Source organism: Achromobacter sp. SIMBA_011 (genome assembly GCF_046535435.1).
Taxonomy (GTDB): Bacteria; Pseudomonadota; Gammaproteobacteria; order Burkholderiales; family Burkholderiaceae_B; genus Achromobacter; species Achromobacter dolens.
This window is the reverse complement of record NZ_JAWRWN010000001.1, coordinates 1,077,504-1,308,189: the sequence shown is the minus strand read 5'-3', so window position 1 is coordinate 1,308,189 and position 230,686 is coordinate 1,077,504. Positions and strand designations below refer to the sequence as shown.

The following is a 230,686-nucleotide window of genomic DNA, read 5'->3' as shown; positions in this document are numbered from 1 at the left end:
CCGGCGGCATCGAGGCCTGGACCGCCCGCGACCAGGCCCTGATCGCGCGCCTGCGCACCAGCCCGGTGGCCATCCACACCGACGCCGCCAACGCGCAGCACTATGAACTGCCCACCGCGTTCTTCCAGCTCTGCCTGGGCGCCCGCATGAAATATTCCGGCTGCCTGTACCCGACCGGCGCCGAAACGCTGGACCAGGCCGAAGCCGCCATGCTGCGCCTGTATGGCGAGCGCGCCGAGCTGGCCGACGGCCAGGACATCCTGGAGCTGGGGTGCGGCTGGGGTTCGCTGACCCTGTGGATGGCCGAACAGTTTCCCAACGCCCGCATCACCGCCGTGTCCAACTCGGCCACCCAGCGCCAGCATATCGAGGCGCGCTGCCGCGAACGCGGCTGGGAGCACGTGCGGGTCATCACCTGCGACGTCAACGCGCTGTCGTTGCCCGGCGCCGCCTACGACCGCTGCGTCTCGGTGGAAATGTTCGAGCACATGCGCAACTACCAGGACCTGCTGGCGCGCATCGGCCAATGGCTGCGGCCCGGCGGCAAGCTGTTCGTGCACATCTTCGCGCACCGCGAGCGCGCCTATCCGTTCGAGACCGAAGGCGCCGGCAACTGGATGGGACGCCACTTTTTCACCGGCGGCATCATGCCGGCGGCCGACACGCTGCTGCATTTCCAGCGCGACCTGCAACTGCAGGAAAAGTGGTTTCTCGATGGCACGCACTACGCGCGCACGGCCAACCACTGGCTGGCCAACCAGGACGCCCGCGCCGCGCAGGCCCGGGCGGTGCTGGAACAGGCCTACGGCCCGCAGTTGGCGCCGCTGTGGCATCAGCGCTGGCGCATGTTCTGGATGGCCTGCGCCGAATTGTTCGACTACGACCACGGCCAGCAATGGGGCGTCGCCCACTACCGGTTCACCCGTCCCTGAGGAGACCGCCATGTTGCGCGCCCTGTGTGTTGCCGCGATGGGCCTGCTGGCGGGCTGCGCCGGGCCCGCGCCCATGCCGCCCGTGGCCCATGTCGATCTGCCGCGTTTCATGGGCGACTGGTACGTCATCGCGCACATCCCCAGTTGGCCCGAACGCAACGCCTACGATGCCGTCGAAAGCTACCGGCCGCTGCCGGACGGCCGGATCCAGACCGATTTCCGTTACCGCAAGGGCAGTTTCGACGCCGAGGTCAGCACCATGCACCCGGTGGCCACGGTGCGGCCGGACACCGGCAACGCGGTCTGGGGCATGCAGTTCATCTGGCCGATCCAGGCGGAATACGTCATCGCCTACCTGGACGACGCCTACCAGACCACCATCATCGGCCGCTCCAAGCGCGATTACGTGTGGATCATGGCGCGCACGCCATGCCTGAGCGATGACGCCTACGCGCAGTTGGCCGACCGCGTCGCCGCGCTCGGCTACACGGAGTCCCTGCGCAAAGTGCCGCAGCGTTGCCAATAGGCGATACCGGCCCGCAACGCCGCCGCGGGCCGGCGGCTCGCCATCGTCAGAAGTCCATCGATGCCGACAGCATGAAGGTGCGCGGCGCGCCCAGCGCCAGGCTCGACAACTGCGGCATGCCCCAATATGCCTTGTTGGTCAGGTTGTTGACGCTGGCCCGCAGGGTGAGCGGGCGGTCGGCCACCCTGGTGGCGTAACGCGCGCCGACGTCATAGGTGGCGCGGCCGGGCACCGACAGCGAATTGTCCGCGCTGATGTATTGCTTGGACACGGCGGTCGCGTTGGCGGTCAGCGTCAGCCCGTGCACGGCCGGCACATCCCACTCGATGCCCAGCTTGCCTTGCAGCTTGGGCACGCCGGTCGCCTGCCTGCCCTCGTTGACGGCCAGCGCGGCCTTCGTGACCTTCGGATCGATGTACGCCACGCCGCCCATCAGGCGCACGCCGCGCAGCGGTTCGCCGAAGAAGCCCCACTCCACGCCGCGGTTGCGCTGTTCGCCGCCGAACGAAAACACATTGGTGACGGGATTGGTGTAGCTGCTCGGCCGCGTGATCTCGAACACGCCGAGGGTATGGGTGAAGTCACCGAAATCGACCTTGATGCCGGCCTCCTTCTGCTTGGTCTTGTAGGGCGCGAACAGCTCGCCGGCGTTGGCGGCGGTGGCTGGCGCCGTCTGGCCCTTGCTCAGCCCCTCGATGTAGTTGGCGTAGAGCGAGACATTGTCGGTGGCCTTGAACAGGATCGCCGCCGCCGGCGTGGTCGCGCTGGCGTCATAGCGGCTGGTGCGCGCGCCCGTGGCGACATTGAAGGTGTCCGAACGCACTTCCTGGCGACGCGCGCCCAGCGTCAACTGCAGCCGGTCCTCGGCGAACGACAACGTGTCCGCCAGGCCGTAGCTGATCAGGCGCGTTTCGGTATGCAGGATCGCCGGCCAGACGCCACTGACCTCCGGCCCCCAGACCGGCTTGTAGATATTGGTGGTCCAGTCCGCGCCCGGCACCGAGCGGCGGCCGTAGTCGCGTTCGGTATCGGTGTAGTAGGTGGCGTTCAGCACCCACTGATGCTTGATGCCGCCCGTCTGCAGCGTGCCTTTGACGCCGGCCTCCCCGGTGGTCTTCCTGATGCGCATGTTCAATTGGCCGATGGTGGTGCGCAGATCGCCCGCGGCGTTTAGCACCTGGGCCGAGATGGCGCCGTTATAGGTGTATTCGGACCGGCTGGCGCCGATCGCGGCGTATGCCATCAGGTTGTCGCTGACGTCGACTTCGCCGCGCACCATCGCGCCGCGATCGCGGTTGTGCACATACGCCCAGTCGGGGTTCAGCAAGGTATCGGCCTTGGGCGGCTTGGGCACGGCCACGCCCGGCGCCAGATTGATGCCGCGGGTCACTCCGTCCACGCGCTCGTCGCTGTCGTACAGATCCGCCGACACGCGCACGCGCTCGCTGCGCCAGTCCAGCCCCACGGCGGCCAGTTGCGCCTTCTTGTCCTGGTCCTTGATCGCGCCGGCGCCGTCGCGATAGACGCCGTTGAAGCGGATGCCGAACTGCTTGTCCTCGCCGAAGCGGCGTCCCATGTCCAGGTGGCCGCCGAACTGCGCGTCCGACATGTAGGTCGCGGTCAGGCGCGTCAATGGCTCATCGCCGGCGCGCTTGGGCACCAGGTTGACCGTGCCCCCCACCGAGCCGCCCGGCGGCATGCCGTTGAGCAGGGCCGACGGCCCCTTCAGCACCTCGATGCGCTCGAACATTTCCGGCGTGGTGCGATAGTACGGCGCCATGCCGAACAGCCCGCCGAAGGAGATATCGGTGGTGCTGGAGCTGAAGCCGCGGATCGAGTAATTCTCGCTCCAGGCGCCGGTGACGCCGTTGCTGAACACCGACGGGTCGGTCCGGGCGATCACGTCGGTGATGTCCTGGGCCTGCAGGTCCTGGATGTACTTGTCGGTATAGCTGATGACCGAGAACGGCGTGCTCATGAAGTCCCGCTCGCCCAGGAAGCCGGCACGACCGCCGTAAGTGACCTGGCCGCCGGCATAGGGCGAGGCGGGCTCCTCGGACTGCCCCGTGACCCGTGCCGCCGGCAGCGTCCTGACCCCGGCGACGGCCTGGTCCGGTTGCGCCTGCGACGCCGTCTCGCTGACGCGGGTTCGGTTATCGGCGGCCTGCTGCGCCTGCGCGGAGGGGGCCGCGATCAGGGCGGCGCCGGCCGTCAGGCCGAACAGGGCCGCGGTCAGGCCGTTGAGGGAAAAGGCGGTCCTGGCATGCGATGCGGGACGCGCGGCGCGGCCGCGATGGCGACGTGTGTTCATGGAATGCTCCGTTCGGTTGAGCGTGGCTTGCCCTTCATCGGCTTCATAATCAAGAATGAAAACAATGAAGAGAATGGGAATCGTTAATCAATAAAACCGTTAGCGCCGAAGCGCCGGTCGACCGGGTCAGTCCCGGTAACCCTTCATCACGTCGTCGATCACGATCCGCAGCGAATTCACGCTGGCGGCCGTGACATACCAGGCCTCGGCGTCGGCAAAGACCACGCGGCCGTGCTTCCAGGCGGACGTCGCGCGCAGCAACGGGTTGCCCAGCGTCCCGGCGGTCAGCGCGGGCCGGCGTTCCATCACGGCGGTGCGATCCACCACGTAGATCACGTCGGGATTTGCCTGCTGGATGAATTCGCTGGAGATCGGCTGGCCATGCAGGCCGGCCTCCGCCATCGGACCGGCCGGCTTCACGCCTAGCGCGTCGAAGACGAATCCGTAGCGCGACTGTGGGCCGAAGGACGTGAAAGCGCCGTTGTTGTGCAGCACGATCAGCGCCTTCTCGGGGCGGTCCTGGATCAGGCGCCGGGCCTGCTGGACCTTCTCGTCCAGCCCGGCCGCCTGCTGGCGCGCCAGGTCTTCCTTGCCGAAGATCCGTCCCAGCGTCAGCAGGTGGTCCTTGACGACCTCGATGTGATTGACCTGGCTGTCGCGGTAATCCACGTCGAAATGGATCGTCGGCGCGATCTGGCTCAGTTCCTTGTAGTGGCTGGCCTGCAGGGACGTGATCAGGATCAGGTCGGGCCTGGCCGCGTGCACCCGCTCCAGGTTGGGTTGCACGATCGCGCCCGTGTCCCGCACGTGCGGCGCGTCCCGGTACCTGGCCAGGAAGTGCGGCACGAAGTCCTTGGGCATGCCGGCCACGGGCACGCCCAGCAGGTCCAGGAAGTCGACCTCGTTCATATCCAGCGCCACCACGCGCTCGGGCTGCCTGTCGATGACGGTGACGCCGAGCTTGTGCCGCACCGTGATGGCGGCATAGGCCGGCCGCGCCTCCGCGCCGGACGACGGCGACGGTTGCGCCCCATTGGGCGCTGGCGCCGTTTCCTGGCCGCAGCCCTGCACCGCGATCGCGGCGGCCACCAGCAGGGCAAACGCCCAGGTCCTGTGCTTGCCGTTCATGTCAATTCTCCCGATGGGTTGAAGTAGTTGCACAGGCGGCCGCGCGCGCCGTGCGTGATCTCGAAATCCAGCCCATACAGTTCCCGCAAGCGGTCCTCGGTCACGACCTGCGCCACCGTGCCGGCGCAATGCACGGCGCCGTCTTTCATGGCGACGATGTGGTCGGAATAACTGGCCGCGAAGTTGATGTCGTGCACCACCAGGATGACGGTGCGGCCGTGCCTGTCGCACAGGCGGCGCAGCGCCCGCATGATCTGCACGGCGTGCTTGATGTCGAGGTTGTTCAGCGGCTCGTCGAGCAGCAGGCAGTCGGTCTGCTGGGCGATGGTCATGGCCAGGAACGCCATCTGCCGCTGCCCGCCGCTCAGTTCGTCGAGATAGGCCTGGCGCAGCGGCTGCAGCGACAGGAACGCGATGGCCTCGTCGATCACGCGCCGGTCCGCAGGCGTCAGCGCCCCCCGGCTGTAGGGGAAACGGCCGAACGCGACCAGCTCCTCGACCGTCAGGCGCAGGTTGAAATCGGGAGACTGGCGCAGCGTGGCCACGCGCCGGGCGTAGTCGCCGACGCGGATGTCCGACACGTCGCAGCCTTCAATCAGTATCTCGCCCCGCGTCGGCGCCAGCAGCCGCCCAATCATCATCAACAAGGTCGTCTTGCCCGCGCCATTGGGGCCGATCAGCGAGGTCAGCCGCCCCGCCGGAAACTGCGCGCTGACGTCGGACAACACGGCGCGCGCGCCATAGTGTCTGGAAAGATGCTTGACGGTAATCATGCTGTGCCCCGCGCCCGGGCCATCAGCGCGAGGAACCACGCGCCGCACGCCAGGTTGACCAGGATGCCGACGGTGGTCCGGTAGTTGAAGAGATGCTCCACCGCCAACTGGGCCAGCAGGAACAGGCCGATCGCAATGGCGCAGCCGGTGGGCAGCGTGACCCGATGCCGGCGCGTGCGCGCCAGGGCATAGGCCATGTTGGCGACGAAGATGCCCATGAACGCCGTGGGCCCCAGCAGGCTGGTCGACACCGCGACCAGCGTGGCGATCCGCGCCAGATTCCTCCGCACCTGGCGCGGATAATCCACGCCCAGCGACATCGCCTGATCCCGCCCCAGCGACATCACGTCCAGTGTCGGGAGAGTCTTCAGGCCCGCCAGGCACACGCCCGCCACCAGCAGCCCTGACACCAGCAACTGCGCCGGCTCGATCTTATTGAACGACGCCTGCGAAAAACCCATCAGGATCGAGAACTCGCCGGGGCTGGTCTTGAGTTGCGCGAACTGCGTGAAGGTGCCGATCACCATCGTCAGCACCAGCCCCGCCAACAACAGGAAATGGACGTTCTGCCGCCGCTGGCTGAACAGCCCGCGATGGATCAGCCACGAATAGCCCAGCATCACCGCCACGGACAGGAAGAAGTTGCCGTGCGCCCCCAACAGCACCAGGCTCTGCGCGCCCAGCCCCAGCACCAGCAGCGATTGCAGCAACAGGTAGACCGCCTCGTAGCCCATGACGGCCGGCGTCAGGATGCGATTGCCCGTCAGCGTCTGGAACACGATCGACGACCAGGCGATGGCCACGCCGCCGATCAGCATGGCCGCCAGCCGCGCCAGCCGCTTGGGGATGACGTAGTCGAAATCGAAGTCGGCGCCCAGGAACAGGAACGCCAGCGCCAGGGCGATGACAAGCATCCAGGCCAGGTGCCGCGAAGCCAGGCGCGTCATCGATGTTTCCAGAAGATCAGCGCCAGGAACAGCAGGCCGCCCAACCCGCCCGCGGTCAGGCCGATGGGCACTTCGAACGGGTGGATCAGCAGGCGCCCGAGCACGTCGCATGCCAGCAGCAGCGACGCGCCGCCCAGCGCCACCACCGGCAGGGTGCGGCTCAGGCTATCGCCGTAATGCAGCGCCACCAGATTCGGCACCACCAGGCCGACGAAGGGAATCGCGCCGACCGTGATGACCGTGGCGGACACCGTCACGGCCACCAGCATCAGCCCCAGCGCCACGGTGGCGCCATAGTTCAGCCCCAGGCTCGACGCCATGCCCTCTCCCATGCCCAGCACAGTGAAACGGTGCGCATACAGATACGTCAGCGCGACGATCGGCAGGATCAGGTAGATGATCTCGTAGTTCCCCTGCACGATCCGGGAAAAATCGCCCAGCATCCACCCTTGCATACTCTGCAGGATGTTGTGACGATACGCATGGAACTCGGCCAGCGCGCTCAGCACGCCGCCGTACATCAGGCCGATCACCGGCACCAGCACGGTGTTCTTGAACTTCACCCGGCGCACGATCGCCACGAAGAGCAGGCTGGCGGCCAGGCAGAACGCCAGCGCGAAGAGCATCCGTACGGTCGCGCCGGCGGCGGGCGCCAGCGTCAGCGATACCAGGATGCCGAACTTGGCGGCGTCCAGCCCGCCCGAGGTGGCGGGCTCGACGAACTTGTTGCGCACCACGTGTTGCAGGATCACCCCGCAAACCGACAGCCCCACGCCCGTCAGCACCAGCGCCGCCAGGCGCGGCAGCCGGCTCGCCGTCAGCGTCAGCCAGGCGTCGCCCGACAGCGACAACGCCTGCGACCACGCCATCTGCCTCGCGCCTACCAGCAGTGACGCGCCGCACAGCGCGACGAACACGCCGACCAGCCCCGCGCGCATCAGTCGCCCACCTCGTCCAGCGCCGCGGCGGCGATGCGCCAGCCCTTGGCGGACCGGCGCTGCGCCAGGAATCGCGCATAGCGCCCCTGGCTCGCGCGCAGCGACGCGGGCGCTCCCTGCTCGACGATGCGGCCCGCTTCCAGCACCACGATCTGGTCGGCCATCGCCACCGTGGACAATTGATGGGCAATCACTACCAGCGTGCAACGACCGCGCAGCCGCGCCAGCGCCTCGGTGACGACGTTCTGATTCTGCGCATCCAGCGCCGCGGTTGCCTCGTCCACCAGCAGGATCGGCGCTGGGCGGATCAGTGCGCGGGCGATGGCGACACGCTGGCGCTCGCCCCCCGACAGGCGCGCGCCGCCCTCGCCCACCATCGTGTCCAGGCCTTGCGGCAGGCGCTCGGCGATTCCGGCCACCCCCGACTGCCGCGCGGCCTCCATGACCTCGGCGTCGCTGGCGTCCGGTTTGCCGACGCGGATGTTGTCGGCGATGCTGCCCGAAAACAGATAGTTGTCCTGGAAGATCTGGCGGATATGGCCGGCCAGGCGCGCGCTGGCGATCTGTCTCACATCCACGCCGCCCACGCTGACGCTGCCCGCGGTCACGTCGAAGAAGCGGGCGATCAGCCGCGCCAGCGTGGTCTTGCCGGAACCAGACTCGCCGATCAGGGCGACCATGCTGCCCGGCGCGATACGCAGCGTCACCCCGCGCAACACGTCCGGTTCCTCCGGCGCATAGCGGAAGTCCACCTCGCGAAGTTCAATCGCGCCATCGCGCGGCGCCCGCGGCGTCTCGGGCTCCGGCAGCGGCCGCACCGCGAACAGCGCCGCGATGGCGTCGAGCTGGCCGCGCGCGCCGCGCAGCACTTCGCCATACCCCGCCACTTCCAGCAGCGCGTCGACGTAGCGGGCCGCCAGCACCAACGAGACAATGACCGACGCGACCGCGCCAGGCGCCAACGGGCCGCCGGCGAGATCGTTGGCCCACCACACCGCCGCCATCAGCATGGCGGCGAATGCCGCCTGCGCGGCCCAGGCATTCAGGACGGCCGCCCCCGCCGATAACCAGATCAACCGCGCGCCGGCCTGGCGCTGGCGTTCGACCGCCTGCTCCAGCAAGCGCAAGCCGCCGCCGTCGCCATTGAACGCGCGCAGCACGGACTGCGCCTGGGCGAACTCCACCACGCGCTGGCTGGCCGCGGCAAAACTGCGATGGAAAGCGCCGTCCGCCCGACGCGACATAGCGGCCGTCAATGCCAGGACGCCGGCCAGCAACGGCAGCGCCAGCAGCGCGATCACACCCAGCAACCAGTGCTGCGCGAACAGCGCCACGACCAGCACCATCGGCGTCACGATTCCGGTGAGCACCGGCGTGAACACGTGCGCGGGAAGCTGCGCCACGGCCATCATGCCCTGCGTGACCACATGCCCCAGACGCGCCGTGTTCGCCGGCGTGAACCATCCCACCGGCAGCCGCGCCACGTGCTCGCCCAGACGGTGGCGGCCGCTTTGCAGGATGGCCACCCCCACGCGCACGCCCGCCCGCTCCACCTGGCGCCGCAACAGCCAGCAAACCGCCACCTCGCCCGCGAGCAGCGCCAGCCAAGGCGCCACCCGCCGCACGTCGCCGTCGAGCAGATGGATCAGCACCGGGACCAGCGAGGCGATGGCCAGCCCGCACAGCACGCCATAGGCGACAGCCATCCCGGCATAGCGCCGCAGCACGGACGCCTCATTGCCCAGCAACAACAGGAACGTCTTCAGCATGACGCCCCCGCCGGTTCCGCCGCCTTGTCATAGTCGCCCATCGCCCACAGCCGGGCATAACGGCCGCCCAACGCCAGCAGCGCGTCGTGCCGGCCCTGCTCGACGATGGCCCCGTCCTCCAGGACCAGAATGCGGTCGGCGTGCATCACCGTATCCAGCCGATGGGCGATCACCATCAGCGTGCGCCCTTGCGTGAAACGCGACAGCGCCTCCTGGATCGCCACCTCGTTGCCGGCATCGGCCGCCGCCGTGGCTTCGTCGCACACCAGCACCGGCGCGTCGAGCAACACGGCGCGCGCGATGCTCACGCGCTGGCGCTCCCCGCCCGACAGTTGGGCGTCCTCGCCGACCATCGAGTCATAGCCGCGCGGCAGCGCCAGGATGCGTTCATGGATGTTGGCGGCGCGCGCGGCCGCCTCCACCTCGTGGCGGCTGGCCGCCGGCCGGCCCAGCGCGATGTTGTCATGCACGCTGGCGTGGATCAGCCGCACTTCCTGCAGCACGAACCCGACGCGCCGGTACAGTTGCCCGGTCTCGATCTGTCGCAGATCCACTCCGCCCAGTGTGATGCGCCCCGCGGTCGGGTCGAAGAAGCGCAGCAGCAGCCGCGCCAGCGTCGACTTGCCCGCGCCCGAGGCGCCAACGATGGCCGTCACGGTGCCCGGCTCCAGCGTGAAGCTGATGCCCGACAACGCCTGGCGCTTTCCGTCATAGGCATAGGCCACGTTCTCGAAGCGCACCTCGTGGCCCGCCGGCGTCGCGCCGTGGCCGGGCGCCGGCGCCGCCAGCACTGGCGTCTCCAGCAATGCCAGCACGCGTTGCGCGGCGGCCGTGGCGCTGCCCAGGTCGTGCAGCAGCGTATGCAGCAGCAACACCGGCGCGCAAATGCCCGGCGCCACCAGCGCGAACGGCAACACCTCCACCGGCGCGATCCAGCCCAGGCCGACAAACAGGGCGCCGCTGGCCAGCGCCACCCCCAGCACCGTGACCGGGGCGATCATGGCGTGCGCGTGGGCCATCGCCGCCACAAGCGGTCGGGTGAAACGGCTGAAGGCCTCGGCGAGTCCGTCCACGGCCTCGTGGTAGCCGCGATGCGCCTTGCCGCTGGCGCTGAACGCCTTCACCACCGGCATCCCGCCGACGAACTCGACGGTCGCGCCGTTCAGTCGCTCGAGTCGGGTGATGAAGGTCTGCATCTCGGCGCCGCCGGCCTTCATGGCGCGGCGCAGGAACAGGAAGAACCCCGGAAACGGCAGCAACGCCGCCAGCGCCATGCGCCAGTCCAGCGCGAACAGGTAGATGACCGACAGCCCGATGGCGCCCGCCGCGCGGCCCACTGCCGTGTAGAAATGCGCGGTCAGGCTGTGCAGCGTGGCGATGTCGTCCTGCATCGCCTGCTTGACCTCGCCCGACGCCCGGCCGGTGAACCAGCCCAGCGGCGCCTGCGCCAGCCGCCGCGCCACGGCCAGGCGCAGGTGATGCGTAATGCGGTTGTCGGCCAGATGCGCGGTCAGCTCGCCGGCGGACACCAGCGCCATGCCGGAGAACAGGCTGGCCACGCTGGCCCCCGCCACCCACCAGAGTTCGGCCCGCCGCGACGCCTGGGAGGCATCCACCGCATCGAGGCCCGCCAGCAGCAGTTGGGCGATGTGCGTCACGCCCGCCAGCGGCACCAACGTGAGCATGGTGCCCAGCGACGCCAGTACCGCCGCGGCGATCAGTTGCCCGCGTATCGGAGACAACACTTGCCTGAGCGGGCCAGGTCTGGCCGCGGCGACTACGGACGTGCTCATGAAATCGGACTACCCAGATGGTGGTGATAATTATTTGCATGACTATAAACTAAATCCTGAATTAGTTGCATACCGATAAACTAAATAATTGCGGGCAGGTTAAAGTGACGGATAGGCCGTCACCATCGAGGACCAGACATGAACCCGTCAGAGCGCCGCCCGGCGCGGGGCCGCCCGCCCACCATCACCCTGGAGCGGATCGCCGACGCCGGCATTGCGATGGGCTTGCCCAACCTCACCTTCGTCGGCGTCGCCGCGGCGCTGGGCGTCAGCCACATGGCGCTCTACAAGCACGTGCCGAGCCTTGAGGAGCTCAAACGCCTGATCGCCGAGGAGATCTTCAAGCGCTGGCAGATCCCGCAAGCGAGCAGCAGCGACCGTGGCGGCCTGAAGGAATACCTGACGGTATTCACCGCGTCGGTGCGCGAGTTCGTCAAGGCGCATCCGGGCGTGACGCCTTATGTGATCCGGCGGCTGGCAGCCACGCCATCCATGATCGCCAAGATCGAGGGGCACCAGCGCCACATCGCCCACGCCTACGGCATTTCCCGGGAACAGGCGCGCATGCTGCTGGCGACCGTGGCGTTCCATTGCATGGCGGTCGCCGACACGGTGTATTCGGTGGCTGGCTTGGAACCGGTGGTCGACGCGGCGCGCGCGGCCGAGGAAGCCGAGATGGAAGCGGAACTCGATCAGGGCATGCAGGCGCTGATCATCGGTGTGCTGGCGATGCTGGAAGACGACCTGCGGCGGACTTGAGCCCGCCGACCCCGCTCTATCGCAGCTCGTCGGGCCCCAGGAAGAACTGCCGGTTCCCTTCCAGCCGCCTGACCATGAAATCCACGAACGTCCGCACCCGCAGCGGCTGTTCGGTGCGGCGACCGTAGTACAGATAGATGCCCTCGAGATCCACCGCGTGCCGCAGCAACAGCGGCACCAGCCGGCCGGCGCGGATGTGCGGCACCGCCGTGAAACTGCCCAACTGGCCGATGGCCTCGCCCGCCAGCACGGTCTGGGCCTCGGCGTCGATGTCGTTCATGCAAAGCGCCGGCGTGATCTCGCGGTAGACCTGCTCGCCATCGACCTGGAACGCCCACGGCGCCAGCTTGCCCGTGTTGGCGTGGACAAAGCCCGTGCACCGATGTCGCGCCAAGTCATCGATATTCGTCGGCGCGCCGTGGCGCGCCAGGTAGTCGGGCGCTGCGCAGACCAGCAACTGGATCGGCACCAGCCGTCGCGCCACCGTGCCCGCCGCCGGCAGCGAGCCGCCGCGAAAGCCCACGTCGGCCCGGTCGCCGACCAGATCGGTGAGGCGATCATCGAAATGCACATCGAGCTGCACGCCGGGATATTCCCGCGCGAACGCCAGCACGTACTGCCACAGCATGCAGTGGATCAACGCCCGCGGCGCGCTGATGCGCAGCGGACCGCTGATCTCGTCGCTGGCGCGCCGCGCGTCCGCCAGCGCCGCCGACAGCAGGCCCAGGGCCGGGCTGGCGTTGTCGAGCAGCCGCCGCCCCTCCTCGGTCAGGCTCAGCTTGCGCGTGGTCCGACGCAGCAGTTGCACGCCCAGCGATTTCTCCAGTTGCATCACCGCGTGGCTCGCCGCCTGTGGCGAAATGCCCTGGTCCACGGCGGCCTTGCGCAGGCTGCCGAGCATCGCGGTGCGCACGAAAATGGTCAGGGCGCGGACTTCGTTCATGGCGGATCCCCCAGCCGGTCGGAGCGGCCAATTAGCAAATAAACGTTGATTATCATTCTATTGAATAGCGTCTATTCGGAACACCCACCGCTCTCTACCATGCGTTCACCCCTTCCCCCTGATTGGAGAAACGCATGAACACCCCGACGGATTTCAAGAAAGTCTGGTTCATCACCGGCGCCTCGCGCGGCTTGGGCGCGCTGATCGCCGAAGCCGCCCTGGCCGACGGCAACGCCGTGGTCGCCGCCGGCCGCAACCCCGCCGCCATCACGGAACGCCTGGGCCAGGCGCCCGGCCTGCGGGCGGTCGCGCTGGACGTGACCCGCCCCGAACAGGCGCAGGCCGCGGTCGCCGCCGCGCTGCAGGCCTTCGGCCGCATCGACGTGCTCGTCAACAACGCCGGCTTCGGCCTGTTGGGCGCGGTGGAAGAATCGAGCGACGCCGACGTGCGCCGCATGTATGACACCAACGTCTTCGGCCTGCTCAACGTGACCCGCGCGGCGCTGCCCGCCATGCGCGAGCGCCGCGCCGGCCACGTCATCAATATCTCGTCAATCGGCGGCTTCCGCTCGGGGGCCGGCTTCGGCGCTTACTGCTCGACCAAATTCGCCGTGGAGGGACTGACCGAGGCCTTGCATGACGAGCTCGCGCCGCTGGGCATCCACGCCACCGTGGTCGAGCCCGGCTATTTCCGCACCGACTTCCTGGACGCCACATCGCTGGTCGTGGCCCCGGGCGAGATCGCCGACTATGCGGCCACGTCAGGCCAGGTGCGCAGGAGAGCCGTCGATCTGAACCACCAGCAGCCTGGCGATCCCGTCCGGCTCGCCGCGGCCATGGTCGAACTGGCCAACGCCGCCGAACCGCCGCTGCGCCTGCCGCTGGGCAGCGACACCCTGGCCGCCATCGCCGAGAAGCTGGCCTACGTTGCCCGCGAAACCGAGACCTGGCAGGCCCTGGCGCGCTCGACGGACTTCGCCGCGGTGTGAGGCGGGAACGCCGGCGCATCGAGCGAGAGGGTGAAAGATCGATAGCGAGCCGCTATACTTTCGCGCATGACCGTCCTGCGCCGGCTCCTCGTCCTGATGCTGTGCCTGATGCTGCCCTTCGCGGGGCTGGCAGCCAGCGGCATGACGGGCGCCTATGCAATGCAGGCCGGCATGGCCGACACGCCCGACTGTGCGCCGATGGCCGACATGCCGGACTGCGCCACCATGACGCAATCCGCTACCCCGGATGACGGCCATGGCCATCCTTCCTGCAAGATGACCACCCAGTGTCAACTGGGCAGCCTCTATCATCCCACCCCCGCTCCCACAGCGTATCGACATGCCGGACTCGCCAGTCCGGTCACGTTCGCCTACGCCGAGCCCCTGATCGTCCAGCGCCTGGACGACTTCTGGCGGCCTCCCCGCGTCAGCTAACTCCATCGTTCCAAGACACCCCCGCAAGGGGTGACGACGTCCGGGTTCCGGACGAGCGCCCGCGCACGCGCGTGGCGCTCCACTATGGAGTCGAAAGATGCCTTCAATGTTTTCCACGCTGCTTGCGCGGCGGGGCTGGTTGCGCCTGCATGGCCTATTCGCCAGCCTGATCCTTGGCCACGGACTGGCCTACGGCCAGGTTACGGCCGTCACACTCGATGACGCGGTTCGCCTGGCGGCCACGGACTCCCCCGCCAGCCAGGCAGCCCGATCCTCGGTAGAGGCCAGCGTCCAGGCGGCCGTCAAGGCCGGTCAACTGCCCAACCCGATGCTATCCGCCGGCATCGACAACCTGCCCGTCAACGGTCCCGACCGCTTCTCGGCCACCCAGGACATGCTGAGCATGCGCCGCATCGGAGTCGAGCAGGAATGGGTATCGGCGGCAAAGCGCCGATTGCAGTCCGCCCAGGCCGATGCCATGGTGGATCACGAAAAGACCGCCTATCTGAGCCAGGTGGCGAGCCTTCGACAACGCGCCGCGCAAGCCTGGCTCGATGCCGCGTATGCAAAAAAAGCGGTGGCGCTGCAACGAGAATGGGTCGACCAGACTCGGCGCGAGCTGGCGGCTGCTGGCGCCTCGTTGCAGGGCGCCAAATCCGGCGCGGCGGACGTCACCCGCGCGCAAGCCCTGCTCGGCCAGGCCCAGGACCAACTGCTGCTGGCCGAACAGCAATGGCGCACGGCGCTGGTGCGGCTCTCGCGCTGGACCGCGCGTCCGGTCACGGACGTGGCGGGTGAACCGCCACCGCCCCGGTCGGCGGTCGAGACGTTCACCCTCGACCAACTGCGGCAAATGCAGCCCAGCCTGATCGAAGCGGCGCACGCCATCAAGGTGGCCGAAACCGATACCGCGCTGGCCGACGCCAACCGCGCCCCGAACTGGACCTGGAATGTGTCGTACCTGCAAGGCAGCCGCGCTTCGCGCTACGTGTCCGTCGGCGTGAGCATCCCCTTGACGTTCAACCACGCCAACGTGGAAGACCGCGAGGTCGCGCAAAAGGCCGCGCTCGGCAACAAGGCGCGGTATGCATACGAGGACACCCTGCGCCAGGTACAGGCGGACACGCAGGCACTGGCCGAGACCCTGGCCAGCGGGCGGCGTCGACTGGAAAACCTGAAACAGACCCTGCTGCCGGCCGCGGCACGGACCGCGCAACTGGCCCTGGCCGCCTATCAGGGCGGCAGCGGCGCGCTGGCCGATGTCTATGGCGCCAGACGGGCCCAGTTGGATGCCCGGCTGCAAATCCTTGCCCTGCAACGTGATCTGTCCATGACCTGGGCGCAGCTCGACTATCAGGTCGTGCCGCTCGCGATGGTCATGGACCATTGAAGGAGACCCCTGTGAAAGCATCACTCACGGTTCGCGCCGCCTCGTGCCTCGCGCTGGCCGCCGTACTGCTCGGCGCCGGCTATCTCGCCGGCTCGCGGCGCCCGGCGCCAGACGCCACGACGCAGGCCGCGGCCGCGTCCGGCCCTGGCCAGACGGATCGCAAAGTACTGTATTGGCACGACCCCATGATGCCCGGCCAGCATTTCGACAAGCCGGGCAAGTCGCCGTTCATGGACATGGCGCTGCAGCCCGTCTACGCGGATGACTCCGCCGCGCCCGGCATCGCAGTCGATGGCGGCCTGCAACAAAGCCTGGGCATACGCTACGCCCGTGTGCGCCGCGTGGACAGCGCGCAGACATTCGACGAAATCGGCACCACGCAACTCGACGAATCGGCCACCGACGTGGTACAGGCGCGCACCACCGGCTACGTCGACCGGTTGCAGGCTAATGCGCCCTTGCAGCGCGTCGCGAAAGACGCGCCGATCGCCTCGCTTTTCGTGCCCGAATGGATCACGCCCCAGGCGGAGTACCTGGCCTTGAAGCGCGGCGGCGCCGACGCCGCCCTGCTTGGCGCCGCGCGGTCACGGTTGCGCGCGCTATCCGTGCCCCCCGCCATGGTGGCGGAGCTGGAACGCAGCGGCACGGTGCAAACGCACCTGACGCTGTCCGCGCCCCGCTCCGGTTTCGTGGCGGAACTGAATGTGCGAAATGGCGCCATGGTCAGCGCGGGGCAGACGATCGCCAAGATCGCCAGCCTGTCCACCCTATGGCTGATCGTGGACATACCCGAGTCACTGTCGTTGCGCATCCGCCCGGGCATGCCCGTGGAAGCCGCCTTTGCCGGCGACCCCACGACGCACTTCGACGGACGGATCGAGCAGGTCCTGCCCGGCATCCAGGGAGACAGCCGCACGCTGCGGGCGAGGCTGACGATCGCCAACCCGGATCTGCGGCTCACGCCCGGCATGCTGATGCGCGTCCGGCTGCAGTCGCTGGACCGGGCATCCAGGCTGATGGTCCCCTCGGAAGCGGTCATCAGCACGGGCAAGCGCACCCTCGTCATCGTCAAGGAAGATGACGGCAGGTTGCGGCCGGTCGCCATCGCCACCGGCATCGAAGCCGGCGACGAAACCGAAGTGACGGACGGCCTGGCCGAAGGGCAGCAAGTGGTGGCCTCGGGCCAGTTCCTGATCGACTCGGAGGCCAATCTGAAGGCGATCCTGCCGAAACTGCAAGGTCCTCCCGGCGCCAACCCAGGGCAGGCGGGGCCGCAGGGAGACGCATCATGATCGCGCGACTCATCCACTGGTCCATTCGCAACCGCTTTCTGGTGCTGCTGGCCACGGTATTCGTCATGGCATGGGGGCTGTATTCCCTGAAGGAAACACCGCTCGACGCCCTGCCCGACCTGTCGGATACCCAGGTCATCATCAAGGCATCCTATCCAGGCAAGGCGGCCCAGGTCATCGAGGACCAGATCACTTATCCCCTCACGACCACGCTGCTCGGCGTCCCCGGCGCCCGCACCATCCGCGCCTACTCCTCCTTTGGCGACGCCTTCATCTACGTCCTGTTCGACGACAGCACCGACCCATACTGGGCCCGTTCGCGCGTGCTGGAATACCTGAACCAGGCGCAGAGCCGGCTGCCGCCAGGCGCCAGCGTCACCCTAGGCCCCGACGCCACAGGCGTGGGCTGGGTCTATTCCTATTCGCTGGTGGACCGCAGCGGCCAGCACGACCTGGGCCAGTTGCGCGCCCTGAACGACTGGTTCCTGAAGTTCGAACTGAAATCGGTCGCCAACGTATCGGAGGTGGCGTCGATCGGCGGCCAGGTGCGGCAATATCAGGTTGTCCTCGACCCCGACAGATTGCGCGCCTACGGCATGACGCAGGCGGAGGTGGCGCAGGCGCTGCAGCGCTCGAACCAGGAATCTGGCGGCTCGGTGCTCGAGCTGGGCGAATCCGAATACATGGTCCGCACCTCCGGCTACCTGCGGTCGCTGGACGATTTCCGCCAAGTGGTACTGCGCGCCAACGACGCCGGCACGCCGGTGCTGTTGGGCGACGTCGCGCGCATTCAGATCGGCCCGGAGGCGCGTCGCGGCGTCGCCGAGTTGAACGGCCAGGGCGAGGTCGCCGGCGGCGTCATTGTGATGCGGTCGGGCAAGAATGCGCTCGCCACCATCGAGGCCGTCAAAGCGCGGCTGGAGACGCTCAAGCAATCCCTGCCTGCCGGAGTCGAGATTGTCACCACCTACGACCGGTCGCAGTTGATCGGCCGGGCAATCGACAACCTGCGTGACAAGCTGATCGAGGAATTCATCATCGTCGGCATCGTCTGCGCCGTCTTCCTGTTCCATCTGCGCAGCGCCCTGGTCGCCATTCTCTCGCTGCCGCTCGGCGTGCTGGCGGCCTTCATCGTGATGCGCCATCAGGGCGTGAACGCGAACCTGATGTCGCTGGGCGGCATCGCTATCGCCGTCGGCGCCATGATCGACGCGGCGATCGTGATGATCGAAAACGCGCACAAGCACCTGGAAGCCCACGAACTGGCGCATCCAGGACAGGCCATCACCCCCGCGCAACGCTGGGAGCTGATCGCGCGCTCGGCCATCGAAGTCGGCCCGGCGCTGTTCTTTTCCCTGCTGATCATCACCCTGTCTTTCATACCCGTGTTTTCGCTACAAGGCCAGGAAGGCAAGCTGTTCGCCCCGCTGGCATTCACCAAGACCTACACCATCGCGGCGGCGGCCGGCCTGTCGGTCACGCTGGTGCCCGTGCTGATGGGATACCTGGTCAGGGGCCGCATCCCCCATGAGGCGGCCAACCCCATCAACCGAGTGCTCACCCGGTTGTACCGACCGTTGCTGGAAGCCTGCCTGCGCCGCCCCTGGGCTGCGCTGGCCATGGCGGGCCTGGCGCTGGCCCTGACCGCCCTGCCCCTGTCGCGTCTGGGCGGCGAATTCCTGCCCAAGATCGATGAGGGCGATCTGCTGTACATGCCGACGGCGCTGCCTGGCATCTCGGCCGCCAAGGCGGTCGAACTCCTGCAGCAGACGGACCGCCTCATCAAAACGGTGCCCGAAGTCGCGACCGTCTTCGGCAAATCGGGCCGCGCCGACACGGCAACGGACTCGGCGCCATTCGAGATGTTCGAAACGACCATCCAGTTCAAGCCGCGCAGCCAATGGCGGCCCGGCATGACGCTGGAAGCGTTGGTGGCAGAGCTGGACCAGCGGGTCCGGATACCCGGTCTGTCCAATGTCTGGGTGCCGCCGATACGCAACCGGCTCGACATGCTGTCCACCGGCATCAAGACCCCGGTGGGCGTGAAGATCGCCGGGACCAACCTGGCCGAGATCGATCGGATCGCGGCCCAGGTCGAGGCCGCCGTCAAGACCGTTCCCGGTGTCTCCTCGGCGCTGGCCGAGCGCATCAACGGCGGCCACTACATTGATATCGACATCAATCGGGCGGCGGCCGCCCGCTATGGCATGACGATTGCCGATGTGCAGGACATCGTTTCGTCGGTGGTCGGTGGCGACAATGTGGGCGAAGTCGTGGCGGGGCGCGAACGCTTTCCCATCAGCCTGCGCTATCCGCGCGATGTGCGCGATTCGGTGGAGAACCTGCGGCGGCTGCCGGTCGTCACGGCGCGGGGCGCGCGGATCACCCTGGGCGACCTTGCCACCATCCGCATCGCTGACGGCCCGCCGATGATACGCAGCGAGAATGCGCGCCTGTCCGGTTACGTCTATGTGGACATCCGCGGCACCGACCTGCAATCCGCCGTCAGCGCCATGCGCAGGGCCGTTGTGCAACAGGTGGCGCTGCCCCCCGGCTATTCCATTGCCTGGTCTGGTCAGTTCGAATACCTGGAACGGGCCTCGGCCACGCTGCGCACCGTCGTGCCGCTCACGTTGGCCATCATCTTCGTGCTGCTGTACCTGACTTTCAAATCGGCCAGCGACGCCGTGTTGCTGATGACCACAGTGCCATTCGCGCTGGTAGGCGGATTCTGGCTCATCTGGATGATGGGCCATGCGGTATCCGTGGCGAGCGCGGTCGGCTTCATTGCGCTGGCGGGCGTAGCGGCGGAGTTTGGCGTGGTGATGCTGCTCTACCTGAAAGGCGCCCTGCAACGACGCCTGGACGCAGGCGAGCCCCTGACCGATGCGCTGCTGGTCGACGCCATTCGGGAGGGCGCGATCCTGCGTGTGCGGCCCAAGGCGATGACCGTCGCGGTGGTGCTGGCCGGCCTGATCCCCGTCATGCTGGGCCACGGCGCGGGCGCCGAGGTCATGCAACGAATCGCCGCTCCCATGGTCGGCGGCATGGTGACGGCTCCCCTGCTGTCGATGTTCATCATTCCGGCCGCCTGGCTATTGCTGCAGCGACGCCATCTGGCGCGCGCGGCGGCCAGTCGCCGCGATGTCACCGTCCAGGACGCCCCTGGCCGGGACCACCCCCAAGGCACGACCGTGCCGTCATCCCTACCTGGAGAATCACAATGAAGCAAACGACTCTTGTTTTCGTCGCCGCCTGCGGCGCACTCGGCCTGAGCGCGGGCGCCCTGGCCGCCGACGGCATGTCCGGCATGGACATGGGCGGCATGAAGATGAATGCCAGCCCCGCCCCGGCCGCCAGCAGTGGCGATCAAGTGCTGACCGACGCCATCGTCAAGCAGGTGGACATATCGACCGGCATGGTGACCCTGCAGCACGGCGCCGTAGCCAAGCTCGGCATGCCGGCGATGACCATGGCCTACAAGGCCGGTAGCGCGGCCCTGCTGGCACAGGCCAAGGCAGGCGCACAGGTCAAGGTGCGAATCGAAAACCTGCAAGGCGTCCTGACGATCGTGACGTTGACGCCACAGTAGCGGCGCGCTGACCGCCACTCCCCTCAGGCGACCTGGCTCGGGGCAACCCGTTCAGGCCACCTGATTTCGGGCTGGCAATTCAGCGCGGGCCTGGCGAACAGGTAGCCTTGGAAGCGCTTCAAGCCGGCCGCCTCGAGCCAGCACCATTCCTCTATCCGTTCCACCCCCTCGGCCACGGGCATGATGCCCATGGCCGTGCACGCCTCGAGAATCGCGCGCACGATCGCCTGCCGAGGGCCGTCCGAATGGATATTCTGGATGAGCTTGCGGTCGATCTTGAGCTTGTCGGGCTGGAATTCGGCCAGCAAGGACAGGCCGGCAAAGCCCGCGCCAAAATCGTCAATCGCCACGCCGATCCCGGCTCTGCGCAAGCGTTCGATGGCAGCGCCGAAATCCCCCTGGTTGGCGACGGCCTCCTGCTCGGTAACCTCGACGATCACCTGTTGGGGCGACAGGCCGCATGCGGCGATCTGGTCAAGCAGATGGTCCACCGCCGCGGGATCCGCAACCAACGACATGGGCAGCAGATTCACCGACAGCTTGACGTCTTCCAGGCGCAGGCGACGCGCCAATCGGAACGCGGACGCTTTGGACTCCAGGTCCATCCGGTAGCGCTGGACGGGGGGAACGCTGGAGAACAACTGTTCGGGCGATCCGCCGGTTCCGCTGCGGATCAGGAACTCGAAGGAAGTAACCGTTCGACGCATGGGCTCGACAATCGGCTGCAAGGCAAACTGATACGCCTGCTCCGCCAGCAAGCCCTGCCCGGGCGCTGCCTCGCCCTCCGTCACGAATCGCCAGTTGCGCGCGCTTTCCCCTTCAACGATATGGCTTGTGCCGCGCGCAAGCGCATACCACGAGAGAATCTGGATGACCCGGTCGTCGCTGGCCGCCAACCTGGCTTTCCGCTTCATTTTCTCGAGAATCAGCGCTGCCACCCGCTTCGAGTCGAGTTCACGCAGATCGACCATCGCCATCTGGTCGCCCTCGAAGCGACGAAATGGCCCCTGGTCGCGCAGGAGATGCACGACATTCGCGTGCCGCTCGTCCCGCTGGATGGCCTCGAACAGCGCCGCCAATTCCCGTGCGCCCCCCTCCAGCAACTGAACAAAGTGAACCCCGTCAAAAAGCAGTATCCCCGTGACGTTCAACGACGCATTGCGCGCTCGGGCTTTGCGGACGAGAACGCCGAGCGCATCGGCATCCAAGGGTTCGCAGACTCGGCTGCGGTAGATCAATGTCGATAGCATGGCGTACTCTCCCGCCCCAGGGACCAGCATGTTCAATATGAAGAGTGTACGTCGGGGACTCGTCCTGCCCTGGCGGATCGGGCGCCCCCGCATTCGGCCCGATGCGTCACGATCAGTCCCAACGATACGGCCGCGACCACGCTCAGCGCAATGAACGCCGGCCCATAGCCAAAGCGCTGCGCCACCCAGCCGGCCAATGCCGGGCTGAGCGCCGCGCCGACGCCCTGGACGGCCATGACGGCGCCCAACCCGGCATTGACATGTCCGCTCCCGCGCAGGATCGATGCCACCAGGCCGGGCAGCGCCACGCCCACCAGGCCCGCGGCGACGCCATCCATCATCTGCACCGGCACCAGGGCGCAGGTCGGCGGCAACATGGCGGCCAGCAATCCCCGCACGGGCAGGACAGCGCAGGCCAGCGTCAGAATCCGCCAATAGCCGTACCGACGGGCGTGGCGCCCCGCCAGCAACGCTACCGGGATCATCACCAGTTGCGCCACGATGATGGTCAACGCCGTGTAGGCGCTGGGATCGGCCTCCCCACGCGAGGTGGCGGCCTGCCCCAGCAGCGGCAGCATGGCCGCGTTGCCGAGATGGAACAGCATCATGACGAGCGCCAGCAGGCGCAGCGCCTTCGAGCGCGACAGCACCTGCCAGATCGTCGGCACTTGTGCCTGGGATGCCTGGGGCCGCGCGCTCGGCGCCGCGCCGCGAGCGACCTCATGATCGATCGCGGACGGCCGGATGCGGGCCAGGCAGAGAAACGCGCCACACGGCACGATCATCATCAATACGAAGACGGCGGACAGCCCCCAGCGGTAGCCCGCCAGGCCGGCCAGTGCCGCGGCCACCACGTTTCCCGCATGATTCCAGGCCTCGTTCAAGCCAAGCTGCCGTGGCAGGCCGCGCGGGCCGACCAGACCCAGCGTGAGCCCCATGATGGCAGGCGCAAACAGCGCGCCGATGATGGCGGCCAGGACCTGCGTCGCGGCCGCGACACTGGCGACGGGCATCGCCCACAACGCCACGTTGCAGGCGATCAGCGCCAAGGTGGCGCCGGCGAGCAAGCCGCGCTTGCGGCGGGACGCGTCCACCCACGCGCCCATCGGCGTCGTGGCCAGCATGCCCGCCAGACCGGCCGCCGTCATCAGGTAACCGATGGCATCGGCTTGCCAGCCATGGCCGAGCAGGAAAACGCCCAGAAACGGGCCCAGGCCGTCACGCACATCAGCCAGGAAGAAATTGACGCCGGCGAGCCAGCGCCGCGGGTCGTTATCCGCTTTCGGAATCGACATGATCGCGTCCTAAGGCAACGGGCCCTTGAAAACGAAGAACGCGCCCAGTCCGATGCAGCCGAAGCCGACCAGGTGATTGAGCGTCAGCCGTTCACCAAGGTAGAACACCGAGAACACGGCGAACACCGTCAACGTGATGACTTCCTGCATGGTCTTGAGTTCGGCGGCGCTGTAGACGGCGTGTCCGATGCGGTTCGCCGGCACCGCGAAGCAGTATTCGGCGAAGGCGATCAGCCAACTGGCCAGGACGACGACATACAGCGGACGCTCGCCGAACTTGAGGTGCCCATACCAGGCGAACGTCATGAACACGTTAGAGACCAGCAACAGCGCGACGGGCAAGAATTTGGGGGACATCTTCAGGGTTCTCGGGCGGATGACGGAGAAGCCGCCGGCGATCGGCGCAGCGGCTCGGTCCGAACGGGCGCGACGGCGGTCAGGGAGCGCGGTCGTACAGGGGTTGCAGCGCCGACAGGCTGGTGCCCATGCGGATCGCCTCCAGCGACGTGCCCAGGGCGTTGCGCGTCCCCAGGCCATCGGCGGCGAAGGAGGCTCCGGGCAGCACCGATAGACGCAGGCTTTCCGGCGGGAAGCGGACGATGCTGCCATCGGTCAGGATGACGCCGTTGGCTTCACCGCGCGGGCCGGTCAGCACGGTATCGACCTGGCCTTCTACCCGCTGCGGCCGCAACGCCTGCGCGCGCAGGTGCGGCGGCAGCGGCCGTCCCGTATCCGGCGCCGGCGGCTGGTCGTACACCGTCTGGCCGCTGGTGGTGTTGACGATGGCATCGGCCTTGACGTTGCCGCGCGATTGCGGGCGGCCGATGATGCGAACGGCGTCGCCTGGTTTGACGGCGGCGCTGAGCGCCTGGGACAGATGCGGCGGGAACCGCGCCACGGTGCCATCGACCAGCCGCAGGCCGTCGACCTCGCCATAAGGGTTCATCAGCAGGCGCTGGACTTGTCCCTGCGCCACCGTCGACGCGGCGGCGTCGGGCGCGGGCGGCGGCATCGCGCCAAGGGGCGGCGGCGTCGCGCCAGCAGGCGTTGGCGTCGCGCCAGCAGGCGTTGGCGTCGCGCCAGCAGGCGGCGACGCGGCGCAGGCCATGCCCGCGACAACGGCCGCGGCGAGGGCGAAAAGGGCGAATGCGGATCGAGACATGATGGACTCCTTGCACCGGCAGTGAACACACCGGTTTCCATGCAAACCGTGTGCCAACAAGGAGTTCCCTGCAAATCAATGAGTTGCGCCGCCCGACGGCCCCGCGGCGTCCGATCCTGTGACACCACGGCGTCACAGGGCCGGACACCTCATTCCAGGCCGTGCTCGGCCAACTTTCGGTAGAGCTGCTGGCGCGACAGGCCGAGCCGGCGCGCGGCCTCGGCGCGATTGCCGGCCGTGGCCGCCAAGGCGCGTCGGATCATGGCGCGCTCCAGTGCCGCCACCGCGTCAGCCAGCGGGCCATCCAGGGCGATACCGCCCTGGGCCTCCTGCGTGGCATGCAAGGATGGCAGGCCGATATGCTCGGGGCCGATGGTGGTGCCGCGGCAAAGCACCGCCGCGCGCTCCATGGCATTGCGCAGTTCGCGCACGTTGCCGGGCCAGGCGTGCGCCAGCAGCCGCTGCGCGGCCGCGCTGGAAAGGCGCTTGGGCGAGCCTGCGCCGATACGCCTCAGGAAATGCTCGGCCAGCAGCACCACATCGCCCAACCGCTCGCGCAGCGGCGGCAACGCGATCGGCACCACCTGCAGCCGATACCAGAGATCCTCGCGGAACCGCCCCGCCGCGACCGCCGCCGGCAGATCGCGGTGGGTCGCCGCGACGATACGCACGTTCACGGGCACGACACGCGCCCCGCCGATGGGGGTGATTTCCCGTTCCTGCAACACGCGCAGGATCTTGGCCTGCGTCGCCAGCGGCATATCGCCGATCTCATCGAGAAACAGCGTGCCGCCCTCGGCCTCGCGAAAACGTCCAGCGCGATCGCTGATGGCGCCGGTAAACGCCCCTTTGAGGTGGCCGAACAGCTCGCTTTCCATGAGTTCGTCTGGAATGGCGGCGCAATTGACGGCGACGAAAGGCCGCGCCGCCCGCGCGCTGCTGCGATGCAGGGCGCGGGCCACCAGCTCCTTGCCCGTGCCCGTTTCGCCCAGGATCAGCACCGTGGCATCGCCGCGCGCCGCCATGCCGATGCGCTTGAAGACCTCGCGCATGGCGGCGCTGCCGCTGACCAGCTCGAAGTCGTCGACCGGCGCGGCGTCGGCGCTGGCAGCGTCATCCCCGGCCGCCGCCACGCTGCTCAACGCCCGATCCAGCGTCTCCACCAGGGCGGCCCGCGCCACCGGCTTGGTCAGGTGGTCGAATGCCCCCAGGCGCATGGCGTCGATCGTGTTGGCGCCGCTCGCATAGGCGGTCAGCATGATGCAGGGGACCGGCGACAGCTCGGACGCCTTGTGCAGGAACGCCAACCCGTCATCGCCCGGCATGCGCAGATCGACGATGGCCAGATCCACGGCCTCGGTGCGCAGGCGGTTCAGGCCCGCGAGGGTCGACGAGGCCTGCAACACCGTATGCCCCAGGTCTTGCAGCGTCTCGGTCAGGCTGTCGCGAAATGCCGCGTCGTCGTCGACGATCAGGATGCGGGCCATGGCAGCTCCATCTCAATGCGGGCGCCTCGCGCGGTCCCCGCCAACCGGACCTGCCCGCCGTGCGCCTGGACGATTTCCCGCACCAGGGCAAGCCCCAGGCCGGATCCGCCCGCGCGGGCCGTGGCGAACGGCTCGAACAGGGTTTCGCGCAATGCTTCCGGCACGCCGGCGCCATCATCGGCGACCCACAACAACAAGGCGCCGCGCGGACTGCGGCCGGCGCCAAGCTCGATGCTCCCCCCGTCGCCCGTGTGCGCCAGCGCGTTCAGCAGCAGGTTGTCGAACGCCCGCGCCATCTGCGCCGGATCGAACCACGCGCGCGCGCCGGATACGTCACGGGCCACCGTCGTCAGCCGGATGCCGGATTTCTGCGCCATCGCCGCATGCGTCTGCGCCCGCTCCTTCAGGAAGGCGGTCAGATCAAGCACCTGGCGCTCGACGCGAAACGGCTGAGTCAGGGCCAGCAGGCTGGCCACCAGCGATTCGAGGCGCTCGGTCTGTGCCAGCACCGCCTCGAGGGCGCCAGCCACGCGCGCCTCCCGGACCGGCCCGGGCGCCGCCAGCGCGTTCTCGACTTTCATGCGCATGGTGCCGAGGGGGTTGCGGATCTCGTGGGCCAGGCCCGCGGACATGCGCCCCAATGTGGCGAGCCGTTCGGCCTGCTGCAGTTGGCGCTGCATGTCGTCGGATTGTCGGCGCCAGCGAACGAAAGTGCGGCCGAGCCAGAGGCCCGATACCACGACCATGCCCAGCAACAGGCTGACCGCCAGGATCAGCGCATTGATCACGTCGCCGCCGATCAGCGGCACGCGCGTCAGGGTCCAGGCGGCGAGCGGGTCATTCGGCGTGTCGGCGGGACAGGCGGCGAAGACCACGGCTTCACGCAGGCCGGGACGCATGTCGGTCACCAGCACGGCCGCATCCAGCGCGCGCTGCGCCGTGGCGCCGATGCGCTCCAGCTCCGCGCTGGGCGGGTCACGCTTGATGCCGGTGCCGTCATAGGTGGGAAAGGCATAGGCGACCACCCCGGCGCCCGGCCGCCAGAAGCCGCCTTCCACACCGGGGCGGTCCCGCAAGGCCAGATCGAGGATGGCCTGGGCGCCCGGCAGGCCGGACGCCTCTGCTTGCGGGCTGGCCGCGCCGAACTGTTGCAGGCGCCCCGCGCCAGCGCGCAAGGCCTCGCAACTGACCGCCGCCAGGTCGCGCGCACGAGCGACCTGGGAACTGGCGCCCTGGCGGCTGAGTGTCACCAGCAGGCCCGCCAGCACCAGCGCGACGATGGCGATCCAGAACCAGAGGATCGCCAGGTCTCGACGAATCGATTTCTGCGGTGACAGGATCGCGCTCCTTCGCGGGTACACGCCGGCAGAATACCCGATCGCGCCGCGCGATCGATAGGCCACAACGTGGAAGCGGTGTGCCATCGGCCGCAGGCATGAGGCGGGACGCTCGCCCGGGCGCCGGGCGTCCCTCTCGTGAGGAGCCCGGCCACACCGCCGCCATGGCGGATCACGGCAGCCGCGATCTCAGGGCCTGAGCCGAGGCGGCAGGTTTTCCATGAGCCAGTCGATGAACACACGCAGGCGCTGTGTCACGTGGCGATTGTGCGGATAGACCACATGGAACGGATAGGGTTGGAGCCGCCAGGGTTTCAGGATCTCCACGAGCGCGCCACGGTCCAGCGCGGCCCGGGCCGCATAGGTAAAAGTCTGGATGATACCCAGGCCGGCCAGCGCCGCGGCCAGATGCGCATTGCTTTCGTTGACACCCACGCGATGCTCGGCCTTGATCTCCCGCTTGTCTCCGTCCCGCTCGAAGCGGAACGGAAATGCGCGTCCGTTCTGCGGGGAAAGATAGCTCACCAGCCTGTGGCCGTTCTTCAGCTCCTCCGGATACGCCGGCGTGCCGAAGTGCTTGAGGTATGCCGGCGCGGCGCAAGTGATGAGATCGGCCGTGCCGATATGCCGCGCCACCAGCGAGGAATCATCAAGGGGGCCGCCGCGGATCACGCAATCGACGTTATCACTGATGAGATTGACCGTACGATCCGACACGCCCAGGTCGATCCGTATGTCGGGATACCGCGCAAGAAAATCCGGCATGGCAGGGATCAACAAATCGCGCGCGGTGGAGCCTCCGACATCGATGCGCAGGTGCCCTTTCGGCCTGCCCTGCCCCGCATTGAATGAGCTGTCGATGTCTTCCAGGTCGCGCACGATGCGCAAGGCCTTGTCGTAGTAATCGCGACCTTCCGGCGTGACGGTGACGCGGCGCGTCGTGCGCTGCAGCAGGCGCACGCCCAGGTGCGTTTCCAGGTCCTGAACCAGCTTGCTGAGCGTGGCATTGGGCATGTCGAGCGAGTCTGCCGCCCGAGTGAAGCTGCCTGCCTCCACCACCCGTGAAAAGGCGCGTATGGCCGTCAACTGATCCATGCGGATTTCTTCTCCCGGAGAAAGCAAATTATCCACATGTATGGATAGTTATTTCGATTTTACAGTATTTATTCAATATCCAGAGGTCCTTAAAGTGACGCCATACCCTGCAACGCCAGCGCTTCGGAATGCATCCGGCGCCGTGAGACGTTGACGGGCAACCGAGCAAAAAGGATCTGGAGAACACCATGAATCAGCAACTGAATGGCAAGATCGCACTCGTCACCGGCGGCACCACCGGCATCGGCTTTGCCGCCGCGCAGGAATTGGCGGCGCAGGGCGCGCGCGTATTCATCACCGGCCGGCGCCAGGCGGAACTGGACGCCGCCGTGGCTGCCCTGGGCGGCGCGGCCGCCGGCATCCGCGCCGACGCCGCGGTGCTGGGCGACCTGGACAATGTCTACGCGCAGATCGCCCGGACCGCAGGCAAACTGGATATCCTGTTGGCCAACGCGGGCGGTGGCGACATGCTGCCGCTGGGCGCGATCACCGAGGAGCACTTCGACCGCATTTTCGGCACCAACGTACGCGGCACCCTGTTCACCGTGCAAAAGGCGTTGCCGCTGCTGGTGGATGGCGCTTCGGTGATCCTGACGGCCTCGACCGTGTCGATCCAGGGCACCGCGAACTTCAGCGTTTACAGCGCCAGCAAGGCCGCCGTGCGCAACTTCGCCCGCTCCTGGGCGCTGGACCTCAAGGATCGGGGCATTCGCGTCAACGTCGTCAGCCCGGGGCCGATCCGCACGCCAGGCCTGGGCGGACTGGTTCCCGACGAGGCGCGCCAGGGCTTGTTCGATCACCTGGCCGCGCAGGTGCCGTTGGGACGCCTGGGCGAACCGCGGGAAATCGGCAAGGCCGTGGCGTTCCTCGCCTCCGACGCGGCCAGCTTCGTCAACGGCATCGAACTGTTCGTCGATGGCGGCATGGCCCAGGTGTAAGTGGCCGCAGGCCTCCCTGCCCGCTCCCCCTTGCTCCACGCGCCCGTCAACGCAGTCCGCGGCCAAGCCGCCACGGCCGCCGCAGGCGCAGGTTCAACGGCGTGGAACACGCCCGCGACACAAGCGCGCCCAGCAGGCACGCGCCAACGACACTGGCCAGCAGCAAACCGAGCCTGGCGTCGCCCACGTATTGCGTGGGCGGCAGCCAGGTGCGCAACAGGCCCGGCACCAGCAGGTGCGGCAGGTAGATCTCGTAGCAGTCGCGGCCGCAGCGTCCGAGCAGGCGCCGCGCCAGCAGCGCGGCCAGCGGAAACAGCAGGTAGAAGGCCACCTCGACCGACAGGGACCGCATCACGCCCAGGGCATCGTTGATCCATCGCTCGCGGATGATCAGCACGTTCAGTTGGCCAGCGTGTAGACGCCGTGGCTGCCGGGCGAGCCGGTTCCGGTCTTGCCGTACGTCGGCCACCAGGGTGCTCAGGACGTTCGCCCGCGCGCGCGGGCCAGGCGCGGGATCCAATCGGAAAGCCAGCGGGCCGAATCGATTTACTATCCCCGTGGCGGATTCCCGCCGCGCCGTGCGAATGGCGCCCTGCCCACCCTACGACTGCCTGCCCATGACCATGACGCCCCCACGGAAAGAACACCGCCCGTCCACGCGGCGCATCCTCGCGGAGGTCGCCCTCCTCGGCCATGATCAACGTTACGGGCGGATGGTGGCGCTCGGTCGTGAGTCCATCGCGGATGCGCGGCTTGCCGAAGACCTGAAGTCGCTGGCGCAATCGGAGATCCACTACGAGCGGCTGCTGGCGCTGATGTCGGCCAGCGGCTCGCGCGCGACGGATCTGATCGTCACGCTGCTCGCCGACCCATCGCCCATGCTGGTGTTGCGTGCCGCCCGACTGGCGGCGCGTGTGGTGCCAGACGAGATCCTGGTCCGCCTGATGCCCGACATGACAAAGCCGTGCCGCCGGGAGCTCGCCCGCCAGCTCTGGCGAGCCGGACGCGGGCAGGTCAACGATGCCGTCTATCCGACACTCGAAGGCGCGGCGCGCCGCCATCTGCTGCCTTGGACGACGGATGCATTCATCGGCGCCAGCCTGGATGCCGAACAGGTTGCATTGCTGGAGGCGCCGCAGTGGGCGGCGCTGGCGCAGCGCTTGCCGGGGCTCGTGCGCGACAGGCTGGCGCACGAACTGGAGCAGTCCGGCAATCCCTCCTATGCATTGCGCGTTGCCATCAGGGCGGCGCTCTATCGCATGCTGCGCAGCGACCGGGCGGCCGGGTTGAGCCTGTTGCGCGTGGCGGTCGCCCGCATTCCCGTCCAGGATTTGCCGCTGGCGCGCTATGCCTCTTTCTTCCCGGCGCAGATCGCCGCCATCGTCGAGGACCTGGGCGGCAGACAGCGCGTTCCCTTCACCCTGCAGACCCTGCGGCGCCTGGAGGCGTCCGCGCTCTGCAAACTGTTGTCGGTTGACGCGCTCCCCGACCTGCACGCGGTCTTCCAGCAACTGCATGCAAGCCAGCGGGACGCCCTCTATCGCCAGGGCGGCGAAGCCTGGCGCGAGGACAGCGGGGCCTTGCCGTTCGAGTTCGTGCGGGAACTATCCAGCGCTGCCCGGCAGGCCGAAGCGCGCCGCGCGTTCTCGTCGCCACGCCTCGCCGCCGAGCCGCTGGTCCGGCTGCCGTACCTGTCCTGCCTGCCATTCCAGGAAGCGCTGACCCTGGCCCAGCCGTTCCTGTCGCAGCCCGATGGCGAGCTGCGCGCGCAGGCCGTGGCGGCGGTGGCAGGGACAGGACGATACGAGGCATCGAGCCTGGCCGCCATTCTGGATTTCTGCCGGGCCCGCGAGAACGAGCAGGACCCTGTGCGACTTGCCATGCTGACGGCCCTGGCGGCACTGCCGCCTTCGCGCTGGGAAGCCGGGCACCTGCCCGGGTTCACCGCGCTCATCGATGCCGCATTGCGCGCCCGCGACTGCTCGCACCAGACCATGCTGGCGGCCATGCAATGGTTGATGTCCATCATCACCCCCCACACCGCATTTGTCGTGGCCGCGCTGCCCGGCCTTGTCGAGCGCATGGGCGGCATGGGCAACCTGCGCCAGGGGCACTGGGAATCCCGCATGAGCGATGGCGAACTGCGCCGGATCGCCCCGCACCTGATGGGGCTGCTCGAGACCTGGATCCGGCGCGATCGCGCCCAGGTGGCGCTGCAACTCGTCTTTGGCTTCGGATGCCGGGCGAAGGCCGTGGACCTGTTTGTCGACATGATCTCCGACCTGGCCCGCGACAAACGCGGCAATGTGGCGCGTTCCGGGCTGGACGCGCTGGTGCGGCTCGGACTGCGCAAGCGCGCGGCGGAATTGATTCCCCAACTGCTGGGGGCCGATCCGAGCTGGATCCAGGTGTCCGCAGTCTCCTCGCATCTGCATCGTCGCAGGCAAGACCTGCTGACGCCGTTTCTGACCGCCCGCGTCTACAAGGGGCGGTTTCCCAGCGGCAAGGCGGCATTTCTCCCCGCCTACGAAGACGGATTCTTCCGGTGGACGGCGGCCCAGCAGCAATGCTATGCCGCCGAACTGCTCGATATCCTCACCAGCACGCAGCGCAACGCCTGGGAACTCTACGGCTGCGTCCAGCGCTATGCGGCCATGCCATCCATCGACCTGGCGCCGCTGGTCGACCTGGCGCGCCTCGACACGCCCGACCAGGCGCTGCGTGACAAGGCGCTGGAAGCGCTCGGACGCGCCGATGCCGGACGCGGGGTGGCGGCGCTGATACAGGCACTGGATGACGGCCGGGCCCGGGTCGCCATCTATGCCTTGCGGCGATCCTTGATGAACCTGCGCCCCGCGCAGGTGCTGGAACTGCTGGACCGCGCGCCGCGAAGCAAGATCACCGTCGCCAAGGAGATCGTCCGCCTTGCCGGCGACCTGAGGACGGATGGCGCCTTCGCATTTCTCGCCCGGATCGAAGCCGAGCCCAAGCTGCATCAGGACGTGGCGATCGCCTTGGCGCGAGCGTACTGGAACTTCCTCGACCGTCCCGAGGTCTGGCCCAGATTGCACGCCGCCGCGCGCAGCGGGCCGCCGGCCCTGGCGCGCGCAACCATCCGCATTCCGCCGACGGGCCTTTCTCCGGATGGCCAGCGCGCCCTGAGCCAGCATCTCGCCTTGCTGCTCGGGCATTCCGATGCCCAGATCCGCAAGGAAACGCTGGAGCGACTGATCGCGATGCCTCCTGGGCAAGGCGCACCCGCGTTGTACCAGGCGCTGGCCGCGCGGCTCGGAGATGTCGATGTGTCGCTGGTCGAACTCGCGGCAGGCGCGCTGCTGGGCATTTATGCGGGAAACCTGCCGCGCGAACTGGCGGACAGTTTCGCGGGCCTGACGCGGGCGCATGCATTGGCCGCGGTTGTCGCCGCGTACCAGCAGCAACGGCAGCGTGGCCAGTTGGAACTGGCCGCGTCGGCGGACATGCTGGCCGCGGCCCTGCTGGCCAGGCGCTGGCATCCGGGACTGGCGCTACGACTGGCGTTCTCGGTGTTGCGTCCAGAGGCGGCGCTGGCGCTCGCGCGGCAATCCGCGGCCTCGGACTTGCTGCATCCCGGCGTCGTTGGCGACGTCCTGGATGCGCTCGCGGACACGGTGGCTGGCGCGCGCCTGGATCAGCTTACCCAGGTCGAAGCGTGGTTGGGCGCCGAAGGCAATGCCGGCATGCGGCGCATCGGCCTGGGACTGCTGTGCGCAATGTCGGCCCGGACCGGATGGACGCCAGAAATGCGCCAGCGGCTGGATTTGTATCGGCACGACAAGGATGGCTGGGTTTCCGACGCCGCCGACCTGGTCACGTATCCGGATGCGCTTTCCCCGCGCGCCGGCGGATGACGCGCATTCCGGGCGGGCGGCATGCCGGCAACCGGATCCGCCCGCGCCGCGCTGCCCGCTATCCCGGCAGCTTGCCGAGTTTTCCCTTGGCGCGTTCGGCCAGTCGCAGCGCCATGTCCTGCTGACGCCGCATCAGGTCGGCGATCTGCTCGGCATAAAGATCGATGAGATCGCCGCCCACCGGCTCCGGGTCGGCCCAGTCGTCGATCGCCACGACGGCCCCCGCCTGGTCCACGCCCCATATCCGGCTGCCGTCGCCCACGATCTTCAGCACCGGCAGGATGCCAGGCAGACCGGCCTCGGCAAGCTGGCGCTGCTGCGCCGAAATGCTGGCCCATTCGGGCAACTCCGGCGCATCGATGCCCAACAGCACCACGCCGCGCCAGAAGGTCCAGGCGGGGCCGACGTCGAACTCCTTGGCGCGCGGCCAGACTTCCTCGCGCGCCATCACGCACAGGCCATTGGTGCGCTGGCAGAAGGCCGCGAACGCCGCCGGCAGCGGGAACCCGACAGCGGCCTCCAGGCTCGCGATCGCGGCCGCGTCGGGCGCGGGCGCGGCCACCACCTCGAAATACGCGGTGTCCACGGGGTCCAGGATCTCCCAGATGCGTTTGTGGAACTGTTCAGCGGTCATGGTCATGCAAGCTTCCTGAATCAAAAGACAAGTCCCGGCCCGCCGCCAGGACGGGAGGCCGGAATGACGCAACACTATAGCCGCGAGCGCGCCCGCATGGTCCGTGGCTCCGGTTCGACGATCGATGGCGGTTGGCTGCGCGGAGCGGTTCACGCCGGGTCGTTCAGAACATTCTCAGATATCGGCGACATCGCGCAGCCGCACGCCAGAAAAGCTGGCCGCGCGCAATGCCTCAAACATCGCGCGGTCACAGATGGGAGGCGCTCCCATGCGGTCCTGGCGGAAGATATGGGCGCCTCCCACAACCTCGGGTTTGAAAACCAAACTGGCGCCGCCGACGAGGCTATAAAGCTTCTCGTCCTCGCCGGTCTGATAATTGTGGTCGAGCTTGATCCTCACGCGGGAAGAGGCTTCATCCAGGGCATCGAGTCTGCGCAGCACATTGCCCAGGTAGTACCGAGGACCGGGGCTGCCGTCGGCAAGGCTGAAGTCGCATGCCACAAACGCAAACGCCTCGGCGTCCAACTGCTCAAACAACCGCTTCAACGGCTCCGACACAATCCATATGCCAGCGAGCTCTTCCAGATCGCGGGGCATTGCGCCCTTTTGCGGAACATGGACCAGGTGGGGACGCGCCGGATACTGATCTGGCATTCCATTCGGGCGCGAGATGACGTTCATCCCCGGATCGATCAGCGTCTCTTCGTTGGCGATTTCCAAGCCGGGAACCCTGCCGTCGCCCGGTAAGCCGGCGTCGATCAGGAAAAACTTGCCCTTATGCGATGCCGCTTCGGCTGAAAGTCCAGTGGCGGTCGGTTCGGTCACGGTGGCTTCCATCATGGATGCGGGGAGGCGGAATAGAACAGCGGTTCAGCCGATGCTAGCCGGATTTGAGCGCGGCCAAAAGATCTGTCGAAATGGCGCCTGGTGAGCCGCACACACCGTGACCGAGTTACTAAGCCGCTCTGAGCATGCTCCGAAAAAAACCGTCCGGTTGACGCACCGGCCGAGCCATGACGCCGCCACGAAGCTCCCGTTCATAGTGAGCCCTATGCCCGCAAGCAGGGAACCAACTCGGGCGTTCACTACACGTCCTTGTCCGAACTCAGGTTATCCAGCAGCTCATCCAGCGAATTGAATTCGACAGTCTCAACGTCATCCTTCTCGTCAATGGAGACGTCTTCCAGTGTCAGATCCACGCAAAGCTGCGCACGCACCCAGCTATCGGGAAACTGCCGTGGCGCCATGAACGACAGCAACACCGCATCGGGCAAAACGGCCGCTGAATGCAGGCGCAGGTCATCGCGCAGATCCGTGGGCTCTTCCACCTCTGCGTCCCCGACGGCCTCTTCCACCTCCAGCGCAATGTCGTTGATCAGCCCCTTCCAGTGATCCGCCGACATCTCCAGAAAGCGCCGGGTATTGGCGATGAGGGTGTCGACACATATTTCTGGATTGTCGGCCAGCTCCGGATCGACATTCATATGGATATCGACGCCCGCCGCCTGAAACCGCACGCTGCCAACCACAAAGTCGTCGCGCGCCTGCACGTCTTGGAGAAGTTGGCTCGCCGCAATGACGTCGCGCAGATGAGAAATCTGTTCCATGGGACCATCCGTTGCATTGAAAAGGATAATGATAATAGGCGGTTGCTTGCGGGCCCGCCGCCGCGTCCGCGGCATGTATACCGGCGAGCCCCGAGGGCCCAGCCAGGTTCCAAGCCCATTCCGAAGTCATCGATTGATAGTTGAAACCCAGCTATCCGCAAACCATCAACCGCCATAGCATTGCGCGTAAGTAAAGTCGACCAGGCGCTTGTCTGAGGCATCCTGTGGCGTGGACGGCTCGACTTGGAAATGCCCGAACATATCGTCGTTGCAGATCCTCACGTCCTTGCGCTGCGTACCTTCCTGCAAAATGCAGGAACCGCCAAAACTGTGATTACCTCCGGCGACGCCAACCGGTAGATCAATCAGCCGGCTACAACCGATGATTCGGCCGTTTTGCTTCTGGTGCGTCAACGATTGGTTGAACGATTCAATGCGAGAGTTGGGATCACGAATCGGCACGACATTGACGCATTCGCCCGCGTCGACATCCGCGTGCCGCCCCTCACCTTCATCAACACCAAGCCGGAATTCGCCTGGCTGGTCACCTACATCGAAACGCTGTTCAGTTGCGAATTGTGGAAGCCGTCCACCGTGGCCACCATCGCCTTCGAATACTGCAAGCGCTTGACCTACTTCGCCCGCCTGACCGGCAGCCCGATTGTCGGCCTAGGGCTTGCCGCGGGTCGATGAGACGGCGACGGGGTATTTGTTGCTCGACCAGCAGACGCCGGAGCGGGTGGCTGGCGGCGCGCTGGCGCCGGTGTTCCGGGATGGGGTTTTGCTGGTGGAGCAAAGCCTGGCACAGATCCGGGAACGGTTGCAGGGGTCCTGGGTGTGCCCGGAGCCGGGGAGCATTGCTTGGGGTGCGCGCCCCCGCGCAGCGGAATAGATCAGCCCATTATCGGACCTCACGCCCAATATCCAATCGGCCATGCCCGCCGGGAATTCCGGAAATCCAATGCTCTAGCACGGCTCAATGGGGGCCGTTAGGATGTTCTCAGCGACTGAAGACGAGCGGTATTCAGCCGCCGCGGGCGGGGGTCCGCGAGCTCGGGACGGGCAACGGATCCTCATCTATTTGACGAGAAAGCCGAGCCGCCATCACCGGGCGCCGCATCGGCCAGCACAATTTTTCTTGGCCTTCACTCATGCCCTCCTCGATTGCACAGAAGCTTTCGCTCATCACCCCAAGCCCCGTCAATGTCAGTACGGCAGGCACCCCTATAGGATTCAAGGTAGTAAACCCCGCACAAGAGGCGTTGGCCAATATTGAAGTCAACTTTGTCATGGGCGGGCCTTCCCCCAGACCGGAAATCTCGGCCGACCGCAAAGTATGGAAAGAGTCCGGCGCCATCGCCAAAACGCAAGCAAATGGCGAGGTACTGGTATGGGTCCGAAGCGGCGCCAGTTCAGGGGAATTCCGACTCAGAGCCGAAATCGACGACTACGAACCGCCGGATCACCGCATCTTCGTGGAGCTCAAGGCGCAGCCGTCCATCACTGACGTGACGTTCGACCCTCAGCCGTCTCTGTCCACGTGGCAAGGCGAACCGTTTCCCCCTGCACCCGCGATCCACGTCAAGACCGTCCCTGACTCCAAGCTTGGGGTCACTTTGCGGCTAGCCGGCCCCGACAAGGCGCAAGGCGCTTCGGAAAACAATGCCCACTTCCTAACCGGCCCAAGGCAGGAGGCCACCGTGGTGTCGGGCGGGGAACTCCCTCCGGTCCAGGCCGGCAAGCGTATCGGAGAAGTGACGATAACGCCCTCGGCAGGCGGGCACACCGGCAAGCCGTTGACGTGGCATGTCCTGCCCGTGCCGGACCGGTTGACAAATGACTGGGGCACAACGCCCCGACACATATCCATCCGTGCCGCCCTGCGAGACGGGGTGGTTCTTCCCTTTCGATTGTCCGGGCACAAGACGCTAGGCGATTCAACTGGCGAACCCGACTCCATCGTGCCGGTCGGCCAATGGGCCATCCAGCTTAGCCTCGACGCCACGCCGCACGCAAAATTCAAAGAGGGTTCGACGGGTGGAGGCAACAGCTTGATTCTACGCACGGACGCCAGCGGAATCGCGAGCATCCCTGCAGGGGCTCTGCAGATCCAGGCGAGCGCCCGCAATCAGACCATCACGATCCACGCGGCATGGAGCAAGAATCCCACGAATGCCGGCCCCTGGGCTCCTTCCCCGCAAGACGGCGCTATCTCGATCTACTTTGACCCTTGACTTCGGAGCGAAGAGCAACCGCCCCTTCCCAGCACGCGCATCCCCCTCGAGCGGCGAAACGTCTTCTTCCCGCTGTCTTTGTCTTTTCTTCTGAAAAAGGACCTGTAATGGCATCAACATCAACCCCTCTGTCCGTAACATTGGCCGGCGAACAGCACGACCAAGCGGTGCCCGCTACCACGGCATACATCAGAAACCTTGTCGTGGCACAAGACGGTACGGTTTGGGCGGCAGACAGTGATATCAACGCGAATCTCGAGGCCAAGGTGTACCGCCAGGACGCCACAGGGAAAACCGTGGCCACCCTCACGCTGCCTCGCCCCGCGTTGGGCAAGCCTTCCACGGTCGCGGCGCCAAAGCCCTCCACCATCGTCCGGGGCCTCTATTTGGACCCGGCGAACACGCTATGGATCTCGGACTATACGTACGGCACTATCTACCGGTACAAAGTGGCAGCGGCGGCCGATGCAAACGCCGAGATCTATTACGAAACTCCCGTTTCCACCGCCACAACGGGTACCCGCGTGCAGTTCGGGGCGATCGCCTATCAGGGGCTCGGTAGCACCAAAGCGTATCTGTGGGTTCTGGATACCCTGGGCAATCTGGTCGCCTTTGATACAGAAAAGCCCAAGGGTACCCCGCCGGTCCTCACAATAAAAATCGGCAAGAAGGCTGATGCCCTGCAGTCATCCTTGGTATTCCATGAGGAGAAGAAGACCCTATGGATGACGGCCCAGGATAGCGCCTCGGGAAAGCAGCAACTCGTCGGCATCCCGGCGGCGACGCTACCTGCAGCGGCGCCCGCGAATATGAGGAGGATCGATCTGGCGGGCCAAACGCTTGCGCTCGATGGGAACATCTTGTACATCGGCGGAACAAATGGCGAACTGTGGCGAATGGACCTTGCAACCGAAAACGCCCAACCCGCCTTGATCGCGACGTTGAAGGCGGGGAGCGACCCCGTAAGCATATCGAGCATTGCGGTCGATAAATCGGGATACCTCTGGATCGTCGACGACCGTTACCCGGACGATGGACACATCTATGCGGTATTGCCGACCCCTGATACGACACCACCCGCCCACGTTCAGATAAATTACGCATTGAAGCAAGGCACCGTAAAAGCTGCCCCCGCCGTGGTCGCCTGGCACATTGACAGCGCCAGTAGTGTCGAGTCGCTCTATGTCAGCGACCAGGCCGGCAACGGCAGGGTTATCCGTATCAGCCCCTTGCCCCAAATTCCCCCAATCGATAAGGACGGCAAGCCCGCCTATACACTCAAATTCGACCCGGACAAGGGAACCGCCGACAAGGGCGCCGCGTTTGGCGCGACAGAGAAGCCAACGGCGGGTATCAAGCTCCACGCCAAAACCACCAAGGCTCCCGCCGCTGATATCGCGGCCACCGTTTCGCTGCAGGTTACGTCGAGAGACCCAGGCGTCCTGGTCGCTCTGGACGGTGAAGCGCAGCGCTCGACAACCGCCGACGCCACGAAGCCACTCGCCATCACAGATCTTAAGGCCGACGCAACGTCGGCGCTTGGCCACGCCAAACTTACGGCTATCGGCCGGGGCAGACCGGTTGCCACCGCGGTATATGACGGCGAAGTCGCGCCGGCGATCACTGCCATTACGTTCTCTGCCACCGGCAAGCGCATAACGCCGCAGTTGGAGGTGTTCTCGGGCGAGCCCGTCAATGTCGTTACCACTCCGGAGACCAAAGCGCCGGCAAAAGTCACCGTCACGGTCACCCTTGACGGCCCGAACAAGACGCCACAAGTTCAGGGAGACCGTGCGCATTTTGATCTCGAGCCTCACTATTCCACCAACGTTGTCGTAGGAGCAGGCGCGACGTCAATGGGACTCATCCAGGCCGGCAAGCTGGCCGGCGATCTGACGCTTACGCCTTCGGTTCCGGGCCACAAAGGCACGCCCATGACGTGGACAGTCATTCCCGTCCCCACGCATATGAAGCTCCCGACCACCGGCACCAATCTGTCGAGACGTCACCCCGAGGTGACGCTCGCAACGTCCAAATTCCAGTTGTTCGGACGCGAACGGTACGGAGATCTCAACAGCGACGAAAAGCCCGTTCCCAAATGGAAACTGAGATTGACGATTACTGACACGTCGATCGCAAAATTCAAGGGCCCAAAAATGTCGAATAACGGTGCGACGTTTATTTCCGAAACCGGAGAAGACGGATCCGTGATGCTCACGCGCGATGACCTGGTATTCGAGCGCAGAACGCCTGGCAAGGACCAATTGGAGATCAGCGTGCGCTGGAAAACCACCTACGCCGGCCCGGACAATTGGCAAGAACCCCCTGCGGGCCAACCGAGTAGCACGACATTCGAACTTCAAAGCTAGCGCCAACAGCCCGACGCGAAGCAAGTATCTCGCGCCGGGCATTTCACACGCGGCGCCCCCCGGCGCCGCGGTAATGCGCTACCACTGATAGCGCAATCCTGCGTTCAGAAGGAAAGGCTGCGACAGCTTTCTGCCATTCGCATAGGCGTAGTCCAGATGCGCGCTGAGATGCTTGCCAATCTGCAGCGCAGTGCCCAGCCCCAGCTCCACCCGCGACCCCGACAAATCCGCGTTGAAGGAGTGATCGTTGATCGATATATCGTTACTCTTGACGAACTCGTGAACCACCGCGACACGTACGTAAGGCTCGACAACGTCACCATTGGCGCTGCGGAAGGCCCTGCCGACCTGCGTCCCAATGGCCGCCTGGACGGAGTCCATGCTGTCCCCCTTGGCATCCATGCCGTTGTTCAAGCTGAACCGGGATCCCTGCATATGCAAGGCGGACAACTGCCCATACGGCTGGACAAACCATCGATTGTCGAAATCGAACCGACGTCCGCCTTCGAGCGAAACCCCCACACCGTTCGTATTGAAAGAGCCATCGGCGCTGCCACCGTTGCTCGTGCTGGCGCGGGCCTTGCTGATATATCGATTCGCGTTCACCAAGCCATGCAGGTAGTATCCATTGCGGCCCATCCACGTGGCATAGGCGCCGATAGAGTACGCGTCCACCGTGCCCTTGGCGCCCGCTTTGTCGTCAAGCTTCGATTCGCTGTAATTGAACAAGGCACCGAAATAGGTCTTGCCTCCCAGGAAGTCGACCGCCTTGTCGGCGCCCACCGCCACGCCAGACTGGTTCTGCTGGAAGCGGGCCCCCGAGGCGCTCTTGATCTTGTATTCGGTACCGTACGGACGCACCCAGACGCCGCCCCTGTCCTGCTCGAACCCCAGTTCGCCAAAGCGTTCCCGCACCGTCATCAGTTGCCCATACCATATCGTGGGCGCAACACCCATGATGTTGACGACGCTGTTGGTATAAGGGGTCGTCTGACCGGTCGGCTGAAGCTCCCAATTATTCCCGTTCTGCGGGTTCTGCCCAAGCCTGTACTGGTACACGCCCTGGTTGACCACCCCGTCCGGGTTGTCGAGCGAAAACTTCGCTCCTCCTCCGCCGGTTTCGACCAGCGTCAGCGGCTTGGCGTCGCCGCCGCCCGGCTCGCGGCCCGAATCGGCGACCCGCACTTGGTAACTGCCGGTCGCCTGGTTCTTCACGATCAGCTTGTCGCCCACCGGCGCGGCGGGCTGGCTCAGATCCGTGCCGAACCGAAACATCCCTCCGCCACTCAAGTCGTTCACCGTCAGTGTATGGAACGCGCCGCCCGCGCCGCCACCGAGGTCAACCGTGCCGCCATTCATGGCCAACGTCGACACGGTCGAACTGCCACCGAGCGCGAAGACGCCGCCGGATCTCACGTCCATCCTGGTCACGCCCTGCGTAGCCCCCTGCCAGACGGCCCCCCGGTCAAGCGTGATTCGGCTGATACCCCCGTTGTTGATGGCGTCGCCTCGGACGTTCGCGTCCGCGACCCTGAGGTCGATCTGCCCCCCCGCATCGGTCTGCAACGCGACACCGTTCGCCCCGGTTAGTGTCGACTTCTGTCCTTGGACAAGCATGTTGGCCATTGCGCCCTTGCCCACCACCCACACCGCGGGGCCCTCCCCCGCCGTCACCGTGGTATCCGTCAGTACGACAGTGGAGGTCGCGGGCATCAAGTCTTTGGCATAGAACGGGTCCACGTTAAAAACGACCCCATACTTTCCGCCCTTGATCGAAGAGTCCAGCACCCCGATCTCAACATTCCCATTCACCGCCTGACTGAGCAATCCAGCGCTCTTTGGGCCCTCGCCAATCACGGCTACGTTTGACAGCGATACGACAGTTCTAAAGCGGGGATCGCCCGCCGCGCCATCGTTAAGCGCAAAGACACCCGCATTGTTCACGCCGCCAAAGTCATCCACCTTGACACCACTGGCCTTCAAGGTCCCGCCATTGACCTGCACCACCGAATTCGTCTGCGCATACAGGCCGCTTATGCCGCCCGTCGAGGACACGTCATTCATTGTGAGGAATGATGCCTGCGCGCCCCCCCCTCTTACCTTGATTGCACTGTCTTCCGCATCGATCGTGGAACCGTTCATCAGCAACGAGGAAGCGCCGGTCAGAATGACGCCGACCTGAGCCCCACTGCCGTGGATCCGCGTCCTGGCAGTTGTCGTCGCGGTCGAGGTGCCTTGCACCGAAAGCACAGACCCATAACTGCCCTCATTCAAGAACACGTTATCGAGGGCCAACGTGTTGTTCGCATTGGTGTGCACGCCGAGCCGGATCGTGACCTGGTCCCGCGCGTTTACGCCGATGTTTGCGTCGGCATCGCCATGCAGCGCGACCATCCCTTTCAGGCTTGCCCCCGAACCGATGTTGATCTGGCCGCCTCTTACGACCGCGGACGCCGCTCCATCCGAACCGAACACACCGCTGCTCAAATTGACGGTGCCGCCCGTTTGTTCAATCCAGTTGTTTTCATGGCCCGCTCCGGAAAAGTCGTGAGTGCCATTGGCGATAGCCACGGGATCGGCAAGTGCCGGCCCGGAAGCGGTGCAGAATACCGCAGCGACGGCAGTCGCTACGACGGATGGCCGAAAGCCGATGAGTTCACGTTTTGACATGCTGAATTCCCAAGAGATCGCCAGCGGTTGGCTTTTGCGACAGGCGCAGCAATGCGACGTCGCGATGAAACACGCGGCCCCCTGGCTTTCCTGAATTTTTGGCGGTGACGGGCCAATCGAATGGTGATTGGAACCCTGCTTCTACTGAACGTCGACCTGGGCGACGCCACGCCATCGATCTCGGATAACCGCGGGGGCCTTATGTGAGGATCGCGGTGAAGGTACCCGCCATTCTCTTGCCAATCACTCAGAAAAAACTCAGAACTTGTTAAGCCACGTGTCGCCACGAGCAAAACAACAATCGATTTTTGACACTAAGGTGCGATTCCGTGAATTCTGGTCGTCGTTCGCGAGAGCGACTGCGGGGTGCGCCCATGCGCATCCGTATGACTGTTAAAACAGCCTCTGCACAATCCAATTCCGGCGGGGCGTTGCTCTAATAGGATTGAGGACCGCGGCAGCGCTCTTCCGGAAATAGCCTGCCCTATCCGACCCCACGCGGGTAGCGCTAGGATGTCCATGGCTTCTCATGTTGCGAATGCGGACGGGTGTGGAAGCCAAGGGTCAACAACGACGCATGTCTTCACACATGCACTGACACTTGACCAAGTTCCCACCGTGCTGGCTCGGCTAGCCCCCCCCTGCCCATAAAGCTATCCCCTCTGACAGCCAACCCTTTTCCCCACTGGAGATTCTCATATGCCCGTTAAGATCTCAGGCCCCGCCCCCGTCCGCGCCACCACGTCAAAAAATCTTGTAAGAGACGGACGCTTCTTGGAGGTTGAAAAGTATTGGCGGGACCTGACGGAAGGCAATGCCGCCGCTATCCGCCTCTTCTCGCAGAAAGCGTACCCTGACCCTGGCCATCATTGGTCCAACATCTGGGACGTTGATGGCGACACACCCACGGCGCGGGCAGTCCACGACATTGAGCTTCTCGGCAAAGGGTGGTTCGAGTATGCCGCGGCACATCGGGAGTGGACGGGATATCCCATTGGATGGCCTCCCGTAGAGTCTGGAGACCGCGGCTTTGCCATCAATACAAATGGCTGGGGCTACGGGGAACTAGGACAGGACGTCGACCTCCCCATTGCAGGAATGGTCAATCTTAACTTTCTGAGCGTCAGGGACAACATCCATAATTGCGGAACGCTCGGTGCCTCTTTCGACGTCGAATTGCGCCCGCAGGGCGTTACCGGCGGCGAGTCACTGGTTGCAACGTTCTTCGATACCGCGCACGGGGATTGGATGCGGCGTAGTCACGACTTCAACATCGAGAAGCCGGGCAAATATCGCTTGATCATGAAAGGGGTCCCCAATGACCCTATCAGCCCGATCTGCGGTTCGTTCGTTGCGGACATCGTGCTGGCGTATCGACACAAGCTCAAGGCGCTTGGGATCCAAGCCCCGATAAAGGGTAGCGGCGACAACCTTACCCTGGAGGCAAACGCCAACGGGTATTTCCCTTCGTTCAAGTTCTTCCTTTTTGATGTTATCTCCGGCACCCTGCTGCGCCACTTTCCCGTGACCTTTGAGATCAAGCAGCCGGCGGCCTCGGGCAGCCACTTTGAACATCAAAGCGATAGTCATTTGCTTCAAGTGGAATCTGATACAGAGGCAAATGTCGTCATGCCGGCAACGACCCTGCGCGCCGGCTCGCCCCCCGCGAGCGCCGCATCCGACGAGCTTCTCGTCAAGGCGGACGGCCAAGTCATTGCCACCATCAAACTGGTTGTGAAGCAAGCCTCGCTGCCCGACCATCAGGGAGAGGCGGAAACGGTGCTCAAGGCCCGCTTCGCCTACCTCAGCGGCGACGCGCAGAGCGCGGCGAGCCAGACGCGCTTTCGTCACGCTCTGTCGGTGGACGTTCGCGATGCCAAAGGCGGCAGGGCAACCAAAGGACACGTGACCTTCAAGGTGGTCAATTCGGACAACGGGGCCGCGGGCTATCTCACCGAATCGGAGGATGGTAGCTGGACCACCATTTCCCTTGAAAAGCGTACGCAATTGGACGTCCCGGTCAACGACGGACGCGCCAAAGTCTGGCTATGGGGACAAAATAGCTCAGCGCATCCCGGACATTTGAAGATCGAAGCCCACGTGCAAGGAAAACTGGAGCCGACGGTCGCTTTTCATGAGAATGTGTGGCCCACCCAGACGGCGCTGACCTTGAGCAAGGAACAGGGCGACGGCCAAACCGTGTACCAAGGCGAGCTGCCCGCCCCCCTGCGGATCCGCGCGGTTCGCGCGGACAATACATCCGTCGGCGCCGATGGCGAATGGCTACATTGGACGATCGATACGCCAAGCCTGATGCAATTCGAGCCGGTCCCGTCAGGAGCAAGTATTGAGTGGGAAAACGGGGAGTCCGTCTGGACGCGCACGGATCCCGATGGACACGCTTCCGCCCCGCGTATCCACGTGACGGCCGGGTCGGTGGGCACCGCCATAGTTAGCGTGGCGTCGCCCGTCGCGCAAACCGCTGTATTCACCCTGAACCTGAAGCTGAACGAACCAAGGGTCAGGTACCACCTGGTCCGAGTGGACCAAGAATCAGAAATCGCCGTCAATACCGAAACGGATGTCAGCGTGAAAGTAATGGACAACGCAGGCAAGGGCGTGCCGAACGTCCATGTGCGGGCAGCCGTGGAAAGCAGGAGCAATCTGGCGAATGCCACGATTACGCCCACCGCGCCCGCGTCGGTGGTAACCAACCAGGAGGGGGTTGCGACATTCAAAGTTGTCGCGCGCAAAAGCGGCACTTTCGCCTTGAAATTCGAAACCGACAAAGCGCAGTTTATAGTGCTGTACCTGTTCGCCACGGGACATTTGGTCACGAGCACCCTGACGGTAACCCTTGGAAGACAGCTCACGCTCCTTCCCGGGCAACCGACCGCGGATCATCCGGTCAGCATTCACCTGAGCCCTCCCGATGACGGAATCCCTTTGGTGAATTTCAAGGTCTCGCCCCAGCGAAATGATGGACTTTACGTCTGGCAGGACGGAACATGGGTGCGCGAAGGGAATTTGCCTTTTCACGACAGCGTCGCCTATCTTGGCAAGCTTCGGATCGGAGCGGCCTCGCCCCCCAACCCGGCCGAATTCAAGATCCGCTTTACGATTCCCGGGCATGAATCCACCCTGCATGATGAAGCGACCATCAAGGTGGGTGGATTGGCCTACGTGCAGCTACACCCAGCCACCAGTAGCGACACAAATCGCCTGAAGGTCGATTCCGATTCCGAAATCGGGAACGATCCGTCCATGTATGTTCAGGTATATACGGATTCCGGGCACAACAGCGCCGCTGCCAACGCCCAAGTAAAATTCCTGATCGACATTGAGGCGCCCAATCACACCTCCGACGAGGTCGCCTTCACCGAAGGCTCGAAAACCGAGCACGTGGGCACCTCAAGAGCGGACGGAAAGTGCCCGCTGCCAGCGATCAAGATAGCGCGCAATTTCACAGGCGACTTTCGCGTGTCGGTGTACGCAGGCACCTCGTCGACCGCCGACGGCGTGTTCTATTTTCAGGCGCTTACAGCTTCCCCGCCTCAGGTCATCAGGTTCGACCCGGACGAAACGCTCAAGACGCTACATCCCAAAGTCTATGATGAGGATCGGGAGGCGGGCCGCGTGCAGGTCTACACGGATGCCCGATCGACGGTTCCCGCCCACTCGGGGACAGTCAACTTCGCAATAAACGCCAGCAGCACCGCCACCGCCAGATTCGCCGGGAAGGACGGGGCCTACGATCAACAACAATCCAGCTCCCGGATCAACGCTAAAGGTTGGGCGAAGGTACCCCCCCTGAAGGTGAAACAGGAAGGCACCTTGATCATAGACGCCACGATCGGCGTCCTATCGACGAGTCACACGTTCACGGTGAAGGACGATTAATCCCCGCGGACACTGCCTAGCCTCCACGGGCGCCCCGCGCCCGTGGAGGGTTTCAGCGCCTTCCTGAACGCCTGCTTCACGCATCACCATGCGTACTTCACGCCCATCCGCCCGACATACGGATGATATGTCCTGCGTGCCCCCACTGCCGAAAGCTGACCCATCCGGTCCAACCCTTCGTGAAGTCGGTATGGACGTTCACCTTCAATTCCTATCGGCCCTTGGGATACAGCCCGCCGGCTGCACATCCAGCCGGCACAGCGCCCCGCGCTCGATACTGCGGCGCCAGCCTTGCCGAGACATCGATGCCTAACGAGGACCTGACCATCCAGACGTATCAAAGGTGACTAGATTGCCCTGTGTGTCCGGAACCCACAGATACGCTTTGCCATTGAGCGGCCGCTAGGCGATCGCCGCGAATTGCACGCGCGTACCCGTTGCGGCGGTGGCAGCGGGAGCTCTTCGTAATACATCTCGGCGTTTACATCGGCCGCCGTTTTCCCAGAGGCGTCGTAGCGATATACCTTGGCTCGAGATTCGCCTCGATATCACTTTCTACCCCCTAAGCAGTACCTCCGGTTGTTACCAGGATGTTCCTGGTGTATGCCTGGAGTGGGCACTGTTTGTCTTGCAGTTCGCTGGCTAATGTTACGGACAGAGGGGTTGATGTTGACGCTCTTCGCTCCGAAGTCAAGGGTCAAAGTAGATCGAGATAGCGCCGTCTTGCGGGAAAGGAGCCCAGGGGCCGGCATTCGTGGGATTCTTGCTCCATGCCGCCCGGATCGTGATGGTCTGATTGCGGGCGCTCGCCTGGATCTGCAGGGCCCCTGCAGGGATGCTCGCGATTCCGCTGGCGTCCGTGCGTAGAATCAAGCTGTTGCCTCCACCCGTCGAACCGTCCTTGAATTTTGCGTGCGGCGTGGCGTCGAGGCTAAGCTGGATGGCCCATTGGCCGACCGGTACGATGGAGTCGGGTTCGCCAGTTGAATCGCCTAGCGTCTTGTGCCCGGACAATCGAAAGGGAAGAACCACCCCTTCTCGCACGGCGGCACGCATGGACATGTGTCGGGGCGTTGTGCCCCAGTCATTTGTCAACCGGTCCGGCACGGGCAGCACATGCCACGTCAACGGCTTGCCGGTGTGCCCGCCCGCCGAGGGCGTTATCGTGACCTCTCCGATACGCTTGCCGGCCTGGATCGGAGGGAGTTCCCTGCCCGACACCACGGTGGCTTCCTGGCGTGGGCCGGTAAGGAAGTGGGCATTGTTTTCCGAAGCGCCTTGCGCCTTGTCGGGGCCGGCTAGCCGCAAAGTGACCCCAAGCTTGGAGTCAGGGACGGTCTTGACGTGGATCGCGGCCGCGTGTGTGAATGCTTCGCCCTGCCAGGTGGTCAATGACGTTTTCGGTGCAAATTCAACCTCGACAACGGATCCCTTCGCGACAAGCGATGCGTGGACTTTGTGGAAGGGCGCCTTTGCATCGCCGATAGCGCCACTGACCTGGAATTTCCCGGCGCTGGAGCGACTGCGTATGTAAAACCAGGCCAGGCCGCTCGCATCTGTCCTCTTGTCCGCGCCGCTGCTCCACTGTTGACCGTCGGCCGACAGTTGGGGCGACGCATCTTCAGGGAAGCCAGCCCCCGCGGGCGTCACGATGTCCGCGGACACGAGCACGCCGAGAAGGCCGCCCGGATTGTTTAACCGGGTAACGGCGAATCCGATTCGGTCATCGCCTTTCGCGGATATGGTATCCAGCGCGCGCGGAACGACCGCAATGGCGAGATCATCGGGATCGGGCATGATTTGTCGCTTCCAGAATGTCGGTGATATGCATAGGGTTCTTTCAAATTCGGTGTCGCGCAAACAAAGGGGGCTCTCGTTTTTCGAGCCCCCCTCACAGCCTTGCGTCAAGCAACGGTGATAGCCAGGGTCTGATCCACGCTGGTACCCACGACGGTCGCGTTCAGCGTCAGGCTCCCTGCATGCCCGGTCCTGATCGCCGGGATTTGAGCCTCTCCAGACGAATCCAGGGAAACCACCTTTCGAACAATGGCCTTGCCACCGCTCGGAAACTTACCGCCCTCCTCCTGAAAGGTTGCGCCCTTTGTCTCGCCTGTCAGCGAGAATGCCACCTGTCCCGATCGCACGGGATGTTGCTTGCCGGCATCCGAATAGACCTTCACGGAGCCGATGACCCCAACCGCGTAAGGGTGCGACGGTTTCAGCTTTGTGCGCGCGTCCTCGAACTCGAGCAAGGTCGCTGCGGCAGCCTGTTTCACGCCAAAGTACAAATTGGCCAACGTTGTGCCCGCCCCCTCATTCGACACAGCAATATTGAAGGCCCCCACAAACCCGTTCTTGACCTTGAAGGCAGGCACAAAGCACTGACCGTTCGGGTCCGTTATGCCCGTGGCGCTCAGACTCCCGTCCTTGAAGGCCACCGCGTCGGGCGAGGCACCTGATGGCTCTGTGACAACAATGAAAAAATGCAGCCGGGCATTCGGTGCCAGAATCGTCTTCTTCGTATCCCTGTAGGCGATCACCCGAACGTTCGGGTCATTGTCAATACTGGTCCCCGAATCGATCTCGTAGGGATGGTCGCTGCTCGTCCCCTGCGGATAGACCTCCAGGGCCGCAGCCCCCTCGCCCACCCTGACCTGGAATGTCACGGGATGGATAGCATGCTCCTGCCCGGGGACCGAGAACTGGATCTGGTACTGTGAAGTCTCGCTTACGCCGACCCGCAGCGCCGTGATAGTCGTCCTTCCGTCCACCATCGGCAACTTCCCGTTGGAATTCCAGTTCCCGCTCTCGTCCTTGAGCAGCAGGCCATCATCGTCTGCCGGCGTGATCGCATAGGCAATGCTGTCGACATCATCATCCGCCGGATCCAGCACGACCGTGATCAGATTTGCGCTCTTTGTCTCGTGGTCACGTGAAACCATCAATGGCTGCTGTGTGAGAACGGTCAAGGTCTCTCGCACTACGTGACTCGTCGCCGTCAACAGCAACCTTCTAACGTGTGCCTTTTCCGCGGACAACAGCACCGTCGTCGCCCCGGAGTGACCGGCGGTAAACCCAAACGAAACTTGCCCTGCGCTATTGGTGATTTGGTGCTGCCGCAATGGATGGATTTGCGCCGGGTTACCGTCTTCTCCCAGGACTTCTGCGTCCACTCGCACACCGCTTACAGGCTGATTTGTGATCGAATCCCTGACCGTTATCGTGCGATGTTGCACCGTATGAAGCGGAAGCGCATCGTTTTCCCCGACGCCGATGGTGTACTGTATCGCCGGGTCCAGGAACAAGGTAAAGCTGGTCTCGGCCGCCAAGGGTGTTGACGCCCTGACGTGGCCGGTGCCCTTGTCGCTGCCGATGCGTTCCAACGCGGGCGCTCGCGCAATCCCGTCGGGGTCAGTTCTGGTCCAGATCGTGTGTGCGCTTTCCTGGTAGAAAATGGCGCCCGGTTCCAACGGTTTGAAACGCAGTACGGTGGCATCCATGATCTCCCATCGGATCCACTCATTGGAAATTCCTCGTGAAGTACTCTCCATGACGAGCTTGGCTCTCAGGCCAGTAACGGGAGCGCCGGGCGTCACATGCTGGCGATCTCCCCCCACGCGGAGAATCAGGAAACTTGCGTTCTGTGACCACACGCTTTCGTGGAAAATAACGCTGCGACTGCTCTTTCCCTTCACCTTCGCAGCGACAGCGATCGGCCCCGCGGAATCGGCCCCCGAAAACTCGCCGATCAGCCAGGCCTGCGCGTTGCCGTCCCTTACCGGCACGTCGACCTCGGTCTGCGAGGCGGAATTCCACTCAAGGTTCTCGCTTGCCGAAACATAGCTCCGAACCTGGCCATTCGTGCTGGAGGCGGAGAAGGTGACCTGCCCACTGGTCGCCCGCTGATGGCCAGAATCGAATACGGAAACGCGAAGCGCGCGCGAGAAGCGTCGTCTGCTCGCCGCGGTCTGCATGTCCCCGCTTAGATAAGGGGATGCATAGATATCGACGGATTCCGCCACACCGGATATTGGCGCCCTCTCCAAGACTTCCAGACTCACCCTGCCGATTTCTTCCCCATCAATGACAACGACAAGCTCGCCGGTCTTGTCCGCCTTCGGCCCAGCCTTCAACTGATGCCCAGGCAGGAAGAAAAAACCGTCGCTGTTCGTGCGATCGCTGAATTTCGTCTGATCGGCGCCTTCGAAATGCAAGCCGCTCTGGGCGGGATCGCGAAGCTCGACTGTGACAAGATGGTTCCGCAGCACGCCAAAGCCAGAGCCAACGGCAAAGAGAAATGTGAGAGGACGGAAGTGTTGGTCCGCTCGCGCCTTCACCTTCCAATGCGGCGCCGGTCCCTCTGCGCCTTCTACGTTCAAGAGCTTGGGCTTGGCCCTGGGACACAAAAAAATATCCGTAATGAAAGGGGCGCACTGCGGAGGATTGTTCCCTTGCGGCACGCCACGGAACCTCAGCCAATAATTTCCGGCCTGGGGAACCTGAAAGTCGACGCTGTAGCGTTGCCAATGACCGTCCGTGGACGACGGGTTGTTCTTGTCCTGACGCCGGAATTGGAGCTTTTGGCTGGTGGCTCGCCCCCCGTCCTGTTCCAGGATCACCTCCAGCTCGGCCTCATGGGTCAATGAGCCGAGCCAGTTATTCCGGACGCCAAGAAAATTGACGTTTACCGCCCCCTGGGGCAGATGCACTTTCTTGGCCAGGGACATCTCGCCGAGCGTCGTGATCATCATGGCATAGTGGATTCTGTTTCCCTGAGGATCTTGCGGCCACCCAATGCGGTAATACACGCCCCCATGATCGTCGACCGGGCCAAACCAATGCTGGCCCAGCAATTCAATGACGCTCGAGGAAGAACCGGTTACCGCCCAGTCATCCGACCAGCGCGTCGTGCGGTAGATGTACGCTACGTCATCAGCATCCGCATAGCTCCGCTGCAGCGAAACCACCTTTTCGAATTGCGGGTCTGGAACCAGATTTCTCGCGCGATCAAGAATGGGTTGAGGATTGCCGCCATTCTCGGCAGTCATTTCAGGCATGTTCAGGACCTCCACGAGGGAACAGGGAACAGGGAACAGGAGCTAGCATGGACTACCGCGACACACCGATGGCACGACACACGGCAGGCGGCGACGTCTGCGCACTTCGCCGCCTCGCCTCGCGCTCAGCGGGCTACGGCAACATCGAGGCGGGAGTCAAACGCTTCAGGGAAATCCTATCCGAAGAAAAAGCTCCTAAATAGTTCTTGTTATTTCCGGAGTGCCACGTGGCGCGGTGCCGGCAAATGCGATTAATGCGGTCCGGAAATCGGCTGCATGGAAAGGACCTGCTCGCGTGCCGGGCTTTCCCCTATTTGCGGTTCAGATGCGCACTGAGGTGCTTGCCGATCTGAAGGGTGGTACCCAGGCCCAACTCGACGCGCGATCCGGAGAGATTCGCGTTGAACGAGTGATCGTTGATGCTGATGTCGTTGCTCTTGACGAATTCGTGGACGACAGCCCTGCATCACACCAAGTGATGCAGCGCGTCCGAATTAACTGCCGCCCCCCCCCCACGGCAGCGACGAAGCCCGCAGCGGTGATACATCAGGGTTCAATTGCAATAGACGCCTGGCCTTCAGAACCACACACAACGCGCGCGGCCCTTACGTCCCAGTTGCTAACTGCACAGCCGTACCGAAGAGGTCGCCGTAAAGTTACTCAGCAGTGTGGATAACAATCCTCACCTGCGGCAGACAAACACCGCAAGCGCCAGCATGCCGGCCAGGGTCCCACCCAACGCCATTGCGGCGCGCATGGCCCGAGGCGTACCCATACAGGCCAGCGCGACAATGAACCCGATCAGCACCATCAACAGGAGCGCCAGGGACAAGAGTCGCCAACGCGTTCGCAGCATGCCGGAGGGACCAGAATCAGTGATGGCAATAGGCGAAAGGCGCATGGCGGCACGGGCACGCACGCCGCCCCCGGACGCAGGGCATCAAGCCATGGCCGGCAGCCTGCCTATTTGCCCGCATGGCCGAACGTTAAACCATGGCGCCTCCTACCAACCCGCGGAGCTTACTTCCTGGCGTCGGTGTGCGGCTTGCCTGCGGCAGTGGCAGGCTTACGCTGATGCTGCTCCGTCGGCTGCACTTGGCGCTGACGATCAGACTTGGTGCTCTGGGCTCCCGCTTGTTGAGGCTGCTTGCCAGCGTGGGCAGGTGCCTTGGCGGATTGATGGTTTCCGGGCGTCGCGCCCGTTACCGGATGAACGTCCGCGGCATAAGCGCCGCAGCTCGCGGCGAGTGCCCCCGAAAATGCCAGGCCCGTCATGATTTTTCGAAACATGTTATTTCCTTCAATAGATGCAGACGTTCTGCGGTTTTCCACTCGAAAAAGTGGCGCAGCAATCGTAGAAGGATCGCCCCTCGCATGGGTGGCAAAACACGCCGCGGCGAGAAGTTTCGGTGCCTTTTTGTCAAATCCATGGATTAATCATTCACTCAGAAATCTCGTGCGGTTAAGCTGACCAACTGTTATCAATCCGGCCGCGAACCCTTACTGCGGCGGCTCTATACCGGGAGCACACGATCATGAAACATCGCTACGCAAAAATATGCCGTGCCTTTCTGGTTTCAGCGGTCCTTGCGTTGCCTGTGGTACAGGGATGCGCAACCGAGCAGAACCCGCGGGTTGACGCGGCTGTCGACGACCAGCCGTTCCAGGCCTGGCTCAATGGGCTCGTCAGTCAGATTGACGCCAACCCGCGGTACCAGCGCCTGCCGCTCGATACGACGGACAGCCGGGAGGCGTTTCTGGTCCTGCTACACGACACGTACCACCATCGCGTCTCGAAAGAGGAATTCTCCCAGCGCGTCAACAGCCAATTTCCTGGCCACCAATACGAAACTTCATTCATCGTTTCGCGGCTACCCTAGTCACCCACAGGCACTCAGAATGTTCTCAAGAGCACTCCGCCCCTTCCAGAATATGCTCACGTACGAGCCCTTCAGTCGGGGTACTCCAGCGGTCGCCGGTTAGCGCGGCGACGAGTCTGGACGTGATACTTGAGCGTTATTTACCCTGCTTCATGGGAGCGCGGGAGTATCCCGACTAGAGGGCTTGGCCGAGCTACGGGTTAGCGCCGTGGCACTGAGCGATGCGTGCGAGGGAGCAAAAAACACTGCTTTATGTGGACGGCCAGCCCTCGCCTTCCTTCACTACCGAGCAAGCCTCCGCGCTGAAGAAAAAGAAAGGCATGGCGCCAGAACCTCGGCGCCATGCCTACCTCGATAATTGCCTGTCCCGTGCGACTCCCGCGCGACGGCAGAGGCGTTTCTCTCGGTGTTTGGGCGGCTACTTCCCCCTGATCTCGCTATACGTTCGCTCGCACGCTAACCCGGCGACTCGACGCCGGTCAGCTTCGCTCGCGTAGACTTCCGCCATTCGATCAAGTTCGCCAAACAACTCGGCGAACAGGCCGATGGGGTCGGCGGCTGACGCGCCGACGCCGGCAGAGTGGGAATGGCCGCAGCGACCGGCTTGGCGCCTGGCAAAGAGGACGGCCTGCTGGCGCAGGCGCTCATCAGCAGCAGCGCGCTCAGCAGCCAACACGCGCGCAAGATTCTCATCCGCTTCATTCCTGATTTCATTCACCACCTCGTATCGGCGTTCCGTTTGCATGCGGGCTTCGTCTTGGGCAGTGGCCAGCACGTGGCTCGCCACCGCACGCTCGTCGGCCCATCGTCTTTCGAGTTGTGCGACTTGACTCTCGGCGCGCCATCCGCGGACATTCCACGCAAAACCTGCCGCCAGCGACGCCACCAGCAGCGGAACCAGGATCCCCCTGCCGCTGAACATACTCAACCATCCTGATACCGCGCTCATGGGGTCACCTCGCCCACGAGCGCGGCTGCCTGAGCGTGATACCCGCGCCACTTTTGCCGCAGCGAGGCTCGTTGAGCCTGGCTCCCGCGCGCGTAGGCGCCAGGGCGCCAGGTTCGCAAATAGAGGGCCCAGGCCTGCGGCTCGTCATCGATCGAAGGCAAAGCCTGAGGGTCGGTCCACAGCAAAAGCCGGGCCACCCCGGCCGCGAGCACATCGTCACGCTCCAAGGTCTCGTGTACTACGCCAGGATCCATCTTCACTCGCCGCTCAGGGCACAGTTGCCGTAGCCATCGCCTGCTCGCTGGATGCATCCACACGCCCCATACGCCTCCGAGGCTGGCGCTCGTTCCTCTTTCGAACTGCCAGAGGCCACGTGCCGGCCCCTTGAGGCCGGGCTTGCCCGAGACGAGTTGGAATCGATGTCTCAAACCGCTCTCCTGCAGGCCGATAGCGAGCAGCATGACGCGAGCGCCCGCTGTGTCCATGTCTGGGGGCAGCAGTCGCAACGCCGGCATGATTGCGGTATGCAGTACTGACTGAAGCGGCATACTCACTCCTTATCCTTGGCGCCGCCCAGGAGCGGCAGCCTCGCGCGGAGTTCATCCAGCCAGGGAAGCAGGCCGATCTTCCGAATGCGAGCGACCCACCGCATGTACCCACCCAGCATCCACCAGGCTGGCAACCCCGCCAGCAGCATGCAGGGGGCTATGACATAGAGCTTTGCCAGGAATTCGTCTTCCGTACTGCCGTGGTCCGCCAACCAGACCAACGCGTCGGTCAACGCGGGAAACCACGCCAGCGCGGCCGCGGCCAGGGCGGGGCCGAAGGCAAACGAGCACACCAGCGTGGATGCTGTGCGCATCATCAACTCGGCGCGACTACGGGGCGGCAGGACTACCAGGCCTAAAAGCGCGGCCAACGCGGCACATATTGCGTAAGTGGTGACGATCTTCAATGCCATTGAAGATGCCGCCGTCATGACGGGTTGCATTGTCAGATTCCTATGAGTTTGCCGGCGCGAACCAGACTGCGGCGAGGCAGACTGGCCGCAACGACCGGCTTGTTTGCTCTTAGGACGGGAGGGACTTGGCGCCGGCAAATTCTAGCCATGGCTAGTTTTTGCGTCAACTTTCCAGCGCCGGCGAGCCGGCACCAAGCCCTTGCCACTCAGGCCAGACTGCTCAGCCTCTCAAGAATTTCGCCTGTCAGGATATGGCATGCCAGCAACAACGGCATGAGGTCACAAGGCTCGGCGGTCAGGCTATGGCGAAACCGCCCCTCGCTCAGGATATCGACGCAAGCGCGCGCCCTGACCTCTTCGCCGGCGTGAATAAGGCCGCAAGCACACTTGGGACACTGCGGCGCCCCCTCACTTTTTCCCCGAAGCCCGTCGCCTCCTGATGCGATCAGCGTCAACTTTGTCGTCACGTTCAATCTCCTTGCTAAAATGGTGACGCAACGCTTCAGACGTTCGCTTCAAGCCCTGGCGGAGTTGTTGAATCGACTCAGCCGGCACACTGCCTGCGGTAGAGGCGGAAGACCGGGACGCACGCTCCCCACTCTCTTGCACCAGAAACGCAAGATAGCTTTCGAGATGCGCGCGCGCCTCAGCCGAAAGGAGTTCGAATTGCTCCAGAGTCACTTGCCTGAAGGGCCAGGCCAGCGACCCGCCCCTCTCTCGCTTGCCCACACCCGCACCAAGCCAGGCCTCGGAAACATTCAGCAGGCGCGCCACGATGACCAGGTTCTCGCCCCGGAGATTCTTGGTGCGCCCGCCCACCCAGTTGGCCACGGATGAACTTTTGGCCCCCGTGGCTCGGACCAGATCTGCTTGATTTTTTTTTGCCGCGGCCATGGCCTCGCGGATCCGCTCAGAGAGAGTGCTCATAGACGCACACTAGTCGCTGCAAATCTAGCCATGGCTACATTTCTATCAGACTGACCGACGGGAACAATTCCGGCCCATCCAGGGCTCGGCCATATTAAGGCGCACTCCGCCAGCAACAAAATGTACCAAGCCCGCCAGGTTTCACAATGGCTGCCCAGCCTATATATTGTTTTATCGATTTCACATTGTCGCGCCCTCGAAGGCCGCTGCGCGCCTGGCCCGCCGTATCAGCCAGCAATAGCAACAACAAGGGGAAGGACATGATTCTTGAGAGCATTCCCGAGGCATGGGGACCCAAGTTGGAGTTGGGCGATGCCGCGATCGCCACGACAAAGACAGGGCCCAACACCATCCGCTTTACTGCTCCTGCGCATTACTTCCTGGTGCTCTTCACGCCGCAACCGCATCGACAGATTGCCCTCAATTCCGACCGCGCGACGCTAGGCCTCGCGCCCACCGGCTCCGTCGAAGTTATCCCGCGCCAGCACGAACTCCTTGCTCGCTGGGCGGTTGCCAAAGAGAACCTGCTGATGGGCTTGAGCGACGAGCGTCTGCGGCGTCTCGCAGGCATGGAACTTGGCGACGACCAAGTCCGTTGGCAGCCACCGAAGCTCGGCAGCGTGGACCGACGCGCGCTATGCATCGCCCGCCATATCCGCGACGAGATAGAAAACGACGATCCCGGCAAGACGGAATCCCTGAACGCCTGGATCACGCTGCTGGGCGCGCACATGCTGAGAACCTATTCACACCTGACTCAAAGGAGTCTTCATCCGCACGCCGCGAAACTCAGCCCCCGCGCGCATCAACGCATCGAGGAATTCATTCGCGCCCATCTGGATCAGAACATCAACCTGGAAAGCCTGGCCACGATCGCCAATCTGTCGCCCAGCCATTTCTCGCGCGCGTTCCGCCAGGTTTTTGGGCTGCCGCCACATCAATACATCATCAAGCTTCGACTGGAGCGCGCTCGCCAACTGTCCTTGTGGAGTACCCTGCCCTTCGGGGAGATTGCGCGGTTGACGGGCTTTTCCAACAACAGCCACATGACCATGACCATGCGGCGCGCCTGGGGCATCACCCCCTCGGAAATCCGTCGAAAAGAGAGCTGAAGGCACGAAAAATTAGCAAAAAACTGTGCCTCCTGCCGCAAACCCCGCATTCATTCCGGGAATCGAACCTCGTCTCATCTGAACAGTGATATCAATGTCGAGCTCTTGTGAAGAACGTCTCTAACCGGAGTGGCAATGTTGCGGTCCTGTCTGGCCGCGGCGCGACAGTCACTCGCTCGACACAGATGAAGGTTCATGCGCGTTCTGCATACTTTTTCCGGGCTAAATCTCGGAGGCCTGGAGTTTCGCATCCTCGACCAATTGGCCTGGCTTCAGGCTCATGGTCATACCGCGGTCTTCGCGGGCCCATCCAGGAGCGAAACCCTGGCGCTGGCTCGTCAGCGCGGGCTACCAACGTTGGAAATTGATTTTGACTCGCCCTACTCCGTCTCAACGATACGCCGGCTGCGAACGGCAGTACGTCAAATGGGCATTCACGTCATTGATTCCCACGGAGCGAAAGACGGCCAGGCCAGCGCGCTATGCCGCGATCTCTGCACGCTCGTCAGGACGTGGCATTTCGCGCGAAAGCCAAGCACATCATGGCGCCGCCGATTGGAGTGGCGGCTGGGATGCCATCGTGTCATCGCCACCAGCCGAAGCGGCGCGGGCAACATCGTGGCAGCGGGGTTTGCGCCCAGGCGCCGTGTCAGTGTCGTAGGCGAATGGGCGGCCCCCGGATTCTTCGCAAGTGAGCAACGGGAAGCGCGCCGCCACGCGATAAGACGCACGCTCGCGCTGGCCCCCCGCTCGTTCGTCGTAGCGACGGTCGGGATGCTCAGGCCGGAAAAGGGGCAGGCGGAGCTCGTAAGGGTCGTTCATCTGCTGCTTCAGCGCGGTATTCCGGCCGTGGCGCTGGTGGTCGGAAAGCCGACCCAACGCACGCTGGCATACGAACAAGCCGTACGCGATCTTGCCGTGCAGCTCGAAATCGAAAAAAGCGTCATATTTACCGGCCATCGCGAAGATATCGGGGATGTGCTTCAAGCCGTGGATGCCGTTCTCGTCCCGTCCTCTTGCGAAGCGTGGTCGCGCATCATTCCGGAGGCGTTTGCCTCGCGCTGCCCCGTCGTCGCGAGCGACGTGGGCGGCATACCGGAAATCGTTCAACCCCGCGAGACCGGCTGGCTATGCGGGGCCGGTGATACGGCTGGCTTCGCCGACCGTATTGCGGATATTTGGGCCAATCCGCACATAGCGGACCAAATCACAGATCGTGCAAGAAAGTACGCCGAACACCATTTTTCGATCTCCGTGAAGATGTCGCAGACGTTGGAGGCCTACGAGACCGCCCTGACGGCATCTCGTTCCGGCAGGTCCATCGCGCTAGCAGACTGAACAAGCCAGGGCTGAAGGCACATGCCTGATCAGATAATTCTTAAGCGATGAGTACAGTTTCATCACTATGCTTGAGCGCCAAACCCTCATTCCGGAACGCGTCCAAGGACGTCGACTGGGGCCGCGGCAAGCCGCTGATCCCGGTCCGCACCAGGCCCAGGCACGCCATGGGCCGCACACCGGCACCACCAAATTCCAGCACAGCAATGTTGCGGAACTGAAATGTCATCGAAAGCCGTAGAAACCAAGCAACCTCATGTGCCAACGCTTCAATTGCGAGGCACCGCCCCCTGTCGCCCCCTCACCCTCTCGCCCGCCATGCGGGAAATAGCCCAACGCGCAGCAGCCTCCCAACCCCGATTGATCACCATCTCTCATCGTCGATGGACTCACGTCGACGCCGAGCGATATTGATGAGCAATCGTGCTGCAGGGCGTATCGAAAACCTCTCCGCGGAGCCCCCAATGGACATGGAAGAAATCCGGGATCTGATGACCACCACGCCCTTGCCTTTGCAAGACGATTCTAGCCATCTCGTATCCATGTACGCCGACATCCTGGAACAGCTCGCGCCGAAGCTTACTCAAGACGAGCTCTTCTCTTTAATCGCTGTTGGAACGGCCTTCTACCAGGGAGCCCGGCGTCAAGAGGAAGCCAGGCCATTGACTGATCGCGCCTTGCGGCACACCCATAGGCGTTGAAGCTGCCCGCACACCGCACCACACCAAATCATCCACGAATATGTTCTTCAGAAATTGTCTTCGCCCCCTGGCGACCTCGGCGCTATCGGCGCTCCTCCTTGCCAACGCCTCGGTTTGCCATGCGCAACCCGCGCCTGCGTATGCCCGGATTTCACCGCCCCTTCCGTCGGATACGCCGGGAAAAATCGAGGTACTGGAATTCTTCGCCTACACCTGCGGGCACTGCGCCAAGATCGACCCGCTGATTGCACAATGGTCCCGACACATACCGCCGGGCGTAGTCCTGAAGCGCGTTCCGATCGCCTACAACGCCAACATGCGCCCAATGCAACAGTTCTACTACGCCCTTGCCGCCCTCAACCGGACTGATCTGCATGCGCGCTTCTTCGACGCGATCCACAACGAACACCAGCGTCTGTTCGACAGGACGGCGATCGAAGCCTGGGCTGTTTCCCAGGGATTGGAGAAAGCCAAATTCGACGCCGCCTTTGATTCATTCGGCGTGCAGGTCGAGATGCGCAGGGCCTCTCAATTGGCCGAGAGCTACCATATCAAGGGCACGCCTTCTTTCGCGGTGGGCGGTCAATACCTGACTTCGCCAGCGATGGCCGGCAACAGCTACGCTGGCGCAATCCAACAAGTCGACCATCTGATCGCGATGCTTCAAGGCCACACGCAGAATTGACAGCGCGACGCAGGTACCGGCACCGATGGGAAGCACGCTCCACCACCCTGCCGGCCCTGCGAATGCCTGATCAATGACAGGCAGTACGGGTGTAGACACCTTCGGCCGCGGGACGACCATTTCGAACGTCGTCCTCGTTGGCATAGGCGGACACGTTCAGATCACACTTGCCTTCCGGCTTCGCTACGCGAACGAACAGCACGCGGGTATGGGGTTCATCGTCCAATACACAGGTGCTGTCCGGACTCAAGACGAGCAGCATGCCAGGCTTGGGCGGATCGGGTTGCTCGACAAAAGCGGTCTTGCATTTGTGCCAGTGAATTCCATTGGAGCTCGTCAATCGCAGGTTGCCCATACCCTGGTAGCTGCCGCTGATCGGTTCCCACACGCCGACATAGAATTTCGTAGCGCTGGCTTGATCACCAGCATCTGCCCGAGCGTGAGATGAACCGCCCGTCCCTGATGACGAAGCGGCGCCTTCATGGACAGTCGGCGCGGTCGCCGACTGCGGGGCTCGCGAACAGGCCGTGCAGACAAGCGCGGCCGCAAGCAGCATGCACGCCTTCGAGATGCGTTGGATTCCCATTTTCTCTCCTAAATGAAACGGGGTTGACGATTTGAGCGGGCCAGGCAGGAAGGGATCCTCGCGCCTGCCCGTCACTGAAAATATCGAGGAGCCTGCGCTTTCGCGCCGACCAGCAAGTCACAGAATTCGTCGCTGCGCAACGCGGGCGCAACCAGATAGCCCTGACCGCAATCGCAATCCACACGGCGCAGCACATTCAGTTCTTCAACCGTTTCAATTCCTTCGGCCGTCACCACCAATCCCAACTGCTTTCCCAGCCGCACCGATGAGAACAGGGCGGCCAGACGCTTGCAATCCTGCGCCGACCCGCTGACAAAGGCGCGGTCGATTTTTAGCTCGGTGAAAGGCGCCGATATGAGGTTGTACAAAGAGCTGTAACCACGGCCGAAATCGTCCAGCGCCAGGCCGAATCCGCTCATGCGAAGGCGGGACGCTCCGGCACAGTAGTTTTTTGTCAGGGATGCAGCCTCGTCTTCCAGCAACTCAAAACAGATCTGCTCCGGCGCGACCCCGCCGGCGACCACTCGCTGGTGCAGCTCGTCGGCAAGCCGGATGTCGTCCAACAGAGGAGGAGGAAGGTTGACGGAAACAGGCACCACACTGCCGAGGTCCCGCCATTTCACGTGGGCCGAAATCGCATCGTCCAGCATCCGGAAGAGCAACTCCCGTTCCAGACCGTGATGACGGACATGTCGAAGAAAGTCGCTGGGCGCCACGACACAGCCTTCAGGGCCGATCCATCGGGCCAGCGCCTCAGCGCCGATGACGGCCCCATCCCTCAGCCTCCACTTCGGCTGAAACCACGCCTGAATCCGTCCCTCTCGAAGCTGTGCTTGAAGGAAGTGGCGGGAATAGGCGGGATCACCGCTCCCAAGCGACCGTGTGCCGCTATGGGCCTCGGCTACGGGGCCGTCGAATTGGAACGGCATGGGTAGACTCCTATTGAACCGGATGGCCGATTTCGCAAGCCTGCACTCTATCAATCCCTCGCGCCCGCCAGCCTGAGAAGAATCTGAGCGGCCTCACCCCGGCGAAGGCCGCCAGACATCGGAGTCGCGGCCGCTAGTACAGAAAATATTCGGAAATGCGCCCATAGATAATTCCGGCATGGCGCTACAGCACATTCCGGAAATCTAGTGATCTATTACTCCGAGTACTCACCGGGTAGCATAGTTGCGATTGGTTATCAGTGATCCGGCACTCACGCTCCCCATGCGCATTCGCAGGAGATCTGGCCGGACAGGGGAACTGAACCTATCCCATTTCGTCGAGACCTCTCCATCGCCAAGATGAACGTGACCAGCCTGATATGGATCGTGCCCTATTTGGTGTGCGGCGCGTTTTCGCACCTCTTTGACGACCCGCTCAACCATGCGGTCTACGTCTGGTTGCCCTCGGGGATCGCGGTCGGCGCATACCTGCTGACCAGGCGGGATAACTGGGCATTGTTGTTACTCGGTTTTTTTGCGGCGCAGGTCGTCATCACCGGCATTCATCGGGCGGACCTATCAACGTCCTTTGCGTTCGCCTTCGCGGCCAGCGCTGCCAACCTGCTGGCGGCATGGTCCATTCAGACCCTGAAACCCAGAGATGGCGGCCCGGGCCTCGTCGCAGCCCTGTTCCTCGGCGCCGTGATAGGGGCCGCCTGTAGCGCCGCGATAAGCGGAACATGGCTCTGGTTGAGCCACGGGCTTCACAGTTGGACCCAGCTTCGAAACTGGGTGGCCGCCTATCTGGCGGGCGTGTTGATCCTGGCTCCCGCGCTGAAAGGCTGGGCGAACTTCCGGGCGCGTCGTTCAGGCGGCCCACGGTGGCGCGACTTGGCGCTGGGCCTGACTGCCTATCTCGGTCTGGCCGCATCTGCGTTTGTCACCTTCGATGGGGAAATGCTGAAAAACGTCCCGTACGTTGTCTCGTTCGAACTTACCTACCTTCCGATCGTGTTCTCGGTGCTGGTGGCGTTGATCTGGGGCCCTCCGGGCGGCACCCTTGCCGTCGCCACGCTCACTCTCATAACGCTCTGGCAGAGCGCCCAGGGAGAAGGCCCATTTGTCGACCCCGACGACCAATGGCACGCGCTGATCGCCACGCAGGTCTATCTGATCATTGCCGCGCTCCTTATCCTGCTGGTGAACAGCCTGCGCAGTGAGCGAGCCCAGAAACTCGAGACCGCGGAGCAATGGCGCGTAAAGGTCGAGCTGGCCCTGGCAGGCAGCAGGCAACTGCTTTATCGCTACAGTCCGGAGCGCGATGAACTGGATGTTTCTGGTGACGTGACAAGCGCATTGGGTACATCCGCCGTGACAATTTCAACCTTGAATCAACTGCTTGCGCTGACGCATCCCGAAGATCGAAATCGTCTCAAGCTGCATTGGGAGGGAAGGCGCGCGGGCGCCCTCGACCAGACACCCTTGTTATTCCGCCTGGCTCACGAGACGGGGGGCTGGCGCATTATCAATGACCGCGGCAATCCGCTTAGCAACGCCGACGGCAGCGTCGAGATCATTGCGGGAACCTGGCGCTATGGCGATATCGAGCACACCGATGCCTCATAGCACCGGCGCCCTGCTCATACACGGCCTGGGGGGAACGGAATTTGACCTGGGCTCGCTACATAAAACCCTCAAGCGCGCCGGTATCGAGACACATAGCGTGACCCTTCCGGGCCATGGAACGCACCCGGAGGACCTCGTGTCCGTTCGGGCCGAAGACTGGATGGACGCAGTGACACAGGAATACGCGCGTCTCGCCAGCCGCTACGAAACGCTTCATGTGGTCGGTATGTGCCTGGGCGCGTTGCTCGCCATAGAGCTATGCAAACGAGTCCGGCACCGCAAGGGAAAGTTGGTGAGCCTGGCGGCCCCCGTCTATATCGACGGCTGGAGCACGCCCTGGTATCGCGACCTTCGGAGAATTGTGTACCGGATACCTGACGTGGCCGCCCGCATGCGCGTCGAGGAAGAAGACCCGTACGGCATCAAGAATGAACTGGTGCGTTCCATTGTCAAAGCCAAATTCGAGCGCGGCGAGAGCTTCCACTACCCGTGGGTGCCGCTCTCCTGCATTCGCGAAGTCGATCGGGTCGGCGCGTGGGTGAAAAAGGACCTGGGCCAGGTGGCCTGCCAGACACTCATCGTGCACGCGCATGAAGACGAGCTTACGTCTGTGCGCTCCGCCCATTTTCTTCATGGCGCCATCGCCGACAGCAAGCTGGTGCTGCTGAACAATAGCTACCACATGGTTTGCGTGGACAACGACCGCGATCTCGTAACAGCAAGCGTCCTGGAATTCATGGACCGCAACCCGGAGGCGGCTGTCAGGCCAGGCCGCTCCGCCCCCATGACCGCTGCCGAGGTTCAGGCCTTGTTGGATACCTATCGCACTTCGATGGCACAGAACGAATTTGAAGCCCTCTTCCCTCTCTTCTCCGAAGAAGTCGTCTGGCAGGAAGAAGGCAACAATCCCATCAGCGGCACCTACAGGGGCCGAGGCGGGCTCATCGAGTTCTTCTCCCGAGTGATGGACTTCTCGCGCAATACCTTTTCGATCAGAGAGGTCGGGGCCGTCTCCACCGCCAGCCGATCCTTCTCGATGCCGCTGACGTTCGAGATACGCCTCGACAGCGGCCCCTATGAGGGAACGCGCACTCATACGTTGCGGCTCCGCGACAAGCGGATCGCGCGGGTCACATCGACCGCGCAAGACGCAGCCGAGCAGGATTCCATATGGCTTGGGCTCGCATCGAGCCATGGCGCGACGTATGCGGATGAGCATCTCGACGAGGATTCAAGAAACATACCCGACGATGACCTCGACCGGCTATTCGAGGACGCCGTGGCGGGCCAGAATCTAGGCGCAGGCCCGCTACCGTTGGTTGTCGGCGCCCGCCTGTGGGCGCTGGAACAACAGGCCCGCCTTGGCAATGCGCCACCCGCCCAAGAGGACGCCACCGAGGTCAGAACGCAGATACGACAGGCTGTGTGGCGCCAACTGGCAGGCACCAGCAAGGATCTGGCGCGGCGCCGCTATATCGCTTTGACTCGAAGGCTGAACGCTTATGGATGAGGTCGCTCTCGCTCAGTGAGTCCCGCGCGCGCATCGAGCGCGCCAAATCGCACGCACACCGCCCCGTCCGCGGCGAACATTCAAAAAAGAATGCCCCCGCTCCAAAGGGCGACGACGCAACTTATGAAAATCCTTTTGCAACCTGCAAGGTTTGCAGGAAGTCTGCTCATGACCACCCCCATAAGCCGCGAAAACTCTCTCATGATTTTCTCCATGGGCTTTCACCGTCACATTGGCAGCCCCAGCCAACACCAGCTTATCGGATCGCGGGTGGGCTACGTTTGAGATCAATCTGATGCAGCCGCTGGAATTTGCTATGCGCTAAAGACGCATGGCTCCATGCCGCCATCCGCACATTAGTGGCACACGGCTTTCCGGTAACGCCTGGTGGCCGCTCCTCAGATTTATCTGAATCACGATGCGCCGCGTGAAACCTATCATCGCTGACTTCGAATTCATTTATCCAAAGATTCCAACGACTGCCGCGCTCGAGTGCTTTCTGTAGTTCGAGCCTGGCCGTCGCGCGGGACTGGTGATTAGGGATCTCTCGATGCGTTCCAACCACGAACTTCCGCAGCCGGCCAATTTTTCGTCACGGACGAAGCCGTCCAACTGGGCCCCTCAAGTACTGCTTGGACTCGCTGGCGCGGCATTTCCAATATGGCTGCTGAGCGACCTGATGCATGTCAGCGACGTGGCCACGATTCACGCACTCGTCCGCTTGGGCTTTCTGCTGACCGCGCTGGCGATTGGCCAGCAGATCGGCGTCGAAACAGGTGAAAGACGCTTCAGCCATTGGCTATGGCTGGCGCTCCCTTCCGGCCTCTGGATAGCGACTTGGCCAATCCTGGATTTTGAAGCACAGCAGACCCCGCGCTTGAACGCTGCGTTCCACATGCCTTGGTGGGACAGCCCACTCACGAAGTGGGGCGTTGTTCTTGCCTTATTGACTGTCGGATGGGCAGCATGCCGGCGTTACTCGCGGCGACCGCGACGCTGACTAAGCAGATTATTCATGAACTCAAGAATATGAAGGAAATCGACCCAAGCACCGGCGAGCCTGCTTCCATCGCGACGCGGCAGCCCGTAAAGAACCTGCTCGACAACATTCCCTCTTCGTGGGGCCAGAAGCTCGAACTCGGCCATCAAGCGGTCAGCGTCACATGCACCGGCCCTAACCAGATCCAATACAAAGCCGATTCTCACTGCATCCTCGTGTTGTTCACCGCCCAGCCCAATCGGGAACTGGCGCTGAACAGCGACCAACGCATCTGTGGATTGGCACCGATCGGCTCCCTGGAGATCGTGCCAGCCCATTCGGATGTCTCGGCGCGTTGGACAGCGCCAAAGGAAAACTTGCTCGCGGCGCTGACCGAAGACCGGCTGCGGCGCCTGGCCGGCATTGAGCACGGTCGTGAGGATTTCGAACTACGCCCGCCCGCGCTGGGCACGATAGACCCCCGGGCGCTTCATATCGCCCAGCGGATCCGCGCCGAACTGCAAAGCGGGGAAATCGCAAGCGTCGAGAGTATTGACTCCTGGGTCACATTGCTCGGCGTCCACGTCCTGCGCACCCATTCGTCGCTGAACCGTATGGAAGCGCGCCCGCCTGCAGGGGGGCTGTCTCCACGCGCCTGGAAGCGGGTCAACGAGTACATCGTTGAACATATCGCCGACAAGCTAACGCTGGAGAACCTGGCGAAGGTTGCACAGTTGTCGCCCAGCCACTTCGCACGCGCGTTCCGCGAGACCGTTGGCCAGGCCCCACACCAGTACATACTGAACATGCGTCTCAATGTGGCTCGGCAACTGATTCTTGATACCGACACTCCACTGCACGAGGTTTCCCGTCGCGCTGGATTCTCTAACAATAGCCACATGACCGCGCTGATTCGACGGACGTGGGGCCTTACGCCCACAAGGATGCGGCGCAACTAGGCCATCAGCTCAACAGCCCGAGTGCGCTTGCTGTTCCAACTCCCTCTTCTTCTCGGGCGTGCGCTGCGTGTAGAGCAGCTTCCGGCTGGACTGATAAAGGAAAAATGAGCGGGAAATGCCCACCAGCCGGCAGGCCCGGCTGAGTGCGATGCGGTAGTTATCGACAAGCCAAGCGACCGCGGCCCTGCGTTGATCCGATGTCTTGGCATAGGACTTCAAGGCGGCCGTCATCATCGCAACCTCTTCTTCAAGCTGGACGATACGCCGGCACAGGCGGGTATTCTCCTGGGCCATCTTTTCCATGCGCGCAATCAATTCGACCGGCGCGCTCGCATACAAGCCCTTGAGCTCGTAGAACGTGCTGATCCCTATGCCGTACTGCACACAGATTTCCATTGCGGACCGTCCGCGTTCGACATCACGCAACATGGCGGCGATCTGTGCGGCGGTGAGTTTTCTACGCCTCATGCGCACATCCCGCCGGCAGGGTCGCGAAAAGCCGGCCGGTCGTCCCGCCAGCGAGCTTGCCTGTCGCGAACAGCTCTTGCAGCAGGCGCCCACTCGGGCGAGAAATGAAGATCACGACCATGCATCCGGCTTTCCCCAAAATTTCCAATGTCGGAACGCAGCATTCCGCGTGCGAGGCATCTCACGGCATATCCAACTTCGACAATGCCGCGGCTTCGCCGCCGACTCGTTCCAAGTGCGCTGAAAATACTGGCGTTTAGCTGTGCTTTTTTAGATGAACGCCTATCTCTGCCGGTGCTAAAAATATAGCGTGAGATGGAGGGCAGGATTATTGAAAACCTGCTTGGTTATCGAGAAACCGCTTCTATTATTCCAAGCCCTCCTCACCGGCAACCAATGCACCAATTCGGCAAAATTTTGAAGGCACTTGGGTCGTATCATGGCGAGACGCCCGGGGAGACAAGACTGGCGCCCGACCAGGCAGGCCATCGGGTTTACATCATGATGATCGTCACGGCCAGACGGCGTGACATGAGCCTGCTCCATGAGCCGCCGGCCGGGAAGATCCTTTTAGACCAGCCCCATTTCCTTCGCGTGCCAGATCAGTTCGGCGTCCGTACGCGCCGCCAGCTTTTTCATGGCGTCCCGCTTCTGACGGCTCGAGGTCTTGGGGCTGACCTGCAGCAGAAATGCGATCTCGTTATTGGAATGACCAGAGGCAAAGAGACGAATTACCTCGATTTCTTTTGGGGACAGGCGTGAATTGGCTGAAATCGCCGCGGTACTCGTTGGCTGGCGCGAGCCGCTGCGCAACCGTTCCGACAAGTAGGGCCGGCCGAGCGCCACCGTATGCACCGCAGCCAGAACCTCTTTCATCGCAGCCCCTTTTTCGATCACGGCCAACGCGCCAGCCTTGAAAATGGGATCGATCATCGCCAGACTTGTGATCCGGGTGAGAACAACAATTTTCATATCGGGATACTGCTCATGCAGTTCCGAGATCATGCTCAGTCCGTCGGGTCGCGCGCCGCCTGGCATGGAGTAATCGGTGATGAGCACATCGCACGATTGTCGGGCCAGCAACGAAAACAAGGCGTCGACGGATGTCGCCTCGCCGACGGGTTCCATTCCCAGCGTTTGAGCAAAAACAGCTTTGATGCCAAGAAGAACGACCGGATGGTCGTCAGCCAGGACGATACGAATCATGATGTTTTGCCCCCTTCAGATTACTGGCCGCATCTCAGTGAGCAAGTATGCTCGTGGGCTGCTTATCGCACTGCTGATGATGGTCGGCGCCACAAACCAGACTCACGCTGAAATAGGCCCGAGCGCACAGCAAGAGTGGCTGCGCGCACATGGCGACATTGTAGTCGGAACGACTGCGCAAGGAAGAGACTTCTATGAAACCTGGCGCCAGGGCCAGCTCCATGGCTTGAGCGTCGACTATCTGGATATGTTGACCAAGATCCTTGGCGTCAACTACCGGATCAAGCCGTATCCGACCTGGCATGATCTCTATCTGGCAGTGTGCACGGGCCAAGTGGATCTGGTAATGACCCAAGCCATGTCGGAAACGACGGCGCAACAGAGCTGCATGTCATACACCCGCCCCTACTTCAAGGCCATGCCGATCGTCGTATCGCGGCGCGGCTCGGGAGTATTGGACACCGCGGATTTACACGGATTGAACTTGGCAGTGGAAGACCGCTCGCCGTTGGTGGAGGCTCTGTCCACGCGCTACAAGAACATTTCCATCAAGGCCTACGACAATGTGGCCACGGCGTTGGAGCAAGTCCGGGACGGCACGGCCGATGCCTTTGTCGGATCGCCCAGAACGGTTCGAGCATTAATGGAGGATCCTGCTTTCCGGCAGTTGCACATCATTGGCAGCATCAACACCGCCGGGCGAAATCTGACGTTCGGGCTTGGACCGGGGAGGGAACCGTTGCGTGACGCGCTCGACGCTGCGCTGCGCTCGCTGTCCCCTGAACAACAGGAAGCGGTATCACACGCCTGGAGCACCGCGATCGAACCCACAGCAAGGATAAAGGTCGCTTTATCCCCCGAAGAGGCCCGGTGGCTTTCCACGTTGCCTACGCTACGGGTTGGTTTCCCTATGCGTGAATTTCCATATGGATTTTTCAATCATTACGGGCAACCCAGCGGCATCGCTGCCGACTTCCTCGAAATTGTCGCGCAGGGCCTGGGGCTGCATTTCGACTTTGTCCCCACGGAATCGTACGAAGGCGCGCAGGCCTTGCTCCGGTCTGGCGCCATCGATCTCATAGCGGTTTCGCAAGACCATTCGCAGGAATTTCCTGCGTTGAACACGCAGGCGTATGCGGAAGCACCGCTGGTCATCGTCACAGGCTACTCAGACAGCGTTTCCGACCTACGGGACTTGCATGGCGCAGCGGTATACCTGGACGCCTCGGCGCCACCGGCGCTTTTGACCAAGCTGCAGCACTTCGGCGTCTCCACAACATCCGAGAGCCGCATTGAAAAGGGACTGGACCACGTACGCGACGGCGAGGCTCGCGCGTATATCGGAGATCTTTTCCTGCTCGACCCGCTGATTCAAAGCAATTATGTCGGGGAAGTGAGAATTGCCGCGCCGGTCGGCGCTCGAAAAGGCATTTCCATCGGCATATCGACGCGGCTTGAGCCTCTTGTCCCCTTGGTCAACAGGATCCTCTCCAATCTACCCTCTGGTCGCGAACAGCGTGTAGCCAGCACCTGGCTCGCCCCAAAATATACCTACGGCATACCCGAATCCGTCTTTTGGACCGAGATTCTCCCCGCGATGGCGATCATTCTTGCCATCGGTTCCGGCTTCGCGGCGGGGTACTGGCGCCTGCGCAAAGAGATACGCAGGCGGATCGAAGTCGAAGCACAGCTGGAGACCGCGCGGGATCTGGCGCAGTCCCAAGCACAGGCGCGGTCCACCTTCCTAGCCGTCATGAGCCACGAGATCCGCACCCCGCTCTCGGGGGTCATTGGCATGCTGGAACTGCTTGGCCGTACCGGAATGCGCTCGGAGCAGCGAGAAATGGTTGCCGTGATCGACGAGTCCGCCCACTCCCTGCTCAAGATCCTGGACACGGTACTCGACTACACAAAGGTTGATGCCGACCAGATGGAGCTGGAACGGATACCCGTGAACTTGCGCTCGTTGGTGGCGAACGTCATGCTATTGATGGGCGAGCCGGCCCGGCGTCGAGGGGTGCTGGTTTCGCATCATGTGGATGAACGTATCGCTCCGGCTGTCCTGGGTGATCCCGTGAGGCTTCGCCAGGTCCTGGTCAATCTCGTCGGCAATGCCGCGAAATTCACCCACAAGGGCGAGATCCGCGTTGGGGTGAATCTGCTTTCCGACACGAAAGGCAGGCAGCGACTGGAGTTCATTGTCAGTGATTCGGGCACGGGAGTGGCGCCCGAGGCGCTCAAGAATCTGACTCAGCCATTCAAGCAGGCCGACAGGTCCACCGCCAGAAAGTACGGAGGAACGGGACTGGGTCTGGCGGTGTCGCAGAAGCTGGTCAAACTCATGGGTGGCACACTCACATTGAAAAGTGAGCTGGGCAAAGGCACGCAGGCGCGCTTCCAGTGCGATTTCAGCGCCAGCAGCGCTTCCCCTCAAGGCCCGGAGGCCACGATCGAACGACCAATACTCGCGGCGCCTCAGCCAGAGGCGCTCACGGGCCGACGCGAACACAGAGCTCCCGACGAACCCATCTCGCGCCCGCGCATTCTCATCGCGGAAGACCACCACATCAATCGTCAAATGCTCGCCAGACAATTGGACGCCGTGGGCTGCCAGAGCGTCGCGGTGGTTGACGGCGCCGCGGCGCTGGAGGCCCTGGGGCAGGAACGCTACGATCTGCTCCTTACCGACTGGCAACTGCCCGTCCAGGACGGAGGCGAACTTGCAAAGACGTGGCGCGCACGGGAGCGGGCTCTAGGCGCATCGAGAAGGTTGCCTATCGTTATCTTGTCGGCGGCCCTCCAACCCGATCAGGAAGCATGGCGTCGCGCGGGCATTAACGCCTACCTGCGCAAACCCGTGCGACTCGACGTGTTGCGCGAGACACTGGCCCGCTTCATTCCGCAATGGATCCCCCCCCCGCTGCGTGCAAATTCGAGAACGGCAGAAGTCGAACGGCATCGAGGCATCGACATGCAGTCCCTGTGCACGACATTCGGCACATTGCAGGCCGCCAGCCAGATGCTGGCTGACTCCTCCGCGCTTCTACGCAGCGAACTCGAGACGCTGCGACAAGAACTATCCACCATCGTTTCGCACCACTGGGCACCCAGCCTTCACCGCATATTGGGCGCTCTCAGCACGCTGGGAGAGTGGGATTGCCTGGGTGAAGGCGAGCGCATTGAGCGGGCGATTGCCAACGGGAAGCTCGACGAATGGACGCCGGCGATTTTCGAGCTTCTTAACGACGTCGAAATCGCCATTGACGAGGCCGCGCATGCCGCAAAGCAACACTAGCCTGGGCGTTCACTCAGATATCTCTGAGCCGAAAACCCGAGTGTTGTCTCTATCCTGATCTTCCCATTGGCGCGGCCAATCCCGGCCTCGTCCCTTATAGGAACTCACAGGAATGTCTCTCATGAAGCGCGGTCTAGTCGCATTCGCCGGCCTCGCGATACTTTCGGCGCCGGCCATCGCGAAGGAAAGCACTAGCGTAGCCATCGATAACTGGCTAGGTCCCAAAAGTCATGAGGCGTACCAAATATTGTTCAGGCGCCTGCAGGCTGCGGTGGTCAATCATGATGAGCAAGAGGTGGCTAACCTGGTTCAGTATCCCTTGAACGTCACGGTCGATGACCACATTCTGATACTGAAAAATCGTGGGGATTTCGTGGCGCACTATGAGAAAGTCATCTCTCCGAAGATCGTAGCAGCGGTGAAGACCCAGCGCTACGGCGCCTTGGCGGTGAGTCACCAAGGCGTGTTTTTCGATCATCACGAAATCGGCATTGGCCCTGTCTGCGAAGAGCATGGTTGCAGATTCTCCGTGCCGCGGGTGATCGACATCAATCCATAGACAACCCGGCAACAGCCTCCCCAGACAGCCGGCTCAGCGAGCCGCCTGTCTACGGGGAAAACTGAAGATCGACGACCATGGGTCCCGTTTCTGCTCCTCGCTTGCGCGCCTTTCTTTCGGCAATATTCCTGAGGTCCTGACGTTCTTCCCGTGAGAAACCATCACGCATCACGGAAAGCACGCCAAATTTCGCGCTGGGGACACGAATATTCCAAGCCTCCAGCAAGCCTGAAAAACAGCCGCCGGGGCGCGCCGCTTCCGGCACGCACGTTGAGCCCTGATTCTTACTCGTACACCGCTTGCGACTCAGCGCGACCCCCGTACGCTCGTAAACCACGCCGGAGCGGATGTTCTTGCTCATGGCGCTACGCCGGATCGCCCCGGCGTTTCGAAGGCGACTCAACGCGCTATCAATTTCCGAGGGAGTCAGATCCGCCATTTGCAGGATTTCCTTGCGACTTAGCATCCGATTGCGTGCGAGCAAGTCAAGGACGATCTCGGCGCACTCTTCTGTGGAACGCCGAAGGGGAAGGGATGAGGTAGACATGATCAATGGAAAAACGAAGACGTCTGTTACGGCACGCGGTATTTTCCGGCAACTCATCCCCGTGGCTGGTCAGATTTTTCTCAACCCCAGGCGGCGGAGCCGCTGCTAAATTTCTTCGTAGCGGCATTCCGTCAACGTCGTCGCGCTGCCATCCTCGCCTCAAGCGGTCGGGCACGCTCCTACCCACTCGATGTACTTCTGAAGAGATCACCAATGGCGGATAAAGTCATGCGTCCCGCGGTTGTGGGACTACTCCTCGTTGCGTGCGGATTCCCCGCGCTAGCCACCGCGAATATCGATCAGCGCATGGTGGACGATGCCATCAAGCACCGCCTGCAGGAAATTTATCAACACAGTGGGCCTAATGATTTTCATGCGTTCCAGCGCCCTCCCCGTCAGGCCGACTATGTTGACGACGCCGCCCCCGCGGTTGTATTGGAACCGCCGCTCAAGGCCGCTCGCCCCCCTTGTGGAAGCGCTCGCCGCTGCGGCGCTTCCGCCACGTCTTCGACATCACGTCACAGAGGAAATGGAACATGAAGGAAGACCCGCAATTCTTTTGGGCAGGTGGCGAGGCACGGACCAGCAGGGACAGAACGCTCTACTTCCGCTGTACACGATGCTCCTGGCTGGCTTATGACTTCGAGGTAAGGATAGGCCCCGACGCAAATCAGATCATCTGCAGCCGGTGCGCTGGGTATGAACCCATCTCTTTGGAGGAACGCTTCACCTCACGGCCAGGCAGCTTTCGCGCCCTTAACGATGATCTCGCATGAAGGGCCTCATGCCCCCGGAAGGCGAAATCACTAAGAAAAATCTCATGAACCATGGGCATTCCTCCCGCTATCCTGCCGCCCTAGACAATTCCAGGGCAGGAGCCTCCATGAAAGCCAAATTCATCAAGACAACAGCGAGCGTCATCATCTGCATGCTGGCGGCCCCCGCGGGCGCGACCGGTTGCGAAAAGATCACCGATGGCATGAACGCGATGATCGAAGCAGGACAAGTCAGGGACTTCTGCCTGAGCACCCCCAACGAGAGAGTTCAGGAAGTCGAAGCGGGCGCGAGCACTGAATGGAAGGTCGGCGTGGGCGCATGGCGCGATCGCATCATCGTCCTGCGGGGAACGGGCGAACACGCGGCACCGCTCAACGTGCTCCTGTACACGGATCGCGGTGAGCGATACGAACTGCACTTTTCAGATCGGGCCGTCCCTTCGTCGCCCGCGTCCTCTGTCGGCATCCCGCCATCCAAGACAGGAGCAACGAAGCCGTAACCTCCCAGTGGGGCTGCTGGTCCCTCCCCACCCCCGCTGGACTTACACCCTCAACATGAGGTTTTCCGGGCAGCCTTCAGTGCTGCTCTTTTTTTTGGCTTCCTTCGCCAACCACGCTCCCGAAGGCGATCGTCAGCCCCCCGCCACGATGGTCGCGAAGCACTGAGCCAATCCCGCGGGCACTCCCAGGTTCTCCGCCCACTTCATTGCGAATGGGCTCTCCCAGGGTTCCGGCCGCCCGCCCCAGACTTGCCTGAACCGAGGCGCCCCTCCCACGGACTGGAAAAAGAATACGCCGTCTTCGTGACCCGGCATGCGCACAAAAGCCGCGCTCCACTCCTGCTCGCGCAGCAGCCGCTGGACTTCGACCTTGGAGGCCTGCACGCCACCACCGATGGCCGTCGCCACCAAAGGGGCATATCGCGCCCGCTCGTGCTTTCCTTTCACACTCAAGCCGTCGCATACGCCCGCATGGGCAGCGCCCACACCCAGCGTCACAACTGCTGCCAGGCTGATTCTCAACATGCATTGCTTCATCTGCGCTATGTCCTTTTTTAGGATTCAGCAATGAGCGTATGGCAAAAGCGAACGAAGTCATGGGGTGATCCACGCGGTCCGAGAAATGTCGGTGCCATCCTGTTAGCCATGTGAAATCTGCAAATTTCTTTTCCGGCGCACCTTCATCATGAGCGAGCAAGCCACCCGCCTCAGATTTTTCTGATGCATGCGTTGCGGGCGGCTTGCTAATTTTGAAGCATGGCAATCACGGTGGTTAGCGAACTGCCCCTGACAAGGCTCGGCAACCGCGTCACACCGGGCGATCCGCCGTATCTCGGTTCCCATACTGTTGACATATGCATATTGCTGGGCCAAACGCACACAGGAATTCTCGAAAGCTAATCAGCGGCGCGCTGGTCGCCCTCGCCTTTTTCCTGGGCGTCGTTCCATTCACCCGCAGCGATGGCTCTTTCGCGTCACCCAAGATGCCCGGCGAGATGCCCATACATCTTCAAGTGACCCTGTCCCCAGCAGCTCAAAGGGCCTTGGCCGAACAAGGGGAGGACGTCATGGTCTCCGCCGATTGGTACGGTTGGCCTACCCGGCAGGACACTGAATACGCCAACGAAATTGGTGCAATAGACCTGGGGCAGGCGGTCATCGAAATGCCGCGGTCACATCCGACAACGCGGATCTCGCCTCCTCCCTGGAAAGCATGGAAGTTGAAGATGCTGAAGAATGGGGTCTATGCGAACGTGAACGTCTACTCGACACGTCGGCACGGACCTGACAACCTCCTGGCCTGCGATTTCGCGGACGGCCTGCTAGGCGAACTGACTGGCCACGTCATCCCGGTGCATTGCTCCCTGATTCGCGAGAACCTGCCCACTCGACAGATCGCGCACTAGCTGGCCACGTCCTTGAAGCAACGGCGCGTCCGGGCGGATCCTCGTCATGACGCCAGGCCCATTGCCAGGGCGACCTAAAGGTTGGCCTCGCCCAGCAACCAATCCCGGAACGCGACCAACTTTGGCAAGCTTGCATATTCCGGACGATAGACCACGTAGTACGCGAGCGGTGAGGCCAAGGTGACCTCCGGAAAAAGCCGCACCAGCCTGCCCGCGGCCAGATCGTCCCTGGCCATCACGCTGCGGGCCAGTGCAATTCCATGGCCTTCCGCCGCAGCTTGCAATACCGCTGCTGAGTTGTTGATTTTCATACCCCGCAGGGCACCGACGCCGGACACACCGGCCTTTCGCAACCAGGTTTTCCATGTGGGAAACTCTGCGTGCCCATCCATCGAGAGATCGTGGATCAGCGTCTCTGTGGACAACGCGGCAGGCCGTTCAAATCCGCCTCGCTGGCGCAGCAGCCCGGGCGAACAGACGGGATAGATTTCCTCGTCCAACAGCTTCTGCGCCGACAAACGCGGCCACTGCCCGGTTCCGTAACGTACCCCGATATCGATATCCTGCGCGACGAAGTCCACCGGTTTCAGATTGGTGTCGAGTCGCACATCGGTATCGGGCCAGGCGCGTTGAAAGCCGTCAATTCTCGGCAGCAGCCACTTGGCGGCGAAAGCGGGACTCACAGCGACGGTCAGCACGCCGCTGGCGGATCCTTCCTTTAGTTTTTCGAGCCCAATGCTCATCCGGTCCAGACCCGCCCGGATGTCAGGCAATGCGCGTTGCGCCGCCTCGGTGAGAACAAGCCTCGCGCCTCCGCTGGGCCTGCGCCGAAACAACGGTATGCGCAGCCATGCTTCCAGCGTTCGGACCAGTTGACCAACGGCCGCGGGCGTCACATTCAATTCGGCCGCCGCGGCGGAAAAACTCTGGTGACGCGCACTGGCCTCGAACGCGCGGAGGGCATTTAGATGGACTGGCGACTTCATTTGGATAAAGTTTTTCTTTGTCGTCCAAGCACTTTATCTCATTTGTCGCGGCACGACGATAGGAGAAGAATTGGGTCTGGATCAAGCAATTGGCTTGGATTTTCCTCACCCGGCCCGGCTTTGGGCCATCAAAGAGAGCTCACATGAACACGCAATTCAATGGAAAGAAACTATTGGTCGTTGGCGGCACCAGCGGCATCGGCCTGGAAGCTGCCCGGAAGGTGATGTCGCTCGGTGGCAATGCCGTAATCGTCGGACAGCGCCCGGGCAAGGCCGAAGAGGCCCGTCGACTGCTCGCGCCCCTTGGCCCGGTCACCGCCGTTTCAGCCGATATGTCCACCCACGAAGGCCTGACCAGACTGCTCGCCCTCCTCGACGAGCAGCACTCGGACATCGACCTGCTGGTCAATGCCGCCGGGGTGTTCTCACCGAAGCCGTTCCTCGAACACACGTCCGCCGACTACGATCGATATATGGCGTTGAACAAAGCGTTCTACTTCATCACGCAGAAGGTGGCCGCAAACCTCGTCGCCGAGGGACGTCCCGGCGCCATCGTCAATATCGGCTCGATGTGGGCCAAGCAGGCGATTGCGGCCACGCCATCTTCCGCTTACTCAATGGCAAAGGCGGGCCTTCATTCGCTGACGCAGCATCTGGCGATGGAGCTGGCGCCCAAGAACATCCGCGTCAATGCGGTGTCGCCCGCGGTAGTGCAAACGCCGATCTATGAGGGCTTCATTCCGAAGGCGCAGGTCCACGACGCCCTGCAAGGCTTCAACAGCTTTCATCCTATCGGGCGCGTCGGCACGCCGGAAGATGTTGCCGAGGTGATTGCTTTCTTGCTGTCGGACCAGGCGGCCTGGGTTACCGGCGCCATCTGGGACGTGGATGGCGGCGTGATGGCCGGACGCAACTGACGCAACGCGGAAATGGCGCGGAGCGGACCCGCCAGCGCACGCCTCCCCCACGGGACAATGAAGAGGGCGATCGCCCAGATATTTCTCAGACCCTCAAGAGCGTCGCGGATATAAGGTTCTCGTCGCTTCCTCCTGGGGGTCTGGCACGTGAAGACCGCCCTCCCCGCCTGACTCGCATGCTCAGATAAATCTGAACGACGCGCTCCTACGCTCCGCCTAACATCCCGAGCAGGTTTCACGAAAACACGTCTGTGTGCCATCGGACGCGAAAGCGAAGGGCACTCGCTGGAGATTGCTTGAATGACACTCACTGTACTTGTCTCGATTTTGCTGCTGGGAATGTTTTGTTCCGCGCTCAAGTTTCGCCGTGTGAGCGCACTGGCTTACGTGGTCGTAGCCACCCTGTTTCTGATGCTGGGATGCGGTCCCATTCCCGCATGGCTCTTGGGGAGCCTGCAGTCCGCCTACGTCACCGCACGGCCGATCGAGTGGGGAAAACACAATGCAATCGTTCTGCTGGGAGCAGGCACGGAAAGGCTGACGGACACGGTCGAGCCAGGCGCCTTCTCATACGCGCGGATCGTCGCGGCGGTGGAACGCTACGACGATTGCAGGAAGACCGGTGAAAAGTGCGAAGTGATCGTGAGCGGCGGCGACGCGGCCCACACCGGCGCGCCGGAAGCTGCCGTCTATTCGAACGCTCTCCTGAAGCTTGGTGTTGCCGAAGCCGATATCGTGCTCGAATCGGAAAGCAGGAACACGTGGGAGAACGCCCGACTCACCAGCGAAGTCCTGCAGCGCTTCGGCGCCGACCGCGTGGTGCTGGTTTCGTCGGGAATCCATCTCAAACGCAGCATGCTGTACTTCGCTCACTTTGGCGTCCCCGCGACGCCTGTCCGCGCGGACTACCTGAACGCGCGCTGGTCTGTGCTTCCGCTCTCGTACAACTTTGCCGTCGCTGACTTCGCCTTGCAGGAATACGCCGGCATCGCCAGATACCACGCCTACAACGCGCTGGGACAGAATCCCGCGCCTGCGCGCACTGGCGGCTGATGGAACGAGAATCGCCTGGCACGGGCATAGCCACGCCACCCTCCCCAAAACGCTCACTTCAGCGCGAGCCTCTGTTCGCCTGATGAGCGGGGAAGAACTGCAACGGAGTCGCTCTTGAAGGTTATCTTCGAACTCATGATCATCGCCGTAGCCGCAGTGGTGGCGGTCAGCATTCTACGGCTCTATGGGATGGTCTAGTGGACCGCACCGCATCCACTTTCAATATCCAACCGCCTCAGCATGATTTTTCGCCCGCTTTCGTACAGTTGTTTTCTATGTGTTCTTTTGTCAGGGTGCACTTCGTTTTTGAGCCAGGGAACGGGCGCTGCGGCGGGCATCGCCGGGACCACGCTGGCCAACAAAGTCACGCGCAATGCGTCGGTCGCCACGGGCATCGGCCTGGGCGTGCAGAGCATCGCGCAGGCCGGGCTGCAATACTTGGAACGCGCCGTCCACGAAGAGGAACAGAACGCCATCGCCCAGGTCGCGGGCCCCTTGCATGTGGACGAGGTCGCCGACTGGCGGGTCCGGCACACGCTCCCCATTGAAGGCGACGAGCAGGGAAAGGTCGCCGTCAGCCGAATCGTCGGAGGGGATGGATTCAGTTGCAAAGAGATTGTGTTCTCAATCGCTCCGCCTCCGCTCGCCTCCTCTGCCCCCGAGGCAAGCAATAGCGCCAATGGCCAGCCGGCGCCTAGCGCGCCAAGCCAGTTCTACACCAGCATGATCTGCAACGATGGAAGCGCTTGGCGCTGGGCGGTCGCGGAGCCGGCTACACCTCGCTGGGGCGCGCTGCAATGAGCTTTTGCCGCGTCGCCGGGCCCCTCTCGCTATTGCTGCTCGTATCGGGCTGCGCCTCGCTCGGCGGCGCGGCTGGCGCCGTGGCGGGAATCGGCAGCGGCGCATTGACCGCCAATCCGGCCGTGGGCTACGCGGTGGGGGTGACGATACAGGCGGTCACTGACGCGACGGTGAAGGATGTGATGCGCGAATGGAAGAGCGATCAACAAGACACCATGGCGAGGCAGGCCGGCGAAATGAAGGTCGGCCAGATTCGACAGTGGGAAATCCGTCACACGATTCCCTATGGCAACGAACGCGGCGAAATGGGCGTCATCCGGGAAATGCCGACGCCGCTCGCGTCCTGCCGCGAGATCTTTTTCACGGTGACTCAAGACCAGAAAAACACGGGACCTTATCTTGCGACAATTTGCCGCCAGGGAGACCTGTGGAAGTGGGCGGCGGCGGAGCCCGCCGTCGCGCGTTGGAATGGCTTGCAGTAGCTTGGACCTTGTTCGATCAAGGGCACGGGGCATCTATCATCTCCCGGGCAGCGCCGCCTTGAGCGCCTGCAGCGTGGCCTCGTCCGCTCGGTCAACCTGGAGAATGGTCGTCCCGTAGTACCAGTCCCGGCCGATTCCCTCGTCTACCCGCGACAGGTGATACCTGGTACGGATTGATCAGCTTTCTCGGCGAGGGCATCTCAAGCTGGCGCGAAGCCGCCGGAGCTCCTGCCAAAGAACGACAAGTGATTTACCGTCTTCCAATGGTTGCACAAGACGCTGGCCTACACATTGCTCGGGCTGGTTGCCCTGCACGTAGTAGGCGCGTTGAAGCATCGGTTCCTCGACCATGCGCTCCCTCTGAAAGATATGAACTCCTGGAACCCCCCTTCCTGGCGCATCCCGAGTCGTTCGCACAGCCTTCGGGAACGAAGGTTGGTGTCTTCCATGTTGCAGCTTGGACGCGATGTACGCACCACCCGCGCCTTGTTCGCCCGCATCTTCGAGTATCCGGACACGCCGATCGAGATCAAGGAAAAGGTCGCCGCAGTAAAACTGGAGCATGAATATCAGTTTCGATATCCCCGCGGGTAGCGACGTCGCCATCGTCGGCGCGACCGGATCAGGCAAAAGCACTCTCGGCCACTTACTGGCTCGCCTGTACGACGTGGATGGCGGGTCGATCCGCTATGACGGGGTCGACGCCCGTGATCTCAGTTTCCAGTCGTTGTCGGAAATGCTCGGCGTGGTCTCGCAGGAGCCGTATCTCCTGAATGCCTCGGTGGCCGACAACCTGCGTTTCGCCGAGGCTGGGGCAACCGACGAGGAACGGGTGGTCGCAGCCAAGGTAGCGCAACTCGATACCGCAATACGCAGGCTGCCCCAGGGCTATGACACCATGGTGGGGGAACGCGGGCACCGCTTCTCTGGCAGCGAGAAGCAGCGCCTGACGTTGGCCCGCACCATACCGCGCAATCCCCCAGTGCTGTTGCTCGATGAAGCCACAAGCTCGCTCGATTCGCGAACCTAGCGAGCGCTGACCCGAGCCTTGAACTTTTTGGGAACTATGGACAATAGCGGCCTTCAGCCGCGGGCGATACGCGACGATGGCGGGCAGGCATGCGATGCCGACCTCGCCCCCCCCATCCTGCCGCTCAAGGTCACTTCCATCGGGTCTCCTCTCTTATGGTAAAGGCCTGCAAACGATGATGTGCGGGCGGCCCGGGTGCGGTATAAACAAGGCCCTGTCGATTGCACATGGAGGAACGACTTGTCGAACGCACGCGGAGCGATTTCATTCTTCAACGCAACGGCTGGCGCCATCCGGCGCCATGGCCGCGCGATGCTGGCGGCCGCGCCGTGGTCGCTGGCGGTGTTCCTATTATCGCTGCCGCTCGCCATTCTGGCCGCGTCGCTGTACTGGCTTAAGGGCGGCCTGTTCCTGCTGTCCGCGCTGGTCAACCTGATTGCATTCTCGCGCATGACGTACGCCTGGCACCGGGTCATCGCGCGCGCGGACGATACGCGGATCGATGCCGGCGGCAGTACGGCGCAAGCCTGGCACCTGGTGATGCTGGGCCTGCTGGCGGTGGTCGTGACGACGCTGGCGCGCGCCACCGGCGACCTGCCCTACGTGTTGTTCGCGCTGATGAACGGCCCGGACTCGGGCCTGTTCTTCGCGGCGCTGGTGCCCGTGGTGCTGGTGCTCTGGCTGCCGATCCTGTACGGGTTGGCGCTGCTGGCGCCCGCCCTGCCGCGCGCCGCCGTGACCGGCGCAACCGGCTTGCGCGGCGTGCGCGCCGCCATGCCCTACCCGCGCTGGCCGCTGATGCTGGCCCTGGGCTTCCTGGTGAGCGCGGGCGGCCTGGCCCACAGCGCGCTGTACGAGTACCTGGGCTACGCCCTGGACGGCGGGCCGTATTGGATCGTGGCCTATCTGACGCTCTTCATCGTGATGACGTTCGTCGTGGGCGCCATGGTCTCGGTGGCCTACCGGGACGGCGCGCCGGCGCGTCCCGCGTCCGACAGCGACAGCGACAGCGACAGCATCAAGGATGCAGCGACCGCCCCTTGATCGCCTTGTCCACCGCCCTTTTCGGACCGTGCAGGGCGATGCCGACCAGGTCCAGGTCGTCGGCCGGCTGGGCGCGGAACACGGCGCGGTTGGCCTCGTAGCGGCCGGTGGCGAACATGGCATGGACGAACGGCGCCAGCGTCAGCTCGCGGTCGCGCGCGATCCGGTACGCCGCCTGCAGGCCGGCGCGGTCCCCCTCGAACACCGGGATAAGAAGAAGAAGAAGAAGTGATGGGGAGGCTGGCTGAGTGAGGTAAACGTCCGGCTCTCACCGCGCAAAGCCCTTGCCTGAGCGCCAAGATGGCCTCTACGCGGTGAGAGCCGGACGTTTACCATCAACCGCCATAGCATTGTGCGTAAGTAAAGTCGACCAGGCGCTTGTCCGAGGCATCCTGCGGCGTGGACGGCTCTACTTGGAAATGACCGAACATATCGTCGTTGCAGATCCTCACGTCCCTGCGCTGCGTGCCTTCCTGCAATACGCAGGAACCGCCAAAACTGTGATTACTTCCGGCGACGCCAACCGGCAGATCAATCAGCCGGCTACAACCGATGATTCGGCCGTTTTGCTTCTGCTGCCCCAGCGATTGGTTGAACGATTCCACACGGGAGTTGGGATCACGAATCGGCACAACATTGACGCATTCGCCACTGGCGGTTTGGTTGCCCGGCAGCTTGCAGTCCGAGTACACCTTGCCATTGGCAATATGTTTCTCATTACGCGCCAGCAGGGCGATGCGGCTTGTGTATGCTTGCCGCAGGCAGGCGCTGTCTTGACAAATGCCACGCGCGTATTTAATCCAGTTGCGCTGTTCTTCAGCCAACGCTTTCTTGCCATAGGCATCGGTTGCGGCTAGTGCTGCCTTATAGGCCCCCTGCAATTTGCCATCCAGCGCGGAGGTCTCGGCATCGCTACAGATCAACTTTTCCGTCGTGCTCGCGGCCTTGTTGCAATCAAAACTGGCGGCTTGGGCGTAGGTCCCTAGCATTGCGAGGCCCAACGTAAAGAGAAGCTTCATCGCAGGTGTATACCGTGTCTTCAGTACGTCAGCGGGTGGGCGTCTTGAATGCGGCTGGGTCATGATCCTATCTTCTCAAGTTGTATGTCGATGATGTCTTTCGTACAGCACAACACATGCTAGCAAGTCGCTCTTCAGTGGATATATAACCTATTGAGCAAGGCACGGCCTGCCAATGAACGGGCTTTCAATCCACACGCCGCCTCAATCTACACTCGTCCACGTGCCAACTTCAGTGAACCGAATCTCAAGTCGAACGAAATTCGACACTCGCCGCCCCAAAGCAATGAGGAATTCGCGGCGTTGACGATGGCGTCCACGCGAAGCTTCGTGATATCCGATTGAATTGCGCGCAGGCTGGCGGGCATGTATTAGCTCCTTGGGCGTGAGAGAACTTCTTGCGCAGACTCTCGCCCCCTGTTGAAGTTCAACGAACTTGGAAATTTGGTCACTCAATTTGAAAAGTAACAATTGTGTGGATCCAAGGGTGGTGCGGCCTTCCGCCTCGTTCAGGTGAAGAGGCTATGCCTGTGGGACTGCGCAGACGGGAAAGGCGAGTGGGCTTTCGAGTTCAGAATGAGTGGAAACACTGCTCCTCGCGTCGCTGAAGTTGGAATTAGTGCCCGAGAATTCGCCCAAGTTGGAAAGGCGCCGTTGTCACTATTCTGCGCTTCAACCCCGATCCTAGTCGCCTCGCTAAGGCGGTGTATTGAGCACCACAGGGATGGCGCTGTCTCTGCCGAACGGTGGATATGAGGAGATTCACGAAAGCGCCGGGAATAGCCGCTTCGGCAGTTTGGTTGGACAGTACAGCCCCCCCTGAGCTGTCTGTCCGTTTTCGACCCAAAGCGGACAATCAAGCCACTAACGAACAAATCAAGCCGACCGCCGAAGGCGGGTCGGCTTGAGCTATATACAATGTATATAACAATATCTACAAAAAAAAGGCTGAATCGCCCCGGTTTTCGCGGAGGCTGTTTGGTTAAAGTAAAACAGCCTCACCGGCGGATGTGCCGAGTAGGTTGTAGTAGTTTGCCTCAGCCTCGGCCGGCGGGATATAGCCGATGGATGAGTGCAGGCGCTTATGGTTGAACCAGGCGACCCATTCCAGCGTTGCCAGCTCGACAGACTCCCTGGTTTTCCAGGGTGCGCGGCGGTGAATCAGTTCAGCCTTGTACAAGCCGTTGATGGTCTCGGCCAAGGCGTTGTCGTAACTGTCACCACGGCTACCCACGGACGGCTCGATGCCCGCTTCGGCCAGGCGTTCGCTATAGCGGATGCTGACGTACTGCGATCCCCTATCGGAGTGATGGGTCAGAGAACCATCGTTGCCAGGCTGGCGGGCGTATAGGGCCTGCTCCAGCGCATCAAGCACGAAGTCCGTCGTCATGGATTTGCTCACGCGCCAGCCGACAATGCGCCGGGCGTAGACGTCGATGACGAAGGCCACGTACAGCCAGCCCTGCCAGGTCGAGACGTAGGTGAAGTCCGAGACCCACAACTGGTTCGGCCGCTCGGCCCGGAACTGCCGGTTGACCCGATCCATTGGACGGCTGGCCGCATCATCAGCGATGGTCGTTCGCAGCCGCTTGCCGCGCCGCACGCCTTGCAGGCCCTGAGCGCGCATCAGTCGTTGGACCGTACAACGGGCCACCATCACGCCTTCGCGGTTCAACTGCCGCCAGACCTTGTCGGCGCCGTAGACGCGATGGTTCTCTTGCCAGACTCGCTGGACGTGCGGCATGAGCTGTTCGTCACGCTGCGCACGGTCGCTGCGCCGCGCCGGATCGCGCAGCCGCGCGGCATGGCGCCGATAGGCCGACGAGGCAACCTGCAACACCTTGCAGATCGGCTCGACCCCGTAAACCTCCCGGTGCCGGTCGATGTAGGTGTTTACGACTTCAGTTTGCGGTCGAGCTCCGCCTGCGCGAAAAAAGCGCTGGCGGTGCGCAGGATGTCGTTGGCGCGGCGCAGCTCTCGGTTCTCCCGCTCCAACTCCTTGATGCGTTCTCGCTCGCTGGTGGTGACGCCTTCGCGCTGCCCGCTGTCGACTTCGTGGCGCTTGACCCAGGTCAGCAGCGTCTGCGCCGAGCAGCCGATCTTGGGCGCGATGGACTCGACCGCCACCCACAGCGACGGGTACTCGCTGCGCGACTCCTGCACTAGGCGCACCGCGCGCTCGCGCACTTCAGGGGAAAACTTGTTCGCGTTGTTTTTGCTCATGGCTCGCATTCTCTCAAGAGTAGGAGCCTCCGCAAAACCCGGGGCGATTCAGATGCCGTGTTTGCGGCATAGCTCGGCGACCGGCATGCCGGCTTCGCCCTCCTTTAACACGGCAACGATCTGGCTCTCTGTAAATCTGCTTTTCTTCAAGGGAATCTCCAACTCAGGGAGCCCGCGGAATTCTACCGATTAGTGTCTACCTGGAGGGGGAGCTTACGAATGCGCTGTCCGGCACGTACGGTGCCGTTACCGGGCGGGGCAACGATAGAGTTCCGGATGACATCTTGCACGACACGCTGGAGAAATGCGGCGCTGCGATGAGCAACGAGGAAAAGCAGGCGCTTATCAGCCTCTATACGCAAAACGGTCCTTCCGCTGACATCGTGACCGAAACGCGCGGCAATCCGGGCCTCATCCTGGGATACCAGGATGATCGCTTGGCCGAGATCATGCCGGCTCAAAATCAGCGTCCACTGTTTCTTGATGGCAAGGACGTACTATCGATCGGCGCGCTGGAGTCCTTAGCGTTGCTGGAGCGCTTGAATGGCGGCCCCGGACGCTACGCCGCCACAGAGGCCGCCTTCGACAATCTTGCGATGTCGGTGGACGGCTTCTGCGTCGCCGATCCGATTACTGTCGTGCGCATGCTGGATGAGGCCGATAAGCGTTTCGCGGGACGCACCGTGACCTTACGGGCCGAGCCCTACTTGCCTGAAGGCGAGATGGACCGGTTCGTCATCCATTCGGTCCTGAAGTAGATCCGTAGCGGAGAGGAATCTTACAGTCAATGGGATACATCCGGCAGGCTGTCCAGCGCCGCATTGATATACGCGCCAGTCATGTCCATCGACACTGATTGCAGTTGCTTGCAACGCCGACGCCCCGCCCGTTGAAGCAACGGCGCACGCTCTCGGCTGCTCGACCATCTTCCGACGCCAATACACGCTACGCCGACGAAACGACCGTCACGTAATCCCGCCCCCTGCCGAACGCGACTTCGTCAACACAGATATGGGCAACGCTGGCAATGCGGCGCTGACGCAGGCCCCTTGTATCCAGGATAGATTTGTCGGCAATGCGGGCATCGCAATGAGCAGCCGGGCTCGAGTCCGGTGGACACTGTAATGGTCTTCAGCACCCCGTTCACCGTCACGTTCAACACTCGCCACGGCTTGTGCAGCCTACGAATTTCGCGTAAAAAACTGCGTCGATCATGCGCACCTTTAACCGCAATTGCGCGCATCTTTCCCGCGGCTGGGATGCAATTCAGACTGTGTATCAGCCGCCCGGTCCACCTCTGCCGGTCAGCCTAGCTTCGATTGAGCGGAGAAAACTCTCTTCGTCCCTGATGCTGTTTCGTCTCATGCCGAGCTTGATCGCGAGCTCGCGCCAGCCACATCGGGGTTCGGTCCTCGGGGCGCCATAGGGATCCGCGAACCAGGCGAGTGGCACGGCATAACCATAGCCATAGTCCATCTCGATCGACCCACCAACCGATGCCCACAAATCGGCTCCCACGAAGATCCGCGTCCGGAAATCGCCGCCGACCGTCAAAGCGGAATCCTCCCGCGCCGCGAACACCCATTCGCGGGCGATCAAGTCGCCGGTGACAAACAGGATGCTGCCCCAATCGTGATCGACACGGTCGCTTCGGACATTGCCGAAAACGACCAGCGTCACCTGCCCATCACCGTCGCGCTCGCCTGTGCGAAGGGTGCCGCTGACGGTCAGATCGCCGTGAATGACGACGACTTGGGAGGGGGCCAGGAAGTCGCCGTCGATCGTCAGGCTGCCACGATGCACAGTGGCGGTGGCCTGATCGGCATAGGGGCCGGCTGGAAGCAGCTGGAACCGCATCAGGACATCAGCTACTTCACGATCGGTCATGCCAGCGGCCAAGTCAGCCACGATCATCTTCCATGCGTCAGGTGTCACTGTTTGAAAGGGCATTCTCGCTCCTCAATGAAGACGTATTGGGTGGGCACGTAGATCCCGTCAGCTCCCATGGCCTACAAAATGAACTCTGAAAATCGGCCGGAACTCGCTGAAATCATGGCATGTTTCAGTGCGTGATAGGCTTCGTCTGCTGACGCGCAGGCAATGCCCTATTCTCCGGAATAGTGCGAGATTTGCCTCGAACGTAGCATTCTACGCCCCCCAAACATCCCCAACCCACGTATGCGGTCAAGGGAGCAGGCCAGCCCAACTGGGCGATCATCATCGAATTTCATTGAGTGCGGCAATGCAGACGATGCGATTAGTTGGTATATGTTTGGATGTAGAAACGGTGTTTTTCATCTTAAGTGGACATCTAAGGGAAAAACTCCATTCTTAATGGTTAGGCTGTGGCAACTTGAGTGGTGAAATGCTGCCTAAGTTATTGATTCTTATAGACCCAGGGTTTTATCTTGAATGGACTTCAACACCCCCCGGACCCTTCAGCGCAATCCGCAAAAAAAGGGACACACCACAAGACGCATTGTCGCCCGCCCCATATGTAACAGCCACCGCTCTCCCCCTTGAACCCCACCACATCATCCCTATAATTAGCACTCGACTCCGGTGAGTGCTAACAATCCTCCCGGGCCCAACCGATCATTCACTTTCTTCTCTAGTAACAGGAGTTCCTCATGGCCTTGCGTCCCCTGGGCGATCGCGTGATCGTCAAACGCCTCGAAAACGAGCGCAAGACTGCGTCGGGCATCGTCATCCCCGACAGCGCCGCTGAAAAGCCCGACCAGGGTGAAGTCGTGGCCGTCGGCCCCGGCAAGAAGACCGAAGACGGCAAGATCCTGCCGGTCGACCTGAAGGCTGGCGACAAGGTTCTGTTCGGCAAGTACGCCGGCCAGTCGGTCAAGGTTGACGGCGAAGAGCTGCTCGTCATCCGCGAGGACGAAATCCTCGCCGTGGTCCAGTAAACCCTGCCTCAAAACGAATTTTCGAAGGAAGCTAACAAATGGCTGCCAAGCAAGTACTGTTCGGTGACGACGCCCGCGTGCGCATCGTCCGTGGCGTGAATGTCCTCGCCAACGCCGTCAAGACCACCCTGGGCCCCAAGGGTCGCAACGTCGTGCTGGAGCGCTCGTTCGGCGCCCCGACCGTGACCAAGGACGGCGTCTCCGTCGCCAAGGAAATCGAACTGAAGGACAAGTTCGAGAACATCGGCGCCCAGTTGGTCAAGGACGTCGCCTCCAAGACCTCCGACAACGCCGGTGACGGCACCACCACCGCCACCGTGCTGGCCCAGGCCATCGTTCAGGAAGGCCTGAAGTACGTTGCCGCCGGTTTCAACCCGATCGACCTGAAGCGCGGCATCGACAAGGCTGTCGCCGCCGCCGTCGCCGAACTGAAGAAGCAATCCAAGCCGGTCACGACCAGCAAGGAAATCGCCCAGGTCGGTTCGATCTCGGCCAACAGCGACTCCTCGATCGGCCAGATCATCGCTGACGCGATGGACAAGGTCGGCAAGGAAGGCGTCATCACCGTCGAAGACGGCAAGTCGCTGGAAAACGAGCTGGACGTCGTCGAAGGCATGCAATTCGACCGCGGCTACCTGTCGCCCTACTTCATCAACAGCCCGGAAAAGCAAGTCGCCGCGCTGGAAGACCCGTTCGTCCTGATCTTCGACAAGAAGATCAGCAACATCCGTGACCTGCTGCCGGTGCTGGAACAAGTCGCCAAGTCGAGCCGTCCGCTGCTGATCATCGCCGAAGACGTCGAGGGCGAAGCCCTGGCGACCCTGGTGGTCAACAACATCCGTGGCATCCTGAAGACCACCGCCGTCAAGGCGCCTGGCTTCGGCGACCGCCGCAAGGCCATGCTGGAAGACATCGCCATCCTGACGGGCGGCACGGTGATCTCCGAAGAAACCGGCATGTCGCTGGAAAAGGCCACCCTGGCTGAGCTGGGTCAAGCCAAGCGCATCGAAGTGGGCAAGGAAAACACCACGATCATCGACGGCGCTGGCGACAGCAAGTCGATCGAGGCGCGCGTCAAGCAGATCCGCATCCAGATCGAAGAAGCCACGTCCGACTACGACCGTGAAAAGCTGCAAGAACGCGTGGCCAAGCTGGCCGGCGGCGTTGCCGTGATTCGCGTTGGCGCTGCCACCGAAGTCGAAATGAAGGAAAAGAAGGCTCGCGTCGAAGACGCCCTGCACGCCACGCGCGCTGCGGTGGAAGAAGGCGTTGTGGCCGGCGGCGGCGTGGCTCTGCTGCGCGCCAAGCAAGCCATCACCGACCTGAAGGGCGACACGCCTGACCAGAACGCCGGCATCAAGCTGATCCTGCGTGCCGTCGAAGAACCCCTGCGCACCATCGTCACCAACGCCGGCGAAGAAGCCAGCGTGGTGGTCAACACCGTGCTGCAAGGCAAGGGCAACTACGGCTACAACGCCGCGACCGGCGAGTACACCGACCTGGTCGAGCAAGGCGTGCTGGATCCCACCAAGGTGACCCGCACCGCCCTGCAGAACGCAGCCTCCGTCGCCAGCCTGCTGCTGACCGCCGAAGCCGCCGTTGTGGAACTGGCCGAAGACAAGCCCGCTGCCCCGGCCATGCCCGGCGGCATGGGCGGCATGGGCGGCATGGACTTCTAAGTCCCGCTTCCCTTGCATGGCCTCCCCGGCTTCGGCCGGGGAATGCAGTACCCCGAAAGACCCCCGGACCTTCGCCCCGGGGGTTTTTCTTTTTTCCGCGCGCGACATGCTCAACCCCGACCTCCACTCGGGCTTGCCCGCGCGCGCCCGGCAGGCGGCCACCGCCCCGCGACGCCGGAACGTTTGCCAACAAGTTCATGGTTTCGCGCGCGCGCATGCGTACCTACAATGAAGTTTCTCCAGCCCGAGCCCAGACCCATGCGCCTTCCCCAAAGCCTGCGTGCCCTGCGTCCGTCCGAGATCGGCGGCCTGTTGATGGATTCCGCCAACCAATGGTCCACCCACCGCGCCTCCAGCAAGGGCGCGGCGCTGGCGCTGTACATGGTGTTCTCGCTGGCGCCGATGCTGATCCTGGTGATCGCGGTGGCCGGCGCCTTCTTCGGCGAGGACGCGGTGCGGTCCGAGCTGTTCGCGTCGCTGCGCGACCTGACCGGCGAGCGCGGCGCCGAAGTGATCCAGACGGTGCTGGCCAGCGCCCATGAATCCGGCGGCGGCTGGATCGCGGCGCTGATTTCGATCTTCGTGCTGATCTTCAGCGCCACCACGGCCTTCGCCGAGCTCAAGGCCAGCCTGGACGAGTTGTGGGAAGTGTCCGGCAACCAGAAGGGCGGCATCCAGGGCATGGTGCGCAGCCGGATGCTGTCGTTCGGCCTGGTGCTGGTGCTGGCGCTGTTCCTGTTGGTCTCGCTGACCGTGAACGCGGCCCTGGGCGCCGCGCGCAAGTACTACGGCGACCTGTGGACCGCCTCGGCCTTCGCCACGGCGGCCGACTGGGCGTCGAGCCTGTTTTCGTTCTCGGTGGTGGTGGCGCTGTTCGCGGTGATCTTCAAGCTGCTGCCGAGCGCGCGGATCTCCTGGCGCGACGTGATTCCCGGCGCCATCGTCACGGCGGCGCTGTTCCTGGTGGGCAAGTGGGGGATCGGCGTATACCTGAGCCGGGGCGCGGCAGTGTCGGCCTACGGCGCGGCCGGCTCGCTGATCGCGCTGCTGCTGTGGATCTATTACTCGGCGCAGATCTTCTTCTTCGGCGCGGTGTTCACACGGCAGTTCGCGCTGCGGTTCGGGCGCGAGGCTCGGCCCAAGACGCCCGCGGCCTCCAAGGCTTCGGATGCGGATCCAGCGTCCGCCGTGCCGACATCGTCGGCGTCCGTGCCGGCATCGGCGCCGCCGGCTTCACCGCCGTCGGACACGCCCTGAACCAGGCGCCGCGTCCGTCACCCACTGCGCTGGACGCGAGCCTTTCCCGCTCCTTTTCCCTCATGACGGCTCGGGTGATTCCAGCCCCGCCATCAGGCGCAGGCAGCGCAGGAACACGGGCCGCAGTTCCTCAGGGATCGGCGCCAGCACCTGCGCCTCCACCTGCGCATCACGCGGCAACACCCGCGCCAGCAGCGCCATGCCCTCGTCCGTGATCTCCAGCGCATAGGCGCGGCCGTCCTCGGCAGAGCGCGTGCGCCGCACGTACCCCTTGGCGCTCATGCGGGCGATCATTTCGGCGAAGGAATTGCGGTCCAGCGCGATCAGCTCGGCGACCCGGTTCTGGGTCGCGCCCGGATTCTGGTAGACCGTGATCAGCAGGGCCTTCTGGCGCGGCGTCAGGTCCTCGTCGGGAAACGCCTGGGCGAACAGCGCCTCGGCCCGGAAATGAGCGCGGCGCAGCAGGTGCGAGGCCACGTGGGTCAGGTCGAATTCGCGCAAGGCGCGGGGCGGGGCCGGGCGTGAGGTCGAACGGGAAACGGTCATCGGGCGTTCCATGGAGAGGGCCTGGCGATTGTAGGCCGGGGCTGGCGTTGCCCCGAGGGTCCCGCGTGGCGGCCAGCCCGCGCCGCGGCAGGCGGCCTGCCCACCCACGCCGGCCCTCCTGGGGCAAAACCCTGCATTGACTTCGCGCCGGGCGCTGCCTAATATCCGCATAATAGTACGTATACGTACATTATCGCCAGCCTACCTCTTGGCCCTTCCCGGAATCCCGATCATGACGATCCGCCAGTTGCGCAACTACATCGATGGCCGCTTCGAAGACGGCGCGTCCACCTTCGACAAACACAGCCCGGTGGATGGCGCGCTGATCGCCCAGGCGCACGAAGCCAGCCGCGAGCAGGTCGACCGCGCCGTCGCCGCCGCCCACCGCGCCCTGCCCGCCTGGGCCGCGCTGCCGGTGGTCCAGCGCACCGAGCACCTGCTGGCGCTGGCCGACGGCATCAACCGCCGCTTCGACGATTTCCTGCAGGCCGAGATCGGCGACACCGGCAAGCCGGTCTCCTGGGCCAGCCAGATCGACATTCCGCGCGGCGCCGCCAACTTCCGCGCCATCGCCGAACTGGCGCGCACGCTGGACATGGAAAGCTACATGACCGACACGCCCGACGGCCGCCAGGCGCTGAACTACGCCTACCGCAAGCCGCTGGGCGTGGTCGGCGTGATCTCGCCGTGGAACCTGCCGCTGCTGCTGCTGACCTGGAAGGTGGCGCCGGCGCTGGCGTTCGGCAACACCGTCATCATGAAGCCGTCGGAGGTCACGCCCTCCACCGCCACGCTGCTGGCCGAGGTCGCGCACGATACGGGGCTTCCGCCCGGCGTGCTGAACCTGACACATGGCTTCGGGCCGGGCTCGGCGGGCGAGTTCATCACCACGCATCCGGACATCGACGGCATCACCTTCACCGGCGAATCGGCCACCGGCGCGGCCATCATGCGCGCCGTGGCGCCGGGCGTGAAGCCGGTGTCGTTCGAGCTGGGCGGCAAGAACGCGGCGCTGGTGTTCGCCGACGCCGACTTCGAAGCGGCGGTCGACGGCACCGCGCGCTCAGTGTTCGCCAACTGCGGCCAAGTCTGCCTGTGCACCGAGCGCGTCTACGTGCAGCGCCCGATCTACGAACGCTTCGTCGCCGCGCTGGCCGAGCGCGCGCGGGCGCTGCGCATCGGCTGGCCCGATGACGCGGACACCGGCATGGGGCCGCTGGTGTCGCGCGAACACCGGGAAAAGGTGCTGTCGTATTTCGCCCTGGCGCGCGAGGAAGGCGCCACCGTGGTCACCGGCGGCGGCGTGCCGGTGTTCGGCGATGCGCGCGACGCCGGCGCCTACGTGCAGCCGACCATCTGGACCGGCCTGCCCGAGAGCGCGCGCTGCATCAAGGAAGAAGTGTTCGGCCCGGTCTGCCACGTAGCGCCGTTCGACACCGAGGAAGAGGCCATCCGCCTGGCCAACGACACGCGCTACGGCCTGGCCGCCGCCGTCTGGACACGGGACCTGACCCGCGGCCACCGCGTCGCGCAGGCCATGAAGGTCGGCCTGGCGTGGGTCAACTGCTGGTTCCTGCGCGACCTGCGCACGCCGTTCGGCGGCAGCGGCCTGTCCGGCATCGGCCGCGAGGGCGGCCGCCATTCGCTGCATTTCTATACCGAGCCCACCAACGTCTGCATCAAGCTGTGAGCCACAGCGCCTTCAAGGACACCGCCATGACCTCATCTTCCACCCGCGCCACCGTCGTCGCCGGCAAGGCCACGCCGCGCGGCAAGTATCCCCACATCAAGCGCGCCGGCGACTTCCTGTTCGTCTCCGGCACCAGCTCGCGCCTGCCCGACAACCGCATCGCCGGCGCCGAGGTCGACGCCATGGGCACCACCACGCTCGACATCCGCGCGCAGACGCGCGCGGTGATCGAGAACATCCGCGACATCCTGGCCAGCGCCGGCGCGGGCCTGGCGGACGTGGTCGAGATCAGTACTTTCCTGGTCAACATGAACGACTTCGGTGGCTACAATCAGGTCTACGGCGAGTTCTTCGACGCCGATGGACCGGCGCGCACCACCGTGGCGGTGCATCAGTTGCCGCACCCGCAATTGCTGATTGAGATCAAGGCGGTGGCCTACAAGCCGCAGGCGCGCTGAGCGGCGCGCGCGGCCATGGCGCCTGACCGCCTTGCGGCTTCGCCTTCGGAACAGGATCGCCGCCCCGCCGGGACGGCCGCGCGCATGTCGAACTTCCGCATCACGCCCAACGCGCTCAGCCACAAACTCAAGCTGCACCAGTTGCAGATCTTCGAGCGCGTGCTGGCGCGCCGCTCGCTGTCGCGCGCCGCCAGCGACATGCACCTGACCCAGCCCACCGTCACCAAGGCCATCCACGACCTGGAAGCGTTCTTCGGCGCGACGCTGTTCGAGCGCTCCAACCGCGGCGTAACGCCGACCGAGCTGGCGCTGGTGCTGGGCCGCCGCGTGCACGCCATGATGGCCGAGATCCGCTACATGGCCGACGACATCGACGCGGTGCTGGGCGGCGCCAGCGGCCACGTGGTGGTGGGCACGCTGATCGCGGCCTCGGCCAAGCTGCTGCCCGAGGCCATCGCGCGGCTGATGACCGAGCACCCCGGCATCCAGGTCACGGTGCGCGAGGGGCCGTCGGCGCAGTTGCTGCCGGCGCTGGCCACCGGCGACGTCGACATCGTGGTGGGCCGCCTGCCGGGCGCCGACATGGCGTCGATCTCGGGCGTCGCCGTCGACCACCACAAGCTCTACCGCGAGGATCTGTGCCTGGTGGCCGGCGCGCGCCATCCGCTGGCGGGCGCGGCGCGCGTGACGCTGGCCGAGCTGGCCGACCACATCTGGATCCTGCCCGCGCCCACCTCGCCGCTGCGCGCCTCGATCGAGCGCAGCTTCTTCGACGCCGGCGTGCGGCTGCCCACGCGCCACGTCGAGTCGCTGTCGCTGCTGACCAATATCGGCATCCTGATGCACAGCGACGCGCTGGCGCTGATGCCCTACGACGCCGCGGCCCAGTTCCTGGCCATGGGCGTGCTGACGCGCCTGCCCACCGACGCCTTCGGCGCGTTTGGCGACGTCGGCTATTCGATCCGCGCCGACCGGCCGTTGACGCCGGCCTGCCTGCGGCTGGTCGAGTACCTGAAGCAGATCGCGGCGCAGCGCCCCGCCGGCGCCTGAGCGCCGGCCACCGCATCCGGGATATCCCGTTCAGGGAAACCCCGCGATAGATACCCCGCATATCCAACCGCGCAATTTCTATTGTGCCGCGGCCCCTTCCCCCGCCTAGACTTGCCTTCAACGAAGTCCGCAAGCGCCTCCCGGAGACCGTCATGCCCGCCTATGGCCCGCCCCTGAATTTCCAGCGTTGGATCCAGGACCATGCCCACCTGCTGCAACCGCCGGTGGGCAACCAGCAGATCTGGCAGGACGCCGATTTCATCGTCACCGTGGTCGGCGGCCCCAACCTGCGCACCGACTACCACGACGATCCACTGGAAGAGTTCTTCTACCAGGTACGCGGCAACGCCTGGCTGTCGCTGTGGATCGACGGCAAGCCCGAACGGGTCGACCTGAAGGAAGGCGACATCTTCCTGTTGCCGCCGCACGTGCGCCATTCGCCGCAGCGCCCCGAGACCGGCAGCGCCTGTCTGGTGATCGAGCGCCAGCGCCCACAGGGGCTGCTGGACGGCTTCGAATGGTATTGCCCGCATTGCGGCCACCTGGTGCACCGCGTCGAGGTGCAGCTCAAAAGCATCGTGACCGACCTGCCGCCGCTGTTCCAGGCCTTCTATTCCAGCGAGGAAAAGCGCACCTGCCCCGGCTGCGGCGCGCTCCACCCCGGCAAGGCGCAGGCCCCCGCCGCGCAGCCGTCGCCCGCCTGACGCCCCCAACCTGTCATCCGCCCTCTTTATGACCCTGAAAATCGATATGCACGCGCACTTCTTCCCGCCCATCACGCGGCAGGAAGCGGCGGCGCTGGATCCGGTGGCCGCGCCCTGGCTGCGGCGCGACGGCGATGGCTCGACCGGCCAGATCATGGCCGGCGACCGCCCCTTCCGCCCGGTCGACGCCACGTTGTGGGACCCGGCCCTGCGCATCGAACAGATGGACCGCCACGGCGTCGACCTGCAGATCCTGTGCGCCACGCCGGTGATGTTCGGCTACGCCTATCCCGCGCGGGCCGCGGCCGACTGGGCCGCGCGCATGAACGACCTGGCGCTGGAGCACTGCGCCTTCGCGCCCGGCCGCCTCAAGGCGCTGGCGCAGGTGCCGCTGCAGGATCTGGACCTGGCCTGCCGCGAGGCCTCGCGCGCCCGCGCCGCCGGCCACCTGGGCGTGCAGATCGGCAATCACGTCGGCCCGCGCGACCTGGACGACGACACGCTGGTGCGGTTCCTGGTGCATTGCGCCGACGAAGGCATCCCGGTGCTGGTGCACCCTTGGGACATGATGACCGACGGCCGCATGAAGCGCTGGATGCTGCCGTGGCTGGTCGCCATGCCCGCCGAAACCCAGTTGGGCATCCTGTCGCTGATCCTGTCCGGCGCGTTCGAGCGCATCCCCCGCAGCCTGAAATTGTGCTTCGCCCACGGCGGCGGCAGCTTCGCCTTCCTGCTGGGACGCGTGGACAACGCCTGGCGCCACCGCGACATCGTGCGCCAGGACTGTCCGCAGCCGCCCTCGTCGTACACCGACCGCTTCTACGTCGACAGCGCCGTGTTCGATCCGCGCTCGCTGCGGCTGTTGATCGACGTGATGGGCGAGGACCGCGTGCTGCTCGGTTCCGACTATCCGTATCCGCTGGGCGAGCAGGAGGTCGGCCGGCTGGTGTCGAATTCCGACCTGCTGCCCGCGGTGCGCCACAAGATCCTGTCGGCCAACACGCAGACGTTCTTCGGGCTGGACCGCTGAGCCGCCCGCCAACCATGACCGTGAGACACGGCAACGCAAGGGGATTCACCATGAAACGCATCCATCTGCTGGCCGCCGCCGCGGCCGTCGCCCTGGCGCCCGGCGCCGCCGCCTGGGCCGATGTGAAGATCGGCCTGTTGACCACCCTGACCGGGCCCGGCTCGGTGCTGGGACAGGACCAGCTCGACGGCTTCATGCTGGCCGTGGAACAGGGCGGCGGCAAGCTCGGCGGCGTGCCGGTGCAGGTCATCAAGGAAGACGACCAGTTCAAGCCCGAGGTCGGCGTGCAGGCCGCGCGCAAGCTGGTGCAGAGCGACAAGGTGCCGATCATCACCGGCGTGGTGTATTCGAACGTGATGCTGGCCGTGGCGCGGCCGGTGACGGGCGCCGGCGTGTTCCTGGTGGGCTCGAACGCCGGCCCCACCAACCTGGCCGGCAAGGACTGTTCGCCGTTCTTCTTCTCGACCTCGTGGAACAACACCCAGCGCCACGAAGGCAGCGGCGAGATGGCCAACCAGATGGGCTTCAGGAAGGTCTACCTGCTGGCGCCCAACTATCAGGCCGGCAAGGACGCCATGGCCGGCTTCAAGCGCTTCTTCAAGGGCGAGGTGGTCAACGAGGTCTTCACCCAGGTGAACCAGCCCGACTACTCGGTCGAGCTGGCGGCGCTGGCCGACGCCAGGCCCGATGCCGCCTATGTGTTCTTTCCCGGCGGCATGGGCGTGAACTTCATCAAGCAGTACCGCCAGGCCGGCCTGTTCGACAAGATCCCGCTGCTGTCGGTCGACACCATCGACGGCGCCACCCTGCCCGCGCTGCAGAAAGACGCGCTCGGCGCGGTCACCAACGTGCCGTACTCGCCCGACCTGGACAACGCCGCCAACAAGGCCTTCGCCGCCGCCTTCCGCCAGAAGTACGGCCGCGAGCCGTCCAGCTACGCGGCCCAGTCGTGGGACGCGGCGCAACTCATCGGCTCGGCGCTCAAGCGCACCGGCGGCAAGACCGACGACAAGGAAGCCCTGCGCAAGGCATTGGAGGCGGCCGATTTCCAGTCGGTCCGCGGCGAATTCCGCTACCAGCCGAACCACTTCCCGGCGGCCGGCTTCTTCCGCGCCGACGTGGCGGCGGGCGCGGACGGCAAGGTCGGCTTCGTCAACAAGGGCCCGATCTTCGCCGACCTGTCCAAGGTCTCGGACCAGTACGCCGCCCAGTGCGCCATGAAATGACGCCGGCCTGCCGGGCAATAACGAGGTAAGGCGCCATGTCCGCGACATTGCTGCTGGTGCAGGCCCTGAACGGCCTGCAACTGGGTATCCTGCTTTTCCTGCTGGCCGCCGGCCTGACGCTGGTGTTCGGCATCATGAACTTCATCAACCTGGCGCACGGCTCGCTGTACATGATGGGCGCCTTCATCGCGGCCACCGTGTTCCGCCACAGCGGCTCGTTCCTGCTGGCCGCGGCCGCCGTGGTGGCGGGCATGGCGCTGCTGGGCCTCTTGCTGGACCGCATCGCGCTGGCGCGGCTGTATCCGCGCGAGCACCTGGACCAGGTGCTCGCCACCTTCGGTTTCATCCTGTTCTTCAACGAGCTGACCCGCATCATCTGGGGCCCTGCGCCCATCAGCATGGGCCTGCCGTCGTGGCTGTCGGGCACCATCGACCTGCTGGGCGTCACCTACCCGCTATACCGCTTTCTCATCATCGTGGCGGGGCTGGCGGTGGCGGCGGGCTGCTACGCGCTGATCCACCGCACGCGGCTGGGCATGCTGATCCGCGCCGGCTCCACCGACCGCATGATGGTGGGCGCGCTGGGCGTGAACATCGCGCGCCTGAACACACTGCTGTTCGTGCTGGGCGCGGTGCTGGCCGGCGTGGCCGGGCTGATGGCCGGGCCGATCCTGTCGGCGCAGACCGGCATGGGCGAACCGATCCTGATCCTGACGCTGGTGGTGATCGTCATCGGCGGCATCGGCTCGGTGCGCGGCGCCTTCCTGGCGGCGCTGATGGTGGGACTGGTCGACACGCTCGGCCGGGCGCTGCTGCCCGCCTTGCTGCGCGCCGCGCTGCCGCCGGCCGCCGCCAACGCGGCCGGCCCGGCGATCGCCTCGATGCTGATCTACATCGTCATGGCGCTGGTGCTGGCGCTGCGGCCGCAGGGCCTGTTTCCCGTGCGGCATGGATAGCGCCCAAGGAGGCCCCGACATGCTTCGACTCTCTCCCCGCGCGCTCGCCGCCGGCGCGCTGTTGCTGCTCCTGGCGCTGGTGCCGCTGTACGCGCAATGGCAGGGCGAACCGTTCCTGCTGGCGCTGTTCGGCCGCGTGCTGGTGTACGGCATCGCCGCGCTGGCGCTGAACCTGCTGCTGGGCTACGGCGGCATGGTCAGCTTCGGCCACGCGTTGTACCTGGGCCTGGGCGCCTACGCGGTCGGCGTGCTGAACCACTACGGCATCGAGAACGGCTGGCTGCACCTGCTGGCCGCGCTGGGCGCCTGCGCCGTGGTCGGCCTCGTCAGCGGCTACGTGGTGATGCGCACGTCCGGCATCGCCTTCATCATGATCACGCTGGCGTTCGCGCAGATGTTCTATTTCCTGGCCACGGGGCTGGAGGGCTTCGGCGGCGACGACGGCATGTCGCTGTTCGCCGGCAGCGACTTCGGCCTGTTCCGGCTCGATACGCCGCTGGCGCTGTACTACACCGCATTCGGCGTGCTGCTGCTGGCGCTGGCCGCGCTACGCCGGCTGGTGCACGCGCCGTTCGGCATGGTGCTGCGCGGCTGCCAGGCCAACGAGCGGCGCATGCGCGCGCTGGGTTTCGCGACGCTGCGCTATCGCCTGGCGGCCTATGTGCTGTCGGCGATGGTGTGCGGCGTGGCCGGCGTGCTGCTGGCCAACCTGACGCTGTATGTGTCGCCCTCGTACCTGGCCTGGACCACCTCCGGCGAGCTGATCGTGATGGTGGCGCTGGGCGGGCTGGGCACGGTGGTCGGCCCGGTTGCCGGGGCCCTGGCCTTCCTGTTGCTGGAGGAAGGACTGAAGCTGCTGACCGACCATTGGATGCTGGTGATGGGCCTGCTGATCGTGGGCGTGGTGCTGGTGTCGCGCCGCGGCCTGTATGGCGGTCTGTCGGACAAGCCGTTGCGCCTGCGCGCCGCGCGCGCCCTGCCCCACCCCACCGGAGAACCGCGATGAGCGCGCTGCGCGTCGAACATCTGGTCAAGCGCTACGGCGGCCTGACCGTCACCGACGACCTGTCGCTGGACATCCGGCCGGGCGAACTGCATGCGGTGATCGGCCCCAACGGCGCCGGCAAGACCACGCTGATCGGCCAGTTGAGCGGCGAGCTGCGGCCCGACGGCGGCCGCGTGCTGCTCGATGGCGAGGACGTGACGCGCCTGCCGGTCGAACGGCGCGTGCGCCGCGGGCTGGCGCGCTCGTACCAGATCACCTCGGTGTTCAAGCCGTTCACCGCGCTGGAGAACGTGGCCATGGCGGTGCAGGCGCGGCGCGGCCACGGCTTCCGCTTCTGGCGGCCGCTGCTGGCCACGCCGGCGCTGCGCGAGCCGGCGCGGGAGGCGCTGGCGCTGGCCGGCCTGGACGCGCGCGCCGACACCCCCGCCGCCGCGCTGGCGCATGGCGAGCTGCGGCAACTGGAGCTGGCCATGGTGCTGGCCTGCCAGCCGACCCTGCTGCTGCTGGACGAACCCATGGCCGGCATGAGCCAGCATGAATCCGAGGCCATGACGCGGCTGCTGCAACGCCTGCGCGGGCAATACACCATTCTGCTGGTGGAGCACGACATGCAGGCGGTGTTCGCGCTTTCCGACCGCATCACGGTGCTGGTGTATGGCCGCGCCCTGGCCTGCGGCGATGCCGACCAGATCCGCAACGATCCGCAGGTGCGCGAGTGCTATCTGGGCAGCGAACGCGGCCACGCCGGCCGCCGCGCTCAGGGAGCGTCGGCATGAGCGCGCTGCTGTCGCTGCGCGGCGTGACCGCGCACTACGGCGCCAGCCAGGCGCTGTTCGGCATCGACCTGGATATCGGCCCGGGCGAGTTCGTGACGCTGCTGGGCCGCAACGGCATGGGCAAGTCGACCACGGTCAAGGCCATCATGGGCCTGAACCGCGCCAGCCGCGGCGCCGTCACGTTCGACGGCCGCGACATCGTCGCCCTGCCGGCCTATAAGGTGGCGCAGTGCGGCATCGGCCTGGTGCCCGAGGGCCGGCACGTGTTCCCCAACCTGTCGGTGCGCGAGAACCTGGTGGCCACCGCGCACAACCGCCAGGGGTTGGCGCAGCCCTGGACGCTGGAACGCGTCTACGCGCTGTTCCCGCGCCTGGCCGAACGCGCGCGCCACCTGGGCAGTCACCTGTCGGGCGGCGAGCAGCAGATGCTGGCCATCGGCCGCGCGCTGCTGACCAATCCGCGGCTGCTGATCCTGGACGAAGCCACGGAAGGCCTCGCGCCGGTGGTGCGCGAGGAAATCTGGCAGGCGCTGGAAAGCCTCAAGCGCACCGGGCTGGCGGTGCTGTGCATCGACAAGAACCTGGAGCCGCTGCTGGCCACCGCCGACCGCCACGCCATCATCGAAAAGGGCCGGGTAGCGTGGAGCGGCACCTCGCAGGCCTTCATCGACGACGAAGCGCGCCTGCTGCACTACCTGGGCGTATAGCGCCACCGCCGGCGCGGGCTCACATACCCAGGCCGGCCGCTTCCCGTGAAGGCGGCGCGGCCGCGGCGGCCGTCGCTTCAGCCGCCTCGGTCACGCCCACGCTGTCGGCCGGAACAATAGGCTCGGGTTCGCGCGCCACGGCTTGCAGCGCATGCAGGACGCCATGTTCGCGCAGGACCTCCAACTGCGCCGCCAGCGCCGCGACGAACACCGGCTTCTCGCCCAGGTCGCCGAACACCGGTCGATAGCCGGCCAGCACCAGGGCGCGGCGATAGGCCGCCTGCTTGGGCGCCGCCGCCCGCGCCGCCACATCGGCACGCGCCAACAGTCTGGCCAGGGGCGCGGCCAGCGGATCGTCGATCGGATAGCGCGCGCCGCTTTCGTCTTCGCCCCGCAGATAGTGCAGCCAAGCCGCGACCGCCAGCGCCAGGCGGCGAATATCGTCGCCGCGGCGCAGGCGGTCGCGGATGGTGGCCAGCAGGCGCGGCGGCAGTTTGTGCGAACTGTCCATCGCCACCTGCCACGTCGGATGCGGCAGCGCCGCGTTGTCGGCGCGCGCCAGGAAGCGCTGGCGGTAGCCTTCCAGGCCGGCATCCGGAATGCCCTTGAGCGTGGGCGCGATCTCGTGGCGCATCAGGTCGTCCACGAAGCCGCGCAACGCCGGCACCGCCGCCGCCTCATGCATGGTGGCCGCGCCCAGCAACGTCCCCAGGCAGGCCAGCGCCGAATGCGGGCCGTTGACCATGCGCAGCTTCAGCCGCTCATAGGGCGCGGCATTGGCCACGAAGGTCACGCCCGCGGCTTCCCAGGCGGGGCGGCCGGCCGCGAACTTGTCTTCGATCACCCAGTTCAGGTAGGGCTCGGCCACCACCGGCCAGGCGTCTTCCACCCCCAGGCGCTGCGTGATGCGCGCGCGGTCTTCGTCGCGGGTGGCCGGCACGGTGCGGTCGACCATGGAATTGGGAAAGGTGCAATGCGCGTCGATCCAGCCGGTCAGCGCCACGTCCAGCCGCAGCGCAAAGGCCAGCACCAGACTGCGCAGCGTGTCGCCATTGGCCTGCAGATTGTCGCAGGACAGCAGCGTCAAGGGCGGCAGGCCGCGCTCGCGGCGCAGCGCCAGGCCATGCACCAGCATGCCGATGGCGCTGCGCGGGCGCACCGGGTTCTCCAGATCGTGCAGGATGTCCGGGTCGTCCCAGCGCAGGTGGCCGGTGGCCGGTTCGTGGCAGTAGCCCTTCTCGGTGATGGTCAGGCTGACGATGCGCGTCTGCGGATAGGCGATGCGCTCGAGCACCGCTTGCGGATCCTCCTGGGCCACCATTACGCGCAGCACCGACCCGACCACGCGCAGGGATTCCCGCGCGCCGCCTGCCTCGTCGCCGTCGCGCAGCGCCAGGGTGTACAAGCCATCCTGGGGCGTCAGCGCATCGCGCACGGCCGGACTGCGCAGCGACACCCCCAGGATGCCCCAGGTCAGATCCTGGCTGGCGGCCATGGCCAGGTCGGTGGCCAACGCCTGGTGCGCGCGATGAAAGGCGCCCAGCCCCAGATGCACAATACCCGGCGTCAATCGGCCGCGGTCATAGGCGGGTTTCTCCACGTCTGCGGGCAGGCGCGACAAGGACTCCGTATTCAAGCGTTCGAGCATGGATTGCTGTGTCTCAGGGCGCCTTGATGCATCCGCCCCAAGACGGGCGCAGAGGCGCGTTGGTAGGGAATTGCACACGGCGGGCGTGGTCAGAAGCCAACGCCGCGATGCCGCGCGCCGCCAGGGTATCGCATGGCCGCGGCGAAGGCAAAAAGTAACGTAGTATTACCAGCAAAACCTGGCGGATGCTTGACCCGCCTCATGTCGCATCACGCCGGCAATCCATATCTGTTAAAAAGCCGCCACACCCGGCCTTATTACGCTTCCCATGTCGACCAACCCGCACCACTCGCCCTACAAAAGCACCGGCGGCCTGCGCCGCATCCTGAATGCGCTGCGCTACTCGCTGCAGGGCCTGCAGGCCGCCATCAAGTACGAGGCCGCCTTCCGCCAGGAACTGGCGCTGGCCGTGCTGCTGATCCCGGCCGCGTTCTTCCTGGGGCGCACCACGGTCGAGGTGTTCTTCCTGATCGGCACCGTGGTGCTGGTGCTGGCGGTGGAGCTGCTGAATTCGGCGATCGAGGCGCTGGCCGACGCGCTGTCGGTCGACACCCATCCGCTGCTGGGCCGGGCCAAGGACCTGGGCAGCGCCGCCGTCATGCTGCTGCTGCTGTTCACCGTCGCCGTCTGGGTGGGCGTGGCAGTCAGCCGCTTCGTGATGCACTGATTCACGGCGCCGGGCTTGCCCGCCAAGGGGTCCGGGCCTCTATACTGGGAACCATGATGCCCAACTCGACGCCAGCCCCTTCGGAACGCATCGTCATCGTCGGCGGGGGTGCCGGCGGCCTCGAACTGGCCGCCAAGCTCGGCCGCCTCCACGGCCGCCAGCACATCACCCTGGTCGACAGCCGGCCGTTCCACATCTGGAAGCCGTCGCTGCACGAAGCGGCGGCGGGCACATTGGATATCCACCAGGAAGGCCTGTCCTACCTGATGCTGGCGCACCTGAACGGGTTTTCCTTCGCCCAGGGCCAGTTGGTCGGCGTCGACCGCGAGCGCCGCATGGTCACGGTCGATGCCGTGGCCGACAGCCAGGGCCAGGAAGTGCTGCCGCGCCGCGAACTGGCCTACGACACGCTGGTGCTGGCGCTGGGCAGCACCTCCAACTTCTTCAATACCCCGGGAGCGGCCGAGCACGCCGTCACGCTGGACACCACCGAGAACGCCGAGCAATTCCGCCTGACCATGCTCAAGGCCATGGCGCTGGTCGACCAGGCCAAGGTGCGCGATCCGTCGGCTCGGCTGGACCTGGTGATCGTCGGCGGCGGCGCCACCGGCGTCGAGCTGGCGGTGGAACTGGTCGAGGCCAGCCACGTGGTCAGCGCCTACGGCCTGCCGAATTTCCGCGCCGAGCGCGATCTGGCGATCACCCTGGTCGAGGGCGCGCCGCGCATCCTGTCCGCGCTCCCCGAAAAGATATCCATCGCCGCCACCGCGCGCCTGACCGAGCTCGGCATCCGCGTCGAAAGCGACTGCCGCGTCTCGGAGGTCGCCGCCGATTCGGTCAAGACCGCCGACGGCCGCGAATTCCCCGCGCGCCTGTGCATGTGGGCGGCCGGCATCAAGGGCCCGGCCCTGCTGGCCGAGCTGGACCTGCCGCTGAACAGACTGGGCCAGCTCGAGGTCAACGAACGGCTCGAAACCGCCGACCCGCACATCCTGGCGCTGGGCGACTGCTGCGCCGCGCCCTGGCGCGATGGCCGCACCGTGCCGGCGCGCGCCCAGGCCGCGCACCAGCAGGCCGATTACCTGTGCAAGAAGCTCACCGCGCGCCTGCGCCGCGCGGCCGAGCCCACCGCTCCCTATGTCTACGAAGACCACGGCTCGCTGGTCTCGCTGGGCCAGGACGCCGGCGTGGGCAGCCTGATGGGCAAGCTGGCCGGACGCGGACTGTTCGTAAGCGGTACACTGGCGCGCCTGATGTACATGAGCCTGCACCTGATGCACCACAAAGCGGTGCTGGGCATCTCACGCACCGCCTCCCTGGCCCTGGCCCGCCTGCTCATGCGGCGCACGCGCCCCCGGGTCAAACTGCACTGAACTCCCCCATGAATTTCCTCCAAAGACTCGAACACGCCTGGACCACCAGCAACTCGCTCCTGCAAGTCGGGCTCGACCCCGACCCGCAACGCTTTCCGCGCGAACTGCAGGGCAAGCCGGACGCGATCTTCCACTTCTGCCGCGACATCGTCGACGCCACCGCGCCCTACGCCTGCAGCTTCAAGCCGCAGATCGCCTACTTCGCCGCGCACCGCGCCGAAGACCAGCTCGAAGCGCTGTGCCAGCACATCCGCGACAAGCACCCCGACCTGCCCATCGTGCTGGACGCCAAGCGCGGCGACATCGGCTCCACCGCCGAAAACTACGCCCGCGAAGCCTACGAGCGCTACCAGGCGCACGCGCTGACGGTCAGCCCGTACATGGGCCTGGACTCGGTCGAGCCCTACCTGGCCTGGCGCGACCGCGGCGTGATCGTGCTGTGCCGCACATCCAACCCCGGCGGGTCGGACCTGCAGTTCCTCAAGATGGATAACGGCGAGCCCCTGTACCTGCACGTGGCGGGGCTGGTGGCCGACAAATGGAATGCCAACGGCCAGTGCGGCCTGGTGGTGGGCGCGACCTTCCCGAACGAGCTGGCCGCGGTGCGCCAGCGCATCGGCGACGCGGTGCCGCTGCTGGTGCCGGGCATCGGCGCCCAGGGCGGCGACATCACCGCCACCGTCAACGCCGGCGCCAACGCCGCGCGCAGCGGCATGATGATCAACTCGTCGCGCGCCATCATCTACGCCAGCGGCGGCGATGACTGGCGCCAGGCCGCCGGCGACGCCGCGCGCGGCCTGCGCGACGCGATCAACGCGGTGCGCTGAGCGCCGCCCGCGGGGGCCAGGCGGTTCCCGCGGTATCCCTGGACCGCGCCATTGCGCGGGCGGTCTTCCTCAACGCCGGTTGACCGGCGCCCCCAGCAGTTCCAGCACGCCGCGCAGCGCGAATTCGACCGCCTGCTGGCGCACCTGCGCGCGGTCGCCGCTGAACACGTGGGTGACGGCGCGGCTGCTGATGCCGTCGCCGACCCGCTGCGCGAAGCCGAAGCACACCATGCCCACCGGCTTGCCCGGCGTGGCGCCGCCCGGACCGGCGATGCCGGTGGTGGACACCGCCACCTGCGCCGCCGGCGAGGCCAGCAGCACGCCGTTGGCCATCTCCAGCGCCACCGGCTCGCTGACCGCGCCGAAGTGATGCAAGGCGTCCGGCGACACATCCAGTTCGCTGACCTTGGCATCGTTGCTGTAGGTGACGAAGCCGCGGTCGAACCACTCGCTGGACCCGGCCACCGCCGTCACGGCGCCCGCCAGCAGCCCGCCGGTGCAGGATTCGGCGGTGCCCAGCACCAATCCCAGGCGCCGCAACGTATCGCCCAGCCGCTCGGCCAGCCCGTATACGGTGGCCTGCGCCAGTTGTTCAGCCGACAGATTGGACGGCGGGTTTTCGTGTTGCTGGTTCATCCCAAGACTCCTGTGCGCACGGCCAGCGCCATGATCAGCAAGGCGTATCCGGCCGCGACGATATCGTCCCACATTACCCCGAAACCGCCCTTCAGGCGGGCATCGAAGAACTTGATGGGCGGCGGCTTGACGATGTCGAACGTGCGGAACAGCACGAACGCCAGCGCCTGCGACAACCAGCCGGCCGGCGTCAGCCACAGCACCAGCCAGAACGCCACCATCTCGTCCCACACCATTCCGACATGATCGGGCTGCTGGAGTTCGCGGCCGACGCGGTCGCAGGCCCAGCAGCCGTACAGGAAGGCCAGCGCCAGGAAGATGCCGATGGCCAGGTCCGACGCGGCCGGCGCGGCGGCGACCCAGATGAGCCAGGCCAGCAGCGTGCCCCAGGTGCCCGAGGCGGGGCGGATCAGGCCGCTGCCGAAGCCGAAGGCGATCAGGCGGCCCGGATCGCGGCACACCCAGGACAGCGCGGGATAGACCGCGCGCGAGCGTTCGCGCATCGACGGGGAATGAGGAGAAGAGGACGACATGGATGAGGGCCCGGGAATGGCTGGGATGAGGCCGATGGAAAGGGTGGCGTTCAGGAAACAACCGTGGCAGCGATTGTGACAGGGTTTGCCTGCGTCCGGCGCAAGGCCGGCGCTCTCAGACCGAGGGAAAGTGATCGAAGCCGGCGGGCAATCGTGTCAACGGCTGTCCGGCGGCGTCCCGCAGCACCAATCCCGGCTCGGCCACGATATTGCCCACTTGCGTCACGCGGACGCCGGCCGCCTGCGCGGCCGCCCGCACGGCGTCGCGGCGGGCGGGCGGCGCGGTGAAGCAGAGTTGGTACACGTCGCCGCCGCCCAGCACCGCTTGGCGCACGACGTCAGCGGACATGCCGGCCAGCGCGGCGGCCACGGGCATGCGGTCTTCATGCAGCAACGCCCCCACCCGGCTGGCCGCCAGGATGTGGCCGAGGTCCTGCAGCAAGCCGTCGGAAATATCGATGGCGGCGTGCGCGATGCCGCGCAACGCCACGCCCAGCGCCACTTGCGGCTCGGGCCATTCCAGCGCGCCGCGGGTCGCGGCCAGCCGCGCCGCGTCGGCCGGATACTGCCCGTCGAGCAGGCGGTAGGCCACGTCGGCCGCGCCCAGTTCGCCGGACACCCAGATATCGTCATCCACCCGGGCGCCGTCGCGGCGCAGCGCGGCGCCCGCCGGCACGGCGCCGAACACGGTCACGCTGATGGCCAGGTCATGGACGCTGCGGGTGGTGTCGCCGCCGATCAACGGGCAGCCATGGACCTGCGCCAGCGCATGAAACCCCTCGGCAAACGCCGCCAGCCACGCCTCATCCAGCCGCGGCAGCGCCAGCCCCAGCACGCAACCGATGGGCCGCGCGCCCATGGCCGCCAGGTCCGACAGGTTCACCGCCAGGGCCTTGTGCCCCAGCGCCTTCGGATCGACATCGGGAAAGAAATGCCGGCCTTCCAGCAGCAGATCCGTGCTGGTGGCCACCTGTTCGCCGGCCGGCACCGGAAACAACGCGCAGTCATCCCCCACGCCCAACAGCCCCGCCGGCGCGGCGCGCGTGAAATAGCGCGCGATCAGATCGAATTCGGACGCCACGACAACTCCGCAGTCCGGCGCAATGCGCCGGTATTGACTCCCACACCGGAGCCACGCTCCAAGGGAAGATTCGCGCCAAAGAGAGGTCCGCACCAGAGGCGCGGAAAGCTCGCTCCAAAAGAAGGAAGCCCGCCCCAAAAGGGAGGCCGCCCCAAAAAAACGGCCCTCCCCAAACCCGGGCCGCGCGGATCCGGCTCCGCCGGTCCGCAGCGGCGCCCCCCTGGGGGGGAAGCGCGCAGCGCTTCGGGGGGGGGTCTACTTCTTGATTTCGTGCGAGCGCACGTCCGCCGCCAGCTTGTCGAGCACGCCGTTGACGAACTTGAAGCCGTCGGTGCCGCCGAACGACTTGGCCAGTTCCACGGCTTCGTTGATGGCGACCTTGTACGGCACTTCGACATGATGGATCAGTTCGAAGCTGCCGATCAGCAGGATGCCATGCTCGACCGGCGACAGCTCGGCCAGCGGACGGTCGACGTAGGGCGTGAAACGCTCGCGCAGCGCGGGCGCTTCGCGCAGGACGCCATGCAGCAAGGTCTTGAACCACTGCGCGTCGGCCTCGGAGAAGTCCTCGGTGTCGCGCAGATGGGCGTCGATCTCGCCGGCGTCCTGCGTGCCTTCGCCGCCGCGCAGCAGCCACGCGTACACGCCCTGCAGCGCGAATTCGCGCGCACGGCGGCGCGCGCTGCGGGCGTTGGCGCGGGCTTGCGCCGCGCTATCAGCGCTGGTCGTCGTCTTCTTCGTCGTCAAAATCTTCGTCCTCGTCTTCGTCGTCTTCGTCTTCTTCCTCGGGCTCCAGGGCCGCCACCAGGTTGGCCATTTCGACGGCCACCTGGGCGCAGTCGCGGCCCTTGCCGGCGGCGCGGGCTTGCGCCTGCTCGTCGGTGTCCACGGTCAGCACGCCGTTGGCGACCGGGATGCCGGTCTCGAGGGAGATGCGGGTGATAGCAGTGGCCATTTCATTGCTGACCACTTCAAAGTGATAGGTCTCGCCGCGGATGACCGCGCCCAGCGCGATCAGGGCGTCGAACTCGAACGTCTCGGCCATGTGCGACAGGGCCACGCCCAGTTCCAGGGCGCCCGGCACGGTGGCGACCATCACGTCGCGCTCGTCCACGCCGAGTTCGGCCAGTTCCTTCAGGCACGCTTCGAGTTCGGCCTGGCCGATCTCTTCGTTGAAGCGGGCGCGTACGATGCCGATGTGCAGCCCTTCGCCGTTCAGGTCGGGGGTGAGGATGTAAGGGTTCATGTGTCGGCCTTCAGTGTGTTGCGGGAGTGTTCGGAGGGTCGCAATCGTAACCCGTAATGGTGAGCGAGAAGCCCGCCATGCTGGGCATCTTGCGCGGCCGGGCCAGCAGCTTCATCTGGCCCACGTTCAGGTCGCGCAGGATCTGGGCGCCGATGCCATAGGTGCGCAGGCCGAAACGGTCGGCGTTGGCGGGGTTGGCATTGGCCTTGGGGTCGCTCCAGCCGGCGATCTGCGCGAACAGGTGTTCGGTGGACGACTGGCAGTTCATCAGCACCAGCACGCCGGCCGGCGCCTGCGAAATGGCCTGCAGGGCCTGCGCCACGCCCCAGCTATGCGGGCTGGCGCCGGTATCCAGCACGTCCAGCACCGAGGCCGGCTCGTGCACGCGCACCAGGGTCTCGACGTCTGGCGCCACGGTACCATGCACCAGCGCCAGGTGGGCCGAGCCAGTGGCGGCGTCTTCATAGGCCACGGCCTCGAAGGTGCCCCAGGCGGTCTGCATGCTGCGCTTGCCGACGCGCTTGACGATGGATTCGTGCTCGCTGCGGTATTGGATCAGGTCGGCGATGGTGCCGATCTTCAGGCCGTGCTCGCGGGCGAACTGCACCAGGTCGGGCAGGCGCGCCATGGTGCCGTCCGGCTTGAGGATCTCGCAGATCACCGCGGCCGGGGTCAGGCCGGCCATGGCGGTCAGGTCACAGCCAGCCTCGGTGTGGCCGGCGCGCACCAGCACGCCGCCGGGCACGGCGCGCACCGGGAAGATGTGGCCGGGCTGGACCAGGTCGGACGGCTTGGCGTCGCGCGCCACCGCCACCTGGATGGTGCGGGCGCGGTCGGCGGCCGAAATGCCGGTCTCGACGCCTTCGGCGGCCTCGATCGACTGGGTGAAATTGGTGCCGTATCGTGTGCCGTTGCGGGCCGCCATCAGCGGCAGGTCCAACTGGCGGCAGCGCTCTTCGGTCAGGGTCAGGCACACCAGCCCGCGGCCGTGGGTCACCATGAAGTTGATGGCCTCTGGCGTGACGAACTCGGCGGCCATGACGAGGTCGCCTTCATTTTCGCGGTCTTCCTCGTCAACCAGGATGACGATGCGGCCGGCGCGCAGCTCGGCGATGATCTCGGCGACCGAGGCAATATCGAAGGATTCCGGCTCGGAGCCGGGCAACGGGGACAACTGGACGGACATGGCGGGCACGCAAACCAGGCGGGAAAGCCCGGATTTTACCGCCCCCGGCGCCATATCCCCTACCGGCCCGCCCCGCCCCCGCCCAAACAGGGCCATCCGGTTAAACTTTCGGCCGGAGAACACCCCATAAAACCAAGGAAAAACGCCATGCAAGCCCTTGCGGCCATGCCTTTGACCGTCGCGGCGGGGATCCGCGTCGTGCTCACCGACATCGACGACACCCTGACCACCGAAGGCCGGCTGCCCGCCGACGCCTACGCCGCCCTGGAACGCCTGGAACAGGCCGGCATCCAGGTGGTGCCGATCACCGGCCGCCCGGCCGGCTGGTGCGACCACATCGCCCGCATGTGGCCGGTGCGCGCGGTGGTCGGCGAGAACGGCGCGTTCTACTACGCCTACGACCGCCAGGCGCGCCGCATGGTTACGCACTACTGGACCGACGCGGCCTCGCGCCAGGCCAGCCGCAAAAAGCTCGACGCGATCCGCGACCGGGTGCTGGCCGAGGTGCCCGGCGCCGCCGTGGCCAGCGACCAGGACTACCGCGTGGCCGACCTGGCCATCGACTTCTGCGAGGACGTGCCGCCCCTGCCCGAGGCCGATATCGGCCGCATCGTGCGCATCTTCGAAGACGCCGGCGCCCAGGCCAAGGTCAGCTCGATCCACGTCAACGGCTGGTTCGGCGACTACGACAAGCTGACCATGACGCGCACCCTGTTCCAGCGCGAATTCGGCATCGACGTGGCCAGCGCGCTCGACAGCACGCTGTTCATCGGCGACTCGCCCAACGACGAGCCCATGTTCGCCTACTTCCCCGTCTCGGTCGGCGTGGCCAACATCCAGTCGCAACTGCACCGCCTGACGCACCGTCCCGCCTACGTGGCCGCGTTCCATGGCGGCGCCGGCTTCACCGAGATGGCCGACCGGCTGCTGGCCGCCCGCGCCGTCACCGCCTGAGGCACCCACCGTGGCCACCACCAAACCCGCCGCCCCCGCCGCCAATGACGGCCGCCGCAGCATCCAGTCCATCGAAGTGGGCGTGCCGCTGCTGGCCGCCCTGGTCGACGCCGCCAAGCCGCTGACCCTGCGCGATCTGGCCGCCGGCGCCGGCATGACCTCGGCCAAGGCCCACCCCTACCTGGTGAGCTTCATCCGGGTCGGCCTGGTGCAGCAGGACAGCATCACCGGCCAGTACGAGCTGGGGCCGTTCGCGCTGCAGATGGGCCTGGTTAGCCTGCAGCGGCTGGATCCGGTGCGCATCGCCATGCCCGAGATCGCCAAACTGCAATCCGAGATCGGCCACACGCTGGGCATCGCGGTGCTGGGCTCGCACGGCCCTACCATGATCCACATGACCGAGGCCAGCTATCCGGTGCACGTGAACATGCGCAAGGGCACCGTGATGTCGATGCTGCACACCGCCACCGGCCTGGTGTTCGCGGCCTGGCTGCCGCCCAAGGTCAGCGAGCACTACATCGCCCGCGAGGAAGGCGATACGGCGGTGATCTCCAGCGTGTCGCCGCCGCGCAAGGTCAGCCGCGCCAACATCGAGGCGCAACTGGCGGACATCCGCGTGCACGGCATGGCGCGCGCCCTGGGCAACCCGCTGCCGGGCGTCGACGCCCTGTCGGTGCCCGTGTTCGACAACACCGGCAACATCGTGCTGGCGCTGACCAGCCTGGGCCCCACCGGCCTGTTCGACGTGTCCTGGGACGGCGCCATCGCCCGTCCGTTGCTGGCCTGCGCGCACGAGATCTCGCGCAAGCTGGGCTACCGCGCCTGACCTTCCCTCCTCCCGCCTGACCCGCAAGCCGCGCGACGGATCCGCCGATTCGCTCGCGCGGCCGTCGCGCCGTTCGCGCATAAACGAACTCAAAGCGAACAAAACGAACAAAACCCGAAAAGAAACACAGGGACTTTCCCGAGTGTGCCCCTGGCGCTTGTATGTTTGAATTCAGTTACCAGTCATATTCAGACCTATAAGAGGAGACATACGATGCGCGCATTGCGTCACCTGCAAGCGGCCTCGCTGGCCGCGCTCGTGTTCGGAACGTTCGGAGCGTCCGCCGCCCACGCCGCCGACGCCTGCCCCAACCGGGGCGACCTGGACCAGAACTACTGCGACGCCAACAAGGACCTGGTGGCCGACACGCCCACCGATCCGGCCAAGCTCAAGACGCCGTCGACGCTGGTGTTCACCTACACCCCGGTGGAAGACCCCGCGGTGTATGAAGACATCTTCAAGCCGTTCACCAAGCACCTGTCCGAATGCACCGGCAAGCGCGTGGTGTTCTACCAGGTGCAGAGCAACGCCGCCGAAATCGAGGCCATGCGCTCGGGCCGCCTGCACGTGGGCGGCTTCTCCACCGGCCCCACCGCCTTCGCCGTGAACATCGCCGGCGCGGTGCCGTTCGCCGTCAAGGGCTACGCCGACGGCTTCCAGGGCTACAACCTGATCGTCATCGTCAAGAAGGACAGCCCGTACCAGAAGCTCACCGACCTCAAGGGCAAGAAGCTGGCGCACACCGCGCCGTCGTCGAACTCCGGCCACATGGCGCCCGTGGCGCTGTTTCCCAAGGAAGGCCTGACGCCCGACAAGGACTACAAGGTGGTGTTCTCGGGCAAGCACGACCAGTCCGTCATGGGCGTGAACTCGGGCGACTACGACGCCGCCGCCGTGGCCTCGGACGTGTTCAAGCGCATGATCGAGCGCGGCCAGGTCAAGGAAGCCGACTTCCGCGTCATCTACAAGAGCGAGAAATTCCCCACCTCGTCGTTCGCCTACGCGCACGACCTGGAGCCGAAGTTCCGCGACCAGATGCTCAAGTGCTTCTACGACTACCGCTTCCCGGCCGAGATGTCCAAGGCCTTCGACGGCGCCGACCGCTTCTACCCGGTGACCTACCAGAAGGACTGGGCCATCGTGCGCCAGGTCGCCGAATCCGGCGGCGAAAGCTTCAACCGCGCCGCCTACGACCGCGAATCCGCCAAGAGCAAGAAGTAATCAGCATGACGACGTCGCTACGCATTTCCGGCCTGGTCAAGGAATACCGGGCCGGCCGGCCGGTACTGAACGGCATCGACCTGCAGATCGCGGGACGCGGCCTGACCGCCATCATCGGCCCCTCGGGCACCGGCAAGAGCACGCTCCTGCGCTGCATCAACCGGCTGATCGAGCCCACCCGCGGCGAGATCGTGCTGGAGTCCGGCGATGGCGCGGTCGACCTGGCCCGGGTGCGTGGCGCGTCGCTGCGGCGCGCGCGCCGACGCATCGGCATGGTGTTCCAGGAATACAACCTGGTCGAACGCCTGACCGTGATGGAAAACCTGCTGACCGGACGGCTGGGCTACACCGGCGCCTTCAAGGCCTGGACCCGCCGCTTCGAGGCCGAGGACATCGAGCACGCCTACCAACTGCTCGACACCGTGGGCCTGGCGGGCTTTGCCGACCAGCGCGCCGACGCGCTGTCGGGCGGCCAGCGCCAGCGCGTGGGCATCGCCCGCGCCCTGATGCAGCGCCCGCAGTTGCTGCTGGCCGATGAGCCGACCTCGTCGCTCGACCCCAAGACCTCGGTCGAGATCATGGAGCTGCTGGCGGCGCAGGGCGACGCCAGCGGCATCCCCGTCATCGTCAACATCCATGACGTCGAACTGGCGCGGCGCTACGCCGGCCGCATCGTCGGCATGTCCGGCGGACACGTGGTCTACGACGGCAACGGCCAAGGCCTGGACGCCGCCATGCTCAAGACCATCTACGGAGGCGAGTCTTGGCTGGCGTAATGACTCCGCGTTCGTCCCATCCGCGTCCCTTCGCGCTGTCCGGCCGCGCCAAGGCCGGCGTGCTGCTGCTGGTGCTGTACACCGTGTATGCGGCCGCGCAACTGGACTTCAGTTGGGCCCGCTTCGAAAGCGGCATGGGCCACGCCTCGACCTTCCTGGCGCGCATGTTCCCGCCCAATTTCGAGAAGCCCGCCACGCTGTGGAAGGGCATCGCCGAGAGCCTGGAGATCGCCGTGCTGGCCTCGGTGCTGGGCATCCTGTTCGCGCTGCCCGTGGGCCTGCTGGGCGCGCGCAACCTGATGCCGGCGTGGGTCTCGTGGCCCGCCCGCTCGATCGTGGCGCTGTGCCGCGCGCTGCATCCGGTGATCGTCGCCATCCTGTTCGTCAAGGCCGTGGGCTTTGGCGCGCTGGCCGGCATCCTGGCGTTGACGGTGGCCTCGATCGGCTTCATCGGCAAGCTGTTCACCGAGGCCATTGAGGAAATCTCGCTCAAGCAGGTCGAAGCGGTGCGCGCCACCGGCGCCTCGTTCGCCAACGTGCTCGCCTTTGGCGTGCTGCCGCAGGTGTTCGCGCGCTTCATCGGCTTTGCCACCTACCAGTTCGACTCGAACCTGCGCAACTCGACCATGGTCGGCATCGTCGGCGCCGGCGGCGTGGGCGGCACGCTGTTCTCGGCCTTCCAGCGCTTCGACTACGACTTCGTCAGCGCCATCCTGCTGACGCTCATCGCCATCATCATGCTGGGCGAGATCCTGGCGGGCTTCGTGCGCGCCGTGTTCCTGGACAACCTGGGCTTCGACCGCATCCTGCAGGGCCGCTTCGCCGGCGCGCGCGGCATCGGTTCGAGCGCCTCGAAGGCGGCCTACCAGGCCGCGCGCAAGGCGGAGGCGGATCAATGAACACGCACGCCCCCACCCTGCCCGCCGCCAACGCGCCGCGCGTCTGGCACCGCTACAGCCTGGGCCAGCGGCTGCTGCGCTTCGCCCTCTACCTGCTGCTGGTGGCCGCCATCGTGCAGGCCATCCGCGGCGTCGAGATCATCCCGGAGTTCCTGTACGACGCGCCGGAACAGATGGCCGACCTGTTCCAGCGCATGTGGCCGGTGGACTGGGCCCACTATCGCGGCGGCGTGCACGACGCGCTGATCGAGACCCTGCACATCGCCACGCTCGGCACCATCCTGTCGGTCATCATGGCGGTGCCGGTGGGCCTGCTGGCGGCCAACAACCTCACGCCCAGCAAGACCATCAACATGCTCGCGCGCCTGGTCCTGGTGTCGAGCCGCTCGGTCAACTCGCTGGTCTGGGCGCTGCTGTTCATCGCCATCTTCGGCCCCGGCGCGCTGGCCGGCACGCTGGCCATCGCGTTCCGTTCCATCGGCTTCGTCGGCAAGCTGGTGGGCGAAGCCATCGAGGAAGCGCAGCGCGGCCCGATCGAGGCCGTCACCGCCACCGGCGCCAGCAAGGCCTCGGTGATCTGGTACGCCTACTGGCCGCAGATCCGCCCGGCGTTCTGGTCGATCGTGCTGCTGCGCTGGGACATCAACGTGCGCGAATCGGCCGTGCTTGGCCTGGTGGGCGCCGGCGGCATCGGCATGGCGCTGGACACCGCCCTCAATCTGTTCCAGTGGGACCGCGTGGCGCTGGTGCTGGCCGCCATCTTCGTGGTGGTGGTGCTGGCCGAGATCCTCATCACCCAGGCGCGCAAGCGCATCCTCTGACGCGCCCGCAACCGACGTTCCTTTGCGCCGCCCGGCAACGGGCGGTTTTTTTTGGCCGCCTCGCGCGGGGCTGCATGCCACCCCGCGCACCCGGACCGCCGAGGCACGCCCCGCCCCGGATTTACAATCCGACAGCCCCCCACGGCGCGTCTCTGCCTGTCCAGGTCATTGAGCGGACGCAATCGAAGCGGAAAATATCCCGCGCCTGACGCGGGAACGATTGTTGATGCACCGCAACCACGTCTATGCTCCGTGTGGGCGTTTGTGAAATAAATATGACCGGTCATCAAACCGCCCCTCCCGTTTGATTAAGATCTCGGCTTTTGCCGTTGGACACCCGCCGCCATGTCGGAACAGGAACTGAAACTGCACGTGCCCACGGCTTCGCGCCAGGCCGTGCTGCGAGAGATCAAGCAACGCGAGGCGACGCGCATCCGCCTGCATGCGATGTATTTCGACACGCCCGAGCGTGAACTGGCCCGCGCGCGCATCGCCATCCGCCTGCGCCAGGAAGGCCGCGACTGGGTGCAGACGCTGAAGATGCCCGGCATCAACGCCATCACCCGCATCGAACTGAACCACCCGCGCCCGGGCCCCGTGCTCGACCTGTCGGTCTACGCCGGCACCGAGGTCGAGGCCGCGCTGGCCGCCGTCAAGGGCGAACTCGGCCTGCGCTATGAAACCGACGTGCAGCGCATGCTGCGCAAGGTGCGCACGCGCTACGGCACCGTCGAACTGGCCTACGACACCGGCATCCTGCGCGCCGGCGCGCTGGAACTGCCGATCTCCGAACTTGAATTCGAACTGGTCTCGGGCCGCCCCGCCGCCATCTTCGCGGTCGCGCGCGGCTGGCAGCAACGCCACAACCTGGTGCTGGACCCGCGCAGCAAGTCCGAGCGCGGCGACGCGCTGGCGCAATTGGCGCAGCGCCTGGCCGACGTCGACGCCGTCCCGGGCGACGACCTCGACAGCCGCCGCGCCCAGGCCATCGCGCTGTTCTGGGCGCCGCGCGGCGCCGCGTCCGTCAAGCTGCGCGAGGACATGACGGCGGCGCAGGCCATGGGCCGCATCGCCGCCGAATGCCTCGACCAGATCGCCCGCAACGCGGCCGTGCTGGCCGAAGTCGACACCGAAGGCGTGTACCGCGCCGGCAATTCCGAGCACGTGCACCAGTTGCGCGTCGGCATCCGCCGCCTGCGCTCGGCCTGGAAGCTGTTCGACGGCTGGATCGGGCCGATCCCCGACGCCATCATGCAGGGCGTGCGCGCCCACTTCGCCGCCTTCGGCGCCAACCGCGACCAGGACGTGCTGAACGAAACCGTGGCGCCCGCGCTGATGCGCGCCGGCATGCCGGTCATCCCGATGGAGGCCGCGCCGCCCGAACAGGACGCGCGCGCCATCGCCGGCGGCAAGGCCTTCCAGGCCTGGCTGCTGGAACTGCTGGAATGGAGCCTGGACGTGCCGCCCGCGCAGCCCACCAGCGACGGCCTGCCCGTCGCCAACGGCATGCCCAGCGACGCGGCGCCCGAACCCGCCATCCGCCTGGAAGGCGGCATCGCCGGTCCCAGCGTCAAGCCCACCATCATCCCCATGCTGGCGCCCGAGCCCGATCCGCAGCAACTGCACAAGCAGTTGGCGCGGCGCCTGCACCGCTGGCACAGCAAGGTGGCCGACCAGGGCACCCAGTTCGCCACGCTCGACATCCCCACGCGCCATGAGCTGCGCAAGCGCGGCAAGCGCCTGCGCTACAGCCTGGCCTTCGCCGAATCGCTGCTGCCCCCGAGCAAGCTGCGCGGCTACCGCAAGCTGCTATCGCGGGTGCAGGACATCCTGGGCGAGATCAACGACCTGGCCGTGGCCAAGGACTACTACGAGTCGTGTACGGCCACGCATCCGCAGGCCTGGTTCGCGCTGGGCTGGATCAGCGCGCGCCTGGAAGAGCTGGCGGTGGATGCCCAACAGGCATTCGACGACCTGGCCGGCAGCAAGCCGTTCTGGAAATAAGGCGGCGCGATCCTTCGGGGATTGCGTTTCCGCCCGCCGCAAACACCGCGCCCCACGCCTGCGATGCAGCAGACGTGGGGCGCGGTGTTTTCAGCTCCGGGCGCGAGGCCCGTGCCGGTATCAGCGGGACGGATCAGTCGGCCAGCAAGGCGCCGGCGAATTCGTCGGCCACGAACGGCTGCAGGTCTTCCAGGCTTTCGCCCACGCCGATCCAGTACACCGGGATCGGCCGCACGCCCTGGCTGCCCGCCGCCACCGCCGCCAGCGTGCCGCCCTTGGCGGTGCCGTCCAGCTTGGTCACGACCAGGCCCGTCAGGTTGATGGCCGCATCGAACGCGCGGATCTGCGCCAATGCGTTCTGGCCGGTATTGCCGTCCACCACCAGCAGCACCTCGTGCGGCGCGGCCGGATCGGCCTTGGCGATGACGCGGCGGATCTTCTTCAGTTCTTCCATCAGGTGCAACTGGGTCGGCAGGCGGCCGGCCGTGTCCACCATCACCACGCCCATGCCGCGCGCGCGGCCGGCGTTGACCGAGTCGAACGCCACCGCCGCCGGGTCGCCGCCATCCTGCGAGATCACGGTGACGTTGTTGCGGCTGCCCCATTCGATCAGTTGCTCGCGCGCGGCGGCGCGGAACGTGTCGCCCGCGGCCAGCAGCACGCTGGCGCCCTGGCGCTGGAAGGTGTGCGCCAGTTTGCCGATGGACGTGGTCTTGCCGGCGCCGTTGACGCCCGCGATCATCACCACCAGCGGCTGCGCGCGCTTCAGGTCAAAGGCGCGCTCCAGCGGACGCAGGTGATCGGCCAGCAACTGGCGCAGCGCGGCCTTGACCTTGGCGGGGTCCTCGATGCGCTCTTTCTTGACCCGCGCGCGCAGCGCGGTCAGCAGCTTCTCGGTGGCTTCCAGGCCGGCATCGGCCATAATGAGCGCCGATTCGAGTTCCTCGAACAGGTTCTCGTCGACCTTGACGCCGACGAAGATGCCGCCAATGCTCTGGCCGGTGCGCGACAAGCCCTGCTTGAGCCGCGACAGCCAGGACGCCTTCTTGGGCGCGGCTTCCGGTTCGGGCGCGGCGGGCGCCGGCGCGATGGCGGCGGGGGCAGCGGCGACCGGGGCCGGAGGCGTGACGGCGGGCGGCGATGCCACCACCGGCGCGGGTGCAACCGGCGGCGGGGCAACGGCCGGCGCGGCGGCGTTGGGCGTCACGGCCGGCGCGGCAGCCACGGGCGCGGAAGCGGGTGCGGCGGAAGCAGGTGTGGAAGCGGGCGTGGCAGCAGGCGCAACCACGGGCGCCGAGGCCTGCGGCTGCGGCACCACGGCCGGCGACGGTTGCGGCACGCTGGCCGACGCCGGCGCGGGCACCTCGGCGGACGGCACCGGCAGGGTCACCTCTGGCGTCGCGACGGGCGCGAATTCGCGCGCCGGAACGGCGGGTTCGACGGGCTGGGCGGGGACCTCGGCCTCGGCTTGCGGCGCGATCCCGGCATCCACCTGCTCCGGCGGCGGCGCGGGCTGGGCCGGCGCGGCGGGCGGAGGGGATTTTTTCTTGAAGAAGCGGCTAAACATGGGTAACAAGTATATTCGTATCGTCGGGGGCCAATACCGGCGCACCCCTATCGTCGTGCCCGACGTGGAGACGCTCCGCCCGACGCCCGACCGGGTGCGGGAAACGCTGTTCAACTGGCTCAATCACCTGTGGGGCGGCGAATTCGCCGACAAGCAGGTGCTGGATCTGTTCGCCGGCAGCGGCGCCCTGGGCTTCGAGGCGGCCTCGCGCGGCGTGGCGCACGTGCAGATGGTGGAACGCGACAAGACTGCCGCGTCCGCGCTGCGGACACTGCGCGACAAGCTCAAAGCCGACATGATACGCATCCATGTGGGCGATGCGATGCAGGTCGTCGAAAGAATGGATGCGTCCCGCTTTGACCTCATCCTGTTGGATCCCCCCTTCGGACAGGGCTGGCTGCCGCGCCTGTGGCCCATCCTGCCCGGCATTCTGGCCGAGGGCGGATTGGTCTACGTCGAGGCCGAAAGCCCCATCGAAGCGCCCGACGGCTTCGAGATCCTGCGCCAGGACAAGGCAGGCGCGGTCCACTACCATCTGCTGGAATTTGCTGCATTGCGCAAATAGATCAATAATCCGAGCTTCGGAGGATGGTGTACACCACTAATAACGGTACGGAGCTCGCATGATCATCGCTGTTTACCCCGGCACTTTCGACCCGCTGACCAGAGGCCACGAAGACCTGGTCCGCCGCGCCGCCACGCTTTTCGACAAAGTCGTCGTCGGCATCGCGCACAGCCGCAACAAGAAGCCCTTCTTCAGCATCGACGAGCGCGTGGATATCGCGCGCGAAGTGCTGGGGCACTATCCCAACGTGGAAGTGCAGAGCTTCGGCGGCCTGCTCAAGGACTTCGTGCGCGACCAGGGCGGGCGCGTGATCGTGCGCGGCCTGCGCGCCGTGTCCGACTTCGAATACGAATTCCAGATGGCCGGCATGAACCGCCATCTGCTGCCCGACGTCGAAACGCTATTCATGACGCCGTCGGATCAATACCAGTTCATCTCCGGCACCATCGTGCGCGAAATCGCCCAGTTGGGCGGCGACGTCAGCAAGTTCGTGTTCCCCTCGGTGGAACGCTGGCTGCAGGAAAAGGCCAAGGAACGCCGCGAGCAATCCTGGCCGGGCTGAGCGCTGCCGCTCCCCGCCTCACCGAACCCTCCCGGAGGGCGCCTTGTGCGCCCTCCCTGCGTTTTGGCGGACGGCAAGCGCCGGGATGGGCAGGTCGGCGCCAGGGGCTTGCCGGGCGCCCGTCGGGCCCGGCAGTACAATTGCAGTATCCCTGCCGGATTCCGTAGCCCCTCATCATGGCCCTGACCATCACCGAAGAATGCATCAATTGCGACGTTTGCGAGCCCCAGTGCCCGAACGACGCGATTTCCATGGGCGAGGATTACTACGTCATCGACCCTGACCGCTGCACGGAATGCGTCGGCCATCACGACGAGCCGCAATGCAAGGTCGTCTGTCCGGTCGAATGCATCGAGCTGCACCCGCAATGGAATGAAGGCCAGGAACAGCTGATGGCCAAGTACCGCCGCCTGACCGGTGCCGCATGAGCGACACCGCGCAACCCGTCTTCGATCCCCCCGCCACCCGCCCCAACGCCCGCCGCGACCTGTCCGCCTCCGCGATCGCGGCCGGCCTGGTCGCCGTGCTGGTCAGCTTCGGCGGCACCGCCGTGCTGATGGTGCAGGCCGGCCATGCCGCCGGCCTGGACGCCGCCCGCATCGGCTCCTGGATCGGCTCGCTCAGCCTGGTGCTGGGCCTGGGCGGCGCGGCCTACAGCCTGCGCACCGGCCTGCCCATCGTCATGGCCTGGTCCACGCCCGGCGCGGCCCTGCTGGTGACCGCGCTGGCCGGCGTGCCATTCCCCGAAGCCATCGGCGCCTTCGTGCTGGCCGCCGCGCTGACGCTGGCCTGCGGCCTGTTCGGCTGGATCGATCCCATCCTGCGCCGCATTCCCGGCGAAGTCGCCGCCGCCATGCTGGCCGGCGTGCTGCTCAACTTCGGCATGGGCATCTTCACCAACGTCGGCAAGCAGCCGGCGCTGGTGCTGGCCATGTGCGCCGCCTACCTGGTGTGCCGGCGCTGGGCGCCGCGCTACGCGGTGCTGGTGGTGATGGCCGTGGCGGTCGCCATGGCGGCCGGCCTGGGCTTGATGCGGGTCGACCAGCTCGACTGGCACCTGACCGAGTTCGTCTGGACCACGCCTGTCTTCAGCATGCAGGCCGCGATCAGCCTGGGCGTGCCGCTGTTCGTGGTGGCGATGGCCTCGCAGAACCTGCCCGGCCTGGCCATCCTGCAGGCCGCCGGCTACCGTCCGCCGGCCTCGCGGCTGGTCGCCGCCACCGGCTTGCTCGGCCTGCTGGCAGCGCCCTTCGGCGCCCACAGCGTCACGCTGGGCGCGATCAGCGCGGCCATCTGCACCGGCCCCGAAGCGCACGCCGAACCGTCCAAGCGCTACATCGCCGCGGCCACCTACGGCGTCAGCTATTTCGCGCTGAGCATCGTCGCCGGCGCGGTGGCGGTGTTCTTCCAGGCGCTGCCGGCCGCGCTGCTGGCGGCGCTGGCCGGCCTCGCGCTGCTGGGCACCATCATGGGCGGCATGGCCGCCGCCATGGCCAACCCGCAACGGCGCGAAGCCGCGCTCATCACGCTGCTGGCGACGGCCTCGGGCTTCAGTTTCTGGGGTATCGGTTCGGCCTTCTGGGGCCTGGTGGCGGGCCTGCTGGCCCACACCGTGTTCGAATACAAACGCAGGCCGGCGGCCTGAAGCAGCCGCTTCATGCGTTGCCGATGACAAGCGCGTCGCGCAGCGGCGCGCCCTCGGATTTCCCGCGCCAGGCTCAGTCCGGCCAGACCGACACAGGCGTGTCCGGATGCACCTTCAGGATGCGGCACGGCACCTGCACGAAATTCGAGATCCAGGCGGCGGCCAGCTCGCCTTCGTCGACCACGTCGATGACCTGCTCGCCGACCTTCATGCTGTAGCGCACGCTGTCGTCGTCCTCGATCACGTCCAGCGGAATATCCATGCGCAGCATGCCGGGCGCGCGCAGCACCAGGTAGCCCAGGCGCAGTTCCACCGCCACATCGGCCAGCCGCGGGCACAGCTCGCGGTTGAGCCATTGGCCCGAATCGTTGGCCACCAGCCATTGGCGATGATACGGCGCGGCCTCGGCCTGCGCCGTCACGCCGCACTGGGCGATGGGCTGGAAGGTGGCGGCGCTCATTTGCCCAGCAGGCCCTTCAGGGCCTTGTCCACCGCCGCGCCGCCCTTGCCCTTGCCGGTCACGGCTTCACGCAGCTTGTTTTCCAGGCTGCGCTTGAGGATGCCGGCGACGGCGTCCTTCCACAGCAGCGTGTAGGTGGGCTTCTCGAACGGACCACGCACGTGCACCGGAATCGTCACGTCCTTCAGGTCGATCAATTCCTTGCCTTCCGGGTCGGCCGCCGGATTGACGACGCGCGCGCGCGCCACCAGGTCCAGCTCGCTCTTGACGAAGTCGATGGTGGCCGGCTCGCCCTGCGTCACGCGCAACAGCGGCGACACGACGTTCAGGCGCTTGACGCTCGCCACGCCCTTGGTGAAGGCCAGGTCCGCATCCATTTCCGAGAACGCGGTCTGCTTGCTGGTGTCGGCCGCCACCGTTTCGTCCTGCGACTCGGGCTTGAGCGCGGCCTTCAGCTCGCGCAGCGTCTGCGTCAGGTTGATGCCCTTGACCGCGCCGTCGCGCAGCCGCACCTGCAGCGTGCCGCCCAGGCCGCTCTTCATGGCGTAGGCGTTGGCCCCGGCGGTCTTCAGATCCAGCGCCAGGCTGCCGGTGCCGCTCAGCACGTTACGCTGCGCCAGGTCCACCAGCAGCGGTTCGATCGAAATGCCCGCCAGCGACATCTTGGTCGCCAACTGGTTGCCCTGCGCCGCGTCCACCGACAGCGCGCCGGCCAGCTTGCCGCCGTACAGGCCGGCGGTCAGGCTGGAGATATCGAGCTTGCCGCGGTCCAGCTTGACGGCGGCGGCGACGTCATCGGCCTTCAGGCCGCGCACCACCAGCTTGCCGACCTTGAGCGTGCCGTTCACGCTCGGGCCGACCAGCGCCGACAGGTTGATCGAATCATCCGCGGGCGCGGCCGGCGCCGGCGCAACCGGCTTGTTCTCGTCCTTCTTGCCGTCGGCGGGCGGCTTGGCCGGCGCGGCCGCGGCCGCCGGCGGCACCAGCTTGTCCAGGTCCAGCGTATCCACGGCCAGCGCGAAATTCACCTGCGGCGCATCGCTCAGCTTGGCGATGTCGGCGGTCAGGTCGAACTTGCCGCCTTCGAGCACCGCGTTGATCTTGCTGCTGGCCGTGTCCTTGGTCAGATCGACATTGAGGCTGCCGATCACGGGAATCTGCAGGCTGCCCTTGGGCAGGCCTGGGTCGGTGATGTTGACATCGCCGCGCAGCGCCGCCAGGCTGCCCTGGCGCTGCAGCAGGTTCAGCGACAGCGGCGAGGCGAAGGTCAGCTTGACCACGCGCTCGCCCTTCTTGGAGGTGCTGTCGAGCTTGGCTTCCTTGATGTCGAGTTCGGTGGCGTTGCCGCTGATGCCGTTCAGGCCGAAGCTGGCATCCAGCCCGCTGATGCGCACGCGGCCGGTCAGCGCCTCGCCCGTGGCCTGCGTCGGCGAAATGTTCAGCGCCGGCGCGTCCACGGCGAATTCGAACGGGCCGTCGGCCACGCCGCCCTTGGCGCGCACCGCCAGCTTCTCGATCTGCAACTGGCTCTTGTGCGGGTCGATCGACAGCTTGGGCATGGCCACGCTGGCGTCCACGTTGGTGGCGCGCGCGGCCGGATCGGTGACGTCGCCCTGGAACACGACTTCCAGCCCGGCCACGTCCAGCGCCGACTTCTGGCCGTTGAACGCCAGGTTGCCGCGCATCGCCAGGCTCTTGGCCTCGGCGCCCGGCAGCTTGCCGTCCATGCGCAGATCGAGCTTCTGCGCCGCGTAGCGCTTGGCGGACGGGTCTAGCGTCAGCAACGCCTGGCCGGTCAGGTTGGCGTCGATGCGCGGGTTGCCGCCTTCCAGGCGCGCCGTCAGGCGCACGTCGAACGGCTGGTTGAAGGTGACGCGGCCGGTATTGGCGTTGATCTTGGTCACGGCCACCGCCATGCCCGACATCTCATCCTGCAGCAGCACCTCGCCATCCTTCAGGTCGAGGCCGGCGATGTCGATCTGCATGTTGTTGCGCGACGGCGGCAGCGCGCCGCTGGTCAGCGCTTGCGCGGCGGTCTGCGCCGCCCCCGCGAGGGCCTCGGCGGGATTGGCGGGCGTAGCCACCACAGGCGCGGTGCCGCCGACCAGGTTGCTGAAATTGAACTGGCCGTCCTTGCCCCGCACCAGGCGCGCCTTGAAGCCGCTGATGGCGACATGGTCCACCACGAAACTGTTGGACAGCAGCGGCCACACGGCCACCGCCAGGCGGGTGCTCTCGATGGAGGCGAAGGTCTCGGTGCTATTGACCTCGGACAGCGACACGCCCTGCACCGACAGGCCGATGCGCGGGAACAGCGACAGCTCGATCTCGCCGTCGATCGTGAGCGTGCGGTGATAGCGTTCCTGGACCAGCTCTTCGAGCTTGTACTTGTACGCGTTGGGGTCGAACGTCAGCAGAAAGATGGCCAGGCCAACGACGGCCACGACAACCAACACCACCAGGCCTATCAGAATGCGCTTGAACCACGTTTTCATTGCCGCCCCGTCGGTACCTCGACTGGTAATCCTTGAATGCCATCCGCCGCGTCCGGCGCGGGAATGGCGCTATGCCGTCGCGCCCGGCGCGAGGCTTACTGATTTATCCGTCTTCGATCGCGTGCCGCCGCGTGCGTCAGGCCAGGGGCCGATACGCCAAGCGGAGAGGAACTGCCATGGAAAGACCTGCTGAAGACGCCAGCATGACCAGCGTGCACATACCGCTATCGTAACAAATCGGGCCCACCTGCGCGCCGGGCGCAAAACTGACGGTTTTCTGTCTTGCGGATTGTAGAGCTAGAATGATTGACCCATCAATCATTGATACATCCAACAATGCCCGCCCCCGCCCCCAGCACCCCTTATTCGCCCGGCCAGGTGCTCCCCTTCCGGCAGACCCTGCTCGCCATGCTGGGCATGTGCTTCGTCATGATGATGGTGGCCATCGACCAGACCGTGGTGGGCACCGCGCTGCCCACCATCGTGGCCGAGCTCAAGGGCTTCGAGCTGTACGCGTGGGTGGCGACGTCCTACCTGCTGACCTCGGTCATCACCGTGCCGATCTTCGGCCGGCTGGGCGACTACTATGGCCGCAAGCCCTTCGTGGTGGCGGCGATCGTGCTGTTCACGCTGGCCTCGGTGCTGTGCGGCGCGGCCGACAGCATGTTCACGCTGGTGCTGGCGCGGGCCCTGCAGGGCGTGGGCGGCGGCATGCTGGTGGGCACCGCCTTCGCCTCCATCCCCGACCTGTTCCCGGACCCGCACGTGCGGCTGCGCTGGCAGGTCATGCTCAGTTCGGCCTTCGGCATCGCCAACGCGGTCGGGCCGACGCTGGGCGGCGCGCTGACCGAGCACTATGGCTGGCGCTCGGTGTTCTACGTCAACCTGCCCATCGGCATCCTCGGCCTCTGGTTCGTCGCGCGCTACCTGCCGCACCTGCGCAATCACACCACCGGCAAGGTGCGCCTGGACTGGCAGGGCGCGCTGCTGATCGCCGCCGCGCTGGGCGGCCTGCAACTGCTGGTGGAACTGCTGCCCAAGGAAGGCCTGAGCGCCACCATCGTGCTGCTGGGCGCCGGCAGCGCCGCCGCCTTCGGCCTGCTGTACTGGTGGGAGCGGCGCTGCCCGCATCCGCTGCTGCCGTTCGACATGTTTCGCAACCGCGGCCTGGCGATGCTGTTCATACTGGCGCTGCTGGTGGGCGTGACCATGTATTCGCTGCTGTTCTACGCACCGCTGCTGCTGCAGGGCGGCTTCGGCCTGTCGCCGCAGGACGCCGGGCTGCTGATCACGCCGATGGTGGTCTTCATCACCGTGGGCAGCATCATCAACGGCCGCATCATCACCCGCATCCGCAACCCCAACCGCATGCTGTACGCGGGCTTCATCCTGATGGCGCTATCCTGTATGGGCATCGTCACCACCCACAACTACACGCCGCACGGCCTGATTGCCGCCTACATGCTGATGGCCGGCCTCGGCATGGGCTTCATCATGCCCAACCTGACCGTGTTCGCGCAGCAGACCGCCGGCCGCAGCCACCTGGGCATCGCCACCGCGCTGCTGCAATCGCTGCGCATGATCGGCGGCATGCTCGGCACCGCCGTGGTCGGCACCATGGTCAACCACAGCTATTTCAGCGGCGTTGAATCGACGCTGCGCGGCGCCTCGGCGCGCTGGCTGCCGCAACTGGACGACCCGCAGATGCTGGTCAATCCCCAGGCCCAGACGCAGTTCCTGGCACAATTGGCGCATCAAGGCCAGGATGGAACGTCGCTGATCGAGATCGCGCGGGTGGCGCTGGTCGGCGCCATCCACGAGGGGCAACTCATCGCCCTGGCGGTCGCGGTGCTGGCGCTGTGGTGCGTGCGGCGCGTCCCCCTGGTGCAATTGGCGCGCGTCTCCAAGCCGGAGCCCGCCAGCGTCGGAGAGTAGCTTTTGCCCAAACAACAACAGGGCCTGCAGGTCATCCAGCACATGGGCCAGACCTACCGCGTCATGCAGAGCGCCTTCAGCGGCCGGGTCGGCCACGCGCTGCCGCGCTGGCGCATCCTGCTGGCATTGCATGAATGCGGCCAGTGCTCGCAGAAGCACCTGGCCGAGCGCTGCCGCCTCGATCCCGCCTCGCTCACCCGCCAGTTGCAGGCCATGCAGAAACTCGGCTGGATCGCGCGCGCCGTGGATCCGAACGACAACCGGCTGACCAACGCCCGCCTCACGCCGGCCGGCCAGGCCGTGGTCGACGAGGCCCTGCCCAAGCGGGCGGCCTTCTTCGACGAATCGCTCAAGGGCCTGTCGGCCGCCGACATCGACACGCTGAACCGGGTGCTGAACGTGCTGGAAGAAAACTTCCTGCGCGCGGCGGGTGGCGGCAAGGGCGAATAACGGCGCCGGGGCCGCCCGTGGCCGCGGTGCAAGCCCTCAGGCAAAGGCCTTCCCACCGGCGCCGCTTCGCGCGGGCAATATGCCCATCATCGGTCCGTGACGTTGACACTCGGAAACGTTATTGAATAACATTCAATCAATCTATTGATTGTTGTTCACTTGCCGGAACCCGCATGCCTCCTGAGCTATTCCTTCGCGCCGTGCTGATCGGCGTCGGCGCCACCCTCGTCATGGACCTGTGGGCCCTGCTGCTCAAGCGCCTGTTCGGCGTGCCATCGCTGGATTACGCCATGGTGGGCCGCTGGCTCGGCCATCTGCCACAGGGACGGCTGACCCATCCCGGCATCGCGCGCTCGGCCCCCGTGGCGGGCGAACGCGCCATCGGCTGGATCGCCCACTACGCCATCGGCATCCTGTTCGCGCTCCTGCTGCTGGCGATCCGGGGACCGGCCTGGGCCGCGCGGCCCACGCTGCCTCCGGCGCTGATCGTCGGCATCGCCACCGTCGCCGCGCCATTCCTGATCCTGCAACCGGGCATGGGCGCCGGCCTCGCGGCGCGCAAGACCCCGAAGCCCGCGGTGGCGCGGCTGCGCAGCCTGATGGCGCATGCGTCGTTCGGCGTAGGCTTGTACTTGGCGGGATGGGCCGTGGCGCAGGCTCTGGAGGCCTGAAACGGCGCACGCCCCCGTCAACTCGGGCAGCCTTGCCTCGCGCGAATTTTGCCAATTCCGCCGAGGGCTTTTACAGTATCGGCCTGGATCACAGTCATCGAGGTATTCGTCCCATGCGCCATTGATGCCGCCGTCGCAATGACGGCCAGTCTCCACCCGCCCCCCACTCGCAGGGGGGAGTTCCTGGCATCCCTGGAAGCATCACGCATGACGACTCCGTATCTCACGCTGGAAGGCGTGTCGTATCTGCTGCCGGACGGCAGCCCCCTCTTTTCCGGACTCGACGAAACCTTCGACTCGCGTCCCACTGGTCTGGTCGGGCGCAATGGCGTTGGCAAGACCGTGCTGGCGCGGATCCTGGCCGGCGAGTTGCCGCCATCGAGCGGACGCTGCCTGCGATCGGGCAGCGTCTTCTATCTGGCCCAGCAGGTCTCCCCGCCGCCCGGCGCCACCGTCGCCAGTCTGGCAGGCGTGCAATCCACGCTGGAGGCGCTGGCGCGCATCGAGGCCGGCAGCAGCGCGCCGGAAGACTTCGAATGCGTCGGCGACCGTTGGGACATCCGCCAGCGCCTGCACCACGCGCTGGAACGCGACGGCCTGGGCCATCTCGACGCCGCGACACCCGCCAGCAGCCTCAGCGGCGGCGAAGCCATGCGCGTCGCGCTGGCCAGCGCCATGCTGTCCGAAGCCGACTTCCTCATCCTGGACGAGCCCACCAACCACCTGGACCGCCGCAACCGCGAGGCGTTGATCGAACAACTGCGCCATTGGCCGCGCGGCCTGCTGGTCGTCAGCCACGACCGGCAACTGCTCGACACCCTTGCGCGCATCGTGGAGTTGTCACCGCTGGGCCTGCGCGGCTATGGCGGCAACTACGGCGTCTATGCCGCCAGCAAGGCGCGGGAACGCGCCAATGCGCTGGAGCGGCTGGAACACCGCAAGCTCGAACGCCGGCGCGAAGAACAGGCGATGCAGGCCCAGCGCGAACGGCAGGAGCGCCGGCAGGCGCGCGGCCAGCGGCATGGCAAGCAGGCCAACCAGGCCAAGATCCTGCTCGACCGTCAAAAGGGCCGCAGCGAGGATTCGGCCGGCAGATTGAAGCAGCAACACGCAGCCGCCCACGAACGCTTGGCGCAGTCCGTGCGCGAGGCCGCGGCGCAAGTCGAAAAGGACGCAGCGATCTCGCTGCACGCCCTGCCCGTCGCGCAGGCGGCGCAGCGGCGCGTGGCGCAACTGGACGACGTCACGCTGCCGTTCATCGCGGCGGCCACCCGCCATGTCAGCCTGCTGCTCGGCGGCCAGCAACGCGTGGCGGTCACCGGCCCGAATGGCTGCGGCAAATCGACCTTGCTGAAGGTGCTGGCGGGCCAGCTTGCGCCCCTGTCGGGCGAGAGGAAGGCTGCGCCCGAAAGCGTCTATCTCGACCAGCGGCTGGCCGGCCTGGCCTCGGAGCAGCCCGTGCTCGAACAACTGCAAGCCGCCAATCCCAACCTGGACGAAGGCGAACTGCGCACACGCCTGGCCCACCTCGGCCTGGATGCGCGCAAAAGCCTGGCGCCGAGCGGCTCGCTCAGTGGCGGCGAACGGCTGAAGGCAGCGCTGGCGTGCGCGCTGTACGCCGATCCGCCGCCCCGCCTGTTGCTGCTGGACGAGCCTGGCAACCACCTCGACCTGCCCTCCATGCTCGCCCTCGAAAGCCTGCTGCGCGGCTATGCCGGCGCGCTGGTCGTGGTATCGCACGACGAGGCGTTCCTGGACAACCTGGCGCTCACGGACAGGCTGCGGGCCACGCAACAGGGCTGGCTGCTGGAGCCCTGGTAAGCCTTCCGCCATGCCGACGCGTCGGCATGGCGGTGAAGCCCCGCGCACCGCGTGTTCGCACAGCCTGATCCCGCTCTCGCGGCTGGCCCCCTTAAACAAGTCTTCTTTTGCCGACCCGTTGCGCATAGCGTGGGCCAACCCGGCCGACATCCGGCATATTCCCTGGCAGCCAATTGCATAAATAAAAATGCCAATCAATGGCGCTTCTTTTTTCCATATGAACCGGGATGGATTGTCATGCACCACCACTCGTCGGGCTCTTCCGTACTGCTTGGCCTGATCACGCTTGCCCTGGCCTCCGCGTCCGCCCCTCTCCAGGCGCGGCAGCCGGATGGCGCCGGCACCGCATCGCCCGGCCCCGCCACGCTGCCGGCCATTGAAGTGAGCGGCCAGGCAGACGAATCCACCGAGGCGACACGCGCCTATACCGTGCCCGCGACCCGCGCCTCCACCGGCCTGACGCTCAGCCCCAAGGAAACGCCCCAGTCCGTGTCGGTGGTGACCCGCCAGCAGATGGACGACCAGGGCATGCAGTCCATCGGCGACGTGCTGGACAGCACCACGGGCATCACTTTCGTCGAAATGGACAACGGCGGGCGCACCACCTACCGCGCACGCGGATTCAACATCACCAACTACAAGGTCGATGGCCTGTCGGTCATCGGCGGGGCCTCGTTCAACAGCGGCGGCAGCGGCGCGATCAACATGGATCTCTACGACCGCGTCAGCATCGTGCGGGGCGCAAACGGATTGTTGGGCGGCACCGGCGACCCCTCCGCCACCGTCGACCTGGTGCGCAAACGTCCCGGCCGCGAGCTCGGCGCGAGCCTGACCCTGCGCACCGGAAGCTGGAACAAGAAGAATGCCGTCGGCGACATCAACATCCCGCTGGCGGCGGACGGGCGCGTGCGCTCGCGCCTGGTATTCAGCGGCGAGAACTCCGACGTGTTCCGCGACCACTCGAGCATCGAGCGGCAGGGGTTCCTGGCCAGCATCGCCATGGATGTGACAGCCCGCACGCAGGTGGGCCTGGGCTTCCAGTACGAGCACAGCATCTTCCACGGCGCCTCATGGGGCGCCAACGTGCCCGCCTGGTTCGCGGACGGATCGCCGACCCATTTCCGCCGCAACGTCAACCTGGCGGCGGACTGGAGCAAGACCGACATGGAAGCGAAGACGCTGTTCGCCTCGCTCGACCACCGCTTCGATAACGACTGGAAGCTGCGCGCCGACTATGCCCACACCTCGCGCGCGGACCTGAACAACAAGGGCGCGGTGAAGGTCAACAACGGCAGGGTCCGCTGGCCCCATTGGAATCAGGACGGCAGCGGCGCCTATCTCAATGCCATCCATTCGGAGACGGAAGGCGAAACCGACGCATTCTCGCTGGATCTCTCGGGCCCCCTGGAACTGTTCGGACGCCGGCACGAACTGCTCGTCGGCGTGAACGGCTCGCGCATGGACGAACCGTCGTGGACCTTCAACAGCAGCAACTGCAGCATCGACGGCATCGCCGGCTTCCGGGGCCGCTGCCAATACCGCACCGAGCTGCCCGTCGCGGACTGGCGCGCCTGGCGCGGCGACGAATACGGCAACATCCGCGCGTTTCGCACCGATGCTCGCCGCGTCACCCGGACCACGCTCTATGGCGGCTACGTCGCGGGCCGCTTCGAACTCGCCGACGACCTGACCCTGATCACCGGGCTGCGCCGCAGCGCCTACCAGATCCACAGCGACAACTACAACGCGGCGGGTGTCCGCGGCGCGCGCACCGGCGAAAACGCCGCCCACGCCTGGACGCCCTACTACGGCCTGGTCTACGGGTTGACGCCCAACTACTCGGTCTACGCCAGCTACACCGACGTATTCACGCCGCAGACCAGCAAGAACGAAAGCGGCGACACCCTCAAGCCCATCACGGGCGCCAGCTACGAGGCCGGCATCAAGGGCGAGTGGTTCAATGGCGCGCTCAATGCCGCCGTGTCGGCATTCCGCAGCCTGCAGAAGAACGTCGCCCTGAAAGACGGCGACAGCTTGACGCCCGATGGCGACCAGGCCTACCGGACAGGCACGGGCGTCATCGTCAAAGGCGTCGACGCCGAAATCGCCGGCGCCGTGACGGCCGCCTGGAACGTCTATCTGGGCTACACCTATCTGGACGTCGGCAACACCGACACCGCCGAGCGCCCCGACCCGCGCCATCTGCTGCGGCTGAACACCACCTACCGGCTGCAGGGAATGCTGCGGGGGCTGACCATCGGCGGCGGCCTGACCTGGCAAGGCAAGACGGTGTCCGAGCCCTACCCTGGCCGGCCGGACGGCCGCGGCGGCTTCGACGACTCGCCGATTCCGCTGAAGGGCTATGCGCTGTTCAACGCGATGGCGCGCTACGACATCAACCGCCATCTGTCGGCCATGCTGAACGTCAGCAATCTGTTCGACAAGACGTACTACCGGCAGTATGGGTTCTATAACGGATTGATCTACGGCGAGCCGCGGCGGGTGACGTTGAGCTTGCAGGCGAAGTTTTGAATACTGCGCTACCGGTGTCGGAGCAGTGCGTACTCCACCAGCCGCTTGCGCCGGTCCCTTACCGGCGCAAGCGGATTCGCGCCCTCGTCAGCCTCATACATTTTTAATGCACGCAAGCATTCGGCGGTGTGCTTATTCATGCTCGCCTCCCAGTTCCCGCTCGATCTGTTCGATGCTAGGCAGGCTGGTTTGCAGTTCTTCAGGCAAGGATTCCAACAGTTTGTACTCAGCAATACCCATGGGTTGTGTTTTGTCACCCAAGGCGTATTCGGCCACCACCTTGTTTTTGCTCTTGCACAGCAGCAGGCCAATGGTGGGGTTGTCCTGTTCGTGCTTGACCTGACGATCCACGGTGGTGAGGTAAAAACCCAGTTGCCCCAGATGCTCTGGCCTGAAGGCGCCTCCCTTGAGTTCGATGACGACGTAACAGCGCAGCTTCAGGTGGTAGAACAGCAAGTCGATGAAGAACTCCTCACCCCCCACGTTCAGCAACACTTGCCGTCCAACAAAGGCAAAACCCGCGCCCAGCTCCAGCAGGAACTCGGTAACGTGTTTGACCAGGGCGTTTTCGATTGCCCGTTCCTGCGCTTCCTCGGTCAGGCCGAGAAAGTCAAAACGGTAGGGGTCTTTTAGCGACTCGCGTGCAAGGTCGGATTGTGGCGCGGGCAAGCGCGTGTCGAAATTGGTGACGGCCTGACCATTGCGTTCCAGCAGCCTGGCTTCAATCTGCATAACCAGCACATTGCGCGACCAACCATGCTCGATGGCCCGAGCAGCATACCAACGGCGGGCTTCATGGCTGGGCAGCTTGTCCAGCAACGCCAGTTGGTGATACCAGGGCAATTGTGCAAGCACCTCTTGCACAAATGAAGCATCCGGCCAGGCTTGGGCAAAGGCACGCATGTACTTGAGGTTGCGCGGGGAAAACCCTTTCATGTCAGGGAAAGCGGTGCGCAGATCATGGGCCAGCCGCTCAATGACCTTGGCTCCCCAGCCTTGTTCGGTCTGCCGTTGCAAGATGTCCTGACCGATCTGCCAGTAGAGCAGCACCAACTCGCGATTGACCGCACGCGCCGCCTGCTGTTGAGCCGTGGAAATGCGGACTTTCAGCTCTCCCAGCCAGTGGTCGTAGCCTTCGGGCACGGACATCAAGGAGGCGGGTTTGTCGCTCATGCTGCGTCCCCACCGGGGGCATTGAGCGCGGCCAGTAGTTCTGTCTTCAGCGTCCGTCGTGTCTCGGCGAGTCGTTGGGTGATTTGCTGGTATTCGGCCATTGGTTCATTCGGATCACCATACTCGACGGCTACTTCATGCGGGTCTTGCAGGAATAGCTCGTAAGCCGATGAGATCTTGACATGTGAATGCATCATTTCAAGACGAACACAGCCGGAAGGCAACACCAATTTCAGCAGGTGTCGCATCTCACAACGTTCAAACGGGGTAATTCTCCGACTCATTACCCACATTGGCGGATTCATTACCGCTATTCGACGGCCATCAAATAAGTGGCCGAATTGGACTTCACGCCCGCCCCCCTCAGAACGCCCCCAGTCAAAGCCGCGCGACGACAGACTCATCAACCCTTAACTTCAACGCAATCGTCCAGAGTCGGACGAGCGATTGGCACTCGGCAGACCATAGCAGGGGTGTGGAAGACCTTTCACAACCACCATAGACTGCCGAGCACCCAGCAATTAACTAAGAATGGACCGCCCCGATCAGACGTTGAACAAGAAATTCATCACATCGCCATCCTGCACGATGTATTCCTTGCCTTCCGCCCGCATCTTGCCCGCTTCCTTCGCGCCCTGCTCCCCCTTGTAGGCGATGAAGTCTTCGTAAGCGATGGTCTGCGCGCGGATGAAGCCGCGTTCGAAGTCGGTGTGGATGACGCCCGCGGCCTGGGGCGCGGTGGCGCCGATCGGCACGGTCCAGGCGCGCACTTCCTTCACGCCGGCGGTGAAGTAGGTCTGCAGGCCCAGCAGCTTGAAGGCGGCGCGGATCAGGCGGTTCAGGCCCGGTTCTTCCATGCCCATGTCCGACAGGAAAGCCTGGCGGTCAGCGTCGTCCAGGTCGACGATTTCCGACTCGATGGCGGCGCAGATGGCGACCACCGGCGCGTTGCGGGCGGCGGCGAATTCGGTCAGGCGGTCCAGCAGCGGGTTGTTGGTGAAGCCGTCGTCGGCCACGTTGCCCACATACATCGCGCGCTTGGCGGTGATGAAGCAGAGCTGGGCGATGTCGGCCTTTTCCTCGGTGGACAGGTCGAGCGCGCGGATCGGCTTGGCTTCGTTCAGTTGCGCCACGCACTTTTCCAGCACGGCGACGATGCGCTGCGATTCCTTGTCGCCGGAACGGGCGGTCTTCTGGTGGCGCTGCAGGGCCTTTTCGGCGGTCTGCAGGTCGGCCAGCGCCAGTTCTGTTTCGATGACTTCGATGTCGGCGATCGGATCAACCTTGCCGGCCACGTGGATCACGTTGGGATCCTCGAAGCAGCGCACCACGTTGACGATGGCGTCGGTTTCGCGGATGTGCGAGAGGAACTGGTTGCCCAGGCCTTCACCCTTGCTGGCGCCCGCCACCAGGCCGGCGATGTCGACGAATTCAACCGTGGCCGACAGGATGCGCTCGGGCTTGACGATCTCGGCCAGCTTCTGCAGACGCGGATCCGGCACCTCGACCACGCCGACGTTCGGCTCGATGGTGCAGAACGGATAGTTCTCGGCGGCGATGCCGGCGCGGGTCAGAGCGTTGAAGAGTGTCGATTTGCCAACGTTGGGCAGGCCGACGATGCCGCATTGCAGAGCCATGGGAATCCTGTGTAAGTACGGTATTGATCGTTAACGTTCTAGTTTACCCCGCCGGGCGGCGCGCCATGATGACCGCGCCCGGGGGGACGGACGGCTCAACCGGCCGCCGTGGGGGCCCAGCGCATCACGGCCCAGATCAGCAAAATGGGGCCGGCGTTGAACATGGCGTGCAGCGCGATCGCCGCGCCGATGCCCCGGCGGATGCGGATCCAGCCCAGCACCAGGCCGGTGACCCACTGCGGCAGCACCAGCAGCGGCAGCAGCCAGTACGGCGTGTGGTTGAAGACGAAGTTGGTCAGGTGCACGGCGGCGAAGGTCAGCGCCACCAGGTGGAAGACCCAGCCGAAGTGTTTCAGGTAATGCCGCCGCCAGGCGGTGTTCCAGCCCTTGAGCGGCTCGGGGCGCGGGCGCAGCGACCAGCAGGCCAGCAGCACGAAGGAGGCCAGCAGCAGGCCGGTCCAGATGCGTGGGCCGTACAGCACCACCGGCAGCAGCGCCGGGCACAGCCACAGCGCCTGCCTGGGACGTCGCAGGCCGTAGCGGAACAGCATTTCCTCGACCAGCGGGGCCCAGATCACCGCCGTCAGCCAGGGGATGTTGGCCGGGTCCAGCCGATGCGTGACGCCGCCGACGCCGGCCGCGGCGACCGCCACCGGCCCCAGGGCGAACAGGTTGATCAGCCACAGCACCGCGGCCCACGCCAGCAGGCGTCCGGGGCCGACGCCCGGCCACCAGTCCGACACCCAGCCGATCGCCGGCGTGCGGCCGGACAGACGCCGCAGCGGACGCGGCCGGCGCACGAAGCGCCAGAAATCCGCCAGCTCACTGCGGAAGCGCAGCTTGCGCGATTCGGCGGAAGCCGGAGCGCCGTCCATCAGGCGTCGTTGCCGCTGTGCAGTTGGCGGGTGGCCAGCGCGAAGTCGCCGGCCAGCATGGCGGGCACCACGGCGCGGCAGCGGTCGATGACCGCCTCGATCTCCTTCTGCTCCTCGCGGCGCGGCGGGTGCAGCACGAAGTCCGCCACCTGCTGCGCCAGGCCGAGCGTGCGCGGATGGCCGATGCCGATGCGCAGGCGCCAGAAGTTCGGGCTGCCGAGCGCGGCCTGGATGTCCTTCAGGCCATTGTGGCCGGCGTGGCCGCCGCCCTGCTTGAGTTTCACCTGGCCCGGCATCAGGTCGAGTTCGTCGTGCAGCACCAGCACCTGCTCCGGCGTCAGCTTGTAGAAGCGCGCCAGCGCCCCGACCGCCTGGCCGGAACGGTTCATGTAGGTGTTGGGCTTGAGCAGCAGCACGTTGTCGGCCCCCAGGCGGGATTTGGCCACCATGCCGAAGAACGACTTCTCCAGCGCGAACGAGGCGCGCAGGTCGTCCGCCAGGTGGTCGGCCAGCCAGAAGCCCGCGTTGTGGCGGGTGGTTTCGTAGTCGGGACCGGGGTTACCCAATCCCACGATGAGGCGTATGGGAATAGACATGATGGGGGGTGTTTAAACCAAAAAACCCTGCGCATGCAAATGCACACGCAGGGTTTCGGGCGCAAGCCGCCGGAAAGCCGAGGCTTTCCGACAGGACTTAGGCGGCGGGAGCGGCCGGAGCGGCGTCGGCGTCGTCGGCGGCAGCGCCACCCTTGACGACAGCGGCGGCCAGCAGCGGGTTCTCTTCACCACCGTGCGGGACGTAGGTCACGCCCATCGGCAGCTTGATGTCGGCCAGGTGGATCGAAGCGCCGGCCAGGATGTCGGCCAGGTTGACTTCGATGAACTGGGGCAGCGCCGACGGCAGGCACGTGATTTCCAGTTCGGTGGCGACGTGGCTGATGATCGCGCCGCTCAGCTTGACGGCCGGCGAGACTTCAGCGTTCACGAAGTGCAGCGGCACCTTGGTGCGCAGCGCCTGGTTGGCGTCGACGCGCTGGAAGTCCACGTGCAGGACTTGCGGCTTGTAGGCGTGCCATTGAACCGAACGCAGCAGGACCTGTTCGTCCTTGGCGCCTTCGAGCTGCATTTGCAGGATCGAAGCGTGGAACTCTTCCTTGCGCAGGGCGTGGTAGATCTCGTTGTGGTCGAGTTCGATGTTCAGCGGGGCAGCCGAACCACCATAGACGATGGCGGGAACGCGGCCCGCGCGGCGCAGGCGGCGGCTCGCACTCGAACCCTGGACGCTACGCGCAGTGGCAGTGAATTTCATGGAAAACTCCAAAAACAAAAAATGGCGAAGCGGACTTCACCGGTTAAAGACACGGCGCACAACAGGTGCGCCGTGTTGCTTATGTCCTGCCGCGACCAGCAGGACACAAAAAACGGTGGGGGGCTGGCGTCAGTCGACGAACAGCGAGCTGACCGATTCCGCGTTCGAGATACGCAGGATGGTCTCGCCCAGCAGCGCGGCGCACGACAGCTGGCGGATCTTGCCGCTGGCCTGGCCTTGCTCGGAGAGCGGAATGGTGTCGGTGACGACCAGTTCGTCCAGTTCCGACGCCTCGATGCGGTCGATGGCGCCGCCCGACAGCACGGGGTGCGTGCAATAGGCGTAGACGGCGCCGGCGCCGCGGTCCTTCAGGGCCTGGGCCGCCTTGCACAGCGTGCCGGCGGTGTCGACCATGTCGTCCATGATGATGCAGGTGCGGCCGTCGACTTCACCGATGATGTTCATCACTTCCGACACGTTGGCGCGCGGACGACGCTTGTCGATGATGGCCAGGTCGGCTTCGAGCTGCTTGGCCAGCGCGCGGGCGCGCACCACGCCGCCGATGTCCGGGGACACGACGACCAGGTTCGAGAAATTGCGGCGCCAGATGTCGCCCAGCAAAATCGGACCGGCGTAGATGTTGTCCACGGGAATGTCGAAGAAGCCCTGGATCTGGTCGGCGTGCAGGTCCATCGTCAGGACGCGGTCGACGCCAGCCACTTGCAGCATGTTGGCCACGACCTTGGCCGAGATCGCGACGCGCGCCGAGCGCGGGCGGCGGTCCTGGCGGGCGTAGCCGAAATACGGAATGGCGGCGGTGATGCGGCCGGCCGAGGCGCGGCGCAGGGCATCGACCATCACCATGATTTCCATCAGGTTGTCATTGGTAGGCGCACAGGTGGGCTGCAGGACGAAGACGTCCTTGCCGCGCACGTTCTCGTTGATCTCGACCATCACCTCGCCGTCCGAGAAGCGACCGACGGTCATCTTGCCCAGGGACATATCGAGGTGGTTGACTACGTCCACGGCCAGCCGAGTGTTGGCCGTGCCCGTGAAGATCATGAAGCTATCGTTTGCCATGATGGATGATGCGATGGTCGTTTCGAGACACTAACGAGGTGATGCGAGAACCTGCTGGAACCGGAAAATAAAAAAGCTGCTGAACCCGGGCCAGTGTCTTACAGGCGTGTTCAACAGCTTTGTTATGTATTCGGTTGGCTGGGGAGGAAGGATTCGAACCTTCGCATGCCGGAATCAAAATCCGGTGCCTTAACCAGCTTGGCGACTCCCCAACTATCTTGCAATCCAATTCCGCAACGGATGTTCAGTCAACCCAGGACACGCCTGCACTAACCGGAACCGTGGATGCGTTGTGCTGTCTGTGTCATCTGCGTTTTTGCAGTTTGCTTCAACAGCGCCGCGCATTGTAGCGGTAATTTCCGTTTTCGCCAAAACGGCCTCCGACAGCTCGGAAAACTCGGCGTACAAACACGCGCCAGATCCCGACATGCGAACTTGGGTTCCCGTGTTTTTCAACACACCCTGCTCTGCAAGCCACCGCGATGCCCTGAGAACCTCAGGATAAAGTCGGTAGACCACCGGCTCCAAATCATTTTTCCCGAAGGAAAATGTAGGCGAAGCAAGAAAGTCCGCTATTGTGATGTAAGAAGAATCTCTTGTCAAATCGGGTGCGGAAAAAATTCCAACGGTCGGCACGCTCGCGTCCGGTTGCGCCACCAGATAGGCGCGCGCCGGCAGGTCCAGCGCCGTCAGTTTTTCGCCCACGCCCTCGGCAAAGGCGGACTGGCCGAACACGAACACCGGCACATCCGCGCCCAGCGGCAACGCCAGTTCCATCAGCTCGCGCCGCGACAGCCCGGTGCCCCACAGGCGGTTCAAGGCGATCAGCACAGTGGCCGCGTCGCTCGAACCGCCGCCCAGGCCGCCGCCCTGCGGGATGCGCTTTTCCAGCGCGATCTGCGCGCCCTGGCGCGTGCCGGTGGCCTGTTGCAGCGCGCGGGCGGCGCGCAGGGTGAGATCTTCCTCTTCGGACACGCCAGGCAATTCCGCGGCGCGGCTGATGACGCCATCGGCGCGCGCCTCGAAATGCAGCGTGTCGCACAGATCGATGAAGCGGAAGGCGGTCTGCAGCAGGTGGTAGCCGTCGGCACGGCGGCCCACCACGTGCAGGAACAGGTTGACCTTGGCGGGTGCGGGTACGTCGTAGAGGGTCACGGCGGATCGGGAAAAAAGACAGACGGGTCGATTTTAGCGATCACCCGGCCCCCGACGCCCCCCTCGGCCACGGATCAGGCGATCTGCGGCGCGACGCGGCCGGCCAGGCGTTCGGCCGGGGCCTCGATCACCTGCCCTTCCGGCAGCTTGAACACTGCCACCGCGCCCGCCAGCTGGCGCGCCTGCTCTTCGAGCGCGCCGGCCGCGGCGGCGGCCTGCTCCACCAGCGCGGCGTTCTGCTGGGTCACGCCGTCCATTTGCGTCACGGCGCGGTTGACCTGGTCGATGCCGGTGGCCTGCTCTTCCGACGCGGCCGAGATTTCGCCCATCAGGCTGGTCACGCGCTGCACCGAATCGACGATCTCGCGCATGGTGGCGCCGGCGGTTTCGACCTGCTCGGAACCGACGCCGACCTTCTGCGCCGAGTCCTCGATGAGCTGCTTGATTTCCTTGGCGGCGGCGGCGCTGCGCTGGGCCAATGTGCGCACCTCGCTGGCGACTACGGCAAAGCCCTTGCCCTGCTCGCCGGCGCGCGCGGCTTCCACCGCGGCATTCAGCGCCAGGATGTTGGTCTGGAAAGCGATGCCATCGATCACGCCGACGATGTCGGAAATGCGCGACGAGCTGCCCTGGATGGCGCGCATGGTCTCGACCACGCTGGAGACGGCCTCGCCGCCGCGCTGCGCCACGGCGGCCGAAGCGGCGACCATGCGGTTGGCTTCGCGCGCGGTGTCGGCGTTCTGCTTCACGGTGGTGGCCAGCTCTTCCATGCTGGCGGCGGTTTCCTCCAGCGAGGCGGCCTGCTCTTCGGTGCGGCTGGACAGGTCGGCATTGCCGGACGAGATTTCGCGCGCGCCGACGTTGATCTCATCGACGCCGCGGCGCACCGTGGACACCGTGCGCACCAGGCTGTCCTGCATCGCGCGCAGGGCGTTGAGCAACGCGCCGATCTCGTTGCGGCCGCGATCGGCCACGCGGCGCGTCAGGTCGCCCTCGGCGATGCGGCGGAAGATGTCGCCGGCTTCCAGCAGCGGCCGCACGATCATGCGGCGGATCAGCACATGCGCGCCCACCGCCATCAACAGGCCCAGCACCAGGATGCCGGCCAGCAGGTACGAGAAGATCATGTGGAACAGCGAAATCTCGTCCATCACCTCCTGGCCGGTGGCCTCGGCGCGCTTCATGAAGGCGTCACGCTCGGACACCAGCAGTTCCTGCACCTGCTGCGTGCCCTGCTTGAAGTAGGCGTCCATGTCACCAGCCTCCAGCACCTTGCCGACGTTCTGCAGGTTGTTGCTGAGGTTGGTGTAGGCCTCGATCAGGTCCTTGGACACGACCTTCTCGTCGGCCGACAGGCCGCCGGCGAAGCCCTGGAAGGCGCGGTCGCCCGCGGCGATGCGCTGGCGCGCCAGGCGCAGCGCGGTGGTGTCGCTGGCATTGCCCTGCGCCACCCGGGTGGCGTAGCGGCTCAGGTCGGTGCGCGCCGCGACCAGCGACAACGCCGCCGTGTTGACGGCATTGACCTGTTGCGAGGAAAGGCGATAGAGCTGGCCGACGTCCTGGTTGGTCTGCCGCAGGGCGACGAAACCCATGCCGCCCACCAGCAACTGGAAAGTGAAAAACAGCGCGATGATCCCCAAGAGCATCGTCGCGATTCGCGTATTCCTGAACATTGGCATTCTCCGTAAAAAAGCGGCGGCGCGATCCGCGACCGCCGGCCTTGCATGCCGCGCGCAGGGGTCGTGCGCGCGGGGATCGGAGGATTATTCAGGCTAAACAGAATCTATCAATCAGTAACAGAGTCGGTTTTGCAACGCTTATTTGCCAAATTGAAGCCGGAGGGACGTGCTACCGACGGACGAGACAACGGCCCCGAAGGGCCGTCGCGCGGGTCATGAAGCGGCGGGAATCAGGGCTTGTTGACGACCAGCCGCACCATGATGCGGCGGCCAGGCTCCTGGCGCTCGAGCACCAGCATCTGGGGGCCGAGCGTGTCGTAGCGCGACAACCGCGCGCGCCAGCCACCCTGTTCGAACGCCACGGGGCGGCCTAGCTCGTCGTTGGAGACATCGCTGGCCTCGGGCTGGCCCGGCAGCCTGCCGCGCAGCCAATCGCGCAGGCCGGACACCGGCATGCTGCTGCCCAGGGCGTCTTCGGCCAGGGCGTCGGGGTTGTCGGCCACCAGGCGGGTGCCGTCGGCCTTGGTCAGGCTGGCCGCGCCGGGTTGGCCCTCGACGCGCGCCTCGGTCGATCCAAGCGGGTTGGTCAGGTCGAGCACGTAGCGACGGCCGTCGTCAGACCAGGAAAAACCACCCTGCACGGCATTCTGCCTGCCGCTTTCCTCGTTGACCGTGATGGCGAAACGGCCGATGCGCGAGAACGCATCCGGCGACGTGCCTTCAATGGGCTTGGGCGTGGTGGTGCAGGCCGCCAGCACGAACGCCAGCATGGCCAGCAGCGCCCAGCGCATCCAGCCCAGACTGCCGCGCAACGCTGCCGTCACAGGCTGACCCCCAGGCGCTTGATGACGTCGAGCACGGTCTTGTTCTTGGGATCCTTCTGCACCGCGGCGCGCAGCAGCTCGACCGCCTGATCGCGTTTGCCCTGGGTCCAGAGCACCTCGGCCAGGTGGGCGGCGATGTCGGCCTCGGGCCGCACGCCATAGGCGCGGCGCAGGTAATCGACCGCGGCGACCTGGTCGCCCATGCGGAATTTGACCCAGCCCATGCTGTCCAGGATGAACGGGTCGTTGGGCGACAGTTCCAGCGCCTGGGTGATGAGATCCAGCGCCTCGGGCAGGCGCTGGTTGTGGTCGGCCAGCGTGTAGCCCAGCGCGTTGTAGGCGTGGGCGTGCTCGGGATCCAGCGCGATGACCTGGCGCAACATGCGTTCGAGGTCGGCCAGGCGGTCCTGGCGCTCGTACAGCATGGCCAGCTCGTACTTGATTTCGACGGTGTCGGGGAGCGCCTGGTCGGCCGCTTCCAGCACCGACACGGCCTGGCCGACGCGGTCGGCGTCGCGCAGGATCTGCGCCTTGGTCAGCACGCCCAGGGTGCGTTCTTCCTCGTCCTGGGGCGCGGCGGCGTCGACCATCTTGATGGCGTCGTCGATGCGGCCGGACTTGGCGCGCAGGGCGGCCTGGCGCATGCGCGCCGAGAAACGCAGCGACGGATCGTCGATGCGGCCGAGTTCGGCGATGGCTTCGTCGTACTGGCCCTGGTCTTCGGCGATGCGCGACAGCAGCACGTGGGCGTCGGCCGCCGCGGCGCCGGCGTCGGTGGCGCCCGGCACGATGGCGCGCTGGCGCTGGTTCTGAACGTCCAGGTACTGCTGCAGCAGCGTCTTGGCCTGCGGCAGTTGGCCGGCCTTGTAGGCCAGTTGGGCCTGCATGAAGAGCAGGTCGAAGTCTTCCGGCGAGCGCCGCGACATGGCCTGCAGCTCGGCCAGCGCGCCGCTGTAGTCGCCGGCGTCGGCCATCTGGCCGGCCAGCATCAGGCGCACCTTGCGGGCGTTGGGATTGCGGTTGATATAGGCGCGGGCATCGGCCTGAGCGCGCTGCGGGTCGACCTTGGCGCCGTACTCCAGGACGCGCTGGGCGGCCGGTTCAGACTTGGGATCGGCGGCCAGGGCGGCGCGTGCCTCCTGGGAGGCGCGCGGGTAGTCGCCGGCGGCGGAGGCCACGTCGGCCAGCGCCAGATGGGCGGCCGGCAGCTTGCGCACGCTGTCGCTGAGGGCTTCGTCAAGGATGCGCAGCGCCAGGCGGCGATCGTTCAGGCGGCTCAGCACGGCCAGGGCCTGGCCGATGGCGGCGGGCTTGTCGCGCGAGGCTTCGATGCGGTTGCGCAGGGCCTGCGACAGGCCCTTCGTCTGGCCATTGGCGGCGGCCAGCGCCAGTTCGGTTGAGCTGGCTTCCAGATCGTTGGGAGACAGGCGGGCCCAGACCCGGGCGGCGTCCAGGGCGCCCGGCAGATTGCCGCCGGCAAGTTGGAATTCCAGGCCGCGGCGCGCCAGGCGGGGATCGCCGGTGTCGCGGGCCAGGCCGACCATGGTGTTGGCGGCGGTGCCGTACATGCCGCGCTGGGCGGCGATTTCCGACGCCAGGACGCGGTAGAAGATGTCGGCGGTCAGCGAGACGTAGGGCAGTTGGCCCGGACGCAGGCGGATCACCTCGGTTTCTGGCTGGCGGTTCTGGGGCGCCATGCGGGGGCCGGTCGCATCCCGCGTCCGGCTGTCGGCGGCCTGGGCCTGAGGGGCCAGGGCGGAGGCCAACGCAAGCGCCAGCGCGGCAATCCCGATATTCATTTGTTTGAAAGACGACTTCACGCGGCCCGTCCGGTTGGTGGCACAATCTTCGTACACGCAATTGATGATCTTACACTGGCTCATGCCGGAACTGCCTGAAGTTGAAACCACGCGTCGCGGAATCGACGCTGTCATCACCGGCCGCCCCCTCACGCGGCTGATCGTCCACGAGTCCCGGATGCGCTGGCCCATCCCGGCCGACCTGCCCGCCCTGGTGGGTGGGCGCACCGTGCAGGAATGCGGCCGGCGCGGCAAATACCTGCTGCTGCGCTTTGACCACGGCACCCAGATCGTGCACCTGGGCATGTCCGGGTCGCTGCGCAGCGTGGCCCCGGGCGAATTCCTGCGCAAGCACGACCACGTCGAATGGATCTTCGACCAGGCGGTGCTGCGCCTGCACGACCCGCGCCGCTTCGGCGCCGTGCTGTGGCATCCCGAAGCGGACGGACCGGTCGAAAACCACCCCCTGCTGGCCAAGCTCGGCATCGAGCCGTTCGACCCGCGCTTCGACGGCGCCTGGCTGCACCACCACTTCAAGAACCACGGCGCCGCGATCAAGCAGGTGCTGCTGGCCGGCATGGCGGTGGTCGGCGTGGGCAATATCTACGCCTCCGAAAGCCTGTTCCGCGCCCGCATCAATCCCAAGACCCCGGCCAACAAACTGTCGCGCGCCCGCTGCGACCGCCTGGCGGACATGGTGCGCGCCACCCTGGCCGACGCCCTGACCTCCGGCGGCAGCACCCTGCGCGACTATGTCGGCGCCACCGGCGAGCCGGGCGCGTATTTCGAGATCCACGCGGCGGTCTACGAGCGCGCCGGCCAGCCCTGCCGGGTGTGCGGCACGCCGATCAAGCGCATCGTCCAGGGCCAGCGGGCCACGTACTACTGCCCGAAGTGCCAGAAGACCTGAGCGCGCACGCCAGCACATCCAATTCCCTGGGGCCGCCCGCGGCCTGAAAGGTTCCCCTCCGGGCCGCCCAGCGCGGCCCGGACGCATTTGGGCGCCCCCGCCCGAAATCCCAGGGAAATCCCTGCCAAAAAGGGTCTATTCGTTTATAGCAAACGTATTGCACAACCACTAACGCCACGCTATAGTCCCTCCACACACCCTATTCCTATAAAAGTGGAAGGAGCCTCCATGAGCAAGCAATTCGCTTCGCACGCCGACCTGGCCGACAAGGTCGTGTCGTTCGAAAAGCTGTCCGACAACGCCTATGCCTACACCGCCGAGGGCGATCCCAACACCGGCGTGATCATCGGCGACGAGGCCGTCATGGTGGTCGACACCCAGGCCACGCCGGTGATGGCGCAGGACGTCATCCGCCGCATCCGCGAAGTCACCGACAAGCCGATCAAGTACATCCTGCTGTCGCACTACCACGCGGTGCGCGTGTTCGGCGCCTCGGCCTACAACGCCCAGGAGATCCTGGCCAGCCGCGACACCTACGACCTGATCGCCGAGCGCGGCGAGCAGGACAAGGCCAGCGAGATCGGCCGCTTCCCGCGCCTGTTCCGCAACGCCGAATCGATTCCCCCTGGCCTGGTCTGGCCCACCATGACCTTCAAGGGCGAGATGACCGTCAATCTGGGCAACCTGGAAGTCAAGCTGCTGCAGGTCGGCCGCGGCCACACCAAGGGCGACACCATCGCCTGGCTGCCCGAGCAGAAGATCCTGTTCGCCGGCGACCTGGTCGAATACCAGTCCACCCCCTACTGCGGCGACGCCTACTTCCGCGACTGGCCCAGCACGCTGGATGCGCTGTCGGGCTTCGAGGCCGAAAAGATGGTGCCTGGCCGCGGCCCCGCGCTGAAGAACGCCACAGAAGTGCGCCAGGGCCTGGCCGGCACGCGCGCCTTCCTGACCGACCTGTACGGCGCGGTCAACCGCGGCGTGGCCGAGGGCAAGGACCTGAAGACGATCTACCGCGAGGTCTACGACTTCATGAAGCCGCGCTACAGCGACTGGGTCATCTTCGACCACTGCATGCCGTTCGACGTATCGCGCGCCTACGACGAGGCCACCGGCCACGTCCATCCGCGCATCTGGACCGACAAGCGCGACCTGGAAATGTGGGCCCAGCTGGAGGGCTGATCCCGCGCGGCCGGCTCGCCGGCCGCCGTTCCACCGATTGAAACGGCGCCGCACGGCCCGCCGGCCAGCGGCCGCGGGCAGCGCGCGGCGCCGCGCATAAAAACAAAATGACCCACACAGGAGACAACCGTGGGAGACATCGACTTTCAGGCGATGGAGTTCGCCTATGAAAAACACGCCGACCAGGCCGCCGCGACGCAGGCGCGCCATCCGGTGGTGGTGGTGGGCGCCGGCCCGGTCGGCCTGACCACGGCGCTGGACCTGGCGCGCCAGGGCGTGCGGGTGGTGGTGCTGGATGACGACTACCGCCTGTCCACCGGCTCGCGCGCCATCTGCTTTTCCAAGCGCACCCTGGAGATCTGGGACCGCCTCGGCGTCGGCCAGCGCATGGTCGACAAGGGCGTGTCGTGGAACGTGGGCAAGGTGTTCTTCCGCGACCAGGAAGTATGGCGCTTCGACCTGCTGCCCGAGCCCGGCCACCGCCGCCCCGCGTTCATCAACCTGCAGCAGTACTACGCCGAGGGCTATCTGTACGAGCAGGCGCGCCAGGAACCGAACATCGACCTGCGCTGGAAGAACAAGGTGGTGGGGCTGGAGCAGGCCGGCGACGGCGTGGTGCTGTCGATCGACACGCCCGAAGGCGGCTACGCGCTGCGCGCCGATTGGCTGGTGGCCTGTGACGGCGCCCGTTCGCCGGTGCGCAAGCTGATCGGCCAGGAAAGCCATGGCCGCATCTTCCGCGACCGCTTCCTGATCGCCGACGTCAAGATGAAGGCCGACTTCCCGGCCGAGCGCTGGTTCTGGTTCGACCCGCCCTTCCACCCGAACCAATCGGTGCTGCTGCACATGCAGCCCGACAATGTCTGGCGCATCGACTTCCAGCTGGGCTGGAACGCCGACCCGGTCGAGGCCGTCAAGCCCGAGAACGTGCTGCCGCGCATCCGCGCCCTGCTCGGCCCGGACGCGCAGTTCGACCTGGAATGGGTCAGCGTGTACACCTTCGCCTGCGAACGCATGGACAAGTTCCGCCACGGCCGCGTGGTGTTCGCCGGCGACTCGGCGCACCGCGTCTCGCCCTTCGGCGCGCGCGGCGCCAACAGCGGCGTGCAGGACGCCGAGAACCTGGCCTGGAAACTGCGCCTGGTGCTGGCCGGCCACGCGCCCGAATCGCTGATCGACAGCTACGCCGCCGAGCGCGAGCATGCCGCCGACGAGAACATCCTGAATTCGTCGCGCGCCACCGATTTCATCACGCCCAAGAGCGACATCAGCCGCAGCTTCCGCAACGCGGTGCTGAACCTGGCCCGCACCCATGCGTTCGCGCGCTCGCTGGTCAACAGCGGCCGGCTGTCGCTGCCCGCCACGTACATCGATTCGCCGCTGAACAGCCCCGACAGCGACACCTTCGCCGGCCGCATGCGGCCCGGCGCGGTGGCGCTGGACGCGCCGGTGCGCGGGTCCGGCGACTCGCCCTGGTGGCTGTCGCAACTGGGCGCGGGCTTCACGCTGGCGCTGTTCTGCGGCGACGCTCCGCCCGACGCCCAGACCCTGCAGGCCCTGCGCGCGCTGCGCCTGGCGGCGGTACCGGTCAAGCCCGTGCTGGTGGCCAGCCCCGGTTGCGACGCCGCCGGCTGGCCGGATGACCTGGCGCGGGTCATCGACGTCGAAGGGCTGCTGGCTCAGCGCTATGACGCGCTGTCCGGCACCGCCTACCTGATCCGCCCCGACCAGCACATCGCCGCGCGCTGGCGCGCCTTCCAGCCCGACGCGGTGGCGTCGGCCGTCAACCGCGCCATTGGCCGCGCCTGAATACGGAGGCCCTTTCCATGCTGATTACCGAAACCAACCTGGCCGCGCCGGACGACTTCTACGAAGCGCTGATCGACGCCCATCGCGACCTGAGCAACGAGCAGAGCCAGGAAATGAACGCCGCGCTGATCCTGCTGCTGGCCAACCACCTGGGCGACATGGCGGTGCTGCGCGAGGCGCTGGCGCAGGCCCGCGCGTCGGTCACGCCGGCGGCGAACCCACCGCAAACGCATTGACGATCAGGGCGCGCAACCACTGGTTGCCCCCATCGCGATCGTAGCGGCGCTGCCAGTACATATTGGTCTGCAGCGCCGGCACCTTCACCGGCGGCGTCATGTAGCGCAGGCCGAATGGCTGCGCGGCGCTCGCCGCCAGTTTTTCGGGCACGGTCGCCAGCAGGTCGGTGGCGCTGACGATGTACGGCACGGCCGAGAAATGCGGCACGCTGAAGTGCTCGGCCAGCGCGACGCCGGCCCGCTCCATCGACTGGTTGACCTGCCCATAGGGCGCGGCCCGCGACACGATGAGATGACGCTCGGCGCGAAACGCCTTCAACCCCATGCCGGGGTGGGCCGTGGGATGCGCCTGGCGAAAGAGCGTGGCGTACCCCTGCCGGAACAACATGCGCTGCAAGGTGCCCGCCCCCATCTCGTCGAAGGCGCCGATGGCCAGGTCGACCCGGCCCGCCTCCATCTCGCGCGGCAGGTCCGGCCCCTGGACCCGCACCGAATCGATGCGCACCAGCGGCGCGACCTGCACGCAGACTTCCATCAGGCGCGGCATGAAATGGATCTCGCCGACATCGGTCATGGCCACGCGGAAACGCCGCGTGCTGGTGGCGGCATCGAACGCCTCCTGGTCCTGCAAGGCCTGCGACAACAGGGCCAACGCCTCGCTGACCGGGCCGGCCAGCCGCTGCGCGCGCGGCGTCGGCAGCATGCCCTGGGCGGTGCGCACGAACAGCTCGTCGCCGAACGCCAGCCGCAGCCGGCGCAGGGCGTTGCTGACCGCCGGCTGCGACAGGTCCAGCCGCCGCGCCACGGCGGACAGGTTGCGGTCCTCCAGCAAGTGCTGGAACAGGATCAACAGGTTCAGGTCGACGTCGCGCAAGTCCGCCATCAGGCACCCCTACTATTCACAAGATTTATAGTTGCTATTTTTGCATTCCCGTAGCCATAGTGGGGGAATTTTCCGACAATGGCGTATCGGCGCCGGAGCATTTCATCCGGCGCGCCACGACCAAGACCGCGCGGCCACGCATCGCGCGCCACCCAGGAGGATTCCATGGAACTGCACTACCAGACCGGTTTCGGCAACGACTGTGCCACCGAAGCCCTGCCCGGCGCGCTGCCGCTGGGCCGCAATTCGCCCCAGCAATGTCCCTATGGCCTGTACGCCGAGCAGTTGTCCGGCACCGCCTTCACCGCGCCGCGCAGCGAGAACCGCCGCTCCTGGCTCTACCGCATCCGCCCGGGCGCGCAGCACAAGCCGTTCGAGCCGTTTGGCGGCGTCAAGGGCTGGGAAAGCGCGTTCGGTCACGGCCCGGTCACGCCCAATCAACTGCGCTGGAGCCCCTTGCCCATTCCCACCGCGCCCACCGATTTCATCGAAGGCGTGAAGACCTGGGGCGGCAACGGCGGCCCCGATGAGCAAAGCGGCGTCGGCATCCACCTGTATGCCGCCAACCGCTCGATGCTGGGCCGCTATTTCTATAACGCCGACGGCGAGCTGCTGCTGGTGCCGCAGCAGGGCCGCCTGCGCCTGGCCACCGAACTGGGCCTGATCGACCTGGAGCCGCTGGAGATCGCCGTGATCCCGCGCGGCGTGCGCTTCAGCGTGCAACTGCTGGACGACAGCGCGCGCGGCTACATGCTGGAGAACTTCGGCGCCGCGCTGCGCCTGCCGGAACTGGGCCCGATCGGCTCGAACTGCCTGGCCAACGCCCGCGACTTCAAGACGCCGGTGGCCTGGTACGAAGACCTGGAAGGCGACTTCGAACTGATCGCCAAGTTCACCGGCGGCTTCTGGCGCGCCGCGATCGGCCATTCGCCGCTGGACGTGGTGGCCTGGCACGGCACGCACGCGCCCTACAAGTACGACCTGCGCCACTTCAACACCATCGGCTCGATCAGCTACGACCATCCGGACCCGTCGATCTTCACGGTGCTGACCGCGCCGTCCGACACCCCGGGCACGGCCAACATGGACTTCGCCATCTTCCCGCCGCGCATCCTGGCGATGGAGAACACCTTCCGTCCGCCCTGGTTCCACCGCAACGTCGCCAGCGAATTCATGGGCCTGATCCAGGGCGTGTACGACGCCAAGGCCGATGGCTTCGCCCCGGGCGGCGCGAGCCTGCACAACTGCATGAGCGGCCACGGCCCCGACGCCGAGACCTTCGAGAAGGCCTCGCGCGCCGACACCAGCACCGCGCACTACATCCGCGACACCATGGCTTTCATGTTCGAGACGCGGCGCGTAATCCGCCCGACGGCGCAGGCCTTGGCCTCGGTAGAATTGCAGGGCGACTATTACCGGTGCTGGCAGGGCCTGCAGAAGCATTTCGATCCCGCCAAGGCGTGACCGTTTTCTCTCCCGTCACGCCCGCCCACGGCGATGCGCGCAAGCGCATCGCCGTTTGGCTTTGGATTTTTCCGGCGCCCGCCGCGCCCTTATAAACACATTGAACGAGACATTCCTCATGACCACCGCCATCAACGAAACCCACGACCCGTCGCTCAAGAGCTGGGTTGCCAGCGCCAACACCGGCGCGTCGGACTTCCCGGTGCAGAACCTGCCCTACGCCGCGTTCCGCCGCAAGGGCTCGCAGGAGTCGTTCCGCCCCGGCGTGGCCATCGGCGACCAGATCGTCGACCTGGCGGCGCTGGCCGCCGCCAAGCCGTTCGAGGGCGCCGCCGCCGAGGCGCTGGCCGCCTGCCAGGGCGACAGCCTGAACGCGCTGATGGCCCTGGGCCAGGCCCACTGGAGCGCGCTGCGCCTGGCGCTGTCGCGCGCGCTGCGCGAAGGCGCCGCGCTGCGCGCCACGGTCGAGCCGCTGCTGGTGGCCCAGGCCGACGCCGAATACACCACGCCCGCCCGCATCGGCGACTACACCGACTTCTACATCTCGGTGCACCACGCCACCGCCATCGGCAAGCAGTTCCGCCCCGACAATCCCCTGCTGCCGAACTACAAGTGGGTGCCGATCGGCTACCACGGCCGCGCCTCCAGCATCGGCGTGGACCAGAAGTTCCCCCGCCCGGTCGGCCAGACCCGCCCCGCCAACGAAGGCGAGGCGCCGCAATTCGGCCCGTGCGCGCGGCTGGACTACGAACTGGAACTGGGCATCTTCGTCGGCACCGGCAACGCCCAGGGCGACCGCATCAAGCTGGCGGACGCCGATGCGCACGTCTTCGGCCTGTGCATCCTGAACGACTGGTCGGCGCGCGACATCCAGGGCTGGGAATACCAGCCGCTGGGCCCGTTCCTGTCGAAGAACTTCGCCTCGACCATCTCGCCGTGGATTGTCACCATGGAAGCGCTGGAACCGTTCCGCACGCAATGGAACCGCGGCCCGTCCGAGCCGCAGCCGCTGCCGTACCTGGCCTCCGATGCCAACCGCGCCAAGGGCGCCTACGACGTGCAGATGGAAGTGCTGCTCACGACCGAACAGTCGCGCGCCGGCAAGCAGGCGCCGGCGCGGCTGTCGCGCAGCAACTTCCGCGATGCGTACTGGAATGTGGCGCAGTTGATCACGCACCACACGGTGAACGGCTGCAACCTGCAGCCGGGCGACATGCTCGGCACCGGCACGCTGTCCGGCCCGCAGCCCTCGGAAGCCGGTTCGATGCTGGAACTGAACCACGGCGGCAAGCAGCCGATCGAGCTGCCCTGGGGCGAGAAGCGCACCTTCCTGCAGGATGGCGACCAGGTCATCATGCGCGCCGAGTGCGTCAAGGCCGGCTATCCGCGCATCGGCTTCGGCGAATGCTCGGGCACCGTGCTGCCGGCGCGGGTGTAAGGGCAGTCCGTCAGGATCGGGGCGTGGCGGCCGCATCGGCCATCAACGCCTCGATCTCGTCGTCCTTGGCCTGCCACTGCCGGCCCAGCCAGTGGTGGAATTCGGTGCGGAAGGCCTTGTCGCGGCTGTAGTCGCCGTCGCAGAAGGCCGGCGGCACCGGCACCTGGTGCATGCGCACCCGCACCGTGCCCATGCGGCCGCAGGCCATGTCCCAGAAGCTGGGCACGCCCGCCGGATAGGCGATGGTGACATCGATCATCGAGCGAAAGCGCGTGCCCATCGCGTTCAACGACACCGCCAGCCCGCCCGCCTTGGGCTTGAGCAAGTGGCGGTACGGCGAGCCCTGAGCATCGCGCTTGGCCGGGGTGAAGCGCGTGCCCTCGGCGAACACCATCACGCTGGTCGGCACCAGCGAGAACTTCTGGCAGGCGCGGCGCGCGGTTTCCTGGTCCTGGCGCCCCAGGGCCGGATTGCGGCGCAGGTCGGCCTTGCCGTGGCGCTTCATGAACGGAAAGTCCAGCGCCCACCAGGCCAGCCCGATCACCGGCACGTAGATGAGCTGCTGCTTGAGGAAGAACTTCAGCAACGGAATGCGGCGGTTCAGCGCGCCTTGCAGCACGAAGATATCGACCCAGGACTGGTGATTGCAGTTGACCAGGTACCAATCGGCGTAGCGCAGGCCGGCATGGCCGCGCACGTCCCAGGGCGCGCGCTGGATGCGCGAGAACCAGGCGGTGTTGACGCTGATCCAGGCCGTGGCGATGCCATTGAGGACGGGATCGATGCGGCGCCGCGCCGCGGCAAACGGCAGCGCCAGTTTCAGCAGCGCCAGGGGGAACAGGAGCAGGCACCAGAACAGCGTGCTGACGCCGATCATCATCACGCTGAAGACGCCAGTCAGCCAGGCCAGACGGCCGCGTGGCACGGGCCAACCGCGCCAACGCGCGGCCAGCGCGGACGCGGGCGCGTCGCTTGCGTCAGCGACAGGGGGCCGGCTCGGGCCGGCGAGCGGATCGGGAAAAGTCATGAGCGCGAGTGTGCGAGGACTGGCCGCGAGCCGGTTTGAGCGGGATCAAACCGGACCGCGGGCCAGACGGGGCGAAGTCAAGGCAGGCGGTATTTTTCTTCGCGGTAGACCCAACTGGCCCACAAGGCATGCGCCAGCGCTTCCTTGCTCAAGGCCTCGTCCGCCGGTTCGACCGGCTCATAGGTCTCGTCCTGCCCGACCGGCGCGGCGCGATAACGGAATTCGCGCGGCGCCTTGGACGGCTCCAGCACCAGCAGCTTGTCGCCCTGCAGGTAGCCGAAGTTGTCGGCGTACTGCATCAGCGCGCGATTGGGATCGCGCTGCGTCAGGTCCGCGCCCAGCATCGGGTTGACGTTATCCAGCCCGATCAGCGACAGCAGCGTGGGCGCCATGTCGATCTGGCTGACGATGCGCTCGTCCTGGCGCGGCGCGATGCCCGCGCCCAGGATCAGGGCCGGGATCTGGAAGTGCCGCACCGGCACCGGGATCGAACCGTAGACGCGGGAATCATGATCGGCGATCACCAGGAACACGGTGTTGTCCCAGTACGGCGCCTTGCGCGCCTTGTCGAAGAACTGGCCCAGCGCCCAGTCGGCGTAGCGCACGGTGTTGTCGACGCTGGCCGGATCGCCCACCGGCTGGATGCGGCCCGCCGGATACTCCCACGGCGAATGGTTGCTGACCGAAAACGCCAGCGTGAACACCGGCTTGTCGCCGTCGGCGCGCAGCAGGCGGTCGACCTGGGTGAACATGTCTTCGTCGGACGCGCCCCACGAGCCTTCGAACACCGGATTCTCGAACTTCGGGCGATCGACGATCTCGTCAAAGCCATTGCCCAGGAAGAAGGCGCGCATGTTGTCGAAGTGCGACTCGCCGCCATAGACGAAGCGCGAATGGTAGCCATGCTTGCCCAGCACCTGCGCCAGCGTGAAGAAGCCGGTCTGCGAGCGCGGCAGCTTCACCACCGCATCGGCCACGCTGGGCAGGAAGCCCGCGGTGACCGCCTCGATGCCGCGCACCGAGCGCGTGCCGGTGGCGTAGGCGCGATGGAACATCCAGCCTTCCTTGCCGAGGCGGTCGATGTTGGGCGTCAAGTCCTTGCCGCCCAGGCTGCCGACATACTGCGCGCCCAGGCTTTCCTGCAGGATGATCACCAGGTTGAGCGGCTTGTCGCGCCGCACCGTGGCCTTCTGCTCGTGCAGGCTGGGATAGCGCGGATCCAGCGGCGCGCCCGTCAGGCCAGCCTTGTCGCGCACGATGGCGTTCATTTCGTCCACCGGCATCTTCGGATACATCGCGGCGGACGAGCGCTCGTCGCGCATGCGGTAGGCGGCATCGAACACACTGTAGAGCGAATTGAGCGCCAGCGAATTGACCATGGCGTCCGAACTGAACGCGACCTTGGCCGGGTTGATGGGACGATGCTCCAGCGTGCCGCGCGCGCCCAGCACCACCAGCGCCAGAATCGCCAGCGATGCCAGCGGCCGCTTCCACCACGCCAGGAACGGATCGCGCACCCGCGTCGGGAACAACTTGACCGCCAGCCACGCGGCCACCAGCAGCACCACCAGGGCGGCCAGCAGCACGCCCTTGTAGCCCTGCCACAGCATCGAGCCGACTTCCTTCGGGTTGAGCAGGTAGATGAAATACAGGCGGTTCGGGCGCGTGTCGTATTCGGCGATGAACTGCGGCGTGGAGACTTCCAGCAGCACGTACAGCATCCACCAGACGCGGAACCACCAGGCGGCGACGCGCGCGGCCCACGGGCGGTGCCCCAGCCAGGGCGAAAACACCGCCGGCAGTGCGATCACCATGGACAGCAGGCAGACGTCGATACGCAGGCCGCCGAACAGCACCGGCCACAGGCCGCCGGCCGCCTCGACCCGGCCCCACATCCACAACGACAGGCCCAGCCGGCTCAACGTCAGCAGAACCAGCACGGACACGATGAAACGGAGCGTCAGGCGGCGCATGCGGCGGCCCTCCCTGGACGAATGAAATCCGTTGATGCGCCGCGCTTACCCTGCCCGCGATTACCCAGCCAAACCATGCCTGCCGTCCGGTGATTGAAAACGGCCAAGGTTAACGCGGATTGACGCGCCGCAGCGCCGCCGGCGGTCGGGCGCGCGCCAATGTCAGGCGATTGACACCCCTGTCATGTTGTACGACATCAGATTTCGCCTAAAAGGCGTCATTGCACCCGGCGCAGGCGCTCGCGGCTGTTGCTCAGGTGGGTGCGCATCGCGGCGCGCGCGCCTTCGGCATCTTGGCGCACGATGGCGCTGTAGATATCCTCGTGTTCCAGGTTGACGCGCGACAGGTAGGCGGCGCGGTCCTCGTGGGCGAACTTGGCCGAATTGATGCGGGTGCGGGGGATGATGGCCGAACCCAGGTGCGACATGAGGTCGGCGAAATAACGATTATCGGTGGCCTGCGATACCAGCAGGTGGAACTGGAAATCCGGCGTGATGGTGTCGCCGCCGCTGTCCAGCGCGGCCTTGAAGGCATCCAGCGCGCGCCGCATCTCGGCCAGTTGGACTTCGCTGCGGCGCACGGCGGCCAGGCCGGCGGCCTCGCTTTCCAAGCAGATGCGCAGTTCCAGCAGCACCAGCACGTCGCGCACCGTGGCGATGTCGGCGGGGTCGACGCGGAAATCGCCGCCGCCGCTGGGTTCGAGCGCGTAGGTGCCAACGCCGTGATGGGTTTCGACCAGGCCCGAGGCCTGCAGCCGCGACAGCGCTTCGCGCACCACGGTGCGGCTGACGCCAAACTGCCGCATGATCTCGGATTCGGTGGGCAGCTTGTCGCCGGGGCGGATCTCGCCGCTACGGATGCGTTCGGAGATGTTCTCCACCAGGCCCTGGGCCAGGTTCCGTGGACGACGCTGCGGCAGGACGGGGGTATCGACAGGAGCGTTCATCAGGGATTGTCCCAAAGCGGTTGCGTGGCGCTTGACTGCAAAAATTCGTGCTTATTATACTTTGGACTAGTTGTACGATAACGTACCAGGCGAGTCCACCCCACCGAGCGTTGCGCCATGAGCCTAGCTGTCGACCGCATGCCTGTCTCCCCCCGCTGCCATCGTTTGTTATTGACCGGCGCCGCCGGCAACCTGGGCCAGGTACTGCGGCCGCGCCTGAAAGCCTGTGCCGACGTCCTGCGGGTGTCGGACGTCGCGGCCATGGCGCCCGCCGCCGACGGCGAGGAAGTCGTGCCCTGCAACCTGGCCGACCCCGCCGCCGTCTCCGAACTGGTGCGCGGCGTCGACGCCATTGTGCACCTGGGTGGCGTTTCCGTGGAACGTTCCTTCGAGGAAATCCTGCCGGCCAACATCCAGGGGGTCTACCACGTGTATGAAGCCGCGCGCATCCACGGCGTGCGGCGGGTGGTATTCGCCAGCTCCAACCACGTCATTGGCTTCTACGAGCAGGGCGCGCGCCTGGACGCCGACGTGCCGCTGCGGCCCGACGGTTACTACGGCCTGAGCAAGGCCTATGGCGAAAACCTGTCGCGCTTCTACTACGACCGCTACGGCATCGAGACGGTCTGCCTGCGCATCGGTTCGTCGTTCCCCGAGCCGAAGGACCGCCGCATGATGGTGACCTGGCTCAGCTACGACGACCTGACCGACCTGGTGGTGCGTTCGCTGTTCACGCCCAATGTCGGCCACCTGATCGCCTACGGCGCCTCGGCCAACCGCGACAGTTGGTGGGACAACCATGGCGCCGCCGCGCTCGGCTTCGCGCCCAAGGACTCTTCCGAGATATTCCGCGCGCAGGTCGAGGCGCTGCCGCCGCTGCCGGCCGACGATCCTGCCGCGCGCTACCAGGGCGGCGCCTTCGTCAAGGCCGGCCCGTTCCCTTTTCCGCCGCGCTGACACCTGCCCCTTCCCACCATGGCGACCTCTGCCGAACGCATCGGGACCGTGCTCTGCGGCGTGGGCGAAAGCCCCGTGTGGCGCAGCGCCGACCAGTCGTTCCACTGGACCGACATTCCCGGCCGCGCGCTGTGGCGCTGGACGCCGGCCAGCGACCGGCTGGATCATTGGGCGCTGCCGCAGATGGCCGGCTGCATCGCCCCGCGCGGCGACGGCTGGCTGCTGGCGATGGAGGACGGGCTGTACGCCTGCGGCCCGCTGCAAGCCGGCCAGCCCTGCCGGCCCGCGCCGCTGGCGCCGGTTCGCCACGGCGTGCCCGGCATGCGCTTCAATGACGGCCGCTGCGACCGCCAGGGCCGCTTCCTGGCTGGCACCATGGTCATGGACATGGGCCTGGCCCGCAACGCCGGCAAACTGTACCGCTACGCCCCCGGCCAACCGCTGGAAGCGATCGTCGATGACCTGATCGTGCCCAACGGCCTGGCCTTCAGCCCCGACGGCAGGACCATGTACCTGTCCGACTCGCACCCGTCGCGGCAGGTGGTCTGGGCCTTCGACTACGACATCGCCGACGGCCTGCCGCGCAACCGCCGCGTCTTCATCCCGAAACTGCCGGCCGGTCGTCCCGACGGCGCCGCGGTCGATGCCGATGGCGGCTACTGGATCTGCGGCAACGAGGCCGGCCGCGTCTACCGCTACACCCCGGACGGCCGCCTCGACCGCAGCCTGGAAGTGCCGGCCGCCCGTGTCGCCATGTGCGCGTTCGGCGGCCCCCGACTGGACCAGTTGCTGGTCACGTCGATCCGCCCCGCCGATGCCGCGCCCGATTCCATCAGCGGCGCCGTCTTCATCCTGCGCCCCGGCGCGCGGGGCCTGGAGGAAACCGCAAGCGCCGGTTAGCACCCGACCGCGGCGCCCCAAGCGCCCACGCACGAGTAGTGAGCAGGTCCGTACACATCGAAGAGCTTCGGGGCCGCAATGGCCCTCAACGAAACGCCGTACTCCCGACCGGAGGTAGACATGTTGCGCCCGACCCTGACCCGCGCCATCCTGGCCGCGGCCGCTTTGCTGACGCTGATTCCCGCCACCCGTGCCGCCGAGCTGCGCTCCGCGGACATCCATCCCGACGATTACCCCACCGTGCAGGCCGTGCGCCAGTTCGGCGAACTGGTCAAGCAGCGCACCAACGGCCGCATCACCGTCAAGGTGTATGCCGGCGGCGCGCTCGGCAATGAAGACGACTCGATCGAGCAGGTGAAGATGGGCGCGCTGGCCATGGCGCGCGTGTCCAGCGCCGCCATGCACAACATCTGCCAGACCACCCGCGTGCCGTCGCTGCCGTTCCTGTTCCGTTCCAAGGAGCATCTGCACAAGGTGCTCGACAGCGAGATCGGCGAGCAGATCCTGAAGTCGTGCGAAGCGGCGGGCTTTGTCGGCCTGGCCTGGTACGACAGCGGCTCGCGCTCGATGTACACGCGCAACAAGCCGATCAAGACGCTGGCCGACGCCAAGGGCCTGAAAATTCGGGTGCAGCAGTCGGACCTGTCGGTGGCGATGGTGGAAGCCATGGGCGGCAACGCCACGCCGATGCCGATGGGCGAGGTCTACACCTCGCTCAAGACCGGGCTGGTGGACGCGGCCGAGAACAACTACCCGAGCTACGAAAGCGCGCATCACTACGAGGTCGCCAAATACTACGCGCTGACCGAGCACACCATGACGCCGGAAATGCTGATCTTCTCCAAGCGCCAGTGGGACAAGCTGTCGGCCGACGACCAGAAGATCCTGCGCGAAGCCGCGCGCGAGTCGGTGCCCTACATGCGCAAGCTGTGGGACGAGCGCGAGCAGAAGTCGCGCGCGGTGGTCGAGAAGGCCGGTTCACAGATCGTCGAGGTCGACAAGGCCTCGTTCCAGGTGGCGATGAAGCCGGTCTACGACCGCTTCGTCACCACGCCCGACATGAAAGACCTGGTCGCCAAGATCCAGGCCGTCCAATAAGGAATCCGCATGTTGGCTACCTCTACCAATGACCCGGATGTCGCGGCGGGGGGCCGGGCGCATGCCCTGGCTGCCCCGCTGGACGCCTATTCCCGCGGCTGCGCCCGGCTGGCGCGGCTATGCATGTGGACCAGCGTGTTCGGGCTGGTCTGCCTGATCGTCGCGGTCACACTGCAGATCGTCGGCCGCCACGTGCTGAACAGCACGCCCACCTGGGCCGAGAGCCTGGCGCTGCTGCTGGTGCTGTACGTCACCATGCTGGGCGCGGCCGTCGGCGTGCGCGACGCCGGCCACATCGGCTTCGAATCGCTGGTCGACGCGCTGCCGGCGGCGGGCCAGCGGCGCCTGAAGATCTTCATCCACCTGCTGGTGCTGCTGTTCGGCGCGCTGATGGCGTGGAACTGCGCCCTGCTGGCCGAATCCGTGTGGGCCTACAAGATTCCCAACCTGGGCATCTCCAATGGCTGGAAGTACGTGCCCGCGGCCCTGTCCGGCGTCCTGATCGCGCTGTTCTCGGTCGAGCACGTCATCGCCCTGATGCGCAACCAAAAGGTGGTACCGGCATGGCGCTGACCCTACTCTCCTTCACCTTCATGGGCTTCCTGGTGATCGGCGTGCCGGTGGCGTTCGCCATCGGGCTGTCGTCCATCACCGCGATCATGTACGAGGACCTTCCGCTGGCGGTGGCCTTCCAGCAGATGACCTCGGGCATGAATGCGTTTTCGTTCCTGGCCATCCCGTTCTTCATCTTCACCGGAGAGCTGATGCTGTACGGCGGCATCGCCGACCGCATCGTGGCCTTCGCCAAGTCGCTGGTGGGCCACGTGCGCGGCGGCCTGGGCATGTCCAACGTGGTGGCCTGCACGCTGTTCGGCGGCGTGTCGGGTTCGCCGGTGGCGGACGTGTCGGCGATGGGCTCGGTGATGATCCCGATGATGAAGCGCGAGGGCTATCACGCCGATTACGCGGTCAACGTCACCACCCACGCGGCGCTGGTGGGCGCGCTGATGCCGACCAGCCACAACATCATCATCTACACGCTGGCGGCGGGCGGCAAGGTGTCGATCGCGGCCCTGATCGCGGCCGGGGTGGTGCCGGCGCTGATCCTGACGCTGTGCAACCTGGCGGCGGCCTACTTCGTGGCGCGCAGCCGCGGCTATCCCGCCGGCACCTTCCCCGGCTGGCGCATCGTGGCGCGCTCGCTGGTGGCCGCGACGCCGGGGCTGTTCGTGGTGGTGCTGATCATCGTGGGCATCCTGAGCGGGGTCTTCACCGCCACGGAATCGGCCGCGGTGGCCGTGCTGTACGCGCTGGCGCTGACGATCTTCGTGTATCGCTCGCTGACCTGGGACCAGTTCGTGCGCGCCGCCAGCAAGGCGGTCAAGACGACCGGCGTGGTGCTGCTGCTGATCGGCATCTCGGCCACCTTCGGCTACCTGATCAGCTTCTACGGCGTGGCGGAGAAGACCGGCGAGCTGATGGCGTCGGTGTCCACCAGTCCGTGGGCGATCTTCCTGATGGTCAACGTGATCCTGTTCGTGCTGGGCACGTTCCTGGACATGGCCGCGACCATCCTGATCTGCACCCCGATCTTCCTGCCGATCTGCATGCAGTACGGCATGGGGCCGGTGCAGTTCGGCATGGTGATGCTGCTGAATTGCGCGCTGGGGCTGAACACGCCGCCGGTGGGCACCACGCAGTTCGTGGGCTGCGCCATCGGCGGGGTCTCGGTCGGGACGGTGATGCGGACCATCTGGCCGTTCTATGGCGCATTGCTGGCCGCGCTGGCCCTGGTCACCTACGTGCCGGCGTTCTCGCTGTGGCTGCCGGGGGTGCTGCTGAACTGAACGCCCGGCATGCGGGCCGGGCCGCCGGGCGCGGCCTGGCCCCGCAGCACCGGCCAGAAGAACAACGCGGCCAGCAGCCACATCAGGGCCGCCGACCACAGCGTCTGGCTCAGGAAATGCGCGCCCTGCAGGACGCGCACGATCGAGAATCCGACGCCCGCGGCGATGCCCACGGCCAGCCCCCACCAGCGCCATCCGGGCCGCTGCGCGGCCCAGCCGGCGAAATACAGGGTCAGCATGGAGTAACCGGCGCCGGCGTGGCCGCTCGGCAGCGCCCCGCCCGACTTGGCGCGATCCCAGGTCCACCATGACAACGGATACGGGGTGTATCCGCCCAGCGTCTCCAGGTCATAGGGGCGCGGCAACGTGGTGTGGTGCTTGAGCTGCGTGACGGCCAACTGCCCCACGATACAGGTCACCGCCACCGCCAGCGCCGCGCCGCGCAGGTGGCGCCACGCGGGAATGCGGTAGCTGGCCGCGACCACGGCGATCGCCCCCAGCGCCATGCCGATGGGCAGGGCCAGCACCATGCGATGGCCGACGAGTTCGAGCCAGCGGTTGGTGTGCAGGGGGAAGTCGTCCAGCGGCGCGCTGAACAGGGCGCGGGCGATAGCCAGGTCCAGGCCCGAGGCGTTGACCCACCATGCCAGGCACGCCAGCATCAGCGTCACCCCGAGGACATGCGTGGAGAAGTAGAAGGCGGGCGTCGGCCGGTCGGCCGCTGGCGGATATAGGGGTGACATGTAGCGCGGGGGACGATGGCGGTCGGCCGAAGCAAGCAGCTTAGGCGGCCGATAGTCGAAAATTCGTCAAATTCGGCCTCGCCGGGACGGGGCCGGCGCCCCGTCAATTGCCCCCGCCGTCGCCCTACGCCGCGCCCCCCGCCGCGTCCAGGCGCAAGGTGAACCGGGTGCCGCGCTGCGGCCCCTCGCGCGACGAATCCACCGTCAGCGTCCAGCCCTGCATGTCGCAGACCCGCTTGGCGATGGCCAACCCCAGGCCACGCGCGGTTTCATCGCGTCCGGCAGTCCCCGAGTCCCGCAGGCGGCCGCTGTAGTAACGGCGGAACAGGAATGGCAGGTCGTCCGCGGCGATGCCCTTGCCGTCGTCGCTCAGTTGCAGCGCGCCATCGGCGCCCAGGCTGGCCGTGAGCGTCGCCGGCGCCGCGTGCTCGACCGCGTTGCGCACCAGGTTGCGCAGGACCGTCAGCAAGGCGTAGCGGTCGAGGATGCGGATGTGGTCCGCCGGGATGGCGTTGTCGAAACGCAGATCGGCCATGCCGGCCTGGGTTTCGTAGCCACGCCAGGCGTCCAGCATGCATTCGGACAGGTCGACCGGCTCGGGAGGGCGCATCTGGTCGCGGGCCATGGCGCGGGCGCTTTCCAGGCAGACGATGACGTCGTCGACGTTGTCGATCACCCGCGTCAGCCGTTGGCGCTGGTCGGGCGTCAGGTCCTGGGTCAGCAGCATCAGCTCGCTGTCGGAGCGGATCGCGGCCAGCGGCGTGCGCACCTCGTGGCTGAGGTTGCCGGCGAACTCGCGTTCGCGCGCGATCGAGCGGTCGACCTGGTTCTGCACCCGGTTGAAGGCCTCGATCAGCCGGCCCGCCTCGTCGTCGCGGGTCACGGCCAGGTCGGGCGCGCCCGGCGCCCACGTCGACAGGCGGTCGGTCAGTTCCAGCAAGGGGCCGACCGCCACCGCCGCCACCCGCCGCGACAGGGCGTAGGCCCCGACCACGCAGATCGCGCCGACCCCCAGCACGATCAGGCCGAAATCATGCACCCGCTCTTCGTTGTCGGTGGCGTCATACAGCAGGTAGACCTTGCCGTTGCCGGTGTCGGCCACCATGACGTGCCAGGTGTAGGCGCCGGGCTCGATCAGGTGCAGGCCGTTGTCGAGCCCGCGGATCTCCTCCGGCATGCCGACGGGCGCCTGGCCGTCGATGCTGAGCCAGGCGCGCATCGAGCCGCCCAGCTCGCGGGCGCCGCGGCGCGGCAGGAACTGGTCGCTGGTGCGGGCGTGCTGCACCAGACGGTCCATTTCGGTGTTGAGGATATCGTTCACCAGATCGTCTTCCATCTGGTCGAACGTCAGGTAGGCAAGCAGGGCCAGCGCCGTCACGAACAGCGCCACGGTGCCGGTCAACGCCCACACCACCCGTTGCGTCAGGGTCCCGCCGCCCGCGATCCGGCTCATGCGCTGCGCTCCCCCGTCACCAGGCGCCAGCCCGTGCCGTGCAGGGTCTCGATGCCGTCGAAGCCGGCGTCGGCCAGGGCGCGGCGCAGCAGGTGCACCTGGCTGCGCAGGGCGTCGGAAGACGGCGGCTCGCTGCCCCACAATTGCGATTCCAGCTCCTCGCGCGACACCACCCGGCCCGGGTCGCGCAGCAGCGCCTCCAGGATGATGATGGCCTTGCGCGTCAGGTGCACCGGCTTGCCGCCGATCGACACCATGCGGCTGCGGGTGTCATAGGCCAGCTCTCCGAACACCCGCACCGTGTCCACGGTCGAGCCCTTGGCGCGCTGGATCAGCGCCAGCAGGCGCGCCTCGACCTCGAGCAGCGCGAAGGGCTTGGTCAGGTAGTCGTCGGCGCCATGGGAAAAACCGGCCAGCTTGTCGTCAAGGCTGTCGCGCGCCGTCAGCACCAGCACCGGCAGCGGCAGGCGCCGGTCCGCGCGCACCGTGTGCAGGACCGCATTGCCGTCCATGCCAGGCAGGCCGATGTCCAGGATCATGGCGTCGAACCGCTGCTCTTCCAGGCGCTGGAGCGCGGCCGGACCGCTGTAGGCCACGTCGGGCAGGAAACCGCGCGCTTCCAGGAAGGTGTAGAGATTGCCGGCGATGATGTGATCGTCCTCGACGATCAGGATCCGGTGATTCGCACCCGCTGCGGGACTGGCCGCCATGTTCTCGCTCCCCGTGGAAAGAAGGTTGTGCCGCCCCGCTCAGGCTTGCAGCACCTTGCCCGGATTCATCAGGCCTTGCGGGTCCAGCGCGCGCTTGATACGGCGCATCAGGGCCAGCTCGACCGGACTCTTGTAGCGCGGCAGCTCGTCGCGCTTGAGCTGGCCGACGCCGTGTTCGGCGCTGATGGAACCTGCGTGTGCATGCACGCTGTCATGCACCACGCCATAGATGTCGCCCTGCAGCGCCAGCAACTCGGTTTCGGTCTGGCCTGGCGCGCTGGCGACGTTGTAATGCAGGTTGCCATCTCCCAGGTGGCCGAAGATCACGTGGCGCACGCCCGGAAAGCGCGCCTGCAGCAGGCCATTGGTCTGGTGCACGAAGCCGGCGATGGCCGAGATCGGGATCGAGACGTCGTGCTTGACCGACTTGCCCAGTTCCGCCTCGGCCAGCGGAATGCTCTCGCGCAGGTGCCACAGCGCCTTGCTCTGCGCGACATTGGCGGCGATGGCCGCGTCGTTCACCAGGCCGGCCTCGATGGCCTCGCCCAGCACCGTCTCGAAGCGCTCGCGCGCATGCGCCTCGCTTTCGCTGTCGGACAGCTCCAGCAGCGCAAACCAGGGCGAGGCGGCGGACGCGCCCTCGAACGGCAGGCGCTGCTGGGGGAACAGGCGCACCACCGCCTGCAGGCAGTCGCCGCCCATCAGCTCGAAGCCGGTCAGCGCGGCGCCGAAGCCGGCGCGGGCCCGCGACAGCAGCTCGACCGCGTTGTCGATGCTGTCCAGCGTCAGCAGCGCGGTGCAGGACGCGACCGGCCGCGGGAACAGCTTGAGCGTGGCGGCGGTGATGATGCCCAGCGTGCCTTCACTGCCGATGTAGAGATCGCGCAGGTCGTAGCCGGTGTTGTCCTTGCGCAGGCCGCGCAGGCCGTTCCAGATCTCGCCCTCGGCGGTGACCACTTCCAGGCCCAGCGCCAGGTCGCGTGTATTGCCGTAGCGCAGCACCTGGGTGCCGCCGGCGTTGGTGGCGAGGTTGCCGCCGATGGTGCAACTGCCCTCGGCCGCCAGGCTCAACGGGAACAGGCGGCCGGCGTCGGCGGCGGCCTGCTGCACGGCCTGCAGGATGCAACCGGCTTCCACGGTGATGGTGTCGTTGTCGGTATCGAGCGCGCGCACCCGGTTCAGGCGCGCGGTGGACAACACCACGGCGCTGCCGGAATCGTCGGGCGTGGCGCCGCCGCACAGGCCGGTATTGCCGCCCTGCGGCACCACCGGCACGCCCTGGCGCGCGCACAGTTTGATGGCGTCGGCCACTTCCTGCGTGGAGCCGGGCCGGACCACGGCCAGCGCCTGGCCGCGATAGCGACGACGCCAGTCCAGCGTGAAAGGTTCGGCATCGGCGCCGGTCAACACATGGGACTCGCCCAGGAGGGACTGCAATTCGCTCAACAAGGTCATAGGCGCCGCACGGAAATATCGCGCCGGGCCGCGCCCGGGCGCTGTTCAAGGTTGGTGCGGACTATTGTAGAGGCTGGCAGAGCCGAGGGGCCCGGTCTAGCCGACCGCCTGGTCCAGGCGCGTCCCCGTCAGGCCCGTGCAATAGGCGCGCGAGGCGATGCGGTTCATCAGGAACGCCCGGTCCACGCCCGCGGGGCCCGGCATTTCGGACAGGGCACGATAGGCGCGCCGCAGCGCTTCGCCGCGGGTCGCGCCGCACACCAGCAGGTGCGTGCACGGCATGTGGCGGTCGGCGCAACCGTCGATGCGCACTTCCAGCGCATGCGCCGCGACCGGTTCGAAATCGGCCACCGCGGCGCCCGAACGCGGCTGCGCCTCGGCGCGGATCACGCGGAACACGCCGCTGCGGTCATCCAGCGAAAAGGCCACCGTGCCCATGCCCTGCCAGGCGCGGTCCCGCGCCACGCTGGCGGCGACCCCGCGCAAGGCGCTTTCGACCGAGGCCGGCAGATGCGGCGCCGGGCATTCGGCGATCAACACGCGGGCGTCGCGCCAGACACAGCGCTCCCAGGCGCGGCCCGTGGCCAGCTCGCCCTCGGGCGATACGAATACATGGATGTCGAGCCGGCGTTCCCGCCCGGCGGCCGGCCCGGCGAAGTCCGTGGGCGGCCCGCGCCTGCGCCGGGCGCCGCCCGATGACGTGACTGTGGATACTTTGGCTCCCATGGGCCCCTCCGGTCTTTCTGGTCTCTCCGCTTGCATGACAAGCGTATCACCTTCGGATGACCAGCAAGTTCCATGCCACCGGCCGACAGGTCAGGAAAGGTCCGGTTCCGTTGCTCCGGCGCACCGGAACAAGGCGAAAAGGGAGTCGATCGCGCACCAGATCAGGGCGGCACGCGAACGCCCAATGGAGGATAATTCAAGTCCGCCCCCCTGGAGCCGGCGCGCGCCGGTATCCGGGTTTACCAGCAGGCCGTCACCCTTCCGGACGGTCCTGCCGCGGCAAGCCGTGGCAAACAATAAGGATTCAACGTGACCAACAACGCGCAATTCCCCTCTTCTGTCTTCAAAGCTTATGACATCCGCGGCACCGTCCCGGATCTGATCGACGCGCGCTTCGCCCGCTCGCTGGGCGCGGCGCTGGCCGCGGTCGCGCGCGACCAGGGGGTGCAGACGCTGGTGGTGGGCCGCGACGGCCGCCTGAGCAGCGAGATGCTGTCGCAGGCGCTGCAGGAAGGCATGCTGGAAGGCGGCGTCGATACCCTGGATATCGGACAGGTGCCCACGCCGCTGGTGTATTTCGCCACCCACATCATGCAGACCGGATCGGGCGTGGCCATCACCGGCAGCCACAACCCGCCCAAGTACAACGGCTTCAAGATGATGATGGGCGGCCGCGCGCTGTACGGCGAGGACGTGCAAGCCCTGGCGCGCCGCATGAACGGCGGCCCGGACGCGCCCGCGGCCCGCACTGGCGTGCGCCGCGAACTGGACCTGGTGGCCGCGTACATCGCGCGCGTCGCCTCGGGCGTGAAGCTCGCCCGCCCCATGAAGATCGCGATCGACTGCGGCAACGGCGTCGCCGGCGCCATCGCCCCCAAGCTGTTCCGCGCCCTGGGCTGCGAGGTCACCGAACTGTTCTGCGAAGTGGACGGCACCTTCCCCAACCACCACCCCGATCCCGCTGAACCGAAGAATCTGCAGGACCTGATCCACTGCCTGGCCACCACCGACTGCGAGCTCGGCCTGGCCTTCGACGGCGACGGCGACCGCCTCGGCGTGGTGACCAAGTCCGGCCAGATCATCTGGCCCGACCGCCAACTGGTGCTGTTCGCCCGCGACGTGCTGGAACGCAATCCCGGCGCCACCATCATCTACGACGTCAAGTGCAGCCGCCATGTCGGGCTGTCGGTGCAGGCGGCGGGCGGCGAACCGCTGATGTGGAAGACAGGCCACTCGCTGGTCAAGGCCAAGCTGGCCGAAACCGGCGCGCCGCTGGCCGGAGAGATGAGCGGCCATATCTTCTTCAAGGAACGCTGGTATGGTTTCGACGACGGGCTCTACACCGGCGCCCGCCTGCTGGAAATCGTGTCGCGCCATGCCGACGCCGGCGCGCCGCTGGAGGCCCTGCCGCAGGATGTCTCGACCCCGGAACTGAAGCTGGAAATGGAAGAAGGCCAGCCCTTCACGCTGGTGCAGGCGCTGCAGGAACAGGGCCAGTTCCCCGGCGCAACGCGCGTGGTCACCATCGACGGCGTGCGCGCCGAATATCCCGATGGCTTCGGCCTGGCCCGCCCGTCCAACACCACGCCGGTCGTGGTGCTGCGCTTCGAGGCGCAAACCGCCGAGGCGCTGGCCCGTATCCAAGGTGACTTCCGGCGCGAACTGGCTAAACTGGCGCCCGACGCCTCCCTGCCCTTTTAAAAAAACATGCCACTGCTCAACAGCCCCGCCTGGACCCGCTTCGCCACCGCGGCACGCAACGCCGACCGGCGCGGCGAGCAACTGCGACTGATCAACGCCCCCGGGCTGCGCCTGGACTTGACCGCGCAGGCGCATTCGCCGGCATTGCATGAGGCCGCGGCCGCGCTGCTGGAGCAGCAAGGCTTCGAGGCGGCGCGCGCGCGGCTGTTCGATGGCGGCAACGCCAACTGGACGGAGCAGCGCCCGGCCTGGCATACCGCGCTGCGCGCAGCCCAGCCGCCTGCCATGGTGGCCGCGGCCGTGCTGGCCGAACGTGAACGCGTGCGCCAATTCGTGCGTGCGGCCGACGCCGCCAAACGCTACCGCTGCGTGCTGCACCTGGGCATCGGCGGCAGCGACTGGGGTCCCCGTTTGGTCAACCGCGCCCTGCGTTATGGCGGCGTCAAGCGTGACGTGCACTTTGCCTCGAATGTCGACTCGCATTCCGTGGCCGACGCCATGGTTCGCCTCGACCCGCACGAGACGCTGGTGATCGTGGCGTCCAAATCGTTCACCACCACCGAACCGCTGGCCAATGCCGAAGTCGCCATGAACTGGCTGCGCGACGCCGGCGTGGCGGATCCGATCAAGCAGGTGGTCGCCGTAACCGCCAACGTCGAGGCCGCGCTCAACCTGGGCATCTCGCCGGACCACATCTTCCAGATCTGGGACTGGGTCGGCGGGCGCTATTCGCTGTGGTCGGCCATCGGCCTGCCGGTCGCGCTGGCGCTGGGCAACGACACCTTCGACCAGTTGCTGGCGGGCGCCGCCGCCATGGACGAGCATTTCCACCATGCGCCGCTGGCCGAAAACGCGCCGCTGCAACTGGCCCTGGCCGGCGTCGTCAACCGCAGCGTGCTGGGCTTCGACTCGCTGGTCATCGCGCCGTACGATTCGCGCCTCTTCCACGTGGTCCCCTGGGCCCAGCAGCTCGAGATGGAATCGCTCGGCAAGGTGGCCACGGCGGACGGCAGCCCCACTGGCGTACCGACCGGTCCGGCCGTCTGGGGCATGCCGGGCACGGACTGCCAGCACACCTTCTTCCAATGGCTGCACCAGGACACCGCGGGCGCGCCCGTCGATTTCATCCTGTGCGAGCAGCCCGACCACGCCTATGCCCGCCACCACGAACTGCTGATCGCCAATTGCCTGGCCCAGCGCGCCGCGCTGCTGCGCGGCAAATCGTTCGAGGAAGCGCTCGCGGAGACCTCGCGGGTCGAAGCCGATCCGGCGCGCGCGCGCCTGCTGGCGCAGCACAAGGTGCATCCTGGCGGCCGGCCCTCGTCACTGATCGTGCTGCCGCACCTGGAGGCCTACACCCTGGGCGCATTGCTGGCGCTGTACGAGCACAAGGTGTTCGCGCAAGGCGTTATCTGGGGCATCAATCCGTTCGACCAGTGGGGCGTGGAATTCGGCAAGGCCCTGGCCAAGAACATCATCCGCGAGCTGGACTCGCCGTCGCAACAGGTCGCGCCGCAGGACCCCTCCACCCGCTTCTGGATCGACGCCATCGCGCGACGCGCTCCGGCGTAGCCCCCCCGCCACGGCGGCTGGCCCGGTGCTGCAGCGGCGCGCCAGGCCGCGCCGGGGCCGCTATGGACAGGACGCCATGACGGGCGAATAATGGCCCGTCGTCCTTCCCGGAGCGCCCCATGCCTACGCTAGCCCGCAGCCCCGCGCGTTTCCTGGCCGCCCTCGCCTTGTGCGCGGCCGCCTCCGCCCAGGCCCAGACCAACACACAGACCCAGCCCCTGGCAGGAATGGTTGCCGCCGCCAATCCGCTGGCCGCCGCCGCCGGACTCGACGCCCTCAAGCGCGGCGGCAGCGTAGTCGACGCCGCCATCGCCGTGCAGATGGTGCTGACCGTGGTGGAACCGCAATCGTCCGGCCTGGGCGGCGGTTCGTTGATGCTGGTGTGGGATCAGGGCAGCGCCACGCTGTCGGCGCTGGACGGCCTGGCCGCGGCGCCGGCGCGCGTCACCGCCAGCCTGCGCACCGACGTCAACGGCGACACCCTGCCGCTCAAGGACGTGGCGCGCTACGGCCGGCCGGTCGGCGTGCCCGGCACCGTGCGCGTCATGGCGCTGGCGCACCAGCGCTATGGCAAGCTGCCCTGGGCCAGCCTGTTCCAGGCCGGCATCCGCAGCGCCGAAGACGGTTTCCCGATGTCGCCTTATCTGCACGACAGCCTGCGGCGGCTGCCTCAGTTGGCCGAGAATCCGGCGATCCGCAAAATCTTCTACGACGCGCAGGGCCAGGTGCTGCCGGTCGGCGCCACGGTCCGCAATCCGCTGCTGGCCGACGCGCTGCGCAAGGTCGCGGCCGATCCCGATGCCATCAACCACGGCGCGCTGACCGCCGACGTCCTCGCCGCCGTGGGCGCGGGCAAATATCCCAGCCTGATGCAGGCGCAGGACCTGGCCGCCTATCGCCCGGCGGAACGCACGCCGATCTGCGGCCCCTTCCTGTCATGGAAAGTCTGCACCTTCCCCCCGCCCAGCTTCGGCGGCGTATCCGTGCTGCAGCAACTGGGCATGCTGGCCGCGCGCCGCATCGACACGCTCGCGCCCGGCTCGGCCGCGGCCGACCACCTGCTGATCGACAGCGCCCGCATCGCCCGCGCCGACCGGCTGGCCTATATCGGCGATCCGGACCAGGTCAAGGCGCCGGTGCGCCAGTTGATCGCGCCCGACTACACGCGAGAACGCGCCGCGCTGCTGTCCGCCAGGGCCGTGACGCATCCGCGTCCCGGCGTGTTCGCGGGCGTGCCGGCGCCGGCAGGCGCCGAGGCGCCCGGCACCACCGAGACCAGCCAGGTCGCCATCGTCGACGCGCAGGGCAACGCCCTGTCGATGACCACCACCATCAATCTGAACTTCGGCTCGTGGCTCATGCCGCACGGTTTCTTCCTGAACAACGCGCTGACCAATTTCTCGTCGGCGCATGGCAAGGGCGCGCCCAATGCCATGGCGCCCAACAAGCGGCCGGTCACCTCGATGGCGCCCACCATGGTGTTCGACCGCGACGGCAAGCTGGCGCTGGTCACCGGCTCGGCGGGCGGCGGCTACATCGTCGACTACATCGCCCAGGCCGTGGTCGGCACGCTGGCCTGGGGCCTGCGCCCGGCCGATGCGCTGGCATTGCCGCACGTGGCAGGCAACACCGGCCGCAGCCAGATCGAGAAAGGCCGCGTCCCGGAGCAAACCGCCGCGCGGCTGGCCGCGCAGGGCCACAAGATCGAACAGGTGGAAATGAAAAGCGGCGCCGCCGCGATCCGCGTGACGCCGCAAGGGCTGGATGGCGCCGCCGACCCCCGGCGCGACGGCGCCGCGCTGGGCCACTGAGGCCGCTTCAGGCGCTCAGGGTGTCGTACAACTCGACGTGGATGCGTGCCACCCGCTCGATGTTGAATTCGCGCTCGGCCAAGGCGCGGCCGGCCGCCCCCATCGACTGGCGCAGGGCAGCGTCCTCGGCGAGCCGCGCGATGGCGTCGGCCAGGGCCCGCGGGTCCCGCACCGGCACCAGCAGACCGGTCTCGTCCGGCTCGATCGCGTCACGGCAGCCCGGCACGTCTGTCGTCACCACCGCGCGGCCGCAGGCGGCCGCCTCGATCAGCGACTTGGGCAGGCCTTCACGATAGGACGGCAGCACGGCGATGTGCGACGCCGCATACAGCCGCGGCACATCCGAGCGCTCGCCCAACGCCTCGACGCAACCCTCGCGCTGCCAGGCCTCGACCTCGGCCGGCGTGGCCGAGGTCGGATTGCCGGCGTCCACGCCGCCCACCAGCCGCATGGTCACGGGCACGCCGCGCGCGCGCAGCAGCCGCGCCGCCTCGACGAATTCCCACACGCCCTTGTCGCGCAGCAGCCGCGCCACCATGGTGGCCACCACGGGCGGCGCCGGCGGCTCCGGCAGCGCCTGGCACAGATCCAGATCGACGCCGGCGCCGCGGATCAGCACCACCTGCTCGTCGCGCACGGCGCCCAGCGACTTGAGCATGTCGCGGTCGCTGGCGTTCTGGAATATCACCCGGCTGTTGGGATGGCCCAGCGCCAGGCGATACAGGCGCGCCACCACCGAGCGCACCAGACGCATCTTCAGGGAATTGGACAGGAACACGAAGCCCAGGCCGGAAATCGCGGCCACCATGCCGGGCACGCGCGCCAGGCGCGCAGCGATGCCGCCATACAGCACTGGCTTGATGGTCACCAGGTGCACCACCTGGGGCCGCAGTCGCCGGAACAGGCGCAGCAGCGCCAGCAGCGTGCCCAGCTCCTGCAGCGGATGCTTGCCGCTGCGCGTCATCGGAATGACGTGATGGGTCATGCCCAGCGCGACGATGTCGGCGACGGCCGGGCCGTCCATCGTGGCCACGTGCACGTCATAGCCGGCGCGCTGCGCGGCCTGCGCCACCGGCAGCCGGTGCGACATGAAGAACGCCGGGTTGTTGACCACGAACAGCAGACGACGGGCGGCGCTCATGCCGATGCTCCGGACAGACGGCGCCACACCGCGGCGTAGCTTTGCACCATGCGCGCCAGGTCGAAATTCTCCAGCACCCGGGCCCGTCCGGCCTCGCCGGCCCGCCCGCGGCCGCGCGCCGCCACCTCGCGCAGCGCGGTCTCGATGCCGCGCGCCAGCGCCTCGGGCTGCTCGGGTGGCACCACCACACCGGTGTCGCCGATGATGTAGGCCGCGTCGCCCACGTCCGTCGCCACGCAGTACGCCCCGCAGGCCATGGCCTCGGCCACCACGTTGGGGAAGCCTTCGGCGCAACTGGAGAGCACGTGCAGGTCCAGCCCGTTCATCACGGCCGGCACGTCGTCGCTCGGGCCGGCCAGCACCAGCCGTTCGCGCAGGTCGAGCTTGTCGACCAGCGCCATCAATTCAGGGTTGTCCACGGTCATGCCGCGTCCCACCAGCACACAGCGCAGGCCGCCGTCGCGGCCATCGCGCACCAGCGCCGCCACCGCGCGCAGCAGGTTGGCATGGTCCTTCAACGGGTCCCAGCGCGCCACGCAGCCGATCACTGGCACATCGCCGGCCAGGCCCCACTGGCCGCGCACCCGTTCCCGCGCTGCCGCATCGGGCGCATAGCGCGACAGGTCGTAGCCGTTGGCGATCACCACCATGCGATCGCGACGATAGCCCTTGGCCGCATGCCGTTCGGCCGCGTCCTGCGCGGCGCAGACGATGGCGCCGGGCAGCACGCCCGACAGCAGCGCGCAGGCGCGCAGCACCATGCGGGCAGACCGGCTGCTGCGCTCGAGATGCGCGCCGGAATTGCGGATGCCCCAGGCGACGGCGCGCACGCCGGCCAGGCGCGCCGCCAGGCCGCCGATCAGGTCGGCGTGGTACATCCAGGTCTGCACGGCGTCGGGGCGGGCCGCGGCGATCAGTCGGCGCAAGGCCAGGAAGCCTCCAAGCGTGATGCGGCCGCGCGGCATGTCCAGCGTTTGCACCGTCACGCCGGCGGCGCGCAGCCGCTCGCCGTAGACGCCTTCGTCGGTCAGCGACACGACGATGTGCTCGACCGCCTGCCCCGGATAGGTGGCCAGGCGCCACAGCACGGATTCGGCGCCGCCCTGCCCCAGGCCGGCAATCACGTGCACCACGCGCAAGGTCGCTCCGCTCATCGGCCTTCCCTCACCGCTTCGAACAATTCGTCCCATTCCATCAGCACGCTGGCCAGCGCATAACGCTGGCGCACCGCAGCGGCGCCGCGTTGGCCGAATTGCCGGCGCAACGTCACGTCGCCGAGCAGGCGGCGCAGCGACTCGCGCAGCGCGTCACGGTCCCCCGCGGGCACCAGCAGCGCGTCCTGGCCGTCGCGCGTCATTTCGCGCGGCCCGCTGGGGCAGTCGAACGCGGCGCAGGGCAGGCCCAGCGCCATCGCTTCCAGCAGCACGTTGGGAAAGCCCTCGACCAGCGAACTGAGCACGAACGCCTGGCCCTGGGCCAATTCATCCCAGGGCGTTTCAGTGCGGCCCGGCAGGCTGATCCGCGACTGCAGCCCCAGGCGCGCGACCTGTTCCTCCAGCGCCCCGCGCTCGGGGCCTTCGCCCCAGATACGCAGGTTCCAGTCGGGAAAGTCCGGCGCCAGTTGCGCGAAGACATCGATCAGCAGGTCGAATTGCTTGTCGGTCACCAGCCGCCCCATCGCCAGCAGCGTGCGCGGCGCGCCGTCGTCATGCTGCGGCACCAGCGGCGCGTCCAGCAGCGGCGCGGGCAAGGGGTTGGGAATCACGGCCAGGCGCTTGATGCCCGGCACCTGGCGCGAGAACGGACCGGCCGTGTCGGCCGCCTGCACCGTCACCATGTCGGCGCGCGGGTACAGCAGGCGGCGCAACCGACGCCAGATCGTGCCGGTGGTGGTCTCGGCGACCGGGTTGGTCCGCTCGCAGACGATCAGCGGCACGCGCAGGCCACGGGTGGCCAGGATGGCGGCCACGTTGACGTTGGTCAGGAATGACACCACCACGTCCGGCGCGGTGTCGCGGATATGCCGGCGCAGCGTCAGCAGGCGCTTGAACGCCGCCATCGGCCCCGATACGCGCGTGCCGGCCAGGTCCGCCAGCCAGTCCAGCTTGACCTTGTCCGACAGCGGGTAGAAGCAGGTGCCCTTGGACGAATAGGTCGGCGTCAGGGTGACGTCGTCGCCGCGTTCGGCCCACGCGTTGACCAGCGTGGCGGCCACGCGCTCGGCGCCCCCGGCATGCATGGAACTGACCAGCATCAGTATCTTCATTCGTCAGCGACTCCCAACCGATCCTCCCTGTTCGCCACCGGCGCGGTAGCGGTCCAGCCAGGCCTGCATCATCAGCACGCCCCACAGATGGCTATCCCAATTGCGATGTCCGGACACGTGTTCGCGCCACTTGCGCAGGATGGGCTCGGGCTCGAACCAGCCTTCCTGGCGCAGGCGCGCCGGATCCAGCAGCGCCTCGGCCCAATCGCGCAAGGGGCCGCGCAGCCAGGCCGCCAGAGGCACGGCAAAGCCGCGCTTGGGCCGATCCACCAGCGCCTGCGGCACGTGGCGGTACAGCACCTGGCGCAACAGCCACTTGCCGGTGGCGCCGCGCACCTTGTAATGGTGCGGCAGGCTCCAGGCAAATTCATAAACGCGGTGGTCGATCAGCGGCACGCGGGTTTCCAGGCTCACGGCCATGGCGGCGCGGTCCACCTTCACCAGGATGTCGTCCGGCAGATAGGTCACGGTATCGAGCTTCATCATGGATTCGAAGGTCGAGCCGCGCATCGCCTGCGCGAACTCGGACACCGGTTCCATGCCGCCCTTGACCACGCGCGCCGGGTCCGACCAGTACGACACGAACAGGCGGTAGAAATCGCCGCGCGAATCGGCGCGCAGCAGTTCGCCCAGCTTGCCGACCTTGCCGCGCCAGGCGCCGCGCCCGGGCAGGTGTGTCGAGGCGCTGAGCAGCGCGCCGGCCGGCGTGCGCAGCAGCGATGGAATGCGCTCGCACTTCTGCCACCAGTTGTTGACACGGAAATAGCGCGAGTAACCGCCGAACAGTTCGTCGCCGCCGTCGCCGGACAGGGCCACTGTGACGTGCTGGCGCGCCATGCGCGTCACCAGCGAGGTCGGAATCTGCGACGAATCGGCGAACGGTTCGTCGTACATGTCGGCCAGGTTCGGCACCACCGCCAGCGCGTCGTCGGCGGTGACGTACAGCTCGGTGTGGTCGGTGCCCAGGTGCATGGCCACCGCCTTGGCGTGCTGCGCCTCGTCGTAGCCCTTCTCATGGAAGCCGATGGCGAAGGTGCGCACCGGCTGCGAACTCTGCGCCTGCATCAGCGAGACGATGGTGGACGAGTCGATGCCGCCCGACAGGAACGCGCCCAGGCTGACGTCGGACAGCATCTGGCCGCCCACCGCCTTGGACAGCACGCCTTCGAGCGCGTCGGTGGCCTGCGCGTCGGACTCGAACGACAGCAGCGATTGCGCCGCGGTGTCGGCGGCCTCGCGCGCCGACCAGTACACGCGCGGCTCGGGCATGCGGCGGCTGCGGGTATCGTCGGCGGTGAATTCGATCCAGGTGCCCGGGGGCAGCTTGGCGATGCCTTCGTAGATGGACTGCGGCGCCGGAATGTAGTTGTGCCGCATGAACGACGCCAACGCATTGCGGTTCAGGCTGCGGCCGAAACCGGGGATCGGCATCAGGCCCTTGAGTTCGGACGCGAACACCAGCTCGGCGCCGGAATAGCCGTAGTACAGCGGCTTTTCGCCCATGCGGTCGCGCGCCAGCACCAGCTTGCGCGAGGCGCGGTCCCAGAGCGCGATGGCGAACATGCCGACCGAGGCCTGCAGCGTGGCCTCGATACCGAGCGCGGTGAATCCGGCCAACAGCGTCTCGGTGTCGGAATGGCCGCGCCAGGACGGCGCCAGGCCCGAGGCCTCGAGCTGCTGGCGCATGTCCATGTGGTTGTAGATCTCGCCGTTGAACACCATCACGTAGCGGCCGCAGGCGGACACCATCGGCTGATGGCCGGCTTCGGTCAGGTCCTGGATCGCCAGGCGCACGTGCGCCAGCGCCAGCTCGGCGCCGGCGTCTTCCCAGAAGCCGTTGCTGTCCGGCCCGCGGTGGCGGATGCGGCGGCAGCTTTCCGCCAGCACTTGCGCCTTGTTACCCAGGGGGCCCCAAATTCCGACAATTCCACACATGATTTCAGGTTCTCGTGGTCACCGCAGCAACGGTGTCGCGCGCGGCCTAGCGGGCCGATCCGCGCACACCGTCAAAAAGTTCTTTCCATTGGCCCAGCACCCGCTCGGCGGAGAAACGCTCGCGCACCGCCGTGGCCGCTTCGGCCATGCGCTGGCGCAAGGCCTCGTCGCCCATCACCGCATCCAGCTCGCGGCACAGCGCGTCGACGTCGCCATTGGGCCGCACCAGCACGCCGTCGACCCCTTCGCGCACGATCTCGCGTGGTCCGGTATCGCAATCGAACGCCACCGCGGCCAGGCCGCTCGCCATCGATTCCAGCAAAGTATTGGACAGCCCCTCGAAGCGCGACGTCAGCACGTACAGGTCGGCGCTCTGGTACCAATCGCCCACGTTGCCCGCGCGTCCCGGCAGGCTGACGCGCTCCTGCAAGCCAGCCTCGCGCACCTGCGCTTCCAGGGCGCGGCGCTCGTCGCCTTCGCCCAGGATAACCAGATCCCAGTCCGGATGCGACGGGGCCAGCCGGGCATAGGCGCGCAGCAACAGGTCAAAGCCCTTGTCGGCATGCAGCCGCCCCACCGCCAGCAGGCGCTTGCGGCCGTCGCCCGCAGGCGGCGTCAGCGCCGGTTCGCCCTTGGGCAATGGCCAATGCACCGGATTCGGAATCACCGCCAGCCGCGAGCCCGGCACGTGCTGTTCGATCCATTGCGCGGTGCCGCGCGTCAGGGCCACCACGCGCGCGGCGCGCGGATAGGTCAGGCGGCGCAGGCGTTGCCAGAAGCCCGACAGGGTCTGCGACGGCGGATGGGTGTGTTCGGTGGCGATGACGCGGCACGACAGGCCGGCGCACGCCAGCACGGACAGCACCGACGCCGTGGTCATCATGCCGAGCACGATGTCGGGCCGGAATGCCTTGATCACGCGCCGCAGCGCGCGCACGCGCTGCACATTGCTCCAGATGCCGCGCAGGCCGCCGCCCTCGCCCGCTGTGTGCAGCACCTCGCGCCGCACCTTCGGATGCAGCGTGTAGACGTCGCCGTCGGCGCTCGCCTGCGTCACCACCATGACCTCGCGGCCCATGCCGGCCCAATGCGCGCTCAGGTCGGCGGCGACCCGCTCGGCGCCCCCGCCATGCAACGAATGGATGAACAGCAGCACGCGCAACGGGCGGCCGGACTCGGGAGCGGCGGACATTCAGGCGGCCTCTTTGGGTTCGGCGCGGCGCAGGGCCACCACCAGATAGCAGGCATAGGACAGCACGTACATCAGGCTGGTGGCCAGCATGATGCCCGCGGCGCCCATCTTCGGCGCCAGCACCGTATTGAGCGCGGCTTTCAACGCGAAATTGCCGACCGCGATGGCGGCCATGATGCGATAGCGGTTCTGGCTGGCCAGCAACTGCACCAGGATCAGCACGCCGAAATAGAACGGCAACTGCAACAGGCCCCAGCGCAGCACATGCGCCACGGCCGCGGTATTCTCGGCGGTGAAGGCGCCGCGCTGGAACAGCACCGAAACGCCCCAGGGCGCGAGCACCCAGCCGATCGCCACGGCAAGGCCGCCGGCCGCCACCATCAGCACCGACCATTTCAGCGCCATGCCGCGCGCGCGCGCCGTGTCGCCACGCGCCTGCACGTCGGCCAGCACCGGCAGCGCCGCGCGTCCGACCGACACCGCGCCGATCCCCAGCAGCAGCGACAGCAACCGGCTGGCGTAGCCCAGCGTGGCGTTGGCATTGGCGCCCAGGTTGGCCGCGGCATATTGATCCAGCGGACCGACGAAGCTCATGGCCACCTGCCCGATCAGCATCACACCGGCCGCGCTCATCAGTTCGGGCCAGTGCGGCGAACGCAGGGTCAGCCTGGGCGCGCCCCAGAAGCCGCCGTCGGCGCGCGCGGCCAGCCAGGCCAGCCAGGCGGTCTGGATCGCATAGCCCACCAGCGTGCCCCATAGCAGCGGCCCCACGCTTTCGGCGCTGGCCGCCAGCATCACCCACGCCAGGGTCGCCACCGCCGGCACGCTGTCCAGCAGCGTGTTGACGTGGCGCTCATGCGCGCGCAGGCGCGCCGCGCTGATACCCGCGATCAGCAATAATGCCGCCACGGGCGCGAAGGCCAGCAACAGTTCGCCCGTCATGTCGCGGACCCGGGCCGAGAGCCCCTGGCCCAGCGCGCCCACCACTTGCGGCCAGGCGAACCAGGTCAGCGCGGCCAGCGCGATGCCCGCGGCCGCCACCCAGCCCTGCAGCTCACGGATGAATTGCTCGCGTTCGGCGTCCTCGGCGCGGCGCAGCCGCACCAGCACCGGAATCAGCACCACCGACAGCACGCCCACGATCGTGACCGGCAGCCAGGTGGCCATCGTCATCGAGAACTGATAGGCGTCCACGGCGTCGCTGACGCCGTAGCGGTACGCCACCGCCATCTCCTTGATGGCGCCGGCGGCCTTGCCCAGCAGCAGGAACACCGCCACCCGGAACGCACCTTTGAAAATGCGTTGGTGGTCCGGGTGGATGCTGCCGAGTTTGCGGACGAGTGCTTTCAAATCAACGCAGGAATTGCGTGTACCAGGGCATCGCCACTTCCAGGCCCTGCAGCACCGTGTGCGTGGGCTGGTAGCCGAGCAGGCGGCCGGCCTTGCTGACGTCGGCCTGCGAGTGGCGCACGTCGCCCGCGCGGAAGTCGCCGTAGACCGGCTGCTTGCCATAGGCGACATTCTGATTGCCCAACGCCCGGACGAGGAAACCGAACAGGTCGTTCAGGGTGCTGCGGCCGCTGACGGCCACGTTGTAGACCTGGTTGCGGGCTTCCGGCGGCGCCATGGCCGCCAGGATGTTCGCCTGGACCGCGTTCTCGACGAAGCAGAAATCGCGGCTGGTCTCGCCATCGCCGTTGATGGTGACGTCTTCGCCCTTGATCATCGCGGCGGTCCACTTCGGGATCACCGCCGCATAGGCGCCGTCCGGGTCCTGGCGCTTGCCGAACACGTTGAAATAGCGCAGGCCGACGGTCTCGAAACCGTAGGAGCGCGCGAAGACGCTCGCGTACAGCTCGTTGACGTACTTGGTGACGGCATACGGCGACAGCGGATTGCCGATGTTCTCCTCGACCTTGGGCAAGGCCGGGTGATCGCCGTAGGTCGAGCTGGAGGCCGCATAGACGAACGACTTGACCTCGGCATCGCGCGCGGCGACCAGCATGTTCAGGAAGCCGCCGATATTCACCTCGTTGGTGGTGATCGGATCCTTCAGCGAACGCGGCACCGAGCCCAGCGCCGCCTGATGCAGCACGAAGTCCACGCCCTGCGTGGCGCGACGGCAGGCTTCCAGGTCGCGGATATCGCCTTCGATGAACGAGAAGCGGGCCCACTGCTCGGCCGTGACCGAGCCACGCACCTCATCCAGATTGCGTTGGTAGCCGGTGGCGAAGTTGTCCAGGCCGACCACGGCCTGGTCCAGCTTCAGCAGGGTTTCCAGCAGGTTGGAGCCGATGAAACCCGCGCAGCCGGTCACCAGCCACTTGCGCGGCACGGCGGCGAGTTCCCGGGTGACAGTCTCGAAACGTGTGGTCATGCGACGTCCTCCTTACAGGCGCAGATCGGATTCGGCGGGCGACAACACGTACTTCAGGTCATAAAGGATGTGTTCCGGCTTGCCCAGCTTGCGGATGCCTTCGGCGCCCAGGTCCTTGAACTGGTGGTGCGCGACGGCGAGGATCACCGCATCGTACTTGCCCGCTTCCGGCTTGGCGATCGGCGTGATGCCGTATTCGTGGACCGCCTCTTCGGGCTCGACCCACGGGTCGTACACATCGACGTCAACGTTGTAGTCGCCCAGCTCCTTCACGATATCGACGATGCGGGTGTTGCGCAGGTCGGGGCAGTTTTCCTTGAAGGTCAGGCCCATCACCAGCACGCGCGCGCCCTGCACGTGGATGCGGCGCTTGGTCATGGCCTTGACCAGTTGCGACACCACGTAGCTGCCCATCGAGTCGTTCAGGCGGCGACCCGCCAGAATGATCTCGGGGTGGTAGCCGATCGACTGCGCCTTGTGCGTCAGGTAGTACGGATCCACGCCGATGCAGTGGCCGCCCACCAGGCCCGGGCGGAACGGCAGGAAGTTCCACTTCGTACCGGCCGCTTGCAGCACGGCCTCGGTGTCGATGCCCATCTTGTTGAAGATCAGCGCCAGTTCGTTGATCAACGCGATGTTGACGTCGCGCTGGGTATTCTCGATCACCTTGGCGGCTTCGGCCACACGGATGCTGGACGCCTTGTGGGTGCCGGCGGTGATGATCTGCTTGTAGAGCTGGTCCACCAGTTCGGCCACTTCCGGCGTCGAGCCCGAAGTGACCTTCTTGATCGTGCTGACGCGGTGCTCCTTGTCGCCCGGGTTGATGCGCTCGGGACTGTAGCCGGCGTAGAAGTCGACGTTGTACTTCAGGCCCGACACGCGTTCCAGCACCGGCACGCAGTCTTCCTCGGTGGCGCCGGGGTAGACGGTCGATTCGTAGATGACGATGTCGCCACGCTTGAGCACCGAACCGATGGTCTCGCTGGCCTTGACCAGCGGGGTCAGGTCGGGTTGCTTGTATTCGTCGATCGGCGTGGGCACGGTGACGATGAAGACGTTGGCCTGGCCGAGTTCGGCGCGGTCGGCGGTGTAGGACAGTTGCTTGGCTTCGGCCAGTTCGGCGTCGCTGACTTCCAGCGTGTGGTCGTGACCGGCCTTCAGGGCGTCGATCCGGCGCGTATTGATATCGAAGCCGATGACCGAGCGCTTCTTGCCGAATTCCACTGCCAGCGGCAGGCCGACATAGCCCAGGCCGACGACCGCGAGTTTCACATCCTGAATACGCAACATAACTCTCCCTTCACCGTAGAACGATTACGGCATTTTAAATATGGTCGGGGTGATGGATAACCAGGCCCCCGGCGGCGATCGCCGGGGCGCCCAACAACTTAATCGGCTCGCAGGACGGAGGGCAACAGCAACCACCCCGGACGGCGCCACGACACCAGTCGCGCATACAGCCAGATATAGACGCTGGCGAACACCACCAGGCTGGCGCTGAGCGCCCAGGCGTTGTCCCACCAGATGGTGGCGGGCACCAGGCCAATCAGGGCCAGCACCCACATGTAGGGCGAGGCCAACGCATTGCACAGCGCCGGCACCGCATGGCGGCGGCCGCGGCTGAAGGTCACGCGCACCAGGCGGCGGAACACCAGTTGATGCAGGTGCAAGGCATCCGGTTGGTCCACCGGCACGCCGCGCTTGAAGCGGCGGCGCCAGATGGAAAAGCCGGTTTCGAATACGGGGTAGAACAACACCGCCAGCGCGTAGAACGGCGACACCGAAGGGTTGCGCACCACCAGCAGCACGGCCAGCTCGGCCAGCATGAAACCCAGGAAGTACGCGCCGCCATCGCCCAGGAAGACGCGGCCGAACGGGAAGTTCCAGACCAGGAATCCCAGCGTGGCCGAAGCCAGCGCCGCGGCAATCAGGAAGATCGGCACATCGCCAACCTGCAGCGCGACCAGGCTGATGGACACCGCCATCAGCGTCGCGACCATGCCGGCCAGGCCGTTCATGCCGTCGACGATGTTCAGGGCGTGGGTACAGCCGCCCACCGCGAACATGGTGAACACCAGGGAAACAGGCCAGTACGAGAGGACATAATCCACCGGGGCCATGCCGACGCGGCTGACGCCACCCAGCAGCCACCACGCGATCGCAGCGGACAGGAAAGCCGCGAGCAGACGCTTGCTGGCGCCGATGTCCTTGGTGATGTCTTCGAGCAGGCCCGCCACGAACACGGGCAGCGCCGACACGAACAGGGCCGGCCACAACCAGGTCAGGGTCATGTTGTCGGGCCCGAGCACCAGCAGGCCCAGGAGCGTGCCGGCCAGCACGGCCAGGCCGCCGACGCGGGGCGTGGCGCGCGAATGATTCGCTTGCGGCTTGTTGAGATCGCTGTCGCCGGTGAAGGCGCCATGCCAGCGCTCCGACGCCACGATGAGTCCCCCCACCATGAACGCGACCACGCATATGTACAGCCAGGTCACAGGGTCACCTCTGGTTGGTCTATCGAGACAGGCCGGCCATTATCAATGGCAGGTGTAACGCCCATATATGGGAGGGATAAGGAAGTGCAAATCACCGGGACAGAACGTAACGTCCGCAACCCCGACCCGGATACGTGCGGGCATCCCCGGTTCGCGGGAGATGCGGCAACGCGGCGGGCAGCGCGCGGAAATACGGATTTCATGCAGTAATTGTAGAGCTTTCCGCCTCCGCACACGCGAAATATCCAAGGGAAAACGCGGAGGGCGCCCAGGCATGATCGCGGCGCTTGCGCCTCGACTCGTCCGATGCGGATGGTCGGCAGCGGGCTTAAATGGGGACGCATTAACTCGGCTTAAAAAAAAGCCCGAGATCGTGAGATCTCGGGCTAAATCCACCAAAGGAGGAGGGTGGAGGAGACAACCGTGGCATGTTGGGAGCGGCTTTCACTCGCTGCGCTGTCGGGGTTCATTTTGCTTGGGTCTTGCTTTTGAACCGCGCCGACTGCGTTTCAACATCCGATGAGATGCATAGTATCGGGTTTTTTTGTGCGATGCAAGAATTTTTTTGAGCTCTGCGCACTGCACCATTTCACGTTGCATTTTTGCCGCAAACTCCTCGGCCGTCGCCCGCAAAGCCGCATACAGCAATGACCTCCAAAAACGGAGGGTTATTGCCGAAGGGGTAAACCCCGTACGGACTTACCCTAGCTGATTCCGGGTATTCCCGGCCTATGCCTTGCACCGGAAAGGTGCATACGGCACCAATATGCTGCAATTATTGCGCATCGCAACATTTTCATGCCCCATGGGCAGGCATGCGGGCGCTGGCGGCGTCCGCCCCGGATGCCGGGCATCGCGGTCAGACCCAATAGGCGGTCGTCGTCATGACCTTGGACATTGCCCGCATCGCGGCCTTGACCGGACCGGGCAGCGGCACGCCGCCCGCCGCCTCGGCACTGGCGCGGTGCTGGGCCTCGTCATCCTTCATCTTCTGCACGATCTGGCGCGAGCGGGCGTCCTGCTCCGGCAGGGTGCGCAGGTGCCCTTCCAGATGCGCCTCGACCTGCTTTTCGGTTTCGGCCATGAAGCCCAGGTTGCGCGGCGCGCCCGCATAGCCGGCCAGCAGCCCCAGCGCGAACGAGCCTGCGTACCAGACCGGATTGAGCAGGCTGGGACGGCTGCCCAGCTCCATCAGGCGCTGGTTGCACCAGACCAGATGATCGACTTCCTCGCCGGCGGCTTCGAGCAGCAAGGCGCGCGGGCCGGGTTCACGGCACACCGCCGCCTGCCCGCGGTACAGCGCCTGGGCGCAGACTTCGCCCACGTGGTTGACCCGCATCAGCCCGGCCGCGTGGCGCTTTTCCTGCGCCGACAGGGTGTCCGGCGCCTCCTCGGCCGTGGCCGGATTGGCGCGGCCGGCGCTGGCGCTGCCGGACAGCACGCGCAGCGCCCGGTCGGCTTCCGCCAACAGCGCATCCAGCGGATTGGAACGACGCAGGAAGGCGGCGGGACCGGATTGGGGCAAGGTGGGGGACATGGACGGCTCCTGAATTTGCCGCACACCCCTGATGCGGGGCGGGGCTCTCATGCGGAATTGTACGCAACGGGTATCATCAGCCATTGACTGCGCTCAAGCACAAGGACCTGACAAATGGAATGCACGATCGACTGGGGCGGCCCCAACGGCATGCTCTTCACCGCCAGCACCGGCAGCGGCCACGTGGCCGTGATGGACGGCGCGGTGGACGGCGGCGGCCACAACCTGGCGCCCCGCCCCATGGAAATGCTGCTGGCCGGCACCGGCGGCTGCACCGCCTATGACGTCGTGCTGATCCTCAAGCGCGGCCGCCATGCCGTAACCGGCTGTAGCGTCAAGCTGCAGGCCGACCGCGCCGACGTCGACCCCAAGGTGTTCACGCGCATCCACTTCGCCTTCACCGTCACTGGCCGCAACCTGCCGCGCGCGGCGGTCGAGCGCGCCGTGCAGTTGTCGCACGAGAAATACTGCTCGGCCTCGGCCATGCTCGAAAAGACCGCCGAACTGACCTTCTCGGTGGAGATCGTCGATATCCAGGAAGCCCCCGCGGCGGCCTGACGCGGCCCGTTGCCGACGCCACCTCAGCCTTTTCAGATTCTGTACCCATGAAACAATACCTGGACCTCGTTCAAGCCATCCTGGACACCGGCGCGTGGCAGGAAAATCGGACGGGCATACGCACGCTGAGCATGCCGGGCGCCTCGCTGCGCTTCGACCTGCAGCAGGGCTTTCCGGCCGTGACCACCAAGAAGCTGGCCTTCAAATCCGCCATCGGCGAGATGGTCGGCTTCCTGCGGGGCGCGCGCAGCGCGGCGCAATTCCGCGAACTGGGTTGCAAGGTCTGGGACCAGAACGCCAACGAAAACGCGCAATGGCTGGCCAATCCGTACCGCGAGGGCCCGGACGACCTGGGCCCGGTCTACGGCGTGCAGTGGCGCCAGTGGCCGGCGTACAAGGTGCTGGACGCGGACCGCGCCGGCCAGGTCGATGACGCCCTGGCGCGCGGCTACACCAAGGTGGCCGACCTGCAGGACGGCGGCGTATCCAGGGTGCTGCTCTATAAAGCGGTGGACCAGTTGCGCCAGTGCCTGGATACCATCCACGAGCGTCCGGGCGACCGCCGCATCCTGTTCCACGGCTGGAACTGGGCGCAGATCGAGGAAATGGCGTTGCCGCCCTGCCACCTGCTCTATCAGTTCCTGCCTAACGCGACCACCCGCGAAATCTCGCTGTGCCTGTACATCCGTTCCAACGATGTCGGGCTGGGCACGCCGTTCAACCTGACCGAGGGCGCGGCGCTGCTGCACCTGGTGGGCCGGCTCACCGGTTACACGCCCCGCTGGTTCACCTATTTCATCGGCGACGCGCATATCTACGAGAACCATCTGCCGATGCTGCGCGAGCAACTGACCCGCACGCCGCACGAAGCGCCGCGGCTGGTGCTGTCCGACCGCATCCCCGATTTCGCCCAGACGGGCCGCTACGAGCCGGAATGGCTCGAAAAGGTCGAGCCGGGCGATTTTTCGCTGCAGGGCTACACCCACCACGCTCCGCTGACGGCGCCCATGGCGGTCTGAGAGCGGCGAACGGCATTCGCACACCGGCCAAAGGCTGGGCGCGCAGGCGCCGGGCGCGCCCTCTCGCGCAGGTGAAGATTGGTGAGCTTCTGGAGGCGCGTTTTCGGTATAACCCATCCCTTAGCCTCGGACGCGCGGCAAGCAAGCCCTGCGCGTCTTGGTTTCTGAACGGCCCATGTCGCGCCGTGCCTGCCACTCGCCGCGTAGCCGGGGCAAGCCGCCCGGCCTCGCCGACCGCCTGCAGTGCAGCGCCGCACCCCCCATCCAGACTAGTGAGTACGTAAATCGCCAGCGTCGACAGCAGGATCCTCTTGCGGCTCGTTTGCAACTGTTGACTACTAATTGATTTGAATTGAGGCCGGCGCGGCGGCTGTATGCGCTTAGGACAGGACCCCAAAAATGCTCGTTGGAACATATAACCCTTCGCTCGTCCTCGTATCCCTAGGGGTCGCCATCCTGGCGTCATACACGGCGCTGGGCATGGCCAACCGCGTCCGGGCCGCGAACGGACTGCCGGCGGCGCGTTACTGGCTGGCGGGCGGCGCGCTCGCCATGGGCATCGGCATCTGGTCCATGCACTTCGTCGGCATGCTGGCGTTCAACCTGCCGATCCCGATGGGCTACGACCTGCCGCTGACGCTCCTGTCGCTGGCGATCGCCATCGGCTGCTCCGCCTTCGCGCTGTGGATCGTCTGCAAGGACGATCTGCCCTGGCGCCGGCTGATCGTGGGCGCCCTGCTGATGGGCGCCGGCATCGCCGCCATGCACTATATCGGCATGGCCGCCATGCGCATGATGCCGGGCATCGTCTACGACCCTGCCTGGTTCGCGCTGTCCATCGCCATCGCGGTGGCCGCGTCGGGCGCCGCCCTCTGGATCACCTACCGCCTGCGCCATGACGGCCCGCGGGTGGCGCTGTCGCGGCCATTGGCGGCGGTGGTCATGGGGCTGGCGATCGTCGGCATGCACTACACGGGCATGAAGGCCGCCGGCTTTCCGGCCGACAGCATCTGCATGGCGGCGAACACCGGCATCTCGGCCGGCTGGCTGGCCATCGCGGTCACCGCCGTGACCTTGAGCGTGCTCGCCATCGCCCTGGTGGTGGCGGTGCTGGACAACCGCCTGGAAGCCCGCACCTCGGCGCTGGCCTCGTCGCTGGCCGAGGCCAACGAAGAACTGGTGCAACTGGCACTGCACGACACCCTGACCAAGCTGCCCAACCGCATCCTGCTGGAGGACCGCCTGGAACAAGCGATCGAGAGCGCCAGCCGCCGCAAGGGCTACTTCGCGGTGCTGTTCTTCGACCTGGACGGTTTCAAGGCGGTCAATGACGCCTACGGTCACCACACCGGCGACGCCCTGCTGATCGACCTGGCCCAGCGCATCCGCCAGACGCTGCGCACCCACGACACCGTGGCGCGGCTCGGTGGCGACGAATTCATCGTGCTCAGCGAAGTGGTGGAACCAACCGACGCCGCCAACGTGGCGGACCGCCTGATCGAGGCGATCGCCCGCCCTGTCATGGTGTACGGCCATGAAGTGCTGGTGACTTCCAGCGTCGGCATCGCCATCTACCCCAACGACGGCGAGGACACCCACGCCCTGCTGACCAACGCCGACGCGGCGATGTACCACGCCAAGCGCCTGGGCGGCACCGGCTACAGCTTCTTCGAGCCGTCGATGAACGCCGACGCGCACGAGCAGATCGAACTGCTGCACGACCTGCGCCTGGCGCAGGAACGGGGCCAGTTCGTGCTGCACTACCAACCCAAGTACGAGGCGCCCGCCGGGCCTATCATGGGCGCCGAGGCGCTGCTGCGCTGGAACCACCCGACCCGCGGCCTGGTGGGTCCCGACCAGTTCATTCCGACGGCGGAAAAAACCGGGCTGATCCTGTCGATCGGCGAATGGGTCATCAACGAAGCCTGCCGCCAGATGCGCCAGTGGATCGATGCCGGCCAGGGCCACTGGACCATCGCCGTCAACATCTCGGCGCTGCAGTTCGCCCATTCCGGCCTGGTCGAGACCGTGCGCACCGCGCTGGCGCGGCACGACGTGCCGCCCTCCTGCCTGACGCTGGAAGTGACCGAATCGACCGCGATGCGCGACGCCGAGGCCAGCCTGACGGTGCTCAAGCGCCTGTCCGGCCTGGGCGTGACCATCTCGATCGACGATTTCGGCACCGGCTACTCCAGCCTCCTGTACCTGAAGCGCCTGCCCGCCACCGAACTGAAGATCGACCGCGGCTTCGTCAACCAGTTGGACAACGACAATGAGGACGCCGCCATCATCTCGGCGATCGTCGCGCTGGGGCAACAACTGAACCTGCGCATCGTGGCCGAAGGCGTGGAAACCACCGCGCAGCAGAAATTCCTGACGGGCCTGGGCTGCGATTCGCTGCAGGGCTTCCTGCTGGGCAAGCCGATGCCCGCCGACGAATTCCTGGAACACGCCTCAAGCTGAGCCGACGCGGACGCCCCGCCGCGACGCGGCGGTTCTACCCGCCGCCCGCCCCTGCCGGCCAGATTTGCTACGCTTGGGGTCTTCCCGCCGGCCACGCCGGCTCCCCTTCCGAGCGCCCGCCCCCGCATGTCCGCCCGCCTGACCCTGATCGTCGCCTATTCCACCAACCGCGCCATCGGCCGCGACAATGCCCTGCCCTGGAAACTGCCGGGCGACCTGGCGCACTTCAAGCGCAGCACCCTGGGCCATCCCATCATCATGGGCCGCAAGACCTGGGACTCGCTGGGCCGCCCCCTGCCCGGCCGCGCCAACATCGTCATCAGCCGCAACCCCGCCTTCGAGGCCGCGGGCGCCACCGTGGTGCCGACGCTGGAGGCCGCCGTCGCCGCCTGCGGCGACAGCGCAGAGGCGTTCGTCATCGGCGGCGCGCAGATCTACACGCAGGCCCTGCCGCAGGCCAGCCGCATCCTGGCCACCGAAGTCCATGCCGAAGTCGAGGGCGACGCCTTTTTCCCGCTGCTGCCCGGCTTCCAGTGGCGCGAAACCGCGCGCCAGGCGCAGCCCGAGGAAAACGGCTACCGCTACGATTTCGTGACGTACGAACGCGCCTGAACCCCGCCCTGGGGATGACCGCGGCCGGCGCCGCCGCCGCGCCCGGCGGTATCGCAACGCCCGGCCGCAAAGGCTACGCCGCGCCCTCGTTGCGCATGAAGCGCCACAGCGCCGGCGCTTCCGAATACGCCACGTTGAAGCGCACCCAAGGCGTATCGGCCTCGTCGGCCTCGAAATACGACCCCGGCGCCAGCCAGATGCCGTCCTTCAGCGCCAGCCCCGCCAGGCCGTTGGCGCCGCGCTCGCGCCATTGCCCGGCCACCTTGGCCCACAGGAACAGGCCCGCCTGGGGCCGCGCGTAGATCTCGAAACCATGCTGCGCCATCAACCCGGCCACCGTCGCGTGCGCCTGGGCCAGCCGTTCGCGGGTGCGCTCGATGTGCGCCCGGTAGCGGCCCTCGCGGATGACCTGGTGCACGATGCGCTCCATGATCTCCGGCGAGGTCAGTCCCACCGCCATCTTGGTGCGCGCGATATCGCGCGCCAGGTCGCGGTGCGCCACCACGTAACCGACCCGCACCGACGGGCTGATGACCTTGGAATAGCCGCCCAGGTAGACCACACGGCGGCCGCCATCGAGCGCCGCCAGCATGGGCGTGACGCCGGGCGCCAGTTCGCGGGAAATGTCGTCCTCGACCACCCACAGCCCGTGGCGCTCGGCCAGTTGCAGAATGCGGAAGGCATTGGCCATGCTGATGCTGGCGCCGGACGGGTTCTGCAGGGCGGTGTTGACGAACAGCGCGCGCGGCCGGTGCTGCGACGCGGCCTGCTCCAGCGCCTCGCAATCCAGGCCATCCAGCGTGCGCGCCACCGGCACCACCCGCAGCCCGGCCAACCGCAGCATCTGCAACAGGTTGGCGTAGGCCGGCTGCTCGACCAGCACGGTGTCGCCCGGCCGCAGCAGCGTGCGGATCACCATGTCCAACCCGTGCGTCACGCCCTGGGTCAGCAGCACCTGCGACACTTCCACCTCCATGCCCTGCGCGCTGAGCGTGGCGGCGATGGTCTCGCGCAGCGGCGCGTAGCCATAGGGATGGCCGTAGTTGGCGATGCGCATGGCCGGCACCCGGCCCATGTGGCGCAGCGCCATGTGCAGCCCCTCTTCATTGAGCCACTCGCCCGGCAGCCAGCCGCAGCCCGACTTGATGGGAATGGAGTGGTCCGCGAAGATGTCCGACAGCAGCCAGGCCGCGTTCAGCCGCGGCGGCTCCCAGGACTGCGGCTCGCCCCGGCGCGGCGGCGCGTCGGGCGAGGCCACGCGATAGCCGGCGCCGGGGCGCGCCGCCAGCCAGCCCAGTGATACTAGGCGGTTATAGGCGCTGGCCACGGTGAAGGTGCTGACCTGGTACTGGCGCGCGAAGTCGCGCACCGAGGGTAGGGACATACCCGGACGCAGCTCCTGCGCCTCGATGGCGCGCAGCACGGCGGCCACGAGCTGGTCCACCAGGGTTGGCGCCTGCCCCCGGGCACGCACGGGCTGGAAGTCGATCACGGCGCTACGCTATCTGTACAGTTGTCATGCTTGCAACTATACAGTTAGCCCGGTTTGCGCGGATTGTATATTTTCATTCCTCGCCGGACGTACCAGAATCAATCGCATCCCGCCGGCCGCCCGCCCGACACGCGCGCAGGCTCCGGCGCCTGTCCTTCCCCTGGAGCCGCCATGAACGCCCCCGCCGAGTTGCCCGACCTGTCCCATCTGTGGATGCCCTTCACCGCCAACAAGCAGTTCAAGGCGCATCCGCGCATGCTGGCGGCGGCCAAGGGCATGTACTACACCTCGGCCGATGGCCGCCAGGTGCTGGATGGCACCGCCGGCCTGTGGTGCGTGAACGCCGGCCACGGCCGCCAGGAGATCGTCGAGGCGATCTCGCGCCAGGCCGGCATCATGGACTACGCCCCGGGCTTCCAGCTCGGCCACCCGCTGGCCTTCGAGGCAGCCACGGCCGTCGCCAGCTTCATGCCGCAGGGCCTGGACCGCGTGTTCTTCACCAACTCCGGTTCCGAATCGGTCGACACCGCCCTGAAGATCGCCCTGGCCTACCACCGCGCCCGCGGCGAAGGCCAGCGCACCCGCCTGATCGGCCGCGAGCGCGGCTACCACGGCGTGGGCTTCGGCGGCATTTCGGTCGGCGGCATCTCGCCCAACCGCAAGACCTTCTCCGGCGCGCTGCTGCCCGCCGTGGACCACTTGCCCCACACCCACAACCTGGAGCAGAACGCCTATTCCAAGGGCCAGCCGGCCTGGGGCGCGCACCTGGCCGAGGACCTGGAGCGCATCATCGCGCTGCACGACGCCTCGACCATTGCCGCGGTCATCGTGGAACCCATGGCCGGCTCCACCGGCGTGCTGATCCCGCCCAAGGGCTACCTGGAAAAGCTGCGCGAGATCACGTCCAAGCACGGCATCCTGCTGATCTTCGACGAAGTCATCACCGCCTACGGCCGCCTCGGCGCGGCCACCGCGTCGGAATTCTTCGGCGTGACGCCGGACCTGATCGCGATGGCCAAGGGCGTCAGCAACGCCGCCGTGCCGGCAGGCGCGGTCGCGGTGCGCCGCGAGGTGCATGACGCCATCGTCAACGGCCCGGCCGGCGGCATCGAGTTCTTCCACGGCTACACCTATTCGGCCCACCCGCTGGCGGCCGCCGCCATCCTGGCGACGCTGGACATCTACCGCCGCGAGGACCTGTTCGCCCGCGCCCGCAAGCTGTCCGGCGCCTTCGAGCAGGCCGCCCACAGCCTGAAGGGCGCGCCGCACGTCATCGACGTGCGCAACCTGGGCCTGGTGGCCGGCGTCGAGCTGGCGCCGCGCGCCGGCGCGCCGGGCGCGCGCGCCGCCGAGGTGTTCCAGAAGTGCTTCGACAGCGGACTGATGGTGCGTTACACCGGCGACATCATCGCCGTCTCGCCCCCGCTGATCATCGACGAGGCCCAGATCGGCCAGATCTTCGAGCAGATCGGCAAGGTGCTCAAGGAAGTCGCGTAGTCCCCGGCGCGGCGCAGGCGCCGCGCCTCGCACACAATGGCGGGCGGCCCCGGGCCGCCCTCCGGCGTTTTCAAAGAACCCCGCTCCGAGCTTTCCCATGAAGAAGAACCTCTCCCACTACATCAACGGCCAGCCCTACGATGGCCGCAGCAACCGCTACGCCGACGGTTTCAATCCGGCCACGGGCGAGATCATCACCTCCGTGCCGCTGGCCTCCACCGACGAAGTGGCGCTGGCCGTGGCCGCCGCCAAGGCCGCCTTTCCGGCCTGGTCCGAAACCCCGGCGCTCAAGCGCGCCCGCGTGCTGTTCAACTTCAAGGCGCTGCTGGACAAGCACCAGGACGAACTGGCCGAACTGATCACGCGCGAGCACGGCAAGGTGTTCTCGGACGCCAAGGGCGAAGTGATGCGCGGCATCGAAGTGGTCGAATTCGCCTGCGGCATTCCGCAACTGTTCAAGGGCCAGTATTCCGACCAGATCGGCGGCGGCATCGACAACTGGAGCATGCGCCAGGCGCTGGGCGTGGTGGCCGGCATCACGCCGTTCAACTTCCCGATGATGGTGCCCTGCTGGATGTTCCCGGTGGCCATCGCCTGCGGCAACACCTTCGTGCTCAAGCCGTCCGAACGCGATCCCTCGGCCTCGCTGCGCCTGGCCGAGCTGCTGACCGAAGCCGGCCTGCCGCCGGGCGTGTTCAACGTGGTGCACGGCGACAAGCAGGCCGTGGACGCGCTGATCGCGCACCCCGACGTCGAGGCCCTGTCCTTCGTCGGCTCGACCCCGATCGCCGAATACATCTACGCCGAAGGCACGCGCCGCGGCAAGCGCGTGCAGGCCCTGGGCGGCGCCAAGAACCACCTGGTGGTGATGCCGGACGCCGATCTCGACCAGGTCACCGATGCGCTGATGGGCGCGGCCTACGGCTCGGCCGGCGAGCGCTGCATGGCGATCTCGGTGGCCGTGGCGGTAGGCGACGTGGCCGACAAAGTCATCGAACGCCTGATCCCGCGCGTCAAGGCGCTGGTGGTCAAGGATGGCATGCAGGGCGACGCCGAAATGGGCCCGCTGGTCACGGCGCAGCACCGCAACAAGGTCATCGGCTACATCGAGGACGGCGTCGCCGCCGGCGCCGAGCTGGTGGTCGACGGCCGCGGCCTGAAAGTGCCGGGCGCCGAAAAGGGTTTCTTCCTGGGCGGCACGCTGTTCGACAAGGTCAAGCCCGCGATGAACATCTACCGCGAAGAGATCTTCGGGCCGGTGCTGTGCGTGGTGCGCGTGCCCGACTTCGCCGCCGCGGTCGAACTGATCAACGCCCATGAATTCGGCAACGGCGTGGCCTGCTTCACGTCCGACGGCGGCGTGGCGCGCGCCTTCGCCCGCCAGATCAAGGTGGGCATGGTCGGCATCAACGTGCCGATCCCGGTGCCGATGGCCTGGCACTCGTTCGGCGGCTGGAAGCGCTCGCTGTTCGGCGACCACCACGCCTACGGCGAGGAAGGCATCCGCTTCTACTCGCGCTACAAGAGCGTGATGCAGCGCTGGCCGGACAGCATCGCCAAGGGCGCGGAATTCACCATGCCCGTGGCCAAGTAATCCTGCCCACACCGCCCCGGCCCGCCAAGAGGCCGGGGTTTTGCCGAAAGACACACAACAAGGGGAATCCTGATGCGCATCGGGATAGGCGGCTTTCAGCATGAAACCAATACGTTCGCGCCCTCGCGCGCGGCGTGGGAAGACTTTGCCGACAAGGGCGGCGGCTGGCCGAAACTGGTCAGCGGTCCGGCGATGTTCCAGGCCGTGGCTGGCGCCAACATTCCCGTGGCCGGCTTCATCGAGGCCATGCAACAGCACACGCTGCTGCCGGCCACGTGGGCCGCGGCCAGCCCGTCGGGCCCGGTCACCGAGGACGCGTTCGAACGCATCAGCGCCCTGATCCTGCAGGGCCTGCAAGCGGCCATGCCGCTGGATGGCGTGTACCTGGACCTGCACGGCGCTATGGTCACCGAGCACCTGGACGACGGCGAGGGCGAACTGCTCAAGCGCGTGCGGGCGCTGGTTGGCCCTGACGTGCCGGTGGTGGCCAGCCTCGACCTGCACGCCAACATGACAGCGGCAATGGTGCGTTACGCCGACGCGCTGGTCTGCTACCGCACCTATCCGCACATCGACATGGCCGAGACCGGCCAGCGCGCCGCCGCGCTGCTGGCGCGGCGCCTGGCCGGCGCGCCTCGTCCCTGCGTGGCGCTGCGGCAGTTGCCCTACCTGATTCCGCTGTGCTGGCAATCGACCGACATCGAGCCAGCGCGCAGCCTGTACCAGATGGTCGGCGACATCGAGGCGCGCGGCGCCCAGAGCGCGTCGCTGGCCACCGGCTTTCCCGCCGCGGACTTTCCCGACTGCCTGCCGGCGGTATGGGCCTACGGCGCCACCCAGGCCGAGGCCGACGCGGCCGCCGACACGCTGGCGCGCGCGGTGCTCGATGCCGAACGGGATTTTGGCGGCACCCTGTATTCGCCCGATGACGCGGTCACGACCGCCCTGCGCCTGGCGCGCGAGGCCAACGCGCCGGTGGTCATCGCCGACGCGCAGGACAATCCGGGCGCCGGCGGCAGTTCCGACACCACCGGCCTGCTGCGCGCGCTGATCCGCCACCAGGCGCGCGATGCCGCCATCGGACTGATCGTCGATCCGGAAGCGGCGCTGGCCGCGCACCGCGCTGGCGTGGGTAAATCGGTCCGCATTGCATTGGGTGGACACTCGGGTATTCCCGACGACGAACCGCTGGACGCGGAGTTCATCGTGGAGAAAACTTCGGATGGGCGCTTCGATACGCATGGCGCGTTCTATCGCGGCTTCCACATGGACCTGGGCCCCAGCGCCTGCCTGCGCATCGGCGGCGTGCGCATCGTGGTGGCGTCCAACAAGGTGCAGATGGCCGACCAGGAAATGTTCCGCTTCGCCGGCATCGAGCCGCGCCGCGCGGCCATCCTGGCGGTGAAAAGCTCGGCGCATTTCCGCGCCGACTTCACCCCGATCGCCCACACGATCCTGGTTTGCGCCGCGCCGGGTTCCATGCTGATGGATGCGGCAAAACAACCATGGACACGGTTGCGTCCCGGCATCAGAATGGCGCCTTGCGGCCCGGTGTTTGCCGGCGCCGCGACCGACTGACCCTCGCTCGCCGCGCCCCGGGGCGCGGCGCGTTAACGACGTAGCGGCGAAACGCGCCGCTCACTACGCATACAAGGGGAATTTCATGCTCAAGTTCGTCCGCGCGGCCGCGTTCGCCGGCGCCACCCTGCTGATGGCCCATGGCGCCTACGCCGACACCGTCATCAAGGCGGTGATGCATTCGCCGCTGCGCCTGACCGATCCGCACGCCACCACCGCGTACATCACGACGTGGCATGGCTACATGATCTACGACACCCTGCTGGCCACCGACGCCGACAACAAGATCCAGCCGCAGATGCTGGAAAAGTGGGATGTCTCGGCCGACGGCAAGACCTACACCATGACGCTGCGCCCGGGCCAGAAATGGCATGACGGCAAGCCCGTCACGGCCGAGGATTGCGTCGCGTCGATCAAGCGCTGGGCCGCGGGCGACGGCATGGGCCGCACGCTGCTGAAATTCACCGACAAGATCGAAGTCATCGACGACAACAGCTTCCGCATCGTCATGAAGGAACCCACGGACCTGGCGCTGCGCGCCCTGTCCAAGCCGACCGGCACCGCGCCGTTCATGATGCCCAAACGCATCGCCGATCTGCCGATCGGCCAGCCGATCACCGACATGACCGGCTCGGGTCCGTTCAAGGTCATCGAGTTCAAGCCGGGCGTGAAGACCGTCTACGCCAAGAATGCCGACTACGTGCCGCGCAAGGAGCCCGCCAGCGGCCTGGCCGGCGGCAAGGTGGTGAACGTGGACAAGGTCGAGTGGGACGTGATGCCCGACGCCCTGACCACCGCCAACGCGCTGCTGGGCGGCGAGATCGACTTCGTCGAGCAGTTCCCGTACGACCTGCTGCCGATGGTCGAGGGCAACAAGGACCTGAAGGAAGAGTCGCTCAGCCCGGTCGGCTACTTCACGATGTACCGTTTCAACTTCAAGTACCCGCCCTTCAACAACAAGAAGATCCGCCAGGCCGCGATGTACGCCATCGGCCAGGAAGACGTGATGAAGGCGCTGGTGGGCAATCCCAAGTACTGGCGAACCTGCGCCTCGCTGTGGGGCTGCGGCACGCCGCTGGAATCGGACATCGGCAAGGACGTGGTGGTGCCCTCGAACATCGAGAAGGCCAAGGCCCTGCTGAAGGAAGCCGGCTATGACAACACCCCGATCCTGGTGATGCACGCCACCGACGTCGGCACGCTGTCGGCGCAGCCGGTGGTGATGGCACAGGCGCTGCGCAAGGCCGGCTTCAACGTCAACCTGGCGGCGATGGACTGGCAGAGCGTGGCGACCCGCCGCGCCTCGAAGGCGGCGCCGGCCGAAGGCGGCTGGAACATCCACAACACCAACTGGTACGCCACCGACGTGATGGACCCGGTGCGCTCGGCCCCGGCCGCGGCCAACGGCGACAACGCCTGGTTCGGCTGGCCCGACTTCCCCCAGGTCGAGGAACTGCGCACCAAGTTCGCGCTGACCTCCGATCCGGCCGAGCAGAAGAAGATCGCCGATGAATTGCAGCGCATCGGCATCGACGAAGGCCTGTACGTGCCGCTGGGCCAGATGTCCGTGCCCACCGTGTACACCACCAAGCTCTCGGGCCTGGTGCATGCGCCGGTGTTCGCGTTCTGGAATGTGAAAAAAGCCCCTTGACGGGCAAGTAGTTCAGGGGGAAATACATGCTGGCATTCGTCTCACGCCGGCTCCTCGCGACCATCCCCGTTCTGGTGATGGTCGCGGTGGTGGTCTTTGCGATATTGCGTCTGAGCCCGGGTGATCCGGCCATCATCATGGCGGGCGACGGCGCCACGCCCGAGCGGATCGAGCAGATCCGCCAGACGATGGGCCTGGACAAGCCGGTCGCCAAACAGTTCTTCATCTGGGGCGGCAAGTTGCTGCAGGGAGACCTCGGCACCTCGCTGATGTCCGGCGTGCCGGTCACCCAGCTAATCGGCCAGCGGCTCGAACCGTCGTTGAGCCTGGCGTTGCTGACGCTGGTCTTCACGCTGGTCGTGGCGATTCCGCTGGGCGTGCTGGCGGCCTGGCGCCAGGGCCGGCTGCTGGATCGCGCCGTCATGGGCTTTTCGGTGCTGGGCTTTTCGGTGCCGGTGTTCGTCACCGGCTACCTGCTGATCTGGGCCTTCGCCATCAAGCTGGGCTGGTTCAACGTGCAGGGCTACACGCCGCTGGCCAATGGCTTCTGGCTGTTCCTGCACCGGCTGATCCTGCCGTCGCTGGCGCTGTCCACGGTGTATATCGCCCTGATCGCGCGCATCACGCGCACCAGCGTCATCGAGGTGATGGGCGAGGACTTCATCCGCACCGCGCGCTCCAAGGGGCTGACCGAGACCGGCGTGCTGCTGGGCCACGCGCTGCGCAATGCCGCGGTGCCCATCGCCACGGTGGTGGGCCTGGGCATCGCGCTGCTGATCAGCGGCGTGGTGGTGACCGAATCGGTGTTCAACATCCCGGGCCTGGGCCGGCTGGTGGTCGAAGCCGTGCTGGCGCGAGACTATCCCGTGATCCAGGGCCTGACGCTGTTCTTCGCCTTCGTCTACGTGTTCATCAATCTGGTTGTCGATTGCGCCTACACGGTGTTCGACCCCCGTATCCGATACTGAGGCCACGCCATGCAAACGCCAACCGACGCCGCCGCGCAAGCGGCCGCCGATCTTCCCGGCGGCGGCACGCCCCACGTCACCGCCTGGCGCCAGATCCGCCAGGGCCTCAAAAGCTGGCCGGTGATGCTGGCCCTGGTGGTGCTGCTCATCATTGTCGCCATCGCCCTGTTCGCCCCGCTGCTGGGCACGGTCGATCCGACGTCCATCAATCCCGGCGCGCGCCTCAAGCAGCCGTTCACCGATTACCTGTTCGGCACCGACGCCTTCGGCCGCGACGTCTGGTCGCGCGTGGCCTACGGCGCGCGCGTCTCGCTGATCGCGGGCCTGGGCGCCGCGGTCGTCAGCGTCGCCATCGGGCTCGTGGTCGGCGTCATCGCCGGCTGGTTCCGCTCGCTCGACGGCATCATCATGCGCACCATGGACGCCATCATGGCGATCCCCGGCATCCTGCTGGCGATCGCGCTGGTGTCGGTGACCGGCGCCAGCCTGACCACGGTGCTGGTGGCCATCACCATTCCCGAGATCCCGCGCGTGGTGCGGCTGGTGCGCGGCCAGATCCTGACCGTGCGCGGCGAGCCCTACGTCGAGGCCGCGCTGGCGCTGGGCACGCCGCTGCCGCTGCTGCTGTGGCGCCACATGGTGCCCAGCACCATCGCGCCGCTGACCGTGCAGGGCACCTATGTGTTCGCTTCGGCCATGCTGACCGAGGCCATCCTCAGCTTCCTGGGCGCGGGCATCCCGCCCGAGATCGCCTCCTGGGGCAACATCATGTCCGAGGGCCGCATGTACTTCCGCATGCTGCCCGGCCTGATCCTGTTCCCGGGGCTGTTCCTGTCGCTGACCGTGCTCAGCGTGAACATCCTGGGCGACGCGCTGCGCGACGCCCTCGATCCGAAAATGGTGCGCAGGATCTGATGCCGATGACCTACTCCCCCACTCCCCCCGCGGGCGATACCTCGTCCGCCGTGCTGGCGATCCGCAACCTGTCGGTGGAGGTCGGCGGCGCCGGCAACCGCGTGGTGCGCAACCTGAGCCTGGACGTGCACGCCGGCGAAACCGTGTGCGTGGTCGGCGAATCCGGCTCGGGCAAGTCGGTCACCTCGCTGGCCGTCATGGGCCTGCTGCCGCCTGGCGTGCTGCGCATCAGCGCGGGTTCGATCCGCGTCGAAGGCGAGGACGTGGCCACCGCCACGCCGCGGCGCCTGCGCGAGCTGCGCGCCACCCGCATGGCCATGGTGTTCCAGGAACCCATGACGGCGCTGAACCCCGTGCACACCGTCGGCAAGCAGGTCGATGAAGTGCTGCGGCTGCATCGCCGCATGTCGGCCGCCGAACGCCGCGCCAAGGTGCTGGACATGTTCCGCTCGGTGCACCTGCCCGACGTCGAGCGCATCTACGATGCCTATCCGCACCAGCTCTCGGGCGGCCAGCGCCAGCGCATCGTGATCGCCATGGCGCTGATCCTGGAGCCCAAGCTGCTGATCGCCGACGAGCCGACCACGGCGCTGGACGTCACCACGCAGAAGCAGATCCTGCTGCTGATCAAGGAACTGCAGGTCAAGCACCGCACCGCCGTGCTGTTCATCACGCACGACTTTGGCGTGGTGGCCGAGATCGCCGACCGCATCGTGGTGATGAACCGCGGCGACCTGATCGAAAGCGGCACGCGCCACGAAATCCTGGCAGAACCCAAGCAGTCGTACACGCGCCGCCTGGTGTCGTCGGTGCCAAGCCTGGTGCCCTCGCACCGCGAAGCGCCCGCCGGCCAGCCGGTGCTGCACGTCAAGGGCCTGGGGCGCACCTACGGCGGCAAGCGCGCGCTGTTTTCGCGCCGCGCGCCGCAGAACGTGATCGCCGCGGCCGACGTCAACCTGACGTTGCGCAAGGGCGAGATCCTGGGCATCGTGGGCGAATCCGGTTCGGGCAAATCGACGGTGGCGCGCTGCATCGTGCGCCTGATCGAGCCCACCGCCGGCCACATGATGATGGGCGGCGAAGACCTCAGCACCCTGTCCGGCGCGGCGCTGCGCCCGGTGCGCCGCCGCATCCAGATCGTGTTCCAGGACCCGTACCGTTCGCTCAACCCGCGCCGCACCGTGGGCGAATCCATCATCGAAGGCCTGCTCAATTTCGGCGTGCCCCGCGACAAGGCCGAGCAACGCGCCGGCGAAACGCTGTCGGTGGTCGGGCTCAGCCCCGACGCCATGCGGCGCTATCCGCACCAATTCTCCGGCGGCCAGCGCCAGCGCATCTGCATCGCCCGCGCGCTGGTGATGGACCCCGAGATCCTGGTGGCCGACGAGGCCGTGTCGGCGCTCGACGTGTCGGTGCAGGCGCAGGTGCTGGAACTGCTCGAGCAGGTGCGCCAACGCACCGGCGTGGGCGTGCTGTTCATCACGCATGACCTGCGCGTGGCCGCGCAGATCTGCGACACCATCATGGTCATGCAGCGCGGCAAGGTCGTCGAGACCGGCGCCGCCCAGGCCGTGCTGACCGATCCCCGCCACGAGTACACCCGCGCCCTGATCGACGCGGCGCCCGGGCGCGACTGGGACTTCCGCAATTTCCGGCCCGTGGCGGCCGGGCTGGCGGCCCCCGCCGCCTGAGGCGTCCCAATCAACCCAGGCATCCCACGCAATCGGAACCCGCCATGTCGCAACCGCATGAACTCTCGGCCCAGGAACTGCTGGCCGCCTATCGCAACAAGACCCTGTCGCCGGTCGAGGCGACCCGCTCGGTGCTCGACCACATCGCGCGCTGGGAACCGCACATCCACGCCACCTATGCGCTCGATCCCGACCAGGCGCTGGCGCAGGCGCGCGCTTCCGAGGCGCGCTGGATGAAGGGCGAGCCGCAGGCTTGCGGCGGCTACTCGCTGGACGGCGTGCCCGCCACCATCAAGGAAAACATCGCCACCCGCGGCGTGCCGGTGCCGCTGGGCACCGCCGCCACCGACCTGACGCCGGCCGCGGCCGACGCCCCGCCGGCGGCGCGCATGCGCGAGGCCGGCGCCGTGGTGCTGGGCAAGACGACCATGCCCGACTACGGCATGCTCTCCTCGGGACTGTCGAGTTTCCATGCGCTGACGCGCAACCCCTGGGACCTGAGCAAAAACCCGGGCGGCTCCAGCGCCGGCGCCGGGGCGGCGGCGGCGGCGGGCTACGGCCCGCTGCACATCGGCACCGACATCGGCGGCTCGGTGCGCCTGCCGGCCGCCTGGTGCGGCATCGCCACGCTCAAGCCCAGCCTGGGCCGCATTCCCATCGACCCGCCCTTCATGGGCCGCTGCGCCGGCCCCATGACGCGCGACATCGCTGACGCCGCGCTGATGATGGGCGTGCTGTCGCAACCCGACGCGCGCGACCACATGAGCCTGCCGTTCCAGGACTTCGACTGGCTCAACCTGGAGCTGGACGTGCGCGGCCTGCGCATCGGCCTGCAGCTCGAAGCCGGCTGCGGCCTGCCGCTGGACCCGGAGATCCGCGCCGCCGTCGAAGCCGCGGCCCGACTGTTCGAGTCGGCCGGCGCCATCGTCACGCCGCTCAAGCCGTGGATGACGCCGGAGATGCTGGACGGCGTCGACCGTTTCTGGCGCACCCGCTCGGCCATTGACCTGGGGGCCCTGCCGCAGGCACGCCGCGACAAGATCCTGCCGTTCATCCGCGCCTGGGCCGAAAGCGGCGGCGGCCAATCCGGCGAGGCCGTGTTCCGCAGCTACTACGAAACCCTGAACGTGCGCGCCAGGACCGTCGCCGCCACCGCCCCCTACGACTACGTGCTGTCGCCGGTGGCGCCGGTGGTGGCCTACAACGCCGAGTGGGCCGCGCCCACCAACGAAGTCGCCACGACCATGCACCACATCGGCTACACCCTGCCCTACAACATGAGCGAGCAGCCGGCCGCCTCGGTCAATTGCGGCTATACCAAGTCGGGCCTGCCGATCGGCCTGCAGATCGCCGGCGCGCGCTTCGACGATCTGGGCGTGCTGCGCGTGGCTCGCGCCTGGGAGCGCATGCGCCCGGCCCAGCAGCCCTGGCCGCAACCGCCCCGGGCCTGACGCCGTCCCGCTCCCCTTCCCCTTTGGCAACCCACAGGAATTTCCATGCGTTGGCTTCTGGCAATGATCAAGCACGAGACGAACACCTTCTCGCCCGTGCCGACCCCGCTCGCGCGCTTTTTCCGCGGCAATCCTGAAATCCTGGCCGGCGACCGCGCCATCCGCGCCTACGAGAACACCGACAGCGGCCTGGGCGGCTACATCGAGGTGGCGCGCCGCGTCGGCGCCGAGATCGTGGTGCCGGTGGCCGCCGAGTCCTGGCCCAGCGGCCCGGCCAGCGCCGAGACCCACGAACTGCTGTGCAAGCGGGTGCTGGACGAGGTCCGCAAGGGCGGCTACGACGCCATCCTGCTGGACCTGCATGGCGCCATGGTGGCCGAGGGTGTGGAAGACGCCGAGGGCGACCTGCTGCGCCGCCTGCGCGAGATCGATCCCAACACGCCGGTGGCCGTGACGCTGGACATGCACGCCAACATCTACGCCGACATCGTCGACAACGCCACCGTCATCAGCGGCTTCCATACCTATCCGCACGTGGACATCCGCGAGGCCGGCGTGCGCGCGGCCAACGTTATCGTGCGCACGCTCAAGGGCGAGATCAAGCCCGTGATGACCTGGGGCGGCAAGCCCATGCTGCCGCACGTCATGTGCCAGGGCACCCACGCCGATCCCAACAAGTCGCTGCAGGAGCGCTGCCGCCAGATGGAGGCCGACGGCGTGCTGGCGGCCTCGGTGTTCGTGGGTTTCCCCCACGCCGACATCCGCGAGGCCGGCCTGAGCGCCGTGGTCTGTACGGACGCCAACCTGGCCCAGGCGGAGCAATACCGCGACGAGCTGCTGGACCGCGCCTGGAACGACCGGGCGAAATGGGTGTTCCATTCCGAGCCGCTGGCGCCCACCATTGCCCGGGCCAAGGCCATCGAGCAGGGACCGGTGGTGCTGCTGGACCACTACGACAACACCGGCTCCGGGGGCACCATGGACACCACCGCGGTGCTGGCCGAGGTGCTGCGCCAGGAACTGGACAACGTGGTGTTCTACGCCATCTGTGATCCCCAGGCGGCGCGCGAGGCCGCCACGGCGGGGGTGGGCAGCACCGTCACGCTGCCGCTGGGGGGCAAGGTCGACATGCCCGCCATCAATCGCCGCGGCGAACCGCTGACCGTGACGGGCCGCGTCAAGCTGGTGTTCGACGGCGTCTACCTGAACCGCGGCCCCATGTACCGTGGCGTGCGCAACGACACCGGCCTGACGGTGGTGATCGATACCGGACGGGTCGAGATCGTGGTGGTATCGCGGCACCAGGAACCCTTCGACATCAATTGCCTGCTGTCGGCCGGCATCGATCCGCTGCAAAAGCGCTATGTGGTGCTCAAGAGCCGGGTCCACTGGCGCGCCGGCTTCTCCGAAATGGCCACCGAGATCATCGAGTGCACCGGCGTGGGCGTCACCACCTCCGACTACGGCCAGCTCGACTTCAAGCACGTGCGCCGGCCGATCTACCCGCTCGATCCCCTGTAAAACACGCGTTGTCGACAATATGGCCGGCGCCCGAGGGCGCCGGCTTTCATTTTGAAATCTTCGGTAACGGCACGCACTGCAACTGGCTACCCCGCCTCGGTATACTCGCCGCGGGTCCTGACAGGCCGATGAATATGTCCCATTGCCCGCGCCGCTCGACGGCGCCGCGCCGCATGGACAAGACTCGACAATCAACGACAAAGCAAAACATGAAAAAGAGCGTAGCGATCACCTTAGCCGTGGTCATAGTGGGAGCGGGAAGCTGGGTGGGTGCTACCTGGTACACGGGCAAGCGCATCGAAGAAGGCGCGCAGCGCCGCCTGGCCGAGGCCAACGAGAAGCTGGCCAAGATCACGCCTTTGTTCGGCCTGCGCATCGACCAGATCAAATACGAGCGCGGCCTGTTCTCGACGCAGGCGCGCTACGGCGTGTCGTTCGTGAAGAGCGACAAGAGCCTGAGCGACATGCCGGACGGCATGCTGGAATTCGATGCCCAAATCGAGCACGGCCCGTTCCCCAAGAGCGCGCTGGCGCGCGGCGCCATCGCGCCCAAGCTGGCTTTCGTCCACACCGAAATGGCCAAGACGGACAACGTCAAGCCGGTGTTCGAGCTGACCAAGGACGTCTCGCCCCTGGTCACCGATGCCATGGTCAGCTTTGGCGGCAGCACGGCATCGACCGCCCGCATCGCGCCGGTGAAGGTGACGCATGAAGGCAATTCGGTCGATTTCAGCGGCATGGAAATCACCGGCACGTTCGACCGCGGACTGGCCGCCATCACCGCCAATGCCAAGACCGACACGCTGGCGGTGGACGGCACCAAGGGCAGCGATCCGATCAAGATGGCGATGTCCGGCCTGACCATGGACGTCGACAGCCGCATGGGCAAGTTCGGCCTGTCGGTCGGCGACTCGGGCATCAAGATCAAGCGCATCGAAGTCATCAAGCCGGACGCCGACGCCAAGGTGATCCTCGACAACTTCAGCTACACCGTCAAGCTGGCCGAGGACGACAAGAACATCAACATCCAGGCCGCCTACCAGACCGGCGACATCAACGTCAACGACGTGCCGCTGGGCAACGGCCAGGCCGTCATCAAGCTGGCCCGGCTGGACGGCGCCGCGGTCAAGCAACTGTCCGATACCTACAACCAGTTGATGCGCCAATACATGGCCGATGCCCACGACGAGGGCCTGAACGACGAACAGTTCCAGGTGCTGCTGGATAACGCCGGCAAGCTGCTGGCCGGCAATCCGTCGTTCAGCATCGACCCGATCAGCTGGAAGACCGCCAAGGGCGAAAGCAAGCTGAACGTCACGCTGGACCTGGCCAATCCTCCCAACGTCAAGGACCTGACGCCGCAGGAAATCGTGGTCAAGGCCATCAAGCAGATCGACGCCACGCTGGTGATCTCCAAGCCGATGGTGCAGGACCTGATGGTGCAGTACGCCATCAAGAAGGACGGCATGCCCGCCGACAAGGCCGAAGCCGAGGCCGCCGACAACATCCGCAGCATGTCCGGCATGGCCGAGATGTTCAACGTCGGCAAGAACGACGGCGACAACATCGTCGGCAAGTTCCACTTCGCCGACGGCATGGGCGACCTGAACGGCAAGAAGATTCCCGCCGACGAACTGTTCTCGGGCCTGCTGGGCGCGACCGGCATGAACAGCGCGATGGACGATGACGAGGAAGAAGCCGAACCGGCCGCCGGCGCCACCGCCATGGACGACGAAATGGCCGCGACCAGCAACGCCGACGTGGTCAATGAGTTCGACGTCGACATGGTCGTCCATATGCTGGAAGACATGGGCTACACCACCCGCAAGACCGACGGCGACGAAGGTCCGGTGCTGATCCTGGACGCCAGCAATTCCGGCGCCACCGACCTGCGCCTGGAATTCCTGTGCAATGACTTCTCCGAGAAGTGCTACGACCTGGTCGCCACCGCCACCTACGCCAGCAAGAAGCCGGCCACGCTCAAGGCCATCAACGCCTGGAACCAGGAGTACCGCTGGACCCGCGCTTACCTGGACGACAAGAACCAGGCCGTGCTGCAGATGGACATGAACGCCGAAGGCGGCATCGGCAAGAAAAACCTGCAGATCCTGCTGAACACCTACTTCAGCATCACCGAGGAATTCGCCACCGCCATCACGGCGGCGCCGGCCAGGAAGTAAGACGGCCGCGAAAAAGCAAAACCCCCATCGTGCGATGGGGGTTTTTTTTGCCTGTCGCCAGGCAAGCCTCGATGACCCGCCCCAAGGGGCGGGCCGTCACGCGGCATCAGGCGTAGGCTTCGACCGGCAGGCAGGCGCACACCAGATTGCGATCGCCATAGGCGTTGTCCACGCGCGCCACCGGCGGCCAGTACTTGGCGTCGCGCAGCGAGGCCACCGGATAGGCGGCCTGCTGGCGCGGGTAGTCGTGCAGCCATTCCTCGGCCAGCAGCATCTGCGCGGTGTGCGGCGCGTTCTTCAGAACGTTGTCCTCGCGGTCGCGTTCGCCACGCTCGACCTGGGCGATTTCCTCGCGGATCGAGATCATCGCGTCGATGAAGCGGTCCAGCTCGGCCACGCCTTCGGATTCGGTCGGCTCGACCATCAGCGTGCCGGCCACCGGGAAGCTCATGGTGGGGGCATGGAAGCCGTAGTCCATCAGGCGCTTGGCGATGTCCTCGGCGCTGATGCCGCTGGTTTCCTTGAGCGGACGCACGTCCAGGATGCACTCGTGCGCCACGCGGCCGTTGCGGCCCGCGTACAGCACCGGGTAGTGGCCGCGCAGGCGGGTGGCGATGTAGTTGGCGTTCAGGATCGCGACTTCGGTGGCGCGGCGCAGGCCGTCGGCGCCCATCAGCGCGATGTACACGAACGGGATCGGCAGGATGCCGGCCGAACCGAACGGCGCGGCCGAGACCGGGCCGACCTTGGCTTCGCCGGGCAGCTTGCCCTGCTCGTTCACCACGCCGGGCAGGTACGGCGCGAGGTGCGCGCGCACCGCCACCGGACCGACGCCCGGGCCGCCGCCGCCGTGCGGGATGCAGAAGGTCTTGTGCAGGTTCAGGTGCGACACGTCCGAGCCGAACTTGCCCGGCTTGGCCACGCCGACCATGGCGTTCATGTTGGCGCCGTCCAGGTACACCTGGCCGCCGGCCTGGTGCACCAGGTCGCAGATCTCGGTCACGGCTTCCTCGAACACGCCGTGCGTGGACGGGTAGGTGATCATCAGCGCGGCCAGCTTGTCGCCGACCTGTTCGATCTTGGCGCGCAGGTCGCCCAGGTCGACGTTGCCGTTGGCGTCGGAGGCCACCACCACCACGTCCATGCCGGCCAGTTGCGCCGACGCGGGGTTGGTGCCGTGGGCCGACGACGGAATCAGGCAGACGTTGCGCTGGTGCTGGCCGTTGGCCTGGTGGTAGCCGCGGATCGCCAGCAGGCCGGCGTATTCGCCCTGCGCGCCCGAGTTGGGCTGCAGGCTGATGTTGTCGTAGCCGGTGATCTCGCACAGCGCGGCCGACAGGCGCGTGATCAGCTCGTCATAGCCCTTGCTCTGCGAGGCGGGCGCGAACGGATGCACCAGCGCGAACTCGGGCCAGGTGATGGGGATCATCTCGGCCGTGGCGTTCAGCTTCATGGTGCAGGAGCCCAGCGGGATCATGGTGCGGTCCAGCGCCAGGTCCTTGTCGGCGAGCTTGCGCAGGTAGCGCAGCATGTCGGTTTCCGACTGCACGCTGGAGAACACCGGATGCTTGAGGATGGCGCTTTCACGCGCCACCGCGGCGGGGATGCCGCCGGCCGCCTTGGCGTCCAGCGCGTCGATGTCCAGTTCGACGTCGTCGCGTTCCAGGCCGGCGGCGAACACGTTCACCAGCGCCTGCAGGTCGGCGGCGGTGACGGTCTCGTCCAGCGACACGGCCAGGCGCGCGCCGTCGACACGGCGCAGGTTGATGTGCTCGCACTCGGCGGCCGTGATGATGGCGGGAGTGGCCGGGCCGGTTTCCAGCAGCAGCGTGTCGAAGAAGGTGTCGTTGGCGACCTTGATGCCCAGCTTGCCGAGTTCGGCGCGCAGGATGGCGGTGTAGCGCTGCACGCGCTCGGCGATGCGGCGGATGCCGGCCGGGCCGTGCCAGACGGCGTACATGCCGGCCATCACGGCCAGCAGCACCTGCGCGGTGCAGATGTTCGAGGTGGCCTTCTCGCGGCGGATGTGCTGTTCGCGCGTCTGCAGCGCCAGGCGCATCGCCGGGTTGCCCTGGGCGTCCTTGGACACGCCGACCAGGCGGCCGGCCATGTTGCGCTTGAAGGCGTCCTTGCAGGCCATGAAGCCGGCGTGCGGGCCGCCGAAGCCGAACGGCACGCCGAAGCGCTGGGCCGAACCGATGGCGATGTCCGCGCCCCATTCGCCGGGCGCGGCCAGCAGCGCCAGCGCCAGCAGGTCGGTGGCCACGGCCACCACCGCGCCCTGCGCGTGGGCGGTCTCGGCCAGCTTGCGGTAGTCGGCCACCGAGCCGGTGCTGTGCGGGTACTGCAGCAGCACGCCGAAGCACTCCGGCAGGCCATCGGCCTCGTCGCCGACGGCGATCTCGATGTCCAGGCCCTCGGCGCGCGTGCGCACGACCTCGATGGTCTGCGGATGCACGTGGCGCGAGATGAAGAACACCGGGCTTTGCGACTTGGCGCTGCGGCGCGCCAGCGTCATGGCTTCGGCGGCGGCGGTGCTTTCATCGAGCAGCGAGGCGTTGGAGATGTCCAGCCCGGTCAGGTCGGCGACCATGGTCTGGTAGTTCAGCAGGGCCTCCAGGCGGCCCTGCGAGATCTCGGGCTGGTAGGGCGTGTAGGCCGTGTACCAGGCGGGATTCTCGAGAATGTTGCGCAACACCACGTTGGGCGTCTGCGTGCCGTAGTACCCCTGGCCGATGTAGTTGCGGTAGACCTTGTTGCGGCCGGCGATCTGCTTCAGTTCGGCCAGCACGTCGGCTTCGCTGCGCGACGGCGGCAGCGCCAGCGGCGCCTGGCTGCGGATCTTGGGCGGCACGACTTCTTCGATCAGGGCGTCCAGGCTGGGGCTGCCGATGGCGGCAAGCATGGCGGCCTGGTCGGCGTCGGAGGGGCCGATGTGGCGGGGGATGAAGTCGGTGTGGGTGTCTAGGGCGCGCGACATGGGGGATCTCGGGATGGCGGTGTCGTCGGGAGGGACGGACGGTGATGCATGGACGGGCGGCGGCGCCAGCGCCGCGCCCGCCCTGGCCGGCTTAGCCGTTGGCGACGGCTTCGTAGCCGGCGGCGTCCAGCAGCTTGTCGGCATCGGCGGCGTTGACCGGCTTGATCTTGAAGATCCAGGCGGTGAAGGCCGATTCGTTGATCAGGTTGGGGTTGCTTTCCAGCTCGTCGTTGAACGCGACGATTTCGCCGGCCACGGGCGCGTAGATGTCGGAGGCGGCCTTGACCGACTCGACCACGCCGGCGGTCTCGCCCGCGTTCAGCTTGGCGCCGACCTTGACGTCGCCGACGAAGACCAGGTCACCCAGTTGGTCCTGGGCGGTATCGGTGATGCCGACGACGAACACGTCGCCTTCGGCTTTGACCCATTCATGGGACTCGGTGTACTTGCGATCGGTGGGCAGACTCATGGGAACTCCTGGGGGGATTCGGATAAGGAAATGGTGTTGCGCGCCTCGCGCCGGCGGCCTGCGCCCCAAAAGGGGCGGGCCTCCCGCGCGAAGCTTCGAGTTTACGAGTGTTCGACGGCTTTGCCGTTACGGACAAACGGCAGCTTGCAGACCAGGGCGGGCACCCACTTGCCGCGGATGTCGACCTCGACCGTGTCGCCCGCGACCACGCCTTGCGGCAGGCGGGCAAAGCCGATCGACACGCCCAGCGTCGGCGACATGGTGCCGCTGGTGAGTTCGCCCGTGCCGTTCTTGGTGCGCACCGCCATGTGGGCACGCATCACGCCGCGTTCCTGCAGCTTCAGGCCGACGAAGGCGGCGGGCGTGGCGAACTGCTCCAGCGCGTCGCGGCCGATGAAGCGGCGCTCGGGGTTCTTCAGGGACACCGTCCAGGTCAGCGCGGCTTCGCCGGGCTGGGTCAGTTCGTCCATGTCCTGGCCGTAGAGGTTCATGCCGGCTTCCAGGCGCAGCGTGTCGCGCGCGCCCAGGCCGGCCGGGCGCACGCCCTGGGCCGCCAGGTCGCGCCACAGTTGCACCGCCTCGGCGGCGGGCAGCACGATTTCGAAGCCGTCTTCGCCGGTGTAGCCGGTGCGCGCGACCAGCGTGTCGTCGCCGACGCGGGCGGCCACGAACGGGGTCAGCGGCTCGCTGGCGGCCTGCCAGGCGGGGCGCGCGGCCCAGACCTTGGCGCGGGCGTTGGGGCCCTGCACGGCGATCATGGCCAGGTCGCGGCGCGGCGTGATGGTGACGTCGAACTTGCCGGCCTGCCTGACGCGCTGCATCCAGGCCATGTCCTTGTCGGCGGTGCCGGCGTTGACCACCACGCGCCATTCATCGGCGGCGAAGAAATACACGATCAGGTCGTCGATGACGCCGCCCTGCGGGTTCAGCATGCAGGTGTAGAGCGCCTTGCCGGGCACGGTCAGCTTGGCGACGTCGTTGGCCACCAGGCGCTGCAGGAAGGCGTAGGCGTCGGGGCCGGTGATGTCGGCGTTGAGCATGTGCGAGACGTCGAACATGCCGGCGTCCTGGCGCACCGCGTGGTGCTCCTCCAGTTGCGAGCCGTAGGCCAGGGGCATGTCCCAGCCGCCGAAGTCGACCATGCGGGCGCCAGAGGCGATATGTTCGTCGGCCAGCGGGGTGCGTTTGAGGGGTGCGGACATGCGCGGGTACTCCGGAGCGGCAGCGTTGCCAGGGTTACGGAATGCCGCCGGCGGACGGGATGCGCCCACGCAACGGCTGAATCTTCCGCCCCTCTGTCCTTTTGCCTGAGAGTTGCCCCGCGTGGCGGGTTTGCACCTTCGGCGCCTGGGCTGCTCGCTATGTCCCTGATTGGGCAGCGGCGCCAGGTCTCTCCAGAGTGCTGCTTTGCCGCGTCCGCGCGGTGAAAACCGGGACAGGGCAAGCATGCGCGGTATGGGATACCTGAGCGATTCCGGGCGAATTGCGCCTTCGGCGGCAGCCGCGAACGGCCGCTCTCTCCCGCAACATGCGTGACAGCGCCGAAAGCATACCGCGAAACGCGGTTCCGTTGTTGATCCGTGATCGCTGGCCGGTCGCCGCGCCGCGCCCGTGTCAGCCCAGCGCGGTGTCCAGCAGCATCATCAGCACGAAGCCCAGCATCAGCCCGCAGGTGGCGTAGACCTCGTGCCCCTTGCGGTGCGACTCGGGGATGATCTCGTGGCTGATCACGAACAGCATGGCGCCGGCGGCAAAGCCCAGGCCCCACGGCAGCAATGCCGTCGACCACCCCACCACCACCGCGCCCAGCACCGCGCCGACCGGCTCGACCAGGCCCGACAGCATGCCCAGCGCCACCGCGAACGCGCGCTTGTAGCCGGCGGCGATCAGCGCCACCGCCACCACCAATCCTTCGGGGATGTCCTGGATGGCGATACCGGTGGCCAGCGCGGTGCCCCGCAGCGGATCGTTGCCGGCGTAGCCGACGCCGATGGCCAGGCCTTCGGGCAGGTTGTGCAGCGTAATGGCGAAGACGAACAGCCAGGCGCGGCGCAGGCGGTGCGCCTCGATGCCCTCGCGCCCCTTGATGAAATGCTCGTGCGGCAACAGCCGGTCCATCAGCAGCAGCGCCGCCGCGCCCAGCAGGATGGCGGCGCCCACCGTCAGGCCCGCGCCCCAGGGGCCGGCGCCCTGCGACTCGGCCGCCGCGATGCCCGGCGCCACCAGCGAGAACGCGCTGGCCGCCAGCATCACGCCGGCGCCGAAGCCGAACATGCTGTCCTGCATCTTCTGGGGGATGGTGCGCGCGAACAGGATCGGCAGCGTGCCCGCCGCGGTGGCGCCGGCGGCGACCATGCCGCCCAGCAGCGCGTCGGCCACGTGTGGCGCATTGGCATCGAAATAGACCCACGCCTGGTGCAGGCCCAGGCAGGCGACCAGCACCGCCAGCGTCCAGACGCTGACGCTGGTGGCCGCGGGCCGGATGCGATGACGGCTGAAGGTGTTCATGGTCCACTGCCCCCGCGCGATGCCGGCTCAGCCCACGGCGGCGGCGTAGCGGCGCGCCACCTCGGACCAATCGATCACATTGTAGAAGGCGCCGATGTATTCCGGACGGCGATTCTGGTACTTGAGATAGTAGGCGTGCTCCCACACGTCCAGCCCCAGGATCGGCGTGTTGCCCTGCATCAGCGGGCTGTCCTGGTTGGCGCTGCTTTCCACCGCCAGCTTGCCGCCCGGCGTCACGCTGAGCCAGGCCCAGCCGCTGCCGAAGCGCGTCAGCGCGGCCTTGGTGAAGGCGTCGCGGAAGGCTGCCTGGCCGCCCAGCTCGGCATCGATGGCGCGGGCCAGCGCGCCGTCGGGCTCGCCGCCGCCGCGCGGCGACATGACCGCCCAGAACAGGCTGTGGTTGGCGTGCCCGCCGCCGTTGTTGCGCACCGCGCCGCGGATCGCCTCGGGCAACTGGTCGATGCGCGCCACCAGGGCGTCGACCGGCTCGTCGGTGGCGATGCCGGCGCCTTCCAGCGCGGCGTTCAGGTTGTTGACGTAGGTCTGGTGATGCTTGCCGTGGTGGATCTCCATCGTCAGCGCATCGATGTGCGGTTCAAGCGCGTCGTAGGCGTAAGGCAGGGGCGGCAGGGTGTAGGCCAAGGCGATCTCCGTCGGGCAACGCCGCCGACAATGGCGAGCGTCTTATTTTTGAAAATACAAATGATAGGTATTTTTATTTGATACGACAACGATAACGTTGCAATGCCTGTCATGCAGGCAGGCTATGGGGTCGGACAGCCCTTGGCGAGCAGCACGAAGCGTGCCCGCGCCAACGGGCGGGAAACGCATTGGATGAAGCGCCAGGAACGGCTAGAGCGCCTTGCCGCAGGCCACGCCGGAGGCCCAGGCCCACTGGAAGTTGTAGCCGCCCAGCCAGCCGGTGACGTCCACGGTTTCGCCGATGAAGTACAGGCCGGGCGTGGCGCGGGCCTGCATCGATTTCTGGTCCAGCCCGCGCGTATCGACCCCGCCGCGCATGACCTCGGCCTTCTTGTAGCCGGCGGTGCCGCTGGGCACCAGGGTCCATTGGTGGATGTCCTGCGCCAGCGCGCGCAGGGTCTTGTCCGGCGCATCGGCCAGGCGCAGCGCCGCCAGGCCCGGCTTGCCGCCCTGCTCCGCCAGTTGCAGCCAGCGGTCGGCCAGGCGCTTGGGCCACAGGCCGGCCAGCACCGTATGCATTTGCTGCCGGTTGCCGGACTTGGCCGCCAGCAGTTCGGCCGCCAGGTCGCGCCCCGGCGCCAGGTCGATGACGATGGGCTCGCCCGGCTTCCAGTAGCTGGATATCTGCAGGATCGCCGGGCCCGACAGGCCCCGATGGGTGAACAACAGGTCTTCAAGAAACTCGCCGCGCGCCTTGCCCTGCCCCGTCGCCAGGTTGACCTCCAGCGCCACGCCGGACAGCTCGGCCAGCGGCTGCCAGTGCGCGGCGTCGAAGGTCAGCGGCACCAGCGCCGGCCGCGGCTCGACCACCTTCAGGCCGAACTGGCGCGCCAGCTTCAGGCCAAAATCGGTGGCGCCCAACTGCGGGATCGCCATGCCGCCGGTGGCCACCACCAGCTTGGCCGCGCGGATCACGCCCTGGCTGGTGCGCAGCTCGAAGCCCGCCTCGCCATGGGCCACTTCGGCCACCTGGCAAGCCATGCGCCACTGCACGCCGCCGGCATCGCATTCGGCGCGCAGCATCTCGATGATGGATTCGCTGGAATCGTCGCAGAACAGTTGGCCGCGGTGCTTCTCGTGCCAGGCGATGCGGTGGCGCCTGAGCAGCGCCAGGAAGTCCTGCGGCGTGTAGCCCGCCAACGCCGACCGGCAGAAATGCGGGTTGTCGGAGAGGAAATTGGCGGGCCCCGCGCCGATGTTGGTGAAGTTGCAGCGGCCGCCACCCGAGATACGGATCTTCTCGGCCAGCCGTTCGGCGTGATCCACCAGCACCACGCGCAGGCCGCGCTGACCGGCGACCGCGGCACACATCATGCCAGCGGCGCCGGCGCCGAGAACGGCGACATCGAACATCAGGACTCCGGACCCGATCAGTCTTCGATCAGGCAATCAACGTAATAGCGCTTCTCGCCGTCCGGCCCCACTTCGTCGGCCAGGCCGTGGATGTAGGTCTCGAAGCCCGGGAAGCGCTCATTGAACTCGCGCGCGAACTGCAGGTACTGGACGATGGTGCGGTTGAAGCGCTCGCCCGGGATCAGCAGCGGGATGCCCGGAGGATACGGCGTCAGCAGCACGCCGGTGACACGGCCTTCCAGCTTGTCGATATCCACGCGCTCGACCTCGCGGTGCGCCATGCGGGCGAAGGCATCGGACGGCTTGAGCGCCGGCACCATGTCGCTCAGGTACATCTCGGTGGTCAGGCGGGCCACGTCGCGTTCGCGGTAGGCCTCGTGGATCTGCTGGCACAGGTCGCGCAGGCCCATGCGCTCGTAGCGGCGATGACCGCGGCAGAAGTCCGGCAGGATGCGCCACAGCGGCTGGTTGCGGTCGTAGTCGTCCTTGAACTGCTGCAACGCGGTCAGCAGCGTGTTCCAGCGGCCCTTGGTGATGCCGATGGTGAACAGGATGAAGAACGAATACAGGCCGGTCTTCTCGACCACCACGCCGTGCTCGGTCAGGTACTTGGAGACCAGCGCGGCCGGGATCCCGGTTTCGCCGAAGCTGCCCGACATGTCCAGCCCCGGCGTGATGACCGTGGCCTTGATCGGGTCCAGCATGTTGAAGCCTTCGGCCAGGTCGCCGAAGCCGTGCCAGTGGTCGTTCGACTCCAGGATCCACTCATCGCGGTTGCCGATGCCTTCGGACACCAGGCGGTTCGGGCCCCAGACCTTGAACCACCAGTCGTTCTTGCCGAACTCCGATTCCACCTTGCGCATGGCGCGGCGGAAGTCCATGGCTTCGCGGATGCTTTCCTCGACCAGCGCGGTGCCGCCCGGCGGCTCCATCATGGCCGCGGCCACGTCGCACGACGCGATGATCGCGTACTGCGGCGAGGTCGACGTGTGCATCAGGTAGGCTTCGTTGAAGACGTTGCGGTCCAGCTTGCGGGTCTCGGATTCCTGCACGATGATCTGCGAGGCCTGCGAGATGCCGGCCAGCAGCTTGTGCGTGGAGTGGGTCGCGAACACCATCGCGTCCTTGCTGCGCGGACGGTCCTGGCCGATCGCGTGCATGTCCTGGTAGAACTCATGGAACGAGGCGTGCGGCAGCCAGGCTTCGTCGAAGTGCAGCGTGTCGACGTAGCTGCCCAGGTGTTCCTTGATCATCTCGACGTTGTAGATCACGCCGTCGTAGGTGCTCTGCGTCAGCGTCAGGATGCGCGGGTTCTTGTTCACGGCTTCGCGCGCGAACGGGTTGGCCTCGATCTTCTTGCGGATGCTGTCCGGATGGAACTCTTCCAGCGGGATCGGGCCGATGATGCCCAGGTGGTTGCGCGTCGGGCGCAGGAACACCGGGATCGCGCCCGTCATCGTGATGGCGTGCAGGATCGACTTGTGGCAGTTGCGGTCCACCACCACCACGTCGCCGGCGGCGACGTTGGCGTGCCACACCACCTTGTTCGAGGTCGAGGTGCCGTTGGTCACGAAGTAGCAGTGGTCGGCGTGGAAGATGCGCGCCGCGTTCAGTTCGGACTCGGCCACCGGGCCGGTGTGGTCCAGCAATTGGCCCAGTTCGTCGACGGCGTTGCAGACGTCGGCGCGCAGCATGTTCTCGCCGAAGAACTGGTGGAACATCTGGCCCACCGGGCTCTTCAGGAACGCCACGCCGCCGGAGTGGCCGGGGCAGTGCCAGGAATAGGAGCCATCCTGCGCATACTTGACCAGCTCGCGGAAGAACGGCGGCGGCAGGCTGTCCACATAGCTGCGCGCTTCGCGGATGATGTGGCGCGCCACGAATTCGGGGGTGTCCTCGAACATGTGGATGAAGCCGTGCAGCTCGCGCAGGATGTCGTTCGGAATGTGTTCCGAGGTGCGCGTCTCGCCGTACAGGTAGATGGGGATGTCGGCGTTGCGGAAGCGCAGTTCGCCGATGAAGGTGCGCAGGTTCTTGATCGCGCTGGCCACGTCCTCGGGCGAATCCACGTCGAACTCTTCGTCGTCGATCGACAGGATGAAGGCGCTGGCACGGCTCTGCTGCTGGGCGAACGAACTCAGGTCGCCGTAACTGGTCACCCCGATCACCTCGACGCCCTCGGCCTCGATCGCCGCGGACAGGGCGCGGATACCCAGACCGGACGCGTTCTCGGAACGGTAGTCCTCGTCGATGATGAAGATGGGGAAGCGGAATTTCATGCAGGCGCTCCTGGGGGCAAGGCGAATCGGACCGGGTTGGCGGACGCGAGTGTACTTCTAGTGAAAAACCGTCTGATGACAGGCGGGCGCGAGGTTCCCGCCGGCGGCGGGAATGGCCGAATTGTAGGGCCGTTTTTCTCCAGGCCCTATGGTTTTCCCGAAGACCGTTGCAACGCGTCCGCGAGCGGCCGCCGCGGGGCGGCCGGGAGAGCGCCGGCCAAGGCTCCCGCGAGAAGCTCGCGCGGCCCTACCGCAGGGTGCGGGCCTCGCCCGCCTCCAGGGCCGCGATGAAGCGGTCGAAGTACGGCGGGATGGCCTCGGCGGCGCCGTAGCGGATGCGCCGCTCGACCTTGGCGATGGCGCCGAAGCAGACCTCGGCCTCGGGCTCGCCGCAGACCAGCACCACCGGGTCCTCGTCGTCGCAGACCTCGTACAGGCCGCCATGGGCGCGCCGGGCCACCTCGTAGAGGTAGGCGGCGGCGCCGACAGTCTGCATGGGAGTCAGTGGCAATGTGCCCACATGCGCGGCTTCGAGCGCATCGTCTAGCGCATGGACGCTCGACGGTGTGTAGTCGAGCCCGGCTCCGGCGGAACCGGCGGCCTGGACGAAATCTTCGGCGGCGTGGGCCACGCGGGCCACGAACTCTTCCTGGACCTCGTCGCGCTCGGCCTCATGGTTTATCTTGAGGAAACCGAACATCGTTGGCTCCTTTGTGAAAACCGCAAGCGGCGTTGCCCCATTATAGGCAGCCGGGGCGCCTATACTGCCCCAACCGTACCTTATTCCCAACAATCCGCGTCCCGTGACCTCCGCATCCGGCCTCCTCGTCAGACGTCTGATCCCCCTGGATGCCCAGGCGCTGCGCCAATTGCGCCTGGACGCCCTGCGCGAGACTCCGGAAGCGTTCGGATCGAGTTACGAAGAGGAACATACGCTGACACTGGAAGACATCCGCGGCTGGATCGCGCCGGCGGACGACAGCGCGATGTTCGGTGTGTTCTCGGAAACGGCGCTGGCCGGCATCGCCGGCGTCACCCGCCAGCGCAAGCTGAAGATGCGCCACAAGGCACATATCTGGAGCGTCTACGTAGCGCCCGAGTGGCGCGGCCGGGGCCTGGCGCGCCTGCTCATGCGCGCCGCCATCGATCATGCCGGCGCCATGCGCGGCGTGCGCACGGTGCAGTTGAGCGTCACCGCCAACAACGCGGCGGCGCGCCGGCTGTACGCCAGCCTCGGCTTCGAGGAATACGGCCTCGAGCGCGAGGCGCTGTGCGTCAATGGCAAGCTCTACGACGAGGTACTGATGGCGCTGGCCCTGTCCGGCCGCTAGGCGGCGCCGGCGCGGCGTCGGGAACCGTAGGCCCAGACCTGGTTGCGGCCGCCGTCCTTGGCCTTGTAAAGCGCCTGGTCGGCCGCCTTGATGACGGCGTCCGGCGCGCGCAACGTCTCGCCGCGCTCGGCCACCCCGATGCTGACCGTGACCCGCAACGGCCGCACATTGCGTCCGCGGCCGCCGCGCCGGCGCAGGCCGACCTGGTCCGCCTTGGGCCGCGCCGGCTTGTCGCGCAGGCGCATCTGGTAGGCCTCGATCGCGCGCCGCACCGTTTCCAGGTGCGGCATGGCCTCGACGGCGGTCTTGCCCGGAAACACCAGCGTGAATTCCTCGCCGCCGTAGCGGTAGGCATAGCCGCCGCCCGGCACCCGGCGCAGTTGCGCCGCCACCATGCGCAGCACCTGGTCGCCGACGTCGTGGCCGTGGGTGTCGTTGAACGCCTTGAAGTGATCGACGTCGGCCATCGCCAACGTATAGACGCGGCCCATGCGTTGCAGGCGCTCATTGAGCGCGCGGCGGCCCGGCAGCCCGGTCAGTTCGTCGCGGAAGGCCATGTGATAACCCTCGTGCGCCAGCGAAATAGACAGCGATGTCAGCGCGGCGGAAGCCATCACGGCCAGCTCGATGGGATGGGCGCCGCCGCGCGGCAGCGCCCAGGCCATGCAGACGAAACCCAGCCATTGGCCAGCCTGCTGCGGACGGCCATAGCGCAACAGCAGCAGGGTCAGGGTCAGGCCGGTGACCAGCAGCGCCGCCAGCGCTTCGGCCGGGATGCCGAGCCGCGCCAGCATGCCCTGCACGGCGAGCGTGCCGAACCACTGCCCGGCGCCGTCCTTGCCGGCCAGCGCGATGGCCGCGGCGCCCACCGCCATCAGAGCGATGCGCGCGGCCAGGTCCCACAGCATGCCGGCGCGTTCCGGCCAGAGCGCGTTGATGGTGTAGGCCAGCGACCACCACACCAGCGCGGGCCCCAGCGCCCACGGCGCCTCGCTGGCCAGCGTCGGCCAGATGGCCACGGCCATCAGCACGCCGAGCATCAGCGCGAGCGTCTGCGAACGCTGGTACATCAGGCAGATCGCCGCGCCGACCAGCGCCATGACCCACGGCACGAACGGCACGATCAGCGTCAGCGCCGGCGGCCACTGGCGCCACAACAACAGCCCCACCGCCGCAATCACCGGCAGCGCAGGATAGAACAACAGGGGCAGCCAGGGGATATGGGGGTAACGCACGGATAGGCCTTGCTCACGCTTGCTGAGATGACGTCGCCAAATCGGCAAACACATATGTCATTTTACGGTCGCCCCCCCGGGTTCTTTAGCGCCGCGCAGGCCGCCGGCGCGATTGCAACGCGGCGTGCGCGCCATGCTATGTTGTGCGATCCCTTCTTGCGGAAAACCTCATGCGCATCCTGGTCAACATCGACGTGCCCGATCTCGAGGCGGCCATCGACTTCTACCGCCGCGCCTTCGGCCTGGCGCTGCATCGCCGCCTCGGTCCCGGGGCCGCCGAAATGCTGGGCGCGTCGGCGCCGATCTACCTGCTGGAAAAGGCCGCCGGCACGCCCGCCGCGAGCGCCGCGCGGCAAGCGCGCGACTACGCCCGCCACTGGACGCCGGTGCATCTGGATGTGGTGGTCGACGACGTCGACAGCGCTGTCGAACGGGCAGTGGCGGCGGGCGCCACGCTGGAGGATGCCCCGGTATCGCACGACTGGGGACGCATCGCCCACCTGAGCGATCCGTTCGGTCATGGCATCTGCCTGCTGCGGTTCCTGGGCCAGGGCTACGACGCGCTGGCGGCGGGCGCGCTACGCGACGTGCCGGTCACTCCCGCGGATTTCGAAGCCCTGCTGGCCATCCGCATCGAGGCCATGCGCGAGAGCCTGGAACGCCTGGACCGGTTCGATCCCGAGCGGGCCCGCGCGCGCCTGCGCGATACCTTCCGGCCGGATCACACCTGGATCATCGAGCGCGACGGCGCGCGTGTCGGCTTCTACGCGCTGCGTCCGGACGGCGACGGCCTGCGGCTGGATCATCTGTATGTGGTGCCCGCGGCGCAGGGGCTGGGGGTGGGCGGCCAGGTGCTGGGCCGCTTGCTGCAGGATGCCGACCGGCGCGGCCTGCCGGTCAGCGTGGGCGCGCTGCGCGGCAGCGACTCCAACCGCTTCTATCGCCGCCACGGCTTCGCGCAGGTGTCGGAAAGCGAATGGGACATCGAATACCTGCGCCCGGCGCCAGGGCGCTCCTGACGGGCGTTCAGGCATGGCGGGGCGCGCCGGGCGGCGCCCCCCGCGGCTGACGATCAGGTGCGCGGCAACGTCACGCCGCGCTGGCCCTGGTACTTGCCGCCACGGTCGGCGTACGAGGTCTCGCAGATCTCGTCGCTTTCCAGGAACAGCATCTGCGCGCAGCCTTCGCCGGCGTAGATCTTGGCGGGCAGCGGCGTGGTGTTCGAGAATTCCAGCGTGACGTGACCCTCCCATTCGGGTTCCAGCGGCGTCACGTTGACGATGATGCCGCAGCGGGCATAGGTGCTTTTGCCCAGGCAGATCGTCAGCACGCTGCGCGGGATGCGGAAGTATTCGACCGTGCGGGCCAGCGCGAACGAGTTGGGCGGGATGATGCAGACGTCGCCCTTGAAGTCCACGAACGAGCCTTCGTCGAAGTTCTTGGGATCGACGATGGTGGAATTGATGTTCGTGAAGATCTTGAATTCGTCGGCGCAACGCACGTCGTAGCCGTAGCTGCTGGTGCCGTAGCTGACGATGCGCCCGCCATTGGCCGTGCGGACCTGACCCGCTTCGAAGGGTTCGATCATGCCGGCTTCGGCCTGGCGGCGGATCCAGCGGTCGCTTTTGATGCTCATGGTGGCGAGAGTGCTTGGGGAAATGGAATGGGCGTCATTTTATCCCGAGCGCGCCGCCCCGTCCCCGAACGGGAACGGAACGGCCACGGGCGTCAATCGCCGAAGAAGGTGCGGTACACGAGCGCGATGCCGTTGACCGAGCCGCCCTTCAGGTCCAGCGACAGGCCGCGCGCCAGCCGGTAGCTGGCGCGGCCGACCGTGTCACTGCCCGCCAGCGCCTGCTCGACGCTCAGCGTGATGCCGTTGGCGAACGACTTGCTGGCCACCAGGAATTGCGTCGCCAACTGGCTGTCGCTGTCGCGGTTGACGTCGCCGGCCACGGTGCGGTCGGGCAGGATGCTGCCCGAGCTGCCCAGGTTGCCGGTGCGCACGCTGACGTCGTCCAGCCCGAACTGCTTGTAGAAGGGCTGGCCGCCGCCCAGCAGCGCCGTGCCCACCGACAGCAACAGCGCGGCGTCGCTGCCGCTTTCGTCCGGGCCCCGGCCCAGCAACAGCCACGACAGCTTCTCGACGTCGCTGACGTCAGGGTACGACACCAGGTCGATACGCGGACGCTGGGCAGTGCCCACCACTTTTACGCCCGCCTCGACCTGCTCGCCGGTGCGCAGCGCCTCGATATCCAGCAACGGGTTGTCCAGGCGGCCCTGGAAGGTCAGCGTGCCGCGCCGCAGCCGCAGCTTCTGGCCATAGGCCTCGATGCCGCCGCCTCGGGTGCGCAGCGCGCCCACGCCGGTCAGGCGGCCGTCGTTCAGCAGGATCTGGATCGACCCCAGCAGGCCGGCGTCCAGCCCCATGCCGGTGATGTAGAAGCGCGGCCCCATGTCGAACTTCAGGTTCATGCTGGTCTGCAGCGGGGTCGACACGGCGCCGGGATCGTCGCCCGCGCGGCGCACCTTGACGTCGTCGTCCAGCGACGGCACGCCCTGCAGGATCTCCAGGCTGAACCAGCCGGCGTCCGCCTTCAGGTCGCCGACGATGTCGATGCGCGGCATCGCGGCGTTCAGGTCGACGGTGCCGGACACCATGGCATAGCGGTCCGAGCGCTGCAGCGCCGGAAAGCGGTACAGCGTCAGGCGCACGTTGCCGCCGCCGTCGATCAGGTTCCATTGCCCCTTGGCCTCGGCATAGCCGCCCTTGGCCTCGGGGTTGGTGGTGATCCATTCCTTGGTGCGCCATTCGGCCGGCATCACGCGCAGCGAGGCCGGGAAACGCAGGCTGTCGAGCACCAGCTTGTCGCCGTCCAGCCGCGCCGCCAGCGTGCCGTCGATCAGGCGCACGCCGTCGTCGATGCGCACCACGCGCAGCTTGTCGCCGCGGATCGCGCCGCTCGCGCTCCACTTGCCGCTGAGCGTGCCCTGGGCTTCCAGGTTGGCCTTGACCTGGCCGCCGACCTCCATGGAGTCGCCGACGAACAGGCCGACCCAGGCCAGATCGGTGATATCCGCATCCAGCCTGGCGCGGATCGGCTGGCGCGGATCGAGCGCCATGCCGCCCTTGGCGTCCACCGCCAGCACCGCCGTGCCATTGCCGGCGATCTTGCCCATCTTGTCGGTCGCCAGGTCCAGCTTGGCGTCCAGCCGGCTGGCGTTGGCCGAGGTCGGCGTGGCGGTCAGGTCCAGCACCAGCGCCTTCACCCCCAGCGGCACCGGCGGATCGCCCGGAATCAGCAGATCGCCATCGCGCCGCGCGATGCGGGCGCGGCCGGCCAGGCGGCCGTCGAATTTCAGGTCCCAGGACGCGTCCAGCGCGATGCGGCGCTGGCTTTCCGCCACCGTAGCATTGACGCGCTTCGGTCCTTTGTTCATCTTGGCCGCGGCCTCCGGGTCGACGGCGGCGATCACCTGCCGCGCCATCGCGGCGGTGATGACCAGGTTGTCGGCCTGTCCGGCGGTTTCCCAGCGCTTGGCGTCGCCGCGCGAGCCCTTGTGCGCGATCGCCAGTTTTTCCTTGCCCGGCAGGGCCACCCCCAGCACGGTCTGGCCCACCTGCCACTGCCATTGCGGCGCCACCGCCGCCGGCAGGTAAGACAGCGTCACGGGCCGGTCGACCGAAACGGTGAAGCCGGCGCTGTCGGCCGTCAGGCGCGAAAAAGTGCCGCGCCAGCCGGTCAGGGCGGCGTCTGCCGCCCCCGGCGCGCCTTTGCCCCAGCCGCCAGCGAAGGCGAGCGTGGCCTGGGCCCGCGACTCGCCCAACACGCCGGGGCGCGGCTTGGGCGGGTTGTAGCCGGCGGTGATCTCGGCCTTATGGGCGGCGATGGTGCCGCCGAGCTTGCCCTTGAGGTCGGCGCCGCCCGGAATGCCGGGCCAGAATGCATCCAGTTGCGGCGCCTGCGCGTCCAGCGTCAGCGCGCCGTCGGCCCCGCCTATCTCGCCCTGCGCCCGGATCCGGTTGGCGCCGAGCTTGAGATCGACGTCCAGGCCGTGAATGCGCAGTCCGGCCAGCAGATCCGCGGCGGGTGTAGCGGCGTCGGGCTTGACGGCGGCATCGGGCGCATCGGGCGCATCGGCGGCGGGCCTGACCGCGGCATCGGGGGCTCCCGGCGCGGCATCTGGGCCCGACGCCACGGCGCTGGCGCTGGCCTGCGGGCCGGCGGCGGGCGCGGCGATATCCACCTGGGCCTTGACCGCGCCCGCCAGCGCCTGCTTGTTCCAGCGCGCGCCGTCTTCGAAGCGCAGGTCGATCGCGGCCTGGCGCAACTGACTGAGGTTCTCGAACTCGGCGCTCAACTGCGCGCTGGCGCTGATGATCGCCGGCGGAATCGCGTCACCCAGCCAGGGCGACAGGTCCAGGCGCCGGGCCCCCACGGTGCCGACGATGCGGTCGCGGCCCGGCTGGCCGTCCACCGCCCGCAGGTCCAGGCGCGCCGACAGCGTCGACTGGTCCGGCAGCCGCGCCTCGGCCCGCGCGCTGCGCAGCACCAGCGGCGTGCGCGGCGCCAGATCGGCCATCACCTCCAACGCCAGGCCGGCGCCGGTGCCATCCAGCTTGGCCTGGATGCCGTCCAGCGAGCCCGCCGCATCGGCCTGCAACATCACCTGGCAGGCCGGCGCCGGCGGGCCGACGAACGCATCCGTGGTCTTGGCCGGGGCGCCCTCAGGCGGCGTGGCGGAGGACGGCTTGGCGCCTGCGGCGGCGGCCTTGGCGGTTTCCCCCTTGGCCTTGCCGGCCCGGGGCTTGGCCGCCTCGGACGCCTTGGGTCGCTCCTCTTGCGGTTTCGCGGGTGGCGCGAACTTGCCGCTCAACTGGTCGGCCTGGCACAGCGGCGACGCCGGCCCCGATCCGCGCGCCATCACGTCCAGCCGCGCGGCGAACGGCCAGGGGTCGGCCAGGCCCTGCAGTTCGGCTTGCCCGCTCAACTGCGCCTGGCCGATCTCATGGCCCACGCGCAGATTGGCGATGCGTAGCTGCGCGCCCTGTTTGCCGGCCGCGAACGTGGCGCTCAGGTCGCCCAGTTCGACCGGCAGCGGTTGGCCGTCCTGCAGCAGATGGAATTCACCCAGCGCTAACCGGTCCACCGCAATGTCCACCGGCAGCGCCGGCAGGCTGAAGGGTTCTTCGGGCTTGTCATCGGCCGGCGCGTCCTCGCTGGCGGTCAGGCCGATCTCGACATTCGTGGCCGAGAGTTCGCGCACATGCAGCAGCCGGTTGCCCAGCGCGCGCCAATGCACGCTCAGGCGCAGGTCGCTGATGCCGATACGGGTGCCGCTGATGTTCAAGTCGAGCCGCCCGACATCCAGCCCGCGCAGGACCGAGCCGCGCACGTCGAGCGCCTGGCCGTCCAGTTGCTGGGCCGCGGTGGTCAGCAGCAGGCGCGATCCGGTCTGCGAGGCCAGCAGCCAGAACACGAAGCTGCACGCCAGCACCGCCAGCATCGCCAGCCCCGGCAGCCACCACACCAACAGGCGCCGCAGGAATCCGCGCAGCGCCGTCAAAACGCGATCCCCAGCGAGAAGTGCAGGCGCAGGTCGCGCTCGCGCTGGCCGTAGGCCACGTCCAGGAACAGCGGGCCGGCCGGCGTGCGCACCCGCGCGCCCACGCCGTAGCCGACCGCCAGCGACATGTCGCCGAACGACTGCGCCGCGTCGCCGGCATCGACGAACACGCCCATGCCCCAGCGTTCGTTGAAGTAATGGTCGTACTCGATGCTGCCGACCACCAGCGTGGGCGCCCCCACGATGGCCTTGTCGCGCTTGAGGCCGATGCTCTGGTACTTGTAGCCCCGGATCGAGCGCGCGCCGCCGGTACGGAAACCGAAATCGTCCGGCACCTGCACGTTGCCATTGGACCAGACCCGCCCGACCTCGCCGCGCACGGTCAGCACGTCCAGCTTGCCGATCGGCCACCACTTCTGGGCACGGAAACGCGCTCGGGTGTAAGGCTCGCCGGTATCCAGCGTCACGCCCACGCCGCCGCCCAGCGCGATCAGGTTGCCCTCGCGCGGATCGTACTTGTTGTCCACGTCGCGCCGCAGCCACTCGCCGGTGGCGGTCAGCGTAGGCAGCGAATATTCGTCGCCGCCGTCGATCTTGACGTCATCGTGCGCCAGCAGCAGGCCCCAGCGGGTTTCGTAGGTGACCCGGCTGTCGCCGGCGCCCTGGCGCTCCTGGCTGCGGGTGGCGCCCAGGGCATAGCGGGTCACCGCCAGGCCCTGGATGTCGGAATGCTGCGCCAGCACCCCGACGGAATCCTTGTAGCCGCGCTCGGTCGGGGGCAGCAGGATGTCGGTGTAGACGCGCTGCTGCAGCCGGTCCACGCTGAACCCCGACTCCATTGTCACAGGCTGGCCGAACACCACGTTCTGGCGGTAGAGCGATTCCAGCCGCACGCCGGCTTCGTCGTCGACGCCGATCGAGGCCGAGAAACGCTTGGGCGGCGCCTCGACCACGCGCACCTGCACCGGCAGCGTCACCTCGCCGTCGGAATCGTAGGCGGGCGGCGCCGGCGGCATGGCGCCGGACACCACCGGATCGCCCGCAGGCGCGGCCTCGGCGGCGTTGGCCGCGCCCGGCGCGCGGGCCCGGTCGGACAACGGCTCCGTCGTCTGCGCGTCGCTGCCCGGCTGCCGCAACGCCACGAAGGCGCCGCGAAAAAAGGCCGTGGACTGCAGGTCCTGCTGCCATTCGTCCAGGCGGTTCTGGTCATAGGGCGAACCCGGCGAATAGCGCACGTAGCGGGTGATGAGCTTGGGCGGCACCCGCTCCAGGCCCTCGGTGCTCAGTTCGCCCATGCGCACCTGCGGCCCGCTGTCGATGGTGACGCGCAGGGCGGCCGAGGCCGTGTCGGCCTGCACGTCGGCCTCGGAGGCCGTCATGCGGGCCAGCATGAAGTCGCGCACCGAGGTCTCGTCCAGCAGGGTGGACTTGGCCTTGTTCCAGTCGGCGTTGATGAACGGCTGGCCCGGTTTGAGCAGCCAGTCGTCGCGCAGCTTCTGCACGCGCTGCGCGTATTCCGGCCGCGTGATGCGGCCGGTGAAGGTCAGGTCGACCGACGACACCGTGGTGCGCTTGCCCGGCACGATGCCGATATCCCAGGTTTCGCCGCCGATGTCGGTCCCTGCCTCGAGCGTGACGGTGGGCGAGAAGTAGCCCTGGGTGGCCAGCGCGGCCAGCGTGGCGTCGCGGGCGCGGCGCCGCAGGCGGTTGATTTCGCCGCCGTCCTGGTCTTCAGCCAGGCGCGCGATGGCGCCCACCGCCTCGGTGATCGCCTGCAGCGCCGCCGGCGGCACGCCGCCGGGGTCCACGATGATTTCCGGGCGCTTGGCCACCGCCTCGCCCGCCACTACGCAAAGTCCAGCCAAGAAGGCCCGGGCCGCCCACCGCATGCGTTACGACGGCTGCTGCACGACGATGGACGGGAATTTCCCGGCCATGTCACGGGGCAGCGCCGCAACGCCGGCCGCGAGTTTACGGGCGATGGCGCGGTACAGGCCCGCCGCTTCGCTGCCAGGATCGGCCACCACGGTGGGGGTGCCGGCGTCGGTCTGCTCGCGGATCGCCAGCGTCAACGGCAGGCTGCCCAGCCAGGGCGTGCCGTACTGCTCGGCCATGCGCTGGCCGCCGCCTTCGCCGAAGATGTGCTCGGCATGGCCGCATTGCGAGCAGATGTGAATGGCCATGTTCTCGACCACGCCCAGGATCGGCACCTCGACCTTCTGGAACATGCGCAGGCCCTTGCGCGCGTCCAGCAGCGCGACATCCTGCGGCGTGGTGACGATGACCGCGCCCACCACCGGCACCTTCTGCGCCAGCGTCAGCGCCACGTCGCCGGTGCCCGGCGGCATGTCGACGATCAGGTAGTCCAGGTCGCGCCAGTTGGTCTGGCGCAGCAATTGTTCGAGCGCCTGGGTCACCATCGGGCCGCGCCAGATGGCGGGCGAGTCGGCATCGATCAGGAAACCGATGGAGTTGGCCTGCAGGCCATGGCCGGTCAGGGGCTCCATGCTTTTGTTGTCCAGGCTCTCGGGACGGCCCGAGACGCCCAGCATGGTCGGCACGCTGGGGCCGTAGATGTCGGCGTCCAGCAGGCCGACCTTGGCGCCCTCGGCGGCCAGGGCCAGCGCGAGGTTCACGGCCGTGGTGCTCTTGCCCACGCCGCCCTTGCCGGAGGCGACCGCAATAATGTTGCGCACATTGGGCAGCGGCTTGAGCCCCTTCTGCACGGCATGCGCGGCCACCTTCCAGGACACGCTCACCTGGGCGCCGGGCGCGCCGGCGGCGGCCAGCGCCGCCACGGCGATCTCGCGCACCTGGTCGCGGACGGCGTCGGCCGGATAGCCCAGTTCCAGCGCCACGGCGACGCGGCCGCCATCGATCTGGATGTCACGATCTCTTACAGATACACCCAGGTCCAGGCCGGTATTGGGGTCGTGCGCGGCGCGCAGGGCGGCGCGCAGGTGTTCTATCGTTATACTCATGTCACTATGGTTCCGTAGGCAGCGCGGCGTCTGCGGGCCGCCATCCCCTAAAGGATAGCGGATACACGGGAACCTTTCGCTGCGTTTTGCATCCGACCTACATGACCAATACTCTTATCCGCTTCTTCCGAGCCGTCTTATTCGCCGCCCTGGCCCTGATCGGCATGGCAATGGCGCTGGTCTTCATGCTGTCCACGGCGATCGCCGTGGCGATCCTGTACGTGGTCGCCAAGGTGCGCGGCAAGCCTTTCGGCGTGCGCGCCTACTGGAGCCAGCGCCAGGGTGACCGTCCGGGCCCGTTCCAGTCCGCCACCGCCCCGTTCGCCACGCAGCCGCGCGGCGACGTGATCGACGTCGAGGCCCGCGAGATCCGCTGAGCGCGGCATCGCCGGCGCCCGCCGCCTCCCGCGGCGGCCCGCGCCGCGCGCTCGTGGCCGAACGACCGGCTCGCTGTTCCCCAACCCGCCTGGCGCCCGCGTGCGCGACCGGCGGGTTGTGTCGTTTCAAGGGGCCCGTCCCCCGCCCTGCGGGCGCATCGCCGCCATTGCCCTAAAATGGCCGGCCAACCCATTTTTCCCCTCAACCTCGACCGACAACCATGTCTCGCACCCTCTTTGTCACCACTGCGCTGCCCTACGCCAACGGATCCTTCCACATCGGCCACATCATGGAGTACATCCAGGCCGACATCTGGGTTCGTTCGATGCGAATGGCGGGCCACACGGTGCACTTCGTGGGCGCCGACGACGCGCACGGCGCGCCGATCATGCTGAAGGCCGAGAAAGAAGGCATCACGCCGCAGGCCCTGGTGGCGCGCTACGCCGCCGAGCGCCCGCAGTACCTGAACGGCTTCCACATCCGCTTCGACCACTGGCACACCACCGATTCGCCCGAGAACGTCGCGCTGTCGCAGGACATCTACCGCGCGCTCAAGGCGCAAGACCTGATCGAGACCCGCTCCATCGAGCAGTTCTACGACCCGGTCAAGGGCATGTTCCTGGCCGACCGCTACATCAAGGGCGAATGCCCCAAGTGCCACGCCAAGGACCAGTACGGCGATTCGTGCGAGGTCTGCGGCGCCGTCTACGCGCCCACGGACCTGATCAATCCGTACTCGGCCCTGACCGGCGCCACGCCGGTGCTGAAGTCGTCGGATCACTTCTTCTTCAAGCTGTCGGATCCGCGCTGCGTCGAATTCCTGCAGCAATGGACCACCGGCAGCAACGCCCACGGCGGCAAGCACCTGCAGCCCGAAATGCTGGCCAAGACCCGCGAATGGCTGGGCGCCGAGGACGGCGAGGCCAAGCTGGGCGACTGGGACATCTCGCGCGACGCGCCCTATTTCGGCATCGAGATCCCGGACGCGCCGGGCAAGTACTTCTACGTCTGGCTGGACGCGCCGGTGGGCTACCTGGCCTCGCTGAAGTCGTACTGCGCGGTCAAAGGGCTGGACTTCGACGCCCTGCTCGACCCGGCCGGCAGCACCGAGCAGGTCCACTTCATCGGCAAGGACATCGTCTATTTCCACGCGCTGTTCTGGCCCGCGATGCTGAAGTTCGCCGGCCGCAAGACGCCGGACGCGGTCAATGTGCACGGCTTCATCACCGTCAGCGGCGAAAAGATGTCCAAGAGCCGCGGCACCGGCATCTCGCCGCTGCGCTACCTGGAACTCGGCATGAACGCCGAGTGGATGCGCTATTACATCGCCGCCAAGCTGAACGCCCGGGTCGAGGACATGGACTTCAACCCCGAGGACTTCATCGCCCGCGTCAACAGCGACCTGGTCGGCAAGTACGTCAACATCGCCAGCCGCGCCGCCAGCTTCATCACCAAGCACTTCGACGGCAGGCTGGCCTATGCGGGCGACACCGCCGCGCTGTCGGCCGAATACGCCGCGCAGGCCGAGTCGATCCGCGCCGCCTTCGAGGCGCGCGAGTACAACCGCGCCATCCGCGAGATCATGGCCTACGCCGACCGCATCAACCAGGCGTTCGACACGGCCCAGCCGTGGGTGTTGGCCAAGGGCATCGCCACCGCCGACGAGGCGCAGAAGGCCGCGCTGCAGGACATCTGCTCGCGTTCGCTGGCCGGCTTCAAGGCCCTGTCGGTGATGCTGGCGCCGGTGCTGCCGGCCCTGGCCGAGCGCGTCGCGCGCGAGCTGTTCGCCGCCGAGGCCGACTTCACCTGGGCCGACGCCGCCGTGCTGCCGCAGCGCGTGGCGCCGTTCAAGCACCTGATGCAGCGCGTCGAGCCGCAGATGCTGGAAGACCTGTTCGAGCCGCCCGCCGCCCCCGCCGTGATCCCCGGCGGCGAGCCGCTGGCCGAGACCATCTCGATCGACGACTTCGCCCGCGTCGACCTGCGCATCGCGCAGATCGTCAACTGCGAGCACGTCGAAGGCTCGACCAAGCTGCTGCGCCTGACGCTGGACGTGGGCGAAGGCCGCCACCGCAACGTCTTCTCCGGCATCAAGTCGGCCTACCAGCCCGAAGACCTGATCGGCAAGCTGACCGTCATGGTCGCCAACCTGGCGCCGCGCAAGATGAAGTTCGGCGTCTCGGAAGGCATGGTGCTGGCCGCCAGCCATGCCGACGAGGCGGTGGACGCCGGCATCTACGTGCTGGAGCCGTTCCCCGGCGCCAAGCCCGGCATGCGCGTGCGCTGATCCGCACACCCGAGCCATGCGAAAAAAGCCCGCAATCTGCGGGCTTTTTTTCATGCGGCGGCGGCGCGCCGGTCCTCGTGGGACGGAATCAATTCTTGCTCGGCGCCAGCGCCGGGTCGAGCGAGATGCGCTCGTCGAACACGAAGCACTTGCCGTCGAACCCCGGGCCGCCGGTTTCCTCGAAGTACTTGAGGATGCCGCCGTCGAGCTGGTAGACGTTGTCGATGCCGGCTTCGTTCATGTAGATGGCGGCCTTCTCGCAGCGGATGCCGCCTGTGCAGAAGCTGACCACGGTCTTGCCTTCCAGCTCGGCGCGATGCGCCTGCACCGCCGCCGGGAACTGCGTGAAGCGGTCGATGCGCCAGTCGATGGCGTCGCGAAAGGTGCCCTCGTCGACTTCAAAGGCATTGCGCGTATCCAGCATGACCACCGGGCGGCCGCTGTCGTCGGCCCCCTGCTCCAGCCAGCGCGCCAGCGTCCTGGCGTCCACGCCCGGCGCGCGGCCGGCCTCGGGCCGGATCGCCGGGTGGTTCATGCGGATGATTTCGCGCTTGATCTTCACCAGCAGCTTGCGGAACGGCACTTGCGCACTGTGGCTGAACTTCACTTCCAGGTCGGCGAAGCGGGCGTCGCCGCGCAAGCCGCGCAGGAAGGTGTCGATGCCATCGACCGCGCCCGCCAGGAACAGGTTGATGCCTTCCTCCGCCAGCAGGATGGTGCCCTTCAGGCCCGCCACCCCGGCCTCGGCCAATAGCCGGGCGCGCAGCTCGGGCAGCGCGTCCAGCGAGACGAATTTGTAGGCGGCGATATTGACGACGGAAGACATGGCAAAGCGGGCAAAAAACGGCGAAGGCCGTAATAGTAATCGCTGCCCCGCGCGGCCCGCTTGTCGCGGGTCAAGCGCGGGCCCCGCCCTCCCGGCTCAGCGCCGCACGATTTCCTGTTCCACCACCGTATCCAGCACCCAGCGCAGGCCCGAGGCGTCGGCCGGCGGATTCGGGTCCCGGACCTCGACCACGCGCAGGCGATAGCGGATGCCGGGCTGGAAATTGAAGCCGGTGATGTCGCCGTACCAGAGCTGCCACGGCTGCGTCGGCGTGTCGCGCACCTGGTAGCACATGGCGCGGCCGGCGCCGGCGTTGCACGGCACGCGTTCGGCGTTGACGTAGACCAGCTTGGTCGCGCCCACCTGGCCGCCGGCGACCGGATCGAGACGGCGGCCAAAATCCAGCGTGTCGCCGTTGCTCAAGGCCCAGGTCATGCGCTGCGGATTGCTGGTGTTGTCGAACGAGGTGGCGGTGATGCGCGTCAGGCTGGACAGGAATTCCTGTTCGAGCTTCATGTTGACCGGCGCGCAGGCCTTCATCGTCGCCACGGGGTTGGACGGGATGATCAACTGGCCGTTGGCGACGGTGTAGGGCGCGCTGTAGGTATTGCAGCCGGCGAAACCGGTGGCCCGCGTGGCGCCCTGGTCATGGATGAAGCCGATGGTCAGCGGCACCGAATTGGAGGACGGATGCGGGATCTCGCGCAGCGCGCCGCCGGGGCGGGTCCAGCGCGCCAGGTCCCAGTTGGTCTGCGCCAGCACGTCGGAGGCGGCGGCCGGCTGGAAGCGCGGGTCGCGTCCGTCGGCGGTGCGTGGCGGCGCCGCGCAGGCCGCCAGCGTCAGGCCGAGCGCGCAAGGCGCGATCCAGCGCCAGGAAGTGGACAAGGACATGCAAATCTCTCCCGCAAGAAACCAGGATGCGCGCCGCGGCGCGCCCGCCGGACGGCCGGCAGCGCCAATTGTAGGCGCGGCACGGCCGCCCGCCCG

Annotated in this window: 197 protein-coding genes, 1 tRNA gene, 4 pseudogenes, 2 riboswitches and 1 other annotated feature (1 of these 205 running past the window's edge); of the genes and pseudogenes, 102 read left to right on the top strand and 100 right to left on the bottom strand. The window is 66.4% G+C overall.

The window, feature by feature from the left end:
• Both SB816_RS06045 and SB816_RS06040 read left to right on the top strand, forming a co-directional pair.
• A protein-coding gene (locus SB816_RS06045) for an SAM-dependent methyltransferase (RefSeq protein WP_116793733.1) crosses the window boundary here: on the top strand, window positions 1–932 show its 3' portion. The gene continues 151 nt to the left of window position 1, outside the view; the window shows 932 of its 1,083 coding nt (coding positions 152–1,083); its start codon lies off the left edge, out of view; the stop codon is at window positions 930–932.
• Between the two features lie 10 nt (window positions 933–942).
• Complete coding sequence (locus SB816_RS06040; RefSeq protein WP_054500747.1) at window positions 943–1,458, top strand: lipocalin family protein; 516 nt, start codon at window positions 943–945, stop codon at window positions 1,456–1,458.
• 46 nt (window positions 1,459–1,504) lie between these two features.
• Here SB816_RS06040 and SB816_RS06035 read toward each other — a convergent pair whose 3' ends face one another.
• The 7 genes from SB816_RS06035 to SB816_RS06005 form a co-directional block, all read right to left on the bottom strand.
• Window positions 1,505–3,769: a TonB-dependent receptor gene (locus tag SB816_RS06035; protein ID WP_410546627.1), complete on the bottom strand. Its 2,265-nt coding sequence runs from the start codon at window positions 3,767–3,769 to the stop codon at window positions 1,505–1,507.
• Window positions 3,770–3,895: 126 nt separating this feature from the next.
• Window positions 3,896–4,897, bottom strand: a complete 1,002-nt coding sequence (locus tag SB816_RS06030) for a siderophore ABC transporter substrate-binding protein (RefSeq protein ID WP_343718543.1) — start codon at window positions 4,895–4,897, stop codon at window positions 3,896–3,898.
• Window positions 4,894–5,670 carry an ABC transporter ATP-binding protein gene (locus SB816_RS06025; RefSeq protein ID WP_410546626.1) on the bottom strand — a complete coding sequence of 259 codons (777 nt, stop codon included), beginning with the start codon at window positions 5,668–5,670 and terminating at the stop codon, window positions 4,894–4,896. Before SB816_RS06025 ends, SB816_RS06030 begins: the two co-directional genes overlap by 4 nt.
• Window positions 5,667–6,617, bottom strand: coding sequence for an iron chelate uptake ABC transporter family permease subunit (locus SB816_RS06020; protein ID WP_175142666.1), 951 nt, complete (start codon window positions 6,615–6,617; stop codon window positions 5,667–5,669). Before SB816_RS06020 ends, SB816_RS06025 begins: the two co-directional genes overlap by 4 nt.
• On the bottom strand, window positions 6,614–7,555 hold the full coding sequence (locus SB816_RS06015) for an ABC transporter permease (RefSeq protein ID WP_410546625.1): 942 nt from the start codon (window positions 7,553–7,555) through the stop codon (window positions 6,614–6,616). Before SB816_RS06015 ends, SB816_RS06020 begins: the two co-directional genes overlap by 4 nt.
• On the bottom strand, window positions 7,555–9,324 hold the full coding sequence (locus tag SB816_RS06010; RefSeq protein WP_410546624.1) for an ABC transporter ATP-binding protein: 1,770 nt from the start codon (window positions 9,322–9,324) through the stop codon (window positions 7,555–7,557). The genes SB816_RS06015 and SB816_RS06010 overlap by 1 nt, the downstream gene beginning before the upstream one ends.
• Window positions 9,318–11,117: an ABC transporter ATP-binding protein gene (locus tag SB816_RS06005; RefSeq protein WP_410546623.1), complete on the bottom strand. Its 1,800-nt coding sequence runs from the start codon at window positions 11,115–11,117 to the stop codon at window positions 9,318–9,320. Before SB816_RS06005 ends, SB816_RS06010 begins: the two co-directional genes overlap by 7 nt.
• A 138-nt stretch (window positions 11,118–11,255) precedes the next feature.
• On the opposite strand from SB816_RS06005, the gene SB816_RS06000 reads away from it, so the two are divergent.
• Window positions 11,256–11,876, top strand: a complete 621-nt coding sequence (locus SB816_RS06000; protein ID WP_054500739.1) for a TetR/AcrR family transcriptional regulator — start codon at window positions 11,256–11,258, stop codon at window positions 11,874–11,876.
• Window positions 11,877–11,892: 16 nt separating this feature from the next.
• Here the strand turns inward: SB816_RS06000 and SB816_RS05995 are convergent, their stop codons facing one another.
• Window positions 11,893–12,819: a LysR family transcriptional regulator gene (locus SB816_RS05995; RefSeq protein ID WP_054500738.1), complete on the bottom strand. Its 927-nt coding sequence runs from the start codon at window positions 12,817–12,819 to the stop codon at window positions 11,893–11,895.
• Between the two features lie 134 nt (window positions 12,820–12,953).
• Here SB816_RS05995 and SB816_RS05990 point away from each other — a divergent pair, with 134 nt between their 5' ends.
• The 6 genes from SB816_RS05990 (at window position 12,954) to SB816_RS05965 (ending at window position 20,517) form a co-directional block, all read left to right on the top strand.
• Window positions 12,954–13,808, top strand: coding sequence for an oxidoreductase (locus SB816_RS05990; RefSeq protein ID WP_054500737.1), 855 nt, complete (start codon window positions 12,954–12,956; stop codon window positions 13,806–13,808).
• Window positions 13,809–13,904: 96 nt separating this feature from the next.
• Entirely contained in the window at window positions 13,905–14,243 is a 339-nt protein-coding gene (locus tag SB816_RS05985; RefSeq protein WP_269872164.1) for a hypothetical protein, read from the top strand.
• A 97-nt stretch (window positions 14,244–14,340) separates the two neighbouring features.
• On the top strand, window positions 14,341–15,633 hold the full coding sequence (locus SB816_RS05980; RefSeq protein ID WP_269872163.1) for a TolC family protein: 1,293 nt from the start codon (window positions 14,341–14,343) through the stop codon (window positions 15,631–15,633).
• Window positions 15,634–15,644: 11 nt separating this feature from the next.
• Window positions 15,645–16,925 (top strand): efflux RND transporter periplasmic adaptor subunit, encoded by a 1,281-nt coding sequence (locus tag SB816_RS05975; RefSeq protein ID WP_144655486.1) that lies wholly within the window; start codon window positions 15,645–15,647, stop codon window positions 16,923–16,925.
• Complete coding sequence (locus tag SB816_RS05970; protein WP_144655487.1) at window positions 16,922–20,152, top strand: efflux RND transporter permease subunit; 3,231 nt, start codon at window positions 16,922–16,924, stop codon at window positions 20,150–20,152. The genes SB816_RS05975 and SB816_RS05970 overlap by 4 nt, the downstream gene beginning before the upstream one ends.
• Window positions 20,149–20,517, top strand: a complete 369-nt coding sequence (locus SB816_RS05965; RefSeq protein WP_410546622.1) for a copper-binding protein — start codon at window positions 20,149–20,151, stop codon at window positions 20,515–20,517. Before SB816_RS05970 ends, SB816_RS05965 begins: the two co-directional genes overlap by 4 nt.
• 23 nt (window positions 20,518–20,540) lie before the next feature.
• Here the strand turns inward: SB816_RS05965 and SB816_RS05960 are convergent, their stop codons facing one another.
• The 7 genes from SB816_RS05960 to SB816_RS05930 form a co-directional block, all read right to left on the bottom strand.
• Window positions 20,541–21,767 carry a diguanylate phosphodiesterase gene (locus SB816_RS05960; protein WP_116793764.1) on the bottom strand — a complete coding sequence of 409 codons (1,227 nt, stop codon included), beginning with the start codon at window positions 21,765–21,767 and terminating at the stop codon, window positions 20,541–20,543.
• 32 nt (window positions 21,768–21,799) lie between these two features.
• On the bottom strand, window positions 21,800–23,062 hold the full coding sequence (locus tag SB816_RS05955; protein ID WP_116793742.1) for an MFS transporter: 1,263 nt from the start codon (window positions 23,060–23,062) through the stop codon (window positions 21,800–21,802).
• A gap of 9 nt (window positions 23,063–23,071) precedes the next feature.
• Window positions 23,072–23,419: a DMT family protein gene (locus tag SB816_RS05950; protein WP_054500735.1), complete on the bottom strand. Its 348-nt coding sequence runs from the start codon at window positions 23,417–23,419 to the stop codon at window positions 23,072–23,074.
• Window positions 23,420–23,498: 79 nt separating this feature from the next.
• The gene (locus SB816_RS05945) at window positions 23,499–24,224 is read right to left on the bottom strand and encodes a hypothetical protein (RefSeq protein ID WP_410546621.1); all 726 of its coding nucleotides are present in this window, start codon (window positions 24,222–24,224) and stop codon (window positions 23,499–23,501) included.
• 149 nt (window positions 24,225–24,373) lie between these two features.
• Complete coding sequence (locus SB816_RS05940; RefSeq protein WP_054500733.1) at window positions 24,374–25,711, bottom strand: sigma-54-dependent transcriptional regulator; 1,338 nt, start codon at window positions 25,709–25,711, stop codon at window positions 24,374–24,376.
• Window positions 25,696–27,072, bottom strand: a complete 1,377-nt coding sequence (locus SB816_RS05935; protein WP_410546620.1) for a sensor histidine kinase — start codon at window positions 27,070–27,072, stop codon at window positions 25,696–25,698. The genes SB816_RS05940 and SB816_RS05935 overlap by 16 nt, the downstream gene beginning before the upstream one ends.
• A gap of 165 nt (window positions 27,073–27,237) precedes the next feature.
• Window positions 27,238–28,143 carry a LysR family transcriptional regulator gene (locus tag SB816_RS05930; RefSeq protein WP_410546619.1) on the bottom strand — a complete coding sequence of 302 codons (906 nt, stop codon included), beginning with the start codon at window positions 28,141–28,143 and terminating at the stop codon, window positions 27,238–27,240.
• Window positions 28,144–28,331: 188 nt separating this feature from the next.
• On the opposite strand from SB816_RS05930, the gene SB816_RS05925 reads away from it, so the two are divergent.
• A complete protein-coding gene (locus tag SB816_RS05925) occupies window positions 28,332–29,081 on the top strand; it encodes an SDR family NAD(P)-dependent oxidoreductase (protein ID WP_054500731.1) in 750 nt (249 codons plus the stop codon).
• Between the two features lie 46 nt (window positions 29,082–29,127).
• Here SB816_RS05925 and SB816_RS05920 read toward each other — a convergent pair whose 3' ends face one another.
• Window positions 29,128–29,478: a hypothetical protein gene (locus SB816_RS05920; RefSeq protein WP_410546618.1), complete on the bottom strand. Its 351-nt coding sequence runs from the start codon at window positions 29,476–29,478 to the stop codon at window positions 29,128–29,130.
• A 220-nt stretch (window positions 29,479–29,698) separates the two neighbouring features.
• On the opposite strand from SB816_RS05920, the gene SB816_RS05915 reads away from it, so the two are divergent.
• Entirely contained in the window at window positions 29,699–32,971 is a 3,273-nt protein-coding gene (locus SB816_RS05915; RefSeq protein WP_410546617.1) for a hypothetical protein, read from the top strand.
• A gap of 58 nt (window positions 32,972–33,029) precedes the next feature.
• On the opposite strand, the gene SB816_RS05910 is transcribed toward SB816_RS05915, so the two are convergent.
• The 4 genes from SB816_RS05910 to SB816_RS05895 form a co-directional block, all read right to left on the bottom strand.
• Complete coding sequence (locus SB816_RS05910; protein WP_269872157.1) at window positions 33,030–33,611, bottom strand: SMI1/KNR4 family protein; 582 nt, start codon at window positions 33,609–33,611, stop codon at window positions 33,030–33,032.
• A gap of 168 nt (window positions 33,612–33,779) precedes the next feature.
• Window positions 33,780–34,445: an imm11 family protein gene (locus SB816_RS05905; RefSeq protein ID WP_410546616.1), complete on the bottom strand. Its 666-nt coding sequence runs from the start codon at window positions 34,443–34,445 to the stop codon at window positions 33,780–33,782.
• Between the two features lie 245 nt (window positions 34,446–34,690).
• The gene (locus SB816_RS05900) at window positions 34,691–35,212 is read right to left on the bottom strand and encodes a hypothetical protein (protein WP_269872155.1); all 522 of its coding nucleotides are present in this window, start codon (window positions 35,210–35,212) and stop codon (window positions 34,691–34,693) included.
• 165 nt (window positions 35,213–35,377) lie between these two features.
• Window positions 35,378–35,674, bottom strand: coding sequence for a hypothetical protein (locus tag SB816_RS05895; RefSeq protein WP_254603884.1), 297 nt, complete (start codon window positions 35,672–35,674; stop codon window positions 35,378–35,380).
• A 33-nt stretch (window positions 35,675–35,707) separates the two neighbouring features.
• Here SB816_RS05895 and SB816_RS05890 point away from each other — a divergent pair, with 33 nt between their 5' ends.
• The 3 genes from SB816_RS05890 to SB816_RS05880 all read left to right on the top strand — a co-directional run bounded on the left by SB816_RS05890 (window position 35,708) and on the right by SB816_RS05880 (window position 39,815).
• Window positions 35,708–35,905: a hypothetical protein gene (locus SB816_RS05890; RefSeq protein ID WP_254603883.1), complete on the top strand. Its 198-nt coding sequence runs from the start codon at window positions 35,708–35,710 to the stop codon at window positions 35,903–35,905.
• Window positions 35,906–36,363: 458 nt separating this feature from the next.
• On the top strand, window positions 36,364–37,446 hold the full coding sequence (locus SB816_RS05885; RefSeq protein WP_269872154.1) for a hypothetical protein: 1,083 nt from the start codon (window positions 36,364–36,366) through the stop codon (window positions 37,444–37,446).
• A gap of 107 nt (window positions 37,447–37,553) precedes the next feature.
• Window positions 37,554–39,815: a hypothetical protein gene (locus SB816_RS05880; RefSeq protein ID WP_269872153.1), complete on the top strand. Its 2,262-nt coding sequence runs from the start codon at window positions 37,554–37,556 to the stop codon at window positions 39,813–39,815.
• Window positions 39,816–39,893: 78 nt separating this feature from the next.
• Here SB816_RS05880 and SB816_RS05875 read toward each other — a convergent pair whose 3' ends face one another.
• Window positions 39,894–42,485 carry an autotransporter outer membrane beta-barrel domain-containing protein gene (locus SB816_RS05875; RefSeq protein ID WP_410546615.1) on the bottom strand — a complete coding sequence of 864 codons (2,592 nt, stop codon included), beginning with the start codon at window positions 42,483–42,485 and terminating at the stop codon, window positions 39,894–39,896.
• Window positions 42,486–43,184: 699 nt separating this feature from the next.
• Between SB816_RS05875 and SB816_RS05870 the strand changes: the two genes are divergently transcribed.
• Window positions 43,185–46,385 carry an Ig-like domain-containing protein gene (locus SB816_RS05870; RefSeq protein WP_410546614.1) on the top strand — a complete coding sequence of 1,067 codons (3,201 nt, stop codon included), beginning with the start codon at window positions 43,185–43,187 and terminating at the stop codon, window positions 46,383–46,385.
• Between the two features lie 690 nt (window positions 46,386–47,075).
• On the opposite strand, the gene SB816_RS05865 is transcribed toward SB816_RS05870, so the two are convergent.
• Window positions 47,076–48,182, bottom strand: a complete 1,107-nt coding sequence (locus SB816_RS05865; RefSeq protein ID WP_410546613.1) for a hypothetical protein — start codon at window positions 48,180–48,182, stop codon at window positions 47,076–47,078.
• 107 nt (window positions 48,183–48,289) lie between these two features.
• Window positions 48,290–51,442, bottom strand: a complete 3,153-nt coding sequence (locus tag SB816_RS05860) for a hypothetical protein (protein ID WP_410546612.1) — start codon at window positions 51,440–51,442, stop codon at window positions 48,290–48,292.
• Between the two features lie 47 nt (window positions 51,443–51,489).
• Between SB816_RS05860 and SB816_RS05855 the strand changes: the two genes are divergently transcribed.
• Window positions 51,490–51,645 carry a hypothetical protein gene (locus SB816_RS05855; RefSeq protein WP_175189196.1) on the top strand — a complete coding sequence of 52 codons (156 nt, stop codon included), beginning with the start codon at window positions 51,490–51,492 and terminating at the stop codon, window positions 51,643–51,645.
• Between the two features lie 107 nt (window positions 51,646–51,752).
• Here SB816_RS05855 and SB816_RS05850 read toward each other — a convergent pair.
• The 3 genes and pseudogenes from SB816_RS05850 to SB816_RS05840 all read right to left on the bottom strand — a co-directional run.
• A pseudogene (locus tag SB816_RS05850) lies at window positions 51,753–51,890 on the bottom strand (autotransporter outer membrane beta-barrel domain-containing protein); the annotation flags it as partial.
• Window positions 51,891–52,124: 234 nt separating this feature from the next.
• A complete protein-coding gene (locus tag SB816_RS05845) occupies window positions 52,125–52,256 on the bottom strand; it encodes a hypothetical protein (RefSeq protein ID WP_269872144.1) in 132 nt (43 codons plus the stop codon).
• A 206-nt stretch (window positions 52,257–52,462) separates the two neighbouring features.
• Window positions 52,463–52,732 (bottom strand): hypothetical protein, encoded by a 270-nt coding sequence (locus SB816_RS05840; RefSeq protein WP_410546611.1) that lies wholly within the window; start codon window positions 52,730–52,732, stop codon window positions 52,463–52,465.
• A 245-nt stretch (window positions 52,733–52,977) separates the two neighbouring features.
• Here SB816_RS05840 and SB816_RS05835 point away from each other — a divergent pair, with 245 nt between their 5' ends.
• On the top strand, window positions 52,978–53,322 hold the full coding sequence (locus SB816_RS05835; RefSeq protein ID WP_144655498.1) for a hypothetical protein: 345 nt from the start codon (window positions 52,978–52,980) through the stop codon (window positions 53,320–53,322).
• A 418-nt stretch (window positions 53,323–53,740) separates the two neighbouring features.
• On the opposite strand, the gene SB816_RS05830 is transcribed toward SB816_RS05835, so the two are convergent.
• The 3 genes from SB816_RS05830 to SB816_RS05820 all read right to left on the bottom strand — a co-directional run bounded on the left by SB816_RS05830 (window position 53,741) and on the right by SB816_RS05820 (window position 56,159).
• Window positions 53,741–54,271 carry a DUF2514 family protein gene (locus SB816_RS05830; RefSeq protein WP_144655499.1) on the bottom strand — a complete coding sequence of 177 codons (531 nt, stop codon included), beginning with the start codon at window positions 54,269–54,271 and terminating at the stop codon, window positions 53,741–53,743.
• Window positions 54,272–54,821: 550 nt separating this feature from the next.
• A complete protein-coding gene (locus tag SB816_RS05825) occupies window positions 54,822–55,232 on the bottom strand; it encodes a hypothetical protein (RefSeq protein WP_254603882.1) in 411 nt (136 codons plus the stop codon).
• 408 nt (window positions 55,233–55,640) lie between these two features.
• Window positions 55,641–56,159, bottom strand: a complete 519-nt coding sequence (locus tag SB816_RS05820; RefSeq protein ID WP_410546610.1) for a helix-turn-helix domain-containing protein — start codon at window positions 56,157–56,159, stop codon at window positions 55,641–55,643.
• Window positions 56,160–56,419: 260 nt separating this feature from the next.
• On the opposite strand from SB816_RS05820, the gene SB816_RS05815 reads away from it, so the two are divergent.
• The 4 genes from SB816_RS05815 to SB816_RS05800 all read left to right on the top strand — a co-directional run bounded on the left by SB816_RS05815 (window position 56,420) and on the right by SB816_RS05800 (window position 59,995).
• Window positions 56,420–57,271, top strand: a complete 852-nt coding sequence (locus SB816_RS05815) for a helix-turn-helix domain-containing protein (protein ID WP_167517640.1) — start codon at window positions 56,420–56,422, stop codon at window positions 57,269–57,271.
• A 195-nt stretch (window positions 57,272–57,466) separates the two neighbouring features.
• The gene (locus SB816_RS05810; protein ID WP_410546609.1) at window positions 57,467–58,609 is read left to right on the top strand and encodes a glycosyltransferase family 4 protein; all 1,143 of its coding nucleotides are present in this window, start codon (window positions 57,467–57,469) and stop codon (window positions 58,607–58,609) included.
• 464 nt (window positions 58,610–59,073) lie between these two features.
• On the top strand, window positions 59,074–59,310 hold the full coding sequence (locus SB816_RS05805) for a hypothetical protein (protein ID WP_144655505.1): 237 nt from the start codon (window positions 59,074–59,076) through the stop codon (window positions 59,308–59,310).
• Between the two features lie 40 nt (window positions 59,311–59,350).
• Entirely contained in the window at window positions 59,351–59,995 is a 645-nt protein-coding gene (locus SB816_RS05800) for a thiol:disulfide interchange protein DsbA/DsbL (protein WP_269872140.1), read from the top strand.
• A gap of 70 nt (window positions 59,996–60,065) precedes the next feature.
• Here SB816_RS05800 and SB816_RS05795 read toward each other — a convergent pair whose 3' ends face one another.
• A complete protein-coding gene (locus SB816_RS05795; protein WP_144655507.1) occupies window positions 60,066–60,581 on the bottom strand; it encodes a hypothetical protein in 516 nt (171 codons plus the stop codon).
• A 71-nt stretch (window positions 60,582–60,652) separates the two neighbouring features.
• On the bottom strand, window positions 60,653–61,510 hold the full coding sequence (locus SB816_RS05790; RefSeq protein WP_144655508.1) for an EAL domain-containing protein: 858 nt from the start codon (window positions 61,508–61,510) through the stop codon (window positions 60,653–60,655).
• Window positions 61,511–61,870: 360 nt separating this feature from the next.
• On the opposite strand from SB816_RS05790, the gene SB816_RS05785 reads away from it, so the two are divergent.
• The 4 genes from SB816_RS05785 (at window position 61,871) to SB816_RS05770 (ending at window position 66,584) form a co-directional block, all read left to right on the top strand.
• Window positions 61,871–63,136, top strand: coding sequence for an MASE1 domain-containing protein (locus tag SB816_RS05785; protein WP_144655509.1), 1,266 nt, complete (start codon window positions 61,871–61,873; stop codon window positions 63,134–63,136).
• Window positions 63,126–64,646 carry an alpha/beta fold hydrolase gene (locus SB816_RS05780; RefSeq protein ID WP_410546608.1) on the top strand — a complete coding sequence of 507 codons (1,521 nt, stop codon included), beginning with the start codon at window positions 63,126–63,128 and terminating at the stop codon, window positions 64,644–64,646. The genes SB816_RS05785 and SB816_RS05780 overlap by 11 nt, the downstream gene beginning before the upstream one ends.
• A gap of 550 nt (window positions 64,647–65,196) precedes the next feature.
• Complete coding sequence (locus tag SB816_RS05775) at window positions 65,197–65,646, top strand: hypothetical protein (RefSeq protein WP_144655511.1); 450 nt, start codon at window positions 65,197–65,199, stop codon at window positions 65,644–65,646.
• A complete protein-coding gene (locus SB816_RS05770; protein WP_167517641.1) occupies window positions 65,613–66,584 on the top strand; it encodes a helix-turn-helix domain-containing protein in 972 nt (323 codons plus the stop codon). Before SB816_RS05775 ends, SB816_RS05770 begins: the two co-directional genes overlap by 34 nt.
• A 9-nt stretch (window positions 66,585–66,593) precedes the next feature.
• Here the strand turns inward: SB816_RS05770 and SB816_RS05765 are convergent, their stop codons facing one another.
• The gene (locus SB816_RS05765) at window positions 66,594–67,052 is read right to left on the bottom strand and encodes a transposase (protein WP_144655513.1); all 459 of its coding nucleotides are present in this window, start codon (window positions 67,050–67,052) and stop codon (window positions 66,594–66,596) included.
• A gap of 570 nt (window positions 67,053–67,622) precedes the next feature.
• Complete coding sequence (locus SB816_RS05760) at window positions 67,623–68,258, bottom strand: response regulator transcription factor (protein ID WP_144655514.1); 636 nt, start codon at window positions 68,256–68,258, stop codon at window positions 67,623–67,625.
• Here SB816_RS05760 and SB816_RS05755 point away from each other — a divergent pair.
• Window positions 68,257–71,553, top strand: a complete 3,297-nt coding sequence (locus SB816_RS05755) for an ATP-binding protein (protein WP_410546607.1) — start codon at window positions 68,257–68,259, stop codon at window positions 71,551–71,553. The two genes, SB816_RS05760 and SB816_RS05755, sit on opposite strands and share 2 nt — an antisense overlap.
• Before the next feature lie 121 nt (window positions 71,554–71,674).
• Window positions 71,675–72,112 carry a hypothetical protein gene (locus SB816_RS05750; RefSeq protein WP_144655516.1) on the top strand — a complete coding sequence of 146 codons (438 nt, stop codon included), beginning with the start codon at window positions 71,675–71,677 and terminating at the stop codon, window positions 72,110–72,112.
• Between the two features lie 49 nt (window positions 72,113–72,161).
• On the opposite strand, the gene SB816_RS05745 is transcribed toward SB816_RS05750, so the two are convergent.
• Window positions 72,162–72,473: a hypothetical protein gene (locus tag SB816_RS05745; protein ID WP_410546606.1), complete on the bottom strand. Its 312-nt coding sequence runs from the start codon at window positions 72,471–72,473 to the stop codon at window positions 72,162–72,164.
• A 1,069-nt stretch (window positions 72,474–73,542) separates the two neighbouring features.
• Between SB816_RS05745 and SB816_RS05740 the strand changes: the two genes are divergently transcribed.
• Window positions 73,543–73,935, top strand: a complete 393-nt coding sequence (locus SB816_RS05740) for a hypothetical protein (protein WP_175189181.1) — start codon at window positions 73,543–73,545, stop codon at window positions 73,933–73,935.
• Window positions 73,936–74,067: 132 nt separating this feature from the next.
• On the opposite strand, the gene SB816_RS05735 is transcribed toward SB816_RS05740, so the two are convergent.
• On the bottom strand, window positions 74,068–74,472 hold the full coding sequence (locus SB816_RS05735) for a hypothetical protein (protein ID WP_144655519.1): 405 nt from the start codon (window positions 74,470–74,472) through the stop codon (window positions 74,068–74,070).
• Window positions 74,473–75,002: 530 nt separating this feature from the next.
• Between SB816_RS05735 and SB816_RS05730 the strand changes: the two genes are divergently transcribed.
• Window positions 75,003–75,341, top strand: coding sequence for a hypothetical protein (locus SB816_RS05730; RefSeq protein WP_144655520.1), 339 nt, complete (start codon window positions 75,003–75,005; stop codon window positions 75,339–75,341).
• Between the two features lie 74 nt (window positions 75,342–75,415).
• On the opposite strand, the gene gcvA is transcribed toward SB816_RS05730, so the two are convergent.
• The gene (gene gcvA / locus SB816_RS05725; RefSeq protein WP_410546605.1) at window positions 75,416–76,327 is read right to left on the bottom strand and encodes a transcriptional regulator GcvA; all 912 of its coding nucleotides are present in this window, start codon (window positions 76,325–76,327) and stop codon (window positions 75,416–75,418) included.
• A gap of 143 nt (window positions 76,328–76,470) precedes the next feature.
• Between gcvA and SB816_RS05720 the strand changes: the two genes are divergently transcribed.
• The 7 genes from SB816_RS05720 (at window position 76,471) to SB816_RS05690 (ending at window position 81,654) form a co-directional block, all read left to right on the top strand.
• Window positions 76,471–77,244 (top strand): SDR family NAD(P)-dependent oxidoreductase, encoded by a 774-nt coding sequence (locus SB816_RS05720; RefSeq protein ID WP_144655522.1) that lies wholly within the window; start codon window positions 76,471–76,473, stop codon window positions 77,242–77,244.
• A 300-nt stretch (window positions 77,245–77,544) separates the two neighbouring features.
• Window positions 77,545–78,297 carry a YdcF family protein gene (locus SB816_RS05715; RefSeq protein WP_410546604.1) on the top strand — a complete coding sequence of 251 codons (753 nt, stop codon included), beginning with the start codon at window positions 77,545–77,547 and terminating at the stop codon, window positions 78,295–78,297.
• A gap of 306 nt (window positions 78,298–78,603) precedes the next feature.
• Window positions 78,604–79,098: a hypothetical protein gene (locus tag SB816_RS05710; RefSeq protein WP_175144112.1), complete on the top strand. Its 495-nt coding sequence runs from the start codon at window positions 78,604–78,606 to the stop codon at window positions 79,096–79,098.
• Window positions 79,095–79,580 (top strand): hypothetical protein, encoded by a 486-nt coding sequence (locus SB816_RS05705; protein WP_175144113.1) that lies wholly within the window; start codon window positions 79,095–79,097, stop codon window positions 79,578–79,580. Before SB816_RS05710 ends, SB816_RS05705 begins: the two co-directional genes overlap by 4 nt.
• A 267-nt stretch (window positions 79,581–79,847) precedes the next feature.
• Window positions 79,848–80,174, top strand: coding sequence for a hypothetical protein (locus SB816_RS05700; protein ID WP_410546603.1), 327 nt, complete (start codon window positions 79,848–79,850; stop codon window positions 80,172–80,174).
• A complete protein-coding gene (locus tag SB816_RS05695; protein ID WP_410546602.1) occupies window positions 80,143–80,610 on the top strand; it encodes an ATP-binding cassette domain-containing protein in 468 nt (155 codons plus the stop codon). Before SB816_RS05700 ends, SB816_RS05695 begins: the two co-directional genes overlap by 32 nt.
• A gap of 240 nt (window positions 80,611–80,850) precedes the next feature.
• Window positions 80,851–81,654 (top strand): hypothetical protein, encoded by an 804-nt coding sequence (locus SB816_RS05690; protein WP_410546601.1) that lies wholly within the window; start codon window positions 80,851–80,853, stop codon window positions 81,652–81,654.
• Here the strand turns inward: SB816_RS05690 and SB816_RS05685 are convergent.
• The 5 genes and pseudogenes from SB816_RS05685 to SB816_RS05665 all read right to left on the bottom strand — a co-directional run.
• A pseudogene (locus SB816_RS05685) lies at window positions 81,629–81,865 on the bottom strand (DUF2000 family protein); the annotation flags it as partial. The gene SB816_RS05690 and the pseudogene SB816_RS05685 sit on opposite strands and share 26 nt — an antisense overlap.
• A gap of 124 nt (window positions 81,866–81,989) precedes the next feature.
• Window positions 81,990–82,736: a lysozyme inhibitor LprI family protein gene (locus tag SB816_RS05680; RefSeq protein WP_240317449.1), complete on the bottom strand. Its 747-nt coding sequence runs from the start codon at window positions 82,734–82,736 to the stop codon at window positions 81,990–81,992.
• Window positions 82,737–82,882: 146 nt separating this feature from the next.
• Window positions 82,883–83,041, bottom strand: a complete 159-nt coding sequence (locus tag SB816_RS05675; protein ID WP_372414154.1) for a hypothetical protein — start codon at window positions 83,039–83,041, stop codon at window positions 82,883–82,885.
• A 614-nt stretch (window positions 83,042–83,655) separates the two neighbouring features.
• A protein-coding gene (locus SB816_RS05670; protein WP_109864662.1) for an IS3 family transposase occupies window positions 83,656–84,905 on the bottom strand; the annotation gives its coding sequence in 2 pieces (ribosomal slippage) (window positions 83,656–84,611 and window positions 84,611–84,905; 1,251 coding nt in all).
• Window positions 84,496–84,612: a sequence feature (AL1L pseudoknot), on the bottom strand. It overlaps the preceding gene by 117 nt.
• A 42-nt stretch (window positions 84,906–84,947) precedes the next feature.
• Window positions 84,948–85,046: pseudogene (locus SB816_RS05665) on the bottom strand (transposase); the annotation flags it as partial.
• Between the two features lie 134 nt (window positions 85,047–85,180).
• On the opposite strand from SB816_RS05665, the gene SB816_RS05660 reads away from it, so the two are divergent.
• Window positions 85,181–85,654 carry a hypothetical protein gene (locus tag SB816_RS05660; protein WP_020926378.1) on the top strand — a complete coding sequence of 158 codons (474 nt, stop codon included), beginning with the start codon at window positions 85,181–85,183 and terminating at the stop codon, window positions 85,652–85,654.
• A gap of 520 nt (window positions 85,655–86,174) precedes the next feature.
• On the opposite strand, the gene SB816_RS05655 is transcribed toward SB816_RS05660, so the two are convergent.
• A complete protein-coding gene (locus SB816_RS05655) occupies window positions 86,175–86,846 on the bottom strand; it encodes a hypothetical protein (RefSeq protein WP_026384029.1) in 672 nt (223 codons plus the stop codon).
• Window positions 86,847–87,526: 680 nt separating this feature from the next.
• Between SB816_RS05655 and groES the strand changes: the two genes are divergently transcribed.
• The 3 genes from groES to SB816_RS05640 all read left to right on the top strand — a co-directional run bounded on the left by groES (window position 87,527) and on the right by SB816_RS05640 (window position 90,750).
• Window positions 87,527–87,814, top strand: coding sequence for a co-chaperone GroES (gene groES / locus SB816_RS05650; RefSeq protein WP_006221616.1), 288 nt, complete (start codon window positions 87,527–87,529; stop codon window positions 87,812–87,814).
• Window positions 87,815–87,852: 38 nt separating this feature from the next.
• Window positions 87,853–89,493: a chaperonin GroEL gene (gene groL / locus SB816_RS05645; RefSeq protein WP_006385976.1), complete on the top strand. Its 1,641-nt coding sequence runs from the start codon at window positions 87,853–87,855 to the stop codon at window positions 89,491–89,493.
• A 258-nt stretch (window positions 89,494–89,751) separates the two neighbouring features.
• Window positions 89,752–90,750 (top strand): YihY/virulence factor BrkB family protein, encoded by a 999-nt coding sequence (locus SB816_RS05640; protein WP_049076086.1) that lies wholly within the window; start codon window positions 89,752–89,754, stop codon window positions 90,748–90,750.
• Between the two features lie 60 nt (window positions 90,751–90,810).
• Here the strand turns inward: SB816_RS05640 and SB816_RS05635 are convergent, their stop codons facing one another.
• The gene (locus SB816_RS05635; protein WP_235432701.1) at window positions 90,811–91,296 is read right to left on the bottom strand and encodes a MarR family winged helix-turn-helix transcriptional regulator; all 486 of its coding nucleotides are present in this window, start codon (window positions 91,294–91,296) and stop codon (window positions 90,811–90,813) included.
• A gap of 232 nt (window positions 91,297–91,528) precedes the next feature.
• On the opposite strand from SB816_RS05635, the gene SB816_RS05630 reads away from it, so the two are divergent.
• The 11 genes and pseudogenes from SB816_RS05630 (at window position 91,529) to SB816_RS05580 (ending at window position 100,899) form a co-directional block, all read left to right on the top strand.
• Window positions 91,529–92,986 carry a 2-hydroxymuconic semialdehyde dehydrogenase gene (locus SB816_RS05630; RefSeq protein ID WP_410546600.1) on the top strand — a complete coding sequence of 486 codons (1,458 nt, stop codon included), beginning with the start codon at window positions 91,529–91,531 and terminating at the stop codon, window positions 92,984–92,986.
• Window positions 92,987–93,012: 26 nt separating this feature from the next.
• Window positions 93,013–93,444: a RidA family protein gene (locus tag SB816_RS05625; protein WP_059273102.1), complete on the top strand. Its 432-nt coding sequence runs from the start codon at window positions 93,013–93,015 to the stop codon at window positions 93,442–93,444.
• 84 nt (window positions 93,445–93,528) lie between these two features.
• The gene (locus SB816_RS05620; RefSeq protein WP_063569904.1) at window positions 93,529–94,494 is read left to right on the top strand and encodes a LysR substrate-binding domain-containing protein; all 966 of its coding nucleotides are present in this window, start codon (window positions 93,529–93,531) and stop codon (window positions 94,492–94,494) included.
• A 152-nt stretch (window positions 94,495–94,646) separates the two neighbouring features.
• Window positions 94,647–95,198, top strand: a complete 552-nt coding sequence (locus SB816_RS05615) for a 3-hydroxyanthranilate 3,4-dioxygenase (protein WP_049076093.1) — start codon at window positions 94,647–94,649, stop codon at window positions 95,196–95,198.
• Window positions 95,199–95,226: 28 nt separating this feature from the next.
• The gene (locus SB816_RS05610) at window positions 95,227–96,228 is read left to right on the top strand and encodes an amidohydrolase family protein (protein ID WP_395757015.1); all 1,002 of its coding nucleotides are present in this window, start codon (window positions 95,227–95,229) and stop codon (window positions 96,226–96,228) included.
• Window positions 96,229–96,278: 50 nt separating this feature from the next.
• The gene (locus tag SB816_RS05605) at window positions 96,279–97,454 is read left to right on the top strand and encodes an ABC transporter substrate-binding protein (protein WP_049076095.1); all 1,176 of its coding nucleotides are present in this window, start codon (window positions 96,279–96,281) and stop codon (window positions 97,452–97,454) included.
• Between the two features lie 35 nt (window positions 97,455–97,489).
• Window positions 97,490–98,410, top strand: a complete 921-nt coding sequence (locus tag SB816_RS05600; protein WP_049076096.1) for a branched-chain amino acid ABC transporter permease — start codon at window positions 97,490–97,492, stop codon at window positions 98,408–98,410.
• Between the two features lie 19 nt (window positions 98,411–98,429).
• The gene (locus SB816_RS05595) at window positions 98,430–99,416 is read left to right on the top strand and encodes a branched-chain amino acid ABC transporter permease (protein WP_064525808.1); all 987 of its coding nucleotides are present in this window, start codon (window positions 98,430–98,432) and stop codon (window positions 99,414–99,416) included.
• Window positions 99,417–99,478: 62 nt separating this feature from the next.
• Window positions 99,479–99,925, top strand: a pseudogene (locus SB816_RS05590) (ABC transporter ATP-binding protein); the annotation flags it as partial.
• A 6-nt stretch (window positions 99,926–99,931) separates the two neighbouring features.
• The gene (locus SB816_RS05585; protein ID WP_374700842.1) at window positions 99,932–100,192 is read left to right on the top strand and encodes a hypothetical protein; all 261 of its coding nucleotides are present in this window, start codon (window positions 99,932–99,934) and stop codon (window positions 100,190–100,192) included.
• On the top strand, window positions 100,189–100,899 hold the full coding sequence (locus tag SB816_RS05580) for an ABC transporter ATP-binding protein (protein ID WP_054415099.1): 711 nt from the start codon (window positions 100,189–100,191) through the stop codon (window positions 100,897–100,899). The genes SB816_RS05585 and SB816_RS05580 overlap by 4 nt, the downstream gene beginning before the upstream one ends.
• 19 nt (window positions 100,900–100,918) lie before the next feature.
• Here SB816_RS05580 and SB816_RS05575 read toward each other — a convergent pair whose 3' ends face one another.
• The gene (locus tag SB816_RS05575; protein ID WP_410546599.1) at window positions 100,919–102,547 is read right to left on the bottom strand and encodes a mannitol dehydrogenase family protein; all 1,629 of its coding nucleotides are present in this window, start codon (window positions 102,545–102,547) and stop codon (window positions 100,919–100,921) included.
• A gap of 268 nt (window positions 102,548–102,815) precedes the next feature.
• Between SB816_RS05575 and SB816_RS05570 the strand changes: the two genes are divergently transcribed.
• The 3 genes from SB816_RS05570 to pyrF are packed head-to-tail and all read left to right on the top strand — an operon-like array spanning window position 102,816 to window position 105,414.
• A complete protein-coding gene (locus SB816_RS05570) occupies window positions 102,816–103,214 on the top strand; it encodes a diacylglycerol kinase (RefSeq protein ID WP_054415096.1) in 399 nt (132 codons plus the stop codon).
• 53 nt (window positions 103,215–103,267) lie between these two features.
• Window positions 103,268–104,587 carry an NAD(P)/FAD-dependent oxidoreductase gene (locus tag SB816_RS05565; protein WP_144655529.1) on the top strand — a complete coding sequence of 440 codons (1,320 nt, stop codon included), beginning with the start codon at window positions 103,268–103,270 and terminating at the stop codon, window positions 104,585–104,587.
• Between the two features lie 8 nt (window positions 104,588–104,595).
• Entirely contained in the window at window positions 104,596–105,414 is an 819-nt protein-coding gene (pyrF, locus tag SB816_RS05560) for an orotidine-5'-phosphate decarboxylase (RefSeq protein ID WP_144655530.1), read from the top strand.
• Window positions 105,415–105,483: 69 nt separating this feature from the next.
• Here pyrF and SB816_RS05555 read toward each other — a convergent pair whose 3' ends face one another.
• From SB816_RS05555 to ribBA, 6 genes are all read right to left on the bottom strand, one after another.
• A complete protein-coding gene (locus SB816_RS05555; protein ID WP_054415090.1) occupies window positions 105,484–106,050 on the bottom strand; it encodes a CinA family protein in 567 nt (188 codons plus the stop codon).
• Complete coding sequence (locus SB816_RS05550; RefSeq protein WP_049076110.1) at window positions 106,047–106,553, bottom strand: phosphatidylglycerophosphatase A; 507 nt, start codon at window positions 106,551–106,553, stop codon at window positions 106,047–106,049. The genes SB816_RS05555 and SB816_RS05550 overlap by 4 nt, the downstream gene beginning before the upstream one ends.
• A 145-nt stretch (window positions 106,554–106,698) precedes the next feature.
• The gene (thiL, locus tag SB816_RS05545; RefSeq protein ID WP_064525817.1) at window positions 106,699–107,664 is read right to left on the bottom strand and encodes a thiamine-phosphate kinase; all 966 of its coding nucleotides are present in this window, start codon (window positions 107,662–107,664) and stop codon (window positions 106,699–106,701) included.
• 255 nt (window positions 107,665–107,919) lie between these two features.
• The gene (nusB, locus tag SB816_RS05540; RefSeq protein ID WP_144655531.1) at window positions 107,920–108,411 is read right to left on the bottom strand and encodes a transcription antitermination factor NusB; all 492 of its coding nucleotides are present in this window, start codon (window positions 108,409–108,411) and stop codon (window positions 107,920–107,922) included.
• Window positions 108,380–108,910: a 6,7-dimethyl-8-ribityllumazine synthase gene (ribH, locus tag SB816_RS05535; RefSeq protein ID WP_006391339.1), complete on the bottom strand. Its 531-nt coding sequence runs from the start codon at window positions 108,908–108,910 to the stop codon at window positions 108,380–108,382. The genes nusB and ribH overlap by 32 nt, the downstream gene beginning before the upstream one ends.
• Before the next feature lie 10 nt (window positions 108,911–108,920).
• Window positions 108,921–110,096: a bifunctional 3,4-dihydroxy-2-butanone-4-phosphate synthase/GTP cyclohydrolase II gene (gene ribBA, locus SB816_RS05530; protein ID WP_049076118.1), complete on the bottom strand. Its 1,176-nt coding sequence runs from the start codon at window positions 110,094–110,096 to the stop codon at window positions 108,921–108,923.
• A 147-nt stretch (window positions 110,097–110,243) separates the two neighbouring features.
• Here ribBA and SB816_RS05525 point away from each other — a divergent pair, with 147 nt between their 5' ends.
• The 7 genes from SB816_RS05525 to SB816_RS05495 all read left to right on the top strand — a co-directional run bounded on the left by SB816_RS05525 (window position 110,244) and on the right by SB816_RS05495 (window position 117,597).
• A complete protein-coding gene (locus SB816_RS05525; protein WP_049076120.1) occupies window positions 110,244–111,050 on the top strand; it encodes an HAD-IIB family hydrolase in 807 nt (268 codons plus the stop codon).
• A 10-nt stretch (window positions 111,051–111,060) separates the two neighbouring features.
• Entirely contained in the window at window positions 111,061–111,876 is an 816-nt protein-coding gene (locus SB816_RS05520) for an IclR family transcriptional regulator (RefSeq protein WP_054415082.1), read from the top strand.
• 213 nt (window positions 111,877–112,089) lie between these two features.
• Window positions 112,090–113,097, top strand: a complete 1,008-nt coding sequence (gene phnD, locus SB816_RS05515) for a phosphate/phosphite/phosphonate ABC transporter substrate-binding protein (RefSeq protein WP_054500713.1) — start codon at window positions 112,090–112,092, stop codon at window positions 113,095–113,097.
• A gap of 5 nt (window positions 113,098–113,102) precedes the next feature.
• Window positions 113,103–113,873: a phosphonate ABC transporter ATP-binding protein gene (gene phnC, locus SB816_RS05510; protein WP_049076126.1), complete on the top strand. Its 771-nt coding sequence runs from the start codon at window positions 113,103–113,105 to the stop codon at window positions 113,871–113,873.
• A complete protein-coding gene (gene phnE / locus SB816_RS05505) occupies window positions 113,873–114,772 on the top strand; it encodes a phosphonate ABC transporter, permease protein PhnE (RefSeq protein WP_026384726.1) in 900 nt (299 codons plus the stop codon). Before phnC ends, phnE (SB816_RS05505) begins: the two co-directional genes overlap by 1 nt.
• Window positions 114,769–115,593: a phosphonate ABC transporter, permease protein PhnE gene (gene phnE / locus SB816_RS05500; protein ID WP_054415075.1), complete on the top strand. Its 825-nt coding sequence runs from the start codon at window positions 114,769–114,771 to the stop codon at window positions 115,591–115,593. The genes phnE (SB816_RS05505) and phnE (SB816_RS05500) overlap by 4 nt, the downstream gene beginning before the upstream one ends.
• A gap of 345 nt (window positions 115,594–115,938) precedes the next feature.
• Entirely contained in the window at window positions 115,939–117,597 is a 1,659-nt protein-coding gene (locus SB816_RS05495; protein WP_144655533.1) for a CYTH and CHAD domain-containing protein, read from the top strand.
• A gap of 133 nt (window positions 117,598–117,730) precedes the next feature.
• Here the strand turns inward: SB816_RS05495 and ftsY are convergent, their stop codons facing one another.
• Complete coding sequence (ftsY, locus tag SB816_RS05490) at window positions 117,731–119,164, bottom strand: signal recognition particle-docking protein FtsY (protein WP_410546598.1); 1,434 nt, start codon at window positions 119,162–119,164, stop codon at window positions 117,731–117,733.
• On the opposite strand from ftsY, the gene rsmD reads away from it, so the two are divergent.
• From rsmD to SB816_RS05470, 4 genes are all read left to right on the top strand, one after another.
• Window positions 119,163–119,729 (top strand): 16S rRNA (guanine(966)-N(2))-methyltransferase RsmD, encoded by a 567-nt coding sequence (gene rsmD / locus SB816_RS05485; RefSeq protein WP_054500709.1) that lies wholly within the window; start codon window positions 119,163–119,165, stop codon window positions 119,727–119,729. The genes ftsY and rsmD overlap by 2 nt on opposite strands.
• A gap of 58 nt (window positions 119,730–119,787) precedes the next feature.
• A complete protein-coding gene (coaD, locus tag SB816_RS05480; RefSeq protein ID WP_006385942.1) occupies window positions 119,788–120,291 on the top strand; it encodes a pantetheine-phosphate adenylyltransferase in 504 nt (167 codons plus the stop codon).
• 176 nt (window positions 120,292–120,467) lie between these two features.
• Window positions 120,468–120,719, top strand: a complete 252-nt coding sequence (locus SB816_RS05475) for a YfhL family 4Fe-4S dicluster ferredoxin (protein WP_006391351.1) — start codon at window positions 120,468–120,470, stop codon at window positions 120,717–120,719.
• On the top strand, window positions 120,716–121,936 hold the full coding sequence (locus SB816_RS05470; RefSeq protein ID WP_049076138.1) for a benzoate/H(+) symporter BenE family transporter: 1,221 nt from the start codon (window positions 120,716–120,718) through the stop codon (window positions 121,934–121,936). Before SB816_RS05475 ends, SB816_RS05470 begins: the two co-directional genes overlap by 4 nt.
• 73 nt (window positions 121,937–122,009) lie before the next feature.
• On the opposite strand, the gene SB816_RS05465 is transcribed toward SB816_RS05470, so the two are convergent.
• Entirely contained in the window at window positions 122,010–122,396 is a 387-nt protein-coding gene (locus SB816_RS05465; protein WP_054500708.1) for an MOSC N-terminal beta barrel domain-containing protein, read from the bottom strand.
• Complete coding sequence (locus SB816_RS05460; protein WP_064523562.1) at window positions 122,393–124,891, bottom strand: AsmA family protein; 2,499 nt, start codon at window positions 124,889–124,891, stop codon at window positions 122,393–122,395. Before SB816_RS05460 ends, SB816_RS05465 begins: the two co-directional genes overlap by 4 nt.
• A 336-nt stretch (window positions 124,892–125,227) precedes the next feature.
• Here SB816_RS05460 and SB816_RS05455 point away from each other — a divergent pair, with 336 nt between their 5' ends.
• The 5 genes from SB816_RS05455 to SB816_RS05435 all read left to right on the top strand — a co-directional run bounded on the left by SB816_RS05455 (window position 125,228) and on the right by SB816_RS05435 (window position 132,300).
• On the top strand, window positions 125,228–126,826 hold the full coding sequence (locus tag SB816_RS05455; RefSeq protein ID WP_054500706.1) for an MDR family MFS transporter: 1,599 nt from the start codon (window positions 125,228–125,230) through the stop codon (window positions 126,824–126,826).
• Between the two features lie 3 nt (window positions 126,827–126,829).
• Window positions 126,830–127,276, top strand: coding sequence for a MarR family winged helix-turn-helix transcriptional regulator (locus SB816_RS05450; RefSeq protein ID WP_054500705.1), 447 nt, complete (start codon window positions 126,830–126,832; stop codon window positions 127,274–127,276).
• 173 nt (window positions 127,277–127,449) lie between these two features.
• The gene (locus tag SB816_RS05445) at window positions 127,450–127,947 is read left to right on the top strand and encodes a DUF2938 domain-containing protein (RefSeq protein WP_410546597.1); all 498 of its coding nucleotides are present in this window, start codon (window positions 127,450–127,452) and stop codon (window positions 127,945–127,947) included.
• A gap of 207 nt (window positions 127,948–128,154) precedes the next feature.
• Window positions 128,155–129,768 (top strand): ABC-F family ATP-binding cassette domain-containing protein, encoded by a 1,614-nt coding sequence (locus tag SB816_RS05440; RefSeq protein WP_336234799.1) that lies wholly within the window; start codon window positions 128,155–128,157, stop codon window positions 129,766–129,768.
• 237 nt (window positions 129,769–130,005) lie between these two features.
• Window positions 130,006–132,300 (top strand): TonB-dependent siderophore receptor, encoded by a 2,295-nt coding sequence (locus tag SB816_RS05435; RefSeq protein ID WP_410546596.1) that lies wholly within the window; start codon window positions 130,006–130,008, stop codon window positions 132,298–132,300.
• 132 nt (window positions 132,301–132,432) lie between these two features.
• Here the strand turns inward: SB816_RS05435 and SB816_RS05430 are convergent, their stop codons facing one another.
• The 12 genes from SB816_RS05430 to SB816_RS05375 form a co-directional block, all read right to left on the bottom strand.
• Window positions 132,433–133,473: a YhcG family protein gene (locus SB816_RS05430; RefSeq protein WP_144655537.1), complete on the bottom strand. Its 1,041-nt coding sequence runs from the start codon at window positions 133,471–133,473 to the stop codon at window positions 132,433–132,435.
• A complete protein-coding gene (locus tag SB816_RS05425) occupies window positions 133,470–133,877 on the bottom strand; it encodes a hypothetical protein (RefSeq protein WP_410546595.1) in 408 nt (135 codons plus the stop codon). Before SB816_RS05425 ends, SB816_RS05430 begins: the two co-directional genes overlap by 4 nt.
• A gap of 141 nt (window positions 133,878–134,018) precedes the next feature.
• Complete coding sequence (gene ychF / locus SB816_RS05420; RefSeq protein ID WP_054500693.1) at window positions 134,019–135,110, bottom strand: redox-regulated ATPase YchF; 1,092 nt, start codon at window positions 135,108–135,110, stop codon at window positions 134,019–134,021.
• A gap of 95 nt (window positions 135,111–135,205) precedes the next feature.
• Entirely contained in the window at window positions 135,206–135,985 is a 780-nt protein-coding gene (locus SB816_RS05415) for a type II CAAX prenyl endopeptidase Rce1 family protein (RefSeq protein ID WP_410546594.1), read from the bottom strand.
• On the bottom strand, window positions 135,985–136,581 hold the full coding sequence (gene pth, locus SB816_RS05410; RefSeq protein WP_026384832.1) for an aminoacyl-tRNA hydrolase: 597 nt from the start codon (window positions 136,579–136,581) through the stop codon (window positions 135,985–135,987). Before pth ends, SB816_RS05415 begins: the two co-directional genes overlap by 1 nt.
• A gap of 97 nt (window positions 136,582–136,678) precedes the next feature.
• Window positions 136,679–137,293: a 50S ribosomal protein L25/general stress protein Ctc gene (locus tag SB816_RS05405; RefSeq protein WP_006385925.1), complete on the bottom strand. Its 615-nt coding sequence runs from the start codon at window positions 137,291–137,293 to the stop codon at window positions 136,679–136,681.
• A 129-nt stretch (window positions 137,294–137,422) separates the two neighbouring features.
• On the bottom strand, window positions 137,423–138,373 hold the full coding sequence (locus SB816_RS05400) for a ribose-phosphate pyrophosphokinase (RefSeq protein WP_006227587.1): 951 nt from the start codon (window positions 138,371–138,373) through the stop codon (window positions 137,423–137,425).
• Between the two features lie 135 nt (window positions 138,374–138,508).
• Window positions 138,509–138,585 (bottom strand) — tRNA-Gln (locus tag SB816_RS05395).
• Between the two features lies 1 nt (window position 138,586).
• Window positions 138,587–139,528: a 4-(cytidine 5'-diphospho)-2-C-methyl-D-erythritol kinase gene (gene ispE, locus SB816_RS05390; protein ID WP_144655539.1), complete on the bottom strand. Its 942-nt coding sequence runs from the start codon at window positions 139,526–139,528 to the stop codon at window positions 138,587–138,589.
• Between the two features lie 74 nt (window positions 139,529–139,602).
• Entirely contained in the window at window positions 139,603–141,201 is a 1,599-nt protein-coding gene (locus tag SB816_RS05385; protein WP_054500691.1) for a methyl-accepting chemotaxis protein, read from the bottom strand.
• A 236-nt stretch (window positions 141,202–141,437) separates the two neighbouring features.
• Window positions 141,438–141,998, bottom strand: coding sequence for a lipoprotein insertase outer membrane protein LolB (gene lolB / locus SB816_RS05380; protein ID WP_054500690.1), 561 nt, complete (start codon window positions 141,996–141,998; stop codon window positions 141,438–141,440).
• A gap of 29 nt (window positions 141,999–142,027) precedes the next feature.
• Window positions 142,028–143,914 (bottom strand): tetratricopeptide repeat protein, encoded by a 1,887-nt coding sequence (locus SB816_RS05375; protein ID WP_054500689.1) that lies wholly within the window; start codon window positions 143,912–143,914, stop codon window positions 142,028–142,030.
• Here SB816_RS05375 and mutM point away from each other — a divergent pair.
• The 4 genes from mutM (at window position 143,913) to SB816_RS05355 (ending at window position 147,967) form a co-directional block, all read left to right on the top strand.
• On the top strand, window positions 143,913–144,740 hold the full coding sequence (gene mutM / locus SB816_RS05370) for a bifunctional DNA-formamidopyrimidine glycosylase/DNA-(apurinic or apyrimidinic site) lyase (RefSeq protein ID WP_175189032.1): 828 nt from the start codon (window positions 143,913–143,915) through the stop codon (window positions 144,738–144,740). The two genes, SB816_RS05375 and mutM, sit on opposite strands and share 2 nt — an antisense overlap.
• Window positions 144,741–144,968: 228 nt before the next feature.
• A complete protein-coding gene (locus tag SB816_RS05365; protein WP_049076171.1) occupies window positions 144,969–145,922 on the top strand; it encodes an MBL fold metallo-hydrolase in 954 nt (317 codons plus the stop codon).
• A gap of 129 nt (window positions 145,923–146,051) precedes the next feature.
• Window positions 146,052–147,731, top strand: a complete 1,680-nt coding sequence (locus tag SB816_RS05360; RefSeq protein WP_144655542.1) for an FAD-dependent oxidoreductase — start codon at window positions 146,052–146,054, stop codon at window positions 147,729–147,731.
• Window positions 147,732–147,748: 17 nt separating this feature from the next.
• Complete coding sequence (locus tag SB816_RS05355; RefSeq protein WP_049076175.1) at window positions 147,749–147,967, top strand: DUF2783 domain-containing protein; 219 nt, start codon at window positions 147,749–147,751, stop codon at window positions 147,965–147,967.
• Here the strand turns inward: SB816_RS05355 and SB816_RS05350 are convergent.
• Window positions 147,933–148,850: a LysR family transcriptional regulator gene (locus SB816_RS05350; RefSeq protein WP_410546593.1), complete on the bottom strand. Its 918-nt coding sequence runs from the start codon at window positions 148,848–148,850 to the stop codon at window positions 147,933–147,935. The genes SB816_RS05355 and SB816_RS05350 overlap by 35 nt on opposite strands.
• A gap of 165 nt (window positions 148,851–149,015) precedes the next feature.
• On the opposite strand from SB816_RS05350, the gene hmgA reads away from it, so the two are divergent.
• Both hmgA and fahA read left to right on the top strand, forming a co-directional pair.
• Entirely contained in the window at window positions 149,016–150,314 is a 1,299-nt protein-coding gene (gene hmgA, locus SB816_RS05345; RefSeq protein ID WP_410546592.1) for a homogentisate 1,2-dioxygenase, read from the top strand.
• A gap of 118 nt (window positions 150,315–150,432) precedes the next feature.
• Window positions 150,433–151,752, top strand: a complete 1,320-nt coding sequence (gene fahA, locus SB816_RS05340; RefSeq protein ID WP_064528560.1) for a fumarylacetoacetase — start codon at window positions 150,433–150,435, stop codon at window positions 151,750–151,752.
• A gap of 10 nt (window positions 151,753–151,762) precedes the next feature.
• Here fahA and SB816_RS05335 read toward each other — a convergent pair whose 3' ends face one another.
• The 3 genes from SB816_RS05335 to SB816_RS05325 form a co-directional block, all read right to left on the bottom strand.
• Entirely contained in the window at window positions 151,763–152,677 is a 915-nt protein-coding gene (locus tag SB816_RS05335; protein WP_410546591.1) for an acyltransferase, read from the bottom strand.
• A 179-nt stretch (window positions 152,678–152,856) separates the two neighbouring features.
• Window positions 152,857–154,752: an LTA synthase family protein gene (locus SB816_RS05330; RefSeq protein WP_410546590.1), complete on the bottom strand. Its 1,896-nt coding sequence runs from the start codon at window positions 154,750–154,752 to the stop codon at window positions 152,857–152,859.
• 218 nt (window positions 154,753–154,970) lie between these two features.
• Window positions 154,971–155,699: a FadR/GntR family transcriptional regulator gene (locus SB816_RS05325; protein ID WP_054500682.1), complete on the bottom strand. Its 729-nt coding sequence runs from the start codon at window positions 155,697–155,699 to the stop codon at window positions 154,971–154,973.
• Window positions 155,700–155,816: 117 nt separating this feature from the next.
• Between SB816_RS05325 and SB816_RS05320 the strand changes: the two genes are divergently transcribed.
• The 5 genes from SB816_RS05320 to SB816_RS05300 all read left to right on the top strand — a co-directional run bounded on the left by SB816_RS05320 (window position 155,817) and on the right by SB816_RS05300 (window position 160,501).
• On the top strand, window positions 155,817–156,656 hold the full coding sequence (locus SB816_RS05320) for an NAD-dependent epimerase/dehydratase family protein (RefSeq protein WP_410546589.1): 840 nt from the start codon (window positions 155,817–155,819) through the stop codon (window positions 156,654–156,656).
• A gap of 18 nt (window positions 156,657–156,674) precedes the next feature.
• Entirely contained in the window at window positions 156,675–157,556 is an 882-nt protein-coding gene (locus SB816_RS05315) for an SMP-30/gluconolactonase/LRE family protein (RefSeq protein WP_269872115.1), read from the top strand.
• Between the two features lie 120 nt (window positions 157,557–157,676).
• A complete protein-coding gene (locus SB816_RS05310; protein WP_064528570.1) occupies window positions 157,677–158,654 on the top strand; it encodes a TRAP transporter substrate-binding protein in 978 nt (325 codons plus the stop codon).
• A 9-nt stretch (window positions 158,655–158,663) separates the two neighbouring features.
• A complete protein-coding gene (locus SB816_RS05305) occupies window positions 158,664–159,227 on the top strand; it encodes a TRAP transporter small permease (RefSeq protein ID WP_410546588.1) in 564 nt (187 codons plus the stop codon).
• On the top strand, window positions 159,218–160,501 hold the full coding sequence (locus SB816_RS05300; RefSeq protein WP_049076186.1) for a TRAP transporter large permease: 1,284 nt from the start codon (window positions 159,218–159,220) through the stop codon (window positions 160,499–160,501). The genes SB816_RS05305 and SB816_RS05300 overlap by 10 nt, the downstream gene beginning before the upstream one ends.
• Here SB816_RS05300 and SB816_RS05295 read toward each other — a convergent pair.
• The 5 genes from SB816_RS05295 to SB816_RS05275 form a co-directional block, all read right to left on the bottom strand.
• Entirely contained in the window at window positions 160,453–161,244 is a 792-nt protein-coding gene (locus SB816_RS05295) for a phosphatase PAP2 family protein (RefSeq protein ID WP_054500678.1), read from the bottom strand. The two genes, SB816_RS05300 and SB816_RS05295, sit on opposite strands and share 49 nt — an antisense overlap.
• A gap of 124 nt (window positions 161,245–161,368) precedes the next feature.
• The gene (locus SB816_RS05290; RefSeq protein ID WP_054500677.1) at window positions 161,369–162,697 is read right to left on the bottom strand and encodes a sensor histidine kinase; all 1,329 of its coding nucleotides are present in this window, start codon (window positions 162,695–162,697) and stop codon (window positions 161,369–161,371) included.
• Window positions 162,694–163,407, bottom strand: coding sequence for a response regulator transcription factor (locus SB816_RS05285; protein ID WP_054500676.1), 714 nt, complete (start codon window positions 163,405–163,407; stop codon window positions 162,694–162,696). The genes SB816_RS05290 and SB816_RS05285 overlap by 4 nt, the downstream gene beginning before the upstream one ends.
• A 39-nt stretch (window positions 163,408–163,446) precedes the next feature.
• The gene (locus SB816_RS05280) at window positions 163,447–164,862 is read right to left on the bottom strand and encodes an FAD-binding oxidoreductase (protein ID WP_175143481.1); all 1,416 of its coding nucleotides are present in this window, start codon (window positions 164,860–164,862) and stop codon (window positions 163,447–163,449) included.
• A gap of 96 nt (window positions 164,863–164,958) precedes the next feature.
• Window positions 164,959–165,588: a BPTD_3102 family carboxylase-like protein gene (locus tag SB816_RS05275; protein WP_054500674.1), complete on the bottom strand. Its 630-nt coding sequence runs from the start codon at window positions 165,586–165,588 to the stop codon at window positions 164,959–164,961.
• Window positions 165,589–165,897: 309 nt separating this feature from the next.
• On the opposite strand from SB816_RS05275, the gene SB816_RS05270 reads away from it, so the two are divergent.
• The 3 genes from SB816_RS05270 to SB816_RS05260 all read left to right on the top strand — a co-directional run bounded on the left by SB816_RS05270 (window position 165,898) and on the right by SB816_RS05260 (window position 170,672).
• Window positions 165,898–167,289 (top strand): phosphomannomutase/phosphoglucomutase, encoded by a 1,392-nt coding sequence (locus SB816_RS05270; protein ID WP_175143479.1) that lies wholly within the window; start codon window positions 165,898–165,900, stop codon window positions 167,287–167,289.
• Between the two features lie 6 nt (window positions 167,290–167,295).
• Window positions 167,296–168,861, top strand: coding sequence for a glucose-6-phosphate isomerase (gene pgi, locus SB816_RS05265; protein WP_175143478.1), 1,566 nt, complete (start codon window positions 167,296–167,298; stop codon window positions 168,859–168,861).
• A gap of 119 nt (window positions 168,862–168,980) precedes the next feature.
• Window positions 168,981–170,672 (top strand): gamma-glutamyltransferase family protein, encoded by a 1,692-nt coding sequence (locus SB816_RS05260; protein ID WP_240806445.1) that lies wholly within the window; start codon window positions 168,981–168,983, stop codon window positions 170,670–170,672.
• Window positions 170,673–170,679: 7 nt separating this feature from the next.
• Here SB816_RS05260 and SB816_RS05255 read toward each other — a convergent pair whose 3' ends face one another.
• The 10 genes from SB816_RS05255 to coq7 all read right to left on the bottom strand — a co-directional run bounded on the left by SB816_RS05255 (window position 170,680) and on the right by coq7 (window position 183,612).
• Entirely contained in the window at window positions 170,680–171,813 is a 1,134-nt protein-coding gene (locus tag SB816_RS05255; protein WP_144655549.1) for a glycosyltransferase family 4 protein, read from the bottom strand.
• Window positions 171,810–172,967, bottom strand: a complete 1,158-nt coding sequence (locus SB816_RS05250; protein ID WP_167517644.1) for a glycosyltransferase family 4 protein — start codon at window positions 172,965–172,967, stop codon at window positions 171,810–171,812. The genes SB816_RS05255 and SB816_RS05250 overlap by 4 nt, the downstream gene beginning before the upstream one ends.
• Window positions 172,964–174,079: a glycosyltransferase family 4 protein gene (locus SB816_RS05245; protein WP_054500669.1), complete on the bottom strand. Its 1,116-nt coding sequence runs from the start codon at window positions 174,077–174,079 to the stop codon at window positions 172,964–172,966. The genes SB816_RS05250 and SB816_RS05245 overlap by 4 nt, the downstream gene beginning before the upstream one ends.
• A 3-nt stretch (window positions 174,080–174,082) precedes the next feature.
• Entirely contained in the window at window positions 174,083–176,014 is a 1,932-nt protein-coding gene (gene asnB, locus SB816_RS05240) for an asparagine synthase (glutamine-hydrolyzing) (protein WP_410546587.1), read from the bottom strand.
• A 46-nt stretch (window positions 176,015–176,060) separates the two neighbouring features.
• On the bottom strand, window positions 176,061–177,206 hold the full coding sequence (locus SB816_RS05235; protein WP_054500667.1) for a glycosyltransferase family 4 protein: 1,146 nt from the start codon (window positions 177,204–177,206) through the stop codon (window positions 176,061–176,063).
• Entirely contained in the window at window positions 177,207–178,556 is a 1,350-nt protein-coding gene (gene murJ, locus SB816_RS05230; RefSeq protein ID WP_054500666.1) for a murein biosynthesis integral membrane protein MurJ, read from the bottom strand.
• A gap of 1 nt (window position 178,557) precedes the next feature.
• Window positions 178,558–179,583, bottom strand: a complete 1,026-nt coding sequence (locus SB816_RS05225; protein WP_410546586.1) for an SDR family oxidoreductase — start codon at window positions 179,581–179,583, stop codon at window positions 178,558–178,560.
• 12 nt (window positions 179,584–179,595) lie between these two features.
• Window positions 179,596–180,873, bottom strand: a complete 1,278-nt coding sequence (tviB, locus tag SB816_RS05220) for a Vi polysaccharide biosynthesis UDP-N-acetylglucosamine C-6 dehydrogenase TviB (RefSeq protein ID WP_064528585.1) — start codon at window positions 180,871–180,873, stop codon at window positions 179,596–179,598.
• 98 nt (window positions 180,874–180,971) lie between these two features.
• On the bottom strand, window positions 180,972–182,075 hold the full coding sequence (locus SB816_RS05215; RefSeq protein ID WP_054500664.1) for an MraY family glycosyltransferase: 1,104 nt from the start codon (window positions 182,073–182,075) through the stop codon (window positions 180,972–180,974).
• 859 nt (window positions 182,076–182,934) lie between these two features.
• Complete coding sequence (gene coq7 / locus SB816_RS05210; protein ID WP_395757045.1) at window positions 182,935–183,612, bottom strand: 2-polyprenyl-3-methyl-6-methoxy-1,4-benzoquinone monooxygenase; 678 nt, start codon at window positions 183,610–183,612, stop codon at window positions 182,935–182,937.
• A gap of 114 nt (window positions 183,613–183,726) precedes the next feature.
• Here coq7 and SB816_RS05205 point away from each other — a divergent pair, with 114 nt between their 5' ends.
• From SB816_RS05205 to SB816_RS05190, 4 genes are all read left to right on the top strand, one after another.
• Window positions 183,727–184,170: an OsmC family protein gene (locus SB816_RS05205; protein ID WP_395757046.1), complete on the top strand. Its 444-nt coding sequence runs from the start codon at window positions 183,727–183,729 to the stop codon at window positions 184,168–184,170.
• Between the two features lie 47 nt (window positions 184,171–184,217).
• On the top strand, window positions 184,218–185,189 hold the full coding sequence (locus SB816_RS05200) for a thymidylate synthase (RefSeq protein WP_395757047.1): 972 nt from the start codon (window positions 184,218–184,220) through the stop codon (window positions 185,187–185,189).
• 399 nt (window positions 185,190–185,588) lie between these two features.
• Complete coding sequence (locus SB816_RS05195; RefSeq protein WP_054500660.1) at window positions 185,589–187,652, top strand: putative bifunctional diguanylate cyclase/phosphodiesterase; 2,064 nt, start codon at window positions 185,589–185,591, stop codon at window positions 187,650–187,652.
• Between the two features lie 126 nt (window positions 187,653–187,778).
• The gene (locus SB816_RS05190) at window positions 187,779–188,264 is read left to right on the top strand and encodes a dihydrofolate reductase (protein WP_054500659.1); all 486 of its coding nucleotides are present in this window, start codon (window positions 187,779–187,781) and stop codon (window positions 188,262–188,264) included.
• A 73-nt stretch (window positions 188,265–188,337) separates the two neighbouring features.
• Here the strand turns inward: SB816_RS05190 and SB816_RS05185 are convergent, their stop codons facing one another.
• On the bottom strand, window positions 188,338–189,756 hold the full coding sequence (locus tag SB816_RS05185; RefSeq protein WP_049076217.1) for a PLP-dependent aminotransferase family protein: 1,419 nt from the start codon (window positions 189,754–189,756) through the stop codon (window positions 188,338–188,340).
• 171 nt (window positions 189,757–189,927) lie between these two features.
• On the opposite strand from SB816_RS05185, the gene SB816_RS05180 reads away from it, so the two are divergent.
• From SB816_RS05180 to SB816_RS05135, 10 genes are all read left to right on the top strand, one after another.
• A complete protein-coding gene (locus SB816_RS05180; protein WP_049076219.1) occupies window positions 189,928–191,253 on the top strand; it encodes an aspartate aminotransferase family protein in 1,326 nt (441 codons plus the stop codon).
• A 97-nt stretch (window positions 191,254–191,350) separates the two neighbouring features.
• Entirely contained in the window at window positions 191,351–192,847 is a 1,497-nt protein-coding gene (locus SB816_RS05175; protein ID WP_049076221.1) for a CoA-acylating methylmalonate-semialdehyde dehydrogenase, read from the top strand.
• 72 nt (window positions 192,848–192,919) lie between these two features.
• On the top strand, window positions 192,920–194,425 hold the full coding sequence (locus tag SB816_RS05170) for a M81 family metallopeptidase (RefSeq protein ID WP_144655552.1): 1,506 nt from the start codon (window positions 192,920–192,922) through the stop codon (window positions 194,423–194,425).
• Window positions 194,426–194,510: 85 nt separating this feature from the next.
• A complete protein-coding gene (locus SB816_RS05165; protein WP_064528591.1) occupies window positions 194,511–196,076 on the top strand; it encodes an ABC transporter substrate-binding protein in 1,566 nt (521 codons plus the stop codon).
• 26 nt (window positions 196,077–196,102) lie between these two features.
• Complete coding sequence (locus tag SB816_RS05160; RefSeq protein ID WP_054500655.1) at window positions 196,103–197,044, top strand: ABC transporter permease; 942 nt, start codon at window positions 196,103–196,105, stop codon at window positions 197,042–197,044.
• A gap of 9 nt (window positions 197,045–197,053) precedes the next feature.
• Entirely contained in the window at window positions 197,054–197,959 is a 906-nt protein-coding gene (locus tag SB816_RS05155) for an ABC transporter permease (RefSeq protein WP_410546585.1), read from the top strand.
• 5 nt (window positions 197,960–197,964) lie between these two features.
• On the top strand, window positions 197,965–199,650 hold the full coding sequence (locus SB816_RS05150) for an ABC transporter ATP-binding protein (protein ID WP_410546584.1): 1,686 nt from the start codon (window positions 197,965–197,967) through the stop codon (window positions 199,648–199,650).
• 44 nt (window positions 199,651–199,694) lie between these two features.
• Window positions 199,695–201,101: an amidase gene (locus SB816_RS05145; RefSeq protein ID WP_175167059.1), complete on the top strand. Its 1,407-nt coding sequence runs from the start codon at window positions 199,695–199,697 to the stop codon at window positions 201,099–201,101.
• Between the two features lie 45 nt (window positions 201,102–201,146).
• Complete coding sequence (locus SB816_RS05140) at window positions 201,147–202,622, top strand: M81 family metallopeptidase (RefSeq protein ID WP_026384803.1); 1,476 nt, start codon at window positions 201,147–201,149, stop codon at window positions 202,620–202,622.
• Between the two features lie 209 nt (window positions 202,623–202,831).
• Window positions 202,832–204,802 carry a DUF945 family protein gene (locus SB816_RS05135; protein ID WP_054500651.1) on the top strand — a complete coding sequence of 657 codons (1,971 nt, stop codon included), beginning with the start codon at window positions 202,832–202,834 and terminating at the stop codon, window positions 204,800–204,802.
• Window positions 204,803–204,908: 106 nt separating this feature from the next.
• Here SB816_RS05135 and gcvP read toward each other — a convergent pair whose 3' ends face one another.
• The 8 genes from gcvP to SB816_RS05095 all read right to left on the bottom strand — a co-directional run bounded on the left by gcvP (window position 204,909) and on the right by SB816_RS05095 (window position 215,793).
• Window positions 204,909–207,782: an aminomethyl-transferring glycine dehydrogenase gene (gene gcvP / locus SB816_RS05130; protein WP_269872103.1), complete on the bottom strand. Its 2,874-nt coding sequence runs from the start codon at window positions 207,780–207,782 to the stop codon at window positions 204,909–204,911.
• A 91-nt stretch (window positions 207,783–207,873) separates the two neighbouring features.
• On the bottom strand, window positions 207,874–208,251 hold the full coding sequence (gcvH, locus tag SB816_RS05125; protein WP_006385867.1) for a glycine cleavage system protein GcvH: 378 nt from the start codon (window positions 208,249–208,251) through the stop codon (window positions 207,874–207,876).
• A gap of 101 nt (window positions 208,252–208,352) precedes the next feature.
• Window positions 208,353–209,453, bottom strand: coding sequence for a glycine cleavage system aminomethyltransferase GcvT (gene gcvT / locus SB816_RS05120; protein WP_054500649.1), 1,101 nt, complete (start codon window positions 209,451–209,453; stop codon window positions 208,353–208,355).
• An 83-nt stretch (window positions 209,454–209,536) separates the two neighbouring features.
• Window positions 209,537–209,659, bottom strand: a riboswitch (glycine riboswitch).
• A 33-nt stretch (window positions 209,660–209,692) separates the two neighbouring features.
• A riboswitch (glycine riboswitch) is annotated at window positions 209,693–209,785 on the bottom strand.
• Between the two features lie 80 nt (window positions 209,786–209,865).
• Window positions 209,866–210,759 (bottom strand): ZIP family metal transporter, encoded by an 894-nt coding sequence (locus SB816_RS05115; protein ID WP_054500648.1) that lies wholly within the window; start codon window positions 210,757–210,759, stop codon window positions 209,866–209,868.
• Window positions 210,760–210,786: 27 nt separating this feature from the next.
• Window positions 210,787–211,401: a superoxide dismutase gene (locus SB816_RS05110; protein WP_054500647.1), complete on the bottom strand. Its 615-nt coding sequence runs from the start codon at window positions 211,399–211,401 to the stop codon at window positions 210,787–210,789.
• Window positions 211,402–211,611: 210 nt separating this feature from the next.
• A complete protein-coding gene (locus SB816_RS05105; protein WP_054500646.1) occupies window positions 211,612–212,814 on the bottom strand; it encodes an NAD(P)/FAD-dependent oxidoreductase in 1,203 nt (400 codons plus the stop codon).
• A 17-nt stretch (window positions 212,815–212,831) separates the two neighbouring features.
• Window positions 212,832–215,093, bottom strand: a complete 2,262-nt coding sequence (locus tag SB816_RS05100) for an arginine/lysine/ornithine decarboxylase (protein WP_054500645.1) — start codon at window positions 215,091–215,093, stop codon at window positions 212,832–212,834.
• A gap of 247 nt (window positions 215,094–215,340) precedes the next feature.
• On the bottom strand, window positions 215,341–215,793 hold the full coding sequence (locus SB816_RS05095; RefSeq protein WP_064528602.1) for a hypothetical protein: 453 nt from the start codon (window positions 215,791–215,793) through the stop codon (window positions 215,341–215,343).
• Between the two features lie 103 nt (window positions 215,794–215,896).
• Here SB816_RS05095 and SB816_RS05090 point away from each other — a divergent pair, with 103 nt between their 5' ends.
• Entirely contained in the window at window positions 215,897–216,424 is a 528-nt protein-coding gene (locus SB816_RS05090; protein ID WP_269201924.1) for a GNAT family N-acetyltransferase, read from the top strand.
• Here SB816_RS05090 and SB816_RS05085 read toward each other — a convergent pair.
• Window positions 216,421–217,659, bottom strand: a complete 1,239-nt coding sequence (locus SB816_RS05085) for a sensor domain-containing diguanylate cyclase (RefSeq protein ID WP_064528605.1) — start codon at window positions 217,657–217,659, stop codon at window positions 216,421–216,423. The two genes, SB816_RS05090 and SB816_RS05085, sit on opposite strands and share 4 nt — an antisense overlap.
• Before the next feature lie 170 nt (window positions 217,660–217,829).
• Between SB816_RS05085 and SB816_RS05080 the strand changes: the two genes are divergently transcribed.
• Window positions 217,830–218,678 (top strand): GNAT family N-acetyltransferase, encoded by an 849-nt coding sequence (locus SB816_RS05080; RefSeq protein WP_410546583.1) that lies wholly within the window; start codon window positions 217,830–217,832, stop codon window positions 218,676–218,678.
• Between the two features lie 53 nt (window positions 218,679–218,731).
• Here SB816_RS05080 and dcd read toward each other — a convergent pair whose 3' ends face one another.
• The 4 genes from dcd to apbC form a co-directional block, all read right to left on the bottom strand.
• Complete coding sequence (dcd, locus tag SB816_RS05075) at window positions 218,732–219,295, bottom strand: dCTP deaminase (RefSeq protein ID WP_006385856.1); 564 nt, start codon at window positions 219,293–219,295, stop codon at window positions 218,732–218,734.
• A gap of 92 nt (window positions 219,296–219,387) precedes the next feature.
• The gene (locus tag SB816_RS05070; protein WP_410546582.1) at window positions 219,388–223,227 is read right to left on the bottom strand and encodes a translocation/assembly module TamB domain-containing protein; all 3,840 of its coding nucleotides are present in this window, start codon (window positions 223,225–223,227) and stop codon (window positions 219,388–219,390) included.
• Window positions 223,224–225,116 carry an autotransporter assembly complex protein TamA gene (locus SB816_RS05065; RefSeq protein ID WP_410546581.1) on the bottom strand — a complete coding sequence of 631 codons (1,893 nt, stop codon included), beginning with the start codon at window positions 225,114–225,116 and terminating at the stop codon, window positions 223,224–223,226. Before SB816_RS05065 ends, SB816_RS05070 begins: the two co-directional genes overlap by 4 nt.
• A gap of 3 nt (window positions 225,117–225,119) precedes the next feature.
• Entirely contained in the window at window positions 225,120–226,208 is a 1,089-nt protein-coding gene (apbC, locus tag SB816_RS05060; RefSeq protein WP_054500638.1) for an iron-sulfur cluster carrier protein ApbC, read from the bottom strand.
• Between the two features lie 101 nt (window positions 226,209–226,309).
• On the opposite strand from apbC, the gene SB816_RS05055 reads away from it, so the two are divergent.
• Both SB816_RS05055 and metG read left to right on the top strand, forming a co-directional pair.
• A complete protein-coding gene (locus SB816_RS05055) occupies window positions 226,310–226,585 on the top strand; it encodes a hypothetical protein (protein WP_395757055.1) in 276 nt (91 codons plus the stop codon).
• 221 nt (window positions 226,586–226,806) lie between these two features.
• A complete protein-coding gene (gene metG, locus SB816_RS05050; RefSeq protein WP_269872101.1) occupies window positions 226,807–228,873 on the top strand; it encodes a methionine--tRNA ligase in 2,067 nt (688 codons plus the stop codon).
• An 88-nt stretch (window positions 228,874–228,961) separates the two neighbouring features.
• Here the strand turns inward: metG and SB816_RS05045 are convergent, their stop codons facing one another.
• Window positions 228,962–229,699 (bottom strand): sulfurtransferase, encoded by a 738-nt coding sequence (locus tag SB816_RS05045; protein WP_269872100.1) that lies wholly within the window; start codon window positions 229,697–229,699, stop codon window positions 228,962–228,964.
• 96 nt (window positions 229,700–229,795) lie between these two features.
• Window positions 229,796–230,590, bottom strand: coding sequence for an META and DUF4377 domain-containing protein (locus tag SB816_RS05040; protein WP_410546580.1), 795 nt, complete (start codon window positions 230,588–230,590; stop codon window positions 229,796–229,798).
• Window positions 230,591–230,686 lie beyond the last annotated feature (96 nt).

Excerpts from the sequence above, each read along its gene's own strand:
- SB816_RS06040 (WP_054500747.1), top strand. The coding sequence starts at position 943 with ATGTTGCGCGCCCTGTGTGTTGCCGCGATGGGCCTGCTGGCGGGCTGC.
- SB816_RS06035 (WP_410546627.1), bottom strand. The coding sequence starts at position 3,769 with ATGAACACACGTCGCCATCGCGGCCGCGCCGCGCGTCCCGCATCGCAT.
- SB816_RS06030 (WP_343718543.1), bottom strand. The coding sequence starts at position 4,897 with ATGAACGGCAAGCACAGGACCTGGGCGTTTGCCCTGCTGGTGGCCGCC.
- SB816_RS06025 (WP_410546626.1), bottom strand. The coding sequence starts at position 5,670 with ATGATTACCGTCAAGCATCTTTCCAGACACTATGGCGCGCGCGCCGTG.
- SB816_RS06020 (WP_175142666.1), bottom strand. The coding sequence starts at position 6,617 with ATGACGCGCCTGGCTTCGCGGCACCTGGCCTGGATGCTTGTCATCGCC.
- SB816_RS06015 (WP_410546625.1), bottom strand. The coding sequence starts at position 7,555 with ATGCGCGCGGGGCTGGTCGGCGTGTTCGTCGCGCTGTGCGGCGCGTCA.
- SB816_RS06010 (WP_410546624.1), bottom strand. The coding sequence starts at position 9,324 with ATGCTGAAGACGTTCCTGTTGTTGCTGGGCAATGAGGCGTCCGTGCTG.
- SB816_RS06005 (WP_410546623.1), bottom strand. The coding sequence starts at position 11,117 with ATGAGCACGTCCGTAGTCGCCGCGGCCAGACCTGGCCCGCTCAGGCAA.
- SB816_RS06000 (WP_054500739.1), top strand. The coding sequence starts at position 11,256 with ATGAACCCGTCAGAGCGCCGCCCGGCGCGGGGCCGCCCGCCCACCATC.
- SB816_RS05995 (WP_054500738.1), bottom strand. The coding sequence starts at position 12,819 with ATGAACGAAGTCCGCGCCCTGACCATTTTCGTGCGCACCGCGATGCTC.
- SB816_RS05990 (WP_054500737.1), top strand. The coding sequence starts at position 12,954 with ATGAACACCCCGACGGATTTCAAGAAAGTCTGGTTCATCACCGGCGCC.
- SB816_RS05985 (WP_269872164.1), top strand. The coding sequence starts at position 13,905 with ATGCTGTGCCTGATGCTGCCCTTCGCGGGGCTGGCAGCCAGCGGCATG.
- SB816_RS05980 (WP_269872163.1), top strand. The coding sequence starts at position 14,341 with ATGCCTTCAATGTTTTCCACGCTGCTTGCGCGGCGGGGCTGGTTGCGC.
- SB816_RS05970 (WP_144655487.1), top strand. The coding sequence starts at position 16,922 with ATGATCGCGCGACTCATCCACTGGTCCATTCGCAACCGCTTTCTGGTG.
- SB816_RS05965 (WP_410546622.1), top strand. The coding sequence starts at position 20,149 with ATGAAGCAAACGACTCTTGTTTTCGTCGCCGCCTGCGGCGCACTCGGC.
- SB816_RS05960 (WP_116793764.1), bottom strand. The coding sequence starts at position 21,767 with ATGCTATCGACATTGATCTACCGCAGCCGAGTCTGCGAACCCTTGGAT.
- SB816_RS05955 (WP_116793742.1), bottom strand. The coding sequence starts at position 23,062 with ATGTCGATTCCGAAAGCGGATAACGACCCGCGGCGCTGGCTCGCCGGC.
- SB816_RS05950 (WP_054500735.1), bottom strand. The coding sequence starts at position 23,419 with ATGTCCCCCAAATTCTTGCCCGTCGCGCTGTTGCTGGTCTCTAACGTG.
- SB816_RS05945 (WP_410546621.1), bottom strand. The coding sequence starts at position 24,224 with ATGTCTCGATCCGCATTCGCCCTTTTCGCCCTCGCCGCGGCCGTTGTC.
- SB816_RS05940 (WP_054500733.1), bottom strand. The coding sequence starts at position 25,711 with ATGGCCCGCATCCTGATCGTCGACGACGACGCGGCATTTCGCGACAGC.
- SB816_RS05930 (WP_410546619.1), bottom strand. The coding sequence starts at position 28,143 with ATGGATCAGTTGACGGCCATACGCGCCTTTTCACGGGTGGTGGAGGCA.
- SB816_RS05925 (WP_054500731.1), top strand. The coding sequence starts at position 28,332 with ATGAATCAGCAACTGAATGGCAAGATCGCACTCGTCACCGGCGGCACC.
- SB816_RS05915 (WP_410546617.1), top strand. The coding sequence starts at position 29,699 with ATGACCATGACGCCCCCACGGAAAGAACACCGCCCGTCCACGCGGCGC.
- SB816_RS05910 (WP_269872157.1), bottom strand. The coding sequence starts at position 33,611 with ATGACCATGACCGCTGAACAGTTCCACAAACGCATCTGGGAGATCCTG.
- SB816_RS05905 (WP_410546616.1), bottom strand. The coding sequence starts at position 34,445 with ATGATGGAAGCCACCGTGACCGAACCGACCGCCACTGGACTTTCAGCC.
- SB816_RS05900 (WP_269872155.1), bottom strand. The coding sequence starts at position 35,212 with ATGGAACAGATTTCTCATCTGCGCGACGTCATTGCGGCGAGCCAACTT.
- SB816_RS05885 (WP_269872154.1), top strand. The coding sequence starts at position 36,364 with ATGCCCTCCTCGATTGCACAGAAGCTTTCGCTCATCACCCCAAGCCCC.
- SB816_RS05880 (WP_269872153.1), top strand. The coding sequence starts at position 37,554 with ATGGCATCAACATCAACCCCTCTGTCCGTAACATTGGCCGGCGAACAG.
- SB816_RS05875 (WP_410546615.1), bottom strand. The coding sequence starts at position 42,485 with ATGTCAAAACGTGAACTCATCGGCTTTCGGCCATCCGTCGTAGCGACT.
- SB816_RS05870 (WP_410546614.1), top strand. The coding sequence starts at position 43,185 with ATGCCCGTTAAGATCTCAGGCCCCGCCCCCGTCCGCGCCACCACGTCA.
- SB816_RS05865 (WP_410546613.1), bottom strand. The coding sequence starts at position 48,182 with ATGCCCGATCCCGATGATCTCGCCATTGCGGTCGTTCCGCGCGCGCTG.
- SB816_RS05860 (WP_410546612.1), bottom strand. The coding sequence starts at position 51,442 with ATGCCTGAAATGACTGCCGAGAATGGCGGCAATCCTCAACCCATTCTT.
- SB816_RS05855 (WP_175189196.1), top strand. The coding sequence starts at position 51,490 with ATGGACTACCGCGACACACCGATGGCACGACACACGGCAGGCGGCGAC.
- SB816_RS05840 (WP_410546611.1), bottom strand. The coding sequence starts at position 52,732 with ATGTTTCGAAAAATCATGACGGGCCTGGCATTTTCGGGGGCACTCGCC.
- SB816_RS05835 (WP_144655498.1), top strand. The coding sequence starts at position 52,978 with ATGAAACATCGCTACGCAAAAATATGCCGTGCCTTTCTGGTTTCAGCG.
- SB816_RS05830 (WP_144655499.1), bottom strand. The coding sequence starts at position 54,271 with ATGAGCGCGGTATCAGGATGGTTGAGTATGTTCAGCGGCAGGGGGATC.
- SB816_RS05825 (WP_254603882.1), bottom strand. The coding sequence starts at position 55,232 with ATGGCATTGAAGATCGTCACCACTTACGCAATATGTGCCGCGTTGGCC.
- SB816_RS05820 (WP_410546610.1), bottom strand. The coding sequence starts at position 56,159 with ATGAGCACTCTCTCTGAGCGGATCCGCGAGGCCATGGCCGCGGCAAAA.
- SB816_RS05815 (WP_167517640.1), top strand. The coding sequence starts at position 56,420 with ATGATTCTTGAGAGCATTCCCGAGGCATGGGGACCCAAGTTGGAGTTG.
- SB816_RS05810 (WP_410546609.1), top strand. The coding sequence starts at position 57,467 with ATGCGCGTTCTGCATACTTTTTCCGGGCTAAATCTCGGAGGCCTGGAG.
- SB816_RS05805 (WP_144655505.1), top strand. The coding sequence starts at position 59,074 with ATGGACATGGAAGAAATCCGGGATCTGATGACCACCACGCCCTTGCCT.
- SB816_RS05800 (WP_269872140.1), top strand. The coding sequence starts at position 59,351 with ATGTTCTTCAGAAATTGTCTTCGCCCCCTGGCGACCTCGGCGCTATCG.
- SB816_RS05795 (WP_144655507.1), bottom strand. The coding sequence starts at position 60,581 with ATGGGAATCCAACGCATCTCGAAGGCGTGCATGCTGCTTGCGGCCGCG.
- SB816_RS05790 (WP_144655508.1), bottom strand. The coding sequence starts at position 61,510 with ATGCCGTTCCAATTCGACGGCCCCGTAGCCGAGGCCCATAGCGGCACA.
- SB816_RS05785 (WP_144655509.1), top strand. The coding sequence starts at position 61,871 with ATGAACGTGACCAGCCTGATATGGATCGTGCCCTATTTGGTGTGCGGC.
- SB816_RS05780 (WP_410546608.1), top strand. The coding sequence starts at position 63,126 with ATGCCTCATAGCACCGGCGCCCTGCTCATACACGGCCTGGGGGGAACG.
- SB816_RS05775 (WP_144655511.1), top strand. The coding sequence starts at position 65,197 with ATGCGTTCCAACCACGAACTTCCGCAGCCGGCCAATTTTTCGTCACGG.
- SB816_RS05770 (WP_167517641.1), top strand. The coding sequence starts at position 65,613 with ATGCCGGCGTTACTCGCGGCGACCGCGACGCTGACTAAGCAGATTATT.
- SB816_RS05765 (WP_144655513.1), bottom strand. The coding sequence starts at position 67,052 with ATGAGGCGTAGAAAACTCACCGCCGCACAGATCGCCGCCATGTTGCGT.
- SB816_RS05755 (WP_410546607.1), top strand. The coding sequence starts at position 68,257 with ATGATGTTTTGCCCCCTTCAGATTACTGGCCGCATCTCAGTGAGCAAG.
- SB816_RS05760 (WP_144655514.1), bottom strand. The coding sequence starts at position 68,258 with ATGATTCGTATCGTCCTGGCTGACGACCATCCGGTCGTTCTTCTTGGC.
- SB816_RS05750 (WP_144655516.1), top strand. The coding sequence starts at position 71,675 with ATGAAGCGCGGTCTAGTCGCATTCGCCGGCCTCGCGATACTTTCGGCG.
- SB816_RS05745 (WP_410546606.1), bottom strand. The coding sequence starts at position 72,473 with ATGAGCAAGAACATCCGCTCCGGCGTGGTTTACGAGCGTACGGGGGTC.
- SB816_RS05740 (WP_175189181.1), top strand. The coding sequence starts at position 73,543 with ATGAAAGCCAAATTCATCAAGACAACAGCGAGCGTCATCATCTGCATG.
- SB816_RS05735 (WP_144655519.1), bottom strand. The coding sequence starts at position 74,472 with ATGAAGCAATGCATGTTGAGAATCAGCCTGGCAGCAGTTGTGACGCTG.
- SB816_RS05730 (WP_144655520.1), top strand. The coding sequence starts at position 75,003 with ATGGTCTCCGCCGATTGGTACGGTTGGCCTACCCGGCAGGACACTGAA.
- gcvA (WP_410546605.1), bottom strand. The coding sequence starts at position 76,327 with ATGAAGTCGCCAGTCCATCTAAATGCCCTCCGCGCGTTCGAGGCCAGT.
- SB816_RS05720 (WP_144655522.1), top strand. The coding sequence starts at position 76,471 with ATGAACACGCAATTCAATGGAAAGAAACTATTGGTCGTTGGCGGCACC.
- SB816_RS05715 (WP_410546604.1), top strand. The coding sequence starts at position 77,545 with ATGACACTCACTGTACTTGTCTCGATTTTGCTGCTGGGAATGTTTTGT.
- SB816_RS05705 (WP_175144113.1), top strand. The coding sequence starts at position 79,095 with ATGAGCTTTTGCCGCGTCGCCGGGCCCCTCTCGCTATTGCTGCTCGTA.
- SB816_RS05695 (WP_410546602.1), top strand. The coding sequence starts at position 80,143 with ATGAATATCAGTTTCGATATCCCCGCGGGTAGCGACGTCGCCATCGTC.
- SB816_RS05680 (WP_240317449.1), bottom strand. The coding sequence starts at position 82,736 with ATGACCCAGCCGCATTCAAGACGCCCACCCGCTGACGTACTGAAGACA.
- SB816_RS05675 (WP_372414154.1), bottom strand. The coding sequence starts at position 83,041 with ATGCCCGCCAGCCTGCGCGCAATTCAATCGGATATCACGAAGCTTCGC.
- SB816_RS05655 (WP_026384029.1), bottom strand. The coding sequence starts at position 86,846 with ATGCCCTTTCAAACAGTGACACCTGACGCATGGAAGATGATCGTGGCT.
- groES (WP_006221616.1), top strand. The coding sequence starts at position 87,527 with ATGGCCTTGCGTCCCCTGGGCGATCGCGTGATCGTCAAACGCCTCGAA.
- groL (WP_006385976.1), top strand. The coding sequence starts at position 87,853 with ATGGCTGCCAAGCAAGTACTGTTCGGTGACGACGCCCGCGTGCGCATC.
- SB816_RS05640 (WP_049076086.1), top strand. The coding sequence starts at position 89,752 with ATGCGCCTTCCCCAAAGCCTGCGTGCCCTGCGTCCGTCCGAGATCGGC.
- SB816_RS05635 (WP_235432701.1), bottom strand. The coding sequence starts at position 91,296 with ATGACCGTTTCCCGTTCGACCTCACGCCCGGCCCCGCCCCGCGCCTTG.
- SB816_RS05630 (WP_410546600.1), top strand. The coding sequence starts at position 91,529 with ATGACGATCCGCCAGTTGCGCAACTACATCGATGGCCGCTTCGAAGAC.
- SB816_RS05625 (WP_059273102.1), top strand. The coding sequence starts at position 93,013 with ATGACCTCATCTTCCACCCGCGCCACCGTCGTCGCCGGCAAGGCCACG.
- SB816_RS05620 (WP_063569904.1), top strand. The coding sequence starts at position 93,529 with ATGTCGAACTTCCGCATCACGCCCAACGCGCTCAGCCACAAACTCAAG.
- SB816_RS05615 (WP_049076093.1), top strand. The coding sequence starts at position 94,647 with ATGCCCGCCTATGGCCCGCCCCTGAATTTCCAGCGTTGGATCCAGGAC.
- SB816_RS05610 (WP_395757015.1), top strand. The coding sequence starts at position 95,227 with ATGACCCTGAAAATCGATATGCACGCGCACTTCTTCCCGCCCATCACG.
- SB816_RS05605 (WP_049076095.1), top strand. The coding sequence starts at position 96,279 with ATGAAACGCATCCATCTGCTGGCCGCCGCCGCGGCCGTCGCCCTGGCG.
- SB816_RS05600 (WP_049076096.1), top strand. The coding sequence starts at position 97,490 with ATGTCCGCGACATTGCTGCTGGTGCAGGCCCTGAACGGCCTGCAACTG.
- SB816_RS05595 (WP_064525808.1), top strand. The coding sequence starts at position 98,430 with ATGCTTCGACTCTCTCCCCGCGCGCTCGCCGCCGGCGCGCTGTTGCTG.
- SB816_RS05585 (WP_374700842.1), top strand. The coding sequence starts at position 99,932 with ATGGCCGGCATGAGCCAGCATGAATCCGAGGCCATGACGCGGCTGCTG.
- SB816_RS05580 (WP_054415099.1), top strand. The coding sequence starts at position 100,189 with ATGAGCGCGCTGCTGTCGCTGCGCGGCGTGACCGCGCACTACGGCGCC.
- SB816_RS05575 (WP_410546599.1), bottom strand. The coding sequence starts at position 102,547 with ATGCTCGAACGCTTGAATACGGAGTCCTTGTCGCGCCTGCCCGCAGAC.
- SB816_RS05570 (WP_054415096.1), top strand. The coding sequence starts at position 102,816 with ATGTCGACCAACCCGCACCACTCGCCCTACAAAAGCACCGGCGGCCTG.
- SB816_RS05565 (WP_144655529.1), top strand. The coding sequence starts at position 103,268 with ATGATGCCCAACTCGACGCCAGCCCCTTCGGAACGCATCGTCATCGTC.
- pyrF (WP_144655530.1), top strand. The coding sequence starts at position 104,596 with ATGAATTTCCTCCAAAGACTCGAACACGCCTGGACCACCAGCAACTCG.
- SB816_RS05555 (WP_054415090.1), bottom strand. The coding sequence starts at position 106,050 with ATGAACCAGCAACACGAAAACCCGCCGTCCAATCTGTCGGCTGAACAA.
- SB816_RS05550 (WP_049076110.1), bottom strand. The coding sequence starts at position 106,553 with ATGCGCGAACGCTCGCGCGCGGTCTATCCCGCGCTGTCCTGGGTGTGC.
- ribH (WP_006391339.1), bottom strand. The coding sequence starts at position 108,910 with ATGAACCCTTACATCCTCACCCCCGACCTGAACGGCGAAGGGCTGCAC.
- ribBA (WP_049076118.1), bottom strand. The coding sequence starts at position 110,096 with ATGTCCGTCCAGTTGTCCCCGTTGCCCGGCTCCGAGCCGGAATCCTTC.
- SB816_RS05525 (WP_049076120.1), top strand. The coding sequence starts at position 110,244 with ATGCAAGCCCTTGCGGCCATGCCTTTGACCGTCGCGGCGGGGATCCGC.
- phnD (WP_054500713.1), top strand. The coding sequence starts at position 112,090 with ATGCGCGCATTGCGTCACCTGCAAGCGGCCTCGCTGGCCGCGCTCGTG.
- phnC (WP_049076126.1), top strand. The coding sequence starts at position 113,103 with ATGACGACGTCGCTACGCATTTCCGGCCTGGTCAAGGAATACCGGGCC.
- phnE (WP_026384726.1), top strand. The coding sequence starts at position 113,873 with ATGACTCCGCGTTCGTCCCATCCGCGTCCCTTCGCGCTGTCCGGCCGC.
- phnE (WP_054415075.1), top strand. The coding sequence starts at position 114,769 with ATGAACACGCACGCCCCCACCCTGCCCGCCGCCAACGCGCCGCGCGTC.
- SB816_RS05495 (WP_144655533.1), top strand. The coding sequence starts at position 115,939 with ATGTCGGAACAGGAACTGAAACTGCACGTGCCCACGGCTTCGCGCCAG.
- rsmD (WP_054500709.1), top strand. The coding sequence starts at position 119,163 with ATGGGTAACAAGTATATTCGTATCGTCGGGGGCCAATACCGGCGCACC.
- ftsY (WP_410546598.1), bottom strand. The coding sequence starts at position 119,164 with ATGTTTAGCCGCTTCTTCAAGAAAAAATCCCCTCCGCCCGCCGCGCCG.
- coaD (WP_006385942.1), top strand. The coding sequence starts at position 119,788 with ATGATCATCGCTGTTTACCCCGGCACTTTCGACCCGCTGACCAGAGGC.
- SB816_RS05475 (WP_006391351.1), top strand. The coding sequence starts at position 120,468 with ATGGCCCTGACCATCACCGAAGAATGCATCAATTGCGACGTTTGCGAG.
- SB816_RS05470 (WP_049076138.1), top strand. The coding sequence starts at position 120,716 with ATGAGCGACACCGCGCAACCCGTCTTCGATCCCCCCGCCACCCGCCCC.
- SB816_RS05465 (WP_054500708.1), bottom strand. The coding sequence starts at position 122,396 with ATGAGCGCCGCCACCTTCCAGCCCATCGCCCAGTGCGGCGTGACGGCG.
- SB816_RS05460 (WP_064523562.1), bottom strand. The coding sequence starts at position 124,891 with ATGAAAACGTGGTTCAAGCGCATTCTGATAGGCCTGGTGGTGTTGGTT.
- SB816_RS05455 (WP_054500706.1), top strand. The coding sequence starts at position 125,228 with ATGCCCGCCCCCGCCCCCAGCACCCCTTATTCGCCCGGCCAGGTGCTC.
- SB816_RS05445 (WP_410546597.1), top strand. The coding sequence starts at position 127,450 with ATGCCTCCTGAGCTATTCCTTCGCGCCGTGCTGATCGGCGTCGGCGCC.
- SB816_RS05440 (WP_336234799.1), top strand. The coding sequence starts at position 128,155 with ATGACGACTCCGTATCTCACGCTGGAAGGCGTGTCGTATCTGCTGCCG.
- SB816_RS05435 (WP_410546596.1), top strand. The coding sequence starts at position 130,006 with ATGCACCACCACTCGTCGGGCTCTTCCGTACTGCTTGGCCTGATCACG.
- SB816_RS05430 (WP_144655537.1), bottom strand. The coding sequence starts at position 133,473 with ATGAGCGACAAACCCGCCTCCTTGATGTCCGTGCCCGAAGGCTACGAC.
- SB816_RS05425 (WP_410546595.1), bottom strand. The coding sequence starts at position 133,877 with ATGAGTCTGTCGTCGCGCGGCTTTGACTGGGGGCGTTCTGAGGGGGGC.
- ychF (WP_054500693.1), bottom strand. The coding sequence starts at position 135,110 with ATGGCTCTGCAATGCGGCATCGTCGGCCTGCCCAACGTTGGCAAATCG.
- SB816_RS05415 (WP_410546594.1), bottom strand. The coding sequence starts at position 135,985 with ATGGACGGCGCTCCGGCTTCCGCCGAATCGCGCAAGCTGCGCTTCCGC.
- pth (WP_026384832.1), bottom strand. The coding sequence starts at position 136,581 with ATGTCTATTCCCATACGCCTCATCGTGGGATTGGGTAACCCCGGTCCC.
- SB816_RS05405 (WP_006385925.1), bottom strand. The coding sequence starts at position 137,293 with ATGAAATTCACTGCCACTGCGCGTAGCGTCCAGGGTTCGAGTGCGAGC.
- SB816_RS05400 (WP_006227587.1), bottom strand. The coding sequence starts at position 138,373 with ATGGCAAACGATAGCTTCATGATCTTCACGGGCACGGCCAACACTCGG.
- SB816_RS05385 (WP_054500691.1), bottom strand. The coding sequence starts at position 141,201 with ATGTTCAGGAATACGCGAATCGCGACGATGCTCTTGGGGATCATCGCG.
- lolB (WP_054500690.1), bottom strand. The coding sequence starts at position 141,998 with ATGCGCTGGGCGCTGCTGGCCATGCTGGCGTTCGTGCTGGCGGCCTGC.
- mutM (WP_175189032.1), top strand. The coding sequence starts at position 143,913 with ATGCCGGAACTGCCTGAAGTTGAAACCACGCGTCGCGGAATCGACGCT.
- SB816_RS05375 (WP_054500689.1), bottom strand. The coding sequence starts at position 143,914 with ATGAGCCAGTGTAAGATCATCAATTGCGTGTACGAAGATTGTGCCACC.
- SB816_RS05365 (WP_049076171.1), top strand. The coding sequence starts at position 144,969 with ATGAGCAAGCAATTCGCTTCGCACGCCGACCTGGCCGACAAGGTCGTG.
- SB816_RS05355 (WP_049076175.1), top strand. The coding sequence starts at position 147,749 with ATGCTGATTACCGAAACCAACCTGGCCGCGCCGGACGACTTCTACGAA.
- SB816_RS05350 (WP_410546593.1), bottom strand. The coding sequence starts at position 148,850 with ATGGCGGACTTGCGCGACGTCGACCTGAACCTGTTGATCCTGTTCCAG.
- hmgA (WP_410546592.1), top strand. The coding sequence starts at position 149,016 with ATGGAACTGCACTACCAGACCGGTTTCGGCAACGACTGTGCCACCGAA.
- fahA (WP_064528560.1), top strand. The coding sequence starts at position 150,433 with ATGACCACCGCCATCAACGAAACCCACGACCCGTCGCTCAAGAGCTGG.
- SB816_RS05330 (WP_410546590.1), bottom strand. The coding sequence starts at position 154,752 with ATGCGCCGCCTGACGCTCCGTTTCATCGTGTCCGTGCTGGTTCTGCTG.
- SB816_RS05325 (WP_054500682.1), bottom strand. The coding sequence starts at position 155,699 with ATGAACGCTCCTGTCGATACCCCCGTCCTGCCGCAGCGTCGTCCACGG.
- SB816_RS05320 (WP_410546589.1), top strand. The coding sequence starts at position 155,817 with ATGAGCCTAGCTGTCGACCGCATGCCTGTCTCCCCCCGCTGCCATCGT.
- SB816_RS05315 (WP_269872115.1), top strand. The coding sequence starts at position 156,675 with ATGGCGACCTCTGCCGAACGCATCGGGACCGTGCTCTGCGGCGTGGGC.
- SB816_RS05310 (WP_064528570.1), top strand. The coding sequence starts at position 157,677 with ATGTTGCGCCCGACCCTGACCCGCGCCATCCTGGCCGCGGCCGCTTTG.
- SB816_RS05305 (WP_410546588.1), top strand. The coding sequence starts at position 158,664 with ATGTTGGCTACCTCTACCAATGACCCGGATGTCGCGGCGGGGGGCCGG.
- SB816_RS05300 (WP_049076186.1), top strand. The coding sequence starts at position 159,218 with ATGGCGCTGACCCTACTCTCCTTCACCTTCATGGGCTTCCTGGTGATC.
- SB816_RS05295 (WP_054500678.1), bottom strand. The coding sequence starts at position 161,244 with ATGTCACCCCTATATCCGCCAGCGGCCGACCGGCCGACGCCCGCCTTC.
- SB816_RS05290 (WP_054500677.1), bottom strand. The coding sequence starts at position 162,697 with ATGAGCCGGATCGCGGGCGGCGGGACCCTGACGCAACGGGTGGTGTGG.
- SB816_RS05285 (WP_054500676.1), bottom strand. The coding sequence starts at position 163,407 with ATGGCGGCCAGTCCCGCAGCGGGTGCGAATCACCGGATCCTGATCGTC.
- SB816_RS05280 (WP_175143481.1), bottom strand. The coding sequence starts at position 164,862 with ATGACCTTGTTGAGCGAATTGCAGTCCCTCCTGGGCGAGTCCCATGTG.
- SB816_RS05275 (WP_054500674.1), bottom strand. The coding sequence starts at position 165,588 with ATGGGAGCCAAAGTATCCACAGTCACGTCATCGGGCGGCGCCCGGCGC.
- pgi (WP_175143478.1), top strand. The coding sequence starts at position 167,296 with ATGCCACTGCTCAACAGCCCCGCCTGGACCCGCTTCGCCACCGCGGCA.
- SB816_RS05260 (WP_240806445.1), top strand. The coding sequence starts at position 168,981 with ATGCCTACGCTAGCCCGCAGCCCCGCGCGTTTCCTGGCCGCCCTCGCC.
- SB816_RS05255 (WP_144655549.1), bottom strand. The coding sequence starts at position 171,813 with ATGAGCGCCGCCCGTCGTCTGCTGTTCGTGGTCAACAACCCGGCGTTC.
- SB816_RS05250 (WP_167517644.1), bottom strand. The coding sequence starts at position 172,967 with ATGAGCGGAGCGACCTTGCGCGTGGTGCACGTGATTGCCGGCCTGGGG.
- SB816_RS05245 (WP_054500669.1), bottom strand. The coding sequence starts at position 174,079 with ATGAAGATACTGATGCTGGTCAGTTCCATGCATGCCGGGGGCGCCGAG.
- asnB (WP_410546587.1), bottom strand. The coding sequence starts at position 176,014 with ATGTGTGGAATTGTCGGAATTTGGGGCCCCCTGGGTAACAAGGCGCAA.
- SB816_RS05235 (WP_054500667.1), bottom strand. The coding sequence starts at position 177,206 with ATGTCCGCCGCTCCCGAGTCCGGCCGCCCGTTGCGCGTGCTGCTGTTC.
- SB816_RS05225 (WP_410546586.1), bottom strand. The coding sequence starts at position 179,583 with ATGACCACACGTTTCGAGACTGTCACCCGGGAACTCGCCGCCGTGCCG.
- tviB (WP_064528585.1), bottom strand. The coding sequence starts at position 180,873 with ATGTTGCGTATTCAGGATGTGAAACTCGCGGTCGTCGGCCTGGGCTAT.
- coq7 (WP_395757045.1), bottom strand. The coding sequence starts at position 183,612 with ATGTCCCCCACCTTGCCCCAATCCGGTCCCGCCGCCTTCCTGCGTCGT.
- SB816_RS05205 (WP_395757046.1), top strand. The coding sequence starts at position 183,727 with ATGGAATGCACGATCGACTGGGGCGGCCCCAACGGCATGCTCTTCACC.
- SB816_RS05200 (WP_395757047.1), top strand. The coding sequence starts at position 184,218 with ATGAAACAATACCTGGACCTCGTTCAAGCCATCCTGGACACCGGCGCG.
- SB816_RS05195 (WP_054500660.1), top strand. The coding sequence starts at position 185,589 with ATGCTCGTTGGAACATATAACCCTTCGCTCGTCCTCGTATCCCTAGGG.
- SB816_RS05190 (WP_054500659.1), top strand. The coding sequence starts at position 187,779 with ATGTCCGCCCGCCTGACCCTGATCGTCGCCTATTCCACCAACCGCGCC.
- SB816_RS05180 (WP_049076219.1), top strand. The coding sequence starts at position 189,928 with ATGAACGCCCCCGCCGAGTTGCCCGACCTGTCCCATCTGTGGATGCCC.
- SB816_RS05175 (WP_049076221.1), top strand. The coding sequence starts at position 191,351 with ATGAAGAAGAACCTCTCCCACTACATCAACGGCCAGCCCTACGATGGC.
- SB816_RS05170 (WP_144655552.1), top strand. The coding sequence starts at position 192,920 with ATGCGCATCGGGATAGGCGGCTTTCAGCATGAAACCAATACGTTCGCG.
- SB816_RS05165 (WP_064528591.1), top strand. The coding sequence starts at position 194,511 with ATGCTCAAGTTCGTCCGCGCGGCCGCGTTCGCCGGCGCCACCCTGCTG.
- SB816_RS05160 (WP_054500655.1), top strand. The coding sequence starts at position 196,103 with ATGCTGGCATTCGTCTCACGCCGGCTCCTCGCGACCATCCCCGTTCTG.
- SB816_RS05155 (WP_410546585.1), top strand. The coding sequence starts at position 197,054 with ATGCAAACGCCAACCGACGCCGCCGCGCAAGCGGCCGCCGATCTTCCC.
- SB816_RS05150 (WP_410546584.1), top strand. The coding sequence starts at position 197,965 with ATGACCTACTCCCCCACTCCCCCCGCGGGCGATACCTCGTCCGCCGTG.
- SB816_RS05145 (WP_175167059.1), top strand. The coding sequence starts at position 199,695 with ATGTCGCAACCGCATGAACTCTCGGCCCAGGAACTGCTGGCCGCCTAT.
- SB816_RS05140 (WP_026384803.1), top strand. The coding sequence starts at position 201,147 with ATGCGTTGGCTTCTGGCAATGATCAAGCACGAGACGAACACCTTCTCG.
- SB816_RS05135 (WP_054500651.1), top strand. The coding sequence starts at position 202,832 with ATGAAAAAGAGCGTAGCGATCACCTTAGCCGTGGTCATAGTGGGAGCG.
- gcvP (WP_269872103.1), bottom strand. The coding sequence starts at position 207,782 with ATGTCGCGCGCCCTAGACACCCACACCGACTTCATCCCCCGCCACATC.
- gcvH (WP_006385867.1), bottom strand. The coding sequence starts at position 208,251 with ATGAGTCTGCCCACCGATCGCAAGTACACCGAGTCCCATGAATGGGTC.
- gcvT (WP_054500649.1), bottom strand. The coding sequence starts at position 209,453 with ATGTCCGCACCCCTCAAACGCACCCCGCTGGCCGACGAACATATCGCC.
- SB816_RS05115 (WP_054500648.1), bottom strand. The coding sequence starts at position 210,759 with ATGAACACCTTCAGCCGTCATCGCATCCGGCCCGCGGCCACCAGCGTC.
- SB816_RS05105 (WP_054500646.1), bottom strand. The coding sequence starts at position 212,814 with ATGTTCGATGTCGCCGTTCTCGGCGCCGGCGCCGCTGGCATGATGTGT.
- SB816_RS05100 (WP_054500645.1), bottom strand. The coding sequence starts at position 215,093 with ATGAAATTCCGCTTCCCCATCTTCATCATCGACGAGGACTACCGTTCC.
- SB816_RS05095 (WP_064528602.1), bottom strand. The coding sequence starts at position 215,793 with ATGTTCGGTTTCCTCAAGATAAACCATGAGGCCGAGCGCGACGAGGTC.
- SB816_RS05080 (WP_410546583.1), top strand. The coding sequence starts at position 217,830 with ATGCGCATCCTGGTCAACATCGACGTGCCCGATCTCGAGGCGGCCATC.
- dcd (WP_006385856.1), bottom strand. The coding sequence starts at position 219,295 with ATGAGCATCAAAAGCGACCGCTGGATCCGCCGCCAGGCCGAAGCCGGC.
- SB816_RS05065 (WP_410546581.1), bottom strand. The coding sequence starts at position 225,116 with ATGCGGTGGGCGGCCCGGGCCTTCTTGGCTGGACTTTGCGTAGTGGCG.
- apbC (WP_054500638.1), bottom strand. The coding sequence starts at position 226,208 with ATGAGTATAACGATAGAACACCTGCGCGCCGCCCTGCGCGCCGCGCAC.
- SB816_RS05055 (WP_395757055.1), top strand. The coding sequence starts at position 226,310 with ATGACCAATACTCTTATCCGCTTCTTCCGAGCCGTCTTATTCGCCGCC.
- metG (WP_269872101.1), top strand. The coding sequence starts at position 226,807 with ATGTCTCGCACCCTCTTTGTCACCACTGCGCTGCCCTACGCCAACGGA.
- SB816_RS05045 (WP_269872100.1), bottom strand. The coding sequence starts at position 229,699 with ATGTCTTCCGTCGTCAATATCGCCGCCTACAAATTCGTCTCGCTGGAC.
- SB816_RS05040 (WP_410546580.1), bottom strand. The coding sequence starts at position 230,590 with ATGTCCTTGTCCACTTCCTGGCGCTGGATCGCGCCTTGCGCGCTCGGC.